Genomic DNA, 230,686 nt, shown 5'->3' on the forward strand with positions numbered 1-230,686 from the left:
ACGATCCTATGCAGCCGTCCGTCCATAAAATGCAAAGCAACCCCATCATCAGCTGCATATCCTGCTTGTGCTTCACCTTGAAGCACAAGTTTATGATAGGCAGGTCTTCTTTTGCTCTCACCATCATAATGAGGGCAATGACTGCCTTGTAATATACCCAAACCCTCAAGCTTGTACAAAGGCGCGTTCAACGGGTCCGTCACCCCTTGCTCAAACCAGCAAATGGAACCAGCGCTTAACCCAGTTAAGATGACACCCTGTTCATACGCCTCCTGGAGTATCTGATCCAGGCCCCATTCCTTCCACAAGACCAGCATATTGCGGGTATTGCCCCCGCCAACATAGATGATATCCTTCTCGAGTACAAAAGACCGAAGATCGGCAAAGTTCGGCTGGAACAGCGACAGATGAATGGGAGTACACGGCAGTGTCCGGAAAGCATGATAGAAACGTTCAATATAACCATCCGCATCCCCGCTTGCTGTCGGAACAAAACACACCTTAGGCATTTCTTTCGGTACTTGTGCCAAAATATAGCGATCAAGCAGCAGATTATCCGGTTCCATCGAGAAACCGCCGCCACCCATGGCAATTATCTGTTTCATTGTTCTCTGCCCCCATTTACGCTAGGCCAAAGAGAGAGGGATACTCTCTCTTTGGTCGAGACTGCGAAGAATGCCTAACGCAACTTATGCTCCGACGAACCCTATCCAGGATTCTCATCCCTATGCAAAAAAAAGCTCCCGATCACTTGGTGATGGGAGCTTTCTTTGATGTAACGCTCAACGGAGAGAGAGGGATTCGAACCCTCGCACCGCTTACGCAGTCTAACCCCTTAGCAGAGGGTCCCCTTATAGCCACTTGGGTATCTCTCCATATGGCTCCCCGAACAGGACTCGAACCTGTGACAACTCGATTAACAGTCGAGTGCTCTACCAACTGAGCTATCAGGGAACATTAAGTTGGATATTAATAATTTATCATGACTTCATAGGGGAGTCAAGTTTCAGAAGCGTAAGGCGTCCGGCGCACTTTCCACACCGATAACGAGCCGGATTCATCTTCCGTTTACGGAGGTATTCCGTCCCGCAGGCACTGCAGCGAAGTTTATATCGATAAGGTTCCGGCTCCCGACGGCCCGCAGCCTTGCCCTTCGGCAAGGACTTGCAGAAACGGCTCCCTCCAACGGCTTGCAGCAGGTTTTTGAAATCAGCGTCCCGATGCCGATATCCCCTGCCCGCAATATGCAGATGATAATGGCACAGCTCATGCTTGATGATCTTCTCCACCTCTTCCCTGCCGTGCGTAGCCAGCTGATGCGGATTGATCTCGATATGATGGCTTTTCATGAAATAGCGGCCGCCTGTTGAGGACAATCGCCGGTTAAACGTCGCCTTGTGCCTGAACGGAACCCGGAAGCTCTCCAGCGAGACTTTCTCAACCCATGCCTGCAGTTCTTCATTGCTCATCTCGTTCATCGTCACCATGTCTTTCCTTCCTTTTGCCTTATAAATGCTACTTGAATTTTAACTTCTCTCTGGGCTACACTGTCAAGTAGAAAGTATGGAGGGAGAACCTGCAATCATGCCAAACATGCGCTACGTTATTTTAAAAGGACAGGACGAGCTGTTATTTGTCGAAATGCCCAGTGACTATGCTTACCAGCTCAGTGCTTTAAATTTACGCCTCAATAAGGAAATCGATAAACTCACCGCCGCAGGCAAACCTCAGCTACCACTTGCTGTAGCCGAATGCGACAATCTGGATTTGCTGCAGGAATCGCTGAGCATTCAAGGTGGTCTGGAATACATAAATGAGCTTGAGCAAGCCTTTGCTTCCCTTAAGGAAACGGAATATCCACTCATCTCGCTGCTTACCGAAATTCGGGCTCTCCAAGCGCAGCTTGAGCAATGGTACGAGGAAGAAGCGTTATAATCGAGGTAGACCTGCACGCTTTGGGCTTTTTCCCCATATGCTATCCATACAGATGGAATTAGCAAGAGGAGGAGATACCCTTGCCGCAATGGCTCTGCAATCAATTGACACGCGCTTTTCGCAAAAAGGACAGACGTCAGATCAAGCTGCTTAACGAATGCTGGTACTTTTACCGGAATTCCCCGGGCGAAGAAAACTCGAATGCCCGTTAGTGCATTGCAACCGATCCATAGGTATGACAATAAGCCGGACATCCTGTCCGGCTTATTTTTGCATTGTATTATGATGGCTGAATGGTGGGATTTTGCACTTATAGATCGCTGCGTTTAGCTGGCCAGGACCCCTGCAGCTTCCGGAGAAAAACAATTTGCCCCGTATGATATGCATCATGCATGATTAAGCTAAGTATTCGCTGCGGCGATTCGATGACCTCCGCCTCCGGCATCTCCTCAATCTTCTGTCTTAACGCAGCATGAACTTCCTGAAGCCGCTCCCGAGCCGTATTCCATGCGTCCTCACTTGTTTCGTGAATGAGAAACGTCTCGTCGTTACCAATCCCTTCATTATGGAGCGGTGTCCCTTCCAATCTTCCGAGCAGACGCTGTTTGTAATACAGCAAATGCTGCACGTTCTCCCATATGGAATTCGCCGCCTGCCCTTCCGGTTTCCACAAAGCCTGCTCAACCGTAACATCCTTCAAGGCAGGAAGAATCGGCGGATACCAATCCTCTTGCCCCATCGCATAATCCCAGTTTTGGAGCAGCAATTCCTTCATGTTCATAACCATCGCCTCCGCCTCATAATTGTAACCACCATAAATAAAATAGAACGTTACATAAAAATTAACACACTTCAGACCCCATTACAAGTAACTAGCAACATGAATATTAACTTGTTACAATAATGAGACGAGAAAGGATGAGCTTCATGTTATGGGATGATTTTATAAACAGCGAATGGCATGACTGGAGAGGCAGCGGCCGATCCGAGGATCGGCTTGCCCGTGAGGATTGGCTCACCGATTTTATAAACGAGTACAATCTCCCAATCTCCGTTCCGCTGACCCCGGATGAACTGGGGCTGCTGAGGCAGCTTCGTTCCTTCCTATTGACGTGTGTTCAACACATCGCCGCGGGAGAGTCTCCTTCCCCCATGGAGATAGAGGAATTAAACCGCTGGATGGCTGCCGGACCCGTTATTCGCCAGCTCAAGATAGATGAGGATCAAAAATTTGTACTGGCTTATATCCTGCAAAAACCTGGCCTGCAAGCAGCGGCTGCCGAGATTGCCGGCTCCTTTGCGCAAGCTATCGAGCAAGGCGAGTTATCCCGGTTTCGCATCTGTACGAATCCCGATTGCCTCTGGGTATATTACGACGACACGCGAAACCGTTCCAAACGATATTGCGATGATAAAATGTGCGGCAATCTGATGAAGGTCAGACGGTTTCGGGCGAAGAAAAAGCAGCCATCTTCGGGCAGCGAGAGTTAAGCCGGGTGTTTATGCTGGGCGCAGTCTAACGCAATATACATTTCAAACTAACTGAGGTGAGTAGTCATGAGCATTAAAAGGGTAACTCAAGCAGAATTGCCTTGGGTCAATCAACAATACGAACACATCGGCTTTCAGCCAAGTTCACTGGACAATGAAATTATTGCCATCGTCATGTCGCAAGACGACTACGCAGGGATCGGCCGATTGGTTAAACTTAATGACCACGAGGCGGAGCTCGGTGGTATTTATATTCTGGACAAGTTTAGAGGACAGTCCCTGGCACACGAAATCGTCACGTTTCTTGTAGAGGAATCAAAAAGATTGGGCCTAGATACGGTATACTGCATTCCGTTTGAAGAGCTGCAGCATTTCTATAAGAGGTTGTTCAAAAAGTCCGCTTTTGATCACGAAGTAAATCAAGAAGTAACTCGGCATCGAATCTTGAATTCACCCGGGACTTCCGGTGCTCACGTACCTAAAACGTACGCTCCGCTCCTCAGTCCCTAGCTTCATCCAACCTTCTCGGTGCTGAAAACCGACCTTTTTGAACACGCACTATAAGAAGTTTGGTTTTCATGAATTCGATGTATCTGCTCCCACAGTCGAACCCAAAATTCTAACAAAATATCACTGGTGTCTCGAAAGTTACGATAAAAACGTCCTGCTGCTAAAGCTGAACCATCGCTAAACCCATCGCCAGGACATATCCCCATTAGCTATTAGTACAGGGCAGTTATGCAAAAAAGAGCCGTTTCTCCCCAAAGGAGATACGGCTCTTTTATTACGCCTGCAGTACCTATCACTGATCTTTCGGCTTGCGCATCGTCAATCCGACGCGGCCTTTTTTCAAATCTACATTCAGCACCCACACGGTAACGTTATCCCCCACAGAGACAACATCCATCGGGTGTTTGACAAATCCATCGCTCAGCTGGGAAATATGCACCAGGCCATCGCTCTTGATGCCGATATCCACAAAGGCGCCAAAATCGATGACATTGCGTACCGTTCCCTGCAGCTCCATTCCCGGCATAAGATCCTCGATCTTCAGCACGTCCTGGCGGAAAATCGGCAGCGGCAGCTCCTCCCGCGGATCGCGTCCCGGACGCTGCAAGCTGTCCAGAATATCGCGCAGGGTCGGTACACCAACCTCCAGCTTCACGGCAAGGTTCTCCGGCTGCTGGGCATCCAGCAGTTCAGCGAGCTCCTTGCTGCCGAGCTTGTCCAGACTTACCTGAAGCTCCTGGAACAAACGGTCAACCACCGCATAGGATTCCGGGTGAATCGGGGTGCGATCCAGTATGTTCTCGCCTTCCGATATCCGCATAAAGCCCACGCACTGTTCATAGGTCTTGGCACCGAGACGCGGAACCTTCTGCAGCTGCTTCCGGCTGACAAACTTCCCGTTCTCTTCCCGGTATTTCACGATATTTTTGGCAATGGTGGCATTGATGCCAGCCACATAGGAGAGTAGTGACGGCGATGCCGTATTCACATCCACCCCGACATGGTTAACCGCAGACTCTACGACGGCTTTCAGGCTCTCCTCCAGATGCTTCTGGGTGACGTCATGCTGATATTGGCCCACACCGATCGATTTCGGATCGATCTTCACCAGCTCGGCCAGCGGATCCTGCACACGGCGTGCGATCGAGGCTGCGCTGCGCTCGGCAACATCCAGATCAGGGAACTCTTCCTGAGCCAGCTTCGAGGCCGAGTACACGCTTGCTCCCGCTTCATTGACGATGAGGTAAGCCAGCTCAGGGTCAGCAAGTTCCGCAATGACTTCTTCGGCTACGAATTGCTCCGTTTCACGGGATGCCGTACCGTTTCCAATGACAATAAGCTTGATGCCGTATTTTGCAATCAGCTCTTTAATCTTCGCGGCCGCCTCCTGCTTCTTGTTGGCCGGCGGCGTCGGATAGGTTACAGCTACCTCAAGCAGCTTGCCTGTATCATCGACCACCGCAAGCTTACAACCGGTACGGTAAGCCGGGTCAACGCCCAGCACACAGCGACCTTTCACCGGCGGCTGCAGCAGCAGGCTGCGCAGGTTCCCCGCAAAGATGGAGATTGCCTGGTTCTCCCCTTTTTCCGTCAGCTCACCCCGCACTTCCCGTTCAATCGATGGGGCAATAAGACGCTTGTATGAATCCTCGATCACCGCCGTAAGAATATCCGTGACGGCAGATGGACCTTTAAGCACCTGCTTGCCGATATACGCGTGAATGGAATCGGAAGGAACATCAAGCCCCACCTTCAGAATATTCTCGCGCTCTCCCCGGTTAATGGCCAAAATCCGGTGCGGCGGCATTTTCTTCGCCAATTCCCGATAATTGTAATAGTTCTCGTATACGGATTCCACTTCGGTATCCTTCGCCTCTGAGGTCAATATGCCGTGGTCCAGGCTGTATCTGCGTACCCAGGAACGAACGGTTGCGTCATCGGCAATGTTTTCGGCCAATATATCCATCGCGCCTTGCACAGCCTCTTCTGCCGAAGCCACACCCTTCTCCTCATCAACATACTTGGCTGCCTCAACCATCACATCAGCCTGCTTCGGCTGCGACCATATCCACTCCGACAGCGGCTCAAGTCCTTTTTCCTTGGCGACGCTGGCCCGGGTTTTACGTTTCTGCTTATACGGACGGTATAGATCCTCTACCTCCTGCAGCTTAACGGCGGCCGTAATCGACGCCTTCAGATCTTCTGTTAGCTTGCCTTGCTCCTCTATGATGCGAATGACTTCCCGCTTACGGACCTCCAAATTGCGCAAATAACCTGTCCGCTCTTCAATATCACGTAATTGGTTCTCATCCAGTTCGCCTGTCATTTCCTTACGGTAACGCGCAATAAACGGTATGGTATTGCCCTCATCCAGAAGTTCAACGGTCGTACGCACCTGTTTTTCGGACAATTGAAGCTCCTTTGCGATCTGCTTCACGATCCGTTTCGATTCTTCCTTGCGAATCTGTTCCTCATTTACTTCCACAACAGCTTCTAATTCAGACAATGATATCCCTCTTTCTTCAATGAAACTATATTTGCTATTATCCCAAACTTAAGCGCTCATTTCCACTACATCGCTCACTTCGTAAGGCTTTAAGCTGCTTTTAATGTCAATTTCATCTAATTTTAAGATTTAATTTATATTCTTATTGTACGAACATGCCGCTGCCGGATATCCACACCTCATTAAAATCAGGGGGGTCACCTTAAATGAATGACAAACATGCGATTGCCTGGTCCGTTGTCTGCCTGTTGTTTATCGCAGCGGCGGTCACTACGGCCTACATCCTCATACCTACAAACATGTAATCCACCAATCTCCAGTCCCATGCAGCAATTGCCGAGCCTTCAAACATACCATCCATATAAAAACCCTCAAGGAATTACTCCTTGAGGGTTTTTAGTCATAACATTCTATGTGGAAAACGTTAGTGCTTGAATGGAATCAAAAATCAATCAAGCCCAGACTTATTTGCAGGGAATCATCCACCTTACTCATCATTTCATCATCAAGATGGGTGATTTTGTCCGTTAGCCGCTGCTTATCAATCGTCCGGATCTGCTCTAGCAAAATGACGGAATCCCGGTCAAATCCATGCGACGCCGCGTCGATTTCGACGTGAGTCGGCAGCTTGGCTTTTTGAATCTGTGCCGTAATGGCTGCAACAATCACAGTCGGACTAAACCGGTTGCCGATATCATTCTGAATGACAAGGACCGGCCTTACGCCGCCCTGCTCAGAACCGACAACAGGTGATAAATCCGCAAAAAATACGTCGCCCCGTTTAACGATCACTGTCTACACCCCGCTTACTAAGCGGTCTAGAGTGTTGTCTGCATCTTCCTCCGCGTGAAACGCCTCAGAAGCCATGGTCAGGTTAATTTTGGCCATTTCCATATAACCCCGCTGCATGGATTCACGAATGTAACGTTTCTTCCGTTCATTCAGGTACAACTTCATGGCTTGCCTAATAAGCTCACTGCGGTTGGAATTTTCCAGCTGAGCGATCCCGTCCACTTCCTGCAAAAGATGATCCGGTAAACTGATCATGATTCGTTTGGTGTTCTGCATATTGGCCACCCTCTATTACACCCCCACAACCTTCTCGCCTGTGCACCAGTATTACATTATTCAAGGAAAATTATACAAAAGAATATATATGCCGAAGGTATATCAAGTATGCTGCATATCATTATAAACTACAATCGACACTTTCGTACAGACTTAAACGACATATTCCTAATTCGGGAAGGTCTGTACTTATTCCTTCTTTCCTGAATAAATTACTTAGGGTGACATGACTTGTTAAAGGTTGCTCCAGAGTGCGTTTACGGTCTTCACGGGTATATCATCACGTATATACTGACGTGGTACCCGGTGGGCAATCATGCAGACGACCTCGTAGTGGATCGTCCCCAGCTTGGACGCCAGCTCATCTGCCGTAATGCATTCGCCAGACTGCTGACCGATGAGTACAACCTCTTCACCAGCTTTAATTTGTTCCGCCTCATCGGCGAAAGGTTTGAGCGATACCATACATTGGTCCATACAGATAGTTCCGACTACAGGGACGCGGCGGCCGCGTATCAGTACTTCCACTTTACCGCTCAGCATACGAGAGAAGCCATCGGCGTAACCGATGGGAAGGGTTCCAATTTGCTCTTCCTCCCCCGTTACATACTTCGTCCCGTAGCTGATACCGGAATGCGGAGGTAAATTTTTGACGTAGACAAGCTTTGTCTTTAACGTCATGACAGGGCGAAGGCTCACTGTCTTTCGATTCACCTCATCCGAAGGATACAGTCCGTACAAGCCGATGCCGACACGAACCATATCATAGGATAATTCAGGTGTATCAATCGCAGCAGCACTGTTGCCCGTATGTATGATGGGGATATGGTAGTCCTTATCCCGAAGAGCGTCCGCTACGCCCTGAAAACGGCGGTACTGTCCCAACGTATAGTCTTTGTTCTCTTCATCCGCTCTTGCAAAATGGGTAAACATTCCTTCGACAACAACCTGCGGCAGCGAAAATACTTCTTCTATAAAAGAAATTGCATCTTCGCCTGGAAGCAGGCCCAAACGACCCATTCCGCTGTCAATCTTGATGTGTACCTTGAGTGGCTTCTCCGGCTGGACCGGCAGTGCCTTTATCGCTTGGAGCACTTCCGAACTGAACAGGGTTACGGTCACATCATGCTCATAAGCGATCTCTACAGCCTCCGGTGGTGTATAACCGAGCACCAGGATTGGGCAAGAGATGCCTCCTTGCCGAAGCTCGAGCGCTTCATCCAGGAAAGCTACGCTTAAGTAAGGCGCCCCCAGTTGCTGAAGTTCGCGAGCCACTTCTACAGCTCCGTGACCATAGGCGTTAGCCTTCACACAAGCAAGCAATTTCATGTGGCTTGGCAGCGCCTCACGAAAAGCGTTATAGTTGGCGCGCAGATGGTCTAGGTTGATCTCCGCCAGGGTAGGTCGATATATCGCTTGCAATTCCAGTCACCTTCTTACCATTTTGAAAAAAGCATTATGCTTTGCAATAGATTAATGGTAATGTTCCGGGGGGCAACTGTCAATTGAGACAAACTGCTTATTTATGAGGCTCGTGGTCCCCCCGGGGTGGCGAAACTTGGTGAAACATCGGAATATCTGCAAGAAATAGCGATAGGCCTACGGACGGGGTTCCTTTATTTGGAAAAGAGGCGAATGGCCTCATTGTCGGAATGTTGCCCTCCTTCAATGCTCGGTATCCGCCTACTTCGTATTATTTACCCGATTCTCCCTGCATGGAAGCAGCGACTTTCTTCATTTCTTCGACAGGCAGATTGGCGCTCGTAATTCGGTATTCCACGCCTTCCGAATTCCAGGTCAGCGTTCTTTGCTGATCGCCGGTGAGCAGACCTACCGTTGTAAAATCAATATATACCGCCTCGCCCGGTACGAGGGAGACCGCACGATCCACCGGTCTGGATTCCATAATCGTATATTGGTACACACCGTCATACTTCAGAATAACCGCATGATCCTTGTTCTCCGGAACTTCCATCGTGTCTTTGTTCGTGACCCCTGCAGGCACATATTCCGGATAGATAATGCCGAAGGATCCCATATCGCGACCGGAAGCTGTTTCTGTCAAACCTTCGGTTCCCTGAGTGCCGTTACCTTCCGTACCGGAAGCCACCGGTACCCCGTTCTCGTCCACTTCCGCCATGGTCCCCTTAGCATCGTTCATCGCACTTAGATTCTTGTTGGTATCAAACGAATCCTTCGACAGGTTCGTATCGAAGGTAAAGGTGTTGAATTTCACTTCAACAACCACATTCGCTTCGGAGTCCGACACTTGTACCTGTTTCGGTGTGTAGTTGTCCTTGGCGAGCCAAATCTTTTGACGAATCAACGAATGGCTGTGGTAATTAGCAGCCACATCAAACACGTAACTATCCTTATCCTCAGCAAACTGACGGGTGTTGTCGCTCAGAATGCTGCTGAGTAGCGTTTGGTACAGATATACCTGTCCCTGATTATCCGGCCAGTCGCTTTTGAAGCGGAAGCTCTTGTTCAAGCTAGGCGTCAGAACGAACACGCCGTCATCGTTGCGAAGCACGATTTGCGTAATATCCTTTTGCCCATTGGTTAAACTGATCCGGTAGTAAGATGGAGACTGGTACCATACCTCAACCTGATACTCCTGCGGCGCCGAACCGGTATGTATGGTCATAACGCCCGCTCCCTGGTAAGCCCCCTTGGCACTTTCCAGCTTATCAGCCACCTTGCCCAGATCCTTCACAACGCTGTCTGCATTTTTCTTCCCGCATCCCGCCAGTATTGTTGTTAAGCATAATACTACCGCGAGCAGCACCCATGAAATCCGGCGCATGTCATCATCCCCTTCAACACTTGTTTTGACTTGATTGATACATGTCTATGAGGGACTTGGTCACATTATGCAGACTAGCCTGACAAGCACCGCTGCGGTGGGACGCGGCAGGCGTTTACACTTCGTCTAAGTGAAAAAAAGAACCGTGATGAATCCGTCGATCGCTGATTCATCCTCGGCTCGGTTATTTGAGAAATTTCCAGTACGGGCGATCTTCTTCAGCCCTCTGTATAAGCATGGAAGCTAATCGACGTTAGCCATCTCTAAGGGGCTGTATTCATAGAAATGGATTTCTCAGGTGTTGCATTCGTATAAGGCGCAAACCATTTCTCATCCACATTGTCAGGTGATGGAAGACTGCGGGTGGTCGAGTCAAAAATCCAGAAGATTCCTACGCAGAATACGGCGATTCCGCATCCTGCGATAACGGACGAGCTTGCTGCAACAACGCCAAGAGCACCTCCAATTAGGCTGCCAAGCGGCATGGCAATTCCGCTGAGTCCGCTAGCTGCCGCGAACACCGTGCCCAATCTTTTCTCGGGTATCGCTTTCTGAATGACCGAATTGATGATAACGTTCGTAATGCCTCCGGGAAACCATGCCAAGCCGTATACCAGGACGACAAGCCATGTCCATGGGGTAAATACGCTGAGACACCAGGCAGCGCCAGATAAACAAAATGCTCCGGCAAAAAGATATCCAAGCGGCAGGCGCTCCAACTTCAAATACGGAGCCAGGATCGCGCCCAACAAACTTCCGCAAGCCTGGGCCATCAGCAATATACCGTAGACACCGGCTCCGCCGAGGCTGTCGGCAAACGCAGGCATAACCGTAAAGGTAGCGCCGCCCGCTGCATTAATGACGATAATCCCCATCTGTACCCGTGCAAGCGGGGTTGCCAGGATGTAGCGAAGCCCCTCTTTCATGTCCGCCCAATAATTTTTAAGGGCATTTCGCATAGATTTTGAATTTGCGGTGTTATTCGTTGATGTTTTAATTACGTTGTTATCAGAAGTTTTGGTAGACTTTTTGATTTTCAATTGCGAGAATAACAGCGCTCCGATGAAAAATCCGATCGAATTCCATAAGTAAAGGGATACTGCGCCCAGCACAATAATCAATACGCCGGATATTGCGTTGCAAGCGACATCGATGCCTTGATAGGCTAAGGAGAACAGCGAGTTTCCTTGCGTCAGCTGCTTCTTATCGAGAATTTTAGGAAGGGCCGACATTTGGGCCGGATATACCCACATATTCAGCGTGGATAGAACTGGTGTAATCGCCAGCACAACGCCTACTGTCAGAAAGTCGAAATAAAATGCAAGCGGAACGATCAACAGTAGAACCGCCTGAAATAACTGGGTGTATACCAGAAGCCCCCGTAAAGGAACGCGGTCAATCATCGGACCGGATAACAGTTGAATGATTCGGGGGAGAATCGAGAGGAATCCGGCAAGTCCCGTATACAGCGTCGAGCCTCCCAGATCGTACACCAGCCACATGGCAGCTACCGCGTACAAGCTATCGCCGATATTCGTAAGGATTCGGCCAACGAACAACAGCAGGAAATTGCGATTCTTTAATATTTCCACGAAAGAAACACTCCTTGATTTAAAGTTTAGTAGTTTTGGAGAGAAGGGGCTAAAGAAGCCCCTTCCTATTCGGACGTTTCCGTCGAAACCACGTTGATCCCTACCGCATATTCCTTGCTGTCGTCCCCTTTTGTCGCAAGGGTCTTGGTCACCCATTTTTCGAGCAGTTCTCTGAATTCCTTCGTCATTTCTTCGTATTGCTCGGCGTTCAGCTGCATTCTCAGGCTTATCCTTGTGCGGCTGGCCGCTGCATAATCTTCGGCAAGAACCGGGTCTACCATTTGCGTTCCCTTGGTGTTAAACCACTTCGCTTTGGATTTATAATATTTCTCTACGATGCCGCCGACGGTCCGGGTCTCCACCAAATCTATTAATCCACCATCATATAACTTCTGAATATGATAGTGAATGCTTCCCGGCGAATCTCCCAATTCATCTGCTACTTGTTTGGCAGTTTTGGCCATATCCAGCATGGTTCCGAGAATCTTCACCCGCTGAGCGCTGCCGAGCAGCTTCGCTTGTTCCACCGATATTTCGATACTCTGATTATGATCTTGATCCATGACGCAAACACTCCATTCTAAATTAAAATAGACATTCTAATTGTGTAATTCATACGGTTATTTTCGTTCATTCCAATTTAATTTATCATTCTAATTTTCTAGATCGGTATGACACAATAATAAACCACCTATTACCATTTGTAAATAGGCGGCTTATAAATTGTTTATTTTTTTCTAAACCGGTTTGACCATATGATAATAAACATGCCCGTTAATCAAGATGTCCTTATCTGTTTGATAACCTCTTCTTTCGTACAAAGAATGAGCGCGATGATTGTCCGTCACCACGGCAAGAGCAATTTTACGATACATCAGCTCCTTTGCCCGATTCTCCGCGTGATGTATAAGGGCCGAACCAATCCCCTTACCTCCAAACTGCGGAGAAACCGATAACGTATCGATATAGTACTCATCCTCGTCCGCTTCTTTATCCAGCGCTACGGAAGGGTCATTCTTGAGCTTACGCAAACGATCCAGAATCGGACGATCCAATTCGGCCGCTTGATCACCGCCGTAAGCAACGATAATACCAGCCACCTCGCCGTCGATCTCTTTCACGGCAGCCTGTCGGTAACTGAGCCTGCCCTCGTCCGCCCGGAAATATTGCTCCAGCACTTCAAGCACTTTCTCTTCACTGTTTTCCCCTGTTAATTGATGCGCTACGTCGTGCAGTGCATCGTACAACAGTCTTATCGCTGCAGCTGCATCTTGTGGTTTTGCTGATCTGATGGTCATGCCTATTCATCCTCCATTACAATTCAATGCAATTTAGTAATTCAAGTATCCCAGTCCTCAACCTCATACAACAGCTCCATCTCGGACGATGCTGTAAAAGAACGCCGTTTAACTTTAGGATCCCCGATCTTTTCGTGCAGTCCAAACCCTCTTGATACCTTGAACGTAAAAGACAAACCATGAGGTACCATCGCACTTCCCCTATATAGGCCATCTCCGCAGTATGGAATCTCAAATCCGGCATAGATTGTGGGGGAAACCGGTGTGGAAGGCGGTACCTTCACTTGAATCGCGATTTTCACAAGCTCAGGCAGCTCTTCCACGATCGTAATCTCTTTATCTGCACTCAAGCCTCCCATTTGCAGCGTAACCCGGGTGCTGCCAGGAATTCTAGGCTTCAGCGTTCCGTTCGGCAGCAGCGTTAGCCATTCCGGCTCCTCAACATGATAAGTTCCGTTCATCAACGTTTGTACAAATCCGCTGTCGTATGTAATGACCGGATTCAATTGTTTGACAGGCCCTTTCACCCCTACGACTCCATCACCATGCAGCTTAATCGAGGTTGGTTCTCCAATGTCGCCGAAAAAATACAGCAGCGGCGCTTGCGCTCTGCCTGCCCAGTCGCTTTGACTGTGAGCCGCTCCCGGATCAAGAAACAGCATGAGATCTTCTCCCGGCACAAAGCCGTCTTGGATCAAGCGTGCTGCTTCCTCCCGTGCGTATTTTTCCATGAAGACCCCTTCCGCGCCGCCCATATCAAGCCATACCTTAAGATTCGGATGCGTACCGTATCTTTCATAAAAAGGATATTCCTTTAGCTCTCCTTGAGCATCAAAATAGGCTTTGACGAAATAAGGCGACATGACCGCAATGCTTCCGAACACATCCGGCCTTCTAAAGCCGATATTGTAGGTGACAATCCCGCCCGCAGACGAACCCATCATGGCCGTGTGCTCCGGACCCTTCAACGTGCGAAAGTTCTCATTGATATATGGTAAAACCTCTTCGATAATAAATAACTCATACCGTTCGCCGGCAAACGGGGGATCGAACACCTGATGCATCCTTGGATTGTCATGGAAATATTCATTCAGTCTTTGATGAGGAACCGTTGCGATGCCAACGATGATAATCTCCTGCATCCGTCCTTCGGACACCAGCCGATCTGCGGTGACATGCATATCCCACGAGCCGCCTCGCTCATCCGCTGAAAATACATGCTGCCCGTCATGCATATAGAGTACGGCATAATGCTTCTCCGTATTCTCATGATAACTGGGTGGAAGGTATACATACAAACTTCGGGTATTGCTTAAGTTAACCGATGGAAAATCTGCAATTTCTACCATTCTTGAGGACATATTGACCATTCTAACCCCTCCTGACTATTTTTGCACCCTATGCACTTGCATTCGATGATTCACCCTTAGGCGATGCCAGATAACAAAAAAAGGCACAACCCGATAAAATCAGGTTGTACCTCTTAGGTAAGCATTGCCTTACTCCACATTATACTGGGGAATTCCCCCATTTTCAATATCAGGATTTGTCCTCTGGCGGCTCTTTTGGCACATAATTAAAGATATCGCCATCCACAAAAGTATCAATCAATCGTTCCAGCCATTTATAGTAAGCAACGGCCTCGCGCATCTTCGCCTGATCCTCTTGCAGCACCGCTGCCAGCTCTTCGTCATCTTCATGCGCTTTACGGAGCTTCTCCGTTTCGTCGAGCGCTTTGCGCAGGACCAAAATGTTGCTCTCCACCGATTTACGCCATTTAATATCGAAGAAATCCAAGAAGGTCTGGTACCAGTCATACTCCACTTCATACAAATCCTTGCGGGAACCCTTCTCCCACACCTTGTTTACCATTTTATAATCGAGCAGCGTCCGCACGCCTGTACTCATGCTGGTCTTGCTCATCTTCATTTCCTGTCCCATTTCATCGAGGTTCATCGGTTTATCCGCAAAATAAAGCAATCCGTATAAATGTCCCGTTGAGAGTGGAATGCCGTACAAATCCATATTCCGTCCAATATTTTCAATGACACGCTTACGAATCTTATGCACGGCTGCCTGCCGTTCATCATCTAAATGGTACAAGCCCATGCTTGCAGCCTCCTCTATCTGTAACCATCCAAGAAGTCATGTCAATATAACAAAACTAGGTGGACTCGAAGTGTAGTGTGAACGATCTCCATGAAATTTAAACAAGCCCTGATCCACACACATTCTCTGATCTATTGTAGGGAAAGCTATTTTAAAAGTAAAGAAGATCACTCTAGAGGATATCGGAGCATATGGGAGCATTTCAAAGGATAACTTTGTACAGTTTTTACTGTACGTACTTTACGTACGGATATAACGTTTGATACTTTACGTATCGGTTGTTACAATGGGTGACATGGGTTTACGAGACGACAGGAATAAGAAGACTCGGTCAAATGGACGCGTCTCTATACAATAAAAAGGAGGAGTACTTTTGGCTATTCTGCAAGTTAACAAAGTCAGCAAATTGTTCGGCGCGAATCCGGAACAAGGGATTCAATTGCTGGAGCAAGGCTGGAGTAAAGCGCGAATTGCGAAAGAAAAAAATATAACGGTTGGCGTTAACCGTGTCAGCTTCGATATCCACGAGGGCGAGATTTTTGTCATCATGGGGTTGTCAGGCAGCGGTAAATCTACGTTGGTCCGTTTGCTAAATCGGTTGATTGAACCAACATCGGGCGAAATATTGATTCACGGCAAGGATCTCCGAAAAATGAACAAGGAACAGCTGCGTGATGTACGTCGCAAAAAAATCAGCATGGTGTTCCAGAAATTCGCCTTATTCCCTCATCGCTCGGTTGTAGAGAATGTGGAATACGGATTGGAAATTCAAAAGATAGACAAAAGCAAGCGGCACGAAGCGGCCATGAAGTCGCTCGAGCTTGTAGGTTTGAAAGGCTGGGAGGAAAAAATGCCCGATCAGCTTAGCGGCGGCATGCAGCAGCGTGTCGGGCTTGCCCGTGCACTCGCCAATGATCCGGAGATTCTGCTGATGGATGAGGCTTTCAGCGCATTGGATCCGCTCATCCGCAGAGACATGCAGGACGAATTGATCGAACTTCAGGACAAAATGAAAAAAACCATCGTGTTCATTACTCATGACCTGGACGAAGCTCTTCGGATCGGCGACCGCATTGCCTTGATGAAGGACGGTTCGATTGTACAGATCGGAACGCCGGAAGAAATCTTGACCCAGCCTGCCAACGATTATGTTGAGCGGTTCGTGGAAGATGTGGATCTGTCCAAGGTGCTTACCGCATCACGGGTTATGCGCCGTCCGGAGACCATTACGATGGATCGTGGACCTCGCGTGGCGCTTGAGCTGATGCGTGAACGGGGGATTTCGAACCTGTTCGTCATTGACCGTTCCAAGAAGCTGCTTGGCGTCATTACGGCCGAAGATGCATCCGATGCCATGAAGAATAACCGCAAGCTTGAGGATATTCTCATCACAGACGGTCCGAGTGTTGGACCCGATACATTGCTGAATGAATTGTTTGAAATTACGAGTATGGCTAAAGTGCCATTGGCCGTTGTGGATGAGACCGGCAGGTTGATGGGCGTTATCGTCCGCGGTGCTGTTCTTGGTGCCCTGGCCGGAGAAAGCAAGAGCGAGGAGGTGACGCAAGATGCCTAAGATCCCTCTCGCAAGCTGGGTTGATTCCTTGGTCGAATGGATGGGAGACGTCTTCTCCGGTTTCTTTGACGCCATCTCCTTCATTATCAAAAACGTTGTGCAGCTGTTTACGGATTTGTTCATGCTCCCTCATCCGTACCTGTTCATTGTCATCCTGGCTGTCATTGCCTATCTATTAGGCCGTCTGCCGTTGACATTGTTTACAGCCATCGGTTTTCTGCTCATCGATAACTTGGGCTATTGGTCACAGACCATGAGCACGCTCAGTCTGGTTATCACGGCAGCCTTGATCTCCGTTATACTGGGTGTTCCTCTGGGTATATGGGCGGCCTACAGCAAGTCGGCATCCCGCGTGATCATACCGGTTCTCGACTTTATGCAAACCATGCCGGCGTTTGTATACTTGCTCCCTGCCGTCACATTCTTCAGCTTGGGCGTAGTTCCAGGGGTTATCGCTTCGGTTATCTTCGCCATTCCGCCAACGATTCGCCTGACCCGCCTTGGCATTATGCAAGTATCAGGTGAACTGACGGAGGCTGCAGATGCATTCGGTTCGACTTCCGGGCAGAAATTGTTCAAGGTTCAGCTTCCGCTGGCCATGCCGACCTTGATGGCCGGCATTAACCAGACCATCATGCTGTCCTTGTCAATGGTCGTTATTGCTTCGATGATCGGTGCCCAAGGTATCGGTGCTGAGGTCTACCGGGCCGTAACTCAGCTGCAAATTGGTAAAGGGTTTGAAGCTGGCTTGGCTGTCGTCATTTTGGCGATTGTCCTCGACCGCTTTACACAAAATATATTTAAAACGAAAAAAAGGGGTGCTTAATTTTGAAGAAACAAAAGTTTTGGTTGCTGCTAAGCTTGGCTGCTATTTTGGTTCTGTCTGCTTGCGGACAGGGCGGAAACGGCGGCACGGATGGAACAACGGACAAAGGGACTGACGGCGGTGCTACTGCTTCCCTCGGCGACCAAGTGAAACATGAAATCATCGGTATTGATCCAGGTGCAGGTATTATGAAAGCTGCGGCTGCAGCGATTGATGAATATGGATTGACCGACTGGAAACTGATCGAAGGCTCCGGTGCTGCCATGACCGCAACCCTTAACAAAGCCATCAAGAACGAAGATCCCATCATTATTACCGGTTGGACACCGCACTGGATGTTTGCCAAATATGACCTGAAGTATTTGGAAGATCCGAAGAAAGTATTCGGTGAAGCGGAAGAGATCCACACCGTTGTCCGTCTTGGACTGAAAGAAGATCATCCGGAAGCTTACAAGTTCCTGAGCAATTTCAAGTGGACATCCGACGATATGGGTCAGATTATGACGGCAATCCAAGAAGGCCAAGACCCTGAGGCTGCCGCTAAAGAATGGGCAGACAGCAACGCAGAGAAAGTGGATGCCTGGCTTGAAGGCGTTCAGCCGGTTGACGGCAAAAGCTTCAAGTTCAGTTATGTAGCCTGGGATTCGGAGATTGCCAGCACCAACCTGCTGAAAGTGATCATGGAAGAGAAGCTCGGATACAAAGTTGACGCGCTTCAAGTAGAAGCTGGCCCAATGTGGACCGGCGTTGCCAATGGCGACGTGGATGCAACCGTAGCAGCATGGCTTCCATTGACGCATGCCGACTATTGGGATAAGTTCAAGGACCAAGTCGAAGACCTTGGCGCTAACATGGAAGGCGTAAAAACCGGCCTGGTGGTTCCGTCTTACGTGGAGGCAAATTCGATTGAGGATCTGAAGTAAAAATAGGCCATCCCATGGTATATGGGGTGGCTTTTTTCTTTTCGTGCTCAAGATTGTCGGCCTGGTCAGAGGAGGATGTATCCGTTCCGGTCGCTGTTGAAACCAGGAAAACAGGATGATATTCTTGCGGTATTTTCCCGGTTTCAAAGGCGAACGCCAGGTCTCCTCCACGGATACATCCTCTATTTCTTGCTGGCCTCCAATCTTTCCACCCACCAAAAGATAGCCATCCCTTTCATTAGGGATGGCCTTTTGGGGGCTGGGCGGGGGAGGGGCTAAGCTGACCCGTTCAACACGGTCAGCTAGCCTGATTTATTGCCGGTCCTGCTGTGAATCCCCTTGGGGACTCACAGGCTTGCCGGCGCAGCTTGTAGGGGTTACTGGTGCCCAGTGCAGTCCCTCTTAATCAAGCAAGCCTGTCGGCTTGCTTTCCTCACCGATACATCCTCTACTCTTGGCTGGCTCCAATCTTTCTACACCCGGATTGCCGGTCCTGCTGTGAATCCCCTTGGGGACTCACAGGCTTGCCGGCACAGCTTGTAGGGGTTGCTGGTGCCCAGTGCAGTCCCTCTTAATCAAGCAAGCCTGTCGGCTTGCTTTCCTCACCGATACATCCTCTACTCTTGGCTGGCTCCAATCTTTCCACACCCGGATTGCCGGGCATGCTGTGAATTCTTGGGACTCACAGGCTTGTCGGCCTAGCTTGTAGGGGCTGCTGGTGCCCAATTGCTGTCCCTCTTAATCAAGCAAGCCTATCGGCTTGCTTTCCTCCAACGATACATCTTCTACTCTTGGCTGGCTCCGATCTTTTCACACCCGGATTGCCGGGCATGCTGTGAATTCTTGGGACTCACAGGCTTGTCGGCCTAGCTTCCTTGGCCTTTTGGGGGCTTGCAGCCTTCCCTGATACGGCCTCGTAACATTGCACGAGCACTACTGCAGCTCGTCCTTCTCTCACAAAAAAAGATCATGCCTACAAAAATGAGCATGATCTTTTTACTACTATATAAGTGCTACTCTTTTATCGTAACCGTTACGGGAGAGTATTCGGCAATGACGGTTTGTCCATGCACGGATACGCTGCCCTGCGGCGTAAGGTCTTTTTCGGTCATGATGCCAAGCGCGATAGTGAATTTGTTGAACTTGATCGGGATGTTCTTCTCCCGGCGGATCTCTTCGCCGTTCACGTAGAAGATTGCTTCGTCCTCGGCACGGTTATACGTGATTTTATATGTGTTGAATTCCCGCGGCGTGAAGTGTGTATCCTCCTCTTTGAAAATGCAGAAGTAACGGGTCTTGTCCGATTCCGGCACCTGCACACCCGGGAACGGCAGAACGGCATACACGCTGGCATACTTGTCATTCGAAGCAAAAAAGTCCAGTGCTGCGCCCGTGCTGAAATCAAGCAGATTCAAAGATACATAGCCGTCATACAAGTCGCCGGGAACCGTACCTTGGGTGCGTGCCCGAATTTGCAGCTCGAACGTGACCTCGCCGGATTCCGGCACTTCCACCTCTTCGTTGGAATAATACATATGCTTGGCATTATCGAGAATTTGGATCTGATCATTCTGGCGGCTCAGCGGCGCGCGCACGTACAGGATGCCGTTGCGGACGATCACGACCGCATTCGGCTCGCGATATTCCCAGAATGAACCGTCCGGCAGCGGGAAACCGCCGATCTTCCAAGTCCCGGTCTCGGACAGGATAGAGTGAAAATCACCAAAAACGCGTTGTTGTTCCATCTAATTCCCCTTCTTCCTTACAAAGTCTGAATGATTCCCTGGATGAGCAATGACAGGATCAGCATGCCGCCGCAGCGCATAGTCGTCATCGTTGAGGCGCCCATCAGCGGTAAATACGCTTCGGAGCGGTTGCTGTCCTTCAGTCTTCCATAGACAAGATACAACGGAATCATCGTAAGCAGTGCAATTAATGCGTAAGGCGGAAGCGCCCCGGCCAATACGCAGGCGATCAAAGACAAGCATGCCAGCAGCAGCAGAACTCGAGAGAAGTTCAGGGCTCTCTTTTCACCCCATACCACAACCAGGGTCTTCTTCCCGGCCTGACGGTCCGCCTGCCAATGCAAAAAGTGATGATTAAACAAAATCAGCGTGGTCAGCAGCCCGATGGGCAGTGACAGCAGCAGCGCCCGGACATCCATATGTGAGGTTTGAACGTAGTATGCGCCCATCACCGGCAAAATACCAAAGGATAGCAGAATCGCAATCTCGCTGAAACCCTTGCCGCGATATCCGAATTGAATTGGCGGTGCGACATAGAAATAAGCGATCAACCCGCCAAGTCCGCCGAAGACGAAAGCCCACCAGCCACTGATCAAACTGAGGATAATCCCGCTCAGCGCAGCAATCCCGAACAGCGTCCAGGTAACGATCTCGAATTTACGGAGCGACCAGACGCCCTTCGTCAGAAAACCGGAGTTCGTGGAGATCGCATCCACATGCTCCTGCGCTTCCGTGTCCGTTCCATTCTTATAATCCCACAAATCGTTCACCATATTGGAGAACAGATGGGCAGCGCCGCTCCCGATCAAGGTCAATAAAAAGAGGCCTAAATGAACTTCACCTGTCCATACATAAGCCCCGAGTGCTCCCAAAGCAACCGGAATCAGCATAACAGGAATTACTTTGATTCGGGAAGCTTTTTTAAACTGTTCAAGGGCATCCACTTGGTTATGCTCCTTTCCTTCTATAATACAGAATAGAACGCCTGCAGACAGCTGCAGACGTTAACGTTGTGAAACATGGAACTTGCATAAATAAGAATATCATAATTGTCGAACTTTGTAATCCGTTTGTTAGAACTTGGCTATGCAGCCATTATACCGATGAACGTTCGATCAGCTCGAAGGCAAGCTCCTTGCGAATCGGCTCTTCCTGCTCCCCTTGAATATGCGCATACAGCATCTTGAAGGCCTCGGAGCCCATATCAAACAGTCGGTTATCAATCGTGGTGAGACCCAGCATTTTACCGATCGGCTGGTTGTCGAATCCGATGACAGCGAGCTCTTGCGGAATGGACAGTCCTCTCTTCTCGGCTTCATAGATCAATCCGGCGGCCACATGGTCACCCGTTACCAGCAAACTACTTGGACGTTCCTCCATAGCGGACAGTCGATCCATAATCGCCGCACCGTCCTCCAGATCGATACAGCCATCCAATATCCATTCCTGTCGGTAAGGCTCTCCGATCTCCTTAAGCACTTCTTCATACGCCACTTGGCGCGCTCTCGTGCTCGGACTGTCCAGTCTTCCCACCGTGAAGCCGATGCGTCGATGTCCCCGCTTTATCAAATATTGCATGGCACTGCGAAATGCCTCCGCATGGTTTATATATATAGAAGAAAATAATCGTTCGCCCGCATCCTGACAGCATACGATCGGTCCGTAAGCGCAGTAGGCTTCGATCTGTTTTGGAGTCACGGCCGATGATAAAATAATGATGCCGTCAATCTCGCGGTTACGCAGCATCTCCAGCACTTCCACTTCCTTATCTGGCGCATACCCAGTTTGGCACAGGATCAGGCGATAGCTAGCGGCAAGCGCTTCTTGGCCGGCTCCCTCCATCAGCAAGGAGAAGTAGGCATGATTAATAAACGGCAGCATGATAGCAATATTCATCGTTTTCCCTGTAATCAGATGGACCGCATTCATATTCCGGGCGTATTTCAGCTGTTTCATGGTCTCCAACACGCGTGTCCGCTTATCTTCTCTGACATAGGGATGATTGTTCAGCACCCGGGATACCGTTGACACCGAAACGCCTGCCATCTTGGCAATCTCTTTAATATTAGCCACTCCTTCAAGCCCCCTTCATCCACTGGTTCCTTCCTGATACTATCATGATTGCTTACCCTATTCAAAGAGAGGCAACCCGGTAGCAAAAGGCAGTTGTATTACGATCAGAAACCGTCCCTTGGAAATTCCAGAGCTAATCTCAGCGCGCTGAAGGATTACAAGATGAATGCAAAAGATGAACAACGATAAAAAGAAGACTTGATCTGGTATGCTTTTCATACTTTACACTGAGGTTGGGTGGAAACCTTCATTCATTGTCAGCGTGACCGCAAGGGCGTGATGGCAAGGGCAAGGCTTCTGCCTTTTTATCATGATTCGTGAAACTTAGACCTTGTCCATAACGTCATCCTTGTCAAAAGGAGCTGATGGATGATGGAGACGTTCGGCAGAGGCTGCCTGTACTTGATCATTGGCATGGTGGTATTATTGCTGCTTGCCCTGTTATTGGGGACGACAATTACGATCCCTTGGTTTATCTTCATTCCTATAATTATTATTGCCTTTGCTATAGCTGCATCCAAGAGCAAGCACAAGGATGATGATTAAGCGAAACCGCAGGTCACGTCGCCGGATGCTAAATGGGTTGTTTACGCCTCGTTTTCGGAACCACATGCAAGTTTAGCCCGATCAGTCCGATTACCTTCCCACCGTACACCAAAAAAGACTCCCTTCCCGGGAGTCCTTTTCATTCCATATGATTCCGATCATTCTGTATCAGGCTACCTATTTATTTCGAGATATTCTTGAATGCCTCTGTCTGCTGCTTAATGCCGACCTCGGTGGCAAAACGCTCGATGCTGGAAGCTCCGAAGAATCCCTCGACTCCCTTGGTTCTGGACAATACATACGCCGCATCCTCAGGTTCTGCAATCGGACCACCATGGCACAGAATCATAATGTCCGGGTTAATGGCTTTACCGGCATCACAGATCGCTTGAATCTTTTCAACGCAATCGTCGAGTGTCAATGCTGTTTTCGCACCTATGGTTCCTTTGGTGGTAAGGCCCATATGGGCAACCAGGACATCGGCTCCGGCTTCAGCCATCTTCTTCGCTTGATCGACATCAAACACATACGGAGTAGTCAGCATATCCAGCTCATGCGCCTTCCGGATCATCTCAACCTCCAAATCATAGCCCATACCCGTCTCTTCCAGATTCGCCCGGAATACGCCGTCAATCAAGCCAACCGTCGGAAAGTTCTGCACACCGGCAAATCCTTGCTCCTTAAGCTGCTTGAGGAAAATATCCATGATCCGGAACGGATCCGTGCCGCAAACACCCGCCAATACTGGCGTATGCTTCACGACCGGCAGTACCTCGTTTCCCATGTCCACCACAATCTGGTTCGCATCTCCGTAAGCCATCAGTCCGGCGAGCGAGCCGCGCCCAGCCATCCGGTAACGCCCCGAATTGTATATAATAATCAAGTCCACACCACCGGCTTCGGCACTCTTGGCCGAGATGCCTGTCCCTGCTCCCGCTCCCAATAATACTTTACCCGCTGCTACTTCTGATTTTAATTTTGCTAACACTTCTGCTCTTGTTGTCATTGCCATGATCATGTCCTCCTTCAGTGTGAATACTTGAGTATGAGTGTGTAAACCTGTAACCTGCGCCAGACTTATTGCCGTTTCATCAATTCCATCAGCTTATCGGCCGCAGCCACGGCAAAAGCTTGATCATTGATGTCGGTATTCATCTCGATCAATTCAACGGTTTTACGGTCTATGCGTTGTTTTAACGTATCAAAGAGCATGTTATCTTCTTCCGGTCCATGGAATGCTTCACCTTCTACATCGAGCATCGATACGCCCTGCAAAGGAAGCATCAGTACGGTAGGTCCTTGCGACATATTCAATTTGTCTGCAATCAACTCCCCAAGCTGCCGGTTCTCCTCAACCGTGGTCCGCATCAGCGTAACCGAGGGGTTATGCTTGTACAGATTCCGTTCCCGGAATGCCTCCGGCACGGTATCATATGGACCGAAATTGACCATATCCAGCGCTCCGGTTGATACGACCTGCGGTATTTTGCAGCGACCGGCGGCTTCTAGACGATGCGGACCAGCCGCCAAAACGCCTCCCACCAGCTCATCGCACCATTCCGTTGTTGTCAAATCCAGCACACCGTCTATATATCCGGCCTCAATTAGGCTTTCCATCGTTTGTCCGCCCGTACCTGTTGCGTGAAATACTAGCACTTCATAACCATGCAACTCCAGATGCGCCCTGGCATAATCGATGCACGGGGTCGTAACCCCAAACATCGTCGCTGCAATCAGCGGCTTTTTATCCATCGGGGGCGCCGATTCGAACTGAACCATACCGGCAATCGCATGTGCCGCGTTCGTGAATATTTTGGTGGAAAACGAATTCAGTCCCGATACATCCACGATGGACGGGAACATGATAATGTCACTTGTCCCCACATAAGGTGCCGTATTGCCGGATGCGACCGTGGACACCATCAGTTTCGGAACGCCGATCGGCAATGCCCTCATGCCCGCCGTGACGATCGAAGTACCTCCAGTGCCGCCGAATGACAGCATGGCATCAAATTTGCCCTCTGCATACAGCTTCGGTACGATTTTTTCCATTCCTTGAGCCAATGCTTCAGTCCCTGCGGAACGGTCCTTTCGAGCCGCAATCTCACGTATATCCACACCAGCTGCCGCTGCAACTTCGATGTTGGATACATCCGGCGTGAACATCGGCTCAAACACACCGCTGTGGATCATAAACGTCTTTAGCCCCAAGCTCTCGATAACGGATTTAACGTATGAAAACTCGGCACCCTTCGAATCAAATGTCCCCGCAATAGCTACCGTCTTCACCGTGCAGACCTCCTCCATATCTCATCTCAGGATCGCTTGCACCCGTCCTGACAGGTCCGGTATAGGATCCCTACAAGACCATAATACAGCGCTTTCAAATAAAAAGGATCGTATCGATGTACGATCTTTATGTATATTTGTCTTTCAGATGCTGACGGTAGGATTGGGGAGAAGTTCCAGCGTATTTTTTGAAGGTTTTGCTGAAATGAACATAGTCAGGGTAGCCCACGAGCTCGGCTATTCTGCCCAGGGACAGTTTGCTGTGCTTCATGATCTCCTGTGATTTGTGAATCCTGTATTTAGCTATATATTCCGGAAAGCTGCATCCCACTTCCCTGTTAAAAAGCGCGCTCAGATGCGTTCGAGAAACATGAATACGCTCTGCCAGCTCGTTCATTGAAATGGAGTCCGCGTAATTCTCGGCAACATATTCCTTCACGTAGGCAACATAATCCATCGGCTCTTCGAGCCCCGAGAGCTTCTCCATCAGTTGCCGATCCTGCTCCAGATGGCCCGTTGCCTTAAAACGAAACGTGGCATCCACGATGGCCTCTTCCGTCGGTGTTCGTTCAAAGCTCGAACCGCCCACGTAACCCATGGCTGACGTGTTGTCATACATATACTGAACATCGATCGGCGTATGGACGGGGCCGCCATATACCAGCTTGATCGGCCGCCTGCCCGAAGCGTCACTTACTTCAAATATGTTTCTGGCGATTTCCGCCCCCTTCTCCAGCGACCATGCTTTCGTGGTGCCCATCAACCCGCCTGCCGTGACGCCTAAATGGGCGCAGATGATATCGGCCCCAGCCTCCAGCATCCACTTCGTCTGCTCCGGAGTAAAAACAAAGGCCATCGTAAACATATCCTGCTCATGGGCAGCCCGAATGGCCTCCACCTCCTGCAAATAGGTGATGCCTTCTTCCTCCAGGGCTTCACGGAACTGTCCATCAATCATTCCCACGGTCGGATAGTTGATTATGCCGGCAAAACCGCTGCCGCGGATGGATGCCAAGTAATCAGGAAGCTGAATGGTTGGATCTGTCCCGCACAGACCGAAGATCACCGGTATGTCACCGACCACCGAAAGAATCTCCCGCGAACCGAATTCCATCACCATTTCATTGCCGTTCGCATAGGGCATGAAACCCGCCAGGGAGCCAAGCCCCATCTGCCGAAAACGGCCCGAATTCAGGGCCAGTATCAAATCTGCCCCGCCCTTAACCGCATATTTTGCCGAGATCCCTGCCCCTGCCGCAACGCCAATCAGTCGCTCCTGCGTCTGTATTCCTTTATGTAATCGGTCTACAATTTGTTCTCTGGTCGTTATCAAAGCTATTGGTCCCCTTATCTTCAATCTGACCGTCATTTATATCGTTTCCCTATGTCGCTACATCTATTATAAATGAATATCAATAGAGACGCTTGTTGTAGCTGTCCCGTAATCCTTGAGTAACTGATTCCTCCGTCACACGATCTTGATTCACATGATCCGCAATGATCCGGGACGGATTCGGCAGCTGCTCGCCTGATATCCAGGAATCAGGATTCCATGTTTGGGACCGTATGAAGGCTTTTGCGCAGTGCATATAACATTCCTCAACCCGTACTCCGATGCCAAGCCATGGCTGTTTGCCTTGTACGCTGAGCTGCTCCAAAATGTTTTCGTCCCTGATCAGAACGGCACTGCCGTTGACTCGCAGTGTCTCCTTCAATCCCGGTATGACAAACACGATGCCGACCCTAGGGTTGGACAAAATATTTCGCAGTGAATCAAAGCGGCGATTGCCCGGCCGTTCCGGAATAATCAACCAGGATTCATCCATCACATGCACAAACCCCGGCGCATCTCCCCTCGGCGAAGCATCGCAGTAACCGGATGCGTCCGAAGTAGACATAAATAGCAATGGACTCTTGGCAATAAAATCTTTACAGTGATGATCCAATCGATCAATCGCCTTATGTTTGACCACATGATTGGACTCGCCGAACAGGTCCCGAAGCTCCTCCTCCGATGTAATGATGGACCGAAAAGGACATTTTGTCATCATAATCACTCTCCCTTTTTTAGTTACCCCTCAAACCTTCTTCTTATATCCCAGCGGATTCTGATTCTAGTCCTCTCCCAACGTATGAAAAGAAGCCCCCCCAAGTTCAAAGAACTTATGGGAGCCCTTCTCCATTCTTATAAGAAGACAAGCAGCAAAATACCGACAACAAAGCAATAATAAGCGAAATACTTCAGATTCCCGCGCGCCATGATATTCATGAACCATTTCATCGCAAAATAGGTACAGATCAATGTAGCAATGAACGCAATCAGATAAGGGATTAGCAACGAAGAAAAGTTGGGATCCGATGTGATATCCGACACGCCCAGCACCATGCCGCCGAGACTTATAGGAATATACAGCATAAAGGAAAACCGAAGCGCTGTCTCCTGCTTCATCCCCACAGCGATCGACGTAATGACGGTCGAACCGGATCGGCTAATACCCGGGATCAGCGCAACCGCCTGGGCTAAACCTACGATAAGCGCGTCCTTGAATGACAGGTCATTGTCCAGCTTGCGTCCACGAAGATTCCGAATCAGCCAAAGAGCGACCCCCGTGAACAGCAGCGCAACGCCTACCGTACGTACAGAGGCAAATATTTCTTCAATCTGATCCTTGAACAACAGACCGATAATGACGGCCGGAATCGTACCTACAATAATATACAGAATAAACATGAAATCGGATTTATACTCCGGTTTTCGTGTGCGCAAATAACTTAGGCCGTTCACGATCAGTCTCTGCAAATCCTTGCGAAAGATAAATACAATCGCAATTAATGATGCCGTATTAGTCAGAATTTCAAACGACAGTCCATTCTGCTCCATGCCCATGAGTCTCTGCGCGACAATCAAATGACCGCTGGAGGATACCGGAATCGGCTCCGTAACCCCCTGCACGATACCCAGCAGCAAGTACTTCAACCACAAGATGAAATCTTCCATAACTCTCCTACTCTCTTTACAACATTTGTATTGCTATAAAAAATACTAGTCTATCATAGCCCAAAAAAATTGCAATAATCAAACCACGAATGGACAAAAAAGATATGTAAACAAGAGAAGCCCCTCTAACCACGGAATTAGAGGGGCTCCTAATCTATTGTTAAGAGGTGATTCCATCTTAAGATATGCAGCTTAATGAAACCTTAAAGCTTCATTAGGGGAACATAAAAAGTTGTGAGTACTCCTTTAATCACTATGGTGAGACATGAGAAAGGCTAATATTCACAAGGAATAGTTCGATTCTCCCATTAACTTCTATAATTCTACAATATCCTTACTCTTTCGCTTTAAACATAGAAATATATACCTAGTTCTGATAGACTATTCTATAATATTCCTGTTTTAACGGGTTAACAACAAGCGACGGAAAATTTCCGTGCAAGCAAATCCCCTAGCCGATAGGGACTCAAGAAATGAGAAGAAGAAATGAAACGCTTGGCAAAATCAGCTCTGTTCATCCTGTTGTTATTGGTCATGTTGACTGCATGCAGTTCAGGGAAAGACGCAGCCGAAACTTCGTCCCCCCCTTCAACCCCGGAAAATGAAGCGGCAAAAAACACCGCCTCTGACAATAAGGAAAAGAATGAAGAACCTAACAAGACTCAATCATTTAAAGGGGAGAATTTTTCCTTTTCCTACCCTTCGACTTGGAAGGATGCAGAGCTTAACATCCCTCAAGTCATTGCGGCATTCGTAAATCCTAACCCCCAAGGAGCTTTTGTTGATAATTTAAATGTCGTTATCGAGGAATCGTCAGCTACTCCAGAGGAAGCAGCTAACGCTGCCGTTCAAGGTTTAACCAATGGAGATGGGGGACCATTAATCCAAGATTTCAAAAAACTGAACTACATCGACATTCCCAAGAAGGCAGCGGGGATTCTGGAATCTGAATACACTCATGGAGAGTCAAATGTCCAAGTGATATTGACCCAATATTTTGCCTCAAACGGCAATGAGCTTTACACGCTCTCCATTTCCTATTCCAAGACAGCCTACGATAATGGAGGAAAAGCGAGTGTCCAAAACATAATGGACTCGTTCGAAATCGTTAAAGTTAGTAATCAGGTGGAAGATGCGAATGCTAACGCTGGCAGTAATGTCGAAGGATTAACGGAAGAAAACCTTTTCGCTGAAATCATGGCTTATGTTATCCCAATTGAAATTGAAGACGGAGCTCTAGACGAGGTCACCTATAACTATTTTGTTCAGCATTATGAGTTGTTTCCAGCGCTTACACCTAAAGCTCAAAAGAAAGCGAAGGCAGAAGTCGATCCAAATATTACGTCCCGCCACCTCAACAAAAATCTGAGTCCCTATTTGGATCAGATGATCGAGGTAAGTGGATACGTTGTTGATATCATTGAAGATGAAGTCGAAGAGGGTATTACCCTTGCCGAAATACACATCATAGATGATAACGATAACTCCATTATCGGTTTTTATGCCCACTCTACCGGTGATATTCTGCAAGACGATTATGTCACGATGCGAGGAGTGCCGGCAACATTTTATTCATTTGAGAATGTAAGTGGCGGAACCACGAATTCTGTTCTTATCGGTGTGTCCACGCTTGAGAAGACGGAATAGTTTGTTAAGAATAGATGCTCTATTATCTTATCCTAAGCCCATTTTTGGGCTTTTCTTTTTGTATGAGGCCCCTCGAAGACATAATTCTTATCAATCTTTGCCATGCATTCGGGTTGGTTACTTTTTTCTAACCTATTTGAACGAGTTGCATAAAGCTCTCTACTGCAGATATTGAGAGGTTTTCAATTCCGAAAAAATATTTTGTTTGTTTTCGCTTTCATCATACACATCATCTGGATCAGTCCCATCCAAATTGAATTTACCAGCTTGCAAATTAATTACGCTATATTGTCCATAAGTATTTTTTTTCATAAATATGATATAACTGCTGCCGCTCTTCATTTCAGTATAATCCCCAATTGCTAATTTTTCTTTACCTGATAGCGTTTGCTTCAGAGCAATGGGTTCTATTACTTTCAGGTTACTCGCGTCTTCCTCAGAGCCTTTCAAAACCTTTTCAACCTCAATCTCGGTTAACGTATAAAAATCCACAGGTATATCATTCTCAAGTGTTCTAATCGTCATTTCACGATCTTCAAAGTCCTTAATGGGCCTTCCGATAACAATCAACTGGGCATCAGAAAATAGTGCTTCTCCCGTTGAGTACCCCTTATAATCTGGGTGAGTTCTTACATCGCGAACAGAATTATAAATGGCAAAATAATAATAACAAGCTGCTGCAAGGATAATAACCAAAGCCAGTGAAAGAATTATGCTTTTCTTTTTTAGCAACATCTTCATTTCATAATCCTCCTATTTTTTAATTTCCCCATTTGTACTTTAATTCACCTTTATCATAGGTTGAAGGAGAAGTAATATTACGATTTTTAAATGTGTCGGTTCCCGCTGAGCAACAGAATAGTCATAATAGGCATTAAAAATACCAGTTGTTCTCTTGTAACTAAACACGGTTGCATTAGCATTAGGCCCTAATAAGGTAACTGTTTCATTCTTTTGATTCAAAATGTAAAAAAGTGCGCCGATTGAGTATCGGCACACGCTCTCTCGTAAGCAAATTCTTACGGTAATGTATGTAACTGAGTTATAAGTAAAATATTCCTGTTTACTTTTTTACTGTTTTTTTGCTTGTTACATAACCTATAAAAGAACCAGTCAAACTGACAGCATACATTACACAAATGTATCCAAATGCTTCGTATGAAACCGAGGGTAAGAAGTATCTTAGCAAGCAGGTCCTAAGATGATTATTCCTACCGGTATTGAAAGAAGTATGGAATCAGTGAGATACATTACAAAAACACTGCAAAATCGTCAAGCGGAATTCACTTTAAGGTGTCTGACTGCACACTCTCATTCGGAATGGATGAACGGACCACCAGCACGTTGGCCGAAGTGATGCTTCCCTTATACTGGGCATAGATCTGGGTTTTTCCCGGCTTATGTCCGATCAGGTTTCCTTCCTTATCCACCTCGGCTATATCCGGATGATCACTGATGAATGTTGTTTGCCTTGTGATGTCGATTTCGTTTTGGTTAATATAGTTACGCAATATGACCTTCAAGTCGAGCATCGTGCCTTCCGCAAGCGAATACTCGTCAGAATCCAGCTTGATATAGCCAGAGACAGGTTCGAATTCGTCCGAGTCTTCCGGGAACACGGTAATGCTCAATCTGGCTGTGAAACCTTCGTAAGCTGCTTCGACATAGCTGTTCCCCGGCTCGTGCCCTGTAATCCGGCCCAATGCGTCGATTTCCACGATGGCGCTGTCCGCCGATACATAATCCGCGGCGCTGGACAAATCGCTGTTTGTGCCGTCGGAATAAACCGCTTGAAGCACGGTAAAGACGCTTGTACCTGCTTTCAATTTCTTTTCCTTTTCCGTAAACGAGATGCCCGTCAGCGTACGTTCGACTGGCCTGTCCGCTGAAGGCGACAGCTTCATAAGCTGGAACTTCTTCACGTCCCCCCGTACAACGGTTCCCGGAAAAATAAATCCGCCGTCAGGTGTTACCGCTGCACTTCCACCGAGGTAGATGGGAGGGCCCTTAAACAATTCCCTGCTAATAAACTGACCGTTCCCATCGACGCTCAGCACATCGTATTGCCTTTTGTAATCCAGACTGTTGTGAGAAATATGTTCTCCCAACATGGCGTAGCCGTCTTTTGTGTGGACAAGACGTTTAAAAAATTCGGAATTCATCCCGTCGCGATATGTTTTTTCCCATTGTACCTGTCCGTTCAGGTCCAACTTGGTAAGTGCATTCACACGATTGCGGTCGATACGTTTTTCACTGCCAATGACATAACCCCCATCTTCCGAAGCAGTGATGGAAAATGCAGTCCAGCGGCTATTCGGGTCCTTGAATTGTTTCGACCAGACTTCTTTGCCTTGATCATCAATTTTGACCATCAGCATCGCATCCAGGTCTCCCGTTTCATATTCCGCCCGGCCTACGCCGCCAACGGCAATGTACCCTCCATCATTTGCCGGAATAAGGTCGTTAAACTCTACGCTGTCTGTATAATTGTATTTGTTATACCACAACGTCTCACCGTTTATATCGATCTTTAAAATATAGGCTTTTTCATAGGCAACCCAGCCTACGGACCCACTCCCGGCTATAAAAAAATCGCCGTCCTCCGTTTCGACAATTGCAGTCGGGGTACTATGAATTGTATCATCCTGTACCTTCTCCCATAATACATTGCCCGATGAATCCAGTCTGATTATATACAGCTGACCAACAATCGGTACGTCTTCTGAATTCGTGTTACCGGCTACGAGATATCCGCCGTCCTTCGTCTCAATGACCCGGTATGCCATACTATTCGTAGTAGGATACATAGGCTTCTGTTCCCATTCAACCTGGCCCTCTGCATCAAGCTTTAAAATGTAAGCCTTTTGATACTTTCCAGCCTCGAAGATACCTCCAACGGCTATATAGCCGCCATCAGAAGTCGGGATCACTTCATTCCCTGCGGAGTTACTTCCGTAATCCCTGGACCATTCGACAGTTGACTGTGCCGAATCGGTAGCCGCTTGGCTTAATCCGGGCATTAATCCGAACATCAGCAGCAATCCGGCAAAACACGCCATCAATAATCGTGAATATTTTCTAAACACAATCCTACCTCCATTAGCAAATGATATTTGTGAGATTGTCAATTTCTTCAATTCCTTTTCATTATTCATTGGATTCCCTGGAATTGATATCCAACAAATCTCATAATTTTCTGATGCAATGGAACTGGTTTCCAATTTGCTTTGACATTTAGCCAAGTCAATATGAGCGATGCGCACCTTGACGATCACCATACTAAAAGAACCCCGTTAGCCTTAGCCAACAGAGTTCTTTGCCGATGCGATCATATTACTTATATTGCGATAACTTGATCACAATCGTGGGCAAATTGTTGGTTTAACTGCTAAAAATTTTACCCAGATTTTGCCGTAATAAGTGTTATACTTGACAAAAAAAGGAGTTGTATCACTTGAAGAATTCGTTTGTTAAAACTATGACCACTCTAGCACTTGGCATGATGATTGGATCGGCAACAATTGCAGCTGCAGCACCCGGTACAATTCAAGCTGTTTTATCAAAATTCACGATTATCGTAGATGGGCAAAAGCAAAATCTCAAATCTGATCCAATTATATACAAAGGTACAACCTACCTTCCGGTTCGTGAGGTTGCTGAAATGTTAAACGCTGAGTTATCTTCTTTCGATAACAAGGCTAAGAGAATAGAATTGAAGACTGGATCACAAACACCAACAAATCCCCAAGTAAATTCCAATCAAACCAATGCAACACAGACACCACTAACACTCAAACTTAATGAAACCGCTACTCGAGGTGATATGACACTAAAAGTTAACAGTGTAAGCTATACAAACTTCATCCCATCTGGACCTGGATCGACATCTGGTATGATTGCTGATAAAGGAAACAAGTTCGCTGTTATTGAATTTGAAGCAACGCTAAACGAAGAACCGACAAACCAATTTGCATGGAGTGCATTAGATTTTTTTGATAGCGCTACTATTGGTGGCAAGAAGATCAGTTCAGCTACTTCTTATGACCATACCAATCTACTAAAAGGTGAGACAAAAACTATTCAAGTTACGCTCAACCTTCCAGAAAATATGGATATTAGTTCTATCACCTTTAGAGATCCAAGTAAAAATTCGATTTTCGGAACGATCAATCTTAAATAAACGATGCCAACGGCGGCTCCCCGGATACCGATATTCGGGCCGCCCACGCCAGAAACGCGACCTTCTGTGCTTCAATATATAGAAAAGAGACCCCTCAGGGTCTCTTTTTCATTTATTAAATTTGCGAATAAACTGAACCGCCTTGGAAATATCATGTTCCGGATTTGATAACCGGTACTTTCAGGACAGTTTACTTGTAAAGTCAATGGTCAAGTTAACGAAATCTTACCTTTGAACAGCTGATGCAAAACCATCGTGGTTACGCCGATTACATAATTTCTTTTGCCTAAACTCGCAGGGGAAACCCAATTCGAGTCATATAAACCATCCACCGCAAATTTGGCCAGATGATCGTGAATCTTCTGAATGCATTTCGGTGATGTCATGAACCACCCGTCCAAAATGGTCTTTTGCGGGCCAAACAGATTCATCATGACCGCAACCGCCCTGCTCAAAAACAGCAGGCTTCGATTCATCATCGTCTCGATCCAAATTTCCCCGCGTTCATACGCTTGTACAACATCTTCAATGGTTTGAGGTACAGGGCAGCCATGCTTGGCTGCCCTTTTCCGCGCCTGCTCCAGCACATAGGTACTGTTAAACCAATTATCATGCAGCAGGGCGACCTCTCCTGCTCTTCCTTTGTACCCAGAATAGACCTGGCCATTCACGATAAACCGGGCTCCGACACCTTCATATATCCATACATATAACACGTTCTTAACGCTAGGACTCGTCTCCAGATAATATTCCGCAAATGCAGCGGCATTGGTGTCGTTCATGACGTAAATAGGCAGATTATAATAACGGGACTGAAGCAGCCTGATGATCTCAAAATCCTTCAGATTCAGATAACGTGCGTACGATATTGTCCCGCTACCCTCGTCAACAATACCCGGAGAAGCAATGCCGATTCCTTTGATTTGGGAGAAGTCACTGATTCCCGCAATTCGGACAATCTCGCTGATACAATGAAATATCGCCTGCAGAACCTGGTCATTTCCTTTTACGGCCGGAACTGTAAGCTCAGCGACGATTTCACTGTGGAAATTGGATAGCGTGCAGTAAAAGGTGTTGTTTCCCAAACCGACCGAAATGACAAACCCTTTATCTTTGCTAATCTCCAGCGATATGGCCTTGCGCCCCGCACCAACCGATGACTTTTCGCCCGATTCGACAATGAATCCTTCGGCAATCAGCTCATCCACCAGAGAGGACACGGTCGTAGCGCTCAGTTGCGTAACCTTTGCCATATCCGCACGCGACATCGCTTTTTCCCTATGAAGCAAGCTTAAGATGGTCGCTCGGTTGATTTCTTTCATTAGATATACGTTACCTCTAATATGTTTCATGTATGTACCTTTCTCCAGGGTAATGTGTTCTCTAGAAAAAGAAACCCCCTAGTTTCCATTGTTCTTATCCATTACTTCATTAATTCTTTATTCGCCTCATACGCTTTGTTCTGGATCGCTTCCAATTCATCAAAACGCATGGATCTCACTTTCTCAACGAATGCATCAAATTGGGATAACGGCTCCTGCCCGATAATAAACTTGCTGATCATCTCATTCACATAGGTATCGATCTGCGTTTTGATCTCCGTGCTCGTCTCAAAATCATCTTCAGTATACTTCAAGGCAGGCACCGGATCCCGGAAATAGTTTTGTTCGACGTAATAGAACAGTTGCTTGGCCGCATCCTCGCTCACCGCAGCCGCTTTCTCATAACGGGCATCTTGACGGAAACCGATCCATGGCTGCACTCCGATTCTACTTAATGCCTTCGCGGCCCCGTCCGGGTTTTTCATAATCTTGTCGGTATATTTGAGCGTTCCATCGGCTTCCTTCGTATATGTGTCGCCCTCAACCCCGAAGTTGAATAGCAGCTGACCTTCGTCACTGTAAGCATACTCGAAAATTTCCATCGTTTTATCGACGTGCTCGTTCTGGCCGCTGATGGCCCAAGCAACAGGCACCACGATTTGCTGCTGCCTGCTCGTAAGCGGTTTGTCGCCTTTGTTCATGACTGGAGGTGGCGTAACCTGAAAATTAAATCCTTTAATATTCTCAACCTCAGGTCTTGCATTGAAGCTTGCCACATATCCAACCCAATGATTGGTTGCACCGACTTTATCATTGAAAACCATCGAAGTATAGTCTTTATCTTGTCTGGACAGTATCTCTTGATCAAACAATCCTTCACTGTACCATTGGTTCATCGTAGTTAGAAATTCCTTGGCGCGCGGATCGATTGGCGTGTAGATCATCTTGCCGTTCTCCTCCATCCAGCGGCCATCCTCGTTCAGGTCAATGCCCCAAGCATCGGCAAAGTTTAAATAAAAAGTGCCGGCAGTAGAAAACGGTACTTCATCCTTCGGATCACCGTTTCCGTTGGCATCCTTCTCTTTGAACGCTTTCAAAGTATTATACCAATCATCCATCGTTTCCGGTACTGGCAGGTTCAAGCGATCCAACCAGTCTTGACGAATCAAGGGGCCTTCGGATGTACGAACCGCAGACAACATCGGAACTCCGTAAATATTGCCATCTGCATTAACAATCTGGGATTTGGCAATTTTGTCGTCTACTAAATATTTTTGCAGATTGGGCTTATCTTTAATCAGATCGTTCAGCGGGATGAACACGCCCTGCGGACCGTACTTGTTAAAGTTGCTAGGTGCATCCGCGACGATATCCGGATACTCATTGGAAGAAATCATAAGCGGAAATTTGTCACGCATCGTTTTGGCATCACCTGTAATAAAGTCAAATTCCACGTTGAATTTTTTGCCGATTTCCTTCCATACCAGTGTTTCGTTGGTGTACATTTCATCCGTTGCCCGGCTCGCAATAAAGATCGATAATTTCACCGGTTGATCATCACCGCTCGTATTATCTGACGACGACGATTCTCCCTTTGACGCTCCGCCTCCGCATGCCGATGTCAGAAGAGCCATAATGATTACAATGATCAATAAGGATATCCCATTCTTTCTCCATTGTCTGTTCATTCTTACGACCTCCACTTTGGATTATTCATTTTAATCACATCTCTATTTCAAATCTACTAACTCTTAACGGCGCCGATCATCACCCCTTTCACGAAATACTTTTGCAGAAACGGATAGGCCATAATAATCGGCAGAGCCGTAATCACGATAGCCGCATATTGAATGGTGATCGGCAGAACTCCGGAACTTTGTACTAGCGCCTTCTCCATTTCCTTATCGAATGAGCTGTCGCGGATTATTCGGACCAATAACACCTGAACCGGCATAAATTGCTCCTTACTGAGTAATATCAATTCCCAGAAAAAGGAGTTCCATTTGCCGACCGCATAATACAAGCCGATGGCTGCAAGAACCGGTTTGGACAGAGGTAGCGCCATTTGTAGGAATATTCTGATATCGCTGGCACCGTCGATTTTGGCCGATTCCTCGATCTCTTTGGGAAGACTCTCAAAATAAGTGCGTACAATGATGATATAGAACGTAGAAATAGCTGCGTAAAGCAAGATACCCATTCGGGAATTAAGCAAATGAAGATCTCTCATGACCATATAAAAGGGAATCATTCCGCCACCGAACCATAATGGAATCGCCAAAAAGATGGCGGCAAAATTGCGCAGCTTCCAATTTTTCCGTGACAGTGGATAGGCCGCCAGCGTCGTCAGCAGTAAACTGAGAAATGTTCCTACCACCGTGTAGTAAATCGTATTTCCATAGGCCACGATCATTCCCTTGTAATTCAAAACTGTCTCATAAGCCGACAAATTGATTCCTTTTGGCCAGAGAAGCACTTCATTTCGCATCACACTGTCCGTATCGCTGATAGAAACGGATAAAATATAAATGAATGGGTAGAGCATCACGATACAAGTGACGATAATAAAAAGATAGATGAATACAAAATAAATGGCGTCACTGGCGTCCACTCTTTTTTTGGTCTTAAACATGTTCTCTCCCCCTTTTACCAAAGCGAAGTCTGGTTTGCCTTTTTGCTCAAGTAATTGGCCCCGTATACCAGAATGAAACCAATTACAGCCTGGAATAGGCCAACCGCTGTGGCATAGCTGTAGTTATTGTCGATGAGTCCTTTTCTGTACACGTAAGTATTCAGGACATCCGCGGTGTCATAAATCGTTGGATTGTACAACAGCAGGATTTTGCCGAAATCCGCCGTTAAAATCGTGCCCAGGTTTAACAGCAGCATAATAATAATGGTCGGGACCAGACTTGGGAATGTAATGTAACGGAGCTGGCTCCACCGGCCCGCCCCATCGATCTTGGCTGCTTCGTACAGATCTGGACTAATGCCCGAAAGAGCGGCGATATAAATAATGGCGGAAAACCCAGCTCCCTGCCAAATTCCCAGCAGCACATAAATCGTTCTGAAGTAATCCGGATCTTGAAAGAAGAAAATACTCTCAATCCCAAATTTATTTAAAAGGATATTGACGATACCCGTACTCGGCGAAAGGAAGGTAAGAGCCATCCCGCATACAACAACCGTAGAAATAAAATACGGTAAATAACTAATCGTCTGTGCAATTTTTTTGAACAGGAGATTCCGTATTTCATTGAAGCAAAGAGCTAAAATAATCGGCACAGGGAATCCGAAAATCAAGCTGTAAATATTAAGGAGCAGCGTGTTTTTGATCAGTCTAAAAAAATGGGGGTCATCCAAAAATTGTTGGAAATATTTGAACCCGACCCAGCTACTTCCGGATATCCCTTTGACCACGTTGTACTTCTGAAATGCCATTAACAAGCCATGCATCGGCCAATAGGCAAATATGAAATACCATATAAAAACAGGTAGAAACATAATGTAAAGCCATTTGTTGTATACAAGCTCCTTAGCCATTAACTGAAGTTTGGAGCCCTTCTTCTTTTTCATATCGATCTGAATTATCGGTTCTAAACCAGCCATGTTTAAACTCCTTTCAACGCACTCATTCTTTGCTGCCAAACGCCCCTTTGTTGGATCCATCCATGTACTCCAAATTCCATGAATCGCCTATTAAACAACCCCTTCCACGAGTTTTATATCACTTCCTGACTTGAAATCGCATTCATTAAGCGCTTTCAAATCCATCGATAAAATGATATTTCAACCCCATTTATCAGCCATTTTTGATCAAGCTTTTATCACATTATAACTGATTCAATTAATTTGTACAGTGTCTTTATTAATTATTTATTAAAAAATAACTAAAAGCTACTGTTCATCTATCAATGAAGAATGATGCAAGAATTTTTGCGAGAATGTGAATGTTATATAAAAAAGCTCCCTTCCGGGAGCCTTTTCATACTCGCAAAGACATGCTAATTTTCATTAATTCAGAAACCAGGTGTTGTTCCTATGCAACTTTTACTAATTTAAATATCATGGTTGTTCACTACTCCAGACTCCTTACGGTTAGCCAAACTGCCTTCGGAAGGTAAAGTAAGCGTAAATTTAAATATGTTATTTATATGATTGAGAGTTAAGGTTCCTCCGTGCAATTCAATAATGTTTCTTGCAATAGAAAGACCAAGACCGGCTCCTGTTTGAATGCCTTCGCTACTTCGTGAATGATCGACTTTATAAAAACGTTCGAAGAGTTTATTCTCTTGTTCTTGTGTAAGGGGGTTCCCTTTATTTTCAACCTCAATTTTAATTTGCTGATGATCCGATCTCATTAAAACACGGACGGTTCCTGGCTTTACAGAGTACTTAAGAGCGTTCATCAATAGATTGTCCATCGCTCTGGCAATTTTCTCACTGTCAATGAGGGTTACAATCGGAGCGTTCCCTATCTCTTTTACGAAAGTGATCCCCTTCTCTTGGGCAATCGGTTCAAATTCAAATAGCAATTGATCCAAAAGTTGAAATAAATCAATTCTCTTTATATCCAAGTGGATGTCGAACGAGGTGAGTCTGGTATATTCAAACAAATCATCAAGCAACTTCTTCAAGTGAATCGCTTTGTTATAGGTGTTTTGAACAAATCGTGTATATTCTTCTTTATCTTGAAATGAGTCTGTTCTTAAAAGCTCAATATAGCCGATAATACTTGTAAGCGGTGTGCGCAAGTCATGTGAAATGCCTGTGATCATATCCATCTTGGATTTCTCCGTTTCACGCTCCTTAACAATCTGCCGTTGCAACCGTTCAGTCATTCGATTAATGTTAAATGCGACCCGCCCGAGTTCATCTTGTCGATCAACAGATACCCGATAATTTAAATCACCCTCAGAAATAATTTGAAGTCCACGTTCCAAATGAATAAGATCTTTAACAATTCTTCGTGTTAAAACTAAAAAAGTAATAATAAAGATAGCCATATACATAGGTGTAACAAGATAGGGAAGGAAATTGAGAAGCCACTTCCATTCCATTTCATTTCCGACCTTTGAGAAAAATAAAATGAGCAAATCATTTATAGCAATTGCGATTATTAAACTTAGCACCATTCTGATTAAGATGTTGACCTGGATTTTTTTTCTTTTTGGCTTTTGTCCATGTTCAGTCAATTTTATAGCCCACTCCCCAAACCGTTTTAATATATTGGGGCTCTCTTGGAGATGCTTCTATTTTTTCTCGTAAATTCCGAATATGAACCATTACCGTATTATCTGAATTTCCGTACGGCTCTCTCCATACGCTTTCATAAATCTTGTTAGAGCTAAATACTTGCCCTGGGCGGCTTGCAAGCAATTCTAAAATTGAAAACTCCAGCGGGGTTAGCGAAATGTTATTTCCTTTCAATGTAACGGTATGTTTAGCCTTATCAATAACAAGATCTTTGATGAGGATTAGTGAATTAAGCTCTTCTTTTCCTATTAATGATTGTCGCCGCAATTGAGCTTTTACTCGGGCGACCAATTCCAAGGGATTAAAGGGCTTTGTCATATAATCGTCCGCTCCGGTAGTGAGACCTGTAATTTTATCAATATCTTCTTCTTTAGCTGATAACATGATAATAGGAGCGTCCGATATTCCCCTAATTTTAATGCAGGCACTAATACCATCCATTCGAGGCATCATAACATCCAGGATGACCAACTGGACCGAGGTTGTTTTTATTATATCCAGCGCTTCCAGACCATCTGCAGCTTCAATTACACGGTATCCTTCATTTCGCAAATATACGTGAATGACATCTCTAATTTCGGAATCGTCATCTACGACAAGTACTGTATTCATTAAATGTTCCTCCTTTTTCAGAGATTTGAAGCTACTATGATCGCTAAATAAATGCAGCCCGGATGTAGATTCAGTAAACATATCAAGTGAATTGTAGTTTCATGTTCAAAGCGTCTCCCTTTTACGACAGGTATATACGAAGGCTGGAGGGAAATTGAATGGCACGAACTCGATTTTTTCAATTATCAATTCTTCAGCAAATTTTTTTTTCATTTGAAGGGAGTATTGAAAAGCGACAAACCTCCCTCCTGGTTTCAGTGCCTCAATAATCTGATTTAATAAAGTTTCCCGCATTTCACTCGTGAAATTAAAAAATGGTAGTCCGCTTATAATACAGTCAAGCTGACCTATTCCATCTTGATTCATTTTTTTAACTAATTGGCATGCATTGGAATGACAGACGAAATCCGGGTATTCTGTTTTTAAATTATTTCTCATTTTCTTATCCCTTTCAAATAATAGCACTTTTGTTGATTCGTTTAACTGCGCCTTCATCAAACGTGTGATAGCACCTGTACCTGACCCGAGCTCCGCGACTGCCTTTACCTCATTCCATGGTACAGACTGAATCATTTTAGCTGCTAGAAATCGAGAACTAGGTATTATGCTTCCTACTCGTTGTGGATTTTTGAAAAATCCTTGCAAAAAAAGTAATGATTCATTGATATTCATCTGTTCTCCCCCATTATATAATTCCCCGAGTCAGCTTAGTGAATCTAAAATACAATCCCGCCCAAATATCTCCCAGCAGTAAAAAACGTCACCGTCCAAAACAAAACACTAAAATATGATATCAAGGCAAATTTTTTGAATGTAACCCCGCTTAATCCAACAATGAAAGGTAGAATATACCGAATTAGAGGAATGAATACTCCAAAACACATTGCCAGATCTCCTCGTTGCTTAAAAAGCTTATCTGCATTCTGAAAGTAGCGATTATTTTGAAGTCTTATGCTTATATTTCCGCCTAAAATTCTGCCTGCAAAATAAGCTATTGTGTATGCTGTTAACAGGCCAACGGAGATGTAGAAATATGTTATCCAGGGATCTAACACACCCGTGTTGCTTAGTATCCCGCCAGTTAATATAGTTACTTCATTTGGAACTGGAATTCCAAATGGACCTAGGGAGAAGGCTAAGAAAAACGCCAGATAGCCGTATTGCTCAACTAGTTGTATGATGATATTACTAAACATGAATTAGCTCCTCATTTTGTTTTCGACATGAAAATAATAACGAAAAAATCTAAGGATTTTACGAGGAAATATCTAAAGAAAATCTGAAGATTTCGTTGAATGTAAATTTGCTTCGACTTTTCCATCTCACGAGCAGAATTTCGTTGCCACACTACTCCCCTCCGGTTATTCGAATTCAAAACAAAAAGCACCCTAACCGGTGCTTTTCGATATGACATAATATTTTCTTTATGTAAAGATTGGCTAGGATTTCGCTGGCATTATTTACCTTCAGAATACGAATATAAATCACATAATGAAAATTATTGGTCTTCTTGTAAAATAACGATCTTGATGTATTCTGAAATTAGTAAGAAATAGACCCTGCCAGCATTAGCCAGTAGGGTCTTTGTCATACAGGGAATATTATACAAAGGCACTAGTAATGATTACCAACAATATAAAGAGAACAAGAATCGCCGCGACTGAGTTTTTACCGCCGTATCCTCCAACACTTTCGTAACCAACTTCACCCATGAGGTCTCCTCCTTTTCTACGATCTCAATACAAAGTATTCAAAATCTCATACAATGCCAGGGCCAATATGCTTTAACAAAAAAGAACCTCACCAGCCTAAGCCAGTGAGGTCTGGTCTCTTACCGATGATATCGGAGTATTATCTATAATGCGAAGTATTTTTTCAGACAACATCTACTTCTGTTCAAATGATTTATAGTAAATTCTACCCACCTTTGATATACTGACATTATTACTTTCGTCATGGGTGCGTGATTAATCAAATGTGGGATAAAGAACTGAAAATGGCCATACAAAAGAAGCAAAATGTGACGATATACCTTATTGATGGCGCAGTACTCCAAGGCATACCTGATGCTTGTACAGATCGCTTAGAGATGCGGAGTGTTTATGGGCCAGTCTGGGTACCATTAGAGGAAATAAAGCATGTGAGTCGATTGATACGACTAGACGCAAAAAAAGAACCTACTGGCATATAGCTAGTAGATTCTTTTTGCTATCTAAAAATGAAATGTACTTGGGTACCGTCCGGGTATCCCTCCAAATAGTTACCTACCCAGCTTCCAGCTCCTCGATTGTCAGATGGATCTATGTATTCGACACTTGCACCGTCCCCGCCTTCGGCACACATGGCCATCGGCCACTCATCCCGATCATATCCTTTTTTTGTAGGGATTCCTTTTAGCGAAGAACTTCTGTTATCATCTGCACCAGTTCGATCAATGGTACAAACTTCGGAATGACCGGATTCAATGGCCTTTTGTATGTGATCCGCTGTCTCAGGATATCTATCCGCTGGAAACTCCAATTCGACAACGGTACCCGGTTTTGGTTGGTTTACATCAATGTCATCTAACTCCGGAAAATAATTAAGGACCAACCAAACCAATAACAAGGATAAGACCGCTGTTCCAAATTTCAAGAATAACTTTTTCATACCAATTGCTCCCCCCCTTTCAAACAAAAAAATCCCTGCCAGCATAGGCCAGCAGGGATTTTCTTACCGATGCCTTCAGTTTACTTTTTTAAGTATAATCAAGTTGGCATATATTTGTAAATCACTTCTCTGTAATTGTCGCTGTCATACATTTGTGAAGCTTATACAAGAAAAGAGACCCCGAGAGGTCTCTTTTCATTGATATGACAGGCTTTTGGGGCCTTACTTACATCATACCGCCCATTCCACCCATGCCGCCCATATCAGGCATAGCTGGTTTTTCTGGTTCTGGCTTGTCAGCGATAACCGCTTCGGTTGTCAGGAACATAGCCGCAACGGAAGCTGCGTTTTGAAGAGCGGAACGCGTTACTTTCGCAGGGTCAACGATACCTGCTTCGAACATGTTCACCCAAGTATCTGTAGCGGCGTTGTAGCCGATACCGATCTCTTCTTTTTTCAGACGCTCAACGATAACGGAACCTTCTTTACCAGCGTTTGCTGCAATCGTGCGGATTGGCTCTTCCAGAGCGCGCAGAACGATGTTCACGCCTGTTTTCTCGTCGCCTTCTACTTGAACAGCAGCAACAGCGTTGTATACGTTAACGAGCGCTGTACCACCACCGGATACCATACCTTCTTCAACCGCAGCGCGGGTTGCGTTGAGGGCATCTTCGATGCGCAGTTTGCGTTCTTTCAGTTCTGTTTCAGTAGCCGCACCGACTTTGACCACAGCTACGCCACCAGCCAATTTAGCCAGACGCTCTTGCAATTTTTCTTTGTCGAAATCGGAAGTGGTTTCTTCCAATTGGTTGCGGATTTGCTTCACGCGAGCATCGATGTCTTCTTTGTTGCCGGCGCCATCCACGATGATGGTGTTCTCTTTGGTTACGCGCACTTGACGAGCGGTACCCAATTGATCGATGGAAGCTGTTTTCAGGTCGAGACCGAGCTCTTCCGTAATCACTTGGCCGCCAGTCAATGCAGCGATATCTTGCAGCATGGCTTTACGACGGTCACCGAAGCCAGGAGCTTTAACAGCAACAGCGTTAAACGTACCACGCAGTTTGTTCACGATCAGCATCGCTTGCGCTTCGCCTTCGATGTCTTCCGCGATCAGAACGAGCGGTTTGCCTTGCTGCACGATTTTTTCAAGGATCGGCAGGATCTCTTGCGTGTTGGTTACTTTTTTATCGGTGATCAGGATGTATGGATTCTCAAGAACAGCTTCCATTTTATCCGTATCAGTAATCATGTATGGAGAGATGTAGCCGCGGTCGAATTGCATACCTTCTACAACTTCCAGCTCCGTCAAGAAGCCGCGGGATTCTTCAACGGTGATGACGCCGTCTTTGCCCACTTTATCCATAGCTTCTGCAATTAGTTGACCTACTTCTTCGTCAGCTGCAGATACGGAAGCGACTTGAGCGATTTCCTGGTGGTTTTTAACTTCTTTCGCGATGTTTTGAAGTTCAGCCACAGCTGCTCTAACCGCTTTGTCGATACCCTTACGGATGATCATTGGGTTTGCGCCAGCTGTTACGTTCTTCAGACCTTCACGGATCATAGCTTGAGCCAGAACCGTTGCCGTTGTTGTACCGTCACCGGCAACATCGTTGGTTTTGGTAGCTACTTCTTTAACAAGCTGAGCACCCATGTTCTCGAATGCATCTTCCAGCTCGATTTCTTTAGCGATGGTTACACCGTCATTCGTGATGAGCGGACTTCCGAATTTCTTCTCAAGAACCACGTTACGGCCTTTCGGTCCGAGTGTTACTTTAACTGCATTTGCCAAAGCGTCTACACCGCGAAGCATTGCGCGACGGGCGTCTTCACTGAACTTAATGTCTTTTGCCATGGTATTACATACCTCCCTAGTGGATTATGAAATCGTGAAACAAAGATATATTCAGGCGTTCATTAGCCTAAGATCGCGTGGATGTCGCTTTCTTTCATAATCAAATATTCTTTACCTTCGTATTTGATTTCTGTTCCAGCGTATTTGGAGAAAATGACGCGGTCGCCTTCTTTAACTTCCAAAGGTACACGTGCGCCGTCTTTCAGGGAGCCACTGCCTACAGCAATAACTTTACCTTCTTGCGGCTTTTCTTTAGCAGAGTCAGGAAGTACAATCCCGAATGCCGTAGTTTCTTCTTGTTCGATCGGTTCTACCAATACGCGTTCACCTAAAGGTCTGATCATGAAAAAATAGCCTCCTTTAAATATGTTGTGATGCTTTTTTCAAAGCTTTATGTATTAGCACTCGACAACCCTCAGTGCTAACAACCAATTTTATGATACTCAAGTTGTCTTAAAATTTCAAGTCCTTTGCATGATTTTTTGATCATTTTTTTGCAAATCGGACTCTGATCGGGGTTGTCCCTAAACCCCCTACTCCATTGTATCCATGACCAGTCAAAATATGCCTGAGTCTTAAGGAACACTGTACGGCTGAATACCAAATGACGCTCCCCTTTCGTCAAACTGTGAATGACTGCGGTCCGCCGGTTCCCCATCCTTCAACCAGCGCGTTCCGAAACAAAGCATCCAGCCTTTGATCCAGATCCGTGTCTTGGTGCTTCTTATCCTTGACTAGCTGATCATATTCGTTCAATTTCTCTTCGATGAATGCGTTAATGATGGGAAGTTTCGGTTTATCATCCATCTCTTCGCCCGAACGTTTGCGAAGAAGCAACTGATTGATCTCCTGTTTCAGTGCACTTCCCTGATCTAATAGGCGATCCGTAAGCAGCTCGAATTCCATGGGAGGCATCTCGTTGTAGGTCTGAATCCAGTCGCATGCCAGGATCGGACGCAGTACATAGAAATACTTTTTGATCTTTACGTCTCCCCCTTGCAAATACATCCGGTAATTGCCTTTGGCCATGTTCAGGTAGTGGTGCATGCAAGATTTAGGCGAGAAGGCAAGCGGAGATATGCTGCGGATTTGCTGGGCGATGCCAAGCGTCTCCTTATACTTGATGGGGGACTCCAACCACTCGAGCAGGGGTGGATTCGACTTGCGAAAAAGCCCCAGTGCTTTTTTCAAATCCCAACCGCTCATATCCAGCCTGTCGCTGATCGGCCGCTCAATCACATCTCGCTTGTCGAAGATGGACAAATACCACTCCACGGGTCTGACATAGATAAACCTTACGTCATAATCGCTGTCTGTCGACGGGAAGCCCCAGGCCCTGCTGCCTGATTCGCATGCATACAGGATAAGAACCCCTTCCTCCCGCTCAATCCGCTCAAGTTCTTGCTGTATCATCAATTTCATTTCTTCCGTTATATTCATATCCGGAATCTCTCCTTCTGTATTGGCCGTGTGATGTCCGATATCCTTATTGTCTTCCAAGCGTTCATATTTCAACAGGGCGAAAGTAAGGCGCTGGCGAGATATGCTCAAGATGAAAGTTAGGATGTTATGAAATGATTCCCATGAGACCGGGAGCTAATGCACTTATGAAATTGATTCCTAACCATTCGATTCTTGAACAAAAAAACAACCCGCAAACCATACTCCCGTTGAGTGAGGTTAGGCGGGTTGTTCTTATTCTCATGCGATCCTATTTTGCAAAACATATTATAATCACTGTCATTCCTCTTCGTCTACCCGTCCATACCGGCTGTCCCATTCCATGTCTGCCTCTAATTGCTTGCGATAGATCACGGAAGACAGAAACATGCTGAATTCGTACAGAAGCAGAAGTGGAATCGTGACCAGGATATCCGATATGAAGTCCGGCGGCGTAATGACAGCCGCAATGAATGCAAGCACGAAATAAGCCACTTTGCGCATTTTTCTGAGCCGAAGCGGATTCAGAATGCGGATTTTCGTTAAGAACATCACCACAAGCGGCAGCTCAAACAGCAAGGCCAGCGGCAATACGAGATTAAACATGAAATTTAAGTAATTGGTAATTCCGTAGGTTTCCTGGAGCCCCATGCTCTGTGTAATCGTTGTAGTGAACGACAGCGTCATCGGAAACACGATGTAATATCCGAACGTTATCCCCACGATGAACAGAAGAAACGCATACGGTACGTAACGAATGGCCGCTTTCTGCTCTTCTTTGCGAAGTCCCGGCTTGACAAACGCCCACAGCTGATAGAAGATCAGCGGAACGGAAATGACAAGCGAGAAAATGGCAGCGATTTTCATGTAAATCCCGATACCATCCCAGAAGGAGAACGCATGCAGTTCAAAGTTCTTGGCTTCTTCCGCTGCCGTCAAATAATGATAGATTGGCTCCGCAACAAAAAGCCCCCCGATAAGCCCCGCTACGAATACCACGAGCACGACTATAATTCGTTTACGAAGCTCGCCCAAATGCTCTACAAGCGCCATATCTTTCACTTGCTCCGACATGTTAACCACCACCCTATATGTGACCCTGACAAAACAAAATCCCTCCCGAAGGAAGGGACTTCAAACCTTGCATTATTCCGGAAGACGCTTATCCTCAACCTTGGTTGGCTCAGCGGCAACGGCTTGCTGGGGAGCCTCTTCTTTCTTCTTCGCCGGTGCATCGTCAGCAATAATCTCGCGCGCACCATCCTTAAACTCACGGAATGTTCTTCCGACCGCACGTCCCAGTTCAGGAAGCTTGTTCGGTCCGAACAAGAGTAGCGCCAAAATGACGAGCAAAATAATACCCGGCACTCCAATTGTACTCATATCTATTCTCCTCCTTGTCCTGCTTAATGCCTTTAAAGGACCTCAGGATGATCTAAATCCGTCACGCCTTGCACTACAACAGGTGTTAACTAAAGACCATAATCCGACTACAGCAGTTGAAACAAGCTCATATACCGTCATCATACCATAATGTAAATCACATATACAGTCTAGAATCGTGACAGATTATTTACATAATTATCTAATAGGGTGGCCTTTAGAGCTGCTCCCGATACTGGCCCGTTACCATTAGCAGTGCCTCCGGAAGCTGATCCATGACCGCCGCCAGATTCTCGTGCACGCCTTTGGGCGAGCCCGGCAGATTGACAATCAAGGTACGGCCGCGGACGCCGCATACGCCCCGGAACAGCATCGCGCTCCGATTCTTCTGCATGACGGTAGCACGCATCGCTTCTACGATGCCGGGCACTTCCCGTTCGATGACCCGCTTGGTTGCCTCCGGGGTAACATCGCGGACCGCCAGCTCCGTTCCGCCTGTCGTGAGCACGAGATCCACTTGATAATAATCCGTCAGTTCGATCAATGCCGCGATAATTTCATCCGGCTCGTCCGGTACGATCCGGTATTCAATAATTTCTCCGCTCAGCTCTTCCTCCACCAATTCCCGGATCACTTGAGCGCTCGTATCCTCGCGTTCCCCCCGCGAACCTTTATCGCTCGCCGTTAGGATCGCCGTTTTCCACACCATCTGCCCTCTCTCCCTTCCACTCGTTCGAATCTCCTGTCTCTATGCAATGCTATGTTGTTTCTCGTATGTAATCCCCGCTCTTCCCACCGGTTTTGCTTACCAGGTAGGTCGGGCCGATGACCATGTCTTTTTGCAAGGCTTTGCACATGTCATAGACCGTCAGCGCAGCCGCTGAAGCTGCTGTCAAAGCTTCGATTTCAACGCCGGTTTTGCCTGTGGTCTTCACGGTCGTTTCTATATATAACTCATCTCTAGCATTATCGCTGAACTCCACATTCACGCCGGTCAACGGCAGCGGATGACACATCGGAATCCAGTTTGACGTGCTCTTGGCCGCCATAATAGCCGCAACCTGTGCTACAGCAAGCACATCTCCCTTGCCGATCTTCCCCTCATGGATGCGAATCAGCGTATCTGGGTGCATACGAACCGTAGTCTTTGCTACCGCTGTCCGGGCCGTTACATCCTTATCGCTGACATCCACCATTCGTGCTCTGCCTTGGCCATTAAAATGACTCAATTCCATCTCTTATCCCTCCGCTGCAGGTCTGGCCTTCACAGTATGTCCCCGTTCCGTAACCAAACCGTCCAATACCTTATCATGCTCTTCCATGGGAACATGCTCCAAGACCTGAACCTCGTAGCCGATTCCCACCCACAAAGGCTCACCGATCTGACGAGAGGTGTCTTGTGCTCCTTGACTAAGCCTGTCCGACAGCCGGTCATAATAACCGCCTCCGTATCCAAGTCTTCCGCCCTTCCTGTCAAACGCAAGCCCAGGCACCCAGATGATATCAGGCCTATGATCCATCCATTTCTGTGATCGCTGCGGATCAGGCTCCAGAATACCATAAGCTCCGGGAATCAGCTCATTCCATCCCTGAAGCTTATACAATTCCAGCGAACGGTCTTGGGGCAAACTCCGGGGAACGATAACCTGAATCCCCTGCTTCCATGCCCATTCAACCAGCGGCCGGGAATCCAGTTCGGAGCGAAAGGGGACATAAATCATCATGCTCTGAAGTCGGAGCCGCTTCATGACCTCCGAAGCAAACTCGCAGGCTTGCTGTGATCGCTGCGCCCGCTCTTCCTCAGATAATTCATCCCTGCGTGATAGCATCAATTTGCGCAGGGCATCTTTTGCGGATACCCGCTTCAATTCTTCCTCAGGGTTCAACACGTGATCTTTCCTCTCACGCTTATAATTAAGTTTAGTTTACCACTGTTCCTTCCTTTAGCCAAGAATGCAGGAAGTCGCCAATCATTGTCGATTGTTCGGTCATTTTCATGTACACTTAATTTAAGATATCAGATCGTATAGACTTCAAAGCATGACCATCCTGATATCGCAAGAAAAATAGCTTCTAAAAACGGTCTGTCTTCTGAGAGTGTACGTCGGTAGATGTTTTTCTTATAATGAAGAATTAATCGAACAAACATATAGAATGATGGAGGTTTCACATAACATGCTGCTGCAAGCCAATGGCATTACGAAATTATACGGAGTTACGCCCGTGCTGGACGGGATCAGTCTACAGGTGCTTGAACGCGAAAGAATCGGCCTTGTCGGAGTCAATGGAGCCGGGAAATCGACCCTGCTCAAAATTTTGGCAGGCGAGATGTCTTATGATGGCGGACAAATCTTCAAGGCTAAGGAAACCACCGTCGGTTATCTTGCCCAGAACAGCGGGCTTCAGTCCGATTCGTCGATATGGAACGAGATGCTGGATGTATTCACTCCCCTTCTGGAGATGGAGCGCGAGCTGCGTCAGATGGAGGAACAAATTGCCGACCCGAAGTCGAGCGAGGATCCGAAGAAATACCAGGAGCTTCTGGATCGTTATGCGATCCGTTCAGACTGGTTCAAGGATCAGGGCGGTTATGAGATCGAAACACGTATCCGCAGCGTCCTCCACGGCATGGGATTTGGCAGCTTTTCGCCGGATACCTCCATTGCCACATTAAGCGGCGGGCAGAAGACAAGACTGGCCCTTGCAAAAATATTGCTGCAGGCACCCGACCTGCTCATGCTGGATGAACCGACGAACCATCTGGATATCGCGACCCTCACCTGGCTGGAGGATTATCTGCGAGGCTATTCCGGTTCATTGCTTGTCGTTTCCCACGACCGCTATTTCCTGGATCGTCTCGTGACGACCATCGTTGAAATCGAACGCCGTCACTCCAAAAAATATACGGGCAACTACAGCCGGTATATTGAGCTGAAGGCAGCGGAATACGAATCTCAGCTGAAGCAATACGAGAAGCAGCAGGATGAGATCTCCCGCATGGAGACCTTCATTCAGCGAAATCTGGTCCGGGCCTCTACGACTAAGCGGGCGCAGAGCCGTCGCAAAGCGCTGGATAAAATGGAACGGATGGACAAACCGCTGGGGGATCTGAAGAAAGCACATTTTTCTTTTGAAGCCGAGTATATGTCAGGCAAGGATGTGCTTCATGTGCGGGATCTGGCGCTTGCGTTCGAGCAGGACAAACCGTTGTTTAGGCAGGTTTCCTTTGATCTCAGCCGCGGAGAAACCGTAGCTTTGATCGGTCCCAACGGAGTTGGCAAATCGACGCTCCTTAAATGCCTGATCGGTACATTGAAGCCAACGGCGGGATCGCTGCAATGGGGAACAAAAGTGAAAATCGGCTACTACGATCAAGAGCAATCCGAGCTGAATCCGAGCAATACCGTTCTGGAAGAGCTATGGGGCACCTATCCGCATATGGAGGAAGCCCGCATCCGCACCGTTCTGGGCAACTTCCTCTTCAGCGGCGAAGATGTGCTCAAGAAGATCAGTTCCTTAAGCGGCGGGGAAAAAGCACGCGTCTCGCTTGCCAAGCTGATGCTCCTGGAAGCCAACATGCTCATCTTGGACGAGCCGACGAACCATCTCGACTTATTTGCAAAAGAGGTTCTGGAATCGGCACTAATGGATTACGAAGGCACTTTATTGTTCATATCCCATGACCGTTACTTCCTTAACAAAATGGCCGAGCGCATCATCGAGCTTCATCCGGACGGCATTCAACATTTCCTGGGTAATTATGACGACTATACGGAGAAAAAGCAGGAAATTCTCGATATGAATGATGAACCTTCCGAGCCGTTTGCTCGTCACACCCTGAAGCAGGAAGGGAAAGCCGAAGCTACCGTCGAGAAACAGGGAGCCGTTTCCTTTGAAGCTGAGAAGCAAGCAAAGCGGGAGGAACGAAACCGTCAGCGCAAGCTCACAAGTCTGGAAGAGCAAATTCATGCTTTGGAATCGGACATCTCCGAGCTAGAGACCGAGATGACGCTGCCGGAGATCTATCAGGATTATATGGCACTCCAAGAACGCCAGCAGTCGTTAGAGGAGAAAAAGAGTCAGCTTGAGCAAATTTTTGCCGAATGGGAGTCATTGCTGGAAACTTAAAAAAAATTCACAAAAGTGTTTCAAATGGAGTTTTGCATTTATACACAAACTTATCCCCAATAATGGTGCATAAGTTTACCATGGAAATGGCCGAAATGGCCATTTTTTTGTTGTTATTCGCGCATCTTCGGTCCTATATCCAACTTTATCCACTAAGTTATTCACATTATCCACAGTTTCCACCGAAGAAATTGAAAATCCTGTCCCCTCTTTTCAGCGTCTTGCAAAAGACCGATTTATCGACATTTTTCTCGCTTATGCACATTTTTCGGCGAATATGTGGATAACGTTGTTCACAACTTGACAGAATTACATGTCTTATATAATAGGCTTCTATATAGACTTACCACTTGTTATTAGCCAGTTATATTAAGCTAGATTTTGAAAAAAGCGACCTTCCTAAGTGCAGTTCGGAAGGTCGCTTGTGCCAACAATTATCGAAGTGGAGACGCTAAGGTTCCCTGTTCAGCTTCCTCGCCTAGACCGACATCAACGCCGAGTTGCATGCAGCAACGTATGCCAGACCTGCGGCCATAACGATATCCTGGTGCACGGCCGTGCCGCGGAAGATCTTGCCGGCCTTCTCAACCGTGACCGCTGCTTCGGCATGCGCATCTTCCCCGCTGCTTAAGGAATGAAGCTCCAGATCGCCAAAGCGGATGTCGCTGCTAATTCCTTGGCTGATCGCCGAAATAACGGCTTGCACCGGACCGTCCGCCACGCTGGAATAGGTGGCCTCCGTTTGCTCGCCCAGATGGCGCAGCGTGACGGCCGCAACCCGGCTGCTGCCCGTTCCTGAAATGACCTGCGCCTCGGTCAGCTCATATACTTGGGCCGGTTTGCCTAGTGTGCTGCTCACCATCTGCAGCAGTTGATCATCGCTGACCACCTTCTGACGGTCAGCCGTCTCCTTGAAGGTATCGTACAAGGACTCCATCTCGGATGCTTCGAGCTGGACACCGTACCTGGCAAGACGATCCTTCAATGCATGACGACCGGAATGCTTGCCCAGCACGATCATGCTCCGCGGAATCCCCAGCTTTTCCGGGTCCATAATCTCGTAGGTGCTTCGATCCTTCAGCAGACCGTCCTGATGAATGCCGGATTCATGTTGGAAAGCGTTCCGGCCGACCACAGGCTTATTGAAGGCAATTGGAAAATGCATCGCACCGCTAACGAGACGGGATACTTCATACAGCTTCTCGGCCGTAATGCCCGTCTCCGCCCGCAGCATGTCGCCCCGGGTAGATAGAGCCATGACGAGCTCCTCCAGTGCGCAGTTGCCTGTACGTTCGCCCACCCCATTCACGGTGACCTCGATTTGGCTGGCGCCGTTCTCGATCGCGGCCAGGCTGTTGGCCACAGCCAGACCGAGATCATTGTGGCAGTGGGCGCTGTAAGTGACTGTCTTTCCGCCACGCGCGCCTTCCCGCACGCGTCGGAACATCTGACCATATTCGTTCGGAAGCGCGTATCCAACCGTATCGGGCAGATTGATAATCGTTGCGCCCTCTTCAATGACGGCCTCCACCATCTCAATCAGGTCGTCAATGCTGGTGCGCGAGGCATCCATCGCCGTAAATTCCACCACGTCGCTGAACTGCTTCGCATAAGCTGTCATCTCACGTGCCCTTGCGACCACATCTGGACGGCTCATGCGCAGCTGGTGGCGAAGATGGATGTCGGAAGACGAAATAAACAGATGAATCCGCCTTCTGGCCGCGTCTTGGGTGGCCTTGACGGCAGCATCAATGTCCCCTCTCACAGCACGCGCGAATCCGCATATCTCCACCTGCTGCAGCTGTCTCGAGATGGCCTGCACAGCGGCAAACTCCCCGGGGCTGGACACCGGGAACCCAGGCTCCATTACGTCAACGCCCAGCTCCGCCAGCTTTCCGGCCAGCACAATTTTCTGCTCAGGCTGCAGGCTTGCTCCCGGTGCCTGTTCCCCGTCCCGCAATGTGGTATCGAATATTTGGATGGTTCTCATGGATTCACTCATTTTTGTATACTCCTCCTTGGTTATGGTATGACCCGATTTCATACGGGCTTGTTGTCCCATCTGCTCGATATGTTCGCTTTACGTCCGCACGTCGACTTGCGTTCGCATCCCACCCTGCTGCTGCCGGCAGCAAAAAGCCCGCCATCTCTTCATATAAGAGACGACGGGCTAACACCCTCCGTGGTACCACTCTAATTGACGCGCCTCGTTCGCAGCCGTTCTGCCGCGACATATACACGTCCACTCACGTCCATGATCTCCTCATACCGGCCGGTCATAAAGAGAATGGACATCCTGATGACGGAGGAAACTCCGTAAGAGAGTATAGCTGCATTCATGGTCGTTGGTCTGTCTTGCTCCCTCACCGATGCGTGCTGTTCCCCTCTTCCGCTCCCGGGTGAGATTCAAAGCTTGCTGCCGCTGCGTTACACCAAACCCGCAGCTCTCTGTAGACAGCCCTCTTTTACTGCTCCCGTTCATCGCGTTTATACGATATGCTGTTATGCAGAATCTCATGATATCCGGCACTTCACCGAGTATCTTGCCTCTTTGTACTGTTTCGTTGTCATACGCCTACTTCTGCTTGATCAAAGCATTAGCTGCCTAATAAGTATGCAAAAAAGCCTGCCATCTCTTATTCAAGAGACGACAGGCATCCTATCGCGGTACCACTCTTGTTGACTCTAAGCTCCCGGGTTCATACTGCTGTCTCCCGAACCTTAAAGCCCCCTCCATCGCCAAATCACAAATGATTTGTGCGCAGCCGTTCTCACGGAGGCCATCCCGTAGCAAGGTCAAACTCCGCAATCCAATCCATGCCTGTTCGGCATTTCATTGCGCAAGGTTCCCCCGCTCCGCTCCCAGGTGAGTTCAGGTTCCTCTCGTCTGCGTTGCACCGTCCCGCAGCTCTCTTCATCCAAGGTTCACCTTACTGGTCCTGTTCTTTGCGTTTCAACATTCTGAAATTTGATCAAGATTATACGTCCTATATAGAGACGTGTCAAGACGTTTTAGCTTAGTGACTGCGCCCAAAGTTCCAGCGACATTTGGGGGTCGGCCTTCATATCGAGCGACGTAAAGCTCCCCTGCTTCCATTTCAGATGCGCCGCGGCAGCAATCATCGCTCCGTTATCGGTACAATACTGAAATGGCGGGATCGTAAGCATAATCCCTTCCTGCTCGCAACGTTCAGCCAATGTTTTACGGAGCCCGCGATTAGCGGCAACGCCGCCACACAGCAGCAGCTGCTTGGCATCATATGCTCTGACCGCGCGAACCGCCTTTTCCACGAGCACTTCGACCACCGATTCCTGGAAACCCCGGGCTATCGCTTCCGTCCGGACTTCCTCTCCACGCATTTTGCTCTGATTGACGACATTTAATACAGCCGATTTCAGACCGCTGAAGCTAAAGTCATAGGAATCCGGCTCCAGCCATACACGGGGAAGCTCCACAACCTCTTCGGCCTCCAATGCCATACGGTCGACATGCGGGCCCCCGGGATACGGGAAGCCAAGCGCTCTGGCCACTTTGTCGTACGCTTCGCCAACTGCATCATCGCGCGTCCTGCCGATCAACTCAAAGCTGCCTTCGTCTTTCATGTAGACCAGCTCGGTGTGACCGCCGGAAACAACTAGTGCCATACAAGGGTAAGCGATATCGCCCACAAAGCGGTTGGCATAAATATGACCCGCAATATGATGCGTACCGATTAGCGGCTTGTCAAGCGCAAACGCCAGGCTTTTAGCAGCCATAACGCCAACCAGTAGCGCTCCGACCAGACCAGGCCCCTGCGTTACGGCGATCGCCGACAAATCCTTCATTTCAATGCCGGCCTCAGCTACGGCTTGTTCAATAATTAGCGTGATGCTCTCCACATGCTTGCGGGAAGCCACCTCGGGGACCACCCCGCCAAAAGCTTTATGCGTTTCAATCTGGCTGGCAATGACGCTGGACAAAACCTCATAGCCATCCTTTACTACGGCAACCGAGGTTTCATCGCAGCTCGTTTCTATCGCCAATATGCAGCTGTGCTGCCGGTCCACTCTTTCTTCATTCATGATAGCCTTTGACTTCCTTCCTCGCCATCGTCCTCCCGATAAGGGGGCAGATCTGCCCACATGATGAGTGCGTCTTCCTGGTTATCGGAATAATACCCCTTCCGGACACCGGCTGGTTTAAACCCTTTTTTGGTATATAAGTGCTGGGCAACGTGATTGGATACCCGAACTTCCAGCGTAATTTTCTCCATTCCCATATAGGCAGCGGTCTTCATCAGTTCCGTAAGCAGTCGATCGCCCCACTTGCGTCCGCGGTACTGCTCCAGCAGCGCAATATTCGTAACGTGTGCTTCGTCAACGATCGTCCACATGCCCGCATATCCAACCGTCTTGCCTTCGTACTCCATAATCATATAACGTGCAAAATGATTCAGTTTCAGCTCATTGTGAAAAGCTTCCTCGGTCCAAGGCACGGTGAACGCTTCACGCTCCACCACGAGGACCTCCGGAATATCCTCCAAGGTCATCAACCGAAAGGACAAACCGTCTTCACCATTTACCGGCTTCTTCTGCTGATCCATGACGAATCCTACGCTCCCTTCACCGCTTACGCAGCAGGTTCGCTTCCGCTTCGGAAAGCTGTGTATAATTGGGCACCAGTGTATGCACATCATCCGCTTCCCCAGCGAGCAACCTGGCTGCTCCCAAGTACCCCATCCAGCGGCCTTCAAGCGAATACGGATGAATATGCAGCCCGTCTCCAAACCCAGGCTCAAGCCCGCGAGCGGTTTCGGCATGAAGCTCCACTTCCCCAGTAAACCAAAGGCAAATCGGGCGCTCCTCTTCAGGCAGCTTGCTGATCCGTTCCTGTATGGCCTCCACCCAGGATTGCATCAGGCGAATACCGTCTGCCTCCATACGTATCGGCGCATCCTCTTGGCTCTCTGAATCGGCAGCGAATAATGCCGTGTACACTTGTCCCCGTCTTGCATCCAGCAGCGGAATGACCCAGTGGACTCCCTTCTTCGGCTCGGCTTGATGCCATCCGGAGTTCAAGCCCCCCCATGCCAAGGCATGCAGGCTGGATACCCCGACAACCGGGATGTGATTAGCCCATGCCAATGTTTTGGCAGCCGTTACCGCAATCCGGATCCCAGTATAAGAACCCGGACCTACTCCTACGGCAATGCCGTCCATCTGGTCCATGCCGAGGCCTGCTTCCGCAAGCGCTTGTGCCATCACCGGGTGCAGATGCACCGAGTGGTTGCGGTCCGCATTCGTGTTCACTTCCGACAGCAGCTTGTCCTGCTCCATCACGGATACCGTCAGCGATGCCGTAGACGTATCCAGCGCCAAAAACCGCTGCTGCGGCTTCGTGTCATTGTTGTTCATTCCAGCTACCCCATTTTTCATTCAAATCCCGGCACCACTCGCCATAGAGCTCGCCCTGGCTTGAAAGTGTGATGATCCGGTTAGTTTCGCCTGTCGTTTCAAGCTGGATATGCAGATAACGCTCCGGCAAAAGTTCGGTGATCAGGCTGCTCCACTCCACGAGACAAACCCCTTCGCCAAAAAAATACTCATCCAGCCCGAGCTCATCCGCTTCATCGATCGACAAACGGTACACATCCATATGGTAGAGCGGCAGACGCCCCTCATATTCTTTAATAATCGTAAATGTCGGGCTATTCACAACCCCGTTCACACCAAGGTGCCGTGCAAATTGTTGGGAAAATGCCGTTTTTCCTGCTCCAAGATCTCCGTCCAGGCCGATGACAGTCCCTGGCTCGGCCCTAGCGGCCAGCCAAGCAGCAAGCTGCTCCGTCTCTTCCAGACTGCTTGAACTCATTCGAAACCGGCCCTCCGTACGGCCATTGTTCACTGATAACCCACCCTTTACTTAGTTTGCCCATATCTTAAAATACTTGATCTTCATTATATCGGTCCTCCCAAGCCGCTGCAAGAACATGGGTTTCGCTTTTAAGTTTGGGATGAGAAAAGAAACGTCAACCCAGGTATCAAACACTGACACGATGTAGTCAAAGATCAAGCCTTATAGTTAAACCAGAACAAAGATAAACCATGATAAAAACCTTGAGGAGGATGACAATGAATATAACAAACATACCGAACACAGCCCCTTTTTCCGAAACAACTATAACTCCCTTTCACATTGAAATTCCGGATTCCGACCTGATTGATCTTAAGGAACGTTTGGCCCGTACTCGCTGGCCTGATGATCTGGAGGATAACCACTGGGATTATGGCACGCCGCTGTCTTACCTAAAGAAGCTATCAACTTATTGGAAGAATTCATATGACTGGCGTAAATATGAAGCCATGCTGAATGAATTTCCTCAATTCACGACCACCATCGATGGACAAAATATCCACTTCCTGCATGTTCGCTCCCCTGAGCCTGATGCACTGCCTCTAATCGTTACCCATGGCTGGCCAGGATCGATTGTAGAATTTATACATATGATTGAACCGCTCACCAACCCAGGCAAGTACGGTGGAAATCCGTCCGATGCATTTCATCTCGTGATCCCCTCCCTTCCAGGTTTCGGCTTCTCCGGGCATACAACGGAACGGGGATGGAACATCGAGCGAGTAGCTAGAGCGTGGGATGAATTAATGCGTCGCTTGGGCTATGAACGCTATGGAGCTCAAGGTGGAGATACCGGGTGTTTGGTTTCGGCTGAACTTGGCCGGATCGCTGCAGAGCGTATCATTGGCGTTCACTGTAATGGTTTGTCGGTGTTCCCAACCGGAGATCCTGCTGAAACCGAGAACCTTACGGCTGCAGAGCAGCTGCGCTATGGTGAATTAGCCGGTGGCGGATTTGACGGGTCCGGATATGCCGTCCTTCAAGCAACCAGACCGCAGACACTATCCTATGGCTTAACAGATTCCCCGGTTGGTCAGCTTGCATGGATTGTGGAGAAGTTTAAGGCATGGACAGATCCAACGGCAGATCTCCCTGAGGATGCGGTTGATCTCGATCTGCTTCTTACAAATGTCTCAATCTATTGGCTCACAGCTACAGCAGGCTCATCTGCAAGAATCTATAAAGAAAGCTCCAGTAATTGGGGAGCGCCAGCACCCTATTCCTCGGTGCCCACGGGCGTGGCGGTCTTCCCCAAGGACCTTTCCATTCGGAGCATGGCTCAGCGCCAGTACAACATCCTGCATTGGTCAGAATTCGACCGAGGCGGCCATTTCGCCGCATTGGAAGCTCCTGATTTGTTGGCTGATGATATCCGATTATTTTTCAGAGGGATTCGTTAACGACGTAGTCAACACAAACACACCTTATCCGGTTTCCAACGATATGGGACCCGTACAAGGTGTGTTTTTCGTGTTTATTAACTGATTAGACGGAGCTAAAGAGCCCCTACAATAAGCTATTCGCCTTCTTTCAGCCGGTCTACGTTCACAGTCAGTGTATTGGTCGGACGGGAACCAACCTGAACGGTGGCCATCCCGTTCTGCTGATCCACATGCTCGATCCACACGGACTCCCCTCCCAGGTTGACCTTGTAAGTATCCTTGGAGTTAAAAATCTCCACGGCTCTCTGTATCTCCATACGTTTAGTCCTCCTTCTCCATATTTCTTGGCGATTCGTCCACGACGTCCATCGTATCGGTTGTGGAAGGGCCGATCAGCCCGTTATCCAGGGTGACATTGCCTCCGCCAAGGCCTTCGTTGATCATCCGGTCAATATCGAACATCGTAGATTCCCGAGAGATCTCGCTCTCCTCCGAAGTTAGGCTGTTCCAATCCACCATCTCCCCGTTCACCGGTTCTGCAGCGGAATGATCCGAGGCTCTGTCCTTCTGTATCTCTTCAGACGTTTCGGTTTCTCTAGGCTCCATCATAACGAAAATTACCTCCTTATACAGGCAGAGTTCATCGTCAATATGCCACAAACGGGTTCTAATTATGCAATCCTGAGCTATAACTCATACTAGAGTCTTTTTTTGGGCACACTAATAGAGGTAGTACAAAAATTTATAGCAGTCGTTTATTGCGTTTACTACACGGTCATACCCAAACATATTAAAATTTGATAGGAGGTTTCATAGAATGCATACGGTATGGAAGGGCGCGATCAGCTTTGGTCTGGTGCACGTGCCCGTCAAAATGTTCTCGGCTACGGAAGATAAGGATATTTCGATGCGCTACATTCACAAGGAGTGCGGCAGCCCGCTCTCTTACATCCGCAAATGTCCGGTATGTGAAGAGGAAGTGGCCTGGGAGGAAATTACGAAGGGGTACGAATATGAGAAGGGGAAATTTGTACTGTTCGAGAAAGAAGAGTTGGAGCAGCTCGCGGAACAGAACAGCAAAAACATTACCATTCTGGACTTTGTGGATCTGACCGAAATTGACCCGATTTATTTTCAAAAGACGTACTATCTCTCGCCGGATCAAGCAGGTGCAAACGCATACCGGCTCCTGCTGGAAGCGATGAAGCAGTCAGGCAAAATCGGCATCGCCAAAATCGCAATTCGCTCGAAGAGCAGTCTGGCCGCGATCCGGGTGCTCGATGAATGCTTGTCGATCGAGACGATTTTCTACCCGGATGAGATCCGGCCGATCTCCCAGGTCCCGAATTTGCCTGAAAGAACCGAGGTCAACTCCAAGGAACTTGATATGGCCAAACTGCTGATTGACCAGCTGTCAACTCCCTTTGACCCAGAGAAATATACGGATGATTATCGCGAACGTCTGCTGGATCTGATCAACAGCAAAGTGTCCGGTGAAGAGATCAAGATTGCCCCTGCTCGTCAGGAGACCAACGTTGTCGATCTGATGGCTGCCCTCCAGGCAAGCATCGAAGCCGTAAAGCCAATCGGAACGGATCCAGGCACCAAACCGAAGCCGCGTAAACCAACCCGGAAGACAGCTGCCAAAGAACCGGCTGCCAAGGTCAGCGGCGGGGAAGGCGAGCTTGACGCACCGAAGCCGAAGCGCCGAACAACCAAATCCAAGAAATCCGACTCCACATCCTGATCCGTATGGGACAAATGCAGAATCTGCTGCCCAAAGAGCCGATGGCACCGATCTCGACGGATCAAATCACGACAGGCGAGGATTGGGGTTATCAGCTGAAATGGGACGGCGTGCGCATTCTGGCCGGACTTGACCAGAACCGCGTATCGTTATATTCCCGCAAGCTGCTCGATAAAACGTCTCTGTATCCCGAAGTCGTTCAGGCATTATCCGGCCTGCAGGATCGGCGTCTTCTTTTGGATGGCGAGGTTGTCTATTTTCATCCGGAGCTGGGTCGTCCCGTGTTTCAGAAGGTTCTTCAGCGGGAGCGTTCGCGTGCGATCAGCACGAATGCTCCTCTGTTTACTTATGTTCTCTTCGACATTCTGGTGGACGGCGACCAAGACTTGCGTAAGCTGCCCTATCTTGAACGTCACCACCGCCTGAAGGAAATCGTTTCCGACACACCGGGCCTGCTGACCGCGGATCTGTTTCTTGAAGGCGAGCATTTATGGAGTTGGGCCGAAGAACGGGGATGGGAGGGCATTGTGATGAAGCGCCTCTCCTCTCCTTATCGTGAAGGCAAGAAACATCGGGATTGGTACAAGAAAAAGATCGCCGTGAACATGACAGCCTCCGCCGTCGCCATGATTATCAGGGAAGGCCGTGTCGCCAGCCTCGTCATTGCCGATGACGACGGTAACTACATTGGCCGGGCTTCCCTGGGGCTTAATGAGCAGACGAAGAAGCGGCTGCTGCAATATGCCGAAAGCCATCGTGCTGATGCGATATGGAGTACGCTCCATACCGACCTGAAGAAAGAACAGCTGGCCTGGCTTAGCCAGCCGCTTTCCGTTCAGGTCACATTTCTTGAATGGAGTCAGGATGGCATGATGCGCCATCCCAAACTCGTATCGATTGAGGGGGTGTAAACCATATGGCTCGTACCGTCAAAGGGACCCTAATGATCGAGGGACAGGAGATTCAAATTACGAATCCCGACAAACCGCTATGGCCGGAAGTCGGCATTACTAAAGCGATGTATCTGCAAAAGCTTGCGGCCATCTCCCCGTTCCTGCTCCGGTACTGCCGGGGCAGACTGCTCACGACCATCCGGTATCCGCACGGGGCCGAGGGCGAATCCTTCTATCAGAAAAATGCGCCGGAGCCGCTGCCGCCTTTTGTGCAGACCTATGTGCACGAAAATATTAACTACGTGCTGCTCAACGGACTGCCGGAGCTGCTCTGGCTGGGGAACCTGGCAGCGCTTGAGTTTCACCCTTCACTACACCTTGCAGGCAGCAATCTGCCCTGCGAATGGATGATTGATCTGGATCCAACGCTGCCGGAGGAGCCGCGGATCATGGAGGCGACTGCGATTGTAGGGGACGTCCTGAGCTCCTTGGGCCTGTCCTCCGTCCCAAAAACCTCAGGAGCAACCGGGGTGCAGATCATCGTGCCGATTCCGGAAGGCATTACGTTCGATGAACTTCGCACGGTCGGCCAATTCGTGGGGCAGTATGTAACCGAGAAGTTCCCCAAGCTGTTCACCATCGAACGACTTAAGAAGAATCGCGGCGATAAAATCTATTTCGATTATCTTCAACACTACAGCGGAAGGACGCTCGCCGCTCCGTATACCCCACGGGCCCGACGGCTGGGGACCGTCTCCACGCCGCTCACTTGGGATGAGGTCCGTCAGGATGTTTCTCCCACGGATTTTCATCTGCTGAACATTGAAGAACGGCTAAGAGAGAAGGGCGACCTGCTTCAGACCTTGTCTCCGCAACCGATCGAGAACGTCATCCGACATCTGAAGCCCCAAGGTAAGGGAGCCTCAAAAAGGAAAGGATAGCTGTTCAACATCCGGCATTAGCTCCTCACCGGAGACCGGCGCTGCCGGTTGTGGCAGCTTCCTTGGCTGTGCAGGAGCAACCAAGTCCCCCACTGAAAGAAGGTGATCGCGAGCGCCTTCCACCTGCGTCCCGTTCTGTTGAGAAGTCACGCTTTCGATCGCCCCAGCCTTGCTCACGGCAGCAGCCGATGCCTCCGAGGTCAGTCCATTCAGCTCATATTCATTCAGCAGCCTGGCTGCCATCGATTTGAAGGAACGCACGTAATGCTCTTCGGCATATGCGCCCTGTCCATATAACTCGCGGTAAGGCTGAACCACTTCGGGAAACTGGTGTTTAAGTGTTTCGATATACCATTTCTTCACGTCGCGCGAGAGTCTCAGTAACGAGATCATGGCAAAGGAAACGCCCCTTACCTTCGCCTGCGACAGGAGATCCTTCAGTTCCGACTCCTTATCCGTCAAAAAGGGCAGCACAGGCGCCACAAACAAGCCCGTTCTTATGCCTGCAGCCGATAATCGGTGAATCGTATCGAGCCTGCCCTCCGGATGAGGCGATGCCGGCTCCAGCTTCCGGATGATGTCCCCATTCAGCGTGTTGAGACTTATGTTAACGGACACATTCTCCATTCGGGTCAATATGTCCATATCTCTGAGCACGAGCGGAGAGCGCGTTGTAATGCTTGTGGAGATGCGGTATTTAGCAAGCAGCTTCAAACACTCCCTCGTAATGCCCTCCTTGCTCTCGATCGGCTGGTATGGATCGGTTGCCGTACCGATCGTAACCTGTCCAATAAATCTGCGCATCGCTTCAATATCATGATCAAACTTCCTCGCTGCACTCGATAACTGCTTCTCCAGCGCTTCGGCTGCATTCGACTTCATAAAGATATGGTGCTGAAACTCATCCTCCGCCCCCATGCCGATAAAGGATTGGAACGCACGGGCATAACAAAAGCTGCAGCCATGCCCGCATCCGCGGTACGGATTGATGGACCAATCGAAGGGCATCCTCTCTTCCTTCACTCTGTTTAAAGTCTGTTTGGTAGTTATCCGTTCATATAACGTACGAGCCACTCCTCTTCCTCCCCTCTGATCCTTTACTGCTGTATGTTGAACTATTTCATATTTTAACAAACATGTGTTCTTATTATAAGTGGATTTTACTGGATTTACAAATAAACCTCCAGCAACACCTTATACGAAAAGGTTGAACCCGGTCCAATTGTTATTTATAATTAATATATATATATCATGTGATATGTATCGACTGTTTCACATATAAATAATCTAAGGAGTTGCAGACAGCAATGGCACCAAAAACGAAGTTCACCAAACAAGATATCGTGCTAGCCGCATTTGACATTGCTCAGACGGATGGAATCGAGTCCATTACGATTCGAAAAGTAGCCGAACGACTGGGCAGCTCCATCGCGCCAATCTATGTCAATTTCAACGATGCTGAAGAACTGGTTCAACAGGTCGTCGAAAAGGCCTTTCAGGTGGCCAGAGGGTTGATTGCAGAGCAGCAATCCGGTCAGCCGTTCCGGGATATCGGCATGGCAAGTCTGCGATTTGCGAAGGAATACCCTGTACTCTACCGGGATTTGATCATGAAGAACAATCCCCATATGAAGAATACCCCGGAACAAATTCGTGAGGTTATCGGGTTAATGAAGTTGGACCCGGAGCTTGCGGGATTTTCTGATCAGGAACTGCAATCGATTTTTTTGAAAATGCAAACCTTTCAGACAGGTCTCTGTGTCATGCTAGCCAATGATTTGTTCACCGAGAGCGTGGATGACGACAGGATGATCCATATGATGGACGAAGCCGCTGAGGATTTCATTCGTGCCGCTCGTTTGCGGAAACAGCAAGAGACATGAATCTGCATAAGGTATCGATAAATTAGGATCCATGGGAGGTATATGGAGAATGGGAAGAGCCCTGGAGCAGTCGCTTCTGGATAAATGGTTGGCTCAGATCGCCAATAAAAGAAATGTGTTTAGCACGGTTTTGTGCGTCGAGGACCAGAAGCAATCACTCTCCCTTGTCAGCAGCGGCGGGGAGATGCAGACTGAGGACCGCTATTTCATTGCCAGCGTGACTAAATTGTATGTGACAGCCGTAATCTTGAAGTTACGAGCGGAGCAGCGGCTTGGGCTCGATGATCCCATCAGCGAGTACCTTTCAAAAGAGATCATCGCGGGACTCCATATGATGGAGAACAGGGATTACACCGAAGAAATTACCGTCAAACAGTTAATGTCCAATACGTCAGGCATCCCGGACTATTTTTCAGGAGACGTCTTCTCGGAGCTCATCGCCGGGCATGATCAGGCTTGGAGTCTGGACAAAACATTGAATGCAGCGAGACGGCGAAAGCCTAAATTCATACCGGGACAGCAGAAAAAAGCCCAATATTCCGACACCAACTATCGGCTGCTTGGGCTGATCATCGAGAATATCAAGGGTGACTCCATTCAGAGCGTATTCAAGGAATACATCTTCGACAAGCTGAATCTGACACAGACGTATTTCTATCATAACCCGGAGGATACGACTCCTGTTCCATTCTATTATAAGAAGAAGCGTTTGGACCTTCCGCAGTATATGGCGTCAATCGGAGCGGAAGGCGGTATCGTCTCAACGGCAAGGGAAACGATGATTTTCCTGCGGGCCTTTTTTAATGGGGAGTTGTTTCCGATAGGTGATTTGGTGGAACTCCAAAGAGAATGGAATTTTCTCTGGGCACCTGGCCCCTTTTTCTATGGCACCGGCATTTCAAGACAGCCGCTTTCTCCATTTGGCTTGAGACGAGGACTCATCGGTCACTGGGGTCAATCCGGCGCCTTTGCCTTCCATCACCCTGAATCAGGACTTTATTTCACCGGAACCGTTAACCAGGCTATCGGTCAATCTGCGGCTGTGCAGGCGATGGCAAGAATCATTCGTCAATATGGACGGGAAAAAAAGGCACTTCGCTTGCACGCAGATGTCCCTTAACAAAAAAATGTTCCACCCGTGTTAACTCTCAACATGGGTGGAACATCGGAATATTGGTGCATTAATGAATGGCCTTCTTCTTAAAGCGGCCGCCCTTCACGTCATGGATATTCCCGATGGCAACAAAAGCCTGGGAATCCCAATCTTCTACGATGGATTTGAGCTTCGCTTCTTCCAGACGGGTAATGACAACAAAGATAACTTTCTTGCTGTCGCCGGAATAAGCGCCCTCTCCCTCCAGATAGGTTACACCGCGCCCAAGACGTTGGGTCAGCGCATCACCGATCTCCTTATGCTTATCACTGATAATCCAAACCGATTTGGATTGATCAATGCCTTCAATTGTAATATCAATCAGTTTAAACGCCAGGTAATAAGCAATCAGCGAGTACATGGCATGATCCCAACCGAAAATAAATCCTGCGCTGCCAAGAATAAATACGTTAATGAACATCACGATTTCACCGACAGAAAACGGCGTCTTTTTGTTGATCAGAATAGCCACGATTTCCGTTCCGTCCAAGGAGCCGCCGGACCGGATAACAAGACCAACCCCGATTCCGAGTAGAACGCCGCCGAACACGGCCGCAAGCAGCGGATCAATGGTGATCGGATCCACGGGATGTAGAAAATAAGTTCCAATGGACATGATCACGACGGCGAACAGCGTGGATAATGCAAAGGTTTTCCCAATTTGTTTATATCCCATAAATAAAAATGGAAGGTTGAACAAGGTCAGGAATACACCTAGCGGAACATTGGTGATATGGGAAACCATAATGGATACACCGGTAATGCCTCCGTCAATAATTCTGTTGGGTACCAGAAAGATCTCCAGCCCTACTGCCATCAATACCGCACCGAAAGTTAAGAACACCAGACGACGGAGAAGCTTCAAGGTGGTTGAGCCTGCCTTGGGATTCTCCGGCTTCTGCTGCTCCGCTTTCACTTGCGCAAGAATCTTCACATCACTTGACATAAATCTCCCCCGTTCAACTTATGAAAAATAAGCTAATTTATATTTATAAGTGAAACTCTTATAAATATTCTATCATATAATAAATGCTGGACATAGAACTTTCAGGTTTCTTCCTGAATTTCACTTGCCCTTTCAACACTCTTACACCTGATGTAAGATGTTACACTTATAGTAAGGGTGACAGCATCCTGCATAAAATTTCGGCTGCTTTCTGCCATCTTCCGCGCTGACGAAACCTCTCCGCATCAATCTGCCTGCTCTGTTTGAGATCCTCCTTAAAATCCGCAACCAACTGTTCTATCGGCAGTTGATCAAACAGTACGGCTGTCAGCTCAAAATTACAGAAGAAACTCCGCATATCCATATTCGCCGTACCGACCGAACCGAGAAGTTCGTCCACAATGAGCACCTTGGCATGGATGAATCCTTTTTCATACTCGTAGAAGGTAACTCCAGCTGCCAGCAGCTCTTCTACGTAGGACAAGCTTGCCATCTTCACAAAACGGGAATCGGCACGATCCGGAATAATGATCCGTACATCCACACCGCTCACCGCTGCCGTCTTCAGCGCCTCATATATCCCTTCATCGGGAATGAAGTACGGCGTTGTGATCCATATCCGTTCCTTGGCTACGGAAATCGCCCCGAAGCACATCTCCTGAATGGCATTCCAGCTCAGATCCGGTCCGCTGCTCAAAATTTGTATTTGCTCATCCCCGGTGCATTGATGCTCCGGGAACAGCCCGAAATCCGCAATACGCTCCCCGGAAGCAAGCTTCCAGTCGTGCAGAAACACATTTTGCAAGAAATAGACTGCATCCCCCTTTACTTCCAGATGCGTATCGCGCCAGTAGCCCATTTTCGGATATTCGCCCAGATAGTCGTCCCCGACGTTAATCCCGCCAAGAAAACCGATCGTGCCATCCACTACAACGATTTTACGGTGATTCCGGTAATTGATTCTGCGGCTGAACATCGAAACCATGGCGGGCAGGAAGAAATAGAACTCCACTCCCGATTCCTTAAACCGCTGAATGAACGTTTTCTTGAGTTTGTAACTGCCAAGCCCGTCACAAACCAGACGTACCTTGACGCCTTCCCGTGCCTTTCGAATCATGACATCCTGAAACTTCGTGCCGATCCGGTCATGACGAAAGATATAGAACTCCACATGAATATGATCTTTGGCCTGCTCCATCGCGCTCAGCATGGCAGCGTAAGTCTCTTTCCCATCCGTCAACACTCGGCTCTGATTACACCCTGTAATCGGACTCTCCGACAAGTGATTAAGCAGATTGAACAAACGATCATTGTGATGAAATCCGGCATTGTTCATATCTTCCTTGTGCCGAACAACGGCGGCCCGATCCCATAGGTGCCCCCTGAGTTCCTGAAACAGTCTGGAGCCCCGCTTGCGAATCTTCAACCGCTTCTGATAGTCCCTCGCCACAAAGAAATAGAGTACAAACCCGATCAATGGGAGGCAAAATAAAATAAACAGCCACGCCACGGCCTTGGACGGATTCCGAAACTCCAGCAACAGCACTGCAACCATCTGCAAAATAAAAGTAATAAGTGCAACCAGAAGCCATACCATATCGACAGCCTCCTCAGCATGAATAATAGTCGTATTTTGAACCGAATAACTACACTACATCATTGACCAATTCCATATGTATTTATTCAATTACCCAATGACGCACCATACTGAATAAGTTCTCTTATCTAATAATTTTTGACATGTTCTTCGAGAGAATAGAATACATACTAGATAAGGAGCTGGCCAAGTCTAGCGGGTACCATGATTCATAAATGATGTATGGAAGGGAGATGCCATGAAAACCACACACCGTAAACAACGCTTAACCCTGCTGGTGCTTCGGGATGCCCAGCATTCAGTCAAACAGATCCATCTGTCCAAGCCTCTAATGATAGCGGTGCCCGCGGCCGCTATTTTGTCCATCGCCGGACTGATCGTTTCCCTGCAGATCCAGTCGGCCCAAACGATCTCAGGGCTGGAACAGCAGCTGATGCTCAGAAGCCTGGAAGCCTTAAAGATGGAAGTGACGGTCACCGACAAGGAGGAAGCCATTGAACGCTTAAACAAAGCCATCATTCAGCTGTCGGGTGAAGCAGAGCAAACGAAGGTCCAGATGGAGCGCGTTCAGCAGCTGGAGCAGGAGCTTCAGCAGTTTATTCAGAAGCACGGCAGCTTGTCAGGACAGACCTCCTCCATCACAGCTGAGGATAAGCAGCATGTCGGAGGGGAATTCATTGCCGTTCATGAGAATGAAATGTTAAGTCTCGCAAGGGAGACCCATGATGATTTCGAGGAGATTCAGCAGTTGATTTCACGTATGGAGCGTCATATTCCGCGTACGCTGGATCAAGCCCAGGAGACCCAAGAGAAACGTGAAGGCACACCCTCACTGTGGCCAACCACCTCTAAACGGCTGACATCGAATTTCGGTTATCGGAGCGATCCTTTTACCGGGCGTTCGGCCTATCATGCCGGCATCGATATTGCCGGTAAAACCGGCGATCCGATCTATGCAGCAGGCGCTGGTGAGGTGACGGCAGCGGAACGCAGCGGAGCCCGAGGGCTTTATATCGTAGTCAAACATCCGAATGGTCTGGAGACCTGGTACATGCATCTGGACAGTCTGGCCGTGTCGGTAGGCGATCATGTCGAGCAAGGTGAATCCATTGGCAAGCTGGGATCCTCCGGGCGAAGCACAGGTCCTCATCTTCATTTCCAGGTCGTCAAAAACAACCAGACGATTAACCCTTTGCCTTATCTGCAGTAAGCACCATCCATTCATTTATGAGGAGGAATGTAATATGAAAAAGAAAAACAAGAACAAGCGGGCTGCCCAGCGAACAGATACGCTGATTGGACCAGGTAGTGAAGTTGAGGGCGTGCTGCAATGCGAGGATAATCTGCGGATTGACGGGCGCTTTAACGGCTCCATCGAAAGCCAAGGCTGTGTAACTATCGGCGAAGAAGCGATTGCCCGCTCCAATATCTCCGCTCGGGAAGTTATCGTGGCCGGCAAGGTGTATGGCGATGTGACGGCGGAAAACAAACTGACCATCACACCTACGGGACAGATGTACGGGGATGTTTACGCCGCTTCCCTGATCGTTATGGAAGGCGGACTCCTCAATGGAGCAAGCCGAATGGAGCATCAAACCTCGACTCAAGAAGCTGCGGAGTCAACGGACACCACACTGCCGCTTCAGCGCTCGGAAGCAGGTTAACCTGGCGTATGGACGACCACCCGAACCCTTCATATCGATCGGCCCGGTCTTTCAGCCGACATAATCAAAGAGCCCCTTCCCATCCATGTGATTCACAGGGGTAGAAGGAGCTCTTTTCCTTAACCATAAATTAAGCTGCAACGTCTCTCTTCGTAAAGGCCAACCAAGAGATAAGCATGAACAACAAGCAATAAACAACCAGAATCGTGATGGAGAAACTCAGCCCCACTCCTCCCGGTCCGACAGGCGATTGGATATAGCCGCTTAGGTCGATGTGGAGAAAGAGTAAATACTTCGCCCATTCAAACCGCTCCGGATTAAAGATAAAACCGAAAATATCCTTGGTGAACAAGAGCATCAGCGATAATCCAATCGCCAGACCGCCAGAACGAAACACCGTAGAGAGCATAAACGCAATTAACGAGATGACCAGCGCCTGGATCGTATCGGTCAACAGGAGAAGCAGCGAGTTGTTCATCGATGATCCCGCGAATCCGTCCGATAATCCGGTGTTGCCGGAAAACAACAGCAGCGACATAGCGATCCCTGCCACGGCCGTAATTCCCGCACAGAGCAGACCGAATAGAATCAGGGATGTGAATTTGGACAACAGAATCTTCCCTCGGCTCCACGGCCGGATCAGCAGCAATTTGATGGTGCCTCCGGCAAATTCCCCGGCCACGATATCCGCAGCGATAATTACCGTAAATATTGTACTTAGGTAGATGGTGAAACTCTCCGTCCATGTAAATACGGTCCAGACATCCATCGGGGCATTCGTATAGTACAGCATGATAGGCATGGCCGCATTAAACAAGAGGAGAATCGCCAGCATGACCCATGTCCTTACGCGATAGTAAATTTTCATATTCTCATTGGCAACAAGACGGGTAAAGTTATTCAACAACGGATCCCCCTCCCGTCATTTCCAAAAATTGATCCTCTAGCGAACGGGTCACCGGCTGAATGGCATATACGCGTATACCTGCCCCAACCAATGCCGCGTTGATATCCGCAATCATATTCTCGTCGCCGCGAACAATGATTCGGTGATCGCGGGCTGACGCTTGATATTCCTGGAGCAGCGCTGCCGCTGCATCCGCATCATTGACGGTAAATGCGGTCTCTTCAAACACCCGTTCTCCCTCAGCCGTACGCAGCTGACGGATATCAATCAGCTTGCCGTGACGTATAATGCCAACGGTATCACACATCAGTTCCATTTCAGACAGCAAATGACTGGAGACGAATACGGTCGTCCCTTCCTCCTGCGTCAATCTGCGCAAATAATCACGCAGCTCCCGAATGCCCTGCGGATCCAAGCCATTCGTAGGCTCGTCCAGGATCAGAAGCTTCGGCCGGTGCAGCAGTGCCTGTGCCACGCCAAGCCGTTGGCGCATCCCCAGCGAATAGGTCTGCACTTTCTCATGAATCCGATTCCCGAGACCGACAAGTTCCACGACCTCATCGATACGTTCTTTGGTAATGCCTTGCATCATACGCGCAAAATGCTTCAGATTGTTATAACCAGACAAAAATTTATACATCTCAGGGTTCTCGACAATCGCCCCAATCTGAGCGGCTGCCTGTTCATAATTCTTCCGTATGCTGTAACCCCCGATGGTAATATCCCCTTGGGTAATGGACATCAGCCCGACCATCATGCGAATGGTCGTTGTCTTGCCTGCTCCGTTCGGCCCAAGAAATCCGAAGATTTGTCCAGGGGGGATATCTAAAGTCACATGATCTACCAAAACCTTGGACGAGATTTTCTTCGTAACCCCGAGCAGTCTTACCAGCGGTTCCTGCTTCATGTAATCTATTCTCCTTTGCCCTTGTATCATGTCAATCTTCACAATTATACAATACTAGGGCAAAGGACAAAATTGTTGAAATGCATGACCCCTACACTGCATAGGAATGGAGCCGTCTACTTGTAATGCACCAACAAAGCCGATTGACACTCCTTGCAGACTCCCGCCGGAACATTATGCTTATAGAAGCCGGTTTTATACAAGTTGTGGCATTGGGTGATGGGAAGCATCCGACAGCAACTGACGCAATACATCATCACTTCTTTCATCCCGTCATCTCCTCTTTCGGGATTGATGCATCTATTCTATGCACAGAATGATACATAATGTATCCACAATAAAAATTCTATATAAATTGTTACTCTTTGTCAAACGTAAATAAATCAAATCATGTTAAGACTATAGGACCTGAAATGTCCATTATATTAGAAGGTTAAAGATACATTTTTTTCTAAATTTTAAATAATTGCTACAATATGTATTGACGATAGACCGAAATTAAGATACATTTTGTATCATATTAGATGTTTTTATATGATGTATGTTTTCTCTAAATTAATGGAATTTGTAGAGAGGTGAGTATGAATGTCATATGGATCTCGCATTGCAAAATTGCGGGAGCAAAATGGTTGGACCCAAGAAGAGCTATCCGAGCGCATTGGAATCAGTCGGGCTTCTTTATCACATTATGAAAAGGATCGCCGAGAACCAAATCTGGAAACGCTAACAAGGTTAGCGGACGTATTTCAAACCACGATTGATCAAATCATTGGAAGATAGTCTGTTCAATCCCCCTACTCAAAAAACAATCAAAATAACCTAAAACTTCGTTATTCTCCTTCACACACAAAACCCCCTCTACTCAAAAAGGGGGTTTTGTGTTACGAGTCATTCCATATACGCTCTTAAAGTAGACGTTATCTTTTCTCTTTCTTGATCACCGACGATATAATACCAAATTCCATTCATTTTTTGACCGTGGCCAGCAATTTCAACCTGCTCAACCCTTTTCAGTTTTTGACGGTACTCTGTTACAAACATCTTCATCTCTTCAAACGAAATATCCGTTTTGACACTGCTCCCAATGTTATCCAGAAGTGATTCCAGTTTAAACACAGTCGAAATCCTTATTAACTTATTTAAGATCCCTTTCAGAACTTCCCGTTGCCTTGTATTTCTACCTAAGTCTCCATTAGGATCTTCAAAGCGCATACGCGAGAATGCCAGTGCTTCATCACCGTTTAAGTTCAACTTCCCCTCATCAAAGTCATAGCCAGCATATGCGAACCCCATATTGTTATTTACGGTGACTCCACCCAATGAATCTACAATGCTGGAGAAGCCCTCCATGTCTACTTTAATGTAGTAATCGATAGGGTATTGCAAAAAATTCTCGACGCTGCTGACCGACATCTCAACGCCTCCAAAGGCATAGGCATGATTGATTTTATCCACCGTTCCATGTCCTACAATATCAGTCCTCGTATCACGTGGGATATTAAAAATCAGTACTGACCCCTTTGCAGGGTTTACTGCCATTAATATCATGACGTCGGATCGCCCACGATCATAGGGCCTTTGGTCTACGCCCAAAACCAGAACAGTAAATGGATCAGCGTCCCTCATATTTTTATCGCCGACCTGAATTGTCGTCCGATCCTGTACGAAGGTTGGGACTACAGGCGAAGGCTCCCGTTCTTCGTAAATCCGATTAGCTGTCGATTTAATGGATTGATACGTATACAGAAGATACGCAGAAGGCAGCAGTATAAGAATAGCTAGAAGCCACAGGACCCATTTCCTTCTCATTTTCATCCAGTGATGCCCTCCATTGCATTGACCTTATCCTGTTCCGTTAAAGGTCAATGTTGAATCATTAAATACGTTGAATTCATAGTGAACAAGGGTCAGGGGATAAAGAACTCGCAGAAATATGTATCGAGGAGGTTTCATGATTACAATGAACTAAATATACAACTCCAATTCAAGATTGAATATAAATCTGCATATGAAATCATATAAACAAGTTTATTTATAGTAGGAGAAAAACAACGATAATCTAAACCCATCCCACATCATGCACAAGGATTTAAGGTAAAAGAACTAATGACCAAGCAACATAAATATAGTAGAATATCAATAAACCATGATAATGATTCATCGTGAATACCTGTTCGCTGCAGGCTATCCATGAATTACGTTTCAGTTATAGAGACTCATTTTATTCGATTCGCTGTGACCGAACATCATTCGGTTCAACATACCCACGATACGGGTCTTTTTATCGCCATCTGTATAGAATTCCGTATGATACAATTGGCGTCCATAAAAGAGTCCCCTTGATTCAATGTGGCCTGAAAGCAGAATATGATCCACATTATCATCGATTTCGTAACCCAATATAACATTAGAATGAATCGGTATTTCCCAAGGGCATAGGAATACAAGACCACTTGGCAGCAACTCAAGCGGTGTAACGGAATGACTTTTCCCATGAATGGTTAATTCCCCGATCTGCATGACTCTAATCTTTACTGTAATTTGGTGTTGCCGTTCTCGTAACATTGGAGGTAACTCATCCGCTCCTTATTATAATTTTTTGGTATGGGACATTTCTGCACTGGATAAAATGATACTAACTGTACCCAAACCTTTACATTGCAGATACAATATGTATCTTATTAATGTTTATAATACGATACATATTGTATCTAGTCAATAAAAAGTAGTCTTTTTATGTATATAATAAACCGGCAATTTCAACTTATAGATCTATTCAATTAACTTCTATAGATACAAGCCATTCGAAAGGGGGATCAATGCGTGAACTACGGAGAACGAATATCTGAATTACGTGAACAACATGGGTGGACTCAGGAAGAGCTCGCTACCTCTGTCGGTATTACACGTGCTGCACTATCCCATTATGAAAAAAATCGGCGCAAGCCCGATTTCGAAACATTGACCCGCCTGGCAGATCTGTTTGACGTATCCATAGATTATCTGATCGGGAGAACGACACAGGAAAAGACGGTGCTTGATGCGGAGGTTCGATCGTTTGTGGACGGACTTGAACTATCCGATGAGGATTTATTGGAACGCTTTAACCTTACAGTGGACGGCCGCAAGCTCACTGAAGATGAAGCCAAGCGATTTATTGCATTTGTTCGCATGGAACGAGCCATGAAATAACGGCTTTACGCCCAAGAACTACAAATCCCCGACGTGTAGGATACTACTATCACAACATGTCGGGGATTTTCTCGTCACCATGAGACCCTATCTAATCTTTTCGTAATTCCTCCATTTGCAGCCATTTATCAGGATGGATTCCCAATTGAGTCATGAGCTTATTGATGTCGATGTTCGTTTTCTGTTGGTCAAGCCGCTGCTCGGTGCTTCCGGAGCCTCTCTCCTTGTCCACACTCATTTCCACAACTACCTCGCTTATCTATAATTTCCTCTCCATCCCAGCTGCTCATACTTGTTGAAATTACATGTATACAGCAACAACCTATTAAACAACTTACTTACCAATATTATAACCAACGAATCCACATGATGCTGTCGTCTTATGGAGCCTTTGTCCTATGCTTCCGGTTCTAATTTTGTCGAATTTTCTTTTGAAATATTTTGTTGAAAATACAAATTTCTTAATAAGACTCATCGTAACTTATTTATATATGAAAAAAAACCACATTGCATTCATTAAAGAACACAATATGGTTTCTAATATCATAACATCAGATGTTAGTTCCCTGTACGAGCCAATTCTTTCATATTCGCCTCAAAAGCGGCGAGGAGTGCAGCTTCACCCGCCAGGCCTTGGTCTTGAGCCTTCTCGATATGCAGCAGCATGCGCTTGTAATCTTTCGGAATAATACGGACAAAACGGCTGAGCGCCTGATCCCAATCTCCTAGAATTTGCTGTGCCGGCACACTGCCGGTGTACTGCTCATGCTGCTGGATAAGATGATGGAGTGCTTCCGCTTCTACTGTTTCCTCCACACGCTCAAGGAGTACCATCTCCAGATTGCAGCGATCCACAAAAGTTCCTTCAGGATCATAGACGTAGGCTACACCGCCAGACATCCCGGCCGCGAAGTTGCGTCCGGTTTCGCCGAGCACGACTACCCGGCCGCCGGTCATGTATTCACAGCCATGATCACCAACGCCTTCAACCACAATGTTCGCACCCGAGTTGCGAACGGCAAAGCGCTCACCAGCAATGCCTCTTACGTAGGCTTCACCGCCTGTAGCACCATAGAACGCGGTATTACCGGCAATAATGTTCTCCTCGGCTTTGAAGGTTGCTTTTGGCGAAGGCTTCACGATCAGCTTGCCGCCGGAAAGGCCTTTACCGATATAGTCATTCGCATCCCCTTCCACCGTCAGCGTCATCCCTTTCGGCACAAAGGCACCAAAGCTCTGGCCTGCGGAACCCACGAAGTTAAATTGAATCGTGTCTTCAGGTAGTCCGGCAGCGCCGTATTTGCGCGTGACTTCACTGCCCAGTATGGTACCCACTGCACGATCCACGTTTGTGATTGGGAACGTTCCTTCCACCGCTGCACCCGATTCCAATGCAGGCGCAGCGCTGCTGAGCAGTGAACGCATATCCAGCGTTTCTTCCAGACCATGATTCTGTCTTTGACTGCGATAGCGAGTGCTGCCTGCCGGAAGCTCCGGCGTATACAGCAATGCGGAGATATCCACACCTTTCTTCTTCCAGTGATGATCCGCTTTGACGGCATCCAGGCAATCGGTACGTCCAATCATCTCATTAATGGTGCGGAAACCAAGCTCTGCCATCAACTCGCGCATGTCTTGAGCGACAAAGCGCATGAAGTTGGCAACATGCTCCGGATCTCCTGTAAAGTTCTTACGCAGCTCTGGATTCTGCGTGGCTACGCCAACCGGACAGGTATCCATTTGGCAGACACGCATCATGATACATCCGACGGCAACCAATGGTGCCGTAGAGAAGCCATACTCTTCGGCCCCAAGCAGAGCCGCTACCACCAAGTCGCGTCCGTTCAGCATTTTGCCATCCGTCTCAAGCACAACGCGGTCACGCAGATTGTTCATGATGAGTGTCTGATGGGTCTCGGCAAGGCCAAGCTCCCAAGGCATACCCGCATGTCGGATCGAGCCTTGCGGCGAAGCCCCCGTTCCACCATCGTAACCACTGACCAGAATAATGTCCGCGCGGCCCTTCGCAACACCTGCAGCGATCGTCCCCACACCCACCTCGGATACAAGCTTCACGTTGATATCCGCACGCGGGTTGGAGTTCTTCAGGTCGTAAATAAGCTCCGCCAAATCTTCAATGGAGTAGATATCATGATGCGGCGGCGGCGAAATCAGGCCAACACCTGGCGTCGAACCACGAACCTCGGCTACCCAAGGATACACTTTACGGCCCGGCAACTGTCCACCTTCACCCGGCTTCGCGCCCTGCGCCATCTTAATCTGGATTTCGTCCGCATTCACCAGGTAGTTGGAGGTTACGCCGAAACGTCCCGAGGCCACCTGCTTGATGGCGCTGCGGCGGGAGTCGCCATTGGCCTCCGGGATGAAACGTGCCGGATCCTCTCCGCCTTCACCCGTGTTGCTCTTGCCTCCGATGCGGTTCATCCCGATCGCAATACTCTCATGCGCTTCCTTGCTGATCGAGCCGAATGACATCGCGCCCGTTTTGAATCGGCGCATAATGGATTCTACGGATTCAACCTCATCCAGGGGTACCGGTTCGCCGGCTGGCTTGATTTCGAGCAGTGAGCGCAGCGTAAGATGCTGCTCATTCTCCCCTTTCACAAGCTCTGCATATTTTTTATAAGTTGCATAGTCATTGGTTCGGACAGCCTGCTGCAGCAAATGGATGGTTCTCGGGTTGAACAAATGCTCTTCCCCGTCAGCTCTCCATTGATATTCGCCGGCTGAATCCAGCGCTTTATCGTTCCCATCCTTATCGGTAAAGGCACGCTCGTGATGGGCCAGAGTTTCCTTGGCCACTTCTTCCAGCCCAATGCCCCCGATACGGGATGGCGTCCGCGTGAAATAGCTTTCTACGAAATCTTCTTTGAGGCCGACAGCCTCAAAGATTTGGGCCCCGCGATAAGATTGGATCGTGGAGATCCCCATTTTCGACAACACTTTGACAACGCTCTTGTTTGCCGCTTTAATGTAATTCTTCACGGCTTTCTCATGCGAGATCCCGCGAAGCATGCCTTCCGCAATCATGTCATCCAGTGTTTCGAACGCCAGATACGGATTGACCGCGCTAACGCCGTAACCCAGCAGCAGGGCATAATGATGCACTTCACGAGGCTCACCGGATTCAAGCAGGATCGCCACCTTGGTCCGGGTTCCCTGACGGATCAGGTGATGATGGAGAGATGAAACGGCAAGCAGCGATGGAATTGCAGCATTGTCTTTATCCACGCCGCGGTCCGACAAGATCAAGATGTTATGGCCCTTGACAATGACCCGGTCCGCTGCCTCGCAAAGGGTTTCGATTGCTTGGCGAAGCCCTTCTGCACCTTCCGCTGCCGGGAAGAAAATCGGAATGGTCATGGATTTGAAGCCGGGACGACGAATGTGGCGCAGCTTCGCAAAGTCTTCATTTGAGAGCACCGGCGAATCCAGACGGATGTGACGGCAGCTTTCGGGCTCAGGCTTCAGCAGGTTACGCTCCGGACCGATCGTTGTTGCGGTTGAAGTGACGAGTTCTTCACGAATCGCATCAATCGGCGGATTTGTCACCTGGGCGAACATCTGCTTGAAGTAGTTGAACAGCCGTTGCGGACGATCGGACAACACCGCGAGCGGTGCATCATATCCCATGGATGCAACAGCTTCCGCACCCGTGATCGCCATCGGCTCGATTACTTTGCGCAGCTCCTCATACGTATAACCGAAGGCTTGTTGCAGCTGACGTACATTTTCATGCTTTGGATCCGGCAGTTCCGGTGGTTCAGGAAGATCATGAAGCTCTACCAGATGCTCATCCAGCCATTCAGAGTACGGAAGTTCAGCGGCGATACTCGCTTTGACTTCTTCATCGGAGATGATCCGGCCTTCCTGCGTGTCAACGAGCAGCATCCGGCCAGGACGCAAGCGGTCCTTATACAGCACATTTTCCGGCGGAATATCCAGTACGCCCGCTTCGGAGGACAGAATGATCAGATCATCCTTCGTTACATAATAACGGGATGGACGCAGTCCGTTCCGGTCCAGGGTAGCCCCGATCTGAACACCGTCCGTGAACGCCATTGCGGCCGGGCCGTCCCATGGCTCCATCAGGGTGCTGTGGTATTCGTAGAATGCTTTTTTGGTCTTATCCATACTCTCATGGTTGCTCCACGGCTCAGGGACCATCATCATGGCCACATGCGGCAGGGAACGACCACTGAGATACAGGAATTCAAATGTATTATCGAACATACCGGTATCGGATCCGTCCGGATTGATGACAGGTTTAACCTTCTCCAGATCGCTTCCGAACAGTTCATGTTCAAACAGTGATTGACGGGCGTGCATCCAGTTGACATTCCCGCGCAGCGTGTTGATCTCGCCGTTGTGAATCATGAAGCGGTACGGATGCGCACGTTCCCAGCTTGGGAAAGTGTTCGTACTGAAACGGGAGTGAATCAGCGCGATAGCGGATTCCAATCCTTCTTCCTGCAGGTCCAAGTAAAATTCCCCCACCTGCTCCGTCGTTAACATGCCTTTGTATACGATTTTCCGACAGGAAAGGCTGGACACATAGAAGCTATCGCCTTCGGGCTTGCCGCTGTAACGGATAGCCAGCTCGGCCCGACGGCGGATGACATACAGCTTGCGCTCGAACGAGAGATCATCCTGAATGTCGGCGCTTCGTCCTATGAACACTTGGCGAACATACGGCTTTGCCGCTTTTGCTGATTTACCCAGCATTTCATCATGGGTTGGGACATCACGGAATCCAAGCAGGGTCTGACCTTCTTCAGCAATAATCGAAGCCAACTGGTCTTCATGGGCCAAACGGACAGCAGGATCATGGGATAGGAACAGCATGCCGGCACCATAATGCCCGGCTTCGGGAAGCTCAAAGCCCAGTTTCGCTGCTTCGAAGGAGAAGAAAGAGTGAGGAATTTGCAACATAATCCCAGCACCGTCACCGGAGTTCGGCTCGCTGCCCTGACCGCCGCGATGCTCCATATTAGCAAGCATGGTCAGCGCGCTGCTAACGATTTCATGGGATGGCTTACCCTTGATATGGGCAACAAAACCCATACCGCAAGCATCTTTTTCAAACTGCGGATCATAGAGGCCCTGTTTCTGGGGAAAATCAGTATGTTTCATAAGATGCAACCTTTCTTTGTATAGAATAAAATGCTGCTGATCAATAACAGAAAACATAAAGGTTGGACATCAATCCTCTCCTGCAGTGAACACACTGTCACGAGGCGATGCAGTATTGTGCAAAAGCGGCAAGGGGTAACATTTACCTAACACGTAAGATTTATTAGTTCTATATATTTTAGCACCGTCATACAGTGCAGGCAATTCAAAGTTTTTATGAATTTGATAAGAATTGTTTTTATGAGAGTTATCCCAATACACTGTTAAAACTTATGTATAATAGTGCAAAAAAACATGCAAATAAAACATTCCGAACAGGCGGTTTTGTTCACCTTCTCTCATTTCCACACAACCATCCGCTCAGATTTACACTTCACCTTCATATTCGAAAGGGGCCTTTTCTTCTTTTAAAACACCCTCCCGCTCCCAACATCTCTTCAAAAAAAAGACTTCCCCGAGATCTGATCGATCTTCGGGGAAGTCCTCTTCCTTCATATAATAGCTATCTTACTTATGCAGTCAACGCTGTATCGGTGTCTGCTGCTTTCTTGCTGTTTCGAGTAGCCAGGAAGTACACAGCGGTCAGTGCCAGGAATACGAGACCGAATCCGGCCAGTACACCAACATTGGCCCACATGCCGTCGAAGCTTCCTGTGGAAATGACGTCCTTGTATCCTTTTACGCTGTAAGTCATCGGCAGAAGCGGATTCAATGCTTTCATCCAGTTCGGAATCAGCTCTACCGGGAACGTGCCTGCGCTTGTTGTCAATTGGAGGATCAGGATAACGATGACGACGAAGCGTCCAGGCTGATCCAGCCATGTTACGAACATTTGCACCAGGAACATGAACGACAAGCTTGTAATGATAGAGAAGAGATAGAAGAGCGGAACGCTCTGTACCTCAAGCTTCAATCCGTACAGCATGACGACCGCTGCCAGCAGCGCTTGAATCAATCCCATACCGGCAAAGGAGAGCGTACGGCTGACAAACCTGTTCCAGCCCGATGCATTCGGTACCGATGCACTGCGGATTGGCATAATAATTGTACAGAGCAGGGCTCCGACAAACAAACCGAGCGACAGGAAGTATGGTGCGAATCCCGTACCGTAGTTCGGCACTTCGTTCACTTTGTGCTCTTCAACCTGTACCGGACCGGCAAACATGGTGACCGTTTCATCGGTTGTTTTGATATCGCCTGTCTTGTCGGCAGCCTCGTTCAGCTTGCCTGCAAGCTCTCCGCTGCCTTCCTTCAATTCATTCATTCCGTTTACCAGCTCACCAGCTCCGGAATCCAGCTTCTTCGAGCCGTCGGCAAGCGTTGTAACACCACTTCCGAGCTTGCCTGCTCCTCCAGCTAGCTGCTGCGTCCCTTGCGAAAGGGTCGCTGCGCCGCTTGCGAGCTGTTTACCGCCAGCTGCCGCTTCGCTCAGCTTCGTGCCGAACAGCTTCATGCCGTCAGCCAATTGCTTTTGGCCAGCGTTCAGCTGTTTGGCACCAGCCAGCAGCTCTTGACCGCCAGCTGCGAGCTGTTTGCCGCCTTCAGCCAGCTGGTTCGCTCCTGCGCTCAGCTTGCCAGCGCCTTCCTGCAGCTGCAGCGTGCCTTGATTCAGCTCGGATGCGCCTTGTGCCAACTGTTTCTGGCCGGCATTCAACCCGCTTGTGCCAGTGGCAACGGATTGGCTCACAGCCAGCAGCTGCTGAACCTCCGGACTTTGCGCCAGCTCCGGATTGCTCTCAGCCAGCTTCTTCAATCCGTCTGCAACGGCTTTGGCACCTTGCTCCAAGGAAGCCGTAGCCTCCAGCGATTGATTCAGTCCGGCTTTCAGACTGCTGCTGCCATCATGAGCGCTTTTCGCGCCTGCTGCAAGCTGCGAAGCCCCTGCCTGGTTGGCTTGCAAGCCGTTATTCAGAGTGGTACTGCCCGCTGCGGCAGATTCAATCCCCGCTTGCAGCTTCGCACCACCCTTGCTCGCTTCCTCAGCTCCTGCTTGCAGCTTGTTGTGACCCGCTTTGAGCTGATCTAAGCCGGAAGCGAGGGTGCCCGCTCCTGTATTCAACTTGCCTGCACCGTTATTCAGTTCCTGCACGCCTTTGGTCAAAGGTGCGATTCCATCCTGAAGCTCCTGTGTGCCACTGACAAGTTTAGCCAAGTTTTCCTTCAACTTCACGGCGCCATCATCGAGTTTTACGGCACCTTCGGATATCTTGGTCGCGCCGTCTCCCGCTTCGCTCAAGCCATCGGATACTTTGGCTACTTGATCGAACAGGGTTTCCGTATAGGCTTCCGTCACTTTCGCGGACACCTTGGCCTGAATCTGCTTCACCGCAGATCCACCGATCTGAGCTGCCAGGAAGTTGTACCCTTCATTCGGCTCAAACACGATTTGCGCAGGCTGCGGATGTTCATCCATTAAAGTTGTCGCCTGCTGTGAGAAATTCTCGGGAATGCTGATGGTCATGTAGTATTTGTTATCCTTCATGCCCTGCTCAGCTTCTTGCCGATCAACGAATTGCCAATTAAAATCTTTTCCCTTCTTCAGCTCGGCAACCAAATCCTCACCAGCGTGAAGCGTCTTTTCTTCAAAAACAGCGCCCTGGTCATTATTGACGACCGCAACGGGCAAATCCTCCATCTTTCCGTACGGGTCCCAAAAGGCCCCGAGAAACATACCGCTATACATGACCGGTATGAACAGCACCGCGATGATCGGAATCAGTATTTTTTTATTCCGAACGGCAGCGCCAAGATCTTTTCCAAATACAGATAATGACTTCATCCAGTCTCTCTCCTTTTTTTCTCTAGATAACCAGCCGACATGAATCTGCATTCTCGCAGATCACATTCCAGTACATAATGACCAATATCCTCATTTAGTCAATTCGGGCCAAAAAAAACGATCCCTGGCAAGGAAGACGATCCCTCAAGCCTAGAGAGTCCGCCTTCCTCATCACGAAGGAGGTTCTTGCATCCTTCTTATGAAGTGGCCTTCAACCCGTTAGCCAGGAACACCATCATATATTCCTTAATCTGTTCCTTGCTCAGCGGCTTGTGAAGCTGATTAAAGTCCGTCGTGAGCGCAACATACAGCTTCAGCATCACGAAGGATACCACTTGTGCATCCAGGGGCTTGAGCTCACCGATTGAGATGGCCTGCTCCACAATCCCCTCGAGATACCCGACGATTCCGTTCTCCACCTTCGTCAACCCTTCATGTGCCTTCGGCGTGCCGATATCCCGGACTTCTTGCGATAGCTTAATGAACAGCTCATGCTCGCTTCGGAATTCAAGCAGCGCATCCAGCACCCGATACAGATTGTCGAAGAAATCTCTGTCCTTCTGGATCTCGCGCTCGGCAATACGTTTCATCTCCATAATGGCCGACAGCAAAATCTCGTCAAACAGTTCATCCTTATTCGTGAAAAACGTGTAAATCGTACCTTTCCCTACATTCGCAATCTTCGCCACCTGTTCCATCGTCGTCGCTTTATATCCGAACAAAGCAAACGACTTGGAGGCAGCATCTAGCACCTGCTTCCGACGGTCCACAGCTGACATGCTTACCCCTCCTTCTTGATCTTTTAAATTTGGCCTTCATTCCAAAACTGACCAAAATACTTTTTCGGTCATTCGGTCAAAAATCACTTTACCAGATAATCGGATTCATTGCAATATCTTTTCGTTAAATTTTTTAATATTTTATATGCAGGGTTCAAATCTGATCATGACGTCTAAGGTAAGGGTACACTCTGACTCCTAGCCGTAAAATAATTGAAATGCTTTTCCCTTTCGCGCGTATACTTATGATGCATACTCTTTTTTTTCGCGCCGCTCTTCAAAAAATGATTCCTGTTTTGTAAGATAGAGGGAGAAAGAAGTAGGTGAAACCATGCGATATACAAGAGTGCTCCTCTTTTCCGAGGGTTTCGGCACAGGACATACGCAAGCAGCGTATGCGCTGGCTGAAGGTATACAACGGATGAATCCCGGCATCCACTGCCGTGTCATTGAGCTCGGCAATTTTTTAAATCCAACCGTGGGGCCGTTAATTTTATCCGCTTATCGAAAAACCGTCAGCACCCGCCCGCGCCTTGTCGGCATGCTGTACCGTTCGCAATATAAGAAATCGTTAAACCGATTGACGCGGCTCGCGCTGCACCGGATATTCTATGCGCAGGCCCAGCAGGTGATCGAGCAGCTGAAACCGGATCTCATCATATGTACCCACCCCTTTCCTAACGCTGTGGTCTCCCGCCTGAAGCGTCAGGGGCTTGAGGTTCCGCTCTATACGCTGATTACCGACTATGATGCCCATGGCACCTGGGTCAATCCGGAAGTGGATGAATATCTCGTATCAACACCTCATGTGAAACAGCTGCTGCTGCTGCGGGACATTCAGCCCGAATACATTCATGTGACCGGTATTCCGGTGCATCCCAAGTTCTGGGAAAGGGGTAATCGAGAAGCGCTTCAAGCCGAGCTTCAACTGAAGAACATGCCAACCGTGCTGATAATGGGGGGCGGTTGGGGTCTCGTATTCAACAAGGAGCTGCTCAGCAAACTAGCCAGCAGAGCCGACGATATCCAGCTGGTCTTCTGTATGGGACAGAACGAGAAGCTGGTTGCCAGCATGCGCGAAGACCCGATCTTTCAGCATCCCAACATTCATGTTCTCGGTTATCGTGACGATATACATAAACTTATGGAAGTATCCGATTTGCTCATTACGAAGCCAGGTGGGATGACGTGTACAGAGGGAGCTGCCAAGGGAATTCCTATGCTGTTCTATGAGCCTATTCCGGGACAGGAAGAAGTGAATTCCCATTTCTTTGTCAGCGAAGGCTATGCGGAAATTCTGGACTCTCCTGCCGTGATCGACAAATGGCTGAACCTGCTGTCCGATCATTATGATCAGGTAAGTAAGAAACGTAACGGAGCAGGCCGGCGTCGCATACCGCATCTGGAGCCCGACCACTGTGCCAGCCAAGTGATGGGATTGCTGACCGAAGGACATATGCCCGGTAATTGTGAAGATCTCGTCAAACTGTTTGCGGACCAGCCCTAATATCTATAGCATGATTCTATGATTCCCGCTTTTGAACTTTTACCCCAAAAAAAGCTTCCCTGTCTTCGCGACAGGGAAGCTTTTTCCATGAACAATCCATCTATATTTCCAACGTTTCTCCAGCCTTCAATGGATGACCCTGAATGCCTGTTTTGGCTAGTTCGCCGCAAAAGGCCCCAGCGTCCTGTTTAATGCCCGGGAACGTGTCATAATGGACTGGGATGACATGCTTCGCACGAATCCACTGTGCGGCCAACAGGGCGTCCTGTGGCCCCATCGTCAATAAATCCCCAATCGGCAGCGCAGCTGCATCAATTTGGTTCATCTCTCCGATTAAGCGCATATCGCCAAACAAACTCGTATCGCCTGCATGATAGAATGTTTTGCCGCCCATCGTCAGAATGACGCCACCAGGCTGCCCTGCATAGATCCAGGTGTCCCCTACCGAAATGGATGAAGAATGAAAGGCTGGGGTAAACTTCACCTTAAAGCCATCGAATTGCGCGCTTCCGCCGATGTTCATCCCATGGGATTTGGCACCCAGGCTGCCGCAATACACGGCGAGTTCATAGACTGCGATAATCGGGCAATCATTCTGCTTCGCAATCTCGATGCAATCGCCAAAATGATCGGAGTGCCCATGCGTCAGGACAACCGCATCCACCTTTACGTCTTTGGGCTCGATCCCGGAGCCTGGATTCCCTGATAGCAGCGGGTCGATGATCACACGAACTCCGCCTTCTTCCACCAAAATGCTAGAATGGCCGTAATACGTAATATTCATGCTTAAACACACCTCCTACATACTAGTTTACCCATACGGGCACTACTTGTAAAAAGAGTGATTCCCTATTTTTTTAACGAACGTTCTTGAATGGTGTACCGTCAGATCCTGAGCCAGCTTCAAAGACAGGAAAAAGTACGTATCGTCCTTTACCTCTTTTTGGCCATGAAGTGCCGCATTCACGGATTTAATCGTCTCTTTGTTCGGCTTGACACGTTTAAGACGCCCGTTCGCTACAGGACTAAATTGGTGTTTTTGATAGATGACATCGGTAATGGTATCGGGAAAATTAGCTGACCGCAGCCGGTTTAAGACAACGTTAGCAACTGCTACTTTGCCTTCGTACGGTTCGCCTTCCGCCTCTGCCATGACAATCTTCTGGAGCAGAAGCAGTTCTTCAGCTGACAAATCATAGGTCCAGGTCGCTTTGGCTTTCTGATCCTGGGTTAACGTATTTGTTCTTGTGAAGAATAAAGTTGTGGGGGGTGATAAGCTTTCAGTCTGAGATTTGACGACATGCGTCCCCTTTTGTTTTGCCGGTTTCCCGTCCGCAGTCTGAGATTTCGATGGTTTCTTTTTCTCATCTGCAGTCTTCAATACTTGTCGCGAGTTCCAGTATCCGTTTTCAGCCAAAACTATGCCTTTTGCGCTTGAAAAAGCATGACTCTTGCTCCCCGGCTTATTCCACTCTTGGAAAACAATTGAAGACAAAATATTGACAGGTTCCCTATCCTGCCTGGTACTCGCGTCTTTTACGAAGAGATCAGGGTCGTTGACAGGAGCCGGGGCAGCCGTCACAAACTTCGGCATATCCAGCTGCTGTTCTTCCCCTTCCGTTGCTTCGGTCTGCATTCCAAGTAAACTTATAAGAGACAAACTCACAAAGAGCGCTCCGATGAGCAGCGCAACCCAGCGATTTTGCCGTATCACTTTCATAACCATATTTTTCCTCCTATGATGTCGGCACATTCCTACACTATGTAACCACATTTTTAGGCGTTGAAAACATGGTAATTTTATGAACATTCTATTTTCAATTTCAGAAAAATGTCGAAAGCCGCGCCACACCTACTGTTTCGTACATCGGACTTGCATGCAAATTGGTTCGAAAAAGAACGAGTTGCTGCACTTCCCACTGGATGGGTTTGGGTCCTGTTCCGATAACATCCAATGAAAATTTTTGATTCCCTTGAAATTTTCGGCCAATCGTAATATGCGGACGAAACGGTCGCTCCTCCGGCACAAATCCGAAAGCCTCCATCCTCGATACCACCGATTGCTGAAGCTGAGACAGAGCATTCAAATCCCCGCCGACTCCCGCCCATAAAATTCTTGGCGAGGCGCTTGCCCCGAACACGCCGGCATCATAAAGGCCAAGCCTGAAGGGCTTATGCTCCTTGGCGACTTCCTGCAGCGCCGCTGTAAGCTCCGCTATGCGATTTGACGGCGTATCGCCTAGAAACTGTAAGGTAATGTGGTAATCCTGCGGATGAACCCATTTTTTGAAATTCACTTGCTCCCTCAATGTTTCCGTCCAATCCTGAATCCGGGAAGACACCTCGGAAGGCAGATGTACGGCAACAAATAAACGATCCATAGCTCCCTCAGCCGAATGGCTCAACTAAGACACTTCCTTCCAATCCTCTTTTATCCTAAGCAGCCAACCGGCTGCTATAAGCACCATGTTTTCACGGTTCGTTTATAGTTTGAGCAATATTACCTGAAAATAGTATGAGGGTACATCAAATTCGCCTAAAAATATGATGAAGCTTCAATTTACCATAAAACGGACAATAATTCATGTACAAATTTACCAATCTCGATAGTTCGTCCATGCGCAAAGTTATGATTTCTGATAATATGTTCCCAAAGAGCGTTACGCTTTTATTCTGGTTTATATCACATTCCTTAGGAGGTAGCACCATGCCGAAAATCGTTGCCATACACGACTTAACCACCGAACAACAGCAAAAAATCAAGGATATCGCCCCCAACTACGAGCTGCTGGTCACAAAAGCGAAAGAGCTTACGCCAAGCATCGTTCAGGATGCCGAAATCATGATCGGCTGGTCACGCTCCATACAGGAGGATATATTGTTTGCCGACAGCAAACTGAAATGGATTCAAGCATGGTCAGCCGGTGTGGATAAAATGCCGCTCAAAGAGCTCGAAGAAAAGGACATTCAGCTTACCAATGCCAGCGGCGTACATAGCGTTCCAATCACGGAGCATGTTTTTGCGATGATGCTGGCCTACACGCGCAACCTTCATCTCGCCATTCGACAGCAATCGAACAACAAATGGGATACGTCCGGCACGTTCACGGAATTGGCAGGCAAAACCATCGTCATCGTCGGCGTCGGCCAGATCGGCAGTCATACGGCGCGCGTGGCCCAAGCGTTCGGTATGCGGACCGTCGGGGTCCGTCATTCCGGCAAGTCCGATCCTTATGTGGAAGCGATGTATAAGGTCGATCAGCTCGATGAAGCGCTGGCTGAAGGCGATTATATCGTGAACATCCTCCCGCTCACCGATGATACCCGTGGACTGTTCAATAAAGTAAGATTCTCGGCGATGAAGGACTCCGCCTTTTTCGTTAACGTAGGCCGGGGTCAAACCGTAGTAACCGAAGACATGATTCAGGCACTTCAATCCGGGTCATTGGCGGGTGCGGGACTGGATGTGTTCGAGGAAGAACCGCTTCCGTCAGACCATCCGCTGTGGACCATGGACAACGTCATCATGACCCCTCATATGGCGGGCGATACGGATCGCTACGGCGAGCGTGCCGTGGATATTTTCCTGGAAAATTTACAGAGCTATGTAAGCGGTAAGCCGCTGTCCCGAAATGTAATAGACTATAGCAAGTCATACTAAGACCAGGTAACAAATTCTTGAATACAGCTTTAATCCTGCTCTCAAAAGGAGCTAAAATCTTGCAACAAAGACCACAAGATCTATACTACAAAAGGAACGTCCCGAGGTTTTCATTTTCACACCTTCCGGGACGCCCCTTTTTATTTTTCACTACTTTTATCGGCAATGGGAGAGAGAATCGATGCAACCGTATACGGAACGTGTAATTGAAGTGATCCGAAGCATTCCGGAAGGATATGTCATGACGTATGGACAAGTGGCCAGACTGGCTGGCAGTCCAAGGGGCGCCCGTCAGGTCGTCAGAATACTTCACACCCTCAGTCACATTCACAAGCTGCCTTGGCACCGCGTCGTCAACGCTAAAGGAGAAATCGCCATCAAGGACGATGAATCCAGGCTCATGCAGGAGTTGTATCTCCAGGACGAAGGCGTTGTCGTCAATCCCAAAGGTATCATTGATTTGGAAAAGTATCGATTTGATCCTGCCGAATAAATCGGGTAGCCGTTTATTCGCACAACCAAATATCTCTTACAAAACTCCCCTTGCGGGTCGTGCAATGACCCAAGACCTTCCAGCCCGTATTCATCAGCTGCTCGCGTAATGGCTCTGTGCTGACGATGACAGCTCGATCTGACAACCGACGTAAGCTTTGCAGCATCTGCAACTTCTCTTCCTCCGGAAAAACGGAACACAGATTATACGGCAGGTCCAGGATCGCGGCATCATAATGCCCTTGCAATGTATTCATATCCTGAATGGCAACTTTGTTATCATCATAACCGTAGTGCCTCAGATTCACCCTCGCTCCCCGAATGGCAAGCGGATTGATGTCACGACCCTCGGCCGCGATGCCCATCGAGAACGCCTCGATCAATACATTCCCCATGCCGCAGCAGGGATCCAGGAGCGTGACTCCGCTTAATCGAGGAACTGCCAGGTTGACCAGTGCCCTCGCGATCCGCGAGCTGAGGCCTGTAGAGTAATTTTGCGGCTTCTGTTTATGATTCAGCCATGCGCGTTCAGGTTCATGAAGGATTCCCAATCTCCAGATGCCGCCTGTGGACACCATACCGAGCGCGACATCCGGAGCTTTCATCTGTGCGGTTCCTGTTATTTGGCGGCCTACCATCCGTTCATACCCGCGGGATTGTTCATAACTGAATCGATCCCCCGCCTTGAGACAGACAACTTTGAAGGTTGCATTATTAAGGTGAATGTTGCCTGCTTGCTCGGCGATTCGTTCGATGGATTCTCCAGTTATCCTGACATCGATGCAGGCCGATAAGAACGGGCTCCGATCCGGATCAACCCATAACTCGCTTTCCAGCCACTCCTCGCCGTCAGGCTCATGACCGAATAGCTCCGTCAGCTCCATCAAGCACAGCTCCCGCTCCGTTTCATGACAGGCATAAGTGTAAAAAAACGATGGCTCACCGCTTGTGGAAGACGGAGCAAAGGTAATGTCATACTCGTTCGTATTTATCATTTTTTTCGTCTCTCTTCTATTATATATGTGCAGCAGTTGAACTACTGCTCCATTAACAGCCGATAGGATTCCAGCCGTGCATTGTAATCACTTACCGGCGTGACGATCAGGAATTCGTCACACCCGTACTGCTCTGCCATATGCTGCAGTCTGTTTCGCACACTTGCTGGCGTACCGATGATAAGCCGCTGGGATGGGCCTGACGAATCGGAACCTGACGGTTCCGTGGGCATGGTGCGCTGCCCTGGTCGGGGAATTTGCATTGCAAGCTTCTTTGCCTGTTCCTCCGTTTCCGCGCAAACCACACTTACCGCCACCATCGTGCACGGTTCTTGCAGATGAGCGCTTGGCTCAAAAGCTTCCCTGTAAGAATGGAGAACTTCCGCCCCGTCCGTATCGCTCATAAACTGTCCGAATACATAACCCGTCCCGAATTCGGCCGCATACCCCGCACTCTTCGTGTTCGTGCCGAGCATCCACATCACGGGCGGAGTTGCGGAGACCGGTTTCGCTGCTACCGGCACGTCTTCATAGCGATACCGATCCTCCAGCAGTTCGGTCAAAGCCCGAATCCGCTGCGGCAAATCCGCCACATGACCCAGGAAATTTCCGCTAAGCGCCAAACTCGTATGAGCTGAACCTCCCGGCGCCCGCCCGATCCCGAGATCGATGCGTCCGGGATACAGCGCTGCCAGCATGCGGAAATTCTCCGCCACCTTTAGCGGGCTGTAGTGGGGCAGCAGCACGGCCCCGGAGCCGAGCCGGATGCGCGTTGTCCTGGCACCGATATGAGACAGCAAAATCTCGGGCGATGCACAGGACAGATGCTCGAGATCATGGTGCTCTGCCGCCCAGTAGCGCCCGTAGCCCCATGCTTCCACTTTTTGTGCCAGTATCACCGCTTGCTGCAACGCTTCTTCGAACGAGCTCTCTCCCAAACGCGGAACCAGGTCAAGCACGCTCAGTTTCAATTGGCTATTCATGCCATCCCCCTTTTTCCGCCGATCCTAATCCAAATCATAGATCGAACCTACCTTGAGTCCATATAACTCGTTATAGATTTTCTCGGCAAAAGCGTCCGTCATCCCTGCGATATAATCAATCACCATATGCTCCCACGTCCAGATCGGCTGGGCCCGCTTCTGATCCGCCTCATAACGCTGAAGCCAGTCGGACGGAATAATCGCCGTTGACGCAACAGGATCCAGAAAAGCATCCCACAAGCGCTTGATGATCCATTCGCTGCGCTTCTGCAGACGCTGAACCCGCAGGTCGCGAATCATAGTCACCCAGGCGAAACTCTTCAGGACGCTGACCGTACGCAGCATATCCTCGTCTTCCACGCCGTCTTTGACAAACGTCACCTTTTTCCAATCTCCGTTCGTAATCACGCCCAAGCTGCCTACAAACAGGCTGACCCAGTAGGCCTTGACCTCCCGCCGGGTACGGGAATAGTCATTCTCGCAGGTCGGCATTTTCTCGTTCCAGATTTTCAGAAACTCATCCAGCACCGTTTCCACCTTCGGATGAATCTGCTCTTTGGTCCATCCCTTCCATACCTCGTCTTCCAGCGTCATGATCTTCTGCACGATCAGTTTGTTCAGGTGACTATCTCGCAAAAAGTGTTCATGCACCTCGATCTTCCCGGCTTTGATGCCATCCTCCAGATCATGCGCGGAGTAGGCGATGTCATCGCAAAGATCCATCAGCTGCGCTTCGAGCGTTCGATGCGTGCCGGGAATTTGCCACTCCTTCCGAATCTGGGAGATGTATTCCCATTCATGCCGGTACATCCCTTTATGATTATCCAACCCGGAGAACGGATATTTATTGATGCCAAGCAGCACCGCATCGGACAGATTGAGTCCGTTGACATTCTCTCTTTTCTCCAAAAACATGATCAGCCGAAAATTGTGCGCATTCCCTTCAAAATGCTCATATTTACGTCGCATCGCCTGCTGTACCTCGGCAGCCTGCTCCGGCGTCGGCGTACCCGGCTGACGCGTCAACTCCTTCTCGGTTCTGCGGTCAATGAGCTTCTCCAGAATGCCCTGCAGCACCTCTTCGCCCTTATGGCCGAATGGAGGATGCCCAAAATCATGGGCGATCGCCGCGCATTCCACCACCTCGGGATCAATCATCAGCCCTGCGTTCTCCGCCTGGTCCGGCATCACTTCGGGATAATGGCGGCTCAAACTCCGTGCCGCTTCGCGCGCAATCTGCGCCACCTCGAGCGAATGCGTTAAGCGCGTCCGATAGTAATCGCCGGTGCCAGCACCGAATACCTGTGATTTTCCTTGCAGCCGGCGGAAAGTCGGCGAATGGATCAGGCGCGAATAATCCCGCTCGTATACCGCGCGTGAAGCATCCGACTTCGTTTGCTCCGGGTATTGGCGATGCTCTCTAAGCTCATTCAGTGTCATTTATCCCACTCCTGTTTTATCTGTATAGGGTCGATTCGGAACCGTTCGTTCTTTAGATTATATGCCATCCGGCAGCTGAAGAAAAATATGATTCCTAAGTAAAACCCGTTCCTCCTTGTATACCCGAATTGTGTCATCCGCTATCTGCTGAGCACGATATTCCCGCCAAGGCGATGGGTGGAGCAAATCATACAAAGATGGACTCCAGTCTCTACGGCCCTATTTTTACACCCTCGGGAGGGTATAAACGTCAATGAATCTTCCATTATGTCCATTATGCAAAAACGCCAAGCGCTTATAGGATTAACACAAGACCTATGCTTGCATTCTTGATACGTTGTTAGGTAAGCGCTGTCATTCACTTCTTGAAGCGCGCCACGGAAAGGAGGGAAATGATATTCCATAAGAGTCATAAAGCAAATCCGATACCACCCCGAATCAGTCCGACCATGTTAAAGCCATCTTCTTCTCCTATACCCACATGCACCTCTAACATTCATTAGGCTTCTTATGCCCGGGGGGCAGTCAAGCGCCTACTCCTCGGGTTTTCTTAAACACGCTTCAATCACAAATTGAAAAGCGAGGGATGGAACGTTGAAGAAGACACTTAACCGAATCTCATGCCTGATCCTCTGCCTGCTAATCACCATAAGCGTCATGGCATCCCCAGGGCAGCTTCCTGTTGTATCTGCACAATCGGTTTCAGAATTCGATCTTACGGATGAATCTGTTGCCTCGGATTCCGATCCCCTGCCGGAACCAGAAGGGCCAGATATTCTCTTCTTCTCCGATAACTTTGATTCGGACCGCTACGGAACCACGGGCGGCATCGTCATCCCGCTGCCTTGGGTTCAGACCGGGGATGGCGAGAGTAAAGCCAAAACCTCCGTATCCAGCAGCGCGCCGTCCACGCCGAACCTCATGAAAATCGACGTGACCGATTCCGTCTATCTGCGCGTCAATACGACGGGTTATGGCAACATTAAGCTGAGTTATTATACGAGAGCCTCATCCTATGTCAGCGGAAGCATTGTTGCCGAGTGGTCGGGCGACGACGGAGCGACCTGGAGCATACTGGAGGATTTCAAACTTGCCCCGGGAACGCCCGAAGCGCCTCGCAGCGAATCCAACACGATGAAAACCTGGACGCTGCCGCCGGAAGCCAGCAGCAATCCGAACGTGCGAATCCAGTTCCGGGTAGGTGATCCGATGAACGCCAATATGTATATCGACAGCGTCTCGCTGTCCGGTCAGGCCATACCGGGCATTCCGCCTGCGATCGATCCTGTGCCTGAACCCCCGCCGACCGAAACGGGCCCATACCCTGCGCCGGAAGGCGTAACCCTCTATGAGGACGTTTTGATCGGCAAAGCCGGCGACCGGGATCTTTTCACATCCATCGCCGTTCCGAGCACTCCGCCAGCCGAGCCTATGCCGGTCATGATCTACATTCACGGCGGAGGCTGGAATAAAGGCGACCGCAAAAACGCTCTCGGCAGCATCTGCAACTATGTCCTTAAACGCGGGTACATCGGCGTTTCCTTAAGCTACCGGCTAACCCCCGAAGCGCCTTACCCGGCCCAGATTCAAGACGTGAAGCTGGCCATTCGGTATCTGCGTGCCCATGCCGAGCAATACCACATCGATCCAAGCCGGATCGGCGTTTGGGGCACTTCGGCGGGAGGGCATCTCGCTTCCCTGCTTGGAACGACCGGAGACCTGACCATGGAGGATACGGTCACGCTAGATACTGGGGATACCGTTCATCTTCCCGATATCGAAGGCGCAGGAGGCTGGCCGGAATACTCCACCAAGGTTCAGGCGGTGGTGGACTGGTACGGACCGGCAGACTTCACGACCGATTTTGCCGACCGCTACAGCTCGGTCACAAAGCTGCTCGGTGGGCATAACGCCCTGTCCGTCCCGATTGAGGCTCGGCTTGCCATGCCGGGGACGTATGCCACTCCCGATGATCCGCCGTTCTGGATCCGGCATGGTGACGCGGACGCCACCATTCCTTACACCGACAGCGTGACATTCGCAGATCAATTGACAAGCGCCGGTGTTCCGGTCGTGGATTTTGAGATCGTGCCCGGCCAGGGTCATGGTTTTACCGGAGAAGCCAAGTCAACCGCAGATGCGGAAGCTTGGGCTTTCATGGATCAGCACGTGAAGAACCTGGAAGTAACAACGCCGATCCTCTACAAAGACGGCTACACGCCCCCTGATCCGACGGACCCCACCGACCCAACCGGTCCCTCTACGGGCATCCCCGTTGAGGTTGGCCGTTTGGTGCCCTCGGACGATGCCCTGATCGACAGTTCCAAACCCGACACCAATATCAATTCCGCTACAGGCACAAGCCTTGGCCTTTTTAGCGTATCGTCCGGTACAACCAACAAAAAGGTTGTCTATTTCAAATTCGATGCTTCCACCCTGAGCGATCCGGACTACCGCTACGAATTCCAGGTCGCCGCGAAAAAAGGCACCAGCAACACGGACCTGGAGCTCTCCCTCTACGGGATCGAGAATATAGCTTGGAACGAAAGCGAGCTGACCTGGAATAATGCGCCCACGAATAGCCTCGATCCGGCCGCTTATGTGGGATCGTTTACGGTAAAAGCCGAGAATAGCGGGCGCCCGGAGGTGTACAGCGTCGATGTGACGGACTATGTCCGCAGCTGTCTTGCGAATGGCAGCGTATCGTTTCTCCTTGCAGATGCGAACCATACCGGTGTCAGCGTCAATATCTATACCAAGGAAGCCAACGGCTCCAGCAATCCAAGACCTGCGCTGGTCGTAAGCGAGTTGGTGGATTCCAGTCAGGATAATACGCCACCGTCCTGGCCGGACGGAAGCCGTCTGTCCATTAGCAGCATTGGCGAAGATTATGTGCATTTGGAATGGCCGAGGGCGGAAGACAACAAGTTAGTCGCAAAGTATAACATTTATCAAAACGACGTCAAAGTAACGGAACTGGGCTCCGACATCACCCGCTATGAAATGGAAGGACTGTCTCCGCACACGGAGTACAGCTATAAGGTCGAGGCCGTGGATGCCGCCGGAAACGTCAGTCCGGTTCCGCTGACGTTATCAGTTACGACGCTTAGTGCTCCCTTAGCGCCTTGGCCTGTGGCCTCAGTCACGGCAAGCGGCAGCGACGGCAACATCGAGGATAATACCTTGGACCAAAATCTGTACACCCGCTGGTCAGCGGCCGGCGACGGTCCGTGGATCATGTTTGATCTGGGCGAGGCCCGGGACATCGGTTATCTGGGCATCGCCTTCTATAAAGGGGACGCTCGGGCGACGGAGATCGATATCGAAACCTCCGATGACGGAGTAACCTGGTCTCCCCTCTTCAACGGTTCGAGCAGCGGTACCACCACCGCGATGCAGCCTTTTGACGTTCCGGATACGAGCGCGCGTTACGTGAAGCTGATTGGGCGCGGAAATTCGGACGGCAGTGTCTACACGAGTCTGACGGAAGTCCATATCTATCCGCCTTTTGCTAACGGGGATACGCCTGTGGCGATAATACCGGATTTTGTACCGCAGCCGCCGCAGGGTACGGTTCCTTTTACCGCTCCCGGCATGAAAAATGCGGACGGCAGCGACCATCCGGTACATCAGGCTTTTGCCGCAACCGGAAGGACGCTGAACGTAGTCGATTACGGAGCCAATCCTGCGGACAACGGCTCGGACGATCGACCAGCGATTCAGCGAGCAATTGATGAGGCGCTCCCGGGAGACGAGGTGTTCTTCCCTAATGGCGTGTACAACTTAAACAGTGCTCCAGATGGTTTGACCAATCTGACACTGAAATCGGAGGTTAATTTACGGGGCGAGAGCCAGAACGGCGCGATCCTGAAAACCTCGCTGAACAAGGTTCGGAACAGTACGATGCTGAGATCCGCCAAGCAGCATGATCTAACCATCTCCAACCTGACGCTGACATCTGCTTGGGAGGGTCAATATACGACGGATCACAGAATCAACAATCCGGATGCCGGCGGTCCTGACATGATGATCATTGCCGCCAATTATGGCGAGTCGCCTTCGTACAACATCACGATCGACAGCGTGACGATCGAGAAATTCGGCCGCATGGGCGTCCGCATCGAGAACAGCCATGATATCGTCGTCCGCAACACCACGTTCCGAAATGCCACGGATCTTGGACCTGGCGGTGCTGGATACGGCGTATCCATTCAAGGCGTACCGAAGGTCGACCGCAACGGTTTTGCCAATGATACCAGGTGGAATCTGGTCGAGGACTCTTCCTTCGAGGGGCCTTATCTTCGTCACGGGGCACTCATTCAATATGTAGCCCATAACAATGTGGTCCGGCACAATGAATTCCACCGGGTCCGGCTGGATGCGATTGATCTGCATGGGGAGCTGGAGTATTTTAACGAGATCCACGATAACCTGATCACCGACATGCCGTATGGCGGCGGCATCGGCATCGGGAATACCGGGGGGACCGCACCGACCAATCATAGTAAATCCGGCCCGCAAAACTATATCCACGACAACACGATCCGCAACGCGCGGCAAGGCATCGTTGTATCCATGGGCTCACCGGATACCATCATTGAGAACAACCGAATCGAAAATACCGTCGACATTCCGGATGCTGCCGGCATCCATATTTTGAACGGACCGGGCACGATAATCAAGGGCAACACGATCCGTCAGAACACGGCCGAGCATTATTGGGGCATCCTGCTCGAGCATGACAACGGGGACACCAACGCGGACGGCATTGGAGCCGGAGACCCGGAGAATGTGCAGATTTTGAACAATACCATTACCGGGAACAGCAACGGGATTCAGCTCAAGGCGGGCCAGAATATCAAACTAAGCGGCAATACGCTGGACAATATCGGCGAGAACTTTACGGCAGCCCCTGGCGTCACGTATACCGATCTCACCGTGGGCCTGGAGTACAGCACGACGGCCCCGACGAATCGAGACGTTGTTGCAGTCTTGGTGTCGAATCGTCCGTTTACCGTTACCAATAACGGCGGATCTCCAACTTACAAATTTACCGAGAATGGTTCATTTACCTTCGAATATGCAGATGAGGATGGCAACGAGGGGACAATGACGGCCACCGTATCGAACATCGATAAAATCGCCCCGGTGCTGAAGGTTACACTCTCGCCTTCCGTATTGAAGGCGCCAAACCGCAAAATGATCGATATTTACGCTGACCTCGAATCTAGCGATGAAGGCTCTGGCGTTGCATCAATCACTCTAACCTCCATTACCGTGGAGAGTGCGGGCGGCAAGGGGCATGGCGGAGATGCATCGGAGAATGTGAACGGTAAAGATAAGGACACGGGTAACAGTGAAAGCAAAGACAATCGAGGCGATGGGGGCGACCGGGGACCGAATATACAAGATGCCGAGTTCGGTACCCATGATACCCATTTCCGGCTGCGGGCAGAGAAATCGGAGCGTGGACAGAGCCGAATCTACACGGTGACCTATACCGTTACGGACCATGCGGGTAATCAAGCGCAGGCGGTTGGGACGGTGAGGGTGAAGTGAGCTTACTTAGGTAGTGAATTTTTAATATGAATATGTATGCACAGACACAGAGTTCATGGAATAAGCGAACGTGACTTGCGCCGAGAAAGTAAAGACGGCTCAAACACACTATAAAAGCACATTCCGGGAATGAATAATCGAGCATGAAGACGCTAGCAAAACACTAACTGATATAAACAACAAAAGCTGCCCATACCGTCCTAAACGGTTGGGCAGCTTTATTGTTCAACACAGCTCAAAAAACGCCTCATTATATAGATGGAACTTGCGAGAGCAGCTGCCATGTTAATTTTTGTATCACTTGCTCGGACTATCGAAAGTCCCCAAACGATGCAGCACGGTCATGATTCGGTAAAAATCGTAGCTACCCTTAGGATCATGCAATACTTCTGCTTGCTGTGCAGCTTGTACTGCCGGTTCTGCCCAAGATGGAACTTTCGCCGGTTTCTCCGTCTCAACTGCCTTGAGCCTTACGTTCATCTGCTGAATGGTATTGCTTTGTTCCGTTAGCAGTTTCATCGCAGAAGCATATTGCTTGCTAATCTGCTGAATCTGCTCTTGTGTTTTTTGCAGCTCGGCCGTTAATTGTTCGATTTTCATACATTCCTCCTCCTCTGGACTAGGCACATCATATTGATAGAGCGAGTTCTGCTCCATAATGGAAATTAGCTTTTTCGGATAATTGGGGTCTGTGGCATAGCCCCCTCTCCAAATCTCGGTCGCCGCCGTTTTATAATCCGCCCACAATACGCCATGGTAGCGCTGCGGCTTGTCACGTGTGCCGTTCAAGATCAGCCGGGTATGATCGGCAACCGATTCATTCCAGCTGTTGTACTTACGAAACTGGGCATTGGTCGTATAGGGCGTCTGCCCCCGGTATTCGGTTGTCTGCATGGTGACGCTTCCCGCGGGACCCGTTCCTTTGATGCCAAACAGATTGTTCGCTTTTTGCGTTAGACCGCTCAATCCCCAATTGGATTCCAGGATTGCCTGAGCAAGCGTAAGCGAAGCAGGCACCCCGTACTGACGCATGTCCTGATTGGCTATAGGTGCCAGCTTGGCTATAAATTCAGAGGGTTTCATCCTTTTTCTCCTCCTTTCGTACGGTTTGCTTGTCCCCTTCTTCGGATTTGATCTGGAATACCTGTACCACATTACGCAGGGACTGGGGGATCGGTACCCCCATTCTCCCAACGTTCTCAATAATAGACAGCAGCTCATTCGCGAGATAGAAGAAGATCACGGTATTCTGAAAATAATTCATCTCCCCCAGCACCCGGTCCACCAGATGCATCAGGGCGATGATGAGAAAAATGGTCATTTTGCGTGCAATCCCAGTATAACCAATACGGCTGCGCAGCTCGCCGTTCATCCAGGCCGCGCCCCATCCGGTCAACCAATCGATCACCACGAACCACAACAACAGATGCATCGGCAGCGACCATCCGCCCCAGACGTAACCTGTCACGGCCCCCGTCCCCGCCGCCAGCATCTTAAACAGCTGACCGATGTGCTCATACATAATTGTTCCTCCTTTATATGGTTTTGAAGTTGTGAAAAAGCCCTCGGAGGAGCCGAGGGCTTGGAGTGAAGCTATTCATAGTTGCTTTAACAGAGATAAACCTTTTGGGCAGTACACCACTTCGCCTGCGGATCATGCTTCCGATCGCTGTTGCCCCCAGATTTTCTTGTAACTTTATAGATAGGGTTAAAATCCGTGGACAAAGGCGAACGCTTCGCTTCTACAGCATGATTCCGCCTTCTTCGTTGAAGTCTTCTGTAGAGTAATTCAAAGCAGCGTTTAGTAGGCCTCGCCAGTGATGACTTCATATTCTTCCGAAGTGATCACGCCAAACGCAACATATTGTCTCAATTGAGGCTTCTGCGCCCACTTCTTTTCATAGTAATACTTCAAGCGTTCAAAATCGTTCTCGAACATCGTCTTCCTCTCCTTTCGATCAGCTTTTCTCAAGTGATAACAACCGTAATTCAAGCCCCACAATTTGAGCGCCCTGCGCCTCATTTTGCTGACGTAGCTCCATGGCCTCGAGCTCCCGTGCAACCATCTCAGAACCTAAGCGATCCACTTCATTGGGTTCCTGTGGCTGAGATCTGGTTAGCTCCTCGATTTCTTCCGGGGTTAAGCCTTCGATCCAAAGTGTTGGCTGAGGTGGAGACTCCAAAACTGGCATGTCGCCGCGTTGCTCTTCCGGGAGTGCGTGCCATCCCGATAAAGCTTGTTGGAAAGAATCTTGAGCTGTGCTTACAGCAAATTCGTATGCATTCCAGGCTGCGAGATCAAAGCGCGGGCGGAATAAGCCGGGAGTTACAGGGATGCCGATGATGTAGCCGGAGATATTGGATTCTGGTTCGTTTGTTGGTTCATCTTCTGGTTGTGTACCGTCATCGAATGTTCGGGACTGAAAATCTAGTATCCCTTGTTCCATGTAGGAATAAAAAGGGACGACACCATTAAAGGTATCGTCCACGAGCGTGTCCTCTAAATAGAGGCCATCTATATTTATTTTAGGTACGGCTTTCATGTGATACCTCCTTTATTGTTCGGCTAGAAAGGAAGGTAGGCATATATCAAGATAAGCATTTCCTCCCACATTCCATATTTGTACATGCCCCAAAGTATTTATTGTAATTTCAAGGGGGAGTAACGCGCTGCCAGAAGACCATAGAGATCCGAAGACTATTACATCAGATGGTCGATATCCCTCTGGAAGTGTGAATAGCAAAACTCCGTTTCCTGTCGTACCTCCCTCTGGGCGTCCTATAATGTAAACATTTCCTAGCGAGTCCCTTCGATATCTCAATATACCCGTCCAAGAGTTTAGTAGCGTTGGTGAAATCCAATCCGGCTGCGAATACTTATCTGCCTTCTTATTCATCAATACAGATACAGCGGTGGCATTCTGTTGTACCTTGCCAGTCAGTTCTTGGAGCATCGACATTTCGTTAGCCGCATACGATCCGGTGAATGGAACGATAGGTGATTTATCTAGCATCAGGTATGTGACGGAGTACGCGGCGGAAGGGTCGAATTTCTCTTTATTAACACTAGCCCATGCAGGTCCATTTGAAACTTCCAAAGCTGTTCCTGGAGTCCGAAACCCGGAACTATCAGGCGTGATGCGCATTCCGTTTCTGTAAAATTCGATAAGTAAAGAGGCTTTGTTTTTCAGTGGGTATTTTGCACCGTTGAATGTTGCAACACCATTGCTTGCAACTGAAAGCTGGTTGCTTTCCCTTACCACAATTCCCGTCCCAACCTCGATTAAGTTATCGCCATCATTAAACGTTAACGTGCCTTCAGATATGATAGGTTCGACTGTTGGCATTGCGAGTCGGTAAACGAGTTGGTACGGCGTCCAATTTGGCGCTTGTGTAGTCGGAAGCGTAAACGTCCCATCAACCCAAATACGATTAACACCGTCTAACCTGCGAGCCCATAATTTTATGCCTGTACCGTTGTATAGGTTGTTCACGGGATTATCAGGCGTCTGCAAACCTTCGGATACGATTGCAGAGCCGTTATACATCGTCCAACCCATAAAGAATGCCTTAATCTCGTCAGGTGTCGGAGTGTAGTTGTCACCCCATCCGCTGTCTGCACTGGAAACACCTATTCCTAGACCTATAGCCCCACCACCCCAATCAGCTATACTGTATAAATCTACTGCGCTTGATGGTAGACCTCCTTTTAAATAAGTTCCATCATATTTTGTCACAACTGGTTGATTAGTTTTATTTCTATCAACAATATCTGTAAGTAGTCGTACACATTTTCCCCCTGAGTATGAATTAAAATACCCGTATTGATGGTTGAAGTCAAAGACTAGCTTCCTCCACTTCGCAAGCTTGGTATACTGCCCGCCCTTCTCGAACACTTCGTCAGCATTCACACCTGTCACCGGATCGGAGTATAAGTCCGTTTGCAGCGCAAATATACAGTCTTCACGAGCTTTATGTGTTTTGACCGTAGTTCCGAGATTAAGCGTAATATCTTCGATAACATAGTCACCAACAGCCGCATCTTGAGGTGCTACAATACGAACCTCCATAGTTTTGATGTTTGCCGGAGTAGCAAATATATCTGTTCCAGTACCTGTTCCGCTGACGGAGGTTCCAGGTGTGTCTAATACATACAACCCCGATTCATCGTAACCCAGTACATCAACGTACACTCCATCATATTTTTCTAGGCCATTTAGAGTGATTTTTGCACGAAGTGTATATTTAGTATTCGGTATAGCCGGAATGAGTTCAGACCGGTATTCCACGATCGTTGAACCTGTCGCTTTTACTATAGCTGAATATTCAGATAGCACTTTCGTTGAACTTTCCACCGAGCCTTCAAATAGTGTAGGAGCCAAATTATCTCCGTACCGAATCACATACGGATTTCGGACAGGCTGAATACTATCGACGTAGGGATATTTAATATCCATTTGTTCTGAGGAATATAATGTGATGCTGTTATACTCTGATTGTGAAATTTCATACAAACTTACGTTTTTAACATCAAAGTTGACGGCAGCATATACCCCACCCGCGTAACAAACTCCAACTATAATATCAAAAGCGGTGTCAGCCGATTTTGTAAACCCATAATAAATTCTTTGCCAAATCCCCAGTTTAGTCTTATCAACAGTATCTGCCCCAATTCCAACATTTGCGCCTACTTTAATTAACCCGCTACCAGAAATGCTGTTTACTTTCACTTCTGCCGATATTACGTAATATTTCCCAGCAAGAGCAAGAAAAGCTGAGCCCCCTACTTGTCTATATATGATGTAACCTTCGTCTGTATTTTTAACAGCTACATTTATAGCCTCAGTATTGTTACCAGTTGTGCCTGACCCAACACTTAAGGTAGTTGTCGCCGGATTTGATACGCTTCGATTAATCCTCCGTCCAGCCAAATTCACCAACGTCCGCCCTTTAATCCCGCTCAACTTAAATGGCGCACTCCGCTCCGCGTTCACGATCTGAAGCCCCGGCTGCAGTATGACTTCCCTGCGCTCTTCCGTGTCCAGACGCTTTTCCAATGCGCCGATGGCCTCACTGCTTTCACCCGCGAACCGATCTACGGCATCCGCGTTCTGATCAATATATTTCTCCAGATCGAAATACGTCGTGGACGGCGAGGTTCGATCGATTTTGTTCAACCCGATATTCGGCGTAACCGGATTCGTCATTTAGGCTCCTCCTCCCAACAATCTGTCTTGTGTCGTTGCTGATATTTCCTCAAAGGTCATGCCCTCCACTTCAGCTATGGTGAGATAACGTAGTGCGTAATCGACCGCAATATGTGCTGGTTTGATCTCCTCGATGGCCGATTTCAAATCACTTAAATTCGGGGGGATGCCCAGCGTATCTCGAAAATGAATCGTCACTTTATACTCCGCTGGCTGGACGGATACCTCGATGCTACCCCGCTCATAGGCTTGCGCCACATTTTTGAGCATGCTGGCAGACACCTTGCCGCTCCCCCGCATCTTCGAAATGATGACCGAACGACGCTGCTCGATCGGCTTGTAGAGGTTCACCGGAATGTTCAAGTCCTGCTCGAACCGGGACAGCGCCCACGTAGCGGTTTCGGGATAATACTGGTCCAACTGATCCTCCAGTTCCTGCGCCAGCTTGTCCAACTCAGCCCCTTCGGCTCCGGCAATAGCTTTCATTTCTCGAACATCGTGATAAAAGGACGGCAGGTAACCCAGCCAGGCTTCAGCTTTACTCATCTACTGTCACCGTCCCCAAGACAGCTACCGCTTCCGGCTCGATCAGAAGGCTGTCCGTTCCTCCGTTCACGGTCAATATCTCGTAGTCGATGACTGCCGGAATATCCAAGATCACATTGGCAATCCGGTTATACCGGACCAGCGGATCGGACATTGCCAGGTCTTTGAGATACTGACGAACCCCCTGCTCAATGGCTTCCTGCACGCCATCCATGCCGGCTCCATCGAGCAGCGTAACCTGTACTTCAATATGGACAGGCACTTCAGCCGCCCCAACAACAGTGACAACCGAACCGACAGGAGCTGCGCCTTCCCCCATGCCATCCATGGTCGGATCGATATACTGCTGCACTGATTCCACTACGGAAGGCGTAGGCGATCGCATCTCGTTATCCAGCAGCACCACCTTGACGGTGCCCGGACCATCCCATAACGGAAAAGCTTTGGCCTTGCCAACCCCGGCTTTCTCCCTCGCCCACAGTTCATACTGATTCCGGTTTGCACTGGTCACGGGACGGGAGATTTTTTCGCGGTATCGGTCATACAACGCTTCATCCGATTCGGTATCTTCGCCAGGTACCCAGAGCTCCATCAGCTCCGCCTTCACCAAGCCTTCGACGTATTCCAGCGGAAGCAGCGAGCCGAATCGGCGGTTGCCTTCCTTCCCGCTTGTCTCGCATTCCAGCACATATTGCCCTGCATCCAGACGGGTGATGACTTTGTAATTCAGCGGATCCAATGAAAAACGACTCCCTAGAGGCACATCTACCGCGGTACCGTTATTGCCTGAGAAGTGTCCCAGAAGCTGTGCTTTTGTAGCCTGCTTCCGGGTCAGACCCGACCATGCAATACTCCGATCCAAAAATTCGCCCGAGGCCGTAGCGGCAAATTTCAAGTTCATGGAGTACCCCAATTCCACATACATCTGGGCAAGCTCAGCTGCAGAAGGTGCCAACGCATCGTAGATGATGCTGCCTTCCCTTTTATCCATTCCATCCGGAATACGGTCCATCATCCGCTCCAGAATTGCTTCGTACGTCTGTTCCTCAACCATCCTCTCTCACCTCCTTGGTCATATTGAAAGCCCCATACACGCTTCGGACCGTAAATTCCGCCACGGCCTGATCGCCCACAAAGGTAATATTCATATCATCTACCGACAAAATGCGGTCATCCTGCAGCAGCGCTTCCTTGATATGCCGCTCGATTTCAGCATAGGCCCACAGTGGGTCGCGGCCAATGACGGAGTCCAGTTCCTGCCCATAGTTACTGCTGTAGATCAGATGTTCAAAGCGGCGCGTCTGAAGGATTTTTACGACAGCCTGTTTAACGGCCTCAAGACCGTCAATGTGACCGGATATCGTTCCTTCCTCCAGATTCAAGTCATATGTCAAGCTAGGCTGTGCCATTGTTTCCACGATCTCGCTACTCGGTTGCAGCGTTCCACCCTGCGGGATCATCACGGCTTCACCAACCGATCCAGCACGAGATACGTTTGTCCGCCCTGGTAACGAATGAGCAGGACCGTATCACCAATCTCCAGCCCTTTTCGAATTACATACTCCACGCCGCCAATGTTCAACTTGTACTCGGTCATCGATTCTCCGATAACTAAAAAATCCTCCGTCAGGCTGAAACGCTGATCCACGTTCACCTCGAGAGGATGTGTTGATGTGACTATGCCATACAGCACCGCCATCGGGTTTGTGCTTCCCACGGCGCTGAGACTGGCTTTTTTGATAATATCCAGCATCACTGCTTACACCACCTTCATATTCAGCGACATCGTATGCGTACCGTCCGAAAATTTATGCGTACATTCATCGATGAGATACGGCTTCAAGCCTTCTTCTGGAAGATTCACATAGATCGTGTTTCCGGCACGAACCCGCAAATCTCCAATAGCCTCGATCGACAACGTCTGCTGCTCCCTGTTCTTCAACTCCAGCAAGTTCTGCGCTAACTGCTTCAATTGAGCGGGGTTCATGTTCTCGTCAGAAACCTCATACAGCTGGAGCAGCCCCCACTGGGCAATGTTCTGCCCATGCTGGTAAACATACACGTCCCTCTTCCCGGTTTCCTTGTTGTCCCTCACGACTTTGACGCGGTTGTACGTCTCGTTGTCGATGCTTTTTTTATATGAAAAATCCGTCATGAGGCTGTCTTCTCCCACCGCGAGTTTAAGCAGCATGTCGTTAATGTTGGTCAACGTCAGTTCACCGTACTGATCGTAAAACATATAGTACTGCTTGGTCGCGATCAACGTGGCCTCCAGAGCCTTGCAGATAATATCGATCAGTTTTTTGTCCGCTTCCAGCATCGCAGGGATCGTATGGCCGGTATCGGCAAGCGTGCCTGTCTTCAGATTGAAATCCTTGGCAATCTTCCGAATGATATCCTCCACCTTGGCATTCGTGAACCGGTAGGTGTCGTTGCTGGACAGGTAACGCAGCTGGTCATACGCCATCACCTTGACCTCAGCATCCATACCCCACTCCTTGGAAAAAACATAGCCATAAAACAGATCCTTATTATCCTTCCGAAAGCGCACAATGTCGCCGTTTTCCACTTCGAATTCCTTGCTCTGTGCAAGACCATCGTTCACATAGTTGATATCCAGACTCGCCGGCTTCGCTTGACGGGTTGTTTTCCACGTAATGTCGGTGACAATCTGACCCAGATCCCACACGCTTCCGTTCTTGCGGTCAATCATCAGTTCAATCATGGCGCCACCTCTTTAGGGAATCTTGAGAACCCGGCCGATAGCCAGCTTCCGGACCTCATGGTCTTTAATTCCGTTCAGTTTTTGGATGTCAGTATGACGGGAACCGCTGCCGAGCAGCTTTTGGGCAATGCTCCACAGGGTGTCGCCTTTGGCGACCGTGTAGGAGGTTGGTTTTTTGCGGTCATCCGGCCGGTCTTTCTTTTTCACGGCTGCCGCTTTTTTGTCTTTTACCGGTACCACCTTCCGAGCCCCATAAAACACATATCGTTTGAGCGAAATCGAGAACTCGATATCTTCCGGCGATCCGGACATCGTATTCCAGTTGAAACTTTCGATGGAGGCCGCCATGTTGATGCCAAAAGACTTCATGGCCCGCACCACATTCTTACCGTCCGTACCGCTCAGCGGATCGGGAACGAGCCCCGTCATGACAAAACGCACAGGTCTCCGGCTCTCCATCCAGCCCTTAATGGTATTTACGTAATCGATCGGCAGCTTCAGCTCCTGGTCAGACCTTAGATGGACAAAGGGGTACATCCTACCCGGAAAAAAACTTTCAAACGAGATCTCCGTCAACTTGGGATGCAGAATCGCATTTACTTCACCAAGCCCCGCTACCGTATAGGATTTGCCTTCTCCGCTATCCTTCACATCAATCCGCTCGGGGTTCACAGGAAACCGAAAAACCTCCTCCTGGTTATTGAAGCTCAGAAAAAATCCATAATCGCTCATGCTACAGATACACCCCCTCGGCACTGGACACAAACTGCTCCTCCAGCGTTCGGTTAATTCTCGACATGATGGTATCCAGATCGGCCCCGGAGTTAATATCTCCTGTTGTCATCTGCACGGTAGGCGTCAGGGTAATCATATTGCTGATCGCATTCACTTCTGCCAGATCACGCATGATTTTCAGATCCTCGCTCGCCACGTCCACCGAGTTATCCACTTTACCAATGGAATCAATGCTTCCACCCGCAGGAGCTACCGGGATTGGGGCCGTTGCCATGGCAGGCATGGACGGAGTTAGGGCTGTTTTTGGAACGGGAACATCGTATCCGGTTTTCCCCATATTGTACTGTTCCAATAATTCCTCGTTGCTCTTGCCCGTGTCCTTAGCTGGCATGAATTGATTTTTGAACTTATCTATGGAGAAATCTTCAATATAGTCCTGCCCTTTATCCTTGAATTTCGTAAAATCTGCCTTATATTCAATCTCCGCAATTTGCTTGGTATCCACGCCAAGAACCTTGCCAAAAAAGCCCGCTACCGCGTTAACACCTTTAATGATTCCGTTAATAACTGAAATGACCGTGTTAACCGTGTTTTGCGCCAGATCGACAATGAAACCAAATACGTTGCTAAATATCTGCTTAAGGCCCATAGTCACCACTTGCCAAGCCCCGAATGCGGCCATAGCAGCGATAACTAATGAAATTAATAGCATAAGAGGATTAGCCTTAACCACCATATTAAATAATCTCATTGCACCTGCCGCTATATTCGTAACCGTAGCCATCACAGTTTGCGCCGCAGTAAACGCGTAAGCTGATATTCTTCCCATGATCATCCCTGCATTTAACATTGCAAAAAAAACACCCACTAAAGCGATAACAGGAAGCAACCCCATAAATATAGTGACCAGATTCCATATGGTGTTACCGACACCAGCAATCGTAGCTTTAATGAATTCCCAGGCTGGAGGGATCATTTGCGCTACCCACAAAAACCCCTCAGCAATTACGGTTAATCCTATGGATATAGCATCAATAAAAGGCTGGAAAGTCCCGTTTTCAAAAGCTGCATTCAACATATCCAGAATTGGCATGATGGCAGCTAATGCGCCACCCCCCATCTGAACAAAAGAATTGTTGACGGATCCCATTAGTTGCTTCCACTTATTAACAGGCGAATCCAGCATGGCATTCATAGCTTCCTGTGTCATGCCTGATTTTTGCAGCAGTTTGTCCATGGATGAAAGAAATGCAGTAAAATTACCTTTAGATGATACGATTTCTGCATTAAAGCTTTTAATCTGGGAATCAGGAATATTAAAATCTTTAGCTAGAGAGCTGGTATCGCCACGCATCGCACTCATAATCGCCCCTGTTGCATCTTTTGAACTCTTGCCGTCTGTTGATAGTGTGCTCATTCGATCAGCGAAGCCATTTAATTGCGCAATTTGATCTGAGTTTTTAGTCATTGACATGAACGTTAAAGCATTATTTAACGAATCGTTAATATCTAACCCGGTTTTCAATGCATTCTGTTTAATGTTTTCGAATATAGCTGAACCTACCTCAGCATCACCAGTCTTAACTTTAAAGAAGTCTTCCGTTACTTGTTCTTTTGCTACTGGAATAATCGTCATTTTCGCAACAAAGTCGGCCATATTATTTAAGCGCAGGAGTGCATCCTTTACACTCGCCATTCCTTCACCCCCTTTTCTACAACCTATCTCCGCTTCCGGACTCGCTCACGCTTCTCCTTCTCCACCCGCATCGAGATCATGGCATAGATGGCGGCCCGTTCCCGGACCGTCATCGCCATGAGCTGGTGAGGAAGGATGTGCAGTTCATGGAGGGCGTAGTACGAATAGTTCGCATCACCGTCACCCTCTTTAATTAGTTTTTTACGTCATCCACCAGTTCGTTCATATCCCGGTCAAAACCGTTTAGGGCTTGTACCCGCTCGCCAAGCGCGGCAAATTCGCCGGGCAGCAGCATTTTGCGGAGCAGGGACTCTGCACCGAGCACGCCGTAGGATTTTTGCAGCTCGCTGTTTTTTAAATCCGGGAAGATGACACTTGATACCATCAGCTTCGCCATATAGTCATTCGGGTCGATTTCCGGGGTGAATACGCCGTTCTTGCCTTTAACCTTACGGGTAGCGGCTTTGCGGCACTCCTGATTCTCTTCCTCCGTGATGCTGCGCAGCTTCCAAGGCACAGGGCTTCCTTCAGCATTCTTAAAACGAACAGAGACCACGAATTCCTCCGTGATCTCTGCAGACGACTGCCCAGCAAAAAACATACTAAAATCGCTCATATTCCTTCCTCCTCATTCAATGTTAAGTATTAGGCCAATGGGTTAAACGGCGTCTCAATCCGCACATTCTCAAACGTGAAAGCTACTTCTTCCTCCAGCGCCTCCGCTTCGGTGTCGAGAGAAGCCATAATCACGCTGTCCAGGTTGACCCCTTCCAAAATCACCGTCTGACGTCCCGTCGACGAACCTGGATCCTCGTTACGCACTTCGATCATGAAGTAGGCGTCTTTCCCGGTCTGGATATATTCCATCATCAGCTCGCGGAACAGTGAGGTCACATAATAAATGGTCATCGTGCCGCTGCCCTTCCAGCCAATGGCTTTATGCTGTACGGCGCGCTGGCCCATCGTTTTCAGCTCGGCTTTTTCCTTCTCCACCGTAGCTTCCAGTGTTTTAATGTAGAACATTTCCTCCATACGCTCGCCAATCTTGACGAATGCCTTGCCCTCTTGTCCGGAAATCGTGTCGTTTGCCCGCAAAAATGCCATCTTAGACCACCTTCACTTTCATGTATACTTTTTCAATTGCATCCACCGGCTGTACCTTAATATCCACAAACAGCACATCGCCTTCTGTCCCCGGCGTCACCACAATATCCTCGTTCGCATCGAAATTCTGAATAGCACCGATATTCTGCAGAGATGCAAAATACGCCGCACATTCCGCCCAGAACAGCGTCCGACCATCCACATTGTTATCTACCTTCCCGATATAGGACTTTTCAAAAATTAGCTTTAAATCATTCGCAATGCCATCCAGGACTCGAACCACACGGTTTTTGGAAAAATGGCGCGCTTTCGCTGGCTCAATCGATGTAAAACTGTTAATATCCTGCTCGACCACGGCCTTGCCGCCACTGTAGCTGAACAGGAACTCGCCTTTCGTCAGCGCTTCTTCAATCTCCGTGTGGCTTAAACGAACATCGGTATCCACCGCTTCATCATAAGCCGCATACGTAAGGGATTCGTTAACAGCTGCCGCAGCCGTGGCGCCAGTAACCCAGGCAACTGCCTTCACCTTGTCCACGACAGTGCCGTCGGTGAGAACAACGCCGTTTTTCACGGAGATGACTCCTTCATAATCCGCAGCCGAATATTCAGACAGCACAGCTTGAACCTTCTTGCCTTCCTGCTCACGAAGACGTTTGACGAATGCGGTATACAGAGACTTAAGCGTTGGGTCACCCGACAACAGACCTACAGTCTGGAAGTCTTGGACCTCAAGCGCGGCAAGGAAATCTACATGCTCTTGGTTCGTTACGGTGCCGTTCGCGCCTCCTGTGAGAGCAAACCCAGCCGTTGCAGTTAGATCACCGGTATCCGGAGCAAAGGCCACGTACAAGTTAGGTTCTAGCTCGGCCGCACTGGCTACAAGCTGTTTGTCTACGATTTTGCCGGTCAACAGCGTGTTGACCACAAACTTACCGGGATCATCCACGGCGTTCTCAACGACGATCTGGAGATCATTACCGCGTTCGCCGCCATAAAGTGCGGTTACCTTGAGACCAGCAACAGAAGCTGCAGCCTGTACACCGCTGTTCAAGCGGTACAACAGAAGCGTGCCAGCACGCTTAAGTACTTCTTTTACCGAGAGCAACTGTGGTGATGTGATATCATAACCCAGAACTTCTACCAGATTCGTACCTGGTTGGATCGTCAGGATTTTATTAGGCTCTCCCCATGGAAGGGACAGGCCCAGCGCCGCAATCCCCCTTTCACCTACGCGCCCGATCGGCTGCTCCTGCGATGAGATTTGGGTGTATACGCCTGGTCTTACTTTGTTGGGTGTTGTCCATGTTCCTCCGGCCATTTAGATGACCTCCTTTTTCAAAAATGTGGTTAATTGGTCTTTCGCTTGTTGAATGGTGTACGTCTTGCCCTCTTCGAGAATGGCGCTCAGCACATCCTTCTCGCGATTACTGAATTGATTGGATTGTGCCAACTGTTGCTTGTTGAACGCTGGTGCTGTTTCTTTTTTACTCACTTCAATCCGCCTCCCTGTTTCAATGTTTGCATCTTCATGTCGGTCTCTTCCTGATCCGTTGTCATCTGAATGACATACTCTGCGCGAAAATATCCTTCTCCCGTTGCCCCATCCTTCCCCGTTGGGCGCTCCCATGCCACTGAGGAAGCACGACATGGTCGGCCTCCCACTTCAAGGGAGGTTAGACTCTCCAGCATTTCGTCCATGATCGTTGCCACCGGCTTTCCTTCCATCGGTACGTAAGAGATGCGGAAACGAAAACGAGCCGCATATCGATTGGTCGATATCGGCTCGAACTCGGCTAGGGTTTGTTCGGTTTGGAAGTATGGTGCTGGGGGTAATGGTGTGGCATCCTCTTTAGAGATGAGGGAGATGTCTTTAAATTTCGTTTGCAAGGCGCTTTTCAGAGAAGTTTGCATTTGCTGAACAATCATATCTATTGTTCCTCTCTTAAATGAATGTCTGCCTGTCCTTTATTCAATTTGATACAGAAAAAAACGGGACCACTCTAAGGCATGAGTTGATATTATTTTGTCGGTTCAAGATCCGGACGGATAACATATGCATAAGCCAGAACCTTTTCTCGATCATCTACTTGCATTGGGTAAGTAGATACGACTTGATCGATAGTACCTTCTCCATCATTAACACGAGTAATGCAGGCGTTAGCTACAACACGCACCTGAAAATCTTTAAGCATCAGCAATCACCTCCCCTCATGAAAATAGGATTTCGGTAATCGTCATCTCGACGTCCGAAACCCTATTTTTCAACGTTTCATTTTCTGTTTTCAATGCAGACATCTGTTCCGTAAGTGGCGGCTGTGGTTCCTGAGGCGTTTCTGGATTGGTCGGATCAGGATAAGTAAACAGCGGTTTAAGAGTCTCCAGGTCAACCCGTGTTATTCGTCCGCCTGCAGCGTAATCCTCCGTGTATGCTCCATACTCAAGTTGTATCATTCCGACCGTTTCCGGTACGCGCTTGGATAAAGATGTATATGCCTTGAAGTCTTGTTCGCGCGTCGTCTCTACGACCCATCCGGTGCGCTCACCAGTGTTTAATATTACGTCACCAGTACTCTTATCAAAATAAATTTTAGATCCTATATTCATTAACCATACGCCTCCCAATATATTGTTCTGCCGACATCGGCAGTATTTTTGGTTGACACCGGAATACTAAAGCTTGTACCTGTGAATTGCTGCGCAAACCAATTTCCGTAACTGACATTCCAAACATTTTTTATAACCCCAGACGTACGTGTTTGTGCGACATATACCGTAGAAACTTCTAAATAATAGTAGACAACAATTGTTTTCGGAACAAAGGCAAGTCCACTAACATCTATATACGCGGTATCTTGATTTCCACCGCCATCCAGAGTAAACCTACCAGGACCCTGCACAGTGGTGCTTCCTGACGCAAAAGGCTTGCCCTCGACTAACTCACCCAACAAGCCAGCAACATTAACGCCTTTCCGCAAGTTATTTGCAGTCAGCCCCGGCACCGCAGCTGTAACCCAAGTAGACCCGTTAAAATAACCGTGTGGCGGTCTGATAAAAAAGCGATCCCCCGGCCAAACCGTCGATTCAAGACCTGGCATGTGGTTGTTCTCGGCGCTTCGGTTCGGCATCTGACCAGCTTTTTTAACTCCGTCGTCATACCCTGAGTATCCCGCGACAAGCATGTGCGGATCGAGCACAGCGTCTGCTGTATCTACGACCGCGGATTTGCCTGGTACCCCAAAGATTGCAGTTCCGGCCTTGATGTTATCAGATTTAAGCTCCCCTTCAGCTGACTGTAACTGTGCAGGAGTCACCTTGATTTCGCCGTCACCTGGACCACCTTTTTGGTAACCCTTTTCTGGATATACTGCTAATGCTCCATCACCCCATTTTGCAATTCCAGTAGCATTTCTAATACCTGTGAGATGTGGCATAATGCCATTTATCAATCCGTCCTCACCTGGAAATGTTTTGCCCTGGAGTACGTCTGAAGCGGTCGCTGTTCCTACCTCCCCCCCTTCACCCTGTAAAATAAAAGCCTGACCATCATATACCAATGTGTAGACGCCATCCTGCTTAAAACTGGCAGAACTTCCGCTTGTTTTAAGCACTGGTTTGGCTCCCAAACCATTAACGTTGAGCATTGGGGCTCCGGTGCTTGCAACGTTGATCTTTACTGTAACTCGAATCCCAGCTGTAAGGCTCGCCGGGGCAGGATTTAGATTAACCTCATATTCGTTCGCTTTAGACTGAGTTGTTACCCCGTATCCTCCTGTTCTCCCCACAGCCTCATCAACCTTATCCCAATTCTCATTCAGCATCGTCTCGATGTTAAAGGTCTCATTGCCATCCACCATCGGGTCTTTCTTCAATAATCCTAAATTCGGTGTATTACTGGACAACTCAAACACCTCCTGCAAATTTGTTTAACGGCGTCTGCCCCAGCTCGCCCAAAGTCATCACGTCATGAATATCGCGTATCAGCAAGTAGTTGAACGCATACGACACCACCAGATGCGCCGGCTTGATCTCCTCGATCGCGGACTTCAAATCCTCCAGATTCGGGGGGATGCCGAGGGTATCGACGAATTTAACCGTGAAGCCCCATTCCTCGGGCTGAAAAGATACCTCAACCGTGCCGCCATCGTAAGCTTCCGCCACATTTTTCACGAGCGCCCCGGAGAAGGTTCCAGCTCCGCGCAGCTTGGACTCCAGCACCGCCCGTCGCTGTTCGATCGGCTTGTTCCGATCGGTGGGAATGCCAAGCTCCATTTCCCAGCGCTCCAGGCCCCAGGTCGCTGTACGGACAAAGAACTGATCTGCGGCTGAGTTCAGCGCTTGATAAAGCGCGTCCAACTCGCTTCCCTTAGCATCCATGTCGGATTGCATAACGCGGGAGGTCTCGTAATAGGCCGGAAGATAAGAAAACAGCTCGCGACCCCGCAAGCTGTTCATTCGGACATTATTCACTTACGCTCACCGTCCCCAGCACCGCTACCTGACCGGAGCCAATTTCGATATTTTGCTGCTCGGTGTGGCCGTTAATCGTCAACTCCGAGTAGTCGACGATAATTGGAATATCCAGCAATACGGCGGCAATTCGCGTATACCTTACCAAAGGATCCTTCCGGTTAAAAGCGATCTGCTGTAAATACGTCCGAACACCGTCCTCGATCAGCTTCCGGATTTCGTCCATCGTCGAAGGCTGCTCCTGCGTACGCTGCACTTTGACGGAGATATCAATCGCCACTTCCGCGGCAGGCATCACCGTGATAACCGGACCGGCCGGGGCAACGCCTTCGCCCTGTCCATCCTGGGACGGGTCAATGTACTGCTGAACGGCATTCACGATATCCTGGCTTGCCGCACGCTTGTCTGTATCTATGAGATACAGCCCGACGGTACCGGGTCCTTTCCACAACGGCGCCACTTCGACGCCGCCAACACCGGCAATCTCATTGGCCCACTGCATGTACTGTGCTTTGTTGCCGCTCGTTCCCTGACTTCGGACTTTGGCGTAAAAACGCTCCAGGAGCGACTGATCGCTTTCGGTATCCGTCCCGCTCCGCGTGGGCTCTGGGTTCGTAACCGATGTTACACCGCTGACTGACGTCATCATAAGCTGAATGACGCCTGCGGGAACATTGCCTATGCTGCCCGGCGAGACAGCTCGGATCGGCGCCGTGCCGGTACCCGAGTCACTCAGCATAACGCCTGATGTGGTGACATACTCCACGGAGGATTCCCCGGAGCCCTCATCGGCTGGCGTAGCGACATAGGTTCCGGCAGGCACGGTTGTCCCCGGCTTCCCCGTAAACAGAACGCTGCCGGACGAAGCGAACGCTTCCCGCCTAGTAATCCCATGCTCTGCCGTCCTCAGATCGAGTTCAGCGGACCGAATATCTGGACGATCGCTTGCCACCGTGCTTGCAAAGCCTCGACGCAGCAGCTCCTGTGCCCACAAGGCTGCCTCAGACAGCATAAATGCCACCGGCGCCTGCGCATCCCAAATAAAAGATCCTTCCGACTTGTCGATGTCCGAAGGCACTTTGTTCAACATGCGGTTCATAATGTTCTCTTCCGTCTGATCCAACAAATATAACGGCAAATCTGCCATCATATCACCACGCTTTCTATGATTTCCGTCTCATCCCGGACGCTCGTAATGCGGCAGCTGAAACGGCAAGCTTCTCCTTCCCATTCAAAAAGGAACTGATCCACACTCTCCGTCCGAGCGTCCGCCAGCAGCGTCTCGGTCACCATGCGCTGAATCTCGCTCTCTTGCAGAGATCGGTCATAGCCTTTGCCGACCAGTTCCTCCAGCTCGCTGCCATAATCGCGCGTATAGATCAGATGGCGGTAGCGCGGCGTGCGAATCGCTTTTTCGCACCAGATGACCCAGGCTTCCTTCTCGTCCGCAACCGGAATCTTCCGGGTCGGGGACATCACAAACTCGCTGACTTCAAAATCATACCGCCAGCTCCTTCCAAAAACAGCCCCTTCTCCTTCCAGTACCTCCGGATCGGTCGCATCCGTCCGGATCATGTCATCGCCTTCCGGGAATAAATTAGCCACCGCTGCTCACCACCTTACACACGACCACCACGTCATTGCCGCTGTTGACCCGAACGGCGAGCACGCGGTCCCCCGGTTTCAAACCTTTTCCCAATTCAAAAAGGGTATCTTCAACTTCGTTCTCTTCAGCATCAAACGTCATATCCTGCTGCTGGCCCCCCAAAGTCACGGTGCCCTTTGCCGTATAACGGGGCAAGGACAACATTCCCGGCAGCTCCGCTACCATATAGTCCTGCAGCTCATGCTTGAAATCATCCAGCTTAAGTCCCGTCGAGGTAATCGTGCCGAGTACGGCCCCTACGCCACCCATGGCTTGACGGGTTTGCTTATTCATTGAGGCGTATAAGGAGGACGCCAATTGTCCATAGGGGTCTTTATTCAAGGTAAAACCTCCTTTTTACATCGTCATAACTCCCCAGCTCCAGCATCATGCTCCCGGGATTCCCCAGCTCCCGGCTGACGGAAATCACGAGCAGCTTCATCGAGCCCAGCATGACCGCATCTCCGGCGCGGATCGTATTGACATCAGGTGCATTCAGGGAGATGGTCTCCCGAATCCCCCTTAGTTTGCTCCGGGCCAGCTGGCGGGCAGCCGCAGGCGACTTCACTTCATCGTCCTGAATAATAGCCTGGAGCTGGCCGTATTTCGCGATATCCTTCTCCTCAATGGCCATCACCTTGGAAGGAACCTCTTTTCCGGTCTCGCTTGCGGCTGTCGCCAACACTTTGACCTTGGTCGCCGCGCCCTCCAACGTCCGCGATTGCGTAGTATCCGTGATGGCCTCCAGGATGTAGACTTCTTTGTTCGTTCCCAACTCGTACAGCTCAAGCCCTGAGGAGATCATCCGTGGATGATACAGCTTGCCGCCGGCTTTAGCCGTCTCTCGCAGATCAGCGAACATGCTGGCATAAATCGACTGCGTCCGGTAAACGGAACGCCCCAGCTGCTTCTCGGTATCCGGCAGTACCGCAATTTTCAGGTTCCAGTCCGCCGCGTACTTTTTGAAACGCTGGGTAGCGGTCTGCTTCGCCGGAAACAGATATTCATCCTCCGATTTGTCCAGATATACCGTCCGATCGTACAGCGTGAGGGTCATCCGCTTCACCCCGTTATTCGAGGTTTCTACTTCCCACACGACAGCCGGGTGCAGCAGGGGGACATAATCCTTCTTACCGTAAGGAATTCCGCTGATCCGGATCGCCATTCCCGGCGAGATCGGCGGCATATCCGGCGTTACGACCAGATTGACAGTTCCCTGATAAGCGACTTGTTCAAGCGAATCCCGAAGACTGATAGCTTCCACCAAAGGGGATAAATCGTATTGATCCTGCAAAATCACCTTATAACTCATGACAGCACCAGCTTCTGGCCAGGTTTGATGGCATTCGGATCTTTACCGATTGTCTTCTGGTTCAGCTTGTAGATCTGGTTCCATTTCGAGCTGTCCCCAAGCTCCAGCTTGGCGATTTTGGAAAGTGAGTCCCCTGGCTTCACGGTGTACGTCTTGTTCTGTTCCTTCATGTCGGCCCGGGGCTTTTTATTCGTTCCAGATGCCCCGCTGCCGCCAGCCGTTTTGGCCACCTTCATTTCGCTCCATGTCCGGAGCGTGATGTCAAAATACACATCCCCGACCTCCCCGCCACGAAACGTGGACTGATGGGAAGCGACATACACCGGCACATTCACCGCCGTCTTGGTAATGACGAATTGCAACGGCGTTTTATATGCCAGAAACTCGTTAAGTTTATTCATCGCGGTTTGCGGTTTAATATGATCCTTCTTCTGTCCTTTGCAATAAGCTGCATCATACTCTTGTGGGAAAAATGAAGAGAACGATATCTCTTTAATCCGATTGCCTTGAGGAAAATCAAACTCCCCATAGTTGAGAATCGTAGCCGTTTCCAGTCCCTTTTGGCGTGAAATGGTCACCTCCTCGGGGTTGACCGGAAATAGGAACGTCATGCCTTTTCCGTTCTTCAAAAGAAACTCCACCTTGGCCCCCTCCTTTCTGTATGGATGCCTTCGGACCGACTTTATGCCTGCTGTTAACCATCATCTTCAATAGGCCATTGGAGTCGGCTTCCGGTTCTGCGCCGCTTTGCTGAATTCGGCTCTCAGCCGCTGCCCGATCTGAAGGATTAATCCTTCTACATCGATCGGATGCTCCTCATGCACCGTAACCTGCACCGCTCCTGGAGGTAGATTGTAGTTCACGGATGTCTCCGTTTTGAAGTCCGTCAGCAGACCGGATATCGAACTCATCTGCTCCGGACTGATCTGAACGAGCTGAGGCGACATCGTCTTCCCGGAAACCGCTTGATTTTGAGCTGCGCTCGCAGGTGGACCAAATGTACTCATGCTTGTATAGCTAGGTGGCACATATGAGCCGTATGTCGAAATCGATGATCGATCAGGTAAAAGCGGTGTACTGACATGAGTGGGAGCAGCATTTGGAATTATTGGTCCTTGAACAGCGACTGCCGTTGAATTAGAAGGTGGTGCCTTCGGAACATCCTTCGGTTGTGCAGCTTCTTTGTCTTTTTTCCCGAAGGAAAACGCGTTGGAGAACCACTTCGATACCTTCTCCTTACCTTCTTTCAACTTGTCACCAATACCGGTAAAGGCGCCGCCCACCTTCTCACCAATAAAGCTTCCTACGGTGCCGCCGAGCGTTGAACCGATCATCGTACCTGCAACCGGGATAACGGATCCGATGATCCCTCCGATCGTGCTTCCTATACCTCCACCGACGGCAGAGCCTATCGCTTGATTACGTTCTTTCCCAGGTTTGGCTGATGCAATTGCGGTCGCATCGGCTATAAAACTCAATGGACCGAGGGCACGTTTACCAAGACCTTTCATCAAGCCGGAGCCTAGGCCGCTTTTACCAACATTTTTTACCGCGCTTGCTCCTGTGCTGCCATTCGCAGCTCGCTTTGCTACATTCGAACCTGCACTACTCTTGGCAGCGCCCGACAAACCACCAGATACGATACCGCTTGCACCGCCTCCGCCGAACATACCCTTAGCGAAGTCAGAAGCTTTCTTGATTAAATCCAATGCTCCCTTACCAAGGTTGCCACCGGTTTCTATAACATCTCCCGTTTTTTCAGCTCTGCTAAAGGCCTTGCCCCACTTTGTTTGAGGCTTACCCGCTTGTTCTGTCTTAGGAGCAGCGGCCGTGCTTTGGTTGGCCGAGCGCCCTCTGTTTCTAGGACCAACCCTTCTGTTTTTGTCGACCACAGGACGCGTGTTAGTCGCAGATTTATCTTTACCCCAAGAATCAAACATCTTTTTGGTTTTATCCTTCATTTGGCCCCCTTTTCGAAGCGTGGAGCCAGCCAAAGAGATGATTCCAAGCGCAACTATCGCCTTATCCCAAAAAGATTTTTTACCGTTCCCGTCCCCTGACTGTTGCGTCTCAAGCGCACTTGTAAGCTTATCCACCGCAATCGTATTCGTCTCCAGCGCCTGTATCAACGGAGAAAAATCAAACCCTGATGCCTTCAAATCCACTTTAACACTCGACTCAACCTGTTTCTGCACATTCAGCTTCACATTTGCCGAGGCCTGGATGACTTGCGATTTCACCCGCTGCATTTTGGCGAGCAGGCTGTCCAGCCCCTTCGAGGCGCTGTCCTTCAGCACAATTTCAGGTGCCATGCGGGTACGTCCGATTCGCATGACGCGTCCCTGGATCCGCTCAAAATAACGCTCCATCGCCCGCAGCTCGCGGTTGGCCTTGATCACGTTTTTCGGATCGATGACCAGATTCATGCGGTAGTTCATGGCTTCAGCCATTTCATTTCACCTCCTGTTCACTTCAAACTCTGACCGGCCATGCCCTCGATCTCCTCCTGGGAGAAAGCGAGCAGCAGCAGGCGCTCGCCTCGCGGGAGCCGCCAAAAATCTCCGGGACGAAGGTGATGCCGGACCCACAGATGATACAGCATCGTCGTCATTCCCCCGGAGCCAATCAGTTTTTTAGGTCAGCAATCTCGACACCAAAGCCGGACAGCTCCAGCACTTTATCCCCTACGGCATCCAGCTCTCCGGCCAGCAGCATACGGCGGACCGCCTGCTCTCCGCCCGACAGCTTCAAGCGGCTTGTAATCCGCGGATCGCCCCAGCCGCTGAGCGTCAAACCCTTCACCGACAGACTGCTCGTGGCCTCGGAAATCAGCAATGCATTAAACGTTTCCGTATCCACCTTCTCATCCACTGCACCCTTTACCGTACGGCGAACGGTGCAGCGCTCGCGGATGCTGTCTACCTTGCTCGAAGTCAAACCCTGCAGCACCATCTTCATATCCAAGCGCTTAATGCGAACCGTTTCCTCCGGCAGCTTCTCGGCTGCCTCAAACAGGCTGTCCAAAATTTGCTCTTCGCTCATGTTCTCATGTAAGCTCATGCGTATATCTCCTTTGCTCATTAAATAATAGATTCCATTTCCTATTGCAGCGGGCGATGCTCGCCCGTATGAGGTACACCATCCCGGGCGAACCCCCGCTTTTTGACGTACTCAAGCAGCGCTTAAGCAGAAACCTCTAAACCTCTTAATCCCCCTGAATCGGATCCAACACCTCGTACCCCTCGAAGGTAAATGAGGTTTCTTCCTGCACTTCTTCACCGGCTGTCCAGTTAGCCAGCTGGATTTTGTCCGGCATGCAGCGGATCAGGCGAACACGCTCATGACCATAGGACTCGGGATCATCCAGCTTGGAGATAATATCGAATTTGGTGAATCCGCGGGCGATCATATCGGAAGTGACCTTGTAACCGCTCATCGTGCCGGTTCCTTTTTTGCTGCCGTTTTTGTGCACCGTCCAGTCGTTGCCGACCAGCTTCAGCTCGCGCTTCTCCAATTCCACGCTGGCTTCCAGCTTGTTGATGTGCGTCTGCCATACCCCGTCAATATACGCCTGGCCGTATGTCCCCATAATGACTCTTGAAGCATCCAACATGTTAAGTTCCTCCTCGATTTCTTTAAGTTTTTATAAGAAAAATGTTGATCAGCGTTCTAGTTATTGCACGTAAAATGTACCGAACAGTTGCTCCATTACATCGGTCAGCTTCACGTTCCACTGCAGGAAGACCTGATCCGGCTCCGGCGTGTTCACGGCAGAATCGCCATAGTACGCCGGATCGAGAATGACGTCATAACCGTCCGGCTCGATGACATTGCTCAGCGATAACGAAGCTAGGTATTCCTTCACGGCGCCGATCAGCGCCAGACGGCCTTCCTCCGTGTTGTTCACCTTGCCGATGTAGGTCTGTTCCGCGGCCAGCTGCAAATCCGCATGAATCGCATCCATCACGCGGATGGAACGGATTTTTTTCCAGGCATTGTTTTGGCCTTCCGCCGGATTCACCAACGTGTTGATGCCGCGCAACACCTTCACCTGACGTCCGTCATAGAAAAGCACGAACACGCCGTTGCGTACAGCCTGCTCTTGCTCGGAGCGCGTCCAGCGGCGAGTCACATCTTCGAATGGCGTTACCGCATATGTAGCGGATTGGTTCAAACGTTGACCGGCAATAAGCCCGGCCACATAAGCAGCCGTCTGGGCAGAACTATAGTTCACGCCGGACAGACGCACGCCCGTACCTACATTGATAATCCCTTCATGGTTCAATGCAAGCGAGCGGGCTGCCGCCAGTTTGGCTGCATCCTTGGAGGTATCGTCCGCAGCGCTGCCGCCGAATACGGCCATCACGCCGCGTCCTTCTTGACGAAGACGCTTCACCCAGGCCGCAAAGCTCTGCAGCAGAGCCATATCCGCAGCATAATCCAGCGCAAGTACGTTGAATTCCTGGCCTTCTACCGCATCCTGCATCTCGATATAATCTGCATTCGTCAGGCCGCCGTTGCCGCTTTTGCCTCCGGACAGCACAGCTCCGTTCACATCAGCAGGAACGCCGGCCGCCTCCAGTGCGGTAGCCGTTACCCAGAGGTTCTCATCGTCTTCATTGATCTGCGCCGCAATCGACGCTGCTGTCCCGTCCAAGCTTGTATAAGTGCCAAGCAGCTTGGCACCTTCATAGAGGCGAAGCTCCCGTGCTGCCGGGTCGATCAGCGACGGCTGCACAGTTACGGAGAAGCCGTTGCCTCGACTGCCCGGATATTTGGCCTGCAGCTTCAACACGTCGGAAGGCGTGGCTTCCGCATTTTGCAGCGTTACGCTAGCCGCTGCCGCCGTATTGTCTGCCAGGCGATAAGCCAGCAGCTTCTTCGGACCGCCAAGCAAAGCCAGATAGAGCGTTTCGTAAGCTGTAGCCCCATCCTGGCTATCCGCAGAATACAGCTCGGAAATCGCGAACTCGCTGCCGATTTCTACGAACTCGCGTACCGGGCCCCAATTGGCTTTAACGGGCACGACGACCGTGCCGCGGGATCCGCCCTGAATAGCCGACGCGGCCGCCGCCTTGAAATTCATATACAAACCCGGAAGTACCGGTTTATTTGTGCTTTCCCATGTTCCACCTGCCATGATTAGACCACCTTCGCTTTCATAAATTGTTGGATTCTTTCTTTGACTTCGGTTACCGTGAACAGCTCTCCGTCTGTCCCATACATGGCACCTGCGAGAACTTCCGCCCGAACCTCGAACAGTTCCTTGGCGTGTGTTTCGAGTTCATCTAGCGCATATCGCGGAGCGTTGATACTGCGAGCTTCAGTCTTGATTGTTTTTTTCACAGCCATTGTGACCACCTCACTTTAAAATTGGATGAACGTTAATGCGCCTGATCAAGGCGGCTTCCTCCGGTGAACGCATCTTCCGCTGCGCTAAGGTTAGCTTCAGTTGCCCGTCCAGAATGGGATCGGCCTGCATATCTGAGGAAATCTCCGCAACGGATAAATAGCGGCGATTCTGCGAATCCAGCATCAGTTGGACCTGGGTGCCAAGCTCCTCCACCAGTCTTGCAGCCGTGAGCTGCTCGTCCGCGGAATCAAGAGCGGCAATATGCCCGGTAAAGGTTTTGCGAACCTCGAACATCGAAGCGCCCGCCATCTTGGTCTCGCAGCCCATCATCCGCCATAGTACGGCGTGATCTTCCCGTCCCGCCGGCCATGCCGTATGATAGATGCGCCAAGGATCACCCAGCACATCTTCTGTCCAGGCTGTCAGCGTATGCAGCCATTCGTCGGGTTGTCCGGTGGAACCGGCCCCGGATGCCTGCGGCATATAGACGCCGAATCGCATGATCCGGATCATTTTGCCTGAAACAGAATCGAACTTGTCGGCTTCCGGCACACCCAAATAATGCAGCTTGAATGCTTTCCCATCAGCTCCGATAACCCGCTTGCGATGAAGTCCCGGGATTAGAAGTTCCACCAAGCGATCCAACTGAAGCAATTCGGAACGATCCGCATACAGCTTCAACCGCACCACCTGCCGGTACCCTGCCCATGAAGATTTCCAGACGTCCTCGCCGAGCGTGATCACAGCATAAAAAGGCTCGCTTACCCCATCCGGCGGATGTACGTCATATATTTGGTCTTTAAGCTCCGGAACGATATCTAGAGCGGCCTGCTTAATCGCCCCTCTCATTCCGCAGATAGCCGAGTGGCTTCCGGTCGGTTATGGGTTAGCCAGCTTCTTACGACGGTCACATGCTTGCGCAACACGGCCCCCTCCTTTCTAATTCATATAGGGATCGGAAATGAAGAAATCAAAGCCTAAAGCCGCAGCAAAAAACCGGTCCTTCTTGAGGCCGGCTCACATCTACACTGTGTGTGTTCGGTATGCTCTGTTTAACTTCATTTCCGATAATACAATCTTACACCCCTAAATCGGATGCGCTGACGTCTTATAGGACGGATAATGCGGAACTTAAAGTGGAATGTTGGCGGAAAATAGTACGAACTCATGTTCGTGTTTCATAAGTCCTCTTGGTCTCTATCTCAGGCAACGTCGCCCTCGACTTGAAACAGAAAAAAACCGGAGGGCCTCCATTCTGAGGTCCTCCGGTTTTGGCTCGTTTTGATTATTCACGCTCGGCGCTTATCAGCTCATTTTGCTCTTTGCGACTTTCTCCAATTCCTGCAGCTTCAGCAGCCCCCTGTCAGCTAAAGCCAGTGCCAGTTTATAGAAGGCTCGGGTGCGGATCTTGGTATACGTATCCTTGCTGACCGGCGGTTCGAGGATATGGTTGTACACCTTGTAATCAAATACGTCGTCTTGTTTCATATACCGTTCCCGAATGAGGGTTTGTTCCCGGTCGCCAAGCCGTTCCACGATCGACTCGATGATCTCGCAATACTGCTTCCTGGCCGCAGGCATTTCTACATTATATATGGCAACCGCTGCCGTTTGATCCGAGGTGACGTTGGTCGGTCCGTGAAATCGTTCCGTGTAGGATGCCGTCACGCTTGTCTCCCTAACTTCGAATGTAATGGTTTTATAGATACGATATTTCTCGAATATCGCTTCAACAGCATTTTGGGTCTTTCTGCGATCCAATTCCGGTAAAAATGGATTCATTAGGAAACACTCCCCTTTGGATTGTCATTGTCGAGGTTTAATTTGCCATTTGGCAGAAGGTTGTCTCATCTCAAGTGTTCGCATCTTGTTCGTATTTTTCATTAATATACCACTATTTGGAGACCGGCGTAAACCTTCAAATAGGCGAACTATTCATGGGAATATGGATCATACCTTTCATATTCTTGCCTTTTGGCAATAATTCTCTCTTTTATTTTACCTGTTGGCAAAGGAGAGGGATATGTTTATACTATATGTAGATGTTTTAGATGGACTATGGTGAGGAGTGGCCGGAACGTGGATCACATATTTGGATCATACTTGAAAGAGATGAGGGAGAATAAAGGCTGGAGCATCAATCAGCTGGCCCAGGCCGCCGACATCAGCGGATCACAAATCTCCCGGATCGAGAATGGGCTGCGGGGCATACCCAAGCCGCAAACGCTTCGCAAAATGGCGGAGGCACTCGAGGTTCCATATGAAGAGTTGATGAATAAAGCAGGTTATCTGCAGCAGGATGTTGCCAAGCATGAAGACATCTCGGCTCCCGCTTGGGCAACCTCCAGGGATAAACGGGATTTCAAGAAAATGCTTGAGGATGACGGTGAGCTCATGTTTGACGGCGTCCCTCTAAACGAGGAGGACAAGCAGCGCATCAAGGACGTCCTGACCGGACTGTTCTGGGAAGCCAAGCAGATGAACAAGCGCAAGAAATAAATCTACATGATAAGGAGATACATACCGATTACAACGATTCAACCAAAACCAATATTGCAGGTGAACCGGCATGGATGATCATTTACAACCCTTAATCCGTCAGCTGATCAAAAAACATCATACCAACTGCCCTTTTGAAATCGCGACTTCCTTGGGCATACATATTCGATTTGCCGATTTAGGCCAAACGACCAAAGGGCTGTATTTCCGTAAGCTAAGGCGGAGATTCATCGTCATCCACAATCAGCTGCCACCGCCATGGCAGCGTTTCGTATGCGCGCATGAGCTCGGGCATGACCGTCTCCATAAGGGAATCAGCCGCTTTTTTCTGGAGGAGCATTCCTATTTCAGTCCGGGCAAACTGGAGCGGCAAGCGAACCGCTTTGCCATTGCCCTATTGACGGCGGGTCTGGCTCCCGGACCGGGTGAGTCCTTACACGAGTTCTATCTACGAGCTGGCATTCCACAAGAAATGCTATATTTTTTTAGATTTTAAACGAACATGTGTTCTTGATTTGTAGTAAAGGATTCCAGATGGCTAGCTCCCTCCTACGAGCAAAAAAACAACCCGCTCTTGACATGACGTCAAAAGCGGGTTTCTATGCAATCCTCTTTTAGAGAAGAGTTCATCCAAGAGGTTAGCAGCAGGGGCAGACGGCTGTTCTATTGTTAGGTCCACTATCCTCCGTTCAAAGCGGTTCAAAGATGGCTACCTGTCGTTTGCCCACCTTCACATGCTGAATCCGTTGAAACCGGTCATGCTTTAATTTTTGCCCTTTATCGGATATGACCGCAACCACTGAACGAGCAGGGTCCAGGATGGAATGAATGCCGTTAAAGAAATCCTCCACCGGCACCTCGCTTCCGCCACCCCAGCTAACCAGGTCACCATAAGGGAGATCGGTCATGACGATATGGATTCCCTCGCAGGATGCCAGACTCTCCTCCGATTGAGTTATATCAGCTTGAAAACAAACCGTCTCTTCCACACAGGACGACCTAAGCAGCTCCCTCAATCGGCCAGCGCTTTGCAGCGCATCCTGGTGGGACGGCTTATGATACAACGCCAACAATTCTTTCAATTGTTCGGTGCGTTGTTCCAGCCCCTCTTCACGGAGCAGCGACAGGTTCTTCCCGGCTATTCCGAGCACCTCCGCGTTAATGTCGGAGCCGATCACGCGATGAATGCGCTGCCCGTGCAGCAGCCCAACCACCGTTAACAGATACGCGCCGCCGCAGCAGGGATCGAATAAAGTATACGGCCCGTGTACCCCTTTTTTCTCCAATAGTTGAAAGCACCGCTGGGCAATCTCGCTGGCTAGTCTGACAGGAAACGAAGTTGTTCCCTGCGCATTATACAGAACCCGGCCGCTGGCGAAATCCTCATAGCTGCGCTGGGCTGATTCATAGATATATTCCATTCGAACGATTCCTTCCATCCGGCTAACGCCTGAGTAATATCAAATAATCCAAATACAGATTAACATCCCTAGGCCATATATCAAAATCCGCATGGTATATCTGCCCTGCTGCCCGCTTTTACTTATCCAGATGGGACATATAATCAAACGCCGTCGTGCCGTACACATTCTTGAAATGTCGATTCAAATGGGCAAGATCCGTGAATCCGCACTGGGTAACGGCCTGATATACATCCCGGCTTTCCTCGATCAACTGCTTGGCGTGCTCCACTTTGCAATTCAGATAATACTGATACGGAGACAGACCCGTATTCGCTTTAAAGGTACGGATGAACTGATACTTCGACATCCCGAACTCCCCGCTTAATTCGTCCAAACGGAGAACATGCTCCAGATGATCCTGCATCATATCTTTCGCCTTCCGCGTAAACATACTGTCCTTCCGGCTATCAGGATTCAGAATATCCTCATTAAAATGCCCCGCCAAACCCAGAAGCAGCTCGCTGCTTCTAGCCTCCGGCTCACCGGTGAAGATGGACCTCGTCACATCCAGGATGCTCTTCCGCAGCCCGGCATGATAGACAATCGGGGATTGGAACCGGACGATATCCTTTTTCTGAATCAATTCCAGGAATAGCTCTGGATGAATGTATATCATCACATAATCGATGCCCGATCGTTCCTGGGACCAGCCATCATGTTTCTGCTCCGGATGGAACAGCATAACCCCGCTTTGGTAAGAAGCCTGCTGACTTCCGTCCAGCGAGTACTTCTGAATGCCGCGCAGCGTGACGCCGAGGGCATACTCCTCGTGATAATGCTTTTTATATTTAAAATCCGTCAGGCTCGCGGACAGCGCCGTAATGCCCACCGCTTTTTTATAAATAAACTGCTCCATCTTCCATCACCCCTTTATGAGCTCCGGTATGCCGGATACGACGATTGCCGAGTACAGCAGAAACAAAGCCAGGATCGTGTTGGTCGTTCTCCGATATTTTTGCATAATTCCTTGAAAAAGGCTACCGCACACGGCCCAGGTCATATACGCGGACAGCCCGATAAACGATACCGCGACAACAAACACCGAGATGACAGGGCCTGCCGTATAATACGGCATGACGTAGCTGGGAATGACCGTCAGCGTGAACAATACCACCTTCGGATTGAGAAACTGCATCAGAAAGCCGGACGTGAAAGACGCCGTTTGATTAGTGCCGGACCGGGATACGTCCATGGTATACACTTGATACGTGAGATACAGCATGAACAGACAGCCGACGATCCGCAGGATCGGCAGTATGATCGGCATGCTGGTAGACAGCAGCTGGCCTAATACCACAGAAGCGGCGATTAATAAGAAAAAAGCGATGGAGGCACCGGCGATGTAGCGCAAGGTCTTCTTCATGCCGGAATTTTGGACTGAAGACAATATGACGATATTGGATGGCCCCGGCGAGAATGCCACGATAAAACAGTAAATAAAAAACGAAGATAGATTCATGATGATAGCTCCTAACAAAGGAATTTCCTTTGCCATTATAGAGCCGGAAGCGAAGCGGGGCATAGTACATTATTGCAGCGGAACAAGAGCCGCACGAGTACGGCTCTTCCGCAGATTCCGGTTCATTCTATCGCCCTTAGTGACCTGACTGGTGCGTCTTTGGTTGTTCCTGCGCATGTGCGCTGCCGGATAGATTAAGCAGAACGACCCCCGCGATGATCAGCAGGATCGAGAATACTGTCTTTCTTTCATATCCGATATATCAAATGATCCCGGCGTGTTTTCGATCGATTCGTCTCGTCATCCAATATTGAAATAACGTTGTTATAAGAATTACTGATTGGTATTTTGATTCTCAGTTGGGTAAACAAAAGAGCTCCGATCCAGTGCTCCAATATTTTTAATTCTCTGGGCGCTGCCCAGTAGTTTGGCCTGCTCCACGGAAATCTCGACGGATTGTGATTGTTCGTTTTTCATTCATATATCTCCCCGATCTAATTCATAGTTCATTCTATATAATTTATTTATTCTAATTTTATAGATCGATTTAAAACCATAATAATCCACACTTTTCCATTTGTAAACAGGCAAAATAAAAAAGCACAACCTCAAAATCCATAAGGCTGTACCTTTATGTTCGAACACGGCTTTATTAAAAGCTGGGGCCATGATCATTCTTTGTTAATATTACACGCATCATCCAACCCGGAAGCCTTTTGAAAGGTCGCTGCGCGAATCATGCGGCTTATGCAGCAGTTCATCGGCGCGGACGCATTCATACCCCTTAATATGGACCGTGTCAATCACTTCCTCAAGGCTTGCGATCATTCGGCTCGGCGCATCAGGCTCCGCTCCCCAAGTATCTCCGCTGTCATGCAGCAGAATAATCGAGCCTGGCTCAAGCTGATCCAAGATCCGTTCTTTGAGCGGTTTGTTCTTGCTCCCCTTGCCCCAATCCCATCCCATGATCGACCACAGCACGATCCGGTATTTTCGCAAAGCAAATAAATCGCCTAAATTCAAAATCCCCCATGGAGGACGGTAAAATGCCGGGCGCTCGCCCGTGATTCGTTCGATGATATCGGCAGACTTGTGTACATGCTTGTTCCGTATATGGCGCGGACTCATTAGCCAATTGGGAAGATGGGAATAGTTGTGAATCCCGATTTGATGCCCTTCCATGTGGATGCGTTTCATAAGCTCCGGGTATCGCTCCGCTTTGCTGCCCAGTACAAAAAAGGTCGCCTTGATCCTTTTTTTCTTGAGAAGATCCAGCAGTTTAGGGGTATGCAGCGGGTCTGGGCCATCATCAAAGGTAAAAGCAATCTGCCGTCCACGCCGGCCGCGCAGGGTTACCCCAAATCCCCAGATCCGTGTGATCACATATGGAATGATCATATAGATAAAGACAAACATCAGCAGCAGATTCAGCATCATCATACTCATGCCGTTTCCTTAGAATAACGCAAAAGCAATGATTTTCTGGTCAGCATCAGCATTTTGGGCACAAGCTTGGGAGCATTTTTCTTCATGCGTTCCCGGCCCACCGGATGCAGCACCTTGAGTAAAAGCCGCAAATAATAAGTAGAGAACACGCGAAACCCCTTGGATTCCAGCGGATGCAGCTCAAAACCGAGCCCGTGAATAATACCGCGGTGCAGCAGCGTTATTCCAGTCAAAGCTTTGACCTGCGCAAGCTCCGGTTCCGTCTCCATTGCCTCGCTAATTTGCTTGATCGATCTCCGCAGCATTCTTGCGGTCAAAAGCGCGGCCCGGTCAGCCCCCAGCTCTCTGGAAAGCTCCAATACCTGCCGGTTGTCCAAATGGAGTTCACCGACCCAATCCCCCGAATAAATCCACTCTCCGTCCTGGCACTTCAGATTTTTTCCATGATGCCGGCGGATGACCAGCTTGCAAATCCCGTATCTTTTTATTCCGGCGCTGCGCAGTTTCGTGATTTGATCAAAAACCGCTTCCCAAGCCATCCATACCGACTGAGCGCTTGCCTTCGTAATGGTAGCTAACATGTTCATTATTGGTCACATCTTTCTTTTTCATTTTTGAATCGGTCTTCTGCAGTTAGACCTCGCCTTTATTCCCTGCAGCAAAGGCATTTGTTTAGTTAGACGGCGGATAACCGGAAACCCATGCCATTATTTTAAAAAATGATTCTATCTTTTCCCTTTCTTGTTTCTTAATGTTTTCTTAAGTTTTAATACTGGGGATATGCACACTTTGTACGGCGGAATAGATGGTACCGATAATCCGGACTGGAATTACCAAAAACAAGAGACATCGAGTGATCGAAAAGAGTAATGTTACGCCTATCAGCGCGTGTTTGATCTTTACCTAATGATAGTCCAGCGGTCCGTTTTACGCGGTGGCAGTACCAGCGGGCTTTGCGTGGTGGCGCTTTTGCCGTGGTGGCAGTACCAGTGCTCCGATTTAGTGATTGCCCCTCCTACCTCTCTACAAAAAAAGAGGTTATTGGAATATTGATGCAAAAGTGCACTTCTCCCCGGACTAAATCGCGCTCTTTTAGGAAAAACCTACGAAAGTGCAAGCTTTTTCGACCCTATGAGCTCCAAACAAATTGATGATTTCGTCACGATCGAGCTCGTTGACAAAATAAATTAACTCGAATTAATTAAGTTAACGAATAGAGCATATCTTTTATGAACATCCGCGATATCCTCTTGGGGGAATTAAAAAAAGCCAAAACCAAAATCGCCCTCTATGAAGCTGGTATTTCATTCACTCATGACCGCATGTTTAAAGATGTGCTGCTCGATGACATGATCGCTTTTTTATCCGAGATGGATATGCACTGCAAAATTGCCGGAGCTAAGCCGGGCCGAATTCCCCGGAGACGAACACCAAATTCATGTAGGTATCTCCGTAAAAAAGCACCCTTCTTTCAGGCGAAGCTGCCATTAAGAAGAGTGCTTTTTTAGTTAAGCTACGTCCGTCTTATCTACGTTGCGGAACGAGAGATAAGCAATCAGGAGACCGATAACTCCCAAGATCAACGGTATCGTTATATTTGTGCTAAGCGAAAAGCCCTGGCTGTTGTTACTGACTAAGACCACGATAATGATCGAGGACACGATCGTTGTCGGTACGGATTTTTTTCGCATCCCGAAGAATAAAGGAATGAGGCTGAGGCACGCTGCTGACAGTGTTTGGATCAACAATTGGATCCCCGTATGCAGTAGTACGCCGGACTCCAATTTTCCCGGAATATACTGAAAATGGCTGTTCAGAGCCAGAATGGATATACAGGTGATCAAAGTCGAGATGAGCATCGCTCCAAACGTAAGAGCCAGAGCCAGCAGCATTTTCGCCATGATCAGTTTTTTACGCTCGACCGGGTACGTAAACAATAAGCTGATCGTTTTATTTTTGTATTCCTCAATAATAAATCTGCTTAGCAAGACTGAAGCAAACACGATAAATACCGCACGGCAAAGTAGCCCCGCTATCGATAACGCATCGGCGAAACTCGCGAATGCAGGACCTCCGCCCCCCTCCGTGTAGGCTATATCGGCGAAACTCCCGAATGCAGGATCTCTGCTCCCCTCCGTGTAGGCTATAAGAAACATGAAACCGGCGCATAGGATCGTTGCAATAACCGCCCCTCTAAAAAACCAGGCTAACTTCTGCTTTTTCATCTCCATCCGGATCAGCTTAAACATACTGCTCACCTCCGCTAATCTGATGCATAAAATACTCCTCGAGCGAAGTATGCTTATGGTTTATCGATTCAATCGCCACCTCATTCAGTACCAGCGCCTTGGTCAATTCCTGCTGCGTAAATTTTGACTCGTAAATGCGTATGGCTGAATCACCGACGATTTTGAAATTGCGGACTTTCAGCTGATTTTCCAGTACAAATACAGCTTGTTTGCATTGTGGGGTCACAATTTCGATATAATCTGTGTTTTCGCTGCGCATCTCATCCATAGACACTTCGCGGATAAATTTGCCGCCCTGAAGAATGCCGATCGTATCTGCAACTTGTTCGATTTCACCCAGCAAATGGCTGGAGACCAGCAACGTCATCCGGTACTCCTTGCTCAACATGCGCAGCAAACTTCTAAAATCCTTAATCCCGACCGGATCAAGTCCATTGATTGGTTCATCCAGAATGAGCAGCTCGGGTTTGGTTATAATGGCGCGGGCCATGCCCAGGCGCTGCTTCATGCCAAGCGAAAATTCGGATACCGATTTGCCTTGGATGGAAGTTAGATTAACCATCTCAAGCGCTTCGTTAATTGCATGTTTGTTATAATAACCCATATATTCCGCATGCATCTCCAGATTTTCGATCGCCGTCATTTTATCGTAAAAAATCGGATACTCGATGATGGTGCCAATGCGTTTAAACATTTCAACCGATGAAGGCGTAAGCTTCTCTCCGAATATTTCAATTTCACCGCTGGTTGGTTTGACCAGATTCAGCATCATTTTCATTAGCGTTGTTTTACCGGCTCCGTTTGGACCGAGCAGTCCGTAAATCTGCCCCTGCTTGATATTCATACTGACGTCAGAGACAACATCTTTGCCTTTATAGGTTTTGCTGACATGGCGGGTACTGATGACATAACTCATTTATATTTGCCCCTCTCACTTATCTCTTGATCATAGTATAACCGCCAACATTTTCATATTTCTTGCGCAATTCTTACGAATCTCTTAAGTGTAGAAAGCGACTCGATTATAAACAATCATATCACATGGAATAAAAAAGACCGGTTCACTCACAACCAGTCAGATTAATATGGTCCAAATTGGTGCTGCTATTCGAATCTCGCGAATCCGGAAATTGCCCTTTCAACGCTGGTTTATAAAAGCTCATTAAAGTTTGGAGTGCATGTTCGGAAGCGTAGTTATCTTAGCTTGTAGCTGCAGCTCCTACCTGTTGTACCGGTAAAACCGAAAAATTCGCTAAAGACGCACCAATTCCGACAACGCCTGCAACTGCAAAGGAAACCCAAATTTATGTTGTGACCTAACTTCATCAACCTCACTAAAAATGCTTGCAAACAAATACCAGACCTGATCATGATTATGGCAAGCCTGCTACGATGATGACACTTAATTTTTGAACAGAATTTCGCCCACCTGTGTGGAGATGTTGAGCGTTGCACTTTCGGATTGAGCCTTACCAACATATCCATGGAGTTCTTTGGAAACAACCTTTGTGGTAATTGTTGATTTTTCAAGAGCAACCTGATTATAGATAGTTCCTATTTTTGTTGATAGATTTACATATAGAGGTGCTGGTTGATCAGGTAGAGCGAATTCGACGTTACCAACGTTAGTAGATATGTTACTGCTTTCCATACCAATTACATCCGTTACAGTAATGTCGCCGGAACTGCTGCTCACATTTAAGTGTTGGACCGACAATTCTGACTCAACGGATATGTTGCCATATTTAGTATCTATCTCAACCCATTCTGCTTGCTTGATTTGTTTGTCACCTATGACTGTAACTGCCTTTCCTTCGGAAAGCTTTTAGGCGAATGCAGCAAATGCCTCCAAAGTAGCTTTTTTCCCAAAAATCTTTCAGCTTCGTAAGAATCGATTCCGTCTCCTCCGCTACTTTCGCTTTTTGTCTAGCACTAATATGATGTTAAGAAGCCGCGCTACGATAGCTTCTTTAACGAGATCGTGAAAACGGTCCGTTCATACGGCTTGCTTGCGACGCGAATTTCCCCGCCCATCAGCTCGATCAGTCTTTTCGTAATCGTCAGACCCAAACCGCTGCCCTGGAATCTTTTATTCCTTGAATCCTCCAGCGTATACATCCGCTCGAAAATAAGCTCCTGATCCCGTTCATGAATACCTTTGCCTTTATCCCAAATGTCGATAAGCACCCGGCCCTGCTCATCCCGCAGCTTCATGCCGATCACCTTGCCCTGTGAACCATAACGGATCGCATTGCTCAGCACATTGTTTAATGCGCGGTTTAGTCCTTCTTCATTGCCCCATGCATAAAGCGGCGTTTCCGGAATATCGATGTCAGCCTGCAACCCTTCGGATTCGATCAGATCATAAAACATCAGCATGCTGTTTCTGGAAATTTCATTGATATGTATGCGGGTCAGGGGCATCTCCTTATCCCCCGATTCCAGCTTGGCCAGGTCAAAAAAACGGTTGATCAACTCTACGATCTCTACAGTCTTCGTATGCACCTTATCCAGTAGCCGCTCCCTTTCCTCCATTGGCAAGTCGGCCTTCTGGTTCAACGTTTCGATATAACCGAGCACCACGGTAAGCGGCGTCTTCAAATCATGCGATATGTTTGCCAACATTCGGCGCATTGCGATTTCTGTACGCATAAATCCTGTCTCGGACTGCCTGGTTTGCAAAAGCAAGTGATTGATAGCAATCAACAGTCTACGATATCCTGGATCCTCCGTAAAAAGCAGCAGTTGCTCCTGCGAGGACGAATCCTTAATCGTATTCAGTTTATCGATGATGTAGCCGAGCTGCTTAGCTCTTTTTTTCCGACCCATCCACTGCATCACATTCAGCAACGCCAACATGATCACAACAATCAGCAGAACGGCAACCACTAAAATTCCCCCAAACGGTAGCCGATGCCCCACAGCGTTTTGATGTACTGCGGATCGGAGGGCTGATCTTCAATTTTGTCGCGCAAACGGCTCATATGCACATTAATGACATTTTCATCGCCGAAATAGTCGTCATTCCAGACGGATGTGAAAATGTGCTGCTTGGTGAATACCTTTTTCGGATTCGTCATAAACAGCTTTAAGATTTGCAGTTCTTTGGCCGTCAGCTTGATCTCCTGGCCGTTTTTGGTCACGGTCAAATGATCCAGATCCATCTCTAGTTCATGGACCCGGATGATTTTATTTTGCTCAGTTGGGGGTGCTATTGCATAAGCCGTCACGCGGCGGATAGCGGCCTTCACTCTCGCCGTCAGCTCAATCATCGAAAAAGGTTTCGTAATATAGTCATCTGCGCCAAAACCAAGGCCGAGCGCCTTGTCCACTTCCCCATCCTTTGCGGATACGATCAGTACCGGCACATGGCTTTTCTCCCTGACTTTTTTAAGAAAATCCATACCGCTGATCTTGGGCAGCATCATATCCAGCAGTACGAGGTCATAATCTCGTTCGGCAAACCGCTCGAGCGCCTCCTCTCCGTCTTTGGCAAGCACCACCTGAAAACCTTCCATCGTCAAATAGCTCTCTACCATTTCGCCAATCGAGCTGTCATCCTCTACAAGAAGTATGTTCGAAGCCACGTCATTCACGCCTTTCTTTTTACGTCCATAACTCTAATATACTGGAAACAACGGCTCCGAGGTATATTCAGATTCATCTTCAAATAACCGCTCAAACTAAAATAACCCCACAAACTGATCTGTTGCAGCCTTGCGTACCGCCGAGTGTCGCATGAAGCACGTGTACAAAAATACAAATCGAAGGCTGCATGACCCGCATCTTTTAAATGTGAGGGATGCACAATGGACGCTATTTTAGAACGTTGTTGCGGTCTGGACGTTCATCAAGCTACGGTTGTTGCTTGTGTTTTAACCGGCCCCTTTGAATCAAAAGTTAAATCAAGCAGTTAAAACGTTTGGAACGACTACAAACGAACTGTGTCAGCTGCGGGATTGGCTTCAGTCTCACCAGGTTCCATGTTGCCATGGAAAGCACCGGGGTACTTTGGGTTCCCGTGTGGAACATTCTGGAGGGGAGTTTCCAGCTTGTTTTGGGTAACGCTCGTCTTATCAGAAATGTACCCGGGCGCAAAACGGATGTGAAAGACGCCGTGTGGATAGCCCAACTGTTGCGCTGCGGGCTTATTGCGGGAAGCTTCGTTCCGAATGAAACCTTTTACGCAACTTCGCAATCTCACCAGATACCGTCGCAAGTTAGTCGTTCAAGTGACCGCGGAGAAGAGTCGGATTCAAAAAATGCTCGAACTTGGCAACATCAAATTCGCTGCTTTTATCTCCGATGTCTTTGGGACTTCGGGTATGGCGCTGCTTCAGTCCGTCATAAACGGAGAAGTGCTGGATGCAGAGCAAGTTCGCAAGTTAATCCATACTCGTATGAAACCCAAGGCCTGGGTGCTGGTCGAGGCTTTGAATGGTCAAGTCACGGCACATCATCGGTACATGATTCGACTGCATTTGGATCATAAGGCCTTTCTGGAGCAGCAGATTGCCATAGTGGAGGCTCAAATCCATGATTTGCTTCAACCCTATCATTTGGAAATGGAATTACTGAAAACCATTCCAGGGATTGATGAAATGACAGCCTCCCACATTTTAGCGGAAATGGGACTGGACATATCCCACCATTCCGATGCTCATGCCAGCTCTTGGGCGGGGGGATGTCCAGGCAACCATGAGAGTGCTGGCAAAAAGAAAAGTTCTCGCATTCCTAAGGACAAACGCATGCTCAAAGCGGTTTTATGCCAATGCGCATGGTTGGCCTCCATGACCAAAAGCTCTAGAATGCGGGCATTTTTTGACCGGATCGTCAAACGATAAGGGAAGACGAATTGTAATATGAAATGCGACACCTAAAACAAAATGGCCCATGCTGGTTTCGTGTAACATATTCCATTCGACTGATTCCTTCCATCCGGCTAAAGCCTAATTAGTTTCTAATGACTCCAAATACAGATTAACATCCCCGTGCCTTGTATCAAAAACCGCATGCTGAATACGGCGAGTACCGAAAATGTACCAAACATTGACGCTAATGATTTCATTCGCGACGCTGGTTGTGTTAATACTTTCGTTCCATAAAAAGAAATAGACCGCCCTTGGTCAGGATCACGGTCTATTTCTGATCGAATTCCTATATTAAGGCCGCTCTTATGGCGGTACGTTGTACTCGGGGATCGTGTTCGCGCACGGTCCCTCTTCCATTCTACGCATGAGTACGGCTCTTCCGCAGATTCCGGTTCATTCTATCGCCCTTAGTGACCGGACTGGTGCGTCTTTGGTTGTTCCTGCGCATGTGCGCTGCCGGATAGATTCAGCAGAACGACCCCCGCGATGATCAGCAGGATCGAGAATATTTTCAGACCATTAATCTGCTCCGCAAAGAACATATAACCGATGACGGTAATGATCATGATGCCAAGTCCCGACCAGATCGCGTAAGCTACGGATATTTCAATCTGCTTCAAGCTCAGCGTCAGGAAGCTCAAGCTGCAAATATAGAACACCACCAGCAGCACGCTGGGCAGCGGTTTGCTGAATCCCTCCGACAGCTTCATGTTCAGTGTCCCAGCCACTTCAAATAGAATAGCCAAACTTAAATATAACCAATGCATAATCTCAAGACTCCTCCCGTTTCTCTGCGGCAATGCCGAACAATAAGATGTCCATGACGGACTGCAGCAGCTCCCCTAGCGGCAATTGATGCTTCACCGTTGCCCTCGAATCATAAATCTGATGGAGCGAGCCGAGATACAGATCAATGAATAGCGGCATATGAACTCGTTTGATGTTTCCCTCGGCCATCCCCTGCTCCATCAGCTCAGTAACAATGCCCCATTCCTCTCTGAAAAAGGTGTCCAGCTTCTCCCATTGCGCATAATGCGAGCGCTTCAGATCCGGCAGCATTCCCAAATCCATCTTCTCCATCTCCTGCGGCAGACAGATTAGAATCTGATGAATCTTCTCCAGAACGGTAAGCTCCTCATCCCCAGCAATTTCATGTTCGCGCTGCTGAATATGCCGGATCATTCCGTCGATGATATGTTCGACAATCTCTTCCTTGGATGAAAAGTGCTCATAGATCGTCCGTTTACTAATTGCAAGGCTGCGGGCCAGATCACTAACCGTAAAAGTAAACCCCTGCCGCTGAATTAAGCGGATCGTTTCATTCAATATTCGCTCGCGCAAGTGAACAAACTCCCCTTCTGGTACTGTAAATACTTTATCGGTACCATTAGTATTATAACGCCTCCATCGGCATAAAATCCAGACATGATTTCTATAAAATATACGTGTGAAGAAAAATGCGATCCGTGCACTTTCTCAAGAGCCGGACCGCCGCTTATAATAGAAAATTTTTCTTGCGAGATAAACAGGCTAGACCCTCTGGAGTTAATCTGATCTCATAAAAAAAGAACCCGCTTATACACCTTAAGCAGGCTCTCATTGAGAAAACAGCCCATTAATCAAACCGCACGTCGCCAATGCCGAACCAAGGAAAATTTCCTGCTGCAACATAGGCGCAGAACGCGGCAGCTGTCAGTAATCCGACGACCAGAAGATCGTAGCGGGAATAACGAGATGGGTAATAATACGTTCGGGCCTTCGCCCGGTCTCCGTCAAATTGCTTGGCCTCCATCGCAGCGGCTACCCGATGGGCCCGGCGGATGCTCTGCGCCAGCAGCGGCACCACATACAGTCCTGCGCGATTAACCATGCCGCGAATCCCGCGAATCGGGCGAACTCCTCGCACTTTCAAGGCTTGGCGGCGGATTACATATTCCTCCCACACCATGGGCAGCAGCCGGATCGAAGCCATGAAGCTGTAGGCATATTTGGGCGCCAGCCTCAGCTTCTGCATCAGGCTGTAGAATAAATCCACCGAGGACGTTGTCGTAACGAGCAGCAGTCCCTCCGAAGCAAAGGCAATTCCTTTAAAGCCCAAATGCAGCCCCCGGTAGAAGCTTTCTTCCGATACCCGGAACAATCCCCACTCCCACCAGATCGTCTCCCCCTTACCGAACAGCATCATGGAAGAGGCGGACGATATGAAGGCAAGCAGAAACGGAATAAAGAACAACAGCATTTTCCACGGCTTCACCCCGCTGAGCACCACCAGACAGACCATAAAGATAAGCGCCTGATACAAAACAAAATCAAGATCATGGGTCAGCACCGTCATGAAAAACAGCGCACAGATCAGTCCCAGCTTCACCACCGGATTCGCCCGGTGCAGCCAAGTGATCCGCACGGGGTTCCATATATTCATGCGTTCACCCCCGTGAGGCGTTGATCGGCCGCGGCTAAGATACCCCGTGGGTCGGCAGCGCCGTTTACTCTCTTAGCCGCCTGCTCGGATGCAATCCCGCCAGACCAGCGCGGGGAAGGCATGCTCGAAGTCAGCTGTCCCTCCCGGACTTCCCATATATGCGTGGCCACCCGCTGCGCGATCTCCATTTCATGCGTCACCATGAGAATAGCGGTTCCCGCGCGGCGCAGCTGCTCGCACATCTCCAGAATCGCAAACGTATTCCGCGCATCCTGTCCGAAGGTTGGCTCATCCAGGAGCAGGACGGACGGCTGTCTTGCCATGGCCGTAGCCACGCTCAAGCGGCGCTTTTGGCCTGTCGACAGCTGGTACGGATGCCTAGCCTCCATGCCTTTCAGTCCAAAGCGTTCAAGACAGCGGTCGGCCTGCGCCTTCGCTTCCTCCGGCGGCACATGATCCACCAACAGCGAGTAAACCACCTCATCGCCGATGCGCTCCGTCAGGAATTGAAGCTCCGGATTCTGAAACACGAATCCGATTTGGCGCAGCTGCTGCTCTCTCTTCTTTCGCACCTTCCGGCGCTTGCCCTGAATGACCTCTTCCCCGCAAAGCACATAGGTCCCTTCGGCGCGAAGCAGCCCCATCAAACTGAGCAGCAGCGAGCTTTTGCCTGCTCCGTTCGGTCCTACCACCGCAATGAATTGTCCCGGAACCACCTCGGCGGAAGGGAGGGTGATAACAGGTTTATCCCATCTCATTCCCCTAAAATTCGCCAGTTGAATGACAGGTTCCCCATGTTGAGCGTACGGCGGAGCAGCCTCATACAAGAGATTGCCCAGCGCGTCGACCAGAGCAAACAACTCTCTGCCCGCCCGGGTCTGAGCATAATCCTCCCATACGCCGGGATACCAGATTCCATAGGCTTGGAGTTCCTTCTCGTATTCAGCGAATATCGCTGCTGGGGGACCTTCGCCCAGAATCACCCCATCCGGGCTGAACAGCACGACACGATCCACATATTGGGCCATTTCTTCAATCCGGTGTTCCACGATGATCAGCGTACGCCCTTCCGAAACGGCCTTCACCGCGGACCAGATTTGCTCCCTGCCTTCCGGGTCGAGCAGCGCAGACGGCTCGTCAAGGAACAGCACTTCCGGCTCCAGCAGCAGAGCCGATGCCAGCGCAAGTCGTTGCTTCATGCCTTGGGACAAATGCCCGATCGGCATATGGAGCTCCTCAAGATCAAGCCCCACCTCGCGCAGGGCCGCTTGCATTCGATCCTTCATCTCGTCACGAGGGACACTTAGATTTTCCAGTACGAAAGCCAGCTCTTCATCCACGTACGGCATACAGAACTGGGTATCCGGATCTTGAAATACATAACCCCAAGAGCGTGGAATCAGCTGGGCCTCGCATTTCATCGGCACCTCCGTCGCGCGGGGAATCATCCCGCTAAGCACCTGCAGCAGCGTGGATTTGCCACAGCCGCTCGGACCGAGCAGCAGCACCTTCTCCCCGCGGACAGCCGAGAAGGAGAGGTCTTTGAACATCAATCGCTCCTCGCCCGGATACTTCAGACGCAATCCCTCCACATACACGGCCGGTTCCGGAAGCATCTCAGCAGACTGAGCCGGAACCGGGCTAACCGTGGCATTAGACATGGCGCGGATCATCCAGTGCTTCGTAATCCTTCTTCGACGCAGGACGGAGCAGGGATGTCACGCCCGTACGGTCGAGCGCTTTAGCCAACAGGAGCATAAGAAGGCCTGCAATGACGGCGCCGCTAAGTACCCGCATACCGTATTTAGCGAGGAACATCCACGTCTGCAGGTCATCCGTATAGCTGTAATAGAAGTCCATGATCATCGAGCCGATGGCTGCACCGGCACCGGCAATCGCCAGCGTCCACGCCGAGGTGCTCCGATAACGGAACGCCGCGAATACCAATTCAGCCCCCAGTCCTTGAATGAGGCCATACAGCAGTAGGGTCAATCCCCAGCCGCTGCCAAACAGCACTTCTACGTGGGCCGCCGCCACTTCCGCGATAATGGCCACTCCCGGCTTCCGGATCAACAAGTAAGCAAGCGTGGCTGCAGCGAACCACATGCCGTATAACAACTCATCCGCTTCAAAGAACAGCGGTTTTAATAGATTGTAAACCGAACCCCAGAAGTGATAAATGACGCCAAGCACCAGTGATACCAGTACCGTAACCAAAATATCGCTTAACCGCAGTCCTTTTCGGGGCTGAACCCCCAACTTCTCTTGCACAGACGTTCCCATAACAACACATTCCCCTCTCCACCTCTATTTTTGTGTAAACACAACAAAAAACCGTCTGGAAAAACGCGCAGACGGAAAAATAGGCCCTATGTAGGCAGGGTCGGATATTCTCTACGCTGGCATTACCCAGTTCAGATTAACGGTCAACAGCGGATAGCAGCTGCAATCTCAGCCTGATTCACTCAAGCCCCCGTATTCCTATTCGGTTTTATGTTAACTTTAAAATACACATTCACTCCGGAATAAGCAAGAACCTTTTTTCAAAAATGGCTATTTATTGATTTCCATCTCATTCTATGTCAATATCAGAGTGATTGGCTTTTCCACCAACGTTTATTGCTGACACCTATGCACAAAGGAGAATGACATGGCTAAACAATTGCTGCGTCTGATGACTGAGCTGTCTTCCCGCAAGTGGCTGTCCCGAATCATGGGGCATTGTTCCCACAGCCGGCTGAGCCGTCATCTAATACCTGCATTCATACGAATTTATCAAATTCCGGCGCACGAAGCGGAGAAAGAAATCAACGAATACCGCTCACTGAACGAGTTCTTTTCCCGCCGGTTAAAAATAGGCCTACGCGCCATAGATGACACCGCCGACGCCATGGTAAGCCCAGTCGATGCCACAATTTCGGCAATGGGCGTCGTCAACGCCGGTACCATTCTAAGCGTTAAGGGACAGGATTATACCTTGAGCGAGCTGCTCGCGAAATCACCGAGAATGGAAAACTACATCCACGGTTATGCATTTGTATTGTATTTAAGCCCGACCGACTATCATCGCATTCATTCCCCGGTAACCGGTGTTCAGGCGGAAAGCGAGCATTTAAAGGGACGCGTTTACCCCGTGAACGATTTTGCGATGACCCATATCCGGAATGTGCTCAGCCGCAATGAGCGCCTCATTACCTATATTGCGCATGAGTTCGGCGAAGTTGCCGTCGTGAAGGTCGGAGCCATGAACGTAAGCAGCATCCGTTATGCTGACGAGAGTGTGAAGAAATACGAAATCGGCGATGAACTCGCGTACTTTGAATTCGGCTCTACAGTTGTACTTTTGACGGAGAACGGCACGTTTACCCCTCGCGGTGACCTGGAACCCGGCTCCAAGGTGAAGATGGGAGAACTGCTCGGTTTGCTTCACCCGTCCCCAGCCAGAAAAGGGTGATTCCATCTACCTTACCAAACATCGCATGACAAGTTAAGGCTATAAATCATTGGCTGCATGAATGATTAACGCCGGCCCAGCATCCGATAAATGATCCGCTGAAACAGCCGATCCGGCAGTCCGCCCTTGATCCATGCGGTCGCCCGCGTGCCTCGGGGCAGCATATAGCGGAACCTGGGCTTAGCCATGGACGCAATTTTTGCCACAAGCCTGGCTACCTCCTGCGGATCCCCGCTTCCTTTGGCTGTCCGCTCGGAATAGTCCAGCACGCCCTTCAGCAGACCGCTGTAGGGTGATCCTTCCTTCACCGTAAGCTCCCCAAAGCTTTTGTTCCAGATCGGCGTGCCATAGGCACCAGGCTGGATCAGCACGACATCAATGCCAAAGGGCATCACTTCCATGGACAGGCTTTCGCCAAACCCTTCCAGCGCAAATTTGGAGGACGCATAGGGTCCATAACCCGGAAATCCGACCACGCCGCTAATGCTGCTCATGAGAATGATTTTGGATTTTCCAGTTCGCCGGAGCAGCGGCAGCATATGCTGTGTCACCGATACGGTCCCGAAAAAATTCGTCTCCATCTGCTTTCGCCAGCCGCTGAGCGGCACTTCCTCCACCATGCCGCCTACCGCCTCCCCGGCATTGTTAACCAGCACGTCCAAGCGGCCATACCTCTGCTCCAACTCCAAGGCAGCGGCCTTGACTTGTTCCTCGATGCAGATATCCAGCTGGAATACGTGAATACGCTTGGCAACATCGGCTTGTTCGGCTCGGGCCAACAGTTCTGCAGCCGTCTCCGGCCTGCGCAGACCCGCTGCCACGTCATAACCTGCTTTTGCCAGCTCCAAGCTGATGTGCAGTCCGAACCCGCTCGACGCGCCCGTGATCAGCGCAACCTTTCCTGCTCCCGCCGTTACCACCGGATCACCGCTTGTTCGGCCAATGCCACTCTCTCTATCACACCCATCACCCTTCCGTTATTCGAAATGCCTGCCCGGCCATTTTTCTTAAACCCTGCCTTCAACGCTTTATGCTTATCCCTAATATAACAAAATTTCGGAACGTCAGGATCCCTATTCGTATATGCATCTTTTACAATGCAATCAGAGTCCCTATCCACATATGTATCCACTAAATAGCCCCACAAAGTGGAGCCTATGCTTCGATGCTTATTCCAAATACTTTGCGGGGACCCTAAAAACATATCGAAAAAAGGGAGCCATTTAGCTCCCTTTTGCGTTCATCCAGAGAAAAGCGTATATGATAACGGGATTCAACGTCACCCGTATGTAGGCCAGGTCTCATTTAAAACCATACATCCTGATGATCCTGAGTCGTTGTCTTCATGCGGCGCAAGCGATTTCTGAAAATAGCGCAGCCACCACGACTGAAGAAACGTCCACGCACCCGTCTTCTTGGGCTCATTCCTCTCTCCCCCCTTCATAAAATAAAACTGTATCTCGTTTTTTACCCTAAATCGCTTGCTATGAAACCATTAACCCCTCCTACCAATCAGGTAAGTTATGGAAGGGCGAGGGAATCACCGAATCTCGGATGGGCTCTTGCCCGTATACTGCTTAAATTGCCGGCTAAAAAAGAAAATATCCCGGTAACCCAGCGCGTCAGCTACCTCCGTTACGTTCATGCCTTGGTGCAGCAGCAGATGCTGCGCTCGCTCGATCCGCATCTGAATGATGTATGATTGCACCGGCGTGCCGATCAGTTCCTTGAACTTGATCGAGAAGTAACGGGGGGACAACCCCGCTCTAGCGGCCAAATCTTCTACCCGATGGGGAACCCCCGGGTGCTGACGGACATAATTCGCGATTTCATGGATAGCCTCTGACAGCTGATTGCTTGCTTTTTTGACCACCGGCTCAGCAAGATCTGAACGCAGCAGATGAATCATCAGCTGTTTCAGAATAAGCTGCCCCTCCTCCAATGATCCATAGGGCTTGTCCAGATACAAACGCACGTAGCGCGCGAGCAAATATTCAAAATCCATCGTTTCCGTCAGCTTGCGATAGGATGCAGGGATATGCTGCACCGGGTCGGCCACATCAAAATGGATATATGTCAATACGAGCGGTTTCTGCGGATTGTGCGTCGCACTCGTATGATCTCCTGGTCGGAACAGGAAGCAGCTTCCTTTTCCCACAGCAAAGGGCTCGTCATTGAGCTCGACCGTGCCTTCACCGCTCCATACATAGAACAAATCATAATTCTGCATGGGTCTTTCGCGTTTTTGCCATTTCCAGCCTGGCTCACATACGATTTTGGCAAGCGCAGACATGATTATAAAAGAAGACGGCGATGCATTTAGCATCACGTCATAACCCCCTCATCTCATTCAAAAATTGACCTCTTTTCCATCATACCCGTTTTTTATGTTTTTTGCATGTCCAGCCATGCCTGCGCAATCCGGGTAACCCCTTCTTCAATGCTGGCTATGTCCAGATGCGAGAAGCCAAAGCATGCGGCAGGCAATCCGGGTATACGATGATATACCGATGCATCCCGAAACATGACACCGCGTTTGCGGGCAGCTTCTTGGAACTGGGCGTACTCTTCCTCGGAGCGCAGCCAGTTCGCATAAACATGCAGGCCGGCATCGCCGGGATGAAGACGAAACAGTTCGGAGGCATGCGTATCCATCGCCTGGCGAAGCGCCTCATACCGTGCACCATACAGCCGAGTCATTCTTCTAAGATGCCGACCGTAACCCCCTCGCACAATAAAGCGCGCCAGCGCGCGCTGCTCCAATACGGCTGGTGAGATCGGCTCGTACAGAGCCTTAGCCTGCACAACCGCCTCAACCAGGCTTGGGGGCAGCACGGCATACCCGATGCGGAGCCCGGTGAACATCGTTTTGGAGAACGAACCTACGAAGATGACACGTCCCTCGTTATCCAGCATTCGCAAGGGCTCAATTGGCTTGCCGCCCCAGCGGAACTCGCTGTCGTAATCATCCTCGATAATAAAGGCCTGACGGCTTCGCGCCCAATTCAGCAGCGCCCGTCTTCGCTCCAGCGGCAGCACCGCTCCCGTCGGGTATTGACGGCTGGGGCTTACGACAAGCAGACTTGCGTCCCAGTCACGTGGTATCAATCCGGTATCGTCTACCGGGGATGGCAGCGGAATCCCGCCACTCAGGCTGATGCCCCGATAGATTCCTTGATAGCCGGGATCCTCCATGACCACCTGATCGCCAGGATCAACCAGCAGCTGAAACATGAGGACTAGCCCCTGCATGGATCCGCTGAAGATCACGATCTGCTCGGGGTCGGCCTGGATTCCCCGCGTAAAACGCAGGTGTCCGGCTATCGCCTGGCGCAGTTCGAGGTCTCCCTCCGGCGGCGCTCCGTTCTGCAGCTCGACTCCCCCGCTTCCACCTGCATAGGATAACGCGCTCCGCCACTCCGAATACGGAAAATCCTCCATGGGCATCCGTGCATTCGCGAATGAGATTGTACCTGGGGGAGGTTCTCTCAGCAGCATCTGTGCCGAGGTATAATCCCCGCTTTGGCTCACCAGTCGTTGCCCCCAAGTAGAGAGCACCGGCGCTCCCTCGGCCAGCGGCGGCTGGTCTACCATGGCAATCCCCTCTGCTACGTAAGTTCCGCTGCCTTGCCTGGACACAACATAACCTTCGGCCATCAGCATGTCATAGCTCTGCGCGGCCGATCCTCTGGACACACCATACAGCTTGGCCAGCTCGCGTGTGGCGGGAAGGCGGGTTCCTTCCGGCAGCTTGCCGCTATGAATGGCAGCGCGAATCGCGTGGTATAGAGCCAAATATTTATATCGATATTGTTCCACATACGTCTCGAACGGCAATCCCAGCTCCATCATGACGACTCCTATCATTCTTGATATAAAATTGGACTATATAAATTACTCTAAATTGGCGCTTTTTCCTTGTCAATTTTCATCATAAACTGTTATTCAAAATGATAGTGGGAGCGTTTAACCATGAGAAGAGACGAGTTTGCGATGGAGGATCAACAAGAGATCGAGGATTTCCTCAGCGGCATGAGCTTTGGTTTCCTTGGAACAGCCGATGAAGAGGGGATTCCGCGTGTAACGCCATTGAACTTTGCTTATGTGAACGGAGCGTTCTATTTTCACGGCAGCCGGATGGGTGAAAAAATGGATCATCTACGCCGGACGCCCGCCGTGTGCTTTACCATAGCTGATGAGTATGCGCTGATCCCTTCCTATTTCTCCGATCCGGAGATGGCCTGCCCGGCTACGGCCTACTTCAAAAGCGTAACGGCGATCGGCGAGGTGGTGATCGTGGATGATCTGGAGGAAAAGGCTCTTGCGATGGAGGCACTGATGACAAAACTGCAGCCTGAAGGCGGATACCGCGCCATTGACGCGAATGACCGGGCTTATATCCCCAGACTGAAAGGGGTAGCGGTCATCAAACTCGCTCCGCAGCGAATGAGCGCCAAGTTCAAGTTCGGCCAGAACCTGAAGCCGGATTCGCTTCAGACCGTAGTCGAAGGGCTTGAATGCCGGGGCAAAGAGCGGGATAAAGAAACCGCCGGACTGATATGCAAGTATCATCCTGGACCGCGTTAAAGCATTACAATTATCCGTGACGGTTACTGGGCTAAGTGGTATAATGTTAGGCAATGAAAACGTAAAGGCAACTTGTCACCTACACTTACCTTAACCAAAAGTATTCGGAAGGAAGGAATCAGTTCATGAACCCATTGGTTGGTCAATTGAATGGAAAAATGCAAGCCGGCAATCCGCATGTGTACGACATGCTCTCCACACTCGGCAAAGAAATCTACTTCCCGAAAGAAGGCATCCTGAGCCAATCTGCGGAAGCGACGAGCCATGCGAAAAAATATAACGCTACGATCGGTATTGCAACCGAAGGCGGAGTCCCGATGCATCTGGGCGTCATCCAGGACAAACTTTCGGCTTACCAGCCGAAGGATCTGTACCCGTATGCCCCCCCGGCAGGCAAGCCGGAGCTGCGCTCCGTATGGCGAAACAAGATGCTTCAGGAGAACCCTTCGCTTGAAGGCAAGAGCTTCAGCAATCCCATCGTCACGAATGCGCTGACGCATGGTCTTAGCATCGTAGCCGATTTGTTCGTGGATGAAGGAGACGCCGTGATTTATCCCGATAAGAACTGGGAGAATTACGAGCTGACATTCGGCATTCGCCGCCATGGCATTCATGTAACCTATCCTCTCTTTACGGACGATATGAAATTTAACGCCGAAGGACTTCGTCAAGCTCTGCTAAGCCAGAAGGATAAAGGCAAGGCGGTCGTCCTGTTGAACTTCCCGAACAACCCGACAGGTTATACCCCTGGCGCTCAGGAAGGGGCTGCCATCGTGTCCGCGATTCAGGAAGCCGCCGAAGCCGGCATGAATATTGTCGTCGTTACGGATGATGCGTATTTTGGATTGTTCTTTGAAGATTCGCTGAAGGAATCGCTCTTCGGACGTCTGGCAAGCCTTCACCCTCGCGTGCTTCCTGTGAAGGTCGACGGTGCGACCAAGGAAGAATTCGTATGGGGATTCCGTGTCGGCTTTATCACGTATGCGGCAGAAGATAAAGACGTGCTGGACGCACTGGAGCAGAAAACGCTCGGCATTATCCGGGCAACGATATCCAGCGCCTCCCACCCTTCGCAAACCTTTGTTCTGGAGGCGCTGAAGGCGCCGGAATTCCACGAACAGAAGGAAGAGAAATTCGTCATCATGAAAGGCCGCGCGAACAAAGTGAAATCCATTCTCGATAGCGGCAAATACGGCGATGCATGGGAATATTATCCGTTTAACTCCGGCTACTTCATGTGCCTGAAGCTGAACACGGTAAACGCCGAAGAGCTCCGTTCCCATCTCATCCATGAGTATGGCGTAGGAACCATCGCCCTAGGCGAGCATGATCTCCGGATCGCCTTCTCTTGTATTGACGAGGAGTATTTGGAGGATCTGTTCGACTTGGTCTACAAAGGAATTCAGGACCTGAAGAAGGCTTAATGATCGGCTGTATATGAAGAAGATATAAGCTCCAAATAACGAGAATATTAAACTCTTCAGCCCTCTCACTTCCCTACAGGAAGTCGGGAGGGCATTATTTATGTTCTGCGACATTCCTAAAATACACCGTTCATGCCGCCAAATATCCGACCTAAAACATTAAAATAGATCATGATAAAAGACAATATAAGGGCTATAGGTAAAACGACTACAAATTGCATTTTATTTTTAGGAATGATAAGTAATAAAACTAAGATCATCATTAGATATACTCCCATAAGCCATGGGATTAAATAGTAATGAGTGTGAATGGGTAAGTAAGCATGACGTAATTCAAACCCTTCTGACAGCAAAGCTGTGATGGGAAGCGCCGAAACCATATGAGAAAACAATCCATTTCCACGCGCATACCACATAATATAAGCGCAAACAGGAGATATCACCGCGCATATACCCCAAAAAACAATGGCTCTCTCTGGGAAAAAGTGTAGAAAAAGCACGGTGTAAGCATAATAAACGGTAAGCATGGATCCAAAGAAGACGAATACTTTTACAGCTGCTATTTTGGGCGAATAGCTGAACACCGATAAAAGCGCGGCAACAAATACCCATATGCCAAGACGTCCACCGATATTGTCAAATATGGGGTTAATACCCGGAGCATCCACAAGTTTTGCTGCTAAACCCAAAATAGCTCCGATTATCATTGCACTTACTATTGAAAAGACTTTTTGTTTTGTATTTGATTTGTTCTGCACTCTAATCTGATTCAACTTATGATATATTTCCATTTCTCCCTCCAATTTTCATGATTATTTAACATCCTAACATAAGTGAAAGGCCCCTTCTTGCTGTTAGAAGACGCTCCATGTACGAATCGTTCCTCCCATCGCTGATATGAACGAGACCTGTCAAATAGCAGTTTGTAACTCCCTTGTTTTCCCAATCCCCTTTATACAAGAGAGGGTGTAAAAACTGAACTAGAAGGCAAAAGCTATCAACGGTGAGCAGTCTGATATCCGCGGGTTTTGTATACCGCATGTTTTCTCTCCGTCTGCAGAGAGTGCACCACGAACTGTTGTCGTGCGTCGTTTCCTTTGGAGGGATGGCACATAGCGATGGACGTGGATTCTCTCTTACGGCTTTTCCCTTTGCCTTCTAACTCAGTTTTTCATCTTCCACCTGTTTTTGGGGGAACGGGATCACCTTGAATCAACAATTCTCACAATACGACTAGATTCCAATAGGAATGGTGATCACCTATTTATCCCTTTCTCTTCAAGTTCTCGGGCAATCGACCAAATAAATCCACTTAGTTCACGCGCCACGGCCACAACTGCTTTGCCACTAGGCTTACCCTTTGACAGCATTTTCGTGTATTTTCGATGTAGTCGATGCTGTGCCTTCCAGGATATGGCCTGAATTTCAGGAGATTTTCCTTGTTGACGTTTCTTTAACTCTCCTTGTAGCGCAGGTTTATAGCGGTAACTCCAAGCGGATTCGACCAATAAACGACGAAGGTGGGTATTCCCCGATTTCGTAATGTTTCCCTGCCATCGGCTTTGGCCACTTGAGTATTCCCTCGGCACCAAACCTGTGTACCCCATGAAAGCCTTCGCATTACCAAACCGGGTAAATGAACACACTTCCGCTACGATTCCTGTTGCTGTCGTTTCAGCTACTCCACGTAAGGTTTGAAGGGCTTGTATTAAGGGGGCGTGGTGCCCTTCCGTGGCTTCTTCGTGAATGGCTGCTTCCATACGCTTCAGACGTTCTTCATTTTCATCCATCTGATGCAGCATTTCCTGCAGAACCAAACGTTGTGAAGCGGACTCGAATGGAATACGTCCTAACCATAACCGGTATTTAGCCGTCCAACGGCGAAGTGGCTCTTTAGGTGCAATCTGATGACGAAGGAGAAACTTCCCGATCCGCTGCCGGATTCGAGCTCGATCTTCCTTAACATCTTCACGCATTCGTACCAAATCACGAAGCGCTTCTTCCTCTGGAGTAGGTACATGCACACGTGTTAATTCACCTGCTCGAAGTAATTGTGCCAGACGCATCGAATCCCTACGATCCGTTTTTACCCGTTCTCCTGGACGACTAGGCATAAGTGATGGGGCGATAACAATGCAGTCATATCCATGTGCAGTTAGCAAACGAACTAAAGGATATCCTGTTGGACCTGCCTCGTAACAAACGCTTAATTCATTGGGTTGGCCTAACTTCCTCAATACTTTCAAGATGTGATACTCGGTATGAGGAATCGTGCCCAAATACCGAGCGCCTTCTCTTCCTGGATCAGCTACAGATACAGCAATATTTTCCTTCGACACGTCTAAGCCTACGTATTTTATGGTATCCTTCATAGTACAGACTCTCCTTTGCAATTTAGCTCTGATTTTGGTTTTGGTTTAGCTTCTACTACACCATTATTCCCAAAATTAACCTAAGATGTTGCAATTACGGGGAGTCTGTCTCGTTCATGATAACTGTTGCCCCCACAAACGGATCTACTCTTCTCGTCAGATCGTAAAAGCCGTTCACGAGAATGTCCTGTTCATGTGGATTGCCAGAAACAGCGTCCGGATTTCCGAACCATCAATCGCTTTCGTCCCGAGCGTATGAAAGACGTACTGGAGAAGATCTTCACGAGCGTGCTTCTGTTTCTTGCCCAGGAGAATTACGTCAAATTGGAACATTACTTTGTGGACAGCACCTTCATTTTTCTTCTGCCATATCTATACGCTCGCCCATACACATAGACGATTAGCCACATACAATACCGTGTACTACAAATCAACGAACTGAAAGGGGAATGAACATGGGTGCAGTTGAAGAAGTAAGACACGGTGGATACGGCGGTGGATACGGAGTTGGAGCAATCCTGGTTCTCTTTATCCTGCTCGTTATCATCACTCGTTCTTTCTGGGTGTAATGACAACTAGATAACAGCCGAACAGAAATCGCAGGTCGCCACACCACGCACTGCGATTTCTGCAAACGAAATAACCCATACTATAAATGACAATAGAAGGCCGGGACGCTAACGTCCCGGCCTCTTCCCATTTATTCGTCGTCATCGTCTTCACGCCGGCTCTTCCGAGCAGCAGCGCTTCGGAACAGAAATACAAGCACGATACCTGCAACCAGCGTACCCAATATACGCCCGGGGGCACTAAGAATGCCCGGAATGAGCGGGAGCCACAGCAGGACAGCCCAGAACAGCTGCACCTGGAAGATGAGCTTCCCTTCATTGTCGCGGCGCGTTCCTTCCGGAAGCGGGTAGACATGCAGCCAGAACGATTCCGGATGAAGCTTTCGCAGTGCAGACAGCTGGAGTCCGATGATCATCAGGCTGATCAAATACACAATCGCCGATACCAGACTCTCCCGGGTTGCCCACACAAGAAAGGCACCCAGCAGTCCGACCCGAATCAGTATACCCAGAATATCACTGCGCGTCAGGCTCTTAATAAGAAGAAATCGATAGGCGCTTTCCTTCTTCCACGCCAATCCCTTGCCCCATCCGGACAGCCATTTCCGCGCATGGACACGCTGCCCGCGCTGAGGCACATTCACGAACCAGCTCAGCACCATCATCACCCGGCTCGCCTGTCTCTCATCGACGGCGATTAATCGCTCCCAAGCGACCAAATGCTTGACGGGGACTGACAAGGCGGCAACATACGTGAGGCCGAGCAGAGCCATAAATAGGAGGGCGCGGCCCGATGGATGCCATAACCAGGCGGCTAAGCTCAGCGCCGGAACGATCCAGCGGAGTGCCCGGTAGGCTGCTGCCGCGTTCCTTGACACCATAAGCTGCTCCTTCCAGCTCCCATAGCTGGATAGCAGTTTAAACAGCGTCAGAACAACAAACGTAGCGAGCAGCGGTTTTGGCGAAACATCGCTGCGTATGTATAGAGGCCATAGAATTAACATCACCAGTCCTAAACCGATGATTTTATAAATGACGCCGCTGAACCACGCTTTACGGAAGTATTCCTTCATCCGGGATTCCTGCGGAATGAGGAACACCGTATCCGCCGAACGCAGATACGTGCGGATACTGCTGTTGATCATGAGAGGCACAAGGAAAATCATCATGATCCAGCGAATCGGCAGATCTGGTGGAATATTCTGCAGTAGTGCGGTGTACCAGGCAGCGAACGCAATCAGAACGAACAGAAATACGACGGCTACCCCGCTCTGTATGACATAGCCCAGATAGGGGAAAATTTCACCCCAGAACTGTCCGCGTCGTTTGACATACAGTTCACGCAGATTCATTCGCCGTTACCGTCCTGAATCAGCACATTAAACAGCTCCTCCAGCGACATGCCGGGTCTTCCGGCTTGATCCTGAATTTCCTTCAGCGTCCCCTGAGCAATGATGCTGCCGCGGTGCAGCACGATGAACCGGTCGCAATAATTCTCAATCGTGGAGAGAATATGAGAGCTCAGTAAGACCGAAGCGCCGGACGCCTTCAGCTCCAGCATGAAGTCAAGAAGCGAACGTATCCCGAGCGGATCAAGCCCAAGGAAGGGCTCATCAATAATGTACAGCGACGGTCTGGCTACGAAAGCGCACATGATCATCACTTTTTGGCGCATACCCTTGGATAAATGCGTGGACAGGCTGTCCATCTTCTCTTCCATACGGAACATCTTCGCCAACTGCTCCGAACGCGCCTCATAATCTTCATGGGATACGCCATAGGAACGTGCCGTAAATTCCAGATGCTCGCGTACCGTCATCTCCTCATACAGCAGCGGGGATTCAGGAACAAACGCCAGGGCGCCGTGATAAGCTTCCGAATGCTCTGTGCGGCTCTTCCCTTGAACCTGAATACTCCCTTTTTGCGGATTCATCAGCCCGAGAATATGCTTCATCGTGGTACTCTTGCCCGCGCCGTTCAGGCCGATCAAACCTACCATCTCACCCGGTTCAACCTGAAAGGTTACGTCATGCAGAACCGGTCGGTTCATGCTATACCCGCCGCTTAATCCTTGAACAGACAATACCGGCTGTTCACTCATTATTGATCACCTCTTATTCTGAAAAGTCCGGTCCTTATGGATTTCGACCACATCCGCTGAATCGGACCCGAAAACAACATACCGGTTACAAGCTTCGCGTTTATAGAGTATTAGCTCCGTGGAGGCTTGTTCTTCAACCATTTCGGAGCGCCCTTGTTCTTGCGGTCCCGCTCCCTTTCACTCTGACGCTGACCCGATGCCTTTCCGCTTCCCGCCTTTCCATTGGCGCTGGTGGAAGCAGGCTTTCGGGCTGGTTTCTCTTTACGGGCAGTATCCCCGGCTGACCCACGTGGACCATGTCCTCGATCGGTTTGTGTTGAACGCGGGGCTCTTACCTTGCCGCCATAAAGGGCGCGTTCTTCGATCGATATGCCCAGCTCGCGATTGAACTTGCGCATGATAAACGTCTGACGGTCCGTTACGAGCGTTATCGCCATGCCGCTCCGCCCCATGCGTCCAGTGCGTCCTGCGCGGTGTGTGTAATGCTCGGCATCAATAGGAGGATCGTAATTGATCACCATGCCGAGTCCTTCGATGTCAAGTCCGCGGGCAGCGACATCGCTAGCGACCAAGAGCTTGGTACGCCCTTCTCTAAACGAATTCAGAACCCGGCTTCTAGTCATCTTGTCGGCATCACCATAGATGGCAGCCGCATTTAAGCCGAGGTAGTTCAACTTCGCTTCAACCTCTGCCAAATTCTCGGTGGCATTGACGAAGACAATCGCACGGTCTGGATTGTAATGCCGGACCACGCGGCGCAGCATGTCCAACTTGTCACGCTCTTCCGTCACAAAATAATAATGCTCCAGCGCAGACGGCGTCCGCTGCTCCGGATCAATCCCGATTTCGACCGGCTGATCCATCTCCTTCTTAACGAGCTCTGCCGTTTCCGGACTTACCGTGGCAGATAAGAACACCAATTGACGGTCACGTAATGCACTGCGCAGAATGCGATCCACATCGCCGGCGCCGCCCAGATTAAACACCTGATCCACCTCGTCCACTACGATCGTAGTCACTTGGTGCATTTTCAGTTTCCGGATTTCGATCAGTTCACGCACACGTCCCGGTGTCCCTACGATCAGCTGCGGATGCAGCTTAAGCTTCTCAATCTGACGCTTGGCAGCGGCACCGCCGATAAGACCAAGCACACCGATTCCGCGGGCTTCCCCGTAACGCTCGCTCTCTCTCACAATCTGAACAGCAAGCTCTTGAGTCGGAGCAAGAATCAATTTCTGGGCTCCCTTGATCTCCGGATCGATGCCCTGAAGCACAGGCAGCAAATAAGCAAGCGTCTTTCCTGTGCCTGTCTGTGAAGTCGCGAGCACGTCCTTGCCTTCGAGTATGCGCGGTATAGCCTCAGCCTGAACGGGAGAAGGCGTGACAATGCCAAACTCCGTTAATCTGGAGGACAAATCCTCGGCTATTCCTAATGTATGAAATGTAGTTGCAGTCATATGTTAGTCCATCCTTTTTTTAGATATCAGAAGTCTATCATTCCAAAGCGCGTCTGCCTGATATCGCTAGAAAAACCTTCCGATACATGTGGTTTGTTTACTTTAATAGTGGTGGTAGCAGGCGTGTTTCCTAATAAGTGTTATTCACTCTTTTTCATTATATGCCAAAACAGGAGTCCTCACCAAATCAAACATCCTAAACGGCGTGAACAGCACATCATACATCGTCATACGAATAGGCTTGATCACCCATCTGTTTAAGGCAAAAGAGAAAGAAACGACTTCGCGGCAGCAGATAGCGGAACACCTCGAAGCGTTGCAATTCCTATGCTGCGCTCGGGAATTGGCGGATGGAGCGGCACCTCGATCAGCTGACCTGCTTGCAATTCCTCGTTAGCATAGTCTCGAATGACAAAAGCCAAGCCAAAGCCGCTCCGGGCAAACTGTACCAGCAGCTCAATGCTGCCAAGCTCAAACTCGGGTTTTAGCGTGACACCCTGCAGCTCAGCATACTGATCGACATACATTCTTGTGCTCCCGCCCCTCTCCAGCATAAGCAGCGGGTAGCTCCCGATATCACGAAGGGACAACGGGTGTTGTAATTTGGCCCGCTCCGCAAATGATTTACCGGCAACTAAACAATCATGGATCGGGGAACTCGCGCGAAAATCGATTTGTTTATCGGAGGCCGGTAAATGAACGATGCCAAAATCAATCTTCCCTTCCTTGAGTAGGGACAACGTTTCCGGGGTTGTGCGGTTAGTAATGCGGATGCGAATATCCGGATAGGCGGCGTGGAAATACTCCAAATGCGGCAGCAGGTAATACTTGCACAGCGTATCGCTTGCTCCGATATTGATTTCGCCGCTATGCAAATTATGCATGTCCGCAATCGCCTTCTCGCCGATCTCGATAAAGCTGAAGGCCTGCTCGATATAGCGAAACAGCACATCACCCTCCGACGTAAGTTTAACCCCCCTGGTTGTCCGGAAGAACAGCGGCCCTCCGATCGTTCCCTCCAAATGCTTAATGGTATGGCTGACGGCCGGCTGGGTGATATGCAGATGCTCCGCTGCCTTCGATAAACTGCCGAGCCGGGCAGTCCAATAAAAGACACGATACCACTCCATATTGATTTCCATCATGATAACCTCGATTTTATCAAATGATAACGGGAACCTGTATTGAAAGATATAGCTAAAAAATTCATCCGTTACCCGTATTCTTCTCTACAGAATCGTATAACATAAATTAATCTAATGTCTACTATTACTAATATCAATTTTATTTATAATGCTACAACTCATATAATGAGCCCTGTAAAAGAAAAAGACCGTAGGAGGCGAACACGTTTTGACAGTCACAGCCATTGTAGGAGCCAATTGGGGAGATGAAGGCAAAGGAAAAATGACGGATGTTCTTGCGGCGCAATCGTCGTATGTCGTTCGATTTCAGGGAGGGAGCAATGCAGGGCACACCATTATTAACGATTATGGGAAGTTTTCACTGCATATGCTGCCGTCGGGTGTATTCTATCCCAACGTAACGAATATCATCGGTCCGGGAACGGCTTTGGATATGGAGGTATTGATCAAAGAGCTGCAGGAGCTGGAAGCAAGGAACGTTCCCGCCCCCAAGCTGTTTATATCGGAGCGCGCCCAAGTCGTGCTTCCTATTCATCGGCTGCTGGATGAACTGGAAGAAGAGCGGCTAGGTGCCCGGGGATTCGGTTCTACGAAACGCGGGATCGCGCCATTCTATGCGGATAAATATGCCAAGCTTGGCATCCAGGTGGCTGATCTGTTCCACCCCGAGCGACTTCGTGAGCGGCTCGAGCAGATGCTCGCCATCAAGAACGTGCAGCTGCAGCATCTGTACGGGAGAGACCCGCTAAGCGTTGATGAGATGGTCACGCAACTGCTGGAGCCCTTTCAGTTCCTGTCTTCGTATATCGAGGACACGACCACGCTGCTGCAGCAGGCCTATATAAAAGGCGATCCCATCTTGGTTGAGGGCCAATTAGGAGCACTGCGCGACCCGGATCACGGGATCTACCCGTTCTCGACCTCCTCCTCCACGCTGGCAGGCTATGCACCGGTCGGGGCAGGACTGCCCCCGTACGCCATCAGCCAAGTCATCGCCGTTGTTAAGGCTTATTCAAGCTGTGTCGGCGCTGGCCCCTTCGTGACCGAACTGCACGGGGATGAAGCGGATGAGCTCCGCCGCCGCGGCGGGGACGCAGGTGAATACGGTGCAACGACCGGGCGGCCAAGACGAATGGGATGGTTTGATACGGTAGCCACTCGATACGGCTGTATGGTGCAGGGAGCTACCGAAGCCGTTCTCACCAACCTTGATGTCCTGGGGTATCTGGATGACATCCCCGTATGCGTTGGTTACGAGTTAGAGGATGGAAGCATCATTGACCATTTTCCGGTTACGGCCGATTTGCAGTCTGCGAAGCCTGTTCTGAGAACGCTGAAGGGCTGGAAATGCGACCTGTCGCATATCCGATCCTATGACGAGCTCCCGGAAGCCGCGCAGCAATATGTTCAGTTCATTGAATCATCCATTGGCGCTCCCATCAAGACGATCTCCGTCGGCCCGAGACGGGATCAGATTATGATGAGATAACCGGGTGACGGCTTTCTTTCACTTGATTTACGAAGCCTTCCAGAACCCGCCGGACTCCACGGGGATCGCTCAGCATTGGCAAATGGCCGGTGCTGAGGCTTTCCACCCCATCCGCAGACAGATTGGCTATCATGCTTTCCTGCATGGATAATCCGAACTCTTTGTCTTGGGTGAATTTCACATAAAGCTTTGGCACATCGGGAATGGACGCTTGAACGCGATCCGTATAGACTCTGCGAGCTTCCGGAACAAACTCCGCTACGATTCGGGAGGCCACTTCCTCCGGCAGATCACTGCACAGCCCAGTACGGATTGCGGATCCGGGCGGTTTCGTGCCAGCCATTTTTAGAATGAGCGGCATGATGACCCTGAGGGGAAACGGAAGCGCCGAAACAAACGAACCGCCGCGCTTAGGAATGGCCGCACCGATGGCAACAAACCCGGCAACACGGCCGGTGAACCGGGATGCCAGTTCGATAGCCAAAACCCCGCCCAAGGAATGCGCAACAATGACAAACTTGTTCGTCCCCCACGTTCTCACCTGCTCCGCCATATGGTTTACGTAATCCTCCAGCGCCAAATGATGTCCGGATATCTCTGCCCCATCCCGCAATGGATAATCCACTTTCAAACACGGATGACCCAGCCCTTCCACAACGAAATCCCATACTCCTCCGTTCAATCCTGCTCCATGAATAAAAACAAATCCCAGCTCTTCTTTAAACTTGTCTTGTTTCATCCTATATTCTCCTCCCATGGTGGACCCTGTCCCAAGGATTCATCGTGAACCCTTGCTGCTTGAGAACATCATATCCCTTAAATAAGACAAATATTGTCTTATTTAGAGAATAAGATAAAATAAAAATGATATGAGACGGAGGTAGTTCTATGCAGAAATCCCAGCGCCTGATTCAATTAATGATGATGATCAATGCAAAAAAATCGTTTACCGTAAAAGAACTGGCCGATGAATTCGGTCTCTCCGTCAGGACCCTTTCAAGAGATTTGGATGAGCTGAGCGGGCTCGGCGTTCCCATCTACTCTGTGCAAGGTCGAGGCGGCGGCTACAGACTGCTGCAGGAGCGGATGCTGCCGCCGATCAGTTTCACGGAAAGCGAAGCGATCGCCATCTTTTTTGCCTGCCAATCCTTAAGCTATTTCAGCACCCTGCCATTCGGTGACGGAGCCGCCACGGCACTCCACAAGTTCTATCATTATTTGCCGGCAGATATCAAAGAGCAGATCGACCGTCTTAAGGATCGCGTTATGATTCACAGTCCATTCCGTGCGATGTCCACCGAGATTTTACAAACGCTAATGGAAGCCGTCATGGTTCGGCAAGCGGTCACCATCTCCTATCGTTCATCCGCCGGAAGCAGCCAGCGGCATATTCAGCCTATCGGTTTGTATGCAAGCTCGGGCTACTGGTATTGTCCTGCCTACTGTTTCACTCAAGAGGATATCAGACAGTTCAGAGTCGACCGGATCATTGCGGCCAGTCCCAATGCGTCCATCGCGATCCGTGAAGATATCGCTAACCAAACGCTGCGTAACATACCGGAAACCGGGAATGGGGAAATGAAGCCGTTTGAGGTACAATTAACATCTAAAGGGGTTTGGCTGCTTGAAACGGATACTCGCCTCGGTCCCCACATCGATAAGAACAAAGATGGCAGCGGAGTCGCTCAGCTTGAAATACCAGCGACCGACGTCATCTTCTATTCGGACTATGTGTGGCGTCTCGGAGAGGAAGCAACCATCATCTCGCCTGCCGAAGCGGTTCAATGGACCCGGGAGAAAATTGAAGCCATGAGGCTAAGGTATACATAAGGGTAAAATCGATTCCGTATAAAACATATAAAGGAGGAGAAGGTACATGACTTCACAAGTTGATCGTTTAATCCAGCGGATAACAGAAGAACTTCGGGAGGTGCCCGGCGTTATAGGGGTCGTACTCGGGGGATCCAGAGCCAAAGGAACCGCCAAACCGGATTCCGATATCGATATCGGCATTTATTACGATGAATCACAAGGATTTAAGGTGGAGAACATCGCTAGGGTGGCGCAGAAATTAGATGACGAGCATCGGGATGGGATTATCACTTCATTAGGCGAATGGGGTGCCTGGGTTAACGGTGGCGGATGGTTAGTGATCGAGGGTTATCATGTGGATTTCTTATTCCGTGATGTACACCGCGTGTCCGGCATCATCGACGACTGTTCCGCAGGCTTGGTGTCAGCCCATTACCAAACCGGACATCCGCATGCCTATCTGAATGTGATGTATATGGGGGAACTTGCGATTTGTCGTATACTGTCGGATTCGGATAACCGAATACAGACCTTGAAAGCCAAAACGATTCCTTATCCAAAAACATTAAAGGATGCGATGGTCGGCTTCTTTACCTTCGAAGCCTCCTTCTCCTTGATGTTTGCGGATAAAACAGCTGCCAGCGATGATATCACTTATGTTACCGGTCACTGCTTCCGCTGCATTTCGTGCTTGAATCAAGTGCTGTTTGCCAAAAATGAGTTGTACTGCATCAATGAGAAGCGTGCGGTAGCCATGATCGAAACCTTTCCCATCAAGCCGGCCAATTACAAGCAACGCTTGGATCAGGTAATCACACTGCTCTCCTCAGATACAGAAAAAACAAAACAAGCCACTGCACTGCTTCAGGAGCTTGTTGCCGAAACCGAAGCGTTGTAGCGCCGCAGCCGTTATTTCTTATTCATCCATTTGTAAGACACGCGGTCTGCAAACCTTGGAAACAGCTGGTACAGCCTTATGCCCAGTGAGGCCAGCCTCGGAAGATTGAGTTCTTCCTTGCGTTTTTTCACCAGCTTCACGACCTGTTCCGCAACATACTCGGCCTTCATCATGAACCAGCTCACATTATTGACATAACCGCCTGTCGGATCTGCCAAGGAAAAGAACGGGGTATCAATGGGGCCAGGGTTTACAGTAGATACGGTTATGCCCGTGTTCCGCAGCTCCTGCCGGAGTGAATTGCTAAACCCAAGCACGGCATGCTTGGTGGCCGAATAGGCGGTGGATTTGGCCGTTCCGATTTTTCCGGCCATGGACGCAATGTTGACGATTTGGCCGTCAGCCCGCTTCAGCATCCCTGGCAGCACGGCTTGCGTACAGCGCACGATGCCCATATAATTGACGTCCATCATGTCCTGAAACTCTTCTTGACGCATGTCCATAACAGCTTCGAACTTGCCGTAGCCGGCATTGTTAATCAGCACGTCGATTCTGCCATGGCGGCTAAGAAGGCCTTCCATGACAGACTGCACCTGCTCGGGGCTCTGAACATCCATGGTTGCAAGCTCGTGGGGGCCTGGTATTCGCGCACCCACCTCCTGCAGACGTTCTGCCGAACGGGCGCACAGAACCACGTATGCTCCTTCCGCAGAAAGCTTCTCCGCGATCAAGGCGCCGATTCCGCTGGATGCTCCCGTAACGACGATAACTTTATTTTTCAGCATGATTTCATATCCCTTTCTTCGCCGGCACAGCTCTTGATTCCTTATCATTAAAGAGCCTTACATACACGGCCATTGGGTTCGTTACTCCTATTTTATGAAATCATGACTTGAATATCCAGCTCTCCGATTCCTTCCATTCTCAGCGGAATACAAAGCGCCTTCTTCTGAATAAGAGTGGATGTGCTATCCGACCTCATTACTTTGGGAGGCGTAATATCCACGCTGACGCCCTGGTTCGATAAAATGGTGCTGGCATTGCCGCTGATCATGTTGCCGAGCTCCGAAATCGCGCTTTGTCCCATCTCATCCATCTCGGTAATGACATAGCCGCCCATCATCACCGATACCATCTGCAGGGCTACCTGCTCCTGAATTCCAAATACAATGTCACCGTTCATTTGGCCTGTCATGCCGATTTGGATCCAGATATGATTCTCCAAATATCCGATCTCTTTGACCCCAAGATTCCCCGTGGAAGGTGAAACCTGTATGACTTGTTCGATCACGTGTCGTGCGGACTCTAAAAAAGGATTGATGACTTCCGCTTTCATTCCTCATTACGCCCCTTTCACTGGGTTGTTGGTCAGGGTCCCAAAGTCCCACCTATATATTTAAACATTATAATGGATACCTTGTAATAAATCATCACAAAATAGCGACAGTCCTCATTCCAACAACTGTCTTGCCATGTCAGCTATCGCTTGAAACGCTTTAGTACGAAGATATTCCTTTCGCTTAAACGGGCCTTTGGTCTCACCTTTGTTCTATGTCTACTTTACTATTATCGGAAGGTTTCCCCATCTTTTAATAATAATTAAATGGAAATTAAAATGTTTTTCATTTTTTCGGCCGAAAACCACCAGGTTTGCTCCCTTCATTGCTCCACCGGGAAGAATAACCTATAATTTAAATAATACAGATTGCACGCGATAGATGAGCGGAAGAATATATCAAGTAAGGAGGAAGGCTATGAACATCAGCCAATTGGAAACGCTTATTACCATCTCCAAAACGATGAGCTTTCGCAAAGCGGGAGAGCTTCTTAATCTGACACAACCGGCGGTATCCGCCCAGATCAAGAGCCTGGAAGAAGAATTTAAAACGGTGCTGGTGGACCGGAGTCAGCCCGTGACGTTAACCGACCGGGGGCAGGTCTTCGTGGACCATGCCGAACAGATCCTCGGGATCGTGGATGAGCTGAAGCAGCGGCTATCCGACCTTGATCAAACTCCCCAGGGTCATATTCAGCTGGGTACAACCACTTCCATAGCGATTCAGATCCTGCCACGGGTACTTTCCTACTTCCAGGATCAATTCCCTCATATTAAAACAACCATTCAATCCATGGCCTCATCACAAATCTATCACAGCGTAGAGAACGGGCTCATCGACATCGGGATCGGTTATCTGATCGAGCGCAATCCCAACTTGAGCACATCCATTCTGTACTACGATACCTTTGAGCTTGTCGTATCCCCTCAGCATCCGCTAGCCAAACTCTCCACGGCAAGCATGGATGTGCTGGGTGGAACCCCCCTTATTCTGCTAACACGTGACACCGTCGGCCGCCGCTTCGCAGATGACGTAATGAAGAAGCACGGCATTGAGCCGCAGGTTGTCATGGAACTGTCAAGCAGTGAAGAAATTAAACGGATGGTCGAGATCAATTTGGGCGCAGCCATTATATCGAAGCAGTCCGTCGCGACGGAGCTGCGCAACGGCACCCTGCAGATTGTTCCCCTGAGCGAGCTTGAAGTTAGCCACCCTGTCGGCGTAATCTATAAGAGCGGACGATACGTCAGCTCCGCTATGCGTCAATTCCTCAGTGATCTGAAGGGCATGCCCGAGACACAGTTCATCAGCAGCGAATAACGCCACATCAAACCTAGAATAATAACCAATCAAGCGATATGAAGGAGGTCAACATGAAATTTGATCTGCACACCCATCATTTCCGCTGCGGCCACGCAGACGGCAACATTAGAGATTATATCGAGGCTGCGATTGCGGCAGATTTACAGGTGATTGGAATCTCGGACCACACTCCATACTTCGGGAGCCCGGAAGAGCAGCCCTTTCCAGCCATCTCCATGGCAAAAAGGGACTTTGCGGAGTACGTACAAGAAGTTCTGGACTTAAAGCGGGAATATGAAGGTAAAATCAAAGTCCTGCTGGGCATTGAATCCGATTATTTTCCGAATCATGCTAAAGTTTATCAGCAGGCATTAAATGCCTACCCTTTTGACTACATCATCGGCTCCATCCATCACGTCAGGGATGTCAGCATCTTCAATAAAAACCGCTGGAAGAACCTGACGCAGCAGCAGCAGGTTGCCGATAAAGAGGAATACTTCAATCTGATCCGCCAATCCGCACGAAGCGGCATATTCCAGATCATCGCCCATATGGATGCCATGAAGGGCAATTATCCGCTGTTCTCCGAAATCAAGGCCGACGAAGCGATCGAGGAAACGTTGAAAGTCATCGCGGAATCAGGCCTGGCGATCGAGATCAACACTTCCGGCAAAACCAAGCTGTGCGGCGGCTGGTATCCATCGAGCGCCATCTTGGAGGTCGCGCACCATCACGGCGTTGACGTCACCTTCGGCTCCGACGCCCACAAACCGTCACGGGTCGGAGATGAATTTGACGAAGTGGCCAAAGTGCTCAAAGAAATCGGATACACGGAATGGGTATATTTCGAACAAAAACAGAAGGTGACCGTACCTCTTTAAAGGGGTACACCCTCCTTCTGTTTTTTTGCATTTACATAGGCAGCACAGCAAAATAGGCAAAAAAAAAAGTGGACCCGTTACCGGGTCCAAAACATAATATATATTCTCAAAAGGGGGTCATGTGATAAGTTTAACCCGCGGCTGTTAGAGTTTGATAACAGGTATATTTCATTTGTGTAACAAATTCCAAGTGAACCTTTCCTCTTGACATGTTCAGATCACAGATTTCATTCCCTTCATGCCATTGAGCGCAAAGTGAGCACGGTAAGCTCCGGTTTGCACAAGAAACGAAAAGGCAGCTGCGTCGTGCCGATTCCCCTATTTACATAGAGCAGCATTCCATGTGAACCGATGGTATATAGGCCTTGCACATAACGCTTTGCCCCGGGCGGCGTCATCACCTCTCCCATCCAGGGCAAGCGGATCTGGCCCCCATGGCTGTGTCCCGACAGCTGGAGATGGAATGAATGGGCTGCAGTTGTGTCAGCATAATCCGGCTCGTGCATCAGCAGCAGCTTGAACATTCCGTCAGGTAAATCTTGAATGACTGCTGCCGGATCCGGCTGGCCCCAGAATGCATCGTCCAAACCTGCCACTGCAATGACAGCACCATCCCGCCTTAGCTTCACGGCGGTGTTCCGCAGCACCTGAAATCCGGCCTCTTCCTCCATAGAAATCAGTGTCTCCACATCTTTGTAATCATGGTTACCCAATATAGAAAATAAGCCGAGAGGGGCCTTCAGCTCGGTGAACGGTTGAATGGCGGCCCTCATATCCTCTGTGTTACCGTCCACCATATCCCCTGTGAAACAGATCATGTCCGGTTTCTCATTTTGAATCGCTTGTACCACACGGGCCACGTCTTTTGCCCCGGTGTGAAAGCCCAGATGCAAGTCGCTAAACTGAACGACCTTCATCCCATCAAAAGCCTTAGGCAGTGAAGGAAGCGCCAATGTCCGTCTCGTAATGTCCAATTGATGAGGCTCCCATAAATACGCATAAGCCCCGCCTGCAGCGCCAACACCAACCACGGCGGAAACACCGATCTTCAGAAATTGGCGGCGCGTCATCTTCGTCTTCATGACGTCTCGCTTTGCCCCGTCCTGGACTGTGCCATGGGGAGTAGACGAGGATGGATTTCTCATAGGTGGACTTCCTCCTATATAATAATAAAAGAGTACAAGTTTTAACGGCCTTACGGTTATTCATATATATGGAATAGCAAGAGAAAGGGGTTTACGTATGACTGATAACGATTCAATCACAGCATTAGTTTCAGATCAGCGGCGTTTTTTTCATAAAGACATCACCAAGGAAGTGGATTTCCGACTGCAGCAGCTGACCAAGCTCCGCCAAGTACTGATTGCCAGGGAAAACGATATCATGGAGGCCCTTCGTAAAGACTTGAACAAAAGCGAGCAGGAGGCCTTCACGACTGAGATCGGGATTGTCTATAAGGAGCTTTCCTTTGTCATAAAGAATCTGAAGCGCTGGGCCAAGCCGCAGCGTGTCAAAACCGCACTGACGCATGTAGGCAGCAAGGGAATGGTCTACGCTGAGCCCTACGGGACGGCACTGATTATTGCTCCCTGGAATTATCCTTGGCAATTGGCCATCTCTCCACTGATCGGAGCTTTGGCCGCCGGAAACACCGCAATTGTAAAGCCCTCCGAGATGACACCTAACGTATCCCGACTCATTACGTCCATCATCACGGAGACGTTTGAGCCGCAATATGTAGCTTCGGTGGAGGGAGGACCCGAGGTAAGCACGAGCTTGCTGGAGCAGCCGCTGGATTATATCTTCTTTACCGGCAGTACCCATGTCGGCAAAATTGTCATGGAAGCCGCAGCCAAGCAGTTGATCCCGGTGACGCTAGAGCTTGGAGGCAAGAGCCCATGTATCGTCCACGAGGATGCCCCCCTGGCCCTGGCGGCTTCACGCATCGCATTCGGCAAATATACAAATGCCGGCCAAACCTGCGTCGCGCCGGATTATGTTCTCGTACACAGCAAGGTGAAGGAGAAGTTCATCGCGCACCTGAAAGACGCCATCACTTCGTTCTACGGCGAGAACCCGCTAACCAATCCCGACTATGGGCGCATTGTTTCGGAGAAGCATTTTGACCGGCTGTCCGGCTTTCTGGACAACGGAACCCTGCGCCATGGCGGGAACAGTTCAAAGGAAAAATTGCTCATCGAGCCCACCGTGCTGGACGATATCACTTGGGATATGCCAGTCATGGAAGAAGAGATTTTTGGCCCCCTGTGCCCAATCCTGACTTACGAGAATGTACACGAAGCTGTCCAGGCGATTAATCACCGCCCCAAACCGCTCGCCCTTTACTTGTTCACGGAGAATGAAGACGTTCAGGATTACGTACTCTCCTCGGTTTCTTTTGGCGGGGGATGTGTTAACGATACGCTGATGCATCTGGCCACTCCCTTCCTTCCATTCGGAGGTGTCGGTGAGAGCGGAATGGGCGCCTACCACGGGGAATACAGCTTCCACACCTTCTCCCATAAGAAGAGCGTGCTGAAGCAAACCAACCGGTTCGATTTTAAATTCCGCTACCCTTCCAAGAACGGGCTCGGCATTCTGAAAAAGCTTATGAAACCTTAGTCTTAACTAAGACTTCGCTCACTTCATTTGAACAAATATAATAAAGGCGCATCGTCAAAGATGCGCCTCTTTTAGCTGGACGAATGCTTTCTCCGATGCGGTTTATTGGCCTTCGACTTCTCTTCACTGTCATCCATCTCCAAGCCGTCATCGCCGGGCTTAAAGATCCGGCGCAGCGTCCCCAGCATGGACAGCGCATACGCAACGGTAATGAAACTGAAGGCGATCTCCATCACCACGACAAGCCGGGACGTATTATCGACTGGGGCTATATCGCCATATCCGACCGTGACAAACGTCGCCATACTGAAATACAGGAAGCTAATGAACTGGCTTAGCAAATCCTGGCCGATATTCTCGCCTTCGAAGGAAATGCCTCCGAACAGCTTATAGATCGACATATACACCATCGTGAAAAACAAAATGCACATCCCCGCCGCCATGCTAATCCGAACTAAGGTTGTTTTCATATCAACATGCTGATTGACGGAGTCTGCAATTCTATCGAATATATACAGCACATAAAAAATAACGGAGCATAATGCAAACAGCAGGATCAGAGCGCGCATGCCGCCTTCACCGGGCACCACGTTCATCAGATCGATCCACCCCAGCAAATCTTCAACCGATACCAGGACATAAATGAGCAGTGGAGCAAGCAGCAAAGGCCTGCTGGACCACTTCTTGTCCATACTGTAGAACAAATAAATCAACAGCAGGAAGCCCGTCAAATTGAGCAGCCACATCCACCATGACATCTTCAAGTCCCTCCTTTGGCTTGTGGCCCTCAAACGGCAGCCCGCACCATTACGTCTTTATTACCCTCGTAACGGTATTTATGCACCTGAAGGTCGCTGGTAGTCGGCCCCTGCTCGCTTTAAACTACATTCATCTCCACCTGATCTTTTGTTAAAAATAGCGACAAAACACGTACAGCGAGTCGAACGAAAGCCGTCCAACTGCTTTAGATCTAACGGTTCTTCTCCAACCACTGCGCAGCATGATCCACCATCGCCCGCTGTTCTGCCAACACACAGTCTGCCTTTCCTACACGACCATGCTTATATGCATCGGGACATTGCGCTTCAAACGATGCTCCAATCGCTTCAAAATCGTCGGAATGATAGTTGATATCCTGGAATGCCTCCCACTTTGTTATTCCCTGCATCCTGCGTACTGGCGCGTGGGCGGTTACCACTTTCTTGCCAGCCCAATCCGTGCGGTATTCGCTAAGGTGGAAGGAAGTATTATTGCCATAGCCACTACCCAGCATAAGCACGTAAGCACCCGCTTCATATAAGCGTGCCAGCGGCGAGGCTTCGCCCAAGCTATGATCGAGCGGATGGGATTGCATAAGTGCCTTTGCATCCCTGCCGCGTGCTGCAAACGAAACATGCGGATGACGGCTTCGGATGACCCCTTCTTGTTTACGGAACACTTCCGGAATGATCCCCATCCCTGATGTAACGGTCAGATCTGGGTCATAGGGAGGCATACTCTCGCGGATCAAATCCCACCATTTTGGGTCGGCCGGAGGATTTCCCCATGTCTTCGGATCGGTTAAGTTCGCAGACTGCGTTGGCATCACCAGTGTCCCTTCATCGCCCAGTACGTCTTCCAGGGCCAGTATAACCGCCTCCGGACCACCGACAATCCATCCGCCCACGCTTTTGAGCGAGGAATGGACGAGCAGGGTCATTCCCTTCCGTACGCCAAGAGCGAGCAGGTCATCGCTTATATCCTTTATCGTAATCGGTTTTTCGATGATCAAGTGACTCATCTCCATTTCAATATCCTAATAAACACATGTTTTATATCATACAACAAAAAAAGCGCCTGCCCGAAGCCATGCCCCGGTCAGACGCCTTGGTGTTGAAGCTAAACCGATTAAACGCCAAGCCAGCGCTTAAACAGATGTTTGGTTGTGTCCTTGTTCATTTCCGCAATCGACGTAGTCAGCGGAATGCCCTTCGGACAAGAACGCACGCAGTTCTGCGAGTTGCCGCAGCCCTCGATGCCTCCGTCCTGCATCAGCGCTTCCAGACGCTCTTCCTTGTTCATCTCACCTGTCGGGTGAGCATTGAACAAGCGAACTTGGGAAATAGCGGCTGGTCCGATAAAGTCTGTTTTTTCGTTGACGTTCGGGCAAGCCTCAAGACATACACCGCATGTCATACATTTGGACAGCTCGTAAGCCCACTGACGCTTCTTCTCCGCCATTTTAGGTCCGGGGCCAAGGTCGTAGGTACCATCGATCGGAATCCACGCCTTCACGCGCTTGAGGGCCGTGAACATACGACTGCGGTCGATAACCAAGTCTCTTACAACCGGGAACGTCTTCATCGGCTGAATCCGAATCGGCTGTTCCAGCTTATCGATCAATGCCGCACACGCTTGGCGCGGCTTGCCGTTAATGACCATGGAGCAAGCTCCGCACACTTCTTCAAGGCAGTTGGAGTCCCAGCATACTGGTGCGGTGGTTTGGCCCTGTGCATTTTTGGGATTGCGCTGAATTTCCATCAGCGCACTAATGACGTTCATGCCGGGACGGTACGGAATTTCGAATTCCTCAGTATAGGATTTCGTCTCCGGATTGTCCTGACGTGTAATGATAAACTTAACGCTCTTTGAGGCGGCTGCCGTTTGAGACATCGTAAATCCCCCTTCCTTCTTACTTGTCTTTCGAATAGTCGCGAATACGCGGTGGGATTAAGGAAACATCCACTTCTTCGTATGAAATCTGTGGTCCATCAGGCGTCCAGGTTGCTTTGGTTGTCTTGAGGAACTCTTCATCGTTACGATCAGGGAAATCCGGCTTGTAGTGAGCGCCCCGGCTTTCGTTACGGAGAAGCGCACCCAGCGTCATGGCCTCGGACAGCTCCAGCATGTTCCACAGCTGGCGTGTGAACGCCACGCCCTGGTTGTTCCAGCGGGAGGTATCCGTCATATTGATATTGCGGTAACGTTGCTTCAATTCCTTGATTTTGCCGATGGTAGCTTCAAGCTTGTCGTTGTAGCGAACCACCGTCATGTTGTTGGTCATCCATTCGCCGAGCTCTTTATGGATCACATAAGCATTCTCGGTTCCTTCCATCTTGAGCAGGCCTTCATACTTGGTCGTTTGCTCTTTCGCTACGCGGTCAAATACGGTGGAGGAAACATCCTCAGCGGACTTCTTCAAGCCTTTGACATATTCAATCGCTTTCGGTCCGGCCACCATACCGCCGTAAATGGCGGAGACCAGGGAGTTCGCTCCCAAACGGTTCGCACCGTGATATTGATACTCGCATTCTCCGGCTGCAAACAGCCCGGGAATGTTCGTCATTTGGTTGTAATCGACCCACATGCCGCCCATGGAATAATGGACTGCCGGGAAGATCTTCATCGGGATTTTACGCGGATCGTCGCCCATGAATTTCTCATAGATCTCGATGATACCGCCAAGCTTTACGTCCAGCTCTTTCGGATCTTTATGGGAGAGGTCCAGGTAGACCATGTTCTCGCCATTGATCCCAAGTCCCATATCGACGCAGACGGAGAAGATTTCACGCGTAGCAATGTCACGCGGCACCAGGTTTCCGTAAGCAGGGTATTTCTCTTCGAGGAAATACCACGGCTTGCCGTCTTTATAGGTCCAGATCCGTCCGCCTTCACCACGTGCCGATTCCGACATCAAGCGGAGCTTGTCATCGCCTGGAATGGCTGTCGGGTGAATCTGGATAAACTCGCCGTTCGCATAATGCACGCCTTGCTGATAAACGGCACTGGCCGCTGTTCCCGTGTTGATCACCGAGTTGGTCGTTTTACCGAAAATAATACCAGGACCACCGCTTGCGAGTATAACGGCTTCAGCTTTGAACGCCTTAATCTCCATCGAGCGCAGATCCTGGGCAGCGATACCGCGGCATACGCCTTCGTCGTCGATGATCGCATTCAGGAACTCCCAGTTCTCGTACTTGGTCACAAGACCCGCAGTTTCCCAGCGGCGAACCTGCTCGTCAAGCGCATAGAGCAGTTGCTGTCCGGTCGTTGCGCCGGCGAATGCCGTCCGGTGACGCTTCGTTCCGCCGAAACGGCGGAAATCGAGCAGACCTTCCGGCGTACGGTTAAACATAACGCCCATGCGGTCCATCAAGTGGATAATGCCCGGAGCCGCTTCACACATCGCTTTGACCGGAGGCTGATTCGCAAGGAAGTCGCCGCCGTATACCGTATCGTCAAAGTGCTCCCAAGGAGAGTCACCCTCACCTTTCGTATTCACGGCTCCATTGATGCCGCCTTGCGCGCACACGGAGTGAGAGCGTTTAACAGGTACAAGTGAGAATAGATGAACGTGAGCTCCTGCTTCTGCCGCTTTGATGGTTGCCATCAGCCCGGCGAGGCCGCCACCCACTACAATAATATTAGATGCCATTTTTCGTTCACTCCCCTTAACTTAAGACTGTCTTAACTACATCGATCATTGCTGTCGCCGCCTCGAATTCGGAACTGCGGAATGCTGTCATAGCCAGAACAAACAGCACGCTCATCAATACGAACAAGCCCATGCAGATGTAAGTGGATACCTTCTGCGCGCGTGGACCGACGGTGATGCCCCAGCTAACGAGGAACGCCCACAGGCCGTTTGTGAAGTGGAAGACTGCCGACACAACGCCGATGACGTACAGAGTAAACAGAATCGGATTGTTCATGATGCCATGCATGGTCGCGCCCAAATCGTCATGCGTGATTTTGCCGATCATGATTTGGAAACGCGTATCGTACATATGCCAGATAACAAAAACGAACGTAATAACGCCGGTGATCCGTTGGACGGTGAAGCGGATGTTCCGTTCATAGTTGAAATTGCCCACGTTGTTATTTGCCTGGTAAGCAATGTATAACCCGTAGACACCGTGATATAGCAGTGGCAGCCAGATCAGGAACAGCTCGAGGAAAAATATCAGCGGCATGCTGTTCAAAAAATGGACCGCGCTTGCAAAGCCTTCCTTTCCACCCTCGAAAGCCTTATAGTTGGAAATCATATGGCTGAGCAAAAATGCTCCAAGCGGTATGACACCGAGTAAAGAATGCAGCTTTCTGGAATAATACCCTTTCATCAGTCGACGTTCCCCTTTCCAATGTGCAGCGTTTTCATTTTCAATCTTTCCTATTTCCAGAACAATTACACTTACCCTGTCCTAAAACCGTTGCAACGACAAAAAGCTGCCTATTTCGGCAATCGTGTGAACAACTTGTGTCATGTTTCATGTTACTCCTTTTTTTCTTATAATGGAATTGCAATATAATTATTAATCGTTATAATCTATACGCATAAGCAATGTTTTGCACATATGTCTATTTTATATAGGAGGAATTCCATGTTTGAAGAACTGGACATGTTCGCCGTCGTTGTAGAGCAATCCAGCATAAACCAAGCCTCCAAGCTGCTTAACTTGTCACAGCCAGCCCTGTCCAGGAAAATAGCCAAGCTGGAGGACCAGCTCGGGCTGCAGCTGTTCAACCGCCGCGGCAAACGGCTGGAGCTTACCTCCATCGGACAGATTGTGTACACCTTTGCCCTGGAGCAGCGCCAGCAGCAGATCAAATTCATGCAGACGTTGGCCCATTACCGGGAGGGGGATCAGATCTCGATCAACCTGGGGGCCAGCCTAACCACACTGCAGACCACCTTGCCCCCGCTCGTTAACGCATTCATGGAGCGTCATCCCGCGGCCGAAATCAAGCTGATCACCGGCAAGACCCATGAGATCGTTTCTTATGTAAGAGATAAACGGGTCGATGTCGGCATTGTCGCCTCCTCCATCAACCAGCCCGGCTTAAACTGTATTCCGCTGTTTGATGACCATCTGGAGCTTGTCATCCCGTCTTCACACCCGCTGGCGGAGATCGAGGATGTCGGCATCGAGCAGCTTCAAGGCTTGCCGATGATCATTTTCTCAACCGGCACCTGGTACCGCAAGTTGACGGATGACCTGTTCCACCGCTGGGGCATTATGCCGGATATTCGGATGGAGATCGATTCCTTCGAAGCGATCGTCAGGCTCATCCCGACCTGCAAGGCAGCCGCTCTTCTGCCCAAATCCTATCTGAGACCGCAGCTGTTGTCCGATAACGGGCTTGTCGACATTCATATTCCGGCACTCATTGAAACCCGGCGAACAACTTCGCTGATCTACGGCCAAGCCTCGGAGCTGAGCAAGGCAGCCAGCCGCTGGATTGACGAAACGGAAATCCTGTTCCGTAAGCTGGAGGAGGATAAAACGAAGAAAACCTGACGGTATATAGGGTCGTCAGGTTTTTTTCTTCTTTATTTATTTTTCGAGCATATTCACGACCTCAGACTCAAAGAGATCCACATTATCATTGGAGCCGATAACGACCATAATGTCGCCGGAGTTCACCACATCCATGGCTGTTGGCGCTACGATGATGCCGGATTGTTTATTCAGGGCCACCACGCTGACACCGTAGCGAACCCTCGTATTGAGCTCGCTAAGCGTTTTTCCGTCCATGCAGTCCGTGACCGTCATCTCCACAATCAGATAGTCCTTGGATAATTCGATATAGTCGAGCAGGTTGGGCGTGACAAGTTGGTGAGCTACCCGGATCCCCATATCCCTTTCCGGAAAGATCACCCGGTCCACGCCCAGCTTCTCCAGCGCCCGGCCGTGCAGCACTGAAATCGCCTTAGCAACGACCATGGCGACACCAAGCTCTTTTAACAAGATGGCGGATAAGATGCTCATCTGAATATCGTTCCCGATCGCCACAATCCCGCAGTCGAAGTTACGGATACCGAGCGATTTAAGCACCTCTTCGTCCGTAGCATCCGCCACCACCGTGTGCGTCAGCAGTTCGCTCATATCCTCGACAACCTCTTCACTGCGGTCGATGCCGAGCACCTCATATCCCTGTTCCATCAGTTCAAGCGCCAGGCTGGCGCCAAATCGTCCCAAACCGATGATTGCAAATTGCTTTGGTTTCATGTCTCTCCTGTACTCCTTATCCAATAATCATTTTGCCTTCCGGATGACGATATAATTCTTTACCCTTTTTTGGCCCCAGTGCATAAGCAAGCGTCAAAGGCCCCAATCGCCCTGCAAACATCGTAATACTGATCAAAATCTTCCCGAATCCCGTCAGTTCAGGCGTTAAACCCATGGAGAGACCCACCGTACCGAAGGCGGATGTCGTTTCGAATAGGATCTCCAGGAAGCTCCCTTCCTCTGTCGTTGACAGAATCATCGATACGATTAGAACGAGCAGCAGTGCCAATAATGCAATGGTCAGTGCCTTGAGCACCCGCTCCTGGGCCAGGCGATAACGGAACATGACGATGTCTTCACGCCCGCGCATCATGGCGATAACCGCCCCCACCATAATGGTGAAGGTTGTTGTTTTGATACCGCCACCGGTTGACCCTGGGGATGCTCCGATAAACATCAGAATCACGATAAAAAATTGCGTGGCCTGTCGAAGCCCCGTAATATCTATAGTATTCGCGCCAGCTGTACGCGGCGTTACGGACTGGAATAACGCACCGAAGAATTTTCCGCCCCAATTCAGAGAGCCGAGCGTCCTCGGATTGGTGAATTCAAATATAAGAATGACGATAAATCCAACCAGCAGCAAGGTAGCCGTCATGGTGAGCACCACTTTGGAGTGCAAGGAAAGTCTCCGCTGTTTTCGGAAATCAATCAGATCGGATAATACGATAAAACCAATCCCACCTGAGACAATCAAAAACATCACGACTATGTTGACTACAGGATCGTAGACATACCCGGTCAAACTCCGAAAATCACCAAACAAATCAAAACCGGCGTTGTTAAACATCGTGACTGCATGAAAAACGCCATAATAAATCGCCTGGCCGATCGGCATATCAAACGCCCAGCGGATCGATAGAATGATGGCACCACAGGCCTCGATGATGAGGGAGTACAACAACACTCTGCGAATCAGCCTTACGATTCCTTCCATCGAGGACTGATTCATCGCTTCTTGCAGAATGAGGCGATCCTTGAGCGAGATGCGTCTTTTCAGAGCCAAGGCAAATAAAGTAGCCATCGTCATGAATCCGAGCCCGCCGATCTGAATCAGCAGCATAATCACGACTTCTCCGAAGGAACTGAATGTCGTTCCTGTATCCACCACAACCAGACCCGTTACACATGTTGCCGATGTCGAAGTGAACAAGGCATCGATAAATTCAAGCGGTTCACCTGTACTTGTGGAAATCGGCAGCATTAACAGCGCCGTCCCGATGAAGATAATAGCCGCAAAACCAAGCACGAGAATCTGCGGCGGAGACAACCTGAGCCAGTTAAATTTAGAGTTCAATCGGTCACCTTCTTAAAAAAAATCAAGAAAAAAGACACTGGAAAACGCAGTGCCCTTTACGGTCTGGTTCCTGTGCTGCAGCCTACGAGGTTAGCTGACGGATTCGGGCATTTCCACAGGTCGCCCTATTCATTATTCTAGGAATAATGAAATTCACCCCAATTACATGGTTCCCCCATTTTCAGTACGAAATTCGGCTGGAATATTCGGTTCCTTGAAGCATGATGTGATTATAACGCAATCTGGTACGTAACCCAATGCCGTTTTTCACCCAAAAAATCTTTAAAAGAGCGCGAATTGGGCATATTCAAGAATACAAGCATAGGGTTCTCTAACGTTTTCGAAACCTTTCATTCATTTTCATCGATTTGTTTCATTATTCCGGATATTGGGATAAGCTGCTTATGACTTTCATAACTATGTTATATTGACTCTATGCGTACTTAATCAGGCATATCGAATACCAGTGGGAGTATCAACTTTCCTAGAGGAGGAATTTCATGAATCGTGCAAGAGAGCCCTTGAAGCTGAAGCCCAATCTCAAACAGCTCATCGCGCCTGCCGCAGTCGGCCTGATTCTGTTCCTATTATTTCAGGTGTTTCCGTCGACGAATCCGGATTCTACCGAGATGGCATCTCCGAATATCATATCCAAGGAGCAGGCTCGGCAAGCGGCTTCAAGCTTTGCTCAGGAGCATTTGCAGTTTACGGCTGCAAAAACGGATGACACATTGGTTACATATCAATCCAAATCGGAACTTTACGGATATCTGGCGAAGGAAAAGAAACTTTCGGAATACAACAAAACCTATGAAGCCAAATATCCCTATGACGTATACCGCGTTCGCTTCAGCGAACCGGGAGGGGATGCCCTCAATGTGGACGTGCACATGCAAAATTCAGGCATCGTCGGCTTCTCGTACGATTACGCCCGCTCCAGCTATGACCGGATTGAGCTGAACAAGGGCGATGTACAAAGGCAGATGCTGCTTGTCGTCGAGGACGGCATGTCATTAGCCGAGAAGCAAGCGCTCGCGGAGCCTTGGCTCCAGCGAGCGGGCTATGACCTGTCGCGCCTTGAGCTGGTTACGCGGGAAGGGGAACCCCGGCTTCGATATGTGGACCCGGAATCCAAGATTGGCGATTCCCGATTGGAGCACCGTTTCACCTTCGAACATGGGAAATTACGCTCCTATGAGCCATCCTTCTCAGTCCCGTCCGCCCATTCCGCCTATGTCAACAAGCAGACTCAGGATGCAACGCTGCTGACACTCGCAGGGTATGGCCTGTTCACCCTCATCCTTGGCATTCTTGCCATTGTGTACAGCGTAAAGACCAGAGCCTATACGTCGTTTAAGCGCGGCCTGTTCCTAGCGGTGCTGCTGTTTATCATTCAGATGCTAAATACGTATAATCTGATTCCCGTTTTCAAATCCGAGGGGATGTCGCAAACTGGTATATTCGGGATGATGATTTTCTATGCGGTCTATTCGCTCATATTCTCCGCCCTGCTCTATTTCTCCCTTGTCGGGGGCAACGGACTATGGCAAAAAGAAGACGGGCTCAATCCATGGCCGCGCGCCAAAGAACCCGGATACGGTCATTATGTACTGGACAGCATGAAGCTGGGATATATGTGGGCTTTCATCCTGCTTGGGGTCCAATCCATTATCTTTATCGTTCTGGGCCTAACCTTAAATACATGGTCCACCACGGATGCCACACAGTCGCCTTACAACATGCTCTATCCTTGGCTGTTTCCGCTGATGGCCTGGCTGGCCGGCATATCCGAAGAGGCCGTCTATCGACTGTTCGGAATCAAAATGGTGAAAAAGATCGTCCGCAATACGTTCGTTGCCAGTTTGATTACCTCGCTCATCTGGGCGCTCGGGCATACGCTTTATCCGATATACCCTGTAATTTCCCGGCCCATTGAACTGGTTATCATCGGCTTGCTGTTCAGCTACATCTTTTTGAAATATGGGTATTTGGCGGCCATGTTCTCCCATGTCATCTTTAATAGCATCTTGATGGGTATTAGCCTGATCTTGCTCAAGGACACCACCAACTTGCTGATTGGTGCTTTCTACATGGTGCTTCCTGCGCTTGTTGCGTATGCGATTTACCGTTTCAATCCAACAAAAAAAGAGAAGCCGTATGTCACGACTCCTCCTCACGAAGTGCCTTAAGAATTTCCGTTGCTAATTTCTCACCGATTGAAAGGGGCTTGAAGTCTTCGACTGAAGCCTCTTTTATTTTTTTGACCGAGCCAAAATGCTTCAACAGCAGCTTCCGGCGCTTCTCACCAATGCCCGGGATGGAATCCAGCTTGGAGGATACCATCGATTTGCCGCGCTGTTCGCGGTGGAAGGAAATCGCAAACCGGTGAACCTCATCTTGAATACGCTGCAGCAAATAGAACTCCTGGCTGTCCCGGGGCAGCGTAACCGGCTCCGGCGGGTCTCCGACCATGAGCTGCGCTGTTTTATGCTTGGCATCCTTCACAAGCCCGCAGACCGGGATATACAACCCCAACTCATTCTCCAACACATCGCTGGCGGCGGAAATCTGTCCCTTCCCTCCATCGACCACAATCAGATCAGGAAGCGGCAAATTCTCCTTCAAGACGCGCTCGTACCGCCGCCGGATCACTTCACGCATCGTATCATAATCGTCCGGTCCCAGCACGGTACGGATCTTGTATTTCCGATATTCCTTCTTGTCCGGTTTCCCATTGGTGAATACAACCATGGCCGATACCGGGTTGGTCCCCTGGATGTTCGAGTTATCAAATGCCTCGATCCGGTTCAGCGACTGGAGGCCGATCACTTCGCCCAGATTCGCCGCTGCGACCGAGGTGCGTTCTTCATCGCGCTCAATCAAGCGGAATTTCTCGTCTAAGGACACCTTTGCATTATCCGACGCCATGCCCACCATCTGTTTCTTCAAACCACGCTGCGGCACATGCACCTTCACGCCGAGCCATTCCTGCAGGGCGGCAGCCCCTCCGGCTGCATCCACGATGCCAGCGGCTTCGGCCTGCTTCTCCTGTGCCTGGGCAAGGGCTGCCTGCTGCTCATCAGATGTTCCTGCGGAAAGCGTACTCGCCGAATCCACGGCTTCCTCTGGGCCTAACACACCTTCATCCACAGCCGTTCCAGCAACCGACTCTGGATCAGCCTCGTCTATCAACAGGGGCTCAGGCAGCAGAATTTCTTGCGGCAATGCAGGATTATCACTGTAATACTGGGCAATAAAAGACATAAAGTCACTGTGCGCATCGCCGTAGAATGGAAAAACGGACTTGTTGCGCTGTACCATTTTCCCTTGGCGCATGTACAGAATCTGTACACACATCCAGCCTTTATCCACAGCATAACCGAATACGTCGCGGTCCCGTGTATCCGTCGTCGTAATCTTCTGCTTCTCCATTAGCGTATCGATATGGATGATCTGATCCCGCAGTTCTTTGGCACGCTCGAAATACAAATCCTCCGCGGCCTCCTGCATCTTGCGCTGCAGTTCCTTCTTGATCTCTTCATGTCCACCGCTCAGGAATGAGGTAATCTCCCCTGTGATCTGTTCATATGCAGAATTTGGAATTTCCTTTACACATGGAGCCAAGCATTGTCCCATATGGTAATACAAGCACACTTCTTTCGGCATGACGCCGCATTTGCGCAAAGGATACATCCGGTCCAGCAGCTTTTTGGTCTGCTGTGCCGCATACGCATTCGGGTAGGGGCCAAAGTATTTGGCTTTATCTTTAAGCACCCTTCTGGTCACTTCCAGACGGGGATGCTCTTCATTCGTTATTTTAAGATATGGATAGGTTTTATCATCCTTCAGCAGCACGTTGAATCTCGGCTGATGGGTTTTGATCAGGTTACACTCCAGAATCAAGGCTTCCATGTTGCTGCCGGTCACAATATATTCGAAATCGCGGATTTCCGAAACAAGCATCTGGGTCTTCCCGTTATGGCTTCCGGTAAAATAAGAGCGTACCCGATTCTTCAGCACTTTCGCCTTGCCCACATAAATAATCGTGCCTTCATGATTCTTCATCAGGTAACAGCCGGGCTGGTCCGGCAGCAATGCCAGCTTATGGCGGATATTCTCCAGCGCCCTCTCCTGCTCCTGAAGCTGTTTGGCAAAATCGTCCATGCTATCCCTCCTCTCCAAGGAGATTATATAGTATTAACCATAAATATAAAACACTATGAATAACCACACAAAGCGCCTCCGGGTTTCACCGAAGGCGCTTTATGAAAGCAGATTGCAGTCTATGACCAATCCTGCTTATTGATGTTTTGCAATGATGCCCTTCAAGGCTTCTTTGGAGTTCAGACCTACCACTTTATCGACAGGCTGGCCGTCTTTAAAGAAAATCATAGTCGGAATGCTCATCACGCCGAAACGTGCTGCGGATTCCGGATTCTCATCCACGTTCACCTTAGCAATTTTCACAGCATCACCAAGATCTGTGGACAGCTCTTCCAAAATCGGGGCAAGCATTTTACAAGGACCGCACCATGGCGCCCAGAAATCAACTACAACCGTTCCTTGACCTTCCACTTCACTTACGAAGGATTGATCGGTAACGTTTACGATAGCCATTATATTCTCCTCCTCACGGATAATTTTACATATAGTACGACCATAATTGTTGAATGGGTCGACGAATTTAGTATACCACAACCGGTCGGAAAAAGTGAAATATACTCACCTAAAGAAAGAGGATTTCACGGGTTTTTTATGCAATCTTTACAAATGATTTGCGCATTGGGTATACTACTAGTAACAAGTCGGGTGACTGTCAAGTTTTTCGTGTTGGCACGGCATGTTCACCTTTTGAGGAGGCAAGCACCATGGATGTAAACGTACGCGTTAACGATCCACGGGAGCACATCAATGAAGAACCACGCAATGACTTTGGCGATTTGATGATGGGCTTCGTGGGGATGTTTGGTTTCATGACCATCATCTTTTTCGGTTTCGTCATTATCAAGTTCTTGGTTGGCTAATTATTGATGACTCCTTGTGCACAAATAAAAAGTCTGATCCTGCCGCGTTCCATACGCTAACGGGATCAGACTTTTTACAATTCAGGGAAAGCTTGTCTATAGGGAGTTCACTTGCAATGCTAGAATTTCCCTCTCTGGTTCTCGCCGAATAAATGAACGACATCGACAAAAGGCGCAATTCGGTTCATCAACCGCTGTCCTTTGTGTGCCTCCTCCCCATCCTTGCTCGTGAAGCTCAGATGCTGTTCAAGCCCGTCGAGCGGATAGTTCGACGTATAGAAGGTCGGCAGCCGGTTCATCCGGAAATTCAGAATGGAACCGAGGACATGATCCCGAACCCACGGATTCAAATTCTCCGCTCCGATATCGTCAAAGATCAGCAGATCGCAATGCTTCATCGTCTCCACCATGTCCTTCAGCTTCTGGCCGTCCTGCATCATGGTCTTCAGATCTTCCACGAAATCAGGCATATACACGATAACGCCCGAATGGCCCGCTTTCGCGAGCTCATGCATCAGGTAACCCATCAGGTAGGTCTTACCCGTACCAAACGAACCGGTGAGATACAGGCCGCGCGGAGACAAGCCATTCTCCTTCGTATCCCGGATGTATTTAAAGACCTGGTGCACCGCCGGTGCCCGCAAGCGGTCCTTCGCCATAATCTCCATGTTGTCATAACCTTCGTTCAAGGCATGCTCATCAACATAAAAGCTGCGAATCCGTTTTTTGATCTGATCCTCATTTGTCTTCGCAATCTGCAGGGAACACGGCGACTTACGCTCATAGATCTCCACGGTTCCGTTCATCCGCTGGATATCCAGCTTGCTGAAATGCCCCTGGAAATCATTGGGACACCGGTCAAGACCGGGACACGCCTTGCAGTGGGCCTGATCTCCCGCATATTGATACAGTTTGCTTAAATTCAATCGTATGACCCGATCATCGATCTCCGGGTATTCGCTCCGCAGAGCTTGAATCAGAGGATTCCTAAGCAAATCCTCCGTAATCTGTTCCGTTCTGCGCCGGAGCGCAGGACTTTTCATGCTTTCCAGCAGTTCACCAAGGGACTCCATCTCTTGTTCCCTCCTCTCTTCAGCAGGATTTCTTTATCCGCCCTTCTTGTTGCCAGCCTGCATTTCTGCCGCAAATCGCATCATTTCTTCGAATTCCTCATCCGATACGGCCTCCGCCTGATCGGACTCCAGAGCCACTGGAATTTCCGGCTTCACCTTTCCACCTTTAGCGTATGTACGCGTACGTTGTGTGGTTGCCTTCTGCTTGCCTTTCATCTTGGCTTGATCACGTATATACTGAACAGCTTTCTCATAGCTGTTAATCTGCTTCAGCAGCATATTGGAAGCAATGGCCTCCACGAAATTACGGTTGATTCGCTGCTCGCCGCCTGCGGCCATGAGTGACATTAAATAATGAATGAGCACGTTGATGACTTCTCCCGGCAGCTTATAGCTCAGGTCGATCTTTTCGAAGATGTCCAGGAACTGCGCTGGGACCGAGCCCGGAAAGAAGGTCTGCAGCAGCCGGGTATAAGGCTCGTTGCGGAGCATCATATTATATTGGTGAATATCGCATTTCGATTGGAACTGGGCAGGAACTTCTACATAGTATTCCATCTCTACGGCATGCTCCTGTGCAGGCTCTTCCGGATCGGCCGTCATCTCCTGATGCAAAGCAACGACCTTGCCCGCGGTAATCTGCCGCTTCTCCTGCATCTTCATTCCCTGCCTAAAGTGAAGACTGGCCTTGTGCTGCAGATCATCCAGCACGACCTCACCATGCTCGGTAAATATGCCGTCCTCATCCAGCAGGCGACACAAATCCTGCGTGCTGAGATCATATTTGCGCACCACGTAATTCACAATGCCCATCTGTTCATGGTCGTAGCGAAGACGCTCCACAAAGACCCGATTGCGGGATTCACGCGGGAAACGGAGAATAATGTCCGCATAGTTCAGACCCTCTCCTTGCGGATTTGGCGGCACCACTGACTTCCGTGACACCGCGACCTCTTCCAGCGCTTGCTCCAGTTCATAATCAATGACATGCGTGTTCAGCTCAAAAATATCATAAAAGGGAACCGAAATGTTCTCCTTGTTGAAGGAAATACCGGACCATTCAAGGGGTTCCTTGCTCCAGAGCTCTTCTCTTAACGACAGAACGGCGAATTTCCCCACCTTGTCGCGAAGCAGCAGCGTCAGATGCTGGGTGTTGAAGAACTCCGCTGGACTGAGCGGTGCTTGCAGCTCATATTCATAGATATGGTCGTCCGTTTCCGGGACAAACATCCGGCTTGTCTGCAGTAAACCTACCGCTTCCAGCTTGGAGGTTTGCTCAATGAGAAAGCGGCGTCCTTTTTCACTAGGCTCAAGCCCTAATGTCAGAAATAATCTTCGCTGCTGTTCAATAGCCGAGTAACCCACCTTCTCCACCGGCACATGCGATACGAGAAGACGGTACAGACTGATCGCAAACGCGCCAACCATCGGTTGATATATCGAACCAAGCATTTTGTCATCCAGGCCGCTTAAGCAGAAGTCACGGTATACGCAGTAACGGTGGTTCTCTGTAAAATGTAAAAAATTAGTCATGCGCATCGTTTATGCTCCCCCTGTCGCCCAAAAATAGACTTCCTCTATTCTATCATAAATCCGTCGTTTCGAAGTCGGTTCTTTCGCATCAAAAATTCTGGAATTCGTGCACCCGCCATTTGCATGCTTCCATAAATAATAAATGACGGCCCCCGGGTATTGCAGAGCCGCCATCAACACTACATTCAATTTGCGCCACGCGCCTTAAAACATTCTAAAGCCTTTAATACGCAATGTCTTAATGGTCCATCCGCTCAAGTAGGCACCAATCAGACCTGCAACTCCCGTTAAGTAATCCACCAATTGGAATGATCCGACGTGAGTCCAGAACGACATTTGGCCCCGATCCCACAAGCTGTATACAACGACCGGCAAAATGACAATCACAAACAGATAGCAAGGAAACCAGGTCGTCTTCATCAACATATTGAGGATAAAACCGATACCGAACATCATGACAAAAAACAAAATCATCAGCACGAGCACAGGAATAAATTGAAGCATGATCGCTGTTTTCACCTCTTCTTTATCACCTACGCGTAGCAGCTATTCTACTTTATTGCAGCAAGAAACAGCACACCAAGCTTTAGCTAATAGCTAGTTTACTAAAAATAATGTCACAGATCAACGAACAATCGTGAAATCATTGTGTCGGCGTTTGCCCTTCCGACTGCGCTTACAGTACAATATAGGAAGTTAATGCAAGCGGCCATCCGCTTCTATAATAACGAACATAACGTTTAGGAGTGATCACATGAACGAAGCTGCAATGACGCTTGAGGGCTGGTATGCGCTGCATGATTTCCGCACCATCAATTGGCCGGCCTGGAAAGCTGCAGATGAAGAAGTACGTGCTTTTGCGCTGGACGAGCTAAATGCGTTCCTAGAGGAATGGGATGCCGTCGAAGCTGCCCAGAAAGGCAGTACCGCTGTATATACCATCGTCGGTCAGAAAGCCGATTTCGTATTCATGCTTTTGCGCGAGACGCTCGAAGAGCTGAACGCGATCGAGAACGCCTTTAACAAAACAACGTTTGCCCAGTTCACCATCAAGTCATATTCGTATGTAAGCATTGTCGAGCTGAGCAACTACCTGGCTGGCTCCTCCGATGAGGATCCGATGCAGAATCCGCATGTCATTGCCCGTCTGAAGCCGGCTCTGCCTAAATCGAAGCATATTTGCTTCTATCCGATGAACAAAAAGCGGGATTTGTCGGACAACTGGTATATGCTGAGCATGGATGAACGCAAATCGATGATGAAGAGCCATGGGATGATTGGCCGCGGATATGCCGGCAAGGTCAAACAGATCATCACCGGTTCCGTTGGATTCGACGATTGGGAATGGGGCGTAACCCTGTTCAGTGACGACGCGCTTCAATTCAAGAAACTCGTGTACGAAATGAGATTTGACGAGGTAAGTGCGCGTTTCGGCGAGTTTGGTCCGTTCTATGTCGGCAACCTGCTCGATCAGGCTTCGTTTACAGATTTAATGAAGGTATAATTCCTTCTGCACATAAAAAGCATGTACAAAACCCCACAAAGTGGAGCCTATGCTACGATGTTTATTCCAAATACTTTGCGGGGACCCCAAAAAACTTACAAATTCTAATATGTCAAAAAAGGGATGCTCTCAACACTGAGAGCATCCCTTTTTCTATTACTCACTGTCGTCCTCATCTTGCTCTTGCTTGCGCAAGGTTTCAAGATATTCAGCCGTTGCCCGGTCCCGGGCACGTCCCTTATCCTTGAGCCGCTCAATTGCAGGAAGTATGAGAATGTCGACCTCCTGCTGAATGGTGTAAGCCAGATCGTACCGCTCTTGCAACTCCAAATAGGAGCCGACCTCCATCAGCGCGTTATATCGATCCAGCTCATCTCTTGTGAGCAGCCCCCGTACTTGAACGCTGCAGTGTCTCATTTATAGAAACCTACCTTTTTTCAGGACGAGCGGAATCCCTCCAATAATGAAGAGGTAGCGCAGATCAACCAATTTTTTCAGCTGAGCCGCTTTCCATCCCTGATATTTCTTATCGCCGACTACCGCAATGCCTTCGCCCCGGCCGAGGGAAGCAACCGTGCCCTTATTGTGGAACTCGAATTTGCGCATGGACTTGTCCCGAATCGCCGCAACGATATTTTGGGCACAACACACGCCCTGCTGCATCGCCATTTGAGCGGTCGGCGGATAAGGTCTGCCTTCCTCATTAAAAATCAGGGAGTTATCGCCGATAATATAAATGTTCTCATATCCGGGAGCGCGCAAGTATTCATCCACCTTAACGCGGCCTCTCATCGTTTCGAAACCAGCTGCTTCTACCAGACGGTTCCCACGGATGCCGCCGGTCCATATCACCGTTGCCGCCCGGATCTCTTCACCATTGTTCAGAACGACTCCGCCTGAGAGGCATTCCTTGATCGCAATGCCCATTTTGAAGGTAACGCCTTTCTTCTCAAGAACGTTCATGGCGTACTCCACCAGCTCAGGTGCAAACCCAGGTAACGCGGCAGGCGCGGCTTCAACATTATAGATATTCACCAGCGTCGGATCCACGTCATACTCCTTGCACAGTCTCGGAATGCGGTCCGCCAGCTCGGCTACAAACTCGATGCCGCTGAATCCGGCCCCGCCAACCACAAAGTTAATGCGCTCTTGCGGTCTGCGCTCATTTTTATATAAAGCAAATTGATACTCAATATGCTCACGAATCAATCGTACCGAGTTGATGCTTCGGATCGTCATCGCATGCTCTGCGAGTCCTGGAATGCCAAAGGTTTCCGGCTCTCCGCCGAGTCCAATGACAAGATAGTCATAGGATAACGTTCCATCTTCAAGAATAACCTTCTTATCGTGGAGGCGGATTTCCTGAACCGAGGATTTGACCAGGTCGATTTTGAATTCGTCTATCAACTTGGAAATGGATACCCGGGTGTTCTCAATGCTGTCTGTTCCTGCTGCCGGCATATGCAAATGCGTTGTAATATAATGATAATCATGGCGATTCACCAATGTAACATCGGCCTCATTATAATTCAGCTCTTTTTGCAGCCGCTGCGCTGTCAATATGCCCCCGTAACCCGCGCCAAGGATTACGATCTTCGGTATGCTGCTCATTCTATTGCTCCTTCCAGCTTACTCTTTATATATACAGTATGGTACACATGTTAACATTCTGTGAAAATGCATCCAAAAAAAGAGAAGAGCCCTTATCAGAGCCCGTTTCATCATTTGACCTGAAGGTTCATTAAGGTTCAAAAACAGCTGAAATACTAAGTTTCCTTAATGCTGCTGCAGTTGATAATATATGGGACTACCCTGTAATGAACACAAGTTATCACGTTAATCATATGCATAAACCATGCAAATATCAAGAAATTTTTTGCCATATAATGTGCAAATAATTCCGCCATTTATCCCCTTACTTACTAAGTAAGCGCATCCATTCCAATGTTAGGTATTTTAACTCAATTCTCGTCTTTTCATGCCGGTTCGGGACGATTATAATAGGTAAGGAATTCATGAATCAGCTTTATCCGGACAAGAACGTCTGTCTGATTCGAATATAAACTCATTTTATGGAGGTGCTTACCGCATGACAACGATGCCACAAGACAGCAATATGACGGATCTTTTGATTATCGGTGGCGGACCTGCAGGTATGTTTGCTGCTTTTTACGGCGGAATGCGCCAAGCTTCGGTAAAACTTATCGAGAGCATGCCTCAGCTTGGAGGCCAATTAGCTGCGCTGTATCCTGAGAAATATATTTATGACGTAGCAGGCTTTCCAAAAGTAACCGCTCAAGAGCTTGTGAACAATCTGTCTGCCCAAATGGAGCTCTTTAAAACGGACATTCGTCTTGAAGAGAAAGTACAGGCTGTGGAAAAACTCGAAGAACGTCATTTTGTCGTAAAAACAAATCTGGGTGAACACCACGCCAAAGCTGTCATCATTACAGCCGGTGTAGGAGCGTTCCAACCCCGTCGACTGGAGATTGAAGGGGCAGAAGCATACGAAAAGTCCAACCTTCATTATTTTGTCAACGATCTCAGCCGCTTTAAAGGCAAGAAGGTTCTCATCAGCGGCGGCGGCGACTCTGCGGTAGACTGGGCGCTCATGATCGAGCCGATCGCCGAGCAGGTTACACTGGTTCATCGCCGTGACAAATTCCGTGCCCATGAGCATAGTGTTGAACAGCTGATGGCATCGAAGGTGAACATCATTACGCCAACCGAGATCACCGAATTGCATGGTGATGATACCATTACGAAGGTTACGCTTTCGCATATTAAGACCAAAGAGACGCAAGAGATTGAAGTGGACGATGTCATTGTCAATTTCGGGTTTGTGTCCTCCCTCGGTCCGATCTCCGAATGGGGCATCGCCATCGAAAGCAACTCCATTGTGGTGGATTCCCGTATGGAAACAAGTATTCCCGGTATTTTTGCAGCCGGCGACATCACCACCTATCCGGGCAAGGTCAAACTGATCGCTGTTGGATTTGGCGAAGCACCTACCGCCGTAAACAATGCCAAGGTTTACTTCGATCCTGAGGCCAGATTGGCTCCGGGCCACAGCAGTAACATGAAATTGTAAGGACAGCTCGGATTTTAACTTCATATACATCTATATTCATAGAAAAAAAGGTATCTTCATTCCGAGGGGGTATGCACCGCCCCGGAATCGAAGATACCTTTTCTATTCTTCAAACCATATGTAGAACTTGGTTGAAAGCTCCCACATTATATACGTATCATGTCGTAAGTTATCTATTCTATATACGAAAAATCTGATTAATGCAGGATGCTGCCGGAATCGGTGTCCAAGTTCCGTTTATGAATCTCGGCTAGCAGTAGAGTGATGAACTCTCGCTCCAACTTCAACTCAATAGCCATATGATAGGAATCGAGAAGCATCTCATCCGTCAACATAGCCATCCCTCTCACACCCCTTCCTCAAATTTCCTGAATCTATCATATCAGACATACCAAAACGGAACAACTGTTCGCTTATCCACAACCTCTTGTGGAAATCCTGTGTATAATTTGTTGGTAAGTGTAAAAAACAGGGTCATATCAAAGTGGATTATGGGGATAAATGTTATACACAGGATCTTGGGGAAATCTACTATAAAAAAAATTAATCAATTATAATATCGGTAGATTATCGTTATTTTTTTATTACCCTATTAAAAAATCATTAAACGGCTGCATTTGGGAATATTAAACAAAAATTCAGCTTGGTCTTGTATTAACCTCCAAAATCCAAATCTTGCCCTCATTGTCTAACCCGTAATCAAATCCCAGTTCGCCGATCCCTGGAAAACGGGATTCCAGTATTCCTATGCACTGTCTGGTTACTTGGCGCATTTCATTGCGCTTTTCCCTCGCATTAATATGGGGCAGTGACAGCCGGAGTGCATGGCCACAACGAAGCAGCGTCCCCCCTTTACAAATATTCGTCACAAAAAGCCCTGGGTTCGCGAGTCGCCCCAGCATGGCCCGGAATTTCCATCTTCCTCGATCCTTGACTACCTTTATACGGTAATCCAGCGGACGTCCCTGAATTTTAGCCAAATGAATCCCCTGCTGTATCATGTAGCTCCGTCTCAGTCTTATTCTGCCCAGTACGTATAACAGGGAATTCAATGTATCTACATGAACAGTACGCCTCTTATGAGTTACCAAGTATCCCGTTCCGTCTTTCTGTATTCGGATGACTCCGTTACCACCGGTTCCTACAATCGGCTTGATCACGACCATTTCGTGTTCGGCCAGCATTGAGGCCAGGGTATCCCCTCCATACGACTGGGTAGCCGGAATGTAGGGAGCAACCTGCGGATCGGTCAGCAGCGCTTCCGTCTTCAACCACTTGCTGGCCAGTTGTCTTCCCGCCATGCTGCTTTCGCCTCCTTTTATTCATGACATACGTTATCCTATTCCCCAATCCGCTCTTTGTCTTGGATGATTGTCCGTGATGGTATGCCTAATAATTGAGGTTCTTGTGGCCTCACGGGAGCCTCCCTTTGCAAATGCTGTGATCTATCGTATAGTAAGAACAGAGCTTTGTCCGTAATAAATCCATCACCTTGGATAACGATAAAGGAGGCTTTGTCACCTTGGCAGCATTGTTTGAAGTTTTATACTGGATCGCCATTGTCGGCATGTCGATTGCACTTGCAGCCGTAACCGTTCTTATCTTTGCCATGGGCTTCAAGTTCATCAAGGATAAGCGCAGAGGACTCGGAGCGGGCTGCATCATATTTTCGCTTGTGGCCGCCGGCATGATCGTGCTGATGCTGAACGATACCTTCTTCTTCCCGGTCTGAACTATGAAGAACCCGAAAAAGCAGCCTCTTCTTATCGCGGAGTTGGCTGCTTTTTCGGGTTCTTATGTCTATAGCGGATGTTCCCGATAACGCAAAAAAGACCTCCCCGACAAGATTGTCTGGAGAGGTCTTTCACTGTTGGACTCAGGCTTAACCCTCTAGAGAGTCCTTATTAGCAAGGCTCTTCGTTCGGTTTGCCCGCATCCGTTGCCGTACGGAATGACGAACCGCAGCCGCACGTTACGGTCGCGTTCGGATTGTGGATGGTGAAGCCCCCGGTCATGCCGGATTCCTCAAAATCGATTTCCAGACCATTCAGGTATTTCAGATCGTCCTTTTCGACAACGACCTTCATATCCTGCAGATCCATATATACGTCAGCTTCCGTTTCATTATCGTCAAAGCCCATTGCATATGAAAAACCACTGCAACCGCCGGCAGTGACACCCAGTCGAAGGAACATGTTGGGCGTTTCCTGTTCAGCAAGCATTTCTTTTAAACGTTCTGCAGCTGAGTCGCTGATTGTAATCATAGGTCACCCTCCTTTTCGTTCACTCTTTAAGTATACTCCTCTTCGCGAATTCGCTCAAGGTTGTTATGATGGCTTTTGATATGTAATGACAAACCTATTTTCAATTCCTCTATTTGTGTTGCTACCCCGAGGGGTCAGGTTTATAATAGGGAAGGAACATGGGCGGCAACTGTTGGATAATTGTCACATCCCTCAGCTAAAAAGCGGCAAAGGTTATGGCTGGTCCACAGTTGTATATTTTTTCACAAACTTATTTATTTATTCAGCCCATTATTGATGTTGTTGTTATACCACTATAAACGGACCGTTCCCTTAGGGGAGTGATTCACTTTATGATCGCTTTTCTGCAGAATCTTCTAAGCAGATCAAGTGTGAACAGGAGGATTGAACATGTCCACAATTGTGACACCATTTACCGATCAGAGAATGGCCGAGATCGTTGCGAAAGTCCAAAGCGGCGAACGCCTGAATCTTGAAGACGGTGTGTATTTGTACCAAACTGATGACCTGCTGACCCTCGGGCAGCTGGCTAATGAAGCAAATTTGCGCAAGAACGGGAAGAAAGTTTACTTCATAGAGAACATGAGTCTCTATTTCACGAATGTATGCGAATCCTACTGCGCTTTTTGTAATTTCCGGAAAGATCAAGGCGAGGAAGGCTCCTATACCCTCTCCGGCGCTGAGATGATTGAATATGTCGAGCAGCATATTCATCCCGGCATTCGTGAATTTCACATCGTTGGCGGACATAATAACCATGTGCCGTTCCAGTACTATGTAGATTCCCTGAAGGCATTGAACGAGCGTTTCCCGGAAGTAACGCTAAAAGCCTATACGGCGGCGGAGATTGAATTCTTCACTCGCATTAGCGGACTTAGCACAAAGGAAGTACTCCAGGAACTGCAGAAAGCAGGTCTTCAATCCTTAACAGGCGGCGGCGCCGAGATTCTGTCTGACCAATATCGTCAGAAGATGAAAGTGGACAAAGCGAACGTGGATCAATACCTCGACGTTCACCGTACCGCGCATAAGCTTGGCATGAAGACACACACCACCATGCTGTACGGATCGATCGAGAGCCACGAGGACCGGATCCGCCATATGCTGCAAATTCGGGATCTTCAAGATGAAACAAACGGATTCATGGTGTTCATTCCCCTATCCATGCAGCCGAAGAATAAGAATGCAGGCATCATGCGCCGCAATTCGGCCTACGAAGATTTGAAAACCATTGCCATCAGTCGTTTGATGCTCGATAATATCGATCACATCAAAGCGTACTTCATTAATATCGGGGCGCAATTAACTCAAGTTGCTCTCAGCTTCGGGGCTTCCGACGTCCATGGTACGATCCTCAAGGAACGTATTAGCCATGCTGCAGGAGCCTTAACACCGGAAGGGCTGACACGCAAAGAGCTGGTCTGGCTCATCCAAGGCGCTGGCCGGATTCCGGTTGAACGCGATACCTTCTACAACGAGATCAAGGTTTACGAATAAATCTTACCAGCAGGGATTTAAGCAAACGAGAGACGTTCCAAAAAACGGAAAACAGGTTAAAGAGATAATATAGCGTGGGTAACCTAAGCCGCTTCCAGCGGCGTTTTTCTTGCGAATCGGCGCTCACCTTCTTATCTCTTGAGAAAGGAAGAAATTTATGAAAAAGCTCGTCATTCTCGGCGGAGGCTATGGTGGTCTTGCCCTAATTCAAGAATTATTCAGCGGCTATCTTCCTCCGGACGTGGAGGTCGTGCTCATCGACCGCATGCCATACCAAGGACTCAAAACCGAATATTACGCGCTGGCAGCAGGCACCGTGGCCGATACCGCCGTTCGTGTTAAATTCCCGGTGTATGACCGCCTCCAAATTGTATATGGTGAAGTCACATCCATTGATCTAGAGAAGAGGCTTGTTAACCTGACGAACAACGATCCCGTGGAATACGATCAACTCGCCATTGCTCTGGGATGTACGGACCGTTATCATGGAGTACCAGGTGCTGAAGAATTCACGTTCAGCCTGCAATCTTTCTCTGCATCCCGGGAAACCTATTTGCACCTGAACAACCTCAGACCTTATGGTCATGTTCATATCATTGGCGGAGGCTTAAGCGGCATCGAGCTCGCTGCCGATCTTCGTGAAAGCCGGCCTGACCTTAATATCGCCATCTTGGACCGAGGACAACGGGTACTTTCTTCTTTTCCTAACCGTTTGTCTGCTTATATTCATCGCTGGTTTGAGGAACACCATGTGGATATCCACAGCGGCGTTTCCGTATCCCGAGTTGAGAAGGACGCCGTGTACAATCTGGATGTGCCAATCGCAACCGACCTGGCTGTATGGACGGCGGGTATTCAGCCCGTAAAGGTCGTACAGGATCTGGATCTGCCAAAAGACCGCAGCGGACGCATTATGCTGAACGAGTGGTATCAGGTTCCTTCCCATCCGGAAGTGTACGTGATCGGCGACTGCGCCAGCCTCCCGTTCGTCCCAAGCGCCCAAGCCGCTGGGGCTCAAGCCGAGCAAGTGGGACATGTCATGAAAGCTTTATGGCGGGATGATACGCCAAAGGTATCTCCGCTGAAGCTCAAGGGAACCCTCGGTTCCCTCGGCAAACATGCAGGCTTTGGACTCATGGGCAGCACCTCGGTTCTGGGCCGGGTACCAAGGATACTGAAGAGCGGCGTTCTCTGGAAATCCAAGCGTCACTACTAGCACTGAGCAGGCTGCAGGCGCTTTGTAGATGAATATGCCAGGAATCAGGCTCAGCTTTCCTCTTCGCTGTCCTGAAAGCTTTCCAGTTTGGCTATGACAACGTCAAGCAGTTCTTCAGCCGTGGGAGCCTCGACCCATTCGCCATCCACATAAGCGAAGGGCATCAGGTAGCACTGGCCGCAGTTGGTCAGGCAGCCGTATTCGATGACCTGACAATCATACTTGGCTTCAAGCGTCTGTAGAACTTTATCCGTGCCAAAATAGGAATTGCTTGTGCAAAACTCAATGATTATGGACATTGTGATTAGACCTGCCTTAAGATTGGCATTTTATTTTGCCGGTTTATGTACTATAATATAGGGAGGAAAGGAGTTGAACAAGATGAGTGAAAACACGCAAACCACTGTATATGATGAAGTGGCTGAAGTGCTTGATAAACTTCGTCCGTTCCTGCAGCGCGACGGCGGTGACGTGGAACTGGTTGACGTTGAAGACGGCATCGTTAAGCTGAAATTGATGGGTGCATGCGGTAGCTGCCCTAGCTCCACCATTACTCTGAAGGCAGGGATTGAACGCGCCCTGGTTGAAGAAGTAGAAGGCATTCAAGAAGTAGTTCAAGTATTCTAAATCTTCTTTAACTATAAAGAGTCTTGGTTTCCCTCGTGGAACCAAGACTCTTTTTTTGAGATAAAAGAATGAATAAGTTTTCAGCGAAGCGTAAGCCATTCTTTAATCGCATGTATATGTTTTGGGGTCAGCAAAGTATTGGAAATAAGCATCGAAGCATAGACTCCACTTTGTTGTGGGGTTATTGTATGTTATTCCGGCTTAATCAACGGGCGGATCGGGTCCAGCCCACCGGATATATCCATGATATTGCCAGTAATGAAATCCGAATTATCCAGGCATAAATATTCGATCACCCTGGCGATGTCCTCCCCGCTTCCCGATCGTCCGCGCGGGGTCAGCCCATCTTGAATGCCCGAAACTTCATCGATGGTCTTCTCTTTATTTGCTCCGCGGATGTCCCCAGGACAGATCATATTCACGGTGATTCCATACGGTGCTTCTTCCACCGCAAGCGTCTTCGTAAAGGAGACCAGGCCCACTTTAGCAGCCGCGTAGGCTGAACGCTGAGGCCACGCGCGGGCTTCTCCGGCATGTCCGAATCCGAAGTGGATGATGCGTCCCCACTTCTTCTCCCGCATGGCAGGCAGAACGCGGTGGTCCAGCAGCATGACGCCGGTTAAATTGCCATTCACCATATGGACGATTTCGTCCCGGCTGTACTCTGAGAACAGACGACGCTCCCGAATGAAAGGGCCTGCGTTGTTCACCAGGATATCGACGCTTCCCAGTTGCTCCTCCGTCTGATCCACCAATGAATACAGCTCACGCTCGCTGGCGATATCGGCTTTAATCGCAATAGACTTCACGCCAAACCCCTCGATTTCACGGGAGAGCGCCTCCGCTTCATCCTTGCTGTTTACATAATTTATAGCCAAATGACATCCCTGCCGAGCTAACGACAGCGCCGTCATTTTCCCCAAACCTGTCGCACTGCCTGTAATCAGCGCCACTTTTCCCTTCAAGGCTTTCCCTCCTCAGATGGATATCCTTCCTTCAGTATAAAAGATTTGATAAAGCCTAACAACTTGCAACCCGGCCAGGAATGGCCGCCACACAAAAAAAAAGAAAGGACTTATCCATAAAGACCCATGGTCTTTTGGATAATGCCCTCTCTTCACGGATACGATGAACTAATCTACAGCATCATCGAGCCTTTGGTGCTCGAATTAGAATGCCGGAATGACAGCACCTTTGTACTCTTCTTCGATAAAGGTCTTCACGTCCTCGGAAGTCAGCGCTTTGGCCAATTTTTGAATGGCGTCGGAGTCCTTGTTGTCCGGGCGAGCTACCAGCAGGTTGGCATAAGGGTTCTCTTTGTCTTCGATAAAGAGTGCATCCTTTGTTGGGTCCAGTCCCGCTTCAAGCGCGTAGTTCGTGTTGATGACAGCCAGATCCAGCTCATCCAGCATACGCGGCAGCATGGCGGCTTCAACTTCCTTGAACTCCAGGTTCTTCGGATTTTCCACGATATCCTTAGCGGTAGCTTCCAGCTTGGTTTCATCTTGCAGCTTAATTACGCCATTCTTGGACAGCAGAGTCAACGCACGGCCTGCATTCGAAGGATCATTCGGGATCGCCACAACCGCTCCATCCTTCAGCTCATCCGCAGATTTAATGGTTTTGGAGTAAGCACCCAGCGGCTCCACATGCACCGCGATCACGGATTCAAGATTCAATTTACGCTCTTTGATTTCGTTATCCAGGTAAGGCTTGTGCTGGAAGAAATTCGCGTCGATTTCTTTGGAGTCCACTTGCGTATTTGGCAGAACATAATCCGTGAATTCCACGATTTCCAGGTTCACGCCCTCTTTTTCAAGCGCTGGTTTAACATGCTCCAAAATTTTGGCGTGAGGTGAAGGCGAAGCGCCTACTTTCAAGGTTACGGTCTCTTGAGCGCCGCCTCCTGTTGTTCCCCCTGGCTCAGCTGCTTTATCCGCAGGCTTGCCGCCGCACGCAGCCAGCACCGTAACCAATGTCAAGCTGATCAATGCCAATGTCCATTTTTTCATTCTAAAAACGCTCCCTCCGAAAATATATTATTTTTTATATTGTCTTCCTTGATGCCTCATCCATCCCGTTATTTTCTTGTAAAATGTCGGACCAGACGATCTCCTGCCATTTGCAGCAGCTGTACCAGCACTATCATTAATACGACGGCCAGAATCATGATCTCGGTCTCATAACGGTAATAGCCATACTTGATGGCCAAATCTCCTAAACCGCCGCCACCGACTTGACCGGACATCGCGGTATAAGATACCAGGGTTACAATCGTGATGGTCATCCCCGCCAGCAGGCCCGGACGTGCCTCCGGGAGGAGAACCCTCCATACGATTTGGCTTGTCGAGGAGCCCATGGCATGAGCCGCCTCAATCACGCCTTTATCCACTTCATTTAAAGCCGTTTCTACGAGCCTAGCGAAGAATGGCGCAGCGCCGATCACGAGCGGCGGAATGGTTCCCAGCACGCCGTACGAAACACCTACGAGCGACTTCGTAATCGGGATCATTGCAACGATCAGAATAATGAACGGAACCGAACGCAGGATGTTCACAATGAACGACAGGATCGTGTAACCGAAGCGCACCAAACCGGATGTAGATCTTGCAGCCATGTAGAGCAGCACGCCAACCGGCAGTCCGATGATGAAACTGAACAATGCCGAAGCCCCCAGCATCCGAAGGGTATCCAATGTTGCCGTCCATATCTCTTTCCAGTCGATCTGGGTAAAATCAAGCCCGAACATTAATGAATCACCTCCACGTCTAATCCTTGTTCCAGCAGCTTCCGGATCGTATCTTCTATGGCACGCTCTTCCCCTTCGAAACGGACGATGAGCTGGCCATACGGCGTTTCTTTGATCGTGGAGATCGTGCCCTGCAGAATTGCAAAATTCACGCCCGTCTCATGAACGGTATGGGACAGAATCGATTCGTACGTTTTCGATCCAAGGAACGTAATCTGCACCGCCCTCGAAGGTCCGTTCGCCTGGCCCTGAATGGCCAGCCGCAGCGCTTCGCCGCTGTCCATCTCCTGGCGGATAAATTCCTGGGTCACTTCATGCTTCGGCTTCAGGAACACTTCCGTTACCGGCCCTTGCTCCACAATGCCGCCCTGATGAATGACGGCGACCCGGTCGCATATGCTCTGAATCACATGCATCTCATGGGTAATCAGCACGATCGTCAGATGAAACTTTTTATTAATGTCCAGCAGCAGGCGCAGGATCGAATCGGTCGTCTGCGGGTCAAGCGCCGAAGTGGCCTCGTCGCACAGCAGCACTTCGGGATCGCTTGCGAGCGCTCTGGCTATGCCGACCCGCTGCTTCTGCCCGCCTGATAGCTGGGACGGGTATTTGTCCCGATGTGCCTCCAAGCCGACCAAAGCCAACAGTTCGGATACCTTGCGTTCCATTTCAGCCTTTGGTGTCTTGATCAGACGCAGCGGAAACGCAATGTTATCGTACACCGTCGCGGAAGATAACAAGTTAAAGTGCTGAAAAATCATGCCGATTTTGCGGCGTTCCGTCTGAAGCTGCTTCTTGCCAAGCGACGTTAAGTTCTTACCGTTCACCCACACCTCGCCCGAGGTGGGACGCTCCAACAAATTGATACAACGGATCAATGTACTTTTACCTGCACCGGAGTGTCCGATGACTCCGAAGATTTCTCCTTTTTCAATCGACAAATCCAATTCGGACAACGCAGTGGTTAAGGTTCCGGCTTTTCCGTACTGCTTCGTCAATTGCTTGAGCTCAATCAATCCGATAATCCTCCTTTTTCCGTAGCTTCATATCTATTTACCCAAAAGAAAAGAGCCTCTTTTTGTAGAATCAAAAAGGGCCCTCTTTACGTAAAAGTCAACGCCTTTTCTCATCTGTCAAAGCCAAGGGATATCCTGTAGCTTTGAAGGAATTAGCACCATGTCACTCCAAGCGTCACTGCGTTAAGCAATTACACGCTGGAGTCGGTTGCCGGGCTTCATCGGGCCTGTCCCTCCGCCTCTCTCGATAAGAAAACATCGATATGAAATTTTTCCGATTAATTTGATCTGATTTAATAACATTTAATGAATGCAATAGTTAGTATAGATTCTTTTCAGGTTTTTGTCAAAAGGAATTTCATGGCGATTTTGTGCCTAAGCCCTGACTCCATTTTTCCCCCAAAGCTCGTTCGTATATTTATAAGAGGCCGCCAGACTCCGGCATACCATATCGACACCTTGTTTGAGATCGTCCAGGTGCTGATCGATATCCTCCAGCTCGATCTTGTCCGACAGCCCTTGATGACGCTGCCATAAATCATCCTGCATCTCGGAATTCATGTAATGGATTTCGGCGTTGCGCCGTTTCCGAAGTGTGTTCAGCGGCGTTTTGTAACGCTCCTTGATCGCTTCCAGCTCTTTGGCCAGCTCTCCGTGGGCCTTCAGGAATTTAAACTGCCGCAGGACCGTAAAATATGAGAAATGCGCCTTCACCTTAGAGGTATGAAGATCGTACAAATCGTTCAGCACCGTCCCCAGCTTATCAAGGATCGAGAATACGCGTATGAAGCTGTTTTTGTAAAAATACACATATCGTTGATATTCCCCTTGCTCCTGAATCGACATGTCATCGATGTAACCCGATTTGACCGATTGACTGAAATGCCTTGCCGCATTCCAGCTCTGTTCCAGCTCATCCAGGGAAACGATCAACCCCCGGGTCCAAATCTCAAGCTTGCGAAAGTCATGCGTCGGATCCTGATTTTTCTCCATTTCCTTCTGCAGCAGCCGGGTTGTTTGGACCATCGATTCGATGGCTTCCTCAAGCAGTCCGTTATTGTGTCGGGGCTGTTCCCCAAGTAACATTCGAAGCATGGCGGTACCCCCTCGCGTCATCAAATTAATCTTGGTTCTTCTTGGACCGCTATTTGTCAAAATAGTGATTCCACCGCGTTTAACCGTCTTCACGATATCCTCACGCGGGAATAACTCATTCAGGTATCCCGATTTCATTCGTGCATTCATGACCAGAGGATTGTTCTTATAGGATGCCCCCGAAACGGCCAGACAACCCACAGAATGGGGCGACTTTCAGATATCCCCCAGGATATCGCCTTCGTCAATCTTAATAAATATAAACTAATCCGTTGCGGGATCAAACCTTTTCAATACTGCTTCCAGCGTCTCCTTGATATCGGACAGGTCGAGCGGAAGTTTTGGCTATCATCCACTTCCCTCCTCACTATACAACAAAGCCCTCGAACGCTGGTTCGGGGACTTTGCATAAACGATGTTGCCTTAAATTCGATCCTTTTCGTTTAATGATTTTCGCTTCTTTTTTATACAATCTTTTCACGAGACATGCTATGATCCGGCCGCATTTCGGCTTTAACCGGCTTGCTGAGCTGCCATACCCTGACACTTAAATAACAGAGTACGCCGAATAAGGCCGAGATCAGCAGTGTATGTCCCAGCGCGGAGAATACGTAAACTTCCTCGTTATGCATCGTTGCCATAATGAGGGCACCGCTAAACACTTGCAGCAAGCAGAGCACGGTTGCCGAGATGCCCAGCATCTGTATCTCCCGGTTGTCGCGGTTACGCCAATATGCAAAATGCCCCATCACCGCAACCACGACCAGCAGCAGAAGCGCTGCCACCCGGTGCATAAAGGCGATGCCGACCCCACCGCCCAGCTCCGGGATCACTTCCCCGTTACACAGCGGCCAGCCCGAGCAACCTTCTCTAGAATCGGTGTGGCTGACGAATGCACCAATATAAACGACGATATAGCTATACAGGGTTGTGCCCCAGACTAAATTACGGAAACCCTTGCTTACCCGAGGCAGACGTTCCAAGTCTACGGGCCCCTTCGCCTGTTCTACCCGCCGCATACCCAGAGCCAGCATGACGGAGCTAGCAAAAGCAATCAGCGAGAAGCCAAAATGCAGCGCCATAATCGCAGCCGATTGAGGTTTAACCACCGCAAGCGCACCCATGATCGCCTGCACTACAACGAATACCGAGGTCCCGATAACATAAGCCATCAAATCCCGGCGATCCCGCTTGTACTTCCAGAACGCAATCAGCGAAGCCAGCGCGGCCAACCCCGCCATTCCGCTGACAGCCCGGTGGGAATACTCAATCATGGAGGATACCGTGTAAGCGGGAACAAATTTACCGTTGCACAGCGGCCACTCCTGGCCGCAACCGAGTCCCGAGCCCGTCTTTGTCACAACCATGCCTCCGAACGTCGCGAAGAACATAATTAAGCATGTTATGTAACTCAGCCATTTTAATTGTTTATCATTCACTTATCTCACCTGCTGCTCATAATCATTCACTATTTAAACCTTTACGGGATCGCATCGTACACAGTCCACATTTCATTATACCTGATTCTACCGCTACGGTCACTTGAGCGATTGTGACAAAATGTTCAAAAATGAGAAAAACCTTCATGATACAGGTACTTGACTTCTTCACCCTACCTCTAACTGATATGTAAAACAACACCGCCGCCAGTTATAGATCAAGGCGGCGGTGCTATAGTCACTCTTACTTATGAATCGTACTGTATACGTCCACGGCACGCTGCAGGAAATCTTCAATCTCCTGGCGCGATTTGCGGAGTTTGTTAACGTAGCGAACCAACTCGCGTCCGTCGGAGTATGCAACAAAGCTAGGGATACCCATAATATTTTGCTGCTGACTCACGTCACCGACAGCATCGACGTCAACCTCAACCAGAGTCAATTGGTTTGAGAACTTTGTCTCAACCTCCGGCATGAATGGATCGATAAACTTGCAATCGCCGCACCAGTCTGCTTTAAATACGGCAACAGTCAGTCGCGGAGACTGGATTGCAACCTGAAATTCTGCTTCTGAAGTGATTTTTTCCATTGATTATCTCCCCTTTACGTCGAGTTCCTTCACCCTTAGTGAATCAAAATGTTGAGTGGAAGTCAAATTTTAGAGCATACTGACATTATGATGCTCACAGGCTGGGATTAACCATCAGAAAGTGCAGGTGACCCCCGAATGCACTCGAATGGAGTCAATGATAATAAAAACCGGGGCAAGTATGTATGGTCATGGACGGCAGCTATTCCGCAAGCCCTGACCGAATCATGGTCGGGGATGATCGCATCGTGGCGATTCTCCTTAAAGCTCCGGACAAGCAGAAACGAATTGCATTGGGACTACACAGCCGTTAGAACGATTCGCAGGCAGCTCAAGGATATCCTCTCCTCCCATCCCTATCTGCAGCAGAGCGTTTCCCCGTTTCCGCTCCCTTCCATGCAAGGGTATAGCGATATTCGGATTCATGAGACCGGTCCAGAGGTTCAGCTATCTCCAGAAGAGCAGGAGTTGAGTCATCATATTCAAGAGGCCACAGCTGCAGCCAACCGAAGTAACGTGACCCGTACGCAAGCCTATTGGGACTGCTATGTATCACAACCTGAGCTGCATTGGGCCTTTCTGGCCCACATGGTATCGCGTAATGCCGGGTGGAATATGAGTGATCTGAAGGGTGGATTGATGTCGGATCTTATGAATCCGACATTTAAGAACAACCTGTATCGCTTCCTGGAGCGCTGCAATGCACTGATCTTCCAGGACGCCTATCCCCAGCTGCTGCTCTATATACACAGTCGAAAAAAGGGTAAGCCCCTATTTCATTTGCTCCCCCACTTTCATGTTTCAGCGTTCATGACACCGTTCTGGGAGCAGTTCTGGCAGGATCAGAGCAGTTCGCTGCTTACGGTAGCCCTGATCATTAATGAGCAGAACTATATTGAGGGGCGTGTGGCGAGACACCCTTTTTACCTACAGCATATTCTACAGGATCCCTTCTTTCGGATGCATGAGCTGACCCGGTTGAATCAAATCGTGTTTCCACTGGGTCAAGTCCATCGAACAGAGTCGGGCGAAAGCCCTGCCCAGAAGCCCTTATCCCCAGCCAGGCCGCTGGCCGGACTTACCTTACCCAAGTTTGACGACCTGTCCATTCGGATCAAGGCAGGCCGTTCGCTGTATGCTTTATTGTTTGGGTATGAGGAGATATACCGCGCGGTGCTGGCATTCGCACGATCCACCAAGCATCAGGGATCGCGCGCCGAATATTGGCCGGCCTTATTTACACCGACACTTGAGCAAGCCATGAATCATGGCCACGCGGGATCTGACCTCATCACATCAGAATGGCTGCCCGATGGCCAGCGTCTGTACAGCCCTTATCTTGATGAGATCTGGGAGGATGAGACCCCCGAGCCGATTCCCCGGTACGACTGGTATCAGGGCCCGGCGATGTTTAGGCATATTCGTAAACCGTTACGGCCGCTGCTGCCGGATATCACCCATGCCCATCGGGCCGCTCTGGAGAAAACCTCCATCGTGCATGATGTGTCTGATCAGTTCCATCGGCATTAAAATGGAAAGAGACCGTCCCGATACTACAAGGATGGTCTCCATTCGGTTCTATTCACACGATAAGTGAAACTAAGTATATGTTTTTATCCCCGCTTCCGCATTCGTGCAGGCTGCAGTCTCATAAGCGGACGGAACACTTTCTGCAAAAGGCGCGGGTAACTGCTCAGCTCCGATTGCCGCAATACGCCAAACACCACCAGCAGGACAAGATATATAATGACCACGGCCACGCCTACAACCAGGCAAGTCAGCAGGAAGGCCAACCGTGCCGGCATGATATCAACCATTTGAATACCGGCCAGATTCAGGCCATATCCAATTCCCCCGGCGGCAATCACCGTCAACAAGAAGCCCGTCCAGCGTTTGCCCAGGATGGAGAAGGATACAATCGCTTTAATCGATCTTATATTCAGTATCGTAATAACAAGGAAACAGAGCGCCGTGCTCCCTATGATCCCGTAGATCCCAAAGAACGGGGCAAGCAGGAAGCTGGCTGCAAGCTTGATTGCAACCCCGATCATCACGTGAATCATCGAGAGTTTGGCCTTGCCGATTCCAAGAAGAATGGAATTTGTAGTCATCATCGTGATCTGGAAAATCGTACCGAACGTCAGAAATCCAATAATCCCGCTGCCGCCCAAGGAACTAAACAGCAATCCATTAATGGAATAGGATGCCACGCATAGCGCAATCACCATCGGCATCCCCGTCAATATGGCTATACGCATAGCCAGCGATACTTGCTGTTCCAAATGCTCCTGGTCCTTCTTCGCAAAAGCCGCAGAGATGATCGGAATAAGCGAGGTACTGAGGGCAATGGCTAGAATCGGCGGAATCCCCGCCACGCTTTGAGCCCGGTTCCCAAGCACCGCGAGGGCTGCTGTCGCCTGATCCAAACCAATCTGCCCGATCAACAGCGGCTTCACTATAGAGCTGTCAATGAAGTTAACAGCCGGAACTGCCAGGGAAGACAGCACAATCGGTATGGACAGCGTGAATATATCCCGGTATATCCCGCCAAGCGGAATGGAACGGTCCGCCGCCGGCATCTTGAGCTCACGATCGCTTCGGCGAAGTTTAACCGTGAAGTACAGCATGACTGCAAACGCGCCGATACTGCCGAGTACGCCACCAAAGGAAGCTCCGGCCGCAATCCAGGTATCGTCGTATCCCATCCGCAGCAGCACATAGGCCAAGCCGATGGCTGTCAGAACCCGTGCAATCTGCTCGATGATCTGAGATATGCCGCCAGCTGTCATGTTATTACGTCCCTGGAAGTATCCTCGCATCATCGCGATGGCTGGAAACAGCAGCAGCGCTGGGGCGAGTGCCTGAATGGCCGCGGCTGCCTCCGGCTGCTTAGAAATATGGGTAGCATAATAAGGAGCTCCAAAATATAGCAGCAGCGTCATGACAATACCCGCTACCCCGGCAAAAATAAGTGCAGCATGATAGACACGCCGAGCCTCCGCAGGCTTATTCAAAGCATGACGCTCGGATACCATTTTGCTGAGTGTGCTGGGAATGCCTGCCGTTGCTACCGTTAACAGCATTAAATATACGTTATTGGCGATCGTAAATGAAGCGTCCCCTATATCGTTCAGCATATGTTCCAGCGGCACCCGCTGGACAAGACCCAGCACGCGGGCTACCAGCGCAGCAGCGGCCAAGATGATCGTGCCTTTAATAAATGACTCTTTCTTTGACAAAACCGTACCCTTCTTTCTCCTCCAAAGCGCCTCTTACAGCGATTCCTAAGCGTCTATTAGAAAACCCAAATGAAGAAAATAATAATCATCGCGAGCTGTAAAATAATCTTCACCACAATGCTGCTGAACAAGCCAATGACCGATCCGAAACCAACCTTCATGGATTTGCTTGGTCCCGAGCCTGCCAGCATTTCACCCAGAAATGCCCCAAGGAATGGTCCAATTATCAATCCAAAAGCGGGAATAACGAACGGTCCGATAATCAGTCCGATCGTGCTGCCCCATATCGAGGCTTTGGAACCGCCGAGCTTCTTAACACCCCAGGCGTTAACCGCATAATCGGCAATGAAGAGCACCACCAGAATGATCGTCTGAATAATCCAGAACCATGCATTGTAATGCTCAAATGTAAAGAACCAGCCGTAAACAAACAGCGCCAGGTAAATGGCGATAACCCCCGGCAGAATAGGGTAAATCGCCCCGGCCATCCCAATGATAAACAGAGCGATGACAATAATCCAGCCCAATATGTCCATCAACATCTCACCCTTCGATCAAAATATGATCCCTGATGACCTCAACGATGCCGTCCTCATTGTTGCTGGAAACCACAAGGTCCGCTTCATCCTTAACCGTCTGCTGGGCATTGCCCATAGCCACGCCGAGTCCGGCCTGCTGAATCACAGCCAGGTCGTTCAGGCTGTCACCTACGGCTACGACTTCGGACATGCTAATTCCGAGCAGCTCGCACACCTGTCCGATTCCGGTCGCTTTGTTAACGCCCTGCGGATTGATTTCCAGGTTATCCGGCGAGGAGTTCGTGATCTCCAGTCCTCCCATATCCTGCAGGCGCATCAGAATGTTGTGGCGTACCTCATGATCATTCGTGTTGTAACCAAACTTCAGCCACTCCTGATTCGCGACATCGCCGATCCAATTCTCAGAGTTATATAATCTTTCTACTGAATACGCCCAGAACCATGACCCGGTTTCAATGGCTAGTGCGTGCATTTCCTCCACGAGCTTGCTGTCGAGCAGCGCCCGGCGGTGCAATTCATATGGCGCACGCCATACCTCGCCGCCGTTCACCGTTACCATCGGTGTCGTCAGTTCAAGCTGTTTGGCATACGGATAGGCATCCTGAAACGGACGACCTGTCGAGAGGCAGACGTGAATGCCGTGCCGTACAGCTTCCTTGATCCACTTCACCGTTTCCTCCGACACCTCATGATCGTCCCGCAGCAGCGTACCGTCCATATCCAGTGCCAACAACCGATATTTATATTTCATGGTATTAACCCCCTTACGAATCATCAGCAAACATAACGACATTTTACCACAAAAGGCAGGGTGTCAAAACATCCCCCCATGAATAGCAGCCACCTAACAGGCCAAAACTGAGATAAAGCCTAGCCACAATGAGAATTTCCCCACGCGCTCGAACCAATCACACGACCCTTGAAATAAATAAGCGATGTGAAAGAAAGAATATGACTTCCTTTGTGCTACGATATTTACTGAAAACAACCCTGAAAGGAGTCATAAAATCATATGTCCAAACCTAATGAGAACCCCGTCGTGACGGCAGAGATGCTCATTCGAAGACCGGTAGCCCAGGTATTCGAGGCTTTCATCGACCCTGAGATTACAACCAAGTTCTGGTTTACCAAAAGCAGCGGCAGGCTTGAGGAAGGCCGTCATATCCGCTGGGATTGGGAGATGTATGGGGTACATGATGACGTGTACGTTCAACATATCGAAGTGAATCGCCGCATCACGATCGAGTCTTCAGACCGGACCCAAACCGAATGGACATTCACGCCACGGGGCGATCATGAGACCTTCGTTGCCATTACCCACTCCGGATTTACAGGCAGTGCGGATGAAATGGTGCAGGGAGCTATCGATTCCATGGGAGGATACACCATGGTGCTCTGCGGCCTCAAAGCGCTGCTGGAGTTTAACGTCGTCCTGAATCTGGTAGCGGACAAAGCCCCTGACGCCCATGTGTAACGGATAAAGAAACGGCAGCCAACCCATTGAGGGCTCTTGGCTGCCGTTTTGTCGCTTCCTATTATTGGTTCGGATTGCTTTCCTCATTCTCACCCCCGGTTTGTTTAGGGTGCGGCGTACCGTCGAGTCCGTAAATTTCGTCATAAGCATCGAAAATTTTGCGGGCAACCGGCGCGGCACTCTGGGAACCGAAGCCTGCTTCCGGTATGACGACGGCGACGGCCAGCTTCGGATTTTGCCGTGGTGCAAAAGCGATGAACACCCCGTTTTCCACCCTGATCCGAGAACCGTTTTTATAAATATCCTGCTCGGATGTTCCTGTTTTCCGTGCAAAATCATATTTAAAATCTTCAAAAGCTCGAAGTCCCTGCGTATTCATCCCTGCAATGACTTCGTTCCAGTACTGCTGTGGGAATTCCTCTTTATTTAATACTTCACGCTTGAATTCCTTGATCACATTGCCGTCCTGATCTACAATCTTGCTCGCAAGCTGCGGCCGAATGCGTTCTCCCCGATTGGCAAGCGTGCTGGCATACTGTGCCAATTGGAGCGTCGTATATTTACCGGACTGTCCGAATGAAGCGTATGCCATGGCAGCCAGATAACTTCCCGCCTGCTCGATATTGGTATACTCGATGATTCCTTTATGCTCCTTCGGCAGACCGGATTCGGTAGATACCCCGAGCCCGAATTTCTTCATGTATCTATCCCATACTTCAACGGATTTGGAGCCGTACTTGTTATACAGTCGTTCCCCGATCCAGTCAACCATAAAGGCGTTGGAGGAGTGCTCAATCGCTTGTCTCGCATTCAGAGATCCGTAGGCTCTACCGCCCGAGTTCCGGACTCTCGTATTATCCTTACCGAAGAATGCTGCACCGCCATCATAATAATAATCGTTCGGCCCGAACAATTTTTCATTAAGTCCAATCAATACTGTCAAAGGCTTCATGGTGGAACCGAGCAGCACGACCGATTCCAGATTGTTGCCGGATCGACCGGAACTATATGGAGAAATCGTTCCGTTGCCATAATACTTCATGACCGTTTCCCAATCATCGCTCCCATTCTCCCATACATTCGGATCATAATCCGGCATGCTGGCCATGGCGACAATATTCCCGGTATCCACCTCCATCGCTACGGCATAACCCGTTTGCGCATTCGGATGCGTTTTACCGGAAACCGTATTGGCGTGAAGCCATTTCAGCTGATCAATGATCGCCTGCTGGGTAACCTTCTGAATATCCTTATGAATCGTCGTATGAATATTGTAGCCCTTCTCCGGGGCAATCATGGTCGGCACCCCGTCCGCCATGTTCTGCGGATTAATCGGAATCCCGATATATCCGTTCTTGCCGCGCAGCTCATCCTGGAACATCATTTCGAGTCCGTCTACACCGACCTTCTCCTGCTCCGTGTAGATAAGTCCCGGATCTTTTTGCTTCTTGTTCTGCTCATCAATCTCTTTATATTTTTCCAGTGTCTTAATTCCGCGGAACTCTTTCAAATAACCAATCGTTTGAACGGCAATTTTATCCTGGTTATATTGACGCTGGCTTTCTTCAACAACCTCTATTCCAGGGTACTCGTTCTTATGCTCCATGAAGTAAGCCACTTCTTTAGTCGAAAGATCTGCCTTAATGCGTCTCGGCTCATAACCCGGCTGCTTGTTAAATTCCAGGTCCATCGCTTTGATCACATCATCCACTGTCAACTTTTCGGCTTTTGGATCACCATATTGTTCGAAGACCTTGACCATTTCCTCGGCCAGCTTTTCGATCTCCGGACGGTTCTTCTTCCCTCGTTCGGATGAACTGTAATCCTTTAACAGCGTTAAATACAGTGCTTGGGAGGGTGTTGAGTATGCAAGCGGCGTACCGGAAGCATCAACGATGCTGCCCCGGATCGGCTGAAGCGGGAAATTTTTAACCTGCCCACCGGTTTCGAGCTCTTTTAGCTCAGGCCCTTCAACGAACTGCAGTATAGCAAGACGTATAATAACGACACAGAATATGATAAAAGTGCTGAAAAAAAATAGATTAACCCGCAAGTTAAACTGACTGCCGGCATCTCGTTCTTCTTGTTTGCGCTTATCCGGCCTAAACCCTTTCACGTATGCTTCTCCCCTTTATCCACAATCACATAAACCCATATTAACATAAACGCCCCCCCACTTCATCTGGAAGGCCCCTCCTACGGGCAAGGGCGAACTTCCCTTGCTCAAAGTCCGCCCTTCTCCGTATCCCAACACATCTATCAAAACACTTGTTCTTTTATATGTGTCTCATTGAAGCGCGGCGGATTAAACCAGTTGCCGCTCTGTGCCCAGGTCGGGTCCAGCGGTATCCATCGCTTCTCTTCGCTCAAGTAAACCTCATTCCAGGCGTGGGGACCATAACCGCCTTGACCATTATATCCCCTGCCAGTTACGACCCGAACTTTCAGATCCTGAGACCGGGCCATCATGGCATACAGCCGAGCATAATCAATGCACACGCCTAACCTTGTTTCGTACGTATCCTGTGGTGTCTGCTCTTTCCATATCCGCTGCTCTTCATACAATGTCACTTTGTCGTGATCATACGCTATTCTGCTGCCAACCCAATCATAGAGCTTTCGGGCTTTCTCTTCATCGGTTGACGCACCTTTCACGATATGGGCTGCCGTCTGCTCAATGCCCTCGGGAATCTTGTGGTCGATGACCTCATACTTCCGCTGAATGATCCCATTCAATTCTTCTTGAACCGATTGGGTAAAGACCGGCAGCTTCTCGCGGACGAGAGAACCCGACAAAGGTTCTATCACAGCCCTTGCTCCCTGCTGATAAACCGGTGAAGCCTCAACGTACCGGCTGAAGCCGTGGTCGGGATTTAGACTGACGTAGATGAATAAGATCGCAATAACAATAATGCTCCGGGCAGCACCCATGATGACGCCAATTCCCGCGCCTGTTAGCCGGCTCAGCAGCGATGCTGACGTATCTTTTCTCGTTCCGAAGAGTCCCAGCCTGCCTCCCATGATCAGGGAAACGAGCAGACGCAGCATAAATACGATAAGGGCGTAGCTTAACATAAACAGCACCGCAAACCGCAGCAGCGGGAAATCCGCCAGCGATTTTACGGCTGTATAATAAATCTGTTCCCAGAAGCGCAGCTCTCGATTCGGTAAACTGGAGGCCGTCCCTAGCCAATCGCCTGCCTTGGGTGATAACCATAATGTAAAAGGTACGGAGATCGCAAGCCCAACCAAGCGCAGCACCGCATCCCCCAGAAAAAAAACAAGCTTCCCGGCTGACCGGGAGGCTCCGCGACTCCATCCCTGCAATAGTGAAAAAGCCACAATCAGCAGCAGCAAGATGGTGATTCCGTTCCCATCGAGCACACTATCCTTCCATGCCGACATCAACGGTATCCCCTCCTCTCCCCATGATGTCTTGTCAACCGATGTAAGCGAGCTGCAGCACTAAAAACGCTGCCGCCCTCGTACATTCGCTTCCGATTGCGTTTCATTTTTTTTATTTAGAGGCCGTATTGCTCTTGGCATCATCGATAAAGCTCTGAATCGTATCGTTGATATCCCACTTTCCAACCGAAACACCGCGGAAAGTGACTTCAACCTCTTCGGAACCGTCACTTCCTTTCAGCTCCAGATTAGGAGCTTTAATGGAGTAGGTACCGTCCCCATTCGAAGTATATTTTGCTTCCTTCGCTTCTTTCATCATCATGTTCAGCGCTTCTTTTTTTATCGTGTCCACCGTTTCTTCCTTCACCGTGGTTACAACCTCGCCGATTTTATCCAGGGAAATTCCGCTATACACCAACAATCCCACGATGATGAGTACGGCTAGCGCCCACTTAATGACGGTTCTCACCACATTCAGCACAATAAACAAGATAATTAAGGCGATAGCAATGACCAGCCAGTTTTGTTTAAGAAATTCAATCCAGACCTGAGTATCCAATTCAATTCACTCCCGTTCATCGTTTCAAAAGCGGCGGTTCATGCCGTCTTATTAATTATACATGATACCCCGCAAAGCTGTCAGCCAACCGGGTCTTTTCACAAAAAGGTATAAGCTTGCCCTTTCGAACGTACAAGTAGTAGTACCATATCAACTTTTGCCGGATAGGAGGGTGCCATATTGAAAACCGCATTATGGCTCTATATGTTTTTGTTTCTGGCGTTTTTTGATTTGCATGCTCAGTATCCAGTACTGACGCCCTTTGCCATCTCCCTTGGCGCAGCCCCTACGTTTATCGGCTGGATGATGGGCATTTATGCTTTAACTCATCTGCCTGGCAATCTGCTTGCAGGCAATCTGATCGATCGGCACGGCAGCAGACGCTACATTATTTTCAGCTTAACCGCTGCTGGTGTTATCCTGCTGCTCCAGGCTCATGTCCAACTGCCCTGGCAGCTGCTCGTGCTCCGCTCGATCAGCGGCTTCGTCTTGGCCTTTTTGTCACCGGCCTGTTTGGCGCTGCTTGCGTCTCTCTCCCGGGATCCTGTTACGCAAGGCAAATATATGTCCGGTCATGGCGTGATCCACACTCTTGCCTCTGTCTTGTCACCGGCCGCCGGCGCTTTCATTGTAGCCAAGGCAGGATTTTCCGGTACATTCCAGAGTCTGGGCTGGCTTTTGATTTTCACCGGCTTGATGGCGTTTCTCAGTCTCCCGAAGCCTCTGTCAGCCGCTGATAGAGATAAAGGGCAGGCTGTTCCGATCAACAGCGGGACACCGGCGCGGCTTCCTTTTAGCTTGCGCTTATATCTGATTCCATTTGCTATCGCATGCTCTCAAGGAATCCTGTTCTTTGAAATACCGCTGCGGGAAAGCGGGCTGGCAAGCATTATGTCCACCGGGCTTCTATTCTCCGTCATTAGCCTTGGAGCTTTGGTCACATTAAGCATGCTGTTTCTCAATCGTTATGCGCCCTATATCAGGGTGACCATCGGCGTATTGGGGCTCGCTATTTGCTTCTACGCCCTGGCTGCAGCAGACCATGTACCGATCACGGTCATCCTGTTTGCGCTCGGACTTGCTAAAGGATTGCTGTTTCCGGCATTATCCTCACTGTTCATAGAGCTAAGCGGCGGAGGCAGACTCGGGAAAGTCTTCTCATTGCAATCCATCGCCATGTCGCTGGGTTCCTTTGTAGGTCCTATTGCGGCAGGACAGCTCCGAACGGTGGTGTCCCCTTATTTTATCGCGTTTCTGATGCTGATGACCGTGCTGCTGCTGCTCCCCAAACGCAATCGTGAAGCACCTTTAACAGCTGTCTCACCAGAAACCCCAATCTCAACCGTCTAAGGAAGCTGCACCAGTCTTAAGCCAGCGCCCAAAAAGATAAGGATGGGCCAATACACAATCCATATGGGTAAAACCACATAAGATACAGTGTGGCAAATGACCACGTACATCTAACCAAGGGGTGAAGTAATCATGAGTCATGTTCATCATAAACATTGCCATGGGGGTTATGGAAATTCAGTCGGAATGGTTCTTGTATTGTACATTCTGCTCGTCATTATCTTGAGCTGTTTCTAGAAAACATGGGTTAACCTTGTTACGGCCATCCATTTGGATGGCCGTTTATTTTGCCCGCTTTGCATGATCGATAAAAAACAAGTTAAACTATACATACACCATTCGACACAACCATCATTCGACGGCGGATCATCATTTCCCGGGGAATGCTGCCAAGGATCTCCGTATCATGACAGAGGTGAAAAAAGATGCCGATATTCCTCATTGTAGAGGGCAAGAACGACCGGAGCCGACTACGCCGATTGCTGACATCGGATATAACCATCCTGTGCACATTTGGAACGCTAAACACCGCCAAGCTGGAAAGCCTTCATAAACAGGTGAAGGATCAAGAGGTGTATCTTTTTATGGATAACGACAGCTCCGGCAAGAAAATTCGCGGTGCCCTGCGCGACATCTTCCCTGATGCCGAACAGATCTATACGCGCCGGGGATACGCAGGAGTTGAAGGAACGCCTGACGAATACCTGATTGCCCAGTTAGAGAAGGCCGGACTGGAAGAGTTCATCATTTACCCGCCTCCTGCTATTAACAACGCAGATCAGAAATCACTATTTTAAATAAAAAAGGCGTCCTCCATCTTTAACGATAGAGCGCGCCTTTTGGTTTTACCTATAGGTTATTCCTTAATTAAGGTCTTAATGTCCTTCACAATATCCTCGGTCTTCACTTGGGCCGGATCCGCTGCATTATAGGTCTTCCGAATATTGTTATTCCGGTCAACCAATGCAATGGAATTGCCATGCGTGAAATTCGTCGAGTTATTGCCGAGCAGCGGGATTTTGAAAGAGTCCTGCATCAGCTTCCGTGTTTCCTCCTGATCTCCACGAAGGAAGTACCAGCCGTTATAATCCGCATAGAAACGGTCCCCGAACTCCTTAATCTTCTCTTTTGTATCGGTTTCCGGGTCAAAGGAGATGGACACGAAGTTAACTTCTTTACCGAAGATGCCCTCTTTCTTCAAGTCTTCCTGTATTTGCGAAAGAACCAGTGTTGTAATCGGGCATACATCCGGGCAACTGGTGAAATAGAAGTACATGAGCTTAACCTTGCCCTTGGTATCGTCCGATGTGATCGTCTTTCCATCCACATTCTCCATGGAGTAAGCGGCTACCTCACGAACGATTGGAAACTTTTCTTTTCCAAATCCTAGCGAGTTGTATACCAGGTAAATAGCTGCTATTACGCAGACAGCGAGTAGTACCCAAGTCCATTTGTAACGTTTGAATGCATTCATGACCTTCCCCGTTCTCCCTTCGTCTCAGGCAATCCCTGTTCTTGCCAGGTTTAGTTCAGCGTTAAAGCCCTTCCACCTATTAAAAAGTGGTATTGAGTATGAGAACGATCAGGCTCAAGGTCAAGTAGTTGATGGAGATAATAAATACTTTTTTGGACCAAGCTTCATCGTCCTTAGCACGGAAACCTTGGAGCGCGGCGTAAAGCCACCAAATAGCCAGAAGGAGTCCGATAACCAGAAAGAATATACCGGCGTATCCATACGTGTACATCAGGATGGGGATCGGTATAAGCAGTACCAGGTAAGGGATCATCTGATACTTCGTGCGTTTAATTCCTTTAACTACCGGCAATAACGGAAAGCCCGCTGCACGATATTCTTCAACCCGGCGAATGCCCAGTGCCCAGAAATGAGGCGGCTGCCAGAGAAACAGAAGAGCGAACAGCAAAACCGCAGCCATATCTACGGTTCCTGTCACGGCCACATAGCCGATCACCGGCGGCATCGCTCCTGAAATAGCGCCTACCGACGTGCTCCATGTTGATGACCGCTTTAACCATAATGTGTATACCACAACGTATACGAACATTCCGATCGCTCCGAATATCCCTGCCAATACCCCTGAGAACAGGAATAACATGGCTAGTCCAACGACCCCAAGAATGATGGCATACCAAAGAACAACCTTTGGTGTCAGCCGTCCGGTTGGAAGTGAGCGATTCCGTGTACGCTCCATCTTCATGTCAAGCTCTCTGTCGAAATAGTTATTGAAAACACAGGACGAAGCCATAACAAGCACGGTTCCGAGAAGTGTCATAATCATCAATCCAAATTGGATATCCCAACGCGATGCTAGCCAAAATCCGGCAAAAGCCGCTATCAAATTTGACCGGATGATTCCGGGCTTCGTTACCGTGATAAAATCTTTCCAAGTCCCCGCCTTATCGGGAGGTGCAGGCGCTGCCGAGGCAAGTGCTGCGGATTCTGAAGGAGCTTGGTATCTCAAGTGATTATCCACGTGTAAACGTTCCTCCTTGTATCTGTCGTTATGGAGGAAGTACTGCCTCCGCTATAAAGTTTATCATATCATTAGTAAAAAGTGTTTAGCAATCCTTCGGAATTCGTTCCATCTATATGACAATTCAGTGACATTTGGAAGCGATATATTCTTGACGTTATGCCGTTGTTTAAGGCACAATTTGTCTATGTAGCAAAGATGGGTGTCGATCCCTTAATATGAATACAAAGCCCGGAGCGCAATGATAGCGCTCCGGGCTTCCATACTCACGTTATGAGAAAGAGATTACAGCGTGCGGCCAGACCCCGAAAGAGCCTGTTCTGCTTGCTGTACCAAACGTTTTGTAATGTATCCACCCAGGGATCCTGTTTCACGGGAAGTATAGTTACCATAGTAACCGTCCTGAGGAATCGTTACGCCTAGTTCTTGAGCAGCCTCGAGTTTCAAACGTTGTAATGCTGCAGTTGCTTGAGGTACAACCAAATTGTTGCTGCGGCGTGCCATATTAAATATCTCCCTTCACTGAATGTCTGTTATTCCAGTGCAAGCTTGCAAACTTATTATGGCTCCTTCTTGCAACGTTATACGTATTTTTTTAATTTTTATCTTTGGAGGTTTTTTTCATATGAGTAAAGGCTTATCCCTATGGTTTGCGGTCTCTTCGATCATCCTGCTGACCGCCTCGGCTATATCCATCAGCTACAACGGATTTCTGGCCGTCGGTCTGGCTCTGCTCTCCATTCTCAACATAGGCTGGGGATTTATTATCAAATCCAAACGCAAGCCTTCTTAAGAAGAACCCTGCTTATTTACGAGCCAGAAAGCCCATCTTGTCTTTGACGCCATCCAGTATTTGAGCTGCAGTCTTCTGTGCCTGCTCTGCTCCCTTGGCCAGAATGTCATGGATTTCACCGGTTTGGCGAATTTCGTAGTATCTGTTTTGGAGTGGCTCCAGAGCGGCTACTACAACTTCGCCAAGCTCCTTCTTGAATGCCCCGTACATCTTCCCTTCAAAACGCGCCTGTACTTCCTGCAAGGATACCCCAGCACATTCCGAATAGATACTCATCAGATTGCTAACCTCTGGTTTAGCGGATGGGTCATAGACCACTTCGGCCCCGGAATCGGTTGTAGCTCTACTGATTTTCTTGCGGATTTGGTCCGGCTTATCCAGCATCGCAATATAACTGCCCTCAACCGGATTACTTTTGCTCATCTTTTTAGAAGCATCATCCAGCGACATAATTCGTGCGCCTACTTCCGGAATGAACGGTTCCGGCATATTGAAATAGGAACCGAACCGATGATTGAACCTTGAAGCTAAATCGCGCGTGATTTCCAAATGCTGCTTTTGGTCATCTCCGACCGGTACCAGATTGGCATTATACAGCAATATATCTGCAGCCATAAGCGCTGGATAGACAAACAAACCGGCTCCCACGGAATCTTTACCTTCCGATTTGTCCTTAAATTGTGTCATCCGTTCCAATTCGCCCATATTCACCATCGTTGTCATGATCCATCCCAGCTCGGCATGCTGAGGAACATGGGATTGCAGGAAAATATTGGCGCGACTTGGGTCGATCCCGGCTGCAACGTACAGTGCCGCAACCGACTCTGAGCGATCTCGGAGCGAGCTTGGCTCCTGCGGTACCGTAATGGCGTGCAGATCGACGACCATAAAGTAACAATTATGCTCGTCTTGAAGCTTAACAAAATTTTTAATGGCTCCAATGTAGTTGCCCAGTGTCAAATTGCCACTTGGCTGAATTCCCGATAATACTGTTTTCATGACTAGCCCTCCATTTATTTAAACTTTCTTAATCCAAAGTCTGCCCCGCTCGAGGGAACATATATGAACGCAAAAAGGCCTCACATCCGCAAGGGACGTGAGACCGTGGTGCCACCCTTATTCGCTGCACAAACTCTAATACTTAAGCTGCAGCCTTCTATTCTTGTAACGGAGAATACCCGGCCGGCATATTAAGGAATAACAGTATAATCCCTGTTCAGCCTGGCACTCAAAGGTCCATTCAGCAAAGCGGATCCACCGGTTCACATCAACCACCGGCTTTCTGAAGGATGGGCCGCACCTGCTTACTTGTCCTTGTCATCGTGTTTCAATCATTTTGGATCACTATTACATGCAATGATAAAACTCTTGCTCTGCCTTGTCAATTCTATTTTGGAATCAAGTCGTCCGATGTTTTGAAGCATTTCTTTTACCCTTTCCGCAAAAATCTGTTATGATGTGGTTAATCGTCAAGACCATGATTTCTGTTAGTAAAGGAGCATCGATATGAATCAAGTGACCAAAGGCCAGTGGAATGGTTACGACACCTATATTTTAAACAGCGGCCGTCTTGAAGTGACTCTCCTTCCTCGTCTAGGTAACAATGTCATTGGAATCAAAGACCTTGAAAACTCACGCGAAATCCTTCGAAAACCAGATGAAAGTGAGCTTGCATTCTATCTTCAGAAGCCCTACCACTTCGGCATCCCGATGCTCATTCCGCCAGGCCGGATTTCCAAAGGCCAGTTTGAGTATGGCGGAACAACGTATCAATTTGATCAAAATACCGCGAACGACAATCATATCCACGGTCTCCACCGATCACAGGCTTGGTGTGTCAGCGACATAGAGGAAGAGGATGATGGGTGCGCCGTTTCGACAGAGTTCATATCATCGGATGATCCAAAATGGATTGCCCAATTCCCAGTACCGCTGAAGCTGGAAATGACCTTTCGTCTTCAGGGTGCCCGCTTATCACAGAGTCTTCGTGCAACGAATCTGGGTTCTAGCCCTGTGCCGTTCGGTATGGGTTACCATACGTGGTTCCTGCTCGATGGTGAGCCCCATCGCTGGACGCTGGATCTGCCTGTAGAGGGCATTTATACCTTGAATAATGAACTGATTCCAAACGGCGATCTTTCACCGCTTGGCCATCTGGAACAACTGAATTCCGGACTCAACCTGAAGGAAGCCGACCTTGATACGATATTGAAAATCCCGGAAGGCAAACCAGCCGAAGCCATGCTTCAACGGGATGATGGTTACCAAATTCATTATTCGGCAGACCGCGCCTTTTTCAAGCACTGGGTGCTCTATACGAAAGGCGTCGCAGAGGAATTCCTCTGCATCGAGCCGTATACCTGGCTTCCGAACGCGCCCAATTTGAATCTGCCAAGCGAAGAAACCGGCCTGATTCATCTGGAACCGGGACAGACCGTGAACCTGAATACCCAGATCAGCGTCCAAAAAACGTCGCCGGAGGCAGAGCAGGGTAGTTAAGCCATTTCAGGTGAGCCATAAGATCTTCATATACTTAATGTTTTAAACAAGAGCAGCCCTTTGATTTCAAAGGGCTGCTCTTGTTTGTCTAAGATAACGACTATTCCAGCGATTCGGATAATTTTACCACCAAATGATCTGCCTCAAGCACGAATGAGATTCCTAGGATTCAGTCATAATATCCATATACAACATCAAAGGAGGTGACATGACATGGCTCAAGGTCGTTCTTCTAACAATCTTGTCGTACCTCAAGCAACTGCAGCTCTTCAACAATTGAAGATGGAAGCTGCTCAAGAACTGGGCGTAACGATTCCACAAGACGGTTACTATGGAAACTATACTTCCCGTGAAACCGGTTCTTTGGGAGGTTACATCACCAAACGTCTGGTACAATTGGCTGAGCAGCAATTATCGGGTCGTTCGAACCAGTAATTCGCATCTCTTCCCTCCAGCCGTAATTAGAAAGAGGCGATCTTCTCCCCAAAGATCGCCTCTTTCGTTATATATTCTATATGATAAATGATTTCAGGATTCCGAAGCAGCTTCGGCATATGTATTACGAGGGTACCGAATCATCAAGTTGGCCATGTTATAGTTGGATTCAAGTATAGCATCTACAACGACAATGCCTTGTCGTACCATAAATTCATAACTGATTTCGCCGTGTGTCCAGTGGCGTTTATGTTTCAGACTTTCAAGCGCCATCGTACGAAAAGAGAGTTGTTGAGCTTCACTTAGCCCCTCCTCAAGTGGAGCTATGACCCCGTTACGCCCAGCCAATGGATTATGCCGTATGCCAAATTTACCAATTACATTGTTTCGTATTTGTACAAATACTGTCCCTGAACTTAGACCTCCCAACTCTTCTTCCAGCTCTTTAAAAACGATGTCCAATTGTCTAGCCAGTGATAATTGATCTAGTTTTACCATCTCTTCTCCCCTCCTTTATTAGTAAATTCTCCCTATTACTAGGGCTTATGACTCATTATAGGGTAAAGGAATCAATGTATCAACAATATTCAACACATTTGGGTATTTATTACTAAAATTGCACAAATAATTTAGTTTTCAGCTCCTTTATTGCGTCAACTTTCATTCTTTTACGACAAAAAAAGAAGCCCCAGCGGGCTTCTTCATAGGTTGGAATTTGCATATACTGGGGAGGCAAAATCCTCTAGCAAATTCTTTTATCTGTTATTCCGATGAAAATCAACAAATCACGCCATATGTTCCGTCATTTGCAAGAATTGTCTAATATCAGATACGCAAGAGTCGGCTGCACTTTGCCAGAATTCGCGCTGGGTCAGATCCACGTTCAGATGTTTCCTTGCCAGATTCTCCACGGACATCACGCCGGTGTCACGAAGTAGGGCATCATATTTATCTGCAAAGGTCGGACCTTCTTCCAATGCCCGAACATAAAGGCCGGTACTGAACATATAACCGAAGGTATATGGGAAATTGTAGAACGGCGTCCCTGTGATATAGAAATGAAGCTTGGATGCCCAGAAATGCGGATGGTATGATGTCAGAGCATCACAGTAGGCTTCCTTCTGCGCCTCCACCATCAATTCCGAAATTTCCTCGCTGCTGAGCAGGCCGCTCTTCCGTTTGTCATAGAAGCGCGTTTCGAACAAGAAACGGGCATGAATATTCATAAAGAAAGCTACGCTGTTCTGAATTTTCTCTTCCAACAGTGCCAGCTTTTCTTCTTCGCTGCCGGCACCCTTCACCATGGCATCAAAAACAATCATTTCAGCAAAAGTAGATGCCGTCTCAGCAACATTCATCGCATACTTTTGGTTAAGCACCGGAATTCCGCCCATCAGATGCTGATGGTAGGCATGGCCCAGTTCATGCGCCAGGGTCGAAACGTTCGAGGCTGTTCCGCCAAACGTCATGAAGATTCGGGTCTGGCCGCTAGCCGGGAAGGAAGTGCAGAAACCACCCGGTCGCTTGCCGGCGCGATCTTCGACCTCAATCCAGCTCTTATCAAACGCCATTTGTGAGAAATCCGCCAATCTCGGGCTAAACTTACGGAACTGCTCCACAATGTTAACAGCGGCATCGTCATATGAGATTTTGGTTGCGGAAGTACGCAGCGGGGCATCTACATCAGTCCAAGACAAGCCTTCCAGACCAAGCAGCTTCGCTTTACGGTTTAGGTACTCCACAAGCACCGACTTGGTGTCCTGGATAACAGCCCACATGGTATCAAGCGTCTCACGGCTCATACGGCCAATCGCTAGCGGCTCCTTCAAGATATCATCCCAGCCGCGATTCTCGTACAGCTTCAGGCGGTAGCCGGATAAATGGTTAAGGGTATCCGCACAGTAATCAGCGGAGTCTCCCCATGCCTGCTCCCACTTTTCGAACATGGATTGGCGTACTTCCCGGCGAGGATCATGCATTTTATTGAATGCCTGTCCTGCGGACAACATGACCGTCTTACCGTCTTCCTCATACGGAATCTGGATTTTCTTAACGATGGTATCGTAGAACTCTCCCCATCCATGATAACCGTCTACGCCAAGCGATAGAGCTAAGCTCTCTAACTCAGGGCTCATCTTATCCTTTGCGAGATTACGGCTTTCGTTCAATACGAAATCAAGCTCGGACACCTTATCTGTACCGGTCCAAGCGGTCCAGAGTTCGTCATCCATTCCACGAAGAATGTTATCGAATTGGTTCTTAACCGATTGCAGGGTCGCGGACAACGACGTTACCCGTCCGGATAATTGAACGGCCTTCTTGTCATTCACATTTTGCGCGGTCAGGCAACCCACGAATGCAGAGACTTCACGGATACGGGCATAGGCGCTCTGGAACTGCTCAAGGAAGCGTTCAAGGCTGGAGGCGCCCTCCATGGTTTCCGGAACGGTCAATGCTTTAACGGCTTGCTGAAGATTATGTACATCCTGCTCAAGAGACTCAAGAAAGCTGACGAGCTGCGGTGAGGAAGAGCCTCCGGGAAATATCGATTCCAAATCCCAAGTTTGTTGAAGTGCCATCGAACATTCATCACCTTTCAAAATAAAATATGAATTCAAGCGGAATACCATTTGTGTGGACTTAGGGAAAAGTGTATAACTATATATAACTCAATTTATGTTATCCCTGCTACAACCAATTTACTGCTGAAGGAGCCAAAAGCCATGAGACCTTTGCAAATATCACCGGAGACGGCCGTTACATTATCCAAGCAGCTGGGCGTTCCGCTGGAACAGCTGATGCATATGCCTCAGCATATATTAATGCAGAAAATTGCCGAGCTTGCCAAGAATGAGGAAGCGAAAGCAGCGAAACAAGATGATGAGTCCCCATCATCGGAGAACTCATGATTCCTTTTTCCAATACTTGGCCTTATGATGTCGTTGGAAACGACGTGTATGTACACAGCTGCCCATTCTGCGGAACCGACAATGTATTGCTGCCGATGAAACCCAAGGAACTGATAAGCGTAAGGGAAGGGAAAAAGAAGCTGCTGATCTTCCCCTGCTGCCACAACAAAGTAACCGTGCTGGACAGCGACATCGACTACTTGCTCACGGATCAGCGATTACGCTGACTTCACCGTAGAGCATGAGTTCAGCCTATTCGTGTTTATCCAAATAGCCTGCTGACCCACCCTTCAGCGGGCTATTTGCATTAGGACATTAGGACTCTGCCTGAAGTGCCGTGTTCTTCTGCTCCCGAATCTGCTCGGATATCAGCTTCCACTGCTCTCTGGATGCGCGTATCATCGCGGCATCCATAATCTTGTCATCCTGGACCACTCTGGAGAACCATTGAACCGCCTCCTGAAACTGTCCCAGCCTTCTGTGGATCTCCCCGATCAGATACAGCAGCCTAGCATCATTCGCCCCTACCCCTTCCAGCTCAAACACTCGGACATAGGATTCCAGGCTATAACTCAAGAACCGCTTCTCTTGATCCTCGTTGCCCTGATAACGATACAGCCAAGCGATATGATGCAGCAGGCTGGCCACAATACGATCCCGCTCCCCGATCACTTGCGCACAGAGGAGAGCCAGCTTGTACGACTCCAGAGCATCCTCCAGATTGCGCGAGCCGCTCATATCCCTCTTCTCCCAGCGGCATCCGACTTGCTCATAAAAGAGCGCCTTCTGCCGTTCGTTCAATTTCAGGGTCGAGTTTTCCGTGGAGGCAAAACCGCATTCAGGACAGATCCGCACCACGTAAAAATCGGGATTCTCCGATTTATAGTAAGCGCAAAAATCCGTATCTGTACGGTATGCCTTTTTAAAGCTGGGTCTCACCCTGGACGTTACATATTCATGCTCACAGTGCGCACAAATCACCTTGATGGAATACAAGGGTTCCAATTTCACGCCATTCGCCATCCCTTCATTCGTGTCTAATTCCTGTTTAGATGTAGGTATATGGCACTAAGGAGTATTCACGAAATGGTGGGCGGGACCGGACAGACGCTGCAGCACAAAATCACGTAATTCATCCTCCACGCCAATTTCGATTAGGGCTCCTGCCATGCAGCCAAGCCATTCTTCGGCATGGCGATCCGTAATCGGGAATTTCATGTGCCTGGCCCGCATCATCGGATGTCCGAATGCTTCCGAGAACAAGGCTGGCCCTCCAAAAAACTGGCTCAAGAACATATATTGTTTCTCCATCACCGGCATAATGTCTTCCGGAAACAATGGCGAAAGCAGCTCATTTTGCTGCACTCTCGGATAAAAAGCTTCGACGAGCGAACGTACACCCTCGGCACCCCCGAGGTTATCATAGATGCTTAAGTTCGGATCCATATCCGCTAATTCTCCCATCTGTTATATGATTCGCTTTCGATTGGATGTACCTATCCATTATACCAAAAAACAACAAAAAAAGGCGCTAAGCCATGGTTAGCACCTTTTAGAACTTATTAATAACTGCGCCAGTCCTCTTCACTCTGGACGAGAGAAGCACGTATAACATAAACGAAGGCGCATACTAGGATACCTGCGACTATGCTCATGATCATCACTCCATCCAAACATAATACGAAAGATGTGCTTTGATGTTTTTTATTATAGCACAATATCCCCGAAAATAAAGCATAAATGTAACCGCTTTCTCATGTTTTTTTATACTGTTTGTCCTATATCCTGCATAGATTTTTAACAACGGACCTATATTTCTATCATTCACATCGATGCCAGGGGGCGTATTCCTTATTATGACCATGAAAAAAATGGGCTGGCTCTTGCTTGTGACGGCACTGCTCAGCGTAATTGTCCTAATGGCTTTATTTCCCGAAGCTGCGCTTCAATCCGCACTCCGCGGCCTGTCGATATGGTGGGACGTGCTATTCCCTTCCCTATTCCCGTTCTTTGTTATTTCAGAGGTGCTGCTGGGGTTTGGCGTAGTGCACCTGATAGGCACGCTCCTGGACCCTATGATGAGGCCGTTGTTTCGTATTCCGGGCGCAGGAGGATTCGTGGCAGCGATGGGATATGTTTCAGGATACCCGGTCGGTGCCAAATTAACCGCCAAGCTATGGGAACAAAAAATGGTAAACCGGGAGGAAGGTGAGCGGCTTGTTGCTTTCACTACCTCTTCTGACCCTATATTTCTAATTGGAGCGGTCTCTATCGGGTTCTTTCACGACCCCAAGATTGGTTTGATCCTTGCCTTGTCCCATTATGGTGGAGGTTTCCTCGTAGGCTTGATTATGAGATTTCATGGCAGGCATGAATCCAATAGAGCAACCGATTCACTCCACCTATCCCAGGCTAAGACAAGCAGACTAAAGGCCGCCCTGCATGCCATGCACGCGGCACGTGAGCAGGATGGCCGAGACCTCGGCACCTTGTTAAGACAAGCGATACATTCATCGCTTCAGCTCATTATCGTTGTCGGCGGGCTCGTCGTTTTCTTCTCCGTATTTCTTGAGCTCTGGACCCAGGCCGGCGCGATGCCAGCGCTAACTGAAGTCATCAGTTTGCTGTTATCTCTAGTTGAGATGCCTGAATCCTTATCCACAGCCATCGTAGGAGGATTGTTTGAGGTCACACTCGGTGCTCGATATGCCGGCGAAGCGGGGGCGGCAATTCCATTGCCATACAAAGTGGCCGCGGCTGCCTTTATATTGTCATGGGGCGGCTTGTCCGTTCATGCCCAGATCATCAGCATCCTGAACTCTACCAACCTTAGATACTTCCCTTTTGTCATTGCCAGATTGATACATGGTGTGATTGCCGCGACCGCTGTATTACTGCTGTGGAGAAGTGTTATGGGATCTTCGATACCGACCATGGCGCTGCCGGCTGTTTCGGATTCCGCCCTAAACGGGTATACCCATATTATGGCGGCTTTCTGCATCCTGCTTGGTTTCCTGATTGCGGTTGCGTTGTTTATTCAGATCATTCGAGGACTGCAGCAGAAAATCCGCAAATTCCCAAGGTGAACATTGTGTTCTTCTCCAAGATTGATTATCATCTTTATATAACCTTACAAAGGAGCTTATCAACTTGAGATATTATGTTCTGGACCGCGGTGACCCATTGTCTGTCGAGCTGACCCAGCAATTTCACAAGCTGGCGGAACAGCGGGGGTTTGTGCTGGATGCAGAATCTCCGGAAATTGTGGTCTCAATCGGCGGAGATGGTACAATGCTGCATGCTTTCCATACTTTTATTGACCGTATTCCTGACCTCGCTTTTGTCGGTGTCCACACGGGCCACTTGGGATTCTATGCTGATTGGAAGGCCGATGAACTGACAGAGCTGATTGATCATATGAGCGGAGAAGGCGAAAACGGCAACGTGAAGCCGCGCCTCGTCAAGTACCCCCTGGTTCAACTGGAAATTCATAAAAAATCAGGAACGTCCTCTTACATTGCCTTAAACGAATTTACGCTTAAAGGCGTTGATGGTACCGTTGTCGCGCAGATTGACATCAACGATGTAACCTTTGAAATGTTCCGAGGAGACGGGATCTGCGTGTCTACGCCGTCCGGAAGCACGGCCTATAACAAAAGTGTCGGCGGAGCGATGGTTCATCCTTCCATCGATGCTCTGCAGATCGCGGAAATCGCCTCGATTAACAATCGGATTTTCCGTACGCTGGGCTCACCGCTGCTTCTGCCTAAGCATCATCATTGTGATATATTCTCGCGTAAAGAACAGCGTTTGCTTCTTACTATCGATCATGTGAATATCTCGATTGACGACCTCGTATCCGTACGCTGTCAAGTGGCGGAACAGCAGGTCAGTTTTGCACGCTATCGGCCGTTCCCGTTCTGGAATCGTGTCCGTGATGCATTTCTTGGCTAAAAAAGAAGAACGGCCACCTGGCTTACTGGTGACCGTTCTTTTTTATTGTGGCTGTTCAGCCGGAGGATTAGGCTCCTTGGAAGGCTTTGCTTCCTTCTCTTTGGACTCCTTAGCATCCTTAAGATCACGTGGCTCGCGTCTGGATTCCTTTGCTTCGCGCCGCTCGCGTTGGTCCTTGTGCTCCTTGTCTGGTTTAGGACCCTCCTGCAGGGTTTCCTTACTTCCCTTCGCTTCCCCCTCACCCTTGGTTTCCTTGGGGGGTAATTCACGAATCTCCATAGGCTCTTTGGAATTGGATTGCTCTTTGCCATCCTTCTGCTCCTTGGTTTTCTGAAGCACGAAGTGAGCACAGCCAAAATTGCAGTATTCGTTAATGTAATCAGACATGCTGGAGAAGGTAGAATCCTTGGCAGCCTTAGGATGATTATCCCGATAGAAACCTTTAAGCCGAAGCTGATTGTAACCCCAATCTCCCACGATGTAGTCATAACGGTCCAGCACCTCGCTGTACCGCTCCCGGAAAGCTTCCAGATTCCAGCCGTTTCGATGGTCCTTTAACACTTCATAACTCTTGTTTCCGATAACGATCATTGAAAGCTTCCCCTGCCTTTCCAAAGGTTAAGACTGCACGGTCTCTTCCTTGTTGCGTTCTGCAGATTTCACTTGCTCGTGTGCATGATAGGAGCTGCGCACCAGAGGGCCGGACTCCACGTGGCTGAATCCGCGCTTCATTCCCTCTTCCTTCAAGATCGCAAACTCTTCCGGCGTATAGTATTTTTCCACATTCAGATGCTTCGGCGAAGGCTGCAAATATTGGCCGATTGTCATGATATCGCAACCCACCGAACGCAGGTCGTCCATCGCTTCCAGAATTTCATGCCATTGTTCGCCGACACCCAGCATAATGCTGGACTTGGTCGGAATATCAGGCTGCATGGCCTTGGCATTCTGCAGCAATTGCAATGAACGGGTGTACTTCGCTTTGGCGCGAACCCGATCGGACATTCGCTCCACCGTCTCAATGTTATGGTTTAGGATGTCCGGTTTCACATCCATCACGATCTTAAGTGCTTCTTCGCTTCCCATAAAATCTGGAATCAGCACTTCCACCGAGCATAGCGGCAGACGTCTGCGAATGGCTTTAACCGTTTCAGCGAATATGTAGGCTCCGCCATCTTTCAGATCATCCCGTGCCACACTTGTTACTACGCAGTGACGCAGGTTCATCTGTTCCGCCGCTTCCGCTACGCGTTCCGGCTCCTGAAGATCCAGTTCCGTTGGAAGTCCCGTATTGACAGCGCAGAATCGGCAGGCGCGAGTACAAATATCACCCAGAATCATAAAGGTTGCCGTACGATTAGCCCAACATTCATAAATATTCGGACAGCGAGCCTCTTCACACACCGTGTGCAGTGTCTTGGATCGCATCATGCTTTTGATTTCTTTATAATTATCGCCAGTAGTCAGCTTGATTCGAATCCAGTCAGGTTTTGGCTGTTTGGTTTTAGACAAAGAAAAAACCTTCTTTCGAATTTATTGATGTAACTCAAGACATACCCCATCGTTTGCTGTCCCATATTATATCATGAAAACCATCACATTACTTGTTTCGCATCGATATGAGATTAATCTAGTTGCGGCATGGATAAAAATCCTTGTTTCGTTTCACCCTACAGTATAGGCATGACTGTCCGTCCTTAATTATGACAATCCAAAAGGAGGAGAAGGACACATTGAGGATTTTTAAACCATTGAGCGCAAGCGGCATCATGATTCGCTGCACTGCTGCAGCTGTGGCTGCCTTGACAGCTGCCTGCTGCATGTGCGGGCCTGTGTCCGCATCCACCTCTATTGCGGTCAGCATCGCTGACGATACGGTAAAAACAACGAATGCTAGCGCCATTTTCGCAGACCGGAAGTCGTTATACGATGAGATTTCCACCGTTACCCAAATTCCTTGGTATCGCCTGGCTGCCATTGACCAGTATGAGCGGACACTAACTAGAGTCCACCCCAAGGATCGCAAGCATTCGGACCGGACGCTCGGCATCTTCATCCCCTCCACAAGATGGGCCGGGGCGTTAAATCCCAATCAGGAAGATGTAAATCCGACGTCGATCAGCGTATTTTCCGGCATCGGGCTGGATGGAGATGGGGATGGCAAGGCAGACCGGAATAATGATATCGACCTGCTATATACCGTTGCGGCAAGACTCTCACCCTACGGGCATGCTGCTGATGATTTCAGCATCGGCCTCTGGTCATACTACCAGAACACGCGGGCCGTACAGCGCGTCATGCAATACGCCAAATTGTATGAAACCTTTGGAAAGCTGGACTTGTTTGACCATGCATTTCCTCTCCCGGTCAAAAGCAACTACTCATACCGAAGCACATTTGGAATGGGCCGCAACTGGGGAGGAAGAAGAGTTCATGAAGGCACGGACTTGTTTGCCAACTATGGAGTCCCTGTCCGGAGTACGTGTTACGGCGTTGTCGAAATTAAAGGCTGGAATAAATATGGCGGGTGGCGCATCGGCATCCGTGATTTGAACAATCATTATCACTATTACGCCCATCTTCAAGGCTTTGACAAAGGGATCTCGCTCGGGGATGTCGTTACGCCGGGTCAAACCCTCGGCTGGGTTGGCAGCTCCGGCTATGGCAAGCCGGGAACCCAGGGCAAATTCCCTCCACACCTCCATTACGGCATCTACCGGGATACCGGATTGACCGAATGGGCATTCGATCCTTACCCGCTGCTGAAACACTGGGAAATGGAAGAAAAACGCTCGAAAAAAACGCGCTCCTGAGTTCAACCCAGGGGCGCGTTTTCTACGTAAGGACATACATAACTGGCCAACTGAATCATGGTGCAGGCTTCCATACGCTGGCGCCAAAATGGAATTAGACAGCGCTCTTAGCCTCCGGTGTTGTTTCCCCCCGTTTGTCCGGATAAATCCGCTGCGCCAGGTGAAGGTTCCAGAGGCGGCGTTGTTCCATCTGGAAGATGATCCGGCGTTGTTGCAGGCGGGATTTCCTGCTCCGTATTATGGCTGTTCTCATTCGTAACGGGCGGCGGTATCGCTATGCTAGGCGCATTTGCCTTGTTCTCACCGACGGCCTTTCCTTGCCCGTCATAATAATACATCGGCACATCGCCGACCACGAGCAGATAAGAGATGGGAATATCGGTTTCCACAATCTGCGGCTCCATGTCAAAAGGAACAACAACCGCTACTTCCGTTACAATGTGGACGAATACCTCCACCAGAATCATGTTGATGCCTGCACCCTGCTGCCTGGTGTCCAGTTGAACCTTCACCGCTCCCTGCGGCTCGATCTTTAATGGAATTTGCGGACCGAATGACGCGATGATCGGGCTTTTTAACACCTGACCAAGCGGAATATGCTCCTTGCGCTTATGGATATCGTCCAATGTGCTCTGAACAACCTCCGTTGTATGGGACGTGATTTTTAAATGCTCGGCATAATTCAGCATGAATCCCGTCACTTTGCCGGAGCTATCCGTTTTCCAATTGACCAGATTATCAAAATCCTTGCCCTGCGTCACCTGAGAGGTGATCGCTTTATTAATCGCTTCAGTGGCAATCTGTTTGACCCTTATTTGGGCTAAATGCATGATCGGCGGCCGCAGATTCTGTTCAATATACATAAAAAACTCAACGATCCCAAACACAAGGAGCAGAGCACCGATCAGCCACCATTTTTTCATGCTGCGTCGTTTGGCAACCTGAGGACGTCCTCGGCTCTGCGGTACGGGCCGGAAACCTCTGCGCGGTGGTTTATAAGCTCTCCTTGGTTTGGGCCATGATAGGGACGGAAAAGATAAACGTCTGCTTCCCCATCTCTTTCGTCTCATGCTTGGTCCCCCCTATTTACTCCCAGAGGAGCATGTTTACCATGGCAAGCTATCCTGTATAGAGGGTATGCGGACAAACGGCAAAAAAGAAGAGCAAGGTTGGCTTATCCTCACTCTTCTTCCTTACAGATACTCATTTTCAAGAAAGACTGAATCAAGAATCTACTGGTCGTTCATTGGATGGTCTTCTTGATCTTCCACATAATATTTCAGCATCGACAGTTTATTCTCCCAGAAGCGGTCGAAATAAGCCAGCCAATCTTTCAATTCCTGAAGCGGTTCAACATCCAGCCGATAGCGGGTTTCACGTCCAACCTTGCGGTCCTGCACAAGTCCCGCTTCCTCCAGAATTCGGAGATGCTTGGAGACAGCGGTCCGCGTCATGGAGAAGTGCCCTGTAATTTCTTTAACCGGCATCTCCTTATCACTTAACAAGCCAAGCAGCTTACGGCGTGTCGGATCTGCGATCGCTTGATAAACATCATGCTTCGGAGCAGCTTGCGACATAGATTAGGCCTCGACGTATCCCGCAAGCTTCTGAACAATGCCTGCCCAGCCTTTGTCCATACGGCCCCGTACGATATCGTGAGTTTCCTCGAACTCGGTCACTTGATCCGCTGTCCAACCGCCGTGTATGAGCGTGAATTCCGTATGATCTCCCTGCTGTACCAGTTCGAACGTAACGCTCCAATCCTTGCCCCAGTTAAAAGACAAACGGTTAGGCTTGTCAATAAGCGTGACCTTGCAAGGAGAATTTCCCCATGGGCCTGCATTCAATTGAAACTCAAATCCTTCCACCGGTTCAAAATTGTTGGGCATGAACCAAGCCGAAATCCCTTCAGCCGTTGCCACGGCTTTCCACACCTTCTCGATGGGTGCTTTCAGCACAAGCGTATGACGAATATCCGGCAGCTTGCCGTTTGATGTGTTATCCATATCACATTAACCTCGCTTATGTTTAAAATTATGAAACCATTTGGTTTCCGTTATTGCATTATAGGACACCAAATGGTTTTACGTCAAATACCAATATTCACCTTAATCCCATTCAGCACACCTAGGTCCAGTTCCCCTTAAAGCCAGGCAAACCAGGCATCTTGCCAACATCTCCTGACTTTGAACTCGCTAGGTCTGAGCCGGGTAGGTCTTGTTCAAGAAGGCGATCGATTCCCGAATCAACTGCTTTAGGACCTCCATATCAATGTCCGCCACTTTATTAATATACACGCAGCCTTTTCCCGCCGTATGTTTACCGAAACTCGTCAACAGCTCCCCCCGCCGCTCATCGCCCGGCGCAAAATACAGGCTGATTTTTGCTTTGCGCGGCGAAAAACCTACAAACGGCGCATCTCCTTCATGCCCGGTAGCGTAGCGGTAATGGTAGGAGCCAAAGCCGATGATGCTGGGTCCCCACATCTTAGCCGGAAAACCGCTCGTCTCCTCAAAGACCTCCAGCAAACGATAAGCATCCTCTCGTTTTTTTGGCGAATCCACTTGCTCTATAAACTCCACCACGCTGTGATCCGTTTCTTTTGTTTTTTGCTCGTACATGGGTTTTACTCCTTTCGAACACTCTGTTATTATTACCATCCTTATCAAAAATAAGAAAAACGTCATCGACGTACTTGCATAGAAGACAGACCGCATTTAGCGGAAGTTTTTCTTACGAGATAAGAAGGGTAAGCCTCTGAAGCTTACGCTTTCTTATCTCTTAAATAAAAAAAGCCGGATATGATTAGCAGTTGCTTTCTAATCACTTCCAGCCTTGTCGAGCCGCTCCGGTCATTATTGACCGGCGTACTCTCTTTGCCGTAAAGCCTCATACATCAATACCGAAGCAGCCATAGCCGCATTCAACGATTCGGCTTTCCCCGGCATGGGAATCCGGATCGCATCGTCCACAAGTTCGGCAACCTCAGGTGAGACACCGCGCCCTTCGCTTCCGATCACGATCCAGCTTGTCCCTTGAAAATCATACTCGAAGCAGGAGCGATTCCCTTCCAGCATGGTTGTGACCAATCGAGCTCCCCGTTCCCTGGCTTCCGGCAAAATGCTCAGCAGATCACCCTCCAGCACAGATAGATGAAACAAGGATCCCATGGTAGAGCGCAAGGTCTTGGGGTTATACAAATCCGCACAGCCGCGTCCCAGAACCACGCCTGCAGCCCCTACGGCATCTGCGCTTCGTATGATGGTTCCCACGTTCCCCGGGTCCTGAAGACC

General features: G+C 49.2%; 233 protein-coding genes, 2 tRNA genes, 2 pseudogenes, 3 riboswitches and 2 other annotated features (2 of these 242 cut by a window edge). Of the genes and pseudogenes, 61 read left to right on the forward strand and 176 right to left on the reverse strand.

What is annotated here, in order from left to right; translation table 11 throughout:
• From MKY48_RS27610 to MKY48_RS27625, 4 genes are all read right to left on the reverse strand, one after another.
• Positions 1-605, reverse strand: partial view of a peptidase E gene (locus MKY48_RS27610; RefSeq protein ID WP_339291737.1) — the 5' portion only. It extends 91 nt beyond the left edge of the window; 605 of the gene's 696 nt are visible here — the first part of the coding sequence; the start codon lies at positions 603-605; the stop codon falls past the left edge of the window.
• Positions 606-786: 181 nt separating this feature from the next.
• Positions 787-875, reverse strand: a tRNA-Ser gene (locus MKY48_RS27615).
• Between the two features lie 3 nt (positions 876-878).
• A tRNA-Asn gene (locus MKY48_RS27620) sits at positions 879-954 on the reverse strand.
• 26 nt (positions 955-980) lie between these two features.
• Positions 981-1,487, reverse strand: a complete 507-nt coding sequence (locus MKY48_RS27625; RefSeq protein ID WP_339267756.1) for a SprT family protein — start codon at positions 1,485-1,487, stop codon at positions 981-983.
• A gap of 97 nt (positions 1,488-1,584) precedes the next feature.
• Between MKY48_RS27625 and MKY48_RS27630 the strand changes: the two genes are divergently transcribed.
• Positions 1,585-1,935 carry a hydrolase/acyltransferase gene (locus tag MKY48_RS27630; protein WP_071222576.1) on the forward strand — a complete coding sequence of 117 codons (351 nt, stop codon included), beginning with the start codon at positions 1,585-1,587 and terminating at the stop codon, positions 1,933-1,935.
• 80 nt (positions 1,936-2,015) lie between these two features.
• Positions 2,016-2,147 carry a cortex morphogenetic protein CmpA gene (cmpA, locus tag MKY48_RS27635; protein ID WP_015737250.1) on the forward strand — a complete coding sequence of 44 codons (132 nt, stop codon included), beginning with the start codon at positions 2,016-2,018 and terminating at the stop codon, positions 2,145-2,147.
• A 98-nt stretch (positions 2,148-2,245) separates the two neighbouring features.
• Here the strand turns inward: cmpA and MKY48_RS27640 are convergent, their stop codons facing one another.
• Positions 2,246-2,716 (reverse strand): DinB family protein, encoded by a 471-nt coding sequence (locus MKY48_RS27640; RefSeq protein ID WP_339291738.1) that lies wholly within the window; start codon positions 2,714-2,716, stop codon positions 2,246-2,248.
• Between the two features lie 146 nt (positions 2,717-2,862).
• On the opposite strand from MKY48_RS27640, the gene MKY48_RS27645 reads away from it, so the two are divergent.
• Both MKY48_RS27645 and MKY48_RS27650 read left to right on the forward strand, forming a co-directional pair.
• The gene (locus tag MKY48_RS27645; RefSeq protein WP_339291739.1) at positions 2,863-3,426 is read left to right on the forward strand and encodes a CGNR zinc finger domain-containing protein; all 564 of its coding nucleotides are present in this window, start codon (positions 2,863-2,865) and stop codon (positions 3,424-3,426) included.
• A 66-nt stretch (positions 3,427-3,492) separates the two neighbouring features.
• Complete coding sequence (locus MKY48_RS27650; RefSeq protein WP_339291740.1) at positions 3,493-3,936, forward strand: GNAT family N-acetyltransferase; 444 nt, start codon at positions 3,493-3,495, stop codon at positions 3,934-3,936.
• 292 nt (positions 3,937-4,228) lie between these two features.
• Here the strand turns inward: MKY48_RS27650 and MKY48_RS27655 are convergent, their stop codons facing one another.
• From MKY48_RS27655 to MKY48_RS27700, 10 genes are all read right to left on the reverse strand, one after another.
• A complete protein-coding gene (locus tag MKY48_RS27655; RefSeq protein ID WP_339267763.1) occupies positions 4,229-6,442 on the reverse strand; it encodes a Tex family protein in 2,214 nt (737 codons plus the stop codon).
• A gap of 441 nt (positions 6,443-6,883) precedes the next feature.
• Entirely contained in the window at positions 6,884-7,234 is a 351-nt protein-coding gene (locus MKY48_RS27660) for a type II toxin-antitoxin system PemK/MazF family toxin (protein ID WP_006212388.1), read from the reverse strand.
• Positions 7,235-7,237: 3 nt separating this feature from the next.
• Positions 7,238-7,519 carry a ribbon-helix-helix protein, CopG family gene (locus tag MKY48_RS27665; protein ID WP_028406492.1) on the reverse strand — a complete coding sequence of 94 codons (282 nt, stop codon included), beginning with the start codon at positions 7,517-7,519 and terminating at the stop codon, positions 7,238-7,240.
• Between the two features lie 225 nt (positions 7,520-7,744).
• Positions 7,745-8,932, reverse strand: coding sequence for an alanine racemase (alr, locus tag MKY48_RS27670; protein WP_339267766.1), 1,188 nt, complete (start codon positions 8,930-8,932; stop codon positions 7,745-7,747).
• A 271-nt stretch (positions 8,933-9,203) separates the two neighbouring features.
• The gene (locus MKY48_RS27675) at positions 9,204-10,316 is read right to left on the reverse strand and encodes a DUF4367 domain-containing protein (protein WP_339267768.1); all 1,113 of its coding nucleotides are present in this window, start codon (positions 10,314-10,316) and stop codon (positions 9,204-9,206) included.
• A 263-nt stretch (positions 10,317-10,579) separates the two neighbouring features.
• Complete coding sequence (locus MKY48_RS27680) at positions 10,580-11,908, reverse strand: MFS transporter (RefSeq protein WP_339267770.1); 1,329 nt, start codon at positions 11,906-11,908, stop codon at positions 10,580-10,582.
• Between the two features lie 65 nt (positions 11,909-11,973).
• Positions 11,974-12,471: a winged helix-turn-helix domain-containing protein gene (locus MKY48_RS27685; RefSeq protein WP_076324677.1), complete on the reverse strand. Its 498-nt coding sequence runs from the start codon at positions 12,469-12,471 to the stop codon at positions 11,974-11,976.
• 174 nt (positions 12,472-12,645) lie between these two features.
• Entirely contained in the window at positions 12,646-13,206 is a 561-nt protein-coding gene (locus MKY48_RS27690) for a GNAT family N-acetyltransferase (RefSeq protein WP_339267772.1), read from the reverse strand.
• Between the two features lie 41 nt (positions 13,207-13,247).
• Positions 13,248-14,576 carry an alpha/beta hydrolase-fold protein gene (locus tag MKY48_RS27695; RefSeq protein ID WP_339267774.1) on the reverse strand — a complete coding sequence of 443 codons (1,329 nt, stop codon included), beginning with the start codon at positions 14,574-14,576 and terminating at the stop codon, positions 13,248-13,250.
• A 169-nt stretch (positions 14,577-14,745) separates the two neighbouring features.
• Complete coding sequence (locus MKY48_RS27700; RefSeq protein ID WP_339267776.1) at positions 14,746-15,315, reverse strand: GbsR/MarR family transcriptional regulator; 570 nt, start codon at positions 15,313-15,315, stop codon at positions 14,746-14,748.
• Between the two features lie 373 nt (positions 15,316-15,688).
• Here MKY48_RS27700 and MKY48_RS27705 point away from each other — a divergent pair, with 373 nt between their 5' ends.
• Genes MKY48_RS27705 through MKY48_RS27715 form a run of 3 tightly spaced genes read left to right on the forward strand, consistent with a single transcriptional unit; the run spans position 15,689 to position 18,640 of the window.
• Positions 15,689-16,891 (forward strand): glycine betaine/L-proline ABC transporter ATP-binding protein, encoded by a 1,203-nt coding sequence (locus MKY48_RS27705; protein ID WP_076324681.1) that lies wholly within the window; start codon positions 15,689-15,691, stop codon positions 16,889-16,891.
• On the forward strand, positions 16,884-17,717 hold the full coding sequence (locus MKY48_RS27710) for a proline/glycine betaine ABC transporter permease (RefSeq protein ID WP_076324682.1): 834 nt from the start codon (positions 16,884-16,886) through the stop codon (positions 17,715-17,717). Before MKY48_RS27705 ends, MKY48_RS27710 begins: the two co-directional genes overlap by 8 nt.
• 2 nt (positions 17,718-17,719) lie before the next feature.
• Positions 17,720-18,640, forward strand: a complete 921-nt coding sequence (locus MKY48_RS27715) for a glycine betaine ABC transporter substrate-binding protein (protein ID WP_076324683.1) — start codon at positions 17,720-17,722, stop codon at positions 18,638-18,640.
• Between the two features lie 1,013 nt (positions 18,641-19,653).
• On the opposite strand, the gene MKY48_RS27720 is transcribed toward MKY48_RS27715, so the two are convergent.
• From MKY48_RS27720 to MKY48_RS27730, 3 genes are all read right to left on the reverse strand, one after another.
• The gene (locus MKY48_RS27720) at positions 19,654-20,385 is read right to left on the reverse strand and encodes a DUF6081 family protein (protein WP_127593381.1); all 732 of its coding nucleotides are present in this window, start codon (positions 20,383-20,385) and stop codon (positions 19,654-19,656) included.
• Positions 20,386-20,402: 17 nt separating this feature from the next.
• Complete coding sequence (locus tag MKY48_RS27725; RefSeq protein WP_339267779.1) at positions 20,403-21,329, reverse strand: prenyltransferase; 927 nt, start codon at positions 21,327-21,329, stop codon at positions 20,403-20,405.
• Between the two features lie 151 nt (positions 21,330-21,480).
• On the reverse strand, positions 21,481-22,458 hold the full coding sequence (locus MKY48_RS27730) for a LacI family DNA-binding transcriptional regulator (protein ID WP_339267781.1): 978 nt from the start codon (positions 22,456-22,458) through the stop codon (positions 21,481-21,483).
• 369 nt (positions 22,459-22,827) lie between these two features.
• Here MKY48_RS27730 and MKY48_RS27735 point away from each other — a divergent pair, with 369 nt between their 5' ends.
• Complete coding sequence (locus tag MKY48_RS27735; protein ID WP_179090683.1) at positions 22,828-23,004, forward strand: hypothetical protein; 177 nt, start codon at positions 22,828-22,830, stop codon at positions 23,002-23,004.
• Between the two features lie 181 nt (positions 23,005-23,185).
• Here the strand turns inward: MKY48_RS27735 and MKY48_RS27740 are convergent, their stop codons facing one another.
• The 5 genes from MKY48_RS27740 to MKY48_RS27760 all read right to left on the reverse strand — a co-directional run bounded on the left by MKY48_RS27740 (position 23,186) and on the right by MKY48_RS27760 (position 28,291).
• Entirely contained in the window at positions 23,186-24,016 is an 831-nt protein-coding gene (locus tag MKY48_RS27740) for a phosphoenolpyruvate hydrolase family protein (RefSeq protein ID WP_098748738.1), read from the reverse strand.
• 65 nt (positions 24,017-24,081) lie between these two features.
• A complete protein-coding gene (locus MKY48_RS27745) occupies positions 24,082-25,293 on the reverse strand; it encodes a Tm-1-like ATP-binding domain-containing protein (protein ID WP_339267784.1) in 1,212 nt (403 codons plus the stop codon).
• A gap of 127 nt (positions 25,294-25,420) precedes the next feature.
• Positions 25,421-26,626 (reverse strand): phosphoenolpyruvate hydrolase family protein, encoded by a 1,206-nt coding sequence (locus tag MKY48_RS27750; protein WP_339267785.1) that lies wholly within the window; start codon positions 26,624-26,626, stop codon positions 25,421-25,423.
• Positions 26,627-26,705: 79 nt separating this feature from the next.
• Positions 26,706-27,341, reverse strand: coding sequence for a pyridoxamine 5'-phosphate oxidase family protein (locus tag MKY48_RS27755; protein WP_339273685.1), 636 nt, complete (start codon positions 27,339-27,341; stop codon positions 26,706-26,708).
• A gap of 137 nt (positions 27,342-27,478) precedes the next feature.
• The gene (locus tag MKY48_RS27760; RefSeq protein ID WP_076324692.1) at positions 27,479-28,291 is read right to left on the reverse strand and encodes an undecaprenyl-diphosphate phosphatase; all 813 of its coding nucleotides are present in this window, start codon (positions 28,289-28,291) and stop codon (positions 27,479-27,481) included.
• Between the two features lie 486 nt (positions 28,292-28,777).
• On the opposite strand from MKY48_RS27760, the gene MKY48_RS27765 reads away from it, so the two are divergent.
• On the forward strand, positions 28,778-29,938 hold the full coding sequence (locus MKY48_RS27765; RefSeq protein ID WP_339267788.1) for a hypothetical protein: 1,161 nt from the start codon (positions 28,778-28,780) through the stop codon (positions 29,936-29,938).
• Positions 29,939-30,097: 159 nt separating this feature from the next.
• On the opposite strand, the gene MKY48_RS27770 is transcribed toward MKY48_RS27765, so the two are convergent.
• Positions 30,098-30,679, reverse strand: coding sequence for a hypothetical protein (locus MKY48_RS27770; RefSeq protein WP_098748743.1), 582 nt, complete (start codon positions 30,677-30,679; stop codon positions 30,098-30,100).
• Between the two features lie 542 nt (positions 30,680-31,221).
• Entirely contained in the window at positions 31,222-33,024 is a 1,803-nt protein-coding gene (locus MKY48_RS27775) for a hypothetical protein (RefSeq protein WP_339291741.1), read from the reverse strand.
• 368 nt (positions 33,025-33,392) lie between these two features.
• Here MKY48_RS27775 and MKY48_RS27780 point away from each other — a divergent pair, with 368 nt between their 5' ends.
• Positions 33,393-34,118 carry a stalk domain-containing protein gene (locus MKY48_RS27780; protein WP_339291742.1) on the forward strand — a complete coding sequence of 242 codons (726 nt, stop codon included), beginning with the start codon at positions 33,393-33,395 and terminating at the stop codon, positions 34,116-34,118.
• Positions 34,119-34,327: 209 nt separating this feature from the next.
• Here MKY48_RS27780 and MKY48_RS27785 read toward each other — a convergent pair whose 3' ends face one another.
• The 18 genes from MKY48_RS27785 to MKY48_RS27870 all read right to left on the reverse strand — a co-directional run bounded on the left by MKY48_RS27785 (position 34,328) and on the right by MKY48_RS27870 (position 50,524).
• Complete coding sequence (locus MKY48_RS27785) at positions 34,328-35,470, reverse strand: ROK family transcriptional regulator (RefSeq protein WP_339291743.1); 1,143 nt, start codon at positions 35,468-35,470, stop codon at positions 34,328-34,330.
• 71 nt (positions 35,471-35,541) lie between these two features.
• Positions 35,542-37,128 carry a hypothetical protein gene (locus MKY48_RS27790; RefSeq protein WP_339291744.1) on the reverse strand — a complete coding sequence of 529 codons (1,587 nt, stop codon included), beginning with the start codon at positions 37,126-37,128 and terminating at the stop codon, positions 35,542-35,544.
• A gap of 56 nt (positions 37,129-37,184) precedes the next feature.
• Entirely contained in the window at positions 37,185-38,072 is an 888-nt protein-coding gene (locus tag MKY48_RS27795; RefSeq protein ID WP_098748752.1) for a carbohydrate ABC transporter permease, read from the reverse strand.
• A gap of 14 nt (positions 38,073-38,086) precedes the next feature.
• Positions 38,087-39,049, reverse strand: a complete 963-nt coding sequence (locus tag MKY48_RS27800) for an ABC transporter permease subunit (protein ID WP_098748753.1) — start codon at positions 39,047-39,049, stop codon at positions 38,087-38,089.
• 449 nt (positions 39,050-39,498) lie between these two features.
• On the reverse strand, positions 39,499-40,635 hold the full coding sequence (locus MKY48_RS27805) for a HAMP domain-containing sensor histidine kinase (RefSeq protein ID WP_339291745.1): 1,137 nt from the start codon (positions 40,633-40,635) through the stop codon (positions 39,499-39,501).
• Entirely contained in the window at positions 40,628-41,308 is a 681-nt protein-coding gene (locus MKY48_RS27810; RefSeq protein ID WP_076324703.1) for a response regulator transcription factor, read from the reverse strand. The genes MKY48_RS27805 and MKY48_RS27810 overlap by 8 nt, the downstream gene beginning before the upstream one ends.
• Before the next feature lie 105 nt (positions 41,309-41,413).
• A complete protein-coding gene (locus MKY48_RS27815; protein WP_076324704.1) occupies positions 41,414-41,980 on the reverse strand; it encodes a methyltransferase domain-containing protein in 567 nt (188 codons plus the stop codon).
• Positions 41,981-42,024: 44 nt separating this feature from the next.
• Entirely contained in the window at positions 42,025-42,504 is a 480-nt protein-coding gene (locus MKY48_RS27820) for a DedA family protein (RefSeq protein WP_076324705.1), read from the reverse strand.
• Positions 42,505-42,909: 405 nt separating this feature from the next.
• Positions 42,910-43,020, reverse strand: coding sequence for a sporulation protein YjcZ (yjcZ, locus tag MKY48_RS27825; RefSeq protein WP_083659774.1), 111 nt, complete (start codon positions 43,018-43,020; stop codon positions 42,910-42,912).
• A 496-nt stretch (positions 43,021-43,516) separates the two neighbouring features.
• A complete protein-coding gene (locus MKY48_RS27830; RefSeq protein WP_339291746.1) occupies positions 43,517-43,957 on the reverse strand; it encodes a NucA/NucB deoxyribonuclease domain-containing protein in 441 nt (146 codons plus the stop codon).
• 226 nt (positions 43,958-44,183) lie between these two features.
• The gene (gene groL, locus MKY48_RS27835; protein ID WP_076324708.1) at positions 44,184-45,812 is read right to left on the reverse strand and encodes a chaperonin GroEL; all 1,629 of its coding nucleotides are present in this window, start codon (positions 45,810-45,812) and stop codon (positions 44,184-44,186) included.
• Positions 45,813-45,874: 62 nt separating this feature from the next.
• Positions 45,875-46,156, reverse strand: coding sequence for a co-chaperone GroES (groES, locus tag MKY48_RS27840; protein WP_006212454.1), 282 nt, complete (start codon positions 46,154-46,156; stop codon positions 45,875-45,877).
• 277 nt (positions 46,157-46,433) lie between these two features.
• A complete protein-coding gene (locus tag MKY48_RS27845) occupies positions 46,434-47,252 on the reverse strand; it encodes a nucleotidyltransferase domain-containing protein (RefSeq protein WP_339291747.1) in 819 nt (272 codons plus the stop codon).
• 300 nt (positions 47,253-47,552) lie between these two features.
• A complete protein-coding gene (tatC, locus tag MKY48_RS27850; RefSeq protein ID WP_098748756.1) occupies positions 47,553-48,326 on the reverse strand; it encodes a twin-arginine translocase subunit TatC in 774 nt (257 codons plus the stop codon).
• Between the two features lie 72 nt (positions 48,327-48,398).
• Positions 48,399-48,635, reverse strand: a complete 237-nt coding sequence (locus tag MKY48_RS27855) for a twin-arginine translocase TatA/TatE family subunit (protein ID WP_076324711.1) — start codon at positions 48,633-48,635, stop codon at positions 48,399-48,401.
• Between the two features lie 217 nt (positions 48,636-48,852).
• Entirely contained in the window at positions 48,853-49,344 is a 492-nt protein-coding gene (locus MKY48_RS27860) for a MogA/MoaB family molybdenum cofactor biosynthesis protein (RefSeq protein WP_076324712.1), read from the reverse strand.
• 49 nt (positions 49,345-49,393) lie between these two features.
• Positions 49,394-49,870 carry a cyclic pyranopterin monophosphate synthase MoaC gene (moaC, locus tag MKY48_RS27865; protein WP_339291748.1) on the reverse strand — a complete coding sequence of 159 codons (477 nt, stop codon included), beginning with the start codon at positions 49,868-49,870 and terminating at the stop codon, positions 49,394-49,396.
• Positions 49,871-49,873: 3 nt separating this feature from the next.
• Positions 49,874-50,524 (reverse strand): 5-formyltetrahydrofolate cyclo-ligase, encoded by a 651-nt coding sequence (locus MKY48_RS27870; RefSeq protein ID WP_339291749.1) that lies wholly within the window; start codon positions 50,522-50,524, stop codon positions 49,874-49,876.
• A gap of 286 nt (positions 50,525-50,810) precedes the next feature.
• Between MKY48_RS27870 and abc-f the strand changes: the two genes are divergently transcribed.
• Positions 50,811-52,763 carry an ABC-F type ribosomal protection protein gene (gene abc-f, locus MKY48_RS27875; protein WP_339291750.1) on the forward strand — a complete coding sequence of 651 codons (1,953 nt, stop codon included), beginning with the start codon at positions 50,811-50,813 and terminating at the stop codon, positions 52,761-52,763.
• 478 nt (positions 52,764-53,241) lie between these two features.
• Here the strand turns inward: abc-f and MKY48_RS27880 are convergent, their stop codons facing one another.
• The 5 genes from MKY48_RS27880 to tsaE form a co-directional block, all read right to left on the reverse strand.
• Positions 53,242-54,765, reverse strand: a complete 1,524-nt coding sequence (locus tag MKY48_RS27880) for a 2-isopropylmalate synthase (RefSeq protein ID WP_339291751.1) — start codon at positions 54,763-54,765, stop codon at positions 53,242-53,244.
• 153 nt (positions 54,766-54,918) lie between these two features.
• Positions 54,919-55,254: a binding site (T-box leader), on the reverse strand.
• Between the two features lie 521 nt (positions 55,255-55,775).
• Complete coding sequence (gene tsaD / locus MKY48_RS27885; RefSeq protein WP_339291752.1) at positions 55,776-56,825, reverse strand: tRNA (adenosine(37)-N6)-threonylcarbamoyltransferase complex transferase subunit TsaD; 1,050 nt, start codon at positions 56,823-56,825, stop codon at positions 55,776-55,778.
• On the reverse strand, positions 56,822-57,346 hold the full coding sequence (gene rimI / locus MKY48_RS27890) for a ribosomal protein S18-alanine N-acetyltransferase (RefSeq protein ID WP_339291753.1): 525 nt from the start codon (positions 57,344-57,346) through the stop codon (positions 56,822-56,824). The genes tsaD and rimI overlap by 4 nt, the downstream gene beginning before the upstream one ends.
• 19 nt (positions 57,347-57,365) lie before the next feature.
• Complete coding sequence (tsaB, locus tag MKY48_RS27895; RefSeq protein WP_339267809.1) at positions 57,366-58,157, reverse strand: tRNA (adenosine(37)-N6)-threonylcarbamoyltransferase complex dimerization subunit type 1 TsaB; 792 nt, start codon at positions 58,155-58,157, stop codon at positions 57,366-57,368.
• The gene (tsaE, locus tag MKY48_RS27900; protein ID WP_339291754.1) at positions 58,144-58,614 is read right to left on the reverse strand and encodes a tRNA (adenosine(37)-N6)-threonylcarbamoyltransferase complex ATPase subunit type 1 TsaE; all 471 of its coding nucleotides are present in this window, start codon (positions 58,612-58,614) and stop codon (positions 58,144-58,146) included. Before tsaE ends, tsaB begins: the two co-directional genes overlap by 14 nt.
• A 260-nt stretch (positions 58,615-58,874) precedes the next feature.
• Between tsaE and MKY48_RS27905 the strand changes: the two genes are divergently transcribed.
• Positions 58,875-60,056: an epoxide hydrolase family protein gene (locus MKY48_RS27905; protein ID WP_339291755.1), complete on the forward strand. Its 1,182-nt coding sequence runs from the start codon at positions 58,875-58,877 to the stop codon at positions 60,054-60,056.
• Positions 60,057-60,172: 116 nt separating this feature from the next.
• Here the strand turns inward: MKY48_RS27905 and MKY48_RS27910 are convergent, their stop codons facing one another.
• Positions 60,173-60,355 carry an H-type small acid-soluble spore protein gene (locus MKY48_RS27910; RefSeq protein ID WP_076324721.1) on the reverse strand — a complete coding sequence of 61 codons (183 nt, stop codon included), beginning with the start codon at positions 60,353-60,355 and terminating at the stop codon, positions 60,173-60,175.
• A gap of 4 nt (positions 60,356-60,359) precedes the next feature.
• Positions 60,360-60,647, reverse strand: a complete 288-nt coding sequence (locus MKY48_RS27915; RefSeq protein ID WP_215157765.1) for a hypothetical protein — start codon at positions 60,645-60,647, stop codon at positions 60,360-60,362.
• Positions 60,648-60,855: 208 nt separating this feature from the next.
• Here MKY48_RS27915 and MKY48_RS27920 point away from each other — a divergent pair, with 208 nt between their 5' ends.
• From MKY48_RS27920 to ligD, 3 genes are read left to right on the forward strand one after another with little or no spacing between them, the layout of a single operon-like run.
• The gene (locus tag MKY48_RS27920) at positions 60,856-61,785 is read left to right on the forward strand and encodes a Ku protein (protein ID WP_098748766.1); all 930 of its coding nucleotides are present in this window, start codon (positions 60,856-60,858) and stop codon (positions 61,783-61,785) included.
• Positions 61,786-61,799: 14 nt separating this feature from the next.
• Positions 61,800-62,696 carry a DNA ligase gene (locus tag MKY48_RS27925; RefSeq protein WP_237566597.1) on the forward strand — a complete coding sequence of 299 codons (897 nt, stop codon included), beginning with the start codon at positions 61,800-61,802 and terminating at the stop codon, positions 62,694-62,696.
• Between the two features lie 5 nt (positions 62,697-62,701).
• Positions 62,702-63,619 (forward strand): non-homologous end-joining DNA ligase, encoded by a 918-nt coding sequence (gene ligD, locus MKY48_RS27930; RefSeq protein WP_339267817.1) that lies wholly within the window; start codon positions 62,702-62,704, stop codon positions 63,617-63,619.
• Here the strand turns inward: ligD and MKY48_RS27935 are convergent.
• Complete coding sequence (locus MKY48_RS27935) at positions 63,602-64,693, reverse strand: radical SAM protein (RefSeq protein WP_339267819.1); 1,092 nt, start codon at positions 64,691-64,693, stop codon at positions 63,602-63,604. The genes ligD and MKY48_RS27935 overlap by 18 nt on opposite strands.
• Positions 64,694-64,926: 233 nt before the next feature.
• Between MKY48_RS27935 and MKY48_RS27940 the strand changes: the two genes are divergently transcribed.
• Both MKY48_RS27940 and MKY48_RS27945 read left to right on the forward strand, forming a co-directional pair.
• A complete protein-coding gene (locus MKY48_RS27940) occupies positions 64,927-65,502 on the forward strand; it encodes a TetR/AcrR family transcriptional regulator (protein ID WP_339267821.1) in 576 nt (191 codons plus the stop codon).
• 49 nt (positions 65,503-65,551) lie between these two features.
• The gene (locus MKY48_RS27945; protein ID WP_339267822.1) at positions 65,552-66,622 is read left to right on the forward strand and encodes a serine hydrolase domain-containing protein; all 1,071 of its coding nucleotides are present in this window, start codon (positions 65,552-65,554) and stop codon (positions 66,620-66,622) included.
• A 61-nt stretch (positions 66,623-66,683) separates the two neighbouring features.
• Here the strand turns inward: MKY48_RS27945 and MKY48_RS27950 are convergent, their stop codons facing one another.
• Positions 66,684-67,601 carry a YitT family protein gene (locus MKY48_RS27950; RefSeq protein ID WP_076324728.1) on the reverse strand — a complete coding sequence of 306 codons (918 nt, stop codon included), beginning with the start codon at positions 67,599-67,601 and terminating at the stop codon, positions 66,684-66,686.
• A 166-nt stretch (positions 67,602-67,767) separates the two neighbouring features.
• Entirely contained in the window at positions 67,768-69,198 is a 1,431-nt protein-coding gene (cls, locus tag MKY48_RS27955; RefSeq protein ID WP_339267824.1) for a cardiolipin synthase, read from the reverse strand.
• A gap of 238 nt (positions 69,199-69,436) precedes the next feature.
• On the opposite strand from cls, the gene MKY48_RS27960 reads away from it, so the two are divergent.
• Positions 69,437-70,408 (forward strand): M23 family metallopeptidase, encoded by a 972-nt coding sequence (locus tag MKY48_RS27960; RefSeq protein WP_339267826.1) that lies wholly within the window; start codon positions 69,437-69,439, stop codon positions 70,406-70,408.
• 34 nt (positions 70,409-70,442) lie between these two features.
• Complete coding sequence (locus tag MKY48_RS27965; protein WP_339267827.1) at positions 70,443-70,862, forward strand: polymer-forming cytoskeletal protein; 420 nt, start codon at positions 70,443-70,445, stop codon at positions 70,860-70,862.
• 130 nt (positions 70,863-70,992) lie between these two features.
• Here the strand turns inward: MKY48_RS27965 and MKY48_RS27970 are convergent, their stop codons facing one another.
• Positions 70,993-71,766: an ABC transporter permease gene (locus MKY48_RS27970; RefSeq protein ID WP_339267829.1), complete on the reverse strand. Its 774-nt coding sequence runs from the start codon at positions 71,764-71,766 to the stop codon at positions 70,993-70,995.
• Positions 71,759-72,676 carry an ABC transporter ATP-binding protein gene (locus MKY48_RS27975; RefSeq protein ID WP_076324733.1) on the reverse strand — a complete coding sequence of 306 codons (918 nt, stop codon included), beginning with the start codon at positions 72,674-72,676 and terminating at the stop codon, positions 71,759-71,761. The genes MKY48_RS27970 and MKY48_RS27975 overlap by 8 nt, the downstream gene beginning before the upstream one ends.
• Before the next feature lie 585 nt (positions 72,677-73,261).
• Here MKY48_RS27975 and MKY48_RS27980 point away from each other — a divergent pair.
• Positions 73,262-73,453 (forward strand): annotated as a pseudogene (locus MKY48_RS27980) (helix-turn-helix transcriptional regulator); the annotation flags it as partial.
• Between the two features lie 111 nt (positions 73,454-73,564).
• On the opposite strand, the gene MKY48_RS27985 reads toward MKY48_RS27980, so the two are convergent.
• Positions 73,565-74,491, reverse strand: coding sequence for an LCP family protein (locus MKY48_RS27985; protein WP_339267831.1), 927 nt, complete (start codon positions 74,489-74,491; stop codon positions 73,565-73,567).
• A gap of 387 nt (positions 74,492-74,878) precedes the next feature.
• Positions 74,879-75,241 carry a hypothetical protein gene (locus MKY48_RS27990; protein WP_339267833.1) on the reverse strand — a complete coding sequence of 121 codons (363 nt, stop codon included), beginning with the start codon at positions 75,239-75,241 and terminating at the stop codon, positions 74,879-74,881.
• Between the two features lie 258 nt (positions 75,242-75,499).
• Here MKY48_RS27990 and MKY48_RS27995 point away from each other — a divergent pair, with 258 nt between their 5' ends.
• Entirely contained in the window at positions 75,500-75,868 is a 369-nt protein-coding gene (locus tag MKY48_RS27995; RefSeq protein ID WP_076324736.1) for a helix-turn-helix transcriptional regulator, read from the forward strand.
• A 91-nt stretch (positions 75,869-75,959) separates the two neighbouring features.
• Here MKY48_RS27995 and MKY48_RS28000 read toward each other — a convergent pair whose 3' ends face one another.
• The 4 genes from MKY48_RS28000 to MKY48_RS28015 form a co-directional block, all read right to left on the reverse strand.
• A complete protein-coding gene (locus MKY48_RS28000) occupies positions 75,960-76,106 on the reverse strand; it encodes a hypothetical protein (RefSeq protein WP_179090689.1) in 147 nt (48 codons plus the stop codon).
• A 320-nt stretch (positions 76,107-76,426) separates the two neighbouring features.
• Positions 76,427-81,022 carry a glutamate synthase large subunit gene (gene gltB / locus MKY48_RS28005; RefSeq protein WP_339267835.1) on the reverse strand — a complete coding sequence of 1,532 codons (4,596 nt, stop codon included), beginning with the start codon at positions 81,020-81,022 and terminating at the stop codon, positions 76,427-76,429.
• Positions 81,023-81,533: 511 nt separating this feature from the next.
• The gene (locus MKY48_RS28010; protein WP_339267837.1) at positions 81,534-83,801 is read right to left on the reverse strand and encodes a YhgE/Pip domain-containing protein; all 2,268 of its coding nucleotides are present in this window, start codon (positions 83,799-83,801) and stop codon (positions 81,534-81,536) included.
• Between the two features lie 197 nt (positions 83,802-83,998).
• Positions 83,999-84,580 (reverse strand): TetR/AcrR family transcriptional regulator, encoded by a 582-nt coding sequence (locus MKY48_RS28015; protein ID WP_076324739.1) that lies wholly within the window; start codon positions 84,578-84,580, stop codon positions 83,999-84,001.
• Between the two features lie 331 nt (positions 84,581-84,911).
• Here MKY48_RS28015 and MKY48_RS28020 point away from each other — a divergent pair, with 331 nt between their 5' ends.
• A complete protein-coding gene (locus tag MKY48_RS28020; RefSeq protein ID WP_339267839.1) occupies positions 84,912-86,087 on the forward strand; it encodes a glycosyltransferase in 1,176 nt (391 codons plus the stop codon).
• 100 nt (positions 86,088-86,187) lie between these two features.
• Here MKY48_RS28020 and MKY48_RS28025 read toward each other — a convergent pair whose 3' ends face one another.
• The 3 genes from MKY48_RS28025 to thpR all read right to left on the reverse strand — a co-directional run bounded on the left by MKY48_RS28025 (position 86,188) and on the right by thpR (position 88,492).
• Positions 86,188-86,871 carry a metal-dependent hydrolase gene (locus MKY48_RS28025; RefSeq protein WP_076324741.1) on the reverse strand — a complete coding sequence of 228 codons (684 nt, stop codon included), beginning with the start codon at positions 86,869-86,871 and terminating at the stop codon, positions 86,188-86,190.
• Between the two features lie 42 nt (positions 86,872-86,913).
• Entirely contained in the window at positions 86,914-87,813 is a 900-nt protein-coding gene (locus MKY48_RS28030) for a cell wall hydrolase (protein ID WP_339267840.1), read from the reverse strand.
• Between the two features lie 97 nt (positions 87,814-87,910).
• Positions 87,911-88,492: an RNA 2',3'-cyclic phosphodiesterase gene (thpR, locus tag MKY48_RS28035; protein WP_202619008.1), complete on the reverse strand. Its 582-nt coding sequence runs from the start codon at positions 88,490-88,492 to the stop codon at positions 87,911-87,913.
• Between the two features lie 302 nt (positions 88,493-88,794).
• Here thpR and MKY48_RS28040 point away from each other — a divergent pair, with 302 nt between their 5' ends.
• Together MKY48_RS28040 and MKY48_RS28045 are read left to right on the forward strand one after the other, a co-directional pair.
• The gene (locus MKY48_RS28040) at positions 88,795-89,748 is read left to right on the forward strand and encodes a D-2-hydroxyacid dehydrogenase (protein WP_339267843.1); all 954 of its coding nucleotides are present in this window, start codon (positions 88,795-88,797) and stop codon (positions 89,746-89,748) included.
• A gap of 181 nt (positions 89,749-89,929) precedes the next feature.
• Positions 89,930-90,241 carry an MGMT family protein gene (locus MKY48_RS28045; RefSeq protein WP_076324744.1) on the forward strand — a complete coding sequence of 104 codons (312 nt, stop codon included), beginning with the start codon at positions 89,930-89,932 and terminating at the stop codon, positions 90,239-90,241.
• 13 nt (positions 90,242-90,254) lie between these two features.
• On the opposite strand, the gene MKY48_RS28050 is transcribed toward MKY48_RS28045, so the two are convergent.
• From MKY48_RS28050 to dgt, 3 genes are read right to left on the reverse strand one after another with little or no spacing between them, the layout of a single operon-like run.
• The gene (locus MKY48_RS28050) at positions 90,255-91,235 is read right to left on the reverse strand and encodes a methyltransferase domain-containing protein (protein ID WP_339267845.1); all 981 of its coding nucleotides are present in this window, start codon (positions 91,233-91,235) and stop codon (positions 90,255-90,257) included.
• A 41-nt stretch (positions 91,236-91,276) separates the two neighbouring features.
• The gene (locus tag MKY48_RS28055) at positions 91,277-92,218 is read right to left on the reverse strand and encodes an LLM class flavin-dependent oxidoreductase (protein WP_339267846.1); all 942 of its coding nucleotides are present in this window, start codon (positions 92,216-92,218) and stop codon (positions 91,277-91,279) included.
• Positions 92,219-92,242: 24 nt separating this feature from the next.
• Positions 92,243-93,658 (reverse strand): dGTP triphosphohydrolase, encoded by a 1,416-nt coding sequence (gene dgt, locus MKY48_RS28060; RefSeq protein WP_339267848.1) that lies wholly within the window; start codon positions 93,656-93,658, stop codon positions 92,243-92,245.
• A 594-nt stretch (positions 93,659-94,252) separates the two neighbouring features.
• Here dgt and MKY48_RS28065 point away from each other — a divergent pair.
• Entirely contained in the window at positions 94,253-99,217 is a 4,965-nt protein-coding gene (locus MKY48_RS28065; protein WP_339267849.1) for a right-handed parallel beta-helix repeat-containing protein, read from the forward strand.
• 297 nt (positions 99,218-99,514) lie between these two features.
• Here the strand turns inward: MKY48_RS28065 and MKY48_RS28070 are convergent, their stop codons facing one another.
• The 34 genes from MKY48_RS28070 to MKY48_RS28235 form a co-directional block, all read right to left on the reverse strand.
• A complete protein-coding gene (locus MKY48_RS28070) occupies positions 99,515-100,300 on the reverse strand; it encodes a glycoside hydrolase family 73 protein (RefSeq protein ID WP_339267851.1) in 786 nt (261 codons plus the stop codon).
• Positions 100,287-100,739: a phage holin family protein gene (locus MKY48_RS28075; protein ID WP_339267853.1), complete on the reverse strand. Its 453-nt coding sequence runs from the start codon at positions 100,737-100,739 to the stop codon at positions 100,287-100,289. Before MKY48_RS28075 ends, MKY48_RS28070 begins: the two co-directional genes overlap by 14 nt.
• A 279-nt stretch (positions 100,740-101,018) precedes the next feature.
• On the reverse strand, positions 101,019-101,156 hold the full coding sequence (locus tag MKY48_RS28080) for an XkdX family protein (protein WP_076324751.1): 138 nt from the start codon (positions 101,154-101,156) through the stop codon (positions 101,019-101,021).
• A 19-nt stretch (positions 101,157-101,175) separates the two neighbouring features.
• Positions 101,176-101,760: a hypothetical protein gene (locus MKY48_RS28085; protein WP_339267855.1), complete on the reverse strand. Its 585-nt coding sequence runs from the start codon at positions 101,758-101,760 to the stop codon at positions 101,176-101,178.
• A gap of 12 nt (positions 101,761-101,772) precedes the next feature.
• A complete protein-coding gene (locus MKY48_RS28090) occupies positions 101,773-104,424 on the reverse strand; it encodes a hypothetical protein (RefSeq protein ID WP_339291756.1) in 2,652 nt (883 codons plus the stop codon).
• Positions 104,425-104,970 (reverse strand): YmfQ family protein, encoded by a 546-nt coding sequence (locus MKY48_RS28095; RefSeq protein WP_339267858.1) that lies wholly within the window; start codon positions 104,968-104,970, stop codon positions 104,425-104,427.
• The gene (locus MKY48_RS28100; RefSeq protein ID WP_339267859.1) at positions 104,963-106,024 is read right to left on the reverse strand and encodes a baseplate J/gp47 family protein; all 1,062 of its coding nucleotides are present in this window, start codon (positions 106,022-106,024) and stop codon (positions 104,963-104,965) included. The genes MKY48_RS28095 and MKY48_RS28100 overlap by 8 nt, the downstream gene beginning before the upstream one ends.
• Positions 106,017-106,430 (reverse strand): DUF2634 domain-containing protein, encoded by a 414-nt coding sequence (locus tag MKY48_RS28105; protein WP_339267861.1) that lies wholly within the window; start codon positions 106,428-106,430, stop codon positions 106,017-106,019. The genes MKY48_RS28100 and MKY48_RS28105 overlap by 8 nt, the downstream gene beginning before the upstream one ends.
• Positions 106,430-106,723 carry a DUF2577 domain-containing protein gene (locus tag MKY48_RS28110; RefSeq protein WP_339267863.1) on the reverse strand — a complete coding sequence of 98 codons (294 nt, stop codon included), beginning with the start codon at positions 106,721-106,723 and terminating at the stop codon, positions 106,430-106,432. The genes MKY48_RS28105 and MKY48_RS28110 overlap by 1 nt, the downstream gene beginning before the upstream one ends.
• 6 nt (positions 106,724-106,729) lie before the next feature.
• Positions 106,730-107,695 (reverse strand): hypothetical protein, encoded by a 966-nt coding sequence (locus tag MKY48_RS28115; protein ID WP_339291757.1) that lies wholly within the window; start codon positions 107,693-107,695, stop codon positions 106,730-106,732.
• Between the two features lie 12 nt (positions 107,696-107,707).
• Entirely contained in the window at positions 107,708-108,427 is a 720-nt protein-coding gene (locus tag MKY48_RS28120; protein WP_339267866.1) for a LysM peptidoglycan-binding domain-containing protein, read from the reverse strand.
• Position 108,428: 1 nt separating this feature from the next.
• A complete protein-coding gene (locus MKY48_RS28125) occupies positions 108,429-110,126 on the reverse strand; it encodes a hypothetical protein (RefSeq protein WP_339267868.1) in 1,698 nt (565 codons plus the stop codon).
• A 193-nt stretch (positions 110,127-110,319) separates the two neighbouring features.
• The gene (locus tag MKY48_RS28130) at positions 110,320-110,742 is read right to left on the reverse strand and encodes a phage portal protein (RefSeq protein ID WP_076324761.1); all 423 of its coding nucleotides are present in this window, start codon (positions 110,740-110,742) and stop codon (positions 110,320-110,322) included.
• A gap of 29 nt (positions 110,743-110,771) precedes the next feature.
• Positions 110,772-111,230 carry a phage tail tube protein gene (locus tag MKY48_RS28135; protein WP_006212529.1) on the reverse strand — a complete coding sequence of 153 codons (459 nt, stop codon included), beginning with the start codon at positions 111,228-111,230 and terminating at the stop codon, positions 110,772-110,774.
• A gap of 1 nt (position 111,231) precedes the next feature.
• On the reverse strand, positions 111,232-112,551 hold the full coding sequence (locus MKY48_RS28140; RefSeq protein ID WP_339267870.1) for a phage tail sheath family protein: 1,320 nt from the start codon (positions 112,549-112,551) through the stop codon (positions 111,232-111,234).
• Positions 112,552-112,725 carry a hypothetical protein gene (locus MKY48_RS28145; protein ID WP_339267872.1) on the reverse strand — a complete coding sequence of 58 codons (174 nt, stop codon included), beginning with the start codon at positions 112,723-112,725 and terminating at the stop codon, positions 112,552-112,554.
• Entirely contained in the window at positions 112,722-113,159 is a 438-nt protein-coding gene (locus MKY48_RS28150) for a DUF6838 family protein (RefSeq protein WP_339267873.1), read from the reverse strand. The genes MKY48_RS28145 and MKY48_RS28150 overlap by 4 nt, the downstream gene beginning before the upstream one ends.
• 92 nt (positions 113,160-113,251) lie before the next feature.
• Complete coding sequence (locus MKY48_RS28155; protein ID WP_339267875.1) at positions 113,252-113,425, reverse strand: hypothetical protein; 174 nt, start codon at positions 113,423-113,425, stop codon at positions 113,252-113,254.
• 16 nt (positions 113,426-113,441) lie between these two features.
• Positions 113,442-113,837, reverse strand: coding sequence for a hypothetical protein (locus MKY48_RS28160; RefSeq protein WP_339267877.1), 396 nt, complete (start codon positions 113,835-113,837; stop codon positions 113,442-113,444).
• Entirely contained in the window at positions 113,837-115,132 is a 1,296-nt protein-coding gene (locus MKY48_RS28165) for a hypothetical protein (protein ID WP_339267879.1), read from the reverse strand. Before MKY48_RS28165 ends, MKY48_RS28160 begins: the two co-directional genes overlap by 1 nt.
• A 1-nt stretch (position 115,133) precedes the next feature.
• The gene (locus MKY48_RS28170) at positions 115,134-115,700 is read right to left on the reverse strand and encodes a YmfQ family protein (RefSeq protein WP_339267881.1); all 567 of its coding nucleotides are present in this window, start codon (positions 115,698-115,700) and stop codon (positions 115,134-115,136) included.
• Positions 115,693-116,847, reverse strand: coding sequence for a baseplate J/gp47 family protein (locus tag MKY48_RS28175; protein WP_339273687.1), 1,155 nt, complete (start codon positions 116,845-116,847; stop codon positions 115,693-115,695). The genes MKY48_RS28170 and MKY48_RS28175 overlap by 8 nt, the downstream gene beginning before the upstream one ends.
• Positions 116,847-117,305 carry a DUF2634 domain-containing protein gene (locus MKY48_RS28180; RefSeq protein WP_339291758.1) on the reverse strand — a complete coding sequence of 153 codons (459 nt, stop codon included), beginning with the start codon at positions 117,303-117,305 and terminating at the stop codon, positions 116,847-116,849. The genes MKY48_RS28175 and MKY48_RS28180 overlap by 1 nt, the downstream gene beginning before the upstream one ends.
• On the reverse strand, positions 117,298-117,687 hold the full coding sequence (locus tag MKY48_RS28185) for a hypothetical protein (RefSeq protein WP_194544499.1): 390 nt from the start codon (positions 117,685-117,687) through the stop codon (positions 117,298-117,300). The genes MKY48_RS28180 and MKY48_RS28185 overlap by 8 nt, the downstream gene beginning before the upstream one ends.
• Positions 117,680-118,657, reverse strand: a complete 978-nt coding sequence (locus tag MKY48_RS28190) for a phage portal protein (protein ID WP_339267885.1) — start codon at positions 118,655-118,657, stop codon at positions 117,680-117,682. Before MKY48_RS28190 ends, MKY48_RS28185 begins: the two co-directional genes overlap by 8 nt.
• The gene (locus MKY48_RS28195; protein ID WP_339267887.1) at positions 118,654-119,298 is read right to left on the reverse strand and encodes a LysM peptidoglycan-binding domain-containing protein; all 645 of its coding nucleotides are present in this window, start codon (positions 119,296-119,298) and stop codon (positions 118,654-118,656) included. Before MKY48_RS28195 ends, MKY48_RS28190 begins: the two co-directional genes overlap by 4 nt.
• A 66-nt stretch (positions 119,299-119,364) precedes the next feature.
• Positions 119,365-121,107 carry a hypothetical protein gene (locus MKY48_RS28200; RefSeq protein ID WP_339267889.1) on the reverse strand — a complete coding sequence of 581 codons (1,743 nt, stop codon included), beginning with the start codon at positions 121,105-121,107 and terminating at the stop codon, positions 119,365-119,367.
• 17 nt (positions 121,108-121,124) lie between these two features.
• Complete coding sequence (locus MKY48_RS28205) at positions 121,125-121,259, reverse strand: hypothetical protein (RefSeq protein WP_015737373.1); 135 nt, start codon at positions 121,257-121,259, stop codon at positions 121,125-121,127.
• 23 nt (positions 121,260-121,282) lie between these two features.
• Positions 121,283-121,717 carry a hypothetical protein gene (locus tag MKY48_RS28210; protein ID WP_076324773.1) on the reverse strand — a complete coding sequence of 145 codons (435 nt, stop codon included), beginning with the start codon at positions 121,715-121,717 and terminating at the stop codon, positions 121,283-121,285.
• A gap of 145 nt (positions 121,718-121,862) precedes the next feature.
• A complete protein-coding gene (locus MKY48_RS28215; RefSeq protein WP_339291759.1) occupies positions 121,863-122,270 on the reverse strand; it encodes a phage tail tube protein in 408 nt (135 codons plus the stop codon).
• A gap of 60 nt (positions 122,271-122,330) precedes the next feature.
• A complete protein-coding gene (locus tag MKY48_RS28220; protein ID WP_339267891.1) occupies positions 122,331-123,797 on the reverse strand; it encodes a phage tail sheath family protein in 1,467 nt (488 codons plus the stop codon).
• Between the two features lie 2 nt (positions 123,798-123,799).
• Positions 123,800-124,009 carry a hypothetical protein gene (locus MKY48_RS28225; RefSeq protein ID WP_076324776.1) on the reverse strand — a complete coding sequence of 70 codons (210 nt, stop codon included), beginning with the start codon at positions 124,007-124,009 and terminating at the stop codon, positions 123,800-123,802.
• Between the two features lie 10 nt (positions 124,010-124,019).
• Entirely contained in the window at positions 124,020-124,859 is an 840-nt protein-coding gene (locus tag MKY48_RS28230; protein WP_339267893.1) for a hypothetical protein, read from the reverse strand.
• A 456-nt stretch (positions 124,860-125,315) separates the two neighbouring features.
• A complete protein-coding gene (locus tag MKY48_RS28235; RefSeq protein ID WP_339267895.1) occupies positions 125,316-125,792 on the reverse strand; it encodes an ArpU family phage packaging/lysis transcriptional regulator in 477 nt (158 codons plus the stop codon).
• 297 nt (positions 125,793-126,089) lie between these two features.
• Between MKY48_RS28235 and MKY48_RS28240 the strand changes: the two genes are divergently transcribed.
• Together MKY48_RS28240 and MKY48_RS28245 are read left to right on the forward strand one after the other, a co-directional pair.
• Positions 126,090-126,509 (forward strand): helix-turn-helix domain-containing protein, encoded by a 420-nt coding sequence (locus MKY48_RS28240; protein WP_339267897.1) that lies wholly within the window; start codon positions 126,090-126,092, stop codon positions 126,507-126,509.
• A gap of 70 nt (positions 126,510-126,579) precedes the next feature.
• On the forward strand, positions 126,580-127,005 hold the full coding sequence (locus MKY48_RS28245; protein ID WP_076324780.1) for an ImmA/IrrE family metallo-endopeptidase: 426 nt from the start codon (positions 126,580-126,582) through the stop codon (positions 127,003-127,005).
• Positions 127,006-127,198: 193 nt separating this feature from the next.
• Here the strand turns inward: MKY48_RS28245 and MKY48_RS28250 are convergent, their stop codons facing one another.
• The 6 genes from MKY48_RS28250 to MKY48_RS28275 form a co-directional block, all read right to left on the reverse strand.
• Positions 127,199-127,948, reverse strand: coding sequence for a hypothetical protein (locus tag MKY48_RS28250; protein ID WP_339267899.1), 750 nt, complete (start codon positions 127,946-127,948; stop codon positions 127,199-127,201).
• Between the two features lie 100 nt (positions 127,949-128,048).
• Positions 128,049-128,828, reverse strand: coding sequence for an AraC family transcriptional regulator (locus MKY48_RS28255; RefSeq protein ID WP_339267901.1), 780 nt, complete (start codon positions 128,826-128,828; stop codon positions 128,049-128,051).
• A 6-nt stretch (positions 128,829-128,834) separates the two neighbouring features.
• Complete coding sequence (locus MKY48_RS28260; RefSeq protein ID WP_213643278.1) at positions 128,835-129,431, reverse strand: LysE family transporter; 597 nt, start codon at positions 129,429-129,431, stop codon at positions 128,835-128,837.
• Between the two features lie 333 nt (positions 129,432-129,764).
• Positions 129,765-129,908 (reverse strand): hypothetical protein, encoded by a 144-nt coding sequence (locus MKY48_RS28265; RefSeq protein WP_339267904.1) that lies wholly within the window; start codon positions 129,906-129,908, stop codon positions 129,765-129,767.
• 219 nt (positions 129,909-130,127) lie between these two features.
• Positions 130,128-130,877, reverse strand: coding sequence for a polysaccharide deacetylase family protein (locus tag MKY48_RS28270; RefSeq protein ID WP_339267905.1), 750 nt, complete (start codon positions 130,875-130,877; stop codon positions 130,128-130,130).
• Positions 130,874-131,464 carry a polysaccharide deacetylase gene (locus MKY48_RS28275; protein WP_213643276.1) on the reverse strand — a complete coding sequence of 197 codons (591 nt, stop codon included), beginning with the start codon at positions 131,462-131,464 and terminating at the stop codon, positions 130,874-130,876. The genes MKY48_RS28270 and MKY48_RS28275 overlap by 4 nt, the downstream gene beginning before the upstream one ends.
• 642 nt (positions 131,465-132,106) lie before the next feature.
• Here MKY48_RS28275 and MKY48_RS28280 point away from each other — a divergent pair.
• Positions 132,107-132,385 carry a hypothetical protein gene (locus MKY48_RS28280; RefSeq protein WP_339291760.1) on the forward strand — a complete coding sequence of 93 codons (279 nt, stop codon included), beginning with the start codon at positions 132,107-132,109 and terminating at the stop codon, positions 132,383-132,385.
• On the opposite strand, the gene MKY48_RS28285 is transcribed toward MKY48_RS28280, so the two are convergent.
• The 5 genes from MKY48_RS28285 to MKY48_RS28305 form a co-directional block, all read right to left on the reverse strand.
• The gene (locus MKY48_RS28285; protein WP_339291761.1) at positions 132,386-133,126 is read right to left on the reverse strand and encodes an ABC transporter permease; all 741 of its coding nucleotides are present in this window, start codon (positions 133,124-133,126) and stop codon (positions 132,386-132,388) included.
• Positions 133,119-134,042, reverse strand: coding sequence for an ABC transporter ATP-binding protein (locus MKY48_RS28290; RefSeq protein WP_339291762.1), 924 nt, complete (start codon positions 134,040-134,042; stop codon positions 133,119-133,121). Before MKY48_RS28290 ends, MKY48_RS28285 begins: the two co-directional genes overlap by 8 nt.
• A gap of 486 nt (positions 134,043-134,528) precedes the next feature.
• Positions 134,529-134,843, reverse strand: a complete 315-nt coding sequence (locus MKY48_RS28295; protein ID WP_339291763.1) for a DUF4097 family beta strand repeat-containing protein — start codon at positions 134,841-134,843, stop codon at positions 134,529-134,531.
• 239 nt (positions 134,844-135,082) lie between these two features.
• Complete coding sequence (locus tag MKY48_RS28300) at positions 135,083-136,015, reverse strand: sensor histidine kinase (protein ID WP_119846483.1); 933 nt, start codon at positions 136,013-136,015, stop codon at positions 135,083-135,085.
• Positions 136,015-136,665: a response regulator transcription factor gene (locus MKY48_RS28305; protein WP_244878861.1), complete on the reverse strand. Its 651-nt coding sequence runs from the start codon at positions 136,663-136,665 to the stop codon at positions 136,015-136,017. Before MKY48_RS28305 ends, MKY48_RS28300 begins: the two co-directional genes overlap by 1 nt.
• 452 nt (positions 136,666-137,117) lie before the next feature.
• Between MKY48_RS28305 and MKY48_RS28310 the strand changes: the two are divergent.
• Positions 137,118-137,255, forward strand: a pseudogene (locus tag MKY48_RS28310) (IS110 family transposase); the annotation flags it as partial.
• 43 nt (positions 137,256-137,298) lie between these two features.
• Positions 137,299-137,970: a transposase gene (locus tag MKY48_RS28315; protein WP_339291764.1), complete on the forward strand. Its 672-nt coding sequence runs from the start codon at positions 137,299-137,301 to the stop codon at positions 137,968-137,970.
• A 434-nt stretch (positions 137,971-138,404) separates the two neighbouring features.
• Here MKY48_RS28315 and MKY48_RS28320 read toward each other — a convergent pair whose 3' ends face one another.
• The 5 genes from MKY48_RS28320 to MKY48_RS28340 form a co-directional block, all read right to left on the reverse strand.
• Positions 138,405-138,764 carry a multidrug efflux SMR transporter gene (locus MKY48_RS28320; RefSeq protein ID WP_076324790.1) on the reverse strand — a complete coding sequence of 120 codons (360 nt, stop codon included), beginning with the start codon at positions 138,762-138,764 and terminating at the stop codon, positions 138,405-138,407.
• Positions 138,765-138,768: 4 nt separating this feature from the next.
• The gene (locus tag MKY48_RS28325; RefSeq protein WP_339291765.1) at positions 138,769-139,338 is read right to left on the reverse strand and encodes a TetR/AcrR family transcriptional regulator; all 570 of its coding nucleotides are present in this window, start codon (positions 139,336-139,338) and stop codon (positions 138,769-138,771) included.
• A 274-nt stretch (positions 139,339-139,612) separates the two neighbouring features.
• Complete coding sequence (locus tag MKY48_RS28330; protein ID WP_213643269.1) at positions 139,613-140,419, reverse strand: energy-coupling factor transporter transmembrane component T; 807 nt, start codon at positions 140,417-140,419, stop codon at positions 139,613-139,615.
• Entirely contained in the window at positions 140,416-142,035 is a 1,620-nt protein-coding gene (locus MKY48_RS28335) for an ABC transporter ATP-binding protein (protein ID WP_339293562.1), read from the reverse strand. The genes MKY48_RS28330 and MKY48_RS28335 overlap by 4 nt, the downstream gene beginning before the upstream one ends.
• Positions 142,036-142,072: 37 nt before the next feature.
• Positions 142,073-142,702, reverse strand: coding sequence for an ECF transporter S component (locus MKY48_RS28340; RefSeq protein ID WP_100539197.1), 630 nt, complete (start codon positions 142,700-142,702; stop codon positions 142,073-142,075).
• A 91-nt stretch (positions 142,703-142,793) separates the two neighbouring features.
• Positions 142,794-142,906: riboswitch (TPP riboswitch) on the reverse strand.
• A 163-nt stretch (positions 142,907-143,069) separates the two neighbouring features.
• On the opposite strand from MKY48_RS28340, the gene asd reads away from it, so the two are divergent.
• Entirely contained in the window at positions 143,070-143,873 is an 804-nt protein-coding gene (asd, locus tag MKY48_RS28345; protein ID WP_339291766.1) for an archaetidylserine decarboxylase, read from the forward strand.
• Between the two features lie 65 nt (positions 143,874-143,938).
• Here asd and MKY48_RS28350 read toward each other — a convergent pair whose 3' ends face one another.
• The 3 genes from MKY48_RS28350 to MKY48_RS28360 all read right to left on the reverse strand — a co-directional run bounded on the left by MKY48_RS28350 (position 143,939) and on the right by MKY48_RS28360 (position 147,722).
• Complete coding sequence (locus MKY48_RS28350) at positions 143,939-144,793, reverse strand: SDR family oxidoreductase (protein WP_339291767.1); 855 nt, start codon at positions 144,791-144,793, stop codon at positions 143,939-143,941.
• A gap of 620 nt (positions 144,794-145,413) precedes the next feature.
• Positions 145,414-146,199 (reverse strand): AraC family transcriptional regulator, encoded by a 786-nt coding sequence (locus tag MKY48_RS28355; RefSeq protein WP_076324797.1) that lies wholly within the window; start codon positions 146,197-146,199, stop codon positions 145,414-145,416.
• A 59-nt stretch (positions 146,200-146,258) separates the two neighbouring features.
• Positions 146,259-147,722: a PLP-dependent aminotransferase family protein gene (locus tag MKY48_RS28360; protein WP_339291768.1), complete on the reverse strand. Its 1,464-nt coding sequence runs from the start codon at positions 147,720-147,722 to the stop codon at positions 146,259-146,261.
• A gap of 123 nt (positions 147,723-147,845) precedes the next feature.
• Between MKY48_RS28360 and MKY48_RS28365 the strand changes: the two genes are divergently transcribed.
• Both MKY48_RS28365 and MKY48_RS28370 read left to right on the forward strand, forming a co-directional pair.
• Positions 147,846-148,460 (forward strand): pyridoxamine 5'-phosphate oxidase family protein, encoded by a 615-nt coding sequence (locus MKY48_RS28365; RefSeq protein WP_076324799.1) that lies wholly within the window; start codon positions 147,846-147,848, stop codon positions 148,458-148,460.
• Positions 148,461-148,585: 125 nt separating this feature from the next.
• A complete protein-coding gene (locus MKY48_RS28370; RefSeq protein WP_339291769.1) occupies positions 148,586-149,884 on the forward strand; it encodes an aminotransferase class I/II-fold pyridoxal phosphate-dependent enzyme in 1,299 nt (432 codons plus the stop codon).
• Between the two features lie 116 nt (positions 149,885-150,000).
• Here MKY48_RS28370 and MKY48_RS28375 read toward each other — a convergent pair whose 3' ends face one another.
• Positions 150,001-150,675 carry a hypothetical protein gene (locus MKY48_RS28375; RefSeq protein WP_339291770.1) on the reverse strand — a complete coding sequence of 225 codons (675 nt, stop codon included), beginning with the start codon at positions 150,673-150,675 and terminating at the stop codon, positions 150,001-150,003.
• A 465-nt stretch (positions 150,676-151,140) separates the two neighbouring features.
• Positions 151,141-152,256 carry an IS110 family transposase gene (locus MKY48_RS28380; RefSeq protein ID WP_339291533.1) on the reverse strand — a complete coding sequence of 372 codons (1,116 nt, stop codon included), beginning with the start codon at positions 152,254-152,256 and terminating at the stop codon, positions 151,141-151,143.
• A gap of 455 nt (positions 152,257-152,711) precedes the next feature.
• Here MKY48_RS28380 and MKY48_RS28385 point away from each other — a divergent pair, with 455 nt between their 5' ends.
• A complete protein-coding gene (locus MKY48_RS28385; protein ID WP_339267939.1) occupies positions 152,712-152,825 on the forward strand; it encodes a YjcZ family sporulation protein in 114 nt (37 codons plus the stop codon).
• 131 nt (positions 152,826-152,956) lie between these two features.
• Here MKY48_RS28385 and MKY48_RS28390 read toward each other — a convergent pair whose 3' ends face one another.
• The 4 genes from MKY48_RS28390 to MKY48_RS28405 form a co-directional block, all read right to left on the reverse strand.
• The gene (locus MKY48_RS28390; protein ID WP_339267940.1) at positions 152,957-154,177 is read right to left on the reverse strand and encodes an ABC transporter permease; all 1,221 of its coding nucleotides are present in this window, start codon (positions 154,175-154,177) and stop codon (positions 152,957-152,959) included.
• Positions 154,174-154,926, reverse strand: a complete 753-nt coding sequence (locus MKY48_RS28395) for an ABC transporter ATP-binding protein (protein ID WP_213643262.1) — start codon at positions 154,924-154,926, stop codon at positions 154,174-154,176. The genes MKY48_RS28390 and MKY48_RS28395 overlap by 4 nt, the downstream gene beginning before the upstream one ends.
• Before the next feature lie 110 nt (positions 154,927-155,036).
• Positions 155,037-156,383 carry a DEAD/DEAH box helicase gene (locus tag MKY48_RS28400; protein WP_339267942.1) on the reverse strand — a complete coding sequence of 449 codons (1,347 nt, stop codon included), beginning with the start codon at positions 156,381-156,383 and terminating at the stop codon, positions 155,037-155,039.
• A 257-nt stretch (positions 156,384-156,640) separates the two neighbouring features.
• On the reverse strand, positions 156,641-157,525 hold the full coding sequence (locus MKY48_RS28405) for a LysR family transcriptional regulator (RefSeq protein WP_339273690.1): 885 nt from the start codon (positions 157,523-157,525) through the stop codon (positions 156,641-156,643).
• 211 nt (positions 157,526-157,736) lie between these two features.
• Between MKY48_RS28405 and MKY48_RS28410 the strand changes: the two genes are divergently transcribed.
• On the forward strand, positions 157,737-159,017 hold the full coding sequence (locus MKY48_RS28410) for an adenylosuccinate synthase (RefSeq protein WP_339267943.1): 1,281 nt from the start codon (positions 157,737-157,739) through the stop codon (positions 159,015-159,017).
• Here MKY48_RS28410 and MKY48_RS28415 read toward each other — a convergent pair.
• The gene (locus MKY48_RS28415; protein ID WP_339267945.1) at positions 159,004-159,756 is read right to left on the reverse strand and encodes an alpha/beta hydrolase; all 753 of its coding nucleotides are present in this window, start codon (positions 159,754-159,756) and stop codon (positions 159,004-159,006) included. The two genes, MKY48_RS28410 and MKY48_RS28415, sit on opposite strands and share 14 nt — an antisense overlap.
• A gap of 149 nt (positions 159,757-159,905) precedes the next feature.
• Here MKY48_RS28415 and MKY48_RS28420 point away from each other — a divergent pair, with 149 nt between their 5' ends.
• Both MKY48_RS28420 and MKY48_RS28425 read left to right on the forward strand, forming a co-directional pair.
• Entirely contained in the window at positions 159,906-160,847 is a 942-nt protein-coding gene (locus MKY48_RS28420; RefSeq protein ID WP_339267947.1) for a YafY family protein, read from the forward strand.
• A gap of 46 nt (positions 160,848-160,893) precedes the next feature.
• Entirely contained in the window at positions 160,894-161,727 is an 834-nt protein-coding gene (locus tag MKY48_RS28425; RefSeq protein WP_339267949.1) for a nucleotidyltransferase domain-containing protein, read from the forward strand.
• 11 nt (positions 161,728-161,738) lie between these two features.
• Here the strand turns inward: MKY48_RS28425 and MKY48_RS28430 are convergent, their stop codons facing one another.
• Together MKY48_RS28430 and MKY48_RS28435 are read right to left on the reverse strand one after the other, a co-directional pair.
• On the reverse strand, positions 161,739-162,512 hold the full coding sequence (locus tag MKY48_RS28430) for an SDR family oxidoreductase (protein ID WP_339267951.1): 774 nt from the start codon (positions 162,510-162,512) through the stop codon (positions 161,739-161,741).
• A 92-nt stretch (positions 162,513-162,604) separates the two neighbouring features.
• Positions 162,605-163,063, reverse strand: a complete 459-nt coding sequence (locus MKY48_RS28435) for a chemotaxis protein CheX (RefSeq protein WP_076324811.1) — start codon at positions 163,061-163,063, stop codon at positions 162,605-162,607.
• Positions 163,064-163,481: 418 nt separating this feature from the next.
• Between MKY48_RS28435 and MKY48_RS28440 the strand changes: the two genes are divergently transcribed.
• Together MKY48_RS28440 and MKY48_RS28445 are read left to right on the forward strand one after the other, a co-directional pair.
• On the forward strand, positions 163,482-164,384 hold the full coding sequence (locus tag MKY48_RS28440; protein ID WP_071222421.1) for a LysR family transcriptional regulator: 903 nt from the start codon (positions 163,482-163,484) through the stop codon (positions 164,382-164,384).
• 53 nt (positions 164,385-164,437) lie between these two features.
• Positions 164,438-165,247 (forward strand): histidinol-phosphatase, encoded by an 810-nt coding sequence (locus MKY48_RS28445; RefSeq protein WP_339267955.1) that lies wholly within the window; start codon positions 164,438-164,440, stop codon positions 165,245-165,247.
• A gap of 236 nt (positions 165,248-165,483) precedes the next feature.
• On the opposite strand, the gene MKY48_RS28450 is transcribed toward MKY48_RS28445, so the two are convergent.
• Positions 165,484-166,392, reverse strand: a complete 909-nt coding sequence (locus MKY48_RS28450; RefSeq protein ID WP_339267957.1) for a metallophosphoesterase — start codon at positions 166,390-166,392, stop codon at positions 165,484-165,486.
• A 97-nt stretch (positions 166,393-166,489) separates the two neighbouring features.
• On the opposite strand from MKY48_RS28450, the gene MKY48_RS28455 reads away from it, so the two are divergent.
• Complete coding sequence (locus MKY48_RS28455) at positions 166,490-167,869, forward strand: aldehyde dehydrogenase (protein WP_339267959.1); 1,380 nt, start codon at positions 166,490-166,492, stop codon at positions 167,867-167,869.
• 71 nt (positions 167,870-167,940) lie between these two features.
• Here MKY48_RS28455 and MKY48_RS28460 read toward each other — a convergent pair whose 3' ends face one another.
• The 5 genes from MKY48_RS28460 to MKY48_RS28480 form a co-directional block, all read right to left on the reverse strand.
• Positions 167,941-168,627 carry an ion channel gene (locus MKY48_RS28460; protein ID WP_339267961.1) on the reverse strand — a complete coding sequence of 229 codons (687 nt, stop codon included), beginning with the start codon at positions 168,625-168,627 and terminating at the stop codon, positions 167,941-167,943.
• A 212-nt stretch (positions 168,628-168,839) separates the two neighbouring features.
• Entirely contained in the window at positions 168,840-169,640 is an 801-nt protein-coding gene (locus tag MKY48_RS28465) for an AAC(3) family N-acetyltransferase (RefSeq protein ID WP_076324822.1), read from the reverse strand.
• 116 nt (positions 169,641-169,756) lie between these two features.
• Positions 169,757-170,521, reverse strand: a complete 765-nt coding sequence (sdhB, locus tag MKY48_RS28470; protein ID WP_076324823.1) for a succinate dehydrogenase iron-sulfur subunit — start codon at positions 170,519-170,521, stop codon at positions 169,757-169,759.
• Between the two features lie 19 nt (positions 170,522-170,540).
• A complete protein-coding gene (gene sdhA, locus MKY48_RS28475) occupies positions 170,541-172,283 on the reverse strand; it encodes a succinate dehydrogenase flavoprotein subunit (RefSeq protein WP_076324824.1) in 1,743 nt (580 codons plus the stop codon).
• 16 nt (positions 172,284-172,299) lie between these two features.
• Complete coding sequence (locus tag MKY48_RS28480) at positions 172,300-172,968, reverse strand: succinate dehydrogenase cytochrome b558 subunit (protein ID WP_339267964.1); 669 nt, start codon at positions 172,966-172,968, stop codon at positions 172,300-172,302.
• Positions 172,969-173,229: 261 nt separating this feature from the next.
• Between MKY48_RS28480 and MKY48_RS28485 the strand changes: the two genes are divergently transcribed.
• Positions 173,230-174,147, forward strand: coding sequence for a LysR family transcriptional regulator (locus tag MKY48_RS28485; protein ID WP_076324826.1), 918 nt, complete (start codon positions 173,230-173,232; stop codon positions 174,145-174,147).
• Between the two features lie 36 nt (positions 174,148-174,183).
• Here the strand turns inward: MKY48_RS28485 and MKY48_RS28490 are convergent, their stop codons facing one another.
• A complete protein-coding gene (locus MKY48_RS28490; protein ID WP_076324827.1) occupies positions 174,184-174,858 on the reverse strand; it encodes a TrkA family potassium uptake protein in 675 nt (224 codons plus the stop codon).
• A 16-nt stretch (positions 174,859-174,874) separates the two neighbouring features.
• A complete protein-coding gene (locus MKY48_RS28495) occupies positions 174,875-176,215 on the reverse strand; it encodes a TrkH family potassium uptake protein (RefSeq protein ID WP_076324828.1) in 1,341 nt (446 codons plus the stop codon).
• A 64-nt stretch (positions 176,216-176,279) separates the two neighbouring features.
• A riboswitch (cyclic di-AMP (ydaO/yuaA leader) is annotated at positions 176,280-176,424 on the reverse strand.
• 291 nt (positions 176,425-176,715) lie between these two features.
• Here MKY48_RS28495 and MKY48_RS28500 point away from each other — a divergent pair.
• The gene (locus MKY48_RS28500; protein WP_339267967.1) at positions 176,716-178,404 is read left to right on the forward strand and encodes a CPBP family intramembrane glutamic endopeptidase; all 1,689 of its coding nucleotides are present in this window, start codon (positions 176,716-176,718) and stop codon (positions 178,402-178,404) included.
• On the opposite strand, the gene uvrC is transcribed toward MKY48_RS28500, so the two are convergent.
• Together uvrC and trxA are read right to left on the reverse strand one after the other, a co-directional pair.
• Positions 178,376-180,379, reverse strand: a complete 2,004-nt coding sequence (gene uvrC / locus MKY48_RS28505) for an excinuclease ABC subunit UvrC (protein WP_339267968.1) — start codon at positions 180,377-180,379, stop codon at positions 178,376-178,378. The two genes, MKY48_RS28500 and uvrC, sit on opposite strands and share 29 nt — an antisense overlap.
• 135 nt (positions 180,380-180,514) lie before the next feature.
• Entirely contained in the window at positions 180,515-180,832 is a 318-nt protein-coding gene (gene trxA / locus MKY48_RS28510) for a thioredoxin (RefSeq protein WP_076324831.1), read from the reverse strand.
• 251 nt (positions 180,833-181,083) lie between these two features.
• Between trxA and MKY48_RS28515 the strand changes: the two genes are divergently transcribed.
• On the forward strand, positions 181,084-181,239 hold the full coding sequence (locus MKY48_RS28515; RefSeq protein WP_006212594.1) for a hypothetical protein: 156 nt from the start codon (positions 181,084-181,086) through the stop codon (positions 181,237-181,239).
• A gap of 119 nt (positions 181,240-181,358) precedes the next feature.
• Here the strand turns inward: MKY48_RS28515 and dnaI are convergent, their stop codons facing one another.
• From dnaI to MKY48_RS28530, 3 genes are all read right to left on the reverse strand, one after another.
• Positions 181,359-182,312 carry a primosomal protein DnaI gene (dnaI, locus tag MKY48_RS28520; protein ID WP_339291771.1) on the reverse strand — a complete coding sequence of 318 codons (954 nt, stop codon included), beginning with the start codon at positions 182,310-182,312 and terminating at the stop codon, positions 181,359-181,361.
• A gap of 33 nt (positions 182,313-182,345) precedes the next feature.
• Entirely contained in the window at positions 182,346-183,851 is a 1,506-nt protein-coding gene (locus MKY48_RS28525; protein ID WP_076324833.1) for a DnaD domain protein, read from the reverse strand.
• A 198-nt stretch (positions 183,852-184,049) separates the two neighbouring features.
• Positions 184,050-184,349 carry a YuiB family protein gene (locus MKY48_RS28530; protein ID WP_339273692.1) on the reverse strand — a complete coding sequence of 100 codons (300 nt, stop codon included), beginning with the start codon at positions 184,347-184,349 and terminating at the stop codon, positions 184,050-184,052.
• A gap of 250 nt (positions 184,350-184,599) precedes the next feature.
• Between MKY48_RS28530 and hemQ the strand changes: the two genes are divergently transcribed.
• Positions 184,600-185,349, forward strand: a complete 750-nt coding sequence (hemQ, locus tag MKY48_RS28535) for a hydrogen peroxide-dependent heme synthase (protein ID WP_076324834.1) — start codon at positions 184,600-184,602, stop codon at positions 185,347-185,349.
• A gap of 156 nt (positions 185,350-185,505) precedes the next feature.
• Here hemQ and MKY48_RS28540 read toward each other — a convergent pair whose 3' ends face one another.
• Together MKY48_RS28540 and MKY48_RS28545 are read right to left on the reverse strand one after the other, a co-directional pair.
• Positions 185,506-185,766, reverse strand: a complete 261-nt coding sequence (locus MKY48_RS28540; protein ID WP_339267973.1) for a hypothetical protein — start codon at positions 185,764-185,766, stop codon at positions 185,506-185,508.
• A complete protein-coding gene (locus MKY48_RS28545; RefSeq protein ID WP_339267975.1) occupies positions 185,767-186,960 on the reverse strand; it encodes an NAD(P)/FAD-dependent oxidoreductase in 1,194 nt (397 codons plus the stop codon).
• A gap of 478 nt (positions 186,961-187,438) precedes the next feature.
• On the opposite strand from MKY48_RS28545, the gene MKY48_RS28550 reads away from it, so the two are divergent.
• A complete protein-coding gene (locus tag MKY48_RS28550; RefSeq protein WP_285228812.1) occupies positions 187,439-188,440 on the forward strand; it encodes an NAD(P)/FAD-dependent oxidoreductase in 1,002 nt (333 codons plus the stop codon).
• Between the two features lie 197 nt (positions 188,441-188,637).
• On the opposite strand, the gene sda is transcribed toward MKY48_RS28550, so the two are convergent.
• Positions 188,638-188,781: a sporulation histidine kinase inhibitor Sda gene (sda, locus tag MKY48_RS28555; protein ID WP_098748866.1), complete on the reverse strand. Its 144-nt coding sequence runs from the start codon at positions 188,779-188,781 to the stop codon at positions 188,638-188,640.
• 297 nt (positions 188,782-189,078) lie between these two features.
• On the reverse strand, positions 189,079-189,741 hold the full coding sequence (locus tag MKY48_RS28560; protein WP_215157967.1) for a YheC/YheD family protein: 663 nt from the start codon (positions 189,739-189,741) through the stop codon (positions 189,079-189,081).
• Positions 189,742-189,962: 221 nt separating this feature from the next.
• Here MKY48_RS28560 and MKY48_RS28565 point away from each other — a divergent pair, with 221 nt between their 5' ends.
• Complete coding sequence (locus MKY48_RS28565; RefSeq protein WP_076324839.1) at positions 189,963-190,172, forward strand: hypothetical protein; 210 nt, start codon at positions 189,963-189,965, stop codon at positions 190,170-190,172.
• Between the two features lie 172 nt (positions 190,173-190,344).
• On the opposite strand, the gene MKY48_RS28570 is transcribed toward MKY48_RS28565, so the two are convergent.
• Entirely contained in the window at positions 190,345-190,704 is a 360-nt protein-coding gene (locus MKY48_RS28570; RefSeq protein ID WP_076324840.1) for an iron-sulfur cluster assembly accessory protein, read from the reverse strand.
• 390 nt (positions 190,705-191,094) lie between these two features.
• Here MKY48_RS28570 and mqnE point away from each other — a divergent pair, with 390 nt between their 5' ends.
• Complete coding sequence (gene mqnE / locus MKY48_RS28575; protein WP_098748869.1) at positions 191,095-192,201, forward strand: aminofutalosine synthase MqnE; 1,107 nt, start codon at positions 191,095-191,097, stop codon at positions 192,199-192,201.
• A 157-nt stretch (positions 192,202-192,358) separates the two neighbouring features.
• A complete protein-coding gene (locus MKY48_RS28580; protein ID WP_076324842.1) occupies positions 192,359-193,417 on the forward strand; it encodes an FAD-dependent oxidoreductase in 1,059 nt (352 codons plus the stop codon).
• A 50-nt stretch (positions 193,418-193,467) separates the two neighbouring features.
• Here the strand turns inward: MKY48_RS28580 and MKY48_RS28585 are convergent, their stop codons facing one another.
• On the reverse strand, positions 193,468-193,716 hold the full coding sequence (locus MKY48_RS28585) for a YuzB family protein (protein ID WP_339267980.1): 249 nt from the start codon (positions 193,714-193,716) through the stop codon (positions 193,468-193,470).
• 82 nt (positions 193,717-193,798) lie between these two features.
• Here MKY48_RS28585 and MKY48_RS28590 point away from each other — a divergent pair, with 82 nt between their 5' ends.
• Positions 193,799-194,044, forward strand: a complete 246-nt coding sequence (locus MKY48_RS28590) for a NifU family protein (protein WP_006212609.1) — start codon at positions 193,799-193,801, stop codon at positions 194,042-194,044.
• Positions 194,045-194,235: 191 nt separating this feature from the next.
• On the opposite strand, the gene MKY48_RS28595 is transcribed toward MKY48_RS28590, so the two are convergent.
• From MKY48_RS28595 to MKY48_RS28625, 7 genes are all read right to left on the reverse strand, one after another.
• Positions 194,236-195,009, reverse strand: a complete 774-nt coding sequence (locus MKY48_RS28595) for an SDR family oxidoreductase (protein ID WP_076324844.1) — start codon at positions 195,007-195,009, stop codon at positions 194,236-194,238.
• Between the two features lie 204 nt (positions 195,010-195,213).
• On the reverse strand, positions 195,214-196,056 hold the full coding sequence (locus MKY48_RS28600) for a MetQ/NlpA family ABC transporter substrate-binding protein (RefSeq protein WP_339267983.1): 843 nt from the start codon (positions 196,054-196,056) through the stop codon (positions 195,214-195,216).
• Positions 196,057-196,124: 68 nt separating this feature from the next.
• The gene (locus tag MKY48_RS28605) at positions 196,125-196,793 is read right to left on the reverse strand and encodes a methionine ABC transporter permease (protein ID WP_076324846.1); all 669 of its coding nucleotides are present in this window, start codon (positions 196,791-196,793) and stop codon (positions 196,125-196,127) included.
• Positions 196,793-197,809, reverse strand: coding sequence for a methionine ABC transporter ATP-binding protein (locus MKY48_RS28610; RefSeq protein ID WP_076324847.1), 1,017 nt, complete (start codon positions 197,807-197,809; stop codon positions 196,793-196,795). Before MKY48_RS28610 ends, MKY48_RS28605 begins: the two co-directional genes overlap by 1 nt.
• A 107-nt stretch (positions 197,810-197,916) precedes the next feature.
• A riboswitch (SAM riboswitch) is annotated at positions 197,917-198,063 on the reverse strand.
• A 121-nt stretch (positions 198,064-198,184) separates the two neighbouring features.
• The gene (locus tag MKY48_RS28615) at positions 198,185-198,904 is read right to left on the reverse strand and encodes a Cthe_2314 family HEPN domain-containing protein (protein WP_339291772.1); all 720 of its coding nucleotides are present in this window, start codon (positions 198,902-198,904) and stop codon (positions 198,185-198,187) included.
• Positions 198,905-199,368: 464 nt separating this feature from the next.
• A complete protein-coding gene (locus MKY48_RS28620) occupies positions 199,369-200,343 on the reverse strand; it encodes a COX15/CtaA family protein (RefSeq protein ID WP_339267988.1) in 975 nt (324 codons plus the stop codon).
• A 244-nt stretch (positions 200,344-200,587) separates the two neighbouring features.
• Positions 200,588-200,932 (reverse strand): thioredoxin family protein, encoded by a 345-nt coding sequence (locus MKY48_RS28625; protein ID WP_076324850.1) that lies wholly within the window; start codon positions 200,930-200,932, stop codon positions 200,588-200,590.
• A 138-nt stretch (positions 200,933-201,070) separates the two neighbouring features.
• Between MKY48_RS28625 and MKY48_RS28630 the strand changes: the two genes are divergently transcribed.
• The gene (locus MKY48_RS28630; protein ID WP_339267991.1) at positions 201,071-202,462 is read left to right on the forward strand and encodes a DUF2515 family protein; all 1,392 of its coding nucleotides are present in this window, start codon (positions 201,071-201,073) and stop codon (positions 202,460-202,462) included.
• Positions 202,463-202,545: 83 nt separating this feature from the next.
• On the opposite strand, the gene MKY48_RS28635 is transcribed toward MKY48_RS28630, so the two are convergent.
• The 3 genes from MKY48_RS28635 to MKY48_RS28645 are packed head-to-tail and all read right to left on the reverse strand — an operon-like array spanning position 202,546 to position 205,461.
• Entirely contained in the window at positions 202,546-204,171 is a 1,626-nt protein-coding gene (locus MKY48_RS28635; protein WP_339267993.1) for a polysaccharide biosynthesis protein, read from the reverse strand.
• A 56-nt stretch (positions 204,172-204,227) separates the two neighbouring features.
• Positions 204,228-204,707 (reverse strand): DUF456 domain-containing protein, encoded by a 480-nt coding sequence (locus MKY48_RS28640; protein ID WP_076324907.1) that lies wholly within the window; start codon positions 204,705-204,707, stop codon positions 204,228-204,230.
• A 7-nt stretch (positions 204,708-204,714) separates the two neighbouring features.
• Complete coding sequence (locus tag MKY48_RS28645; RefSeq protein WP_076324853.1) at positions 204,715-205,461, reverse strand: Cof-type HAD-IIB family hydrolase; 747 nt, start codon at positions 205,459-205,461, stop codon at positions 204,715-204,717.
• 261 nt (positions 205,462-205,722) lie between these two features.
• Here MKY48_RS28645 and MKY48_RS28650 point away from each other — a divergent pair, with 261 nt between their 5' ends.
• The gene (locus tag MKY48_RS28650) at positions 205,723-206,184 is read left to right on the forward strand and encodes an SRPBCC family protein (RefSeq protein ID WP_339291773.1); all 462 of its coding nucleotides are present in this window, start codon (positions 205,723-205,725) and stop codon (positions 206,182-206,184) included.
• Positions 206,185-206,245: 61 nt separating this feature from the next.
• Here MKY48_RS28650 and MKY48_RS28655 read toward each other — a convergent pair whose 3' ends face one another.
• The 3 genes from MKY48_RS28655 to MKY48_RS28665 all read right to left on the reverse strand — a co-directional run bounded on the left by MKY48_RS28655 (position 206,246) and on the right by MKY48_RS28665 (position 210,148).
• Entirely contained in the window at positions 206,246-208,300 is a 2,055-nt protein-coding gene (locus tag MKY48_RS28655; protein ID WP_339267999.1) for a penicillin-binding protein 2, read from the reverse strand.
• 143 nt (positions 208,301-208,443) lie between these two features.
• Positions 208,444-209,592, reverse strand: coding sequence for a transglutaminase domain-containing protein (locus MKY48_RS28660; RefSeq protein WP_339268001.1), 1,149 nt, complete (start codon positions 209,590-209,592; stop codon positions 208,444-208,446).
• A 109-nt stretch (positions 209,593-209,701) separates the two neighbouring features.
• Positions 209,702-210,148, reverse strand: coding sequence for a hypothetical protein (locus MKY48_RS28665; protein WP_076324857.1), 447 nt, complete (start codon positions 210,146-210,148; stop codon positions 209,702-209,704).
• A gap of 180 nt (positions 210,149-210,328) precedes the next feature.
• Between MKY48_RS28665 and MKY48_RS28670 the strand changes: the two genes are divergently transcribed.
• Both MKY48_RS28670 and MKY48_RS28675 read left to right on the forward strand, forming a co-directional pair.
• The gene (locus tag MKY48_RS28670) at positions 210,329-211,498 is read left to right on the forward strand and encodes an MFS transporter (protein WP_339268003.1); all 1,170 of its coding nucleotides are present in this window, start codon (positions 210,329-210,331) and stop codon (positions 211,496-211,498) included.
• A gap of 425 nt (positions 211,499-211,923) precedes the next feature.
• Positions 211,924-212,295: a toprim domain-containing protein gene (locus MKY48_RS28675; protein ID WP_339268005.1), complete on the forward strand. Its 372-nt coding sequence runs from the start codon at positions 211,924-211,926 to the stop codon at positions 212,293-212,295.
• A gap of 59 nt (positions 212,296-212,354) precedes the next feature.
• On the opposite strand, the gene MKY48_RS28680 is transcribed toward MKY48_RS28675, so the two are convergent.
• The 3 genes from MKY48_RS28680 to MKY48_RS28690 form a co-directional block, all read right to left on the reverse strand.
• Positions 212,355-212,972: an SCO family protein gene (locus tag MKY48_RS28680; protein ID WP_076324860.1), complete on the reverse strand. Its 618-nt coding sequence runs from the start codon at positions 212,970-212,972 to the stop codon at positions 212,355-212,357.
• Between the two features lie 79 nt (positions 212,973-213,051).
• On the reverse strand, positions 213,052-213,990 hold the full coding sequence (gene cyoE / locus MKY48_RS28685) for a heme o synthase (protein ID WP_076324861.1): 939 nt from the start codon (positions 213,988-213,990) through the stop codon (positions 213,052-213,054).
• A gap of 285 nt (positions 213,991-214,275) precedes the next feature.
• Positions 214,276-214,494: an alpha/beta-type small acid-soluble spore protein gene (locus MKY48_RS28690; RefSeq protein WP_015737431.1), complete on the reverse strand. Its 219-nt coding sequence runs from the start codon at positions 214,492-214,494 to the stop codon at positions 214,276-214,278.
• 121 nt (positions 214,495-214,615) lie between these two features.
• Here MKY48_RS28690 and MKY48_RS28695 point away from each other — a divergent pair, with 121 nt between their 5' ends.
• Complete coding sequence (locus MKY48_RS28695) at positions 214,616-214,783, forward strand: hypothetical protein (protein WP_179090693.1); 168 nt, start codon at positions 214,616-214,618, stop codon at positions 214,781-214,783.
• 12 nt (positions 214,784-214,795) lie between these two features.
• On the opposite strand, the gene trpS is transcribed toward MKY48_RS28695, so the two are convergent.
• Positions 214,796-215,782: a tryptophan--tRNA ligase gene (trpS, locus tag MKY48_RS28700; protein ID WP_339291774.1), complete on the reverse strand. Its 987-nt coding sequence runs from the start codon at positions 215,780-215,782 to the stop codon at positions 214,796-214,798.
• 88 nt (positions 215,783-215,870) lie between these two features.
• Positions 215,871-216,113, reverse strand: a binding site (T-box leader).
• 176 nt (positions 216,114-216,289) lie between these two features.
• Between trpS and MKY48_RS28705 the strand changes: the two genes are divergently transcribed.
• Positions 216,290-217,282, forward strand: coding sequence for an aldose 1-epimerase (locus MKY48_RS28705; protein WP_339268011.1), 993 nt, complete (start codon positions 216,290-216,292; stop codon positions 217,280-217,282).
• Between the two features lie 213 nt (positions 217,283-217,495).
• Entirely contained in the window at positions 217,496-217,717 is a 222-nt protein-coding gene (locus MKY48_RS28710) for an alpha/beta-type small acid-soluble spore protein (protein WP_339268012.1), read from the forward strand.
• 93 nt (positions 217,718-217,810) lie between these two features.
• On the opposite strand, the gene MKY48_RS28715 is transcribed toward MKY48_RS28710, so the two are convergent.
• Positions 217,811-218,215, reverse strand: coding sequence for an O-methyltransferase (locus MKY48_RS28715; protein WP_076324865.1), 405 nt, complete (start codon positions 218,213-218,215; stop codon positions 217,811-217,813).
• A gap of 287 nt (positions 218,216-218,502) precedes the next feature.
• A complete protein-coding gene (locus MKY48_RS28720) occupies positions 218,503-220,296 on the reverse strand; it encodes a M3 family oligoendopeptidase (RefSeq protein ID WP_339268015.1) in 1,794 nt (597 codons plus the stop codon).
• Positions 220,297-220,440: 144 nt separating this feature from the next.
• Between MKY48_RS28720 and MKY48_RS28725 the strand changes: the two genes are divergently transcribed.
• The gene (locus tag MKY48_RS28725) at positions 220,441-220,626 is read left to right on the forward strand and encodes a YycC family protein (RefSeq protein WP_076324867.1); all 186 of its coding nucleotides are present in this window, start codon (positions 220,441-220,443) and stop codon (positions 220,624-220,626) included.
• Positions 220,623-220,853, forward strand: coding sequence for a hypothetical protein (locus tag MKY48_RS28730; protein WP_071222370.1), 231 nt, complete (start codon positions 220,623-220,625; stop codon positions 220,851-220,853). The genes MKY48_RS28725 and MKY48_RS28730 overlap by 4 nt, the downstream gene beginning before the upstream one ends.
• 88 nt (positions 220,854-220,941) lie before the next feature.
• Here the strand turns inward: MKY48_RS28730 and MKY48_RS28735 are convergent, their stop codons facing one another.
• Positions 220,942-221,637, reverse strand: coding sequence for a DUF2225 domain-containing protein (locus MKY48_RS28735; RefSeq protein ID WP_339268017.1), 696 nt, complete (start codon positions 221,635-221,637; stop codon positions 220,942-220,944).
• 57 nt (positions 221,638-221,694) lie between these two features.
• The gene (locus MKY48_RS28740; RefSeq protein WP_076324869.1) at positions 221,695-222,072 is read right to left on the reverse strand and encodes a globin; all 378 of its coding nucleotides are present in this window, start codon (positions 222,070-222,072) and stop codon (positions 221,695-221,697) included.
• Positions 222,073-222,482: 410 nt separating this feature from the next.
• Here MKY48_RS28740 and ylbJ point away from each other — a divergent pair, with 410 nt between their 5' ends.
• Complete coding sequence (gene ylbJ / locus MKY48_RS28745) at positions 222,483-223,712, forward strand: sporulation integral membrane protein YlbJ (protein WP_339268019.1); 1,230 nt, start codon at positions 222,483-222,485, stop codon at positions 223,710-223,712.
• A gap of 64 nt (positions 223,713-223,776) precedes the next feature.
• Positions 223,777-224,580, forward strand: coding sequence for an NAD kinase (locus MKY48_RS28750; RefSeq protein ID WP_339268020.1), 804 nt, complete (start codon positions 223,777-223,779; stop codon positions 224,578-224,580).
• Positions 224,581-224,622: 42 nt separating this feature from the next.
• Here MKY48_RS28750 and MKY48_RS28755 read toward each other — a convergent pair whose 3' ends face one another.
• On the reverse strand, positions 224,623-225,171 hold the full coding sequence (locus MKY48_RS28755; protein ID WP_339268021.1) for a YutD family protein: 549 nt from the start codon (positions 225,169-225,171) through the stop codon (positions 224,623-224,625).
• A 27-nt stretch (positions 225,172-225,198) separates the two neighbouring features.
• Positions 225,199-226,092, reverse strand: a complete 894-nt coding sequence (gene lipA, locus MKY48_RS28760; protein ID WP_076324872.1) for a lipoyl synthase — start codon at positions 226,090-226,092, stop codon at positions 225,199-225,201.
• A 221-nt stretch (positions 226,093-226,313) separates the two neighbouring features.
• On the opposite strand from lipA, the gene MKY48_RS28765 reads away from it, so the two are divergent.
• Positions 226,314-227,393, forward strand: a complete 1,080-nt coding sequence (locus MKY48_RS28765; RefSeq protein ID WP_339268023.1) for a M23 family metallopeptidase — start codon at positions 226,314-226,316, stop codon at positions 227,391-227,393.
• Positions 227,394-227,500: 107 nt separating this feature from the next.
• On the opposite strand, the gene yunB is transcribed toward MKY48_RS28765, so the two are convergent.
• From yunB to MKY48_RS28790, 5 genes are all read right to left on the reverse strand, one after another.
• Positions 227,501-228,316, reverse strand: a complete 816-nt coding sequence (yunB, locus tag MKY48_RS28770) for a sporulation protein YunB (protein WP_339293563.1) — start codon at positions 228,314-228,316, stop codon at positions 227,501-227,503.
• A gap of 309 nt (positions 228,317-228,625) precedes the next feature.
• The gene (locus MKY48_RS28775) at positions 228,626-228,970 is read right to left on the reverse strand and encodes a metalloregulator ArsR/SmtB family transcription factor (protein WP_339268024.1); all 345 of its coding nucleotides are present in this window, start codon (positions 228,968-228,970) and stop codon (positions 228,626-228,628) included.
• 3 nt (positions 228,971-228,973) lie between these two features.
• Positions 228,974-229,399 carry an SRPBCC domain-containing protein gene (locus tag MKY48_RS28780; RefSeq protein WP_339268026.1) on the reverse strand — a complete coding sequence of 142 codons (426 nt, stop codon included), beginning with the start codon at positions 229,397-229,399 and terminating at the stop codon, positions 228,974-228,976.
• Between the two features lie 189 nt (positions 229,400-229,588).
• Positions 229,589-230,014 carry a DUF1801 domain-containing protein gene (locus tag MKY48_RS28785; protein WP_076324877.1) on the reverse strand — a complete coding sequence of 142 codons (426 nt, stop codon included), beginning with the start codon at positions 230,012-230,014 and terminating at the stop codon, positions 229,589-229,591.
• 234 nt (positions 230,015-230,248) lie between these two features.
• A protein-coding gene (locus tag MKY48_RS28790; RefSeq protein ID WP_339268029.1) for an RNA methyltransferase crosses the window boundary here: on the reverse strand, positions 230,249-230,686 show its 3' portion. It continues 360 nt past the right edge of the window; 438 of the gene's 798 nt are visible here — the last part of the coding sequence; the start codon falls outside the window, past its right edge — the gene reads right to left on this strand; it ends in the stop codon at positions 230,249-230,251.

This window comes from Paenibacillus sp. FSL W8-0187, assembly GCF_037969755.1.
Taxonomy (GTDB): domain Bacteria; phylum Bacillota; class Bacilli; order Paenibacillales; family Paenibacillaceae; genus Paenibacillus_AQ.

Excerpts from the sequence above, each read along its gene's own strand:
- MKY48_RS27625 (WP_339267756.1), bottom strand. The coding sequence starts at position 1,487 with ATGGTGACGATGAACGAGATGAGCAATGAAGAACTGCAGGCATGGGTT.
- MKY48_RS27630 (WP_071222576.1), top strand. The coding sequence starts at position 1,585 with ATGCCAAACATGCGCTACGTTATTTTAAAAGGACAGGACGAGCTGTTA.
- MKY48_RS27640 (WP_339291738.1), bottom strand. The coding sequence starts at position 2,716 with ATGAACATGAAGGAATTGCTGCTCCAAAACTGGGATTATGCGATGGGG.
- MKY48_RS27645 (WP_339291739.1), top strand. The coding sequence starts at position 2,863 with ATGTTATGGGATGATTTTATAAACAGCGAATGGCATGACTGGAGAGGC.
- MKY48_RS27650 (WP_339291740.1), top strand. The coding sequence starts at position 3,493 with ATGAGCATTAAAAGGGTAACTCAAGCAGAATTGCCTTGGGTCAATCAA.
- MKY48_RS27675 (WP_339267768.1), bottom strand. The coding sequence starts at position 10,316 with ATGCGCCGGATTTCATGGGTGCTGCTCGCGGTAGTATTATGCTTAACA.
- MKY48_RS27685 (WP_076324677.1), bottom strand. The coding sequence starts at position 12,471 with ATGGATCAAGATCATAATCAGAGTATCGAAATATCGGTGGAACAAGCG.
- MKY48_RS27690 (WP_339267772.1), bottom strand. The coding sequence starts at position 13,206 with ATGACCATCAGATCAGCAAAACCACAAGATGCAGCTGCAGCGATAAGA.
- MKY48_RS27695 (WP_339267774.1), bottom strand. The coding sequence starts at position 14,576 with ATGGTCAATATGTCCTCAAGAATGGTAGAAATTGCAGATTTTCCATCG.
- MKY48_RS27700 (WP_339267776.1), bottom strand. The coding sequence starts at position 15,315 with ATGGGCTTGTACCATTTAGATGATGAACGGCAGGCAGCCGTGCATAAG.
- MKY48_RS27710 (WP_076324682.1), top strand. The coding sequence starts at position 16,884 with ATGCCTAAGATCCCTCTCGCAAGCTGGGTTGATTCCTTGGTCGAATGG.
- MKY48_RS27720 (WP_127593381.1), bottom strand. The coding sequence starts at position 20,385 with ATGGAACAACAACGCGTTTTTGGTGATTTTCACTCTATCCTGTCCGAG.
- MKY48_RS27735 (WP_179090683.1), top strand. The coding sequence starts at position 22,828 with ATGATGGAGACGTTCGGCAGAGGCTGCCTGTACTTGATCATTGGCATG.
- MKY48_RS27740 (WP_098748738.1), bottom strand. The coding sequence starts at position 24,016 with ATGGCAATGACAACAAGAGCAGAAGTGTTAGCAAAATTAAAATCAGAA.
- MKY48_RS27755 (WP_339273685.1), bottom strand. The coding sequence starts at position 27,341 with ATGACAAAATGTCCTTTTCGGTCCATCATTACATCGGAGGAGGAGCTT.
- MKY48_RS27760 (WP_076324692.1), bottom strand. The coding sequence starts at position 28,291 with ATGGAAGATTTCATCTTGTGGTTGAAGTACTTGCTGCTGGGTATCGTG.
- MKY48_RS27765 (WP_339267788.1), top strand. The coding sequence starts at position 28,778 with ATGAAACGCTTGGCAAAATCAGCTCTGTTCATCCTGTTGTTATTGGTC.
- MKY48_RS27770 (WP_098748743.1), bottom strand. The coding sequence starts at position 30,679 with ATGAAGATGTTGCTAAAAAAGAAAAGCATAATTCTTTCACTGGCTTTG.
- MKY48_RS27785 (WP_339291743.1), bottom strand. The coding sequence starts at position 35,470 with ATGAAACATATTAGAGGTAACGTATATCTAATGAAAGAAATCAACCGA.
- MKY48_RS27790 (WP_339291744.1), bottom strand. The coding sequence starts at position 37,128 with ATGAACAGACAATGGAGAAAGAATGGGATATCCTTATTGATCATTGTA.
- MKY48_RS27795 (WP_098748752.1), bottom strand. The coding sequence starts at position 38,072 with ATGTTTAAGACCAAAAAAAGAGTGGACGCCAGTGACGCCATTTATTTT.
- MKY48_RS27800 (WP_098748753.1), bottom strand. The coding sequence starts at position 39,049 with ATGGCTGGTTTAGAACCGATAATTCAGATCGATATGAAAAAGAAGAAG.
- MKY48_RS27810 (WP_076324703.1), bottom strand. The coding sequence starts at position 41,308 with ATGAATACAGTACTTGTCGTAGATGACGATTCCGAAATTAGAGATGTC.
- MKY48_RS27815 (WP_076324704.1), bottom strand. The coding sequence starts at position 41,980 with ATGAATATCAATGAATCATTACTTTTTTTGCAAGGATTTTTCAAAAAT.
- MKY48_RS27820 (WP_076324705.1), bottom strand. The coding sequence starts at position 42,504 with ATGTTTAGTAATATCATCATACAACTAGTTGAGCAATACGGCTATCTG.
- yjcZ (WP_083659774.1), bottom strand. The coding sequence starts at position 43,020 with ATGGGTGAAGTTGGTTACGAAAGTGTTGGAGGATACGGCGGTAAAAAC.
- MKY48_RS27830 (WP_339291746.1), bottom strand. The coding sequence starts at position 43,957 with ATGAAAAAGTTATTCTTGAAATTTGGAACAGCGGTCTTATCCTTGTTA.
- groL (WP_076324708.1), bottom strand. The coding sequence starts at position 45,812 with ATGGCAAAAGACATTAAGTTCAGTGAAGACGCCCGTCGCGCAATGCTT.
- groES (WP_006212454.1), bottom strand. The coding sequence starts at position 46,156 with ATGATCAGACCTTTAGGTGAACGCGTATTGGTAGAACCGATCGAACAA.
- MKY48_RS27845 (WP_339291747.1), bottom strand. The coding sequence starts at position 47,252 with ATGAATATAACGGAAGAAATGAAATTGATGATACAGCAAGAACTTGAG.
- tatC (WP_098748756.1), bottom strand. The coding sequence starts at position 48,326 with ATGTCGGAGCAAGTGAAAGATATGGCGCTTGTAGAGCATTTGGGCGAG.
- MKY48_RS27855 (WP_076324711.1), bottom strand. The coding sequence starts at position 48,635 with ATGAGTACAATTGGAGTGCCGGGTATTATTTTGCTCGTCATTTTGGCG.
- MKY48_RS27860 (WP_076324712.1), bottom strand. The coding sequence starts at position 49,344 with ATGGTGTGGAAAACGGCGATCCTAACGGCGAGCGATAAAGGTTCGCGG.
- moaC (WP_339291748.1), bottom strand. The coding sequence starts at position 49,870 with ATGGAATTGAGTCATTTTAATGGCCAAGGCAGAGCACGAATGGTGGAT.
- abc-f (WP_339291750.1), top strand. The coding sequence starts at position 50,811 with ATGCTGCTGCAAGCCAATGGCATTACGAAATTATACGGAGTTACGCCC.
- MKY48_RS27880 (WP_339291751.1), bottom strand. The coding sequence starts at position 54,765 with ATGAGTGAATCCATGAGAACCATCCAAATATTCGATACCACATTGCGG.
- tsaD (WP_339291752.1), bottom strand. The coding sequence starts at position 56,825 with ATGAATGAAGAAAGAGTGGACCGGCAGCACAGCTGCATATTGGCGATA.
- rimI (WP_339291753.1), bottom strand. The coding sequence starts at position 57,346 with ATGGATCAGCAGAAGAAGCCGGTAAATGGTGAAGACGGTTTGTCCTTT.
- tsaB (WP_339267809.1), bottom strand. The coding sequence starts at position 58,157 with ATGAACAACAATGACACGAAGCCGCAGCAGCGGTTTTTGGCGCTGGAT.
- tsaE (WP_339291754.1), bottom strand. The coding sequence starts at position 58,614 with ATGAGTTCAAGCAGTCTGGAAGAGACGGAGCAGCTTGCTGCTTGGCTG.
- MKY48_RS27905 (WP_339291755.1), top strand. The coding sequence starts at position 58,875 with ATGAATATAACAAACATACCGAACACAGCCCCTTTTTCCGAAACAACT.
- MKY48_RS27910 (WP_076324721.1), bottom strand. The coding sequence starts at position 60,355 with ATGGAGATACAGAGAGCCGTGGAGATTTTTAACTCCAAGGATACTTAC.
- MKY48_RS27915 (WP_215157765.1), bottom strand. The coding sequence starts at position 60,647 with ATGATGGAGCCTAGAGAAACCGAAACGTCTGAAGAGATACAGAAGGAC.
- MKY48_RS27920 (WP_098748766.1), top strand. The coding sequence starts at position 60,856 with ATGCATACGGTATGGAAGGGCGCGATCAGCTTTGGTCTGGTGCACGTG.
- MKY48_RS27925 (WP_237566597.1), top strand. The coding sequence starts at position 61,800 with ATGCAGAATCTGCTGCCCAAAGAGCCGATGGCACCGATCTCGACGGAT.
- ligD (WP_339267817.1), top strand. The coding sequence starts at position 62,702 with ATGGCTCGTACCGTCAAAGGGACCCTAATGATCGAGGGACAGGAGATT.
- MKY48_RS27940 (WP_339267821.1), top strand. The coding sequence starts at position 64,927 with ATGGCACCAAAAACGAAGTTCACCAAACAAGATATCGTGCTAGCCGCA.
- MKY48_RS27945 (WP_339267822.1), top strand. The coding sequence starts at position 65,552 with ATGGGAAGAGCCCTGGAGCAGTCGCTTCTGGATAAATGGTTGGCTCAG.
- MKY48_RS27950 (WP_076324728.1), bottom strand. The coding sequence starts at position 67,601 with ATGTCAAGTGATGTGAAGATTCTTGCGCAAGTGAAAGCGGAGCAGCAG.
- cls (WP_339267824.1), bottom strand. The coding sequence starts at position 69,198 with ATGGTATGGCTTCTGGTTGCACTTATTACTTTTATTTTGCAGATGGTT.
- MKY48_RS27960 (WP_339267826.1), top strand. The coding sequence starts at position 69,437 with ATGAAAACCACACACCGTAAACAACGCTTAACCCTGCTGGTGCTTCGG.
- MKY48_RS27965 (WP_339267827.1), top strand. The coding sequence starts at position 70,443 with ATGAAAAAGAAAAACAAGAACAAGCGGGCTGCCCAGCGAACAGATACG.
- MKY48_RS27975 (WP_076324733.1), bottom strand. The coding sequence starts at position 72,676 with ATGAAGCAGGAACCGCTGGTAAGACTGCTCGGGGTTACGAAGAAAATC.
- MKY48_RS27985 (WP_339267831.1), bottom strand. The coding sequence starts at position 74,491 with ATGAAAATGAGAAGGAAATGGGTCCTGTGGCTTCTAGCTATTCTTATA.
- MKY48_RS27990 (WP_339267833.1), bottom strand. The coding sequence starts at position 75,241 with ATGTTACGAGAACGGCAACACCAAATTACAGTAAAGATTAGAGTCATG.
- MKY48_RS28000 (WP_179090689.1), bottom strand. The coding sequence starts at position 76,106 with ATGAGTGTGGACAAGGAGAGAGGCTCCGGAAGCACCGAGCAGCGGCTT.
- gltB (WP_339267835.1), bottom strand. The coding sequence starts at position 81,022 with ATGAAACATACTGATTTTCCCCAGAAACAGGGCCTCTATGATCCGCAG.
- MKY48_RS28010 (WP_339267837.1), bottom strand. The coding sequence starts at position 83,801 with ATGAAGTCATTATCTGTATTTGGAAAAGATCTTGGCGCTGCCGTTCGG.
- MKY48_RS28015 (WP_076324739.1), bottom strand. The coding sequence starts at position 84,580 with ATGTCAGCTGTGGACCGTCGGAAGCAGGTGCTAGATGCTGCCTCCAAG.
- MKY48_RS28020 (WP_339267839.1), top strand. The coding sequence starts at position 84,912 with ATGCGATATACAAGAGTGCTCCTCTTTTCCGAGGGTTTCGGCACAGGA.
- MKY48_RS28025 (WP_076324741.1), bottom strand. The coding sequence starts at position 86,871 with ATGAATATTACGTATTACGGCCATTCTAGCATTTTGGTGGAAGAAGGC.
- MKY48_RS28030 (WP_339267840.1), bottom strand. The coding sequence starts at position 87,813 with ATGGTTATGAAAGTGATACGGCAAAATCGCTGGGTTGCGCTGCTCATC.
- MKY48_RS28040 (WP_339267843.1), top strand. The coding sequence starts at position 88,795 with ATGCCGAAAATCGTTGCCATACACGACTTAACCACCGAACAACAGCAA.
- MKY48_RS28045 (WP_076324744.1), top strand. The coding sequence starts at position 89,930 with ATGCAACCGTATACGGAACGTGTAATTGAAGTGATCCGAAGCATTCCG.
- MKY48_RS28050 (WP_339267845.1), bottom strand. The coding sequence starts at position 91,235 with ATGATAAATACGAACGAGTATGACATTACCTTTGCTCCGTCTTCCACA.
- MKY48_RS28055 (WP_339267846.1), bottom strand. The coding sequence starts at position 92,218 with ATGAATAGCCAATTGAAACTGAGCGTGCTTGACCTGGTTCCGCGTTTG.
- dgt (WP_339267848.1), bottom strand. The coding sequence starts at position 93,658 with ATGACACTGAATGAGCTTAGAGAGCATCGCCAATACCCGGAGCAAACG.
- MKY48_RS28070 (WP_339267851.1), bottom strand. The coding sequence starts at position 100,300 with ATGAAACCCTCTGAATTTATAGCCAAGCTGGCACCTATAGCCAATCAG.
- MKY48_RS28075 (WP_339267853.1), bottom strand. The coding sequence starts at position 100,739 with ATGTATGAGCACATCGGTCAGCTGTTTAAGATGCTGGCGGCGGGGACG.
- MKY48_RS28080 (WP_076324751.1), bottom strand. The coding sequence starts at position 101,156 with ATGTTCGAGAACGATTTTGAACGCTTGAAGTATTACTATGAAAAGAAG.
- MKY48_RS28085 (WP_339267855.1), bottom strand. The coding sequence starts at position 101,760 with ATGAAAGCCGTACCTAAAATAAATATAGATGGCCTCTATTTAGAGGAC.
- MKY48_RS28090 (WP_339291756.1), bottom strand. The coding sequence starts at position 104,424 with ATGACGAATCCGGTTACGCCGAATATCGGGTTGAACAAAATCGATCGA.
- MKY48_RS28095 (WP_339267858.1), bottom strand. The coding sequence starts at position 104,970 with ATGAGTAAAGCTGAAGCCTGGCTGGGTTACCTGCCGTCCTTTTATCAC.
- MKY48_RS28100 (WP_339267859.1), bottom strand. The coding sequence starts at position 106,024 with ATGGTTGAGGAACAGACGTACGAAGCAATTCTGGAGCGGATGATGGAC.
- MKY48_RS28105 (WP_339267861.1), bottom strand. The coding sequence starts at position 106,430 with ATGATCCCGCAGGGTGGAACGCTGCAACCGAGTAGCGAGATCGTGGAA.
- MKY48_RS28110 (WP_339267863.1), bottom strand. The coding sequence starts at position 106,723 with ATGCTGGATATTATCAAAAAAGCCAGTCTCAGCGCCGTGGGAAGCACA.
- MKY48_RS28115 (WP_339291757.1), bottom strand. The coding sequence starts at position 107,695 with ATGATTGAACTGATGATTGACCGCAAGAACGGAAGCGTGTGGGATCTG.
- MKY48_RS28120 (WP_339267866.1), bottom strand. The coding sequence starts at position 108,427 with ATGAGCGATTATGGATTTTTTCTGAGCTTCAATAACCAGGAGGAGGTT.
- MKY48_RS28125 (WP_339267868.1), bottom strand. The coding sequence starts at position 110,126 with ATGGCGAGTGTAAAGGATGCACTCCTGCGCTTAAATAATATGGCCGAC.
- MKY48_RS28130 (WP_076324761.1), bottom strand. The coding sequence starts at position 110,742 with ATGAGCGATTTTAGTATGTTTTTTGCTGGGCAGTCGTCTGCAGAGATC.
- MKY48_RS28135 (WP_006212529.1), bottom strand. The coding sequence starts at position 111,230 with ATGGCATTTTTGCGGGCAAACGACACGATTTCCGGACAAGAGGGCAAG.
- MKY48_RS28140 (WP_339267870.1), bottom strand. The coding sequence starts at position 112,551 with ATGGCCGGAGGAACATGGACAACACCCAACAAAGTAAGACCAGGCGTA.
- MKY48_RS28150 (WP_339267873.1), bottom strand. The coding sequence starts at position 113,159 with ATGATTGTTCAGCAAATGCAAACTTCTCTGAAAAGCGCCTTGCAAACG.
- MKY48_RS28155 (WP_339267875.1), bottom strand. The coding sequence starts at position 113,425 with ATGCTTAAAGATTTTCAGGTGCGTGTTGTAGCTAACGCCTGCATTACT.
- MKY48_RS28160 (WP_339267877.1), bottom strand. The coding sequence starts at position 113,837 with ATGAATATAGGATCTAAAATTTATTTTGATAAGAGTACTGGTGACGTA.
- MKY48_RS28175 (WP_339273687.1), bottom strand. The coding sequence starts at position 116,847 with ATGGCAGATTTGCCGTTATATTTGTTGGATCAGACGGAAGAGAACATT.
- MKY48_RS28190 (WP_339267885.1), bottom strand. The coding sequence starts at position 118,657 with ATGAGTTATAAGGTGATTTTGCAGGATCAATACGATTTATCCCCTTTG.
- MKY48_RS28200 (WP_339267889.1), bottom strand. The coding sequence starts at position 121,107 with ATGGCTGAAGCCATGAACTACCGCATGAATCTGGTCATCGATCCGAAA.
- MKY48_RS28205 (WP_015737373.1), bottom strand. The coding sequence starts at position 121,259 with ATGCTGTATCATCTGTGGGTCCGGCATCACCTTCGTCCCGGAGATTTT.
- MKY48_RS28210 (WP_076324773.1), bottom strand. The coding sequence starts at position 121,717 with ATGAGCTTACATGAGAACATGAGCGAAGAGCAAATTTTGGACAGCCTG.
- MKY48_RS28215 (WP_339291759.1), bottom strand. The coding sequence starts at position 122,270 with ATGTTGGATGCTTCAAGAGTCATTATGGGGACATACGGCCAGGCGTAT.
- MKY48_RS28220 (WP_339267891.1), bottom strand. The coding sequence starts at position 123,797 with ATGGCAGGTGGAACATGGGAAAGCACAAATAAACCGGTACTTCCGGGT.
- MKY48_RS28225 (WP_076324776.1), bottom strand. The coding sequence starts at position 124,009 with ATGGCTGTGAAAAAAACAATCAAGACTGAAGCTCGCAGTATCAACGCT.
- MKY48_RS28230 (WP_339267893.1), bottom strand. The coding sequence starts at position 124,859 with ATGAGAGGGGCGATTAAGCAGGCCGCTCTAGATATCGTTCCGGAGCTT.
- MKY48_RS28235 (WP_339267895.1), bottom strand. The coding sequence starts at position 125,792 with ATGAATCCATTTTTACCGGAATTGGATCGCAGAAAGACCCAAAATGCT.
- MKY48_RS28245 (WP_076324780.1), top strand. The coding sequence starts at position 126,580 with ATGGATGATCATTTACAACCCTTAATCCGTCAGCTGATCAAAAAACAT.
- MKY48_RS28250 (WP_339267899.1), bottom strand. The coding sequence starts at position 127,948 with ATGGAAGGAATCGTTCGAATGGAATATATCTATGAATCAGCCCAGCGC.
- MKY48_RS28255 (WP_339267901.1), bottom strand. The coding sequence starts at position 128,828 with ATGGAGCAGTTTATTTATAAAAAAGCGGTGGGCATTACGGCGCTGTCC.
- MKY48_RS28260 (WP_213643278.1), bottom strand. The coding sequence starts at position 129,431 with ATGAATCTATCTTCGTTTTTTATTTACTGTTTTATCGTGGCATTCTCG.
- MKY48_RS28265 (WP_339267904.1), bottom strand. The coding sequence starts at position 129,908 with ATGAAAAACGAACAATCACAATCCGTCGAGATTTCCGTGGAGCAGGCC.
- MKY48_RS28270 (WP_339267905.1), bottom strand. The coding sequence starts at position 130,877 with ATGAGTATGATGATGCTGAATCTGCTGCTGATGTTTGTCTTTATCTAT.
- MKY48_RS28275 (WP_213643276.1), bottom strand. The coding sequence starts at position 131,464 with ATGAACATGTTAGCTACCATTACGAAGGCAAGCGCTCAGTCGGTATGG.
- MKY48_RS28280 (WP_339291760.1), top strand. The coding sequence starts at position 132,107 with ATGAACATCCGCGATATCCTCTTGGGGGAATTAAAAAAAGCCAAAACC.
- MKY48_RS28285 (WP_339291761.1), bottom strand. The coding sequence starts at position 133,126 with ATGTTTAAGCTGATCCGGATGGAGATGAAAAAGCAGAAGTTAGCCTGG.
- MKY48_RS28290 (WP_339291762.1), bottom strand. The coding sequence starts at position 134,042 with ATGAGTTATGTCATCAGTACCCGCCATGTCAGCAAAACCTATAAAGGC.
- MKY48_RS28305 (WP_244878861.1), bottom strand. The coding sequence starts at position 136,665 with ATGGTAGAGAGCTATTTGACGATGGAAGGTTTTCAGGTGGTGCTTGCC.
- MKY48_RS28315 (WP_339291764.1), top strand. The coding sequence starts at position 137,299 with ATGAAACCTTTTACGCAACTTCGCAATCTCACCAGATACCGTCGCAAG.
- MKY48_RS28320 (WP_076324790.1), bottom strand. The coding sequence starts at position 138,764 with ATGCATTGGTTATATTTAAGTTTGGCTATTCTATTTGAAGTGGCTGGG.
- MKY48_RS28330 (WP_213643269.1), bottom strand. The coding sequence starts at position 140,419 with ATGAATATATGGAACCCCGTGCGGATCACTTGGCTGCACCGGGCGAAT.
- MKY48_RS28335 (WP_339293562.1), bottom strand. The coding sequence starts at position 142,035 with ATGCTTCCGGAACCGGCCGTGTATGTGGAGGGATTGCGTCTGAAGTAT.
- MKY48_RS28340 (WP_100539197.1), bottom strand. The coding sequence starts at position 142,702 with ATGGGAACGTCTGTGCAAGAGAAGTTGGGGGTTCAGCCCCGAAAAGGA.
- asd (WP_339291766.1), top strand. The coding sequence starts at position 143,070 with ATGGCTAAACAATTGCTGCGTCTGATGACTGAGCTGTCTTCCCGCAAG.
- MKY48_RS28355 (WP_076324797.1), bottom strand. The coding sequence starts at position 146,199 with ATGCTAAATGCATCGCCGTCTTCTTTTATAATCATGTCTGCGCTTGCC.
- MKY48_RS28360 (WP_339291768.1), bottom strand. The coding sequence starts at position 147,722 with ATGGAGCTGGGATTGCCGTTCGAGACGTATGTGGAACAATATCGATAT.
- MKY48_RS28365 (WP_076324799.1), top strand. The coding sequence starts at position 147,846 with ATGAGAAGAGACGAGTTTGCGATGGAGGATCAACAAGAGATCGAGGAT.
- MKY48_RS28370 (WP_339291769.1), top strand. The coding sequence starts at position 148,586 with ATGAACCCATTGGTTGGTCAATTGAATGGAAAAATGCAAGCCGGCAAT.
- MKY48_RS28375 (WP_339291770.1), bottom strand. The coding sequence starts at position 150,675 with ATGGAAATATATCATAAGTTGAATCAGATTAGAGTGCAGAACAAATCA.
- MKY48_RS28380 (WP_339291533.1), bottom strand. The coding sequence starts at position 152,256 with ATGAAGGATACCATAAAATACGTAGGCTTAGACGTGTCGAAGGAAAAT.
- MKY48_RS28385 (WP_339267939.1), top strand. The coding sequence starts at position 152,712 with ATGGGTGCAGTTGAAGAAGTAAGACACGGTGGATACGGCGGTGGATAC.
- MKY48_RS28390 (WP_339267940.1), bottom strand. The coding sequence starts at position 154,177 with ATGAATCTGCGTGAACTGTATGTCAAACGACGCGGACAGTTCTGGGGT.
- MKY48_RS28395 (WP_213643262.1), bottom strand. The coding sequence starts at position 154,926 with ATGAGTGAACAGCCGGTATTGTCTGTTCAAGGATTAAGCGGCGGGTAT.
- MKY48_RS28400 (WP_339267942.1), bottom strand. The coding sequence starts at position 156,383 with ATGACTGCAACTACATTTCATACATTAGGAATAGCCGAGGATTTGTCC.
- MKY48_RS28405 (WP_339273690.1), bottom strand. The coding sequence starts at position 157,525 with ATGGAAATCAATATGGAGTGGTATCGTGTCTTTTATTGGACTGCCCGG.
- MKY48_RS28415 (WP_339267945.1), bottom strand. The coding sequence starts at position 159,756 with ATGAAACAAGACAAGTTTAAAGAAGAGCTGGGATTTGTTTTTATTCAT.
- MKY48_RS28420 (WP_339267947.1), top strand. The coding sequence starts at position 159,906 with ATGCAGAAATCCCAGCGCCTGATTCAATTAATGATGATGATCAATGCA.
- MKY48_RS28425 (WP_339267949.1), top strand. The coding sequence starts at position 160,894 with ATGACTTCACAAGTTGATCGTTTAATCCAGCGGATAACAGAAGAACTT.
- MKY48_RS28430 (WP_339267951.1), bottom strand. The coding sequence starts at position 162,512 with ATGCTGAAAAATAAAGTTATCGTCGTTACGGGAGCATCCAGCGGAATC.
- MKY48_RS28435 (WP_076324811.1), bottom strand. The coding sequence starts at position 163,063 with ATGAAAGCGGAAGTCATCAATCCTTTTTTAGAGTCCGCACGACACGTG.
- MKY48_RS28440 (WP_071222421.1), top strand. The coding sequence starts at position 163,482 with ATGAACATCAGCCAATTGGAAACGCTTATTACCATCTCCAAAACGATG.
- MKY48_RS28445 (WP_339267955.1), top strand. The coding sequence starts at position 164,438 with ATGAAATTTGATCTGCACACCCATCATTTCCGCTGCGGCCACGCAGAC.
- MKY48_RS28450 (WP_339267957.1), bottom strand. The coding sequence starts at position 166,392 with ATGAGAAATCCATCCTCGTCTACTCCCCATGGCACAGTCCAGGACGGG.
- MKY48_RS28455 (WP_339267959.1), top strand. The coding sequence starts at position 166,490 with ATGACTGATAACGATTCAATCACAGCATTAGTTTCAGATCAGCGGCGT.
- MKY48_RS28460 (WP_339267961.1), bottom strand. The coding sequence starts at position 168,627 with ATGTCATGGTGGATGTGGCTGCTCAATTTGACGGGCTTCCTGCTGTTG.
- sdhB (WP_076324823.1), bottom strand. The coding sequence starts at position 170,521 with ATGTCTCAAACGGCAGCCGCCTCAAAGAGCGTTAAGTTTATCATTACA.
- sdhA (WP_076324824.1), bottom strand. The coding sequence starts at position 172,283 with ATGGCATCTAATATTATTGTAGTGGGTGGCGGCCTCGCCGGGCTGATG.
- MKY48_RS28480 (WP_339267964.1), bottom strand. The coding sequence starts at position 172,968 with ATGAAAGGGTATTATTCCAGAAAGCTGCATTCTTTACTCGGTGTCATA.
- MKY48_RS28485 (WP_076324826.1), top strand. The coding sequence starts at position 173,230 with ATGTTTGAAGAACTGGACATGTTCGCCGTCGTTGTAGAGCAATCCAGC.
- MKY48_RS28490 (WP_076324827.1), bottom strand. The coding sequence starts at position 174,858 with ATGAAACCAAAGCAATTTGCAATCATCGGTTTGGGACGATTTGGCGCC.
- MKY48_RS28500 (WP_339267967.1), top strand. The coding sequence starts at position 176,716 with ATGAATCGTGCAAGAGAGCCCTTGAAGCTGAAGCCCAATCTCAAACAG.
- uvrC (WP_339267968.1), bottom strand. The coding sequence starts at position 180,379 with ATGGACGATTTTGCCAAACAGCTTCAGGAGCAGGAGAGGGCGCTGGAG.
- trxA (WP_076324831.1), bottom strand. The coding sequence starts at position 180,832 with ATGGCTATCGTAAACGTTACCGATCAATCCTTCGTAAGTGAAGTGGAA.
- MKY48_RS28515 (WP_006212594.1), top strand. The coding sequence starts at position 181,084 with ATGGATGTAAACGTACGCGTTAACGATCCACGGGAGCACATCAATGAA.
- dnaI (WP_339291771.1), bottom strand. The coding sequence starts at position 182,312 with ATGGAGTCCCTTGGTGAACTGCTGGAAAGCATGAAAAGTCCTGCGCTC.
- MKY48_RS28525 (WP_076324833.1), bottom strand. The coding sequence starts at position 183,851 with ATGCGCATGACTAATTTTTTACATTTTACAGAGAACCACCGTTACTGC.
- MKY48_RS28530 (WP_339273692.1), bottom strand. The coding sequence starts at position 184,349 with ATGCTTCAATTTATTCCTGTGCTCGTGCTGATGATTTTGTTTTTTGTC.
- hemQ (WP_076324834.1), top strand. The coding sequence starts at position 184,600 with ATGAACGAAGCTGCAATGACGCTTGAGGGCTGGTATGCGCTGCATGAT.
- MKY48_RS28540 (WP_339267973.1), bottom strand. The coding sequence starts at position 185,766 with ATGAGACACTGCAGCGTTCAAGTACGGGGGCTGCTCACAAGAGATGAG.
- MKY48_RS28545 (WP_339267975.1), bottom strand. The coding sequence starts at position 186,960 with ATGAGCAGCATACCGAAGATCGTAATCCTTGGCGCGGGTTACGGGGGC.
- MKY48_RS28550 (WP_285228812.1), top strand. The coding sequence starts at position 187,439 with ATGACAACGATGCCACAAGACAGCAATATGACGGATCTTTTGATTATC.
- sda (WP_098748866.1), bottom strand. The coding sequence starts at position 188,781 with ATGGCTATGTTGACGGATGAGATGCTTCTCGATTCCTATCATATGGCT.
- MKY48_RS28560 (WP_215157967.1), bottom strand. The coding sequence starts at position 189,741 with ATGGCGGGAAGACAACTGGCCAGCAAGTGGTTGAAGACGGAAGCGCTG.
- MKY48_RS28570 (WP_076324840.1), bottom strand. The coding sequence starts at position 190,704 with ATGATTACAATCAGCGACTCAGCTGCAGAACGTTTAAAAGAAATGCTT.
- mqnE (WP_098748869.1), top strand. The coding sequence starts at position 191,095 with ATGTCCACAATTGTGACACCATTTACCGATCAGAGAATGGCCGAGATC.
- MKY48_RS28580 (WP_076324842.1), top strand. The coding sequence starts at position 192,359 with ATGAAAAAGCTCGTCATTCTCGGCGGAGGCTATGGTGGTCTTGCCCTA.
- MKY48_RS28585 (WP_339267980.1), bottom strand. The coding sequence starts at position 193,716 with ATGTCCATAATCATTGAGTTTTGCACAAGCAATTCCTATTTTGGCACG.
- MKY48_RS28590 (WP_006212609.1), top strand. The coding sequence starts at position 193,799 with ATGAGTGAAAACACGCAAACCACTGTATATGATGAAGTGGCTGAAGTG.
- MKY48_RS28600 (WP_339267983.1), bottom strand. The coding sequence starts at position 196,056 with ATGAAAAAATGGACATTGGCATTGATCAGCTTGACATTGGTTACGGTG.
- MKY48_RS28605 (WP_076324846.1), bottom strand. The coding sequence starts at position 196,793 with ATGTTCGGGCTTGATTTTACCCAGATCGACTGGAAAGAGATATGGACG.
- MKY48_RS28615 (WP_339291772.1), bottom strand. The coding sequence starts at position 198,904 with ATGCTTCGAATGTTACTTGGGGAACAGCCCCGACACAATAACGGACTG.
- MKY48_RS28625 (WP_076324850.1), bottom strand. The coding sequence starts at position 200,932 with ATGGAAAAAATCACTTCAGAAGCAGAATTTCAGGTTGCAATCCAGTCT.
- MKY48_RS28630 (WP_339267991.1), top strand. The coding sequence starts at position 201,071 with ATGCACTCGAATGGAGTCAATGATAATAAAAACCGGGGCAAGTATGTA.
- MKY48_RS28640 (WP_076324907.1), bottom strand. The coding sequence starts at position 204,707 with ATGGACATATTGGGCTGGATTATTGTCATCGCTCTGTTTATCATTGGG.
- MKY48_RS28645 (WP_076324853.1), bottom strand. The coding sequence starts at position 205,461 with ATGAAATATAAATATCGGTTGTTGGCACTGGATATGGACGGTACGCTG.
- MKY48_RS28650 (WP_339291773.1), top strand. The coding sequence starts at position 205,723 with ATGTCCAAACCTAATGAGAACCCCGTCGTGACGGCAGAGATGCTCATT.
- MKY48_RS28675 (WP_339268005.1), top strand. The coding sequence starts at position 211,924 with ATGCCGATATTCCTCATTGTAGAGGGCAAGAACGACCGGAGCCGACTA.
- MKY48_RS28680 (WP_076324860.1), bottom strand. The coding sequence starts at position 212,972 with ATGAATGCATTCAAACGTTACAAATGGACTTGGGTACTACTCGCTGTC.
- MKY48_RS28690 (WP_015737431.1), bottom strand. The coding sequence starts at position 214,494 with ATGGCACGCCGCAGCAACAATTTGGTTGTACCTCAAGCAACTGCAGCA.
- MKY48_RS28695 (WP_179090693.1), top strand. The coding sequence starts at position 214,616 with ATGAGTAAAGGCTTATCCCTATGGTTTGCGGTCTCTTCGATCATCCTG.
- trpS (WP_339291774.1), bottom strand. The coding sequence starts at position 215,782 with ATGAAAACAGTATTATCGGGAATTCAGCCAAGTGGCAATTTGACACTG.
- MKY48_RS28705 (WP_339268011.1), top strand. The coding sequence starts at position 216,290 with ATGAATCAAGTGACCAAAGGCCAGTGGAATGGTTACGACACCTATATT.
- MKY48_RS28710 (WP_339268012.1), top strand. The coding sequence starts at position 217,496 with ATGGCTCAAGGTCGTTCTTCTAACAATCTTGTCGTACCTCAAGCAACT.
- MKY48_RS28715 (WP_076324865.1), bottom strand. The coding sequence starts at position 218,215 with ATGGTAAAACTAGATCAATTATCACTGGCTAGACAATTGGACATCGTT.
- MKY48_RS28720 (WP_339268015.1), bottom strand. The coding sequence starts at position 220,296 with ATGGCACTTCAACAAACTTGGGATTTGGAATCGATATTTCCCGGAGGC.
- MKY48_RS28725 (WP_076324867.1), top strand. The coding sequence starts at position 220,441 with ATGAGACCTTTGCAAATATCACCGGAGACGGCCGTTACATTATCCAAG.
- MKY48_RS28730 (WP_071222370.1), top strand. The coding sequence starts at position 220,623 with ATGATTCCTTTTTCCAATACTTGGCCTTATGATGTCGTTGGAAACGAC.
- MKY48_RS28740 (WP_076324869.1), bottom strand. The coding sequence starts at position 222,072 with ATGGATCCGAACTTAAGCATCTATGATAACCTCGGGGGTGCCGAGGGT.
- ylbJ (WP_339268019.1), top strand. The coding sequence starts at position 222,483 with ATGACCATGAAAAAAATGGGCTGGCTCTTGCTTGTGACGGCACTGCTC.
- MKY48_RS28755 (WP_339268021.1), bottom strand. The coding sequence starts at position 225,171 with ATGATCGTTATCGGAAACAAGAGTTATGAAGTGTTAAAGGACCATCGA.
- yunB (WP_339293563.1), bottom strand. The coding sequence starts at position 228,316 with ATGAAAAAATGGTGGCTGATCGGTGCTCTGCTCCTTGTGTTTGGGATC.
- MKY48_RS28775 (WP_339268024.1), bottom strand. The coding sequence starts at position 228,970 with ATGTCGCAAGCTGCTCCGAAGCATGATGTTTATCAAGCGATCGCAGAT.
- MKY48_RS28780 (WP_339268026.1), bottom strand. The coding sequence starts at position 229,399 with ATGGATAACACATCAAACGGCAAGCTGCCGGATATTCGTCATACGCTT.
- MKY48_RS28785 (WP_076324877.1), bottom strand. The coding sequence starts at position 230,014 with ATGTACGAGCAAAAAACAAAAGAAACGGATCACAGCGTGGTGGAGTTT.